Here is a 230686-nt window from a genome sequence, read left to right as displayed (position 1 = left end):
CGCAGGGCGAGTCGCAGCCGCAGGGCCACGACCCGTCAGCCGGGCTGGACGTGCACGTCATCCGGTTCGACGAGGTGCGAGAGCGCGGCTCCTTCGTGCTGGAGGCCGACGGTGCGACGTCCGACCCGTTCTCCATCGAGACGGGCCTCTACGACGACCTCCGCGTCGACTCCCTCACCGTCTTCTACGGCCAGCGCAGCGGCATCGCGATCGACGAGGCGCTGCTGGGCCCGGGCTACGGGCGCGCCGCCGGTCACGTCGACATCGCCCCCAACCGGGGCGACGGTGCGGTCCCGTGCCTTCCGGCGGGCCACGCGACGACGGCGGACGGCGTCGACCTGTACGACGGCTGGACCGGCGGCTACGCGCTCGACGTGACGGGCGGCTGGTACGACGCCGGCGACCAGGGCAAGTACGTCGTCAACGGCGGCATCGCCGTCGCGCAGCTGCTCGGCCTGTACGAGCGCGCGCTGCGCACGGGGAGATCGGACGCGCTCGGCGACGGCGCGCTGCGCGTCCCCGAGGCGGGCAACGGCATGCCGGACGTGCTCGACGAGGTGCGCTGGGAGATCGACTGGATGCTGCGCATGCGCGTCCCGGCGGGGGAGCGGTACGCCGGGCTGGTTCATCACAAGGTGTCCGACGAGCGGTGGGTGCCACTGCCGATGCTGCCCGCCGACGACCCGCAGCCGCGCTACCTGCACCGCCCGTCGACCGCGGCGACGCTCAACCTCGCGGCCGTCGCGGCCCAGGGCGCCCGCGTGTTCGCGCCGCATGACGAGGCCTTCGCCGAGCTCCTGCGCACCGCGGCACGCGACGCGTACGACGCGGCCCACGAGCACCCGGTGCTGCTCGCACCCGACACCAACGTCCTCGCGAACGCGGGCAGCGGCCCCTACGACGACGCCGACCTTGACGACGACCGCCTCTGGGCGGCCACCGAGCTCTACCTGACGACCGGCGACGAGCGGTACGCCGACGACGTGCGGGCGAACCGGTACGCGCCGATGTTCCGGCCCGAGGGCTTCGACTGGAACCACGTCGCGGCATGGTCGCGCCTCCAGCTGGCCACGGTCGCGAGCGCGCTGCCGGAGCGGGACGCCGTCCGGGCGTCCGTCGTCGAGGCCGCCGACGCGCTCCGGGAGCGGCAGGCCACGCAACCCTTCGGCCACCCGTACGTGCCGACGTCCGGCCGCTACGACTGGGGCTCCAACGGGCTGCTCCTCAACAACCTCGCGGTGCTCGCGGCCGCGCACGAGATCACCGGCGACCCGACGTACCGCGACGCCGTCCTCTCCGGGGTCGACTACCTGTTCGGCCGCAACGCCCTCGGCATCTCCTACGTGACCGGGTACGGCACGCGCGACGTCCGCAACCAGCACAGCCGCTGGTACGCCCACCAGCTCGACCCGAGCCTCCCGCACCCGCCGCGGGGCACGGTCTCGGGCGGTCCGAACTCCGACTGCCCGGACCCTGTCTCGGCGGCCCTGGCGGGCAGCACGGCGCAGTGCTGCTTCGTCGACGACATCGGCGCGTACGGCGTCAACGAGATGACGATCAACTGGAACTCGGCGCTCGCGTGGGTCGCGTCGTACCTCTCGACGGGAAACAGCTAGACGTCCGGGTATCCTGGGCGCACAGGCGTCGACCCGGCCATCACCGGTGAGCCTCCGGAAGAACGGGCCTTGCACGGGGCCTCAGTAGAACCGGACGGGGCAGGCCCGTCACAGCCGCAGAGAGTGGTCGACGACCCCCCGGGGACGCCGGCAAGCGAGGTGGTACCGCGGTCGTCCCCGTCCTGGGGCTGGTCGTCCTCGCGGCCGTGAGCGAGATCGACCAGGAGAACCGACGGTGACTGCCGCACCGCGCTACCCGCTGCACCGCCCCGCCTCGTCCGTGCCCGCGTCGCCGGACCTGCCCGCCCTCGAGAAGGATGTCCTCGCCTTCTGGGAGGAGGACGGCACGTTCCAGGCGTCGATCGACGCTCGCGAGGCCGGCGAGAACGGCAGCAACGAGTACGTCTTCTACGACGGCCCTCCGTTCGCCAACGGCCTGCCGCACTACGGCCACCTGCTGACCGGGTACGCCAAGGACGTCGTGCCGCGCTACCGGACGATGCGCGGCCGCCGCGTGGAGCGCCGGTTCGGCTGGGACACGCACGGTCTCCCCGCCGAGCTCGAGGCGCAGCGGCTGCTCGGCATCACCGACACCTCCCAGATCGAGGAGATGGGGCTCGCCGCGTTCAACCAGGCGTGCCGCGAGTCGGTGCTGCGGTACACGGGGGAGTGGCGCGAGTACGTGACGCGCCAGGCGCGCTGGGTCGACTTCGACCACGACTACAAGACGCTCGACGTGACCTTCATGGAGTCGGTCATCTGGGCGTTCAAGCGCCTCTACGACCAGGACATGGCGTACGAGGGCTACCGGGTGCTGCCGTACTGCTGGCGCGACGAGACCCCGCTGTCCAACCACGAGCTGCGCATGGACGACGACGTCTACCAGTCGCGCCAGGACCCCGCGCTGACGGTCGGCCTGCGCCTGGAGACCGGCGAGCTCGCGCTCATCTGGACGACCACGCCCTGGACACTGCCGAGCAACCTCGCGATCGCGGTCGGGCCGGACGTGGACTACGTCACCGTGGAGCCGGGTCCGGGAAGCCTTCTGGAGGGCGAGCTCGTGGTGCTCGCGGCCGCTCGCGTGGGCGCGTACGCCAAGGAGCTCGGCGAGGCGACCGTCGTGGCCACCGTGAAAGGACGCGACCTCGCGGGCCGCCGCTACACGCCGCCGTTCGACTACTTCACCGGCCGCGAGAACGCCCACCAGGTGCTGCTCGGCGACTTCGTGACCACCGAGGACGGCTCGGGCATCGTGCACATGGCACCCGCGTTCGGTGAGGACGACATGGTCGCGTGCGAGGCCGTCGGCATCGCGCCCGTCGTGCCCGTCGACTCCAAGGGCCTGTTCACCACCGAGGTGCCGGACTACGTCGGGCAGCTGGTGTTCGACGCCAACAAGCCGATCATCGCGGACCTCAAGGCGGGTACCGGCCCGCTGGCGCGCGTCGCCGCGGACCAGCGCAGCGTCCTGGTGCGCCACGAGACGTACGAGCACTCCTACCCGCACTGCTGGCGCTGCCGGAACCCCCTGATCTACAAGGCGGTGACCAGCTGGTTCGTGCGCGTGAGCGACTTCCGCGACCGCATGGTCGAGCTCAACCAGGACATCGCCTGGACGCCGGAGCACATCAAGGACGGCCAGTTCGGCAAGTGGCTCTCGAACGCGCGCGACTGGTCGATCAGCCGCAACCGCTACTGGGGCACGCCGATCCCCGTATGGGTGTCCGACGACCCGTCGTACCCGCGCGTCGACGTGTACGGCTCGCTGGCGGAGCTGGAGGCCGACTTCGGCCGCGTGCCGACGAACGAGGCGGGCGAGCCCGACCTGCACCGGCCCTTCGTCGACGAGCTGACGCGCCCGAACCCGGACGACCCGTCCGGGCGGAGCACGATGCGCCGCATCCCGGACGTCCTCGACGTGTGGTTCGACAGCGGGTCGATGCCGTTCGCCCAGGTGCACTACCCGTTCGAGAACGCGGACTGGTTCGAGCACCACTACCCGGGCGACTTCATCGTCGAGTACATCGGCCAGACCCGCGGCTGGTTCTACACGCTGCACGTGCTGGCCACGGCGCTGTTCGACCGCCCGTCGTTCCGCAACGTGCTGTGCCACGGCATCGTGCTGGGCGACGACGGCCGCAAGGCCAGCAAGTCGCTGCGCAACTTCCCCGACCCGGCGGAGATGTGGGACCTGTACGGCTCCGACGCCGTGCGCTGGTTCCTCATGTCGAGCTCGATCCTGCGTGGGGGCAACCTCATCGTCGGCGAGGACGGCATCCGCGACGGCGTCCGGCAGGTGCTGCTGCCGCTGTGGAGCACGTACTACTTCTTCTCGCTGTACGCGGGTGCCGCGGACAGCGGAGCCGGCTACCTCGCGAAGCCGGTCGACGCGGCGCGTGCGGCGACGCTCGCACCGATGGACCGGTACGTCCTGGCGCGCACGCGGGACCTGGTGGCGCGCACCACGGAGCAGCTGGACGCCTACGACATCTCGGCGGCGTGCGAGAGCGTGCGCGAGCACCTCGACGTCCTGACCAACTGGTACGTGCGCACCCAGCGGGACCGGTTCTGGGCCGAGGACGCCGACGCGTTCGACACGCTCTGGACCAGCCTCGAGGTGCTCACGCGTGTCATGGCACCGCTCGCGCCGCTGGTCACGGAGGAGGTCTGGCGGGGTCTGACGGGTGGGCGCAGCGTGCACCTGACCGACTGGCCCGAGGTGGACCTGGCACCCGCCGACGAGGCGCTCGTCGCTGCGATGGACCAGGTCCGCGCCGTGACGTCGACCGCGCTCGGCCTGCGCAAGGCCGCCGGCGTGCGCGTCCGGCAGCCGCTGCACACGCTCACGGTCGCGGTCGACGACGCGGACGCCCTGGCGCCGTACCGCGACCTGCTCGCGGCCGAGCTCAACGTCAAGCGGGTCGACCTGGTCACGGCCGACGCCGGCACCGCGGAGCGCTTCGGCATCACGCAGCGCCTCGCGGTCAACGCCCGTGCGGCCGGCCCGCGGCTGGGTCGCGGGGTACAGGCGGTCATCAAGGCCGCGCGTGCCGAGGCGTGGCGCGTCGACGGCGACACGGTCGTGGTCACCACCGACGACGGCGACGTGGCGCTGGAGCCGGCGGAGTACGAGCTGACGACGGTCGTGGGGGCCGAAGGTGGAGCGGCTGCGGTCCTGCCGGGCGGCGGCTTCGTCGTGCTCGACCTGACCCTGGACGACGAGCTGCGCGCCGAGGGCTACGCCCGCGACGTCGTCCGCGTCGTGCAGGACGCCCGCAAGGCCGCCGGCCTGCAGGTGGGCGACCGCATCCTGCTCACCCTCGACGTCCCGACGGAGCACGTGGCCGCCGTCGAGCAGCACCGCGACACCGTCGCGCGCGAGACGTTGGCGCTGTCGGTCGAGATCGAGACGGGGCCCGAGCTGCGGGCGACCGTGGAAGCCGTCGACGCCGGAGGGTACGAGGCATGAGCCCGCACGAGCACGGAGGGTCCGAGCACCTGCGCAAGGAGGCCGAGAAGGAGGCCAGGGCAGCCGCCGACGAGGTGTACCGCGGGATCCTGGCGCGGGCCCCCGAGCACGAGATCGACCCGACGTTCGACCGGACGCTCGCCGTCATGGAGCTCCTCGGCGACCCGCAGAAGGCGTACCGGGTGGTGCACGTCACGGGCACCAACGGCAAGACGTCGACGTCGCGCATGGTCGAGCGCCTGGTCCGGGAGCACGGCCTGCGCACGGGCCGGTTCACCAGCCCGCACCTGTCGCGCGTGAACGAGCGCATCGTGATCGACGGCGAGCCCATCAGCGACGAGCGGTTCGTCGAGGTGTGGCAGGACGTGGCGCCGTACGTCCACCTGGTCGACCAGCGCTCCGCGGCCGAGGGCAAGCCGCAGCTCTCGTTCTTCGAGGTGTTCACGGTGATGGCGTTCGCAGCCTTCGCGGACGCACCGGTCGACGTGGCTGTGGTCGAGGTCGGCATGGGCGGTCTGTGGGACTCGACCAACGTCGCGGACGGCGAGGTCGCGATCATCACGCCGATCTCGATGGACCACGAGCGCTACCTGGGCGACACGCTGCTCGACATCGCGTCGGTCAAGGCGGGGATCGTCAAGGACGGCGCGACGCTGGTCCTGGCCGCCCAGCAGGAGGACGTCGAGGGCGTGGTCCTGGCCGCTGCGGCGGAGAAGGGTGCCCGCGTCGTGCGCGAGGGCGTCGACATCGAGGTCGGTGAGCGGCAGGTGGCGGTCGGCGGCCAGTTGATCACGCTGCAGACGCTCGGCGGCACCTACACCGAGATCTTCCTGCCCCTGCACGGCGAGTTCCAGGCGCACAACGCCCTGCTCGCCCTGACCGCCACCGAGGCACTCCTCACGGGCGGTCGGGCGCTGGACCCCGGCGTCGTCGAGGTCGCGTTCGCCGACGTCGACTCCCCGGGCCGGCTCGAGGTGGTGCGCTCCAGCCCGACGATCATCGTCGACGGCGCGCACAACCCGGCGGGCGTCGAGGCGCTCGTCTCGGCGATCGAGGAGGCGTTCGAGTTCCACCGGCTCGTCGGCATCGTCGGCGTGATGGCGGACAAGGACCCCGAGGGCATGCTCTCCCTGCTCGAGCCGGTGCTGGCCGAGGTCGTGATCACCCGTGCGTCGAACACGCGCGCGCTCGAGGTCGACGACCTCGCTGAGGTGGCCATCGACATCTTCGGCGAGGACCGGGTGCACGTGGCCGAGCGCCTGAACGACGCCCTCGACCTCGCGGTGGCCCGTGCGGAGAGCGAGGTCGAGCGCGGGTCCGGGGTCCTGGTCACCGGCTCGATCCTGCTCGTGGCGGAGGCGCGTCGGCTGCTCGGTCGTCCCTGACTCCTGGTCACCCGTCCGGGTGAGTCCCGCGAGGCGCGCGAGGCATCTGCACGAACGTGCACCGACGGCGCACGTCCTCCCCTTGACGACCCCCCACAGCGACAACATGGTGAGACCTGTCGGGACGTCGAGGTCGCGACGGACGTGCGGGGCCCGCCGTGGGTGCCCGGTGGAAGGGATGGCCGCTGTGAAGAAGCTCATCAACGACCCGCAGACCGTCGTGGCCGAGTCGCTCGAGGGGTTCGGGGCAGCCCACCCGGACGTGGTAGCCATCCATAGCGACCCCTGGTTCGTCACGCGCGCCGGTGGGGCGACGGCCGGCAAGGTCGGCCTCGTCAGCGGCGGCGGCAGCGGGCACGAGCCGCTGCACGGGGGGTTCGTGGGCGTCGGCATGCTCGACGCCGCCGTCCCGGGCGCGATGTTCACGTCGCCCACCCCGGACCAGATCGCCCCGGCGCTCCAGGCGGCCGATGCGGGCGCCGGCGTGCTGGCGATCGTCAAGAACTACACGGGTGACGTGCTGAACTTCGAGATGGCCGCCGAGGTGGCCGACGACGTGAACGTGCGGACCGTCGTGGTCAACGACGACGTCGCCGTCGAGGACTCGCTCTACACCGCGGGTCGCCGCGGGGTGGCCGGCACCGTCGCCGTCGAGAAGATCGCCGGAGCGGCCGCGGAGCGGGGGGACGACCTCGACGCCGTCGCGGCGGTCGCCGAGAAGGTCATCGCGAACGTCCGGTCGATGGGCGTCGCGCTCACCGCCTGCACGGTCCCGCACGCGGGCAAGCCGAGCTTCGACCTGCCCGACGACGAGATCGAGATCGGCATCGGCATCCACGGCGAACCGGGCCGTCGGCGGATCCCGCTGGCGGGCGCCGACGAGATCACCGAGATGCTGCTCACGCCGGTGGCGGACGACCTGGGACTGACCGGTGGGGAGAAGGTGCTGCTGTTCGTCAACGGCATGGGCGGCACGCCCGCGTCGGAGCTCTACGTGGTCTATCGTCGGGCCCGCGCGTTGCTGGAGGAGCGAGGGGTCGAGGTGACCCGCTCGCTCGTCGGCAACTACGTGACATCGCTGGAGATGCAGGGCGCGTCGGTCACGGTCCTCCGTCTGGACGATGAGCTGACCGCGCTCTGGGACGCCCCTGTGCACACGACCGCTCTGCGGTGGTGACGGCGAGGGACGCGGCCGGAACAGGGGATCCGACAGGTCGAGGGAGCGTGGGCATGACGCTGGACGTCGCGTGGGCGATCGACTGGGTGCGCCTGTCGGCGCAGACCGTCACCGAGCACCGGCAGGAGCTCATCGAGCTGGACCGGCAGATCGGCGACGGAGACCACGGCGAGAACCTGTTCCGCGGCTTCTCGGCGGTCATCGCCAAGCTCGATGCGCTCCCCGCCGAGCCGGCGGACATCGGCGAGGTCCTCAAGCTCGTCGCGACGACGCTGATGTCGACCGTCGGCGGTGCCGCGGGCCCCCTGTACGGCACCGCCTACCTGCGCGCCGCGAAGGCCACGGGTGTCGCGCAGCTCGACAGCCACGGGGTCGTCGCCCTGCTCGAGGCGGCGCTCGAGGGGATCGTCGCCCGCGGCAAGGCCACCACCGGCGAGAAGACGATGGTGGATGCCTGGACGCCCGCCACCGAGGCCGCCGTGACCGCTGCCGACGGGGGAGCGTCGCCGGCGGAGGTGCTCGCGGCCGCGGCCGACGCCGCGCACGAGGGCGCCGAGGCGACGATCCCGCTCGTCGCGACGAAGGGCCGTGCCAGCTACCTCGGGGAGCGGTCCGCCGGGCACCTCGACCCCGGCGCGCGCTCGACCGAGCTGATCCTGCGGGCGGCTGCGCAGGCGGCCGCGTGACGCGCGAGCTCGCCCCGGTCGCGCTCGTCCTGGTGTCCCACTCGCGCGCGCTCGCGGAGGGTGCGGTCGAGCTGGCCGGCCAGATGGCCCCGGGGGTGCTGCTGATCGCCGCCGGCGGGATGGGCGACGGTGGCCTCGGCACCAGCTACGAGACGGTCGAGCAGGCCCTCGTCGAGGCGACGCAGGACGGCCGTTCCGCGATCGTCCTCACAGACCTCGGCTCGGCGGTCCTGACCACCGAGTCGGTGCTGGAGCTGCTGGACGAGGACGTCGCGGCACGCGTGCGCCTCGCGGACGCCCCCTTCGTCGAGGGTGCGGTCGCGGCGGCCGTGACGGCGCACGGTGGCGCCGATCTGGCGACGGTCCTCGCGTCCGCGGTGCACGCCGGCTCGACGTTCGGCGACGCGGCCGGGTCGCCCGCGCAGGCCGACGGAGCGCGCGACGACGGGGTGCTCCGGGCGGTGGCGGTGCTGCGCAACCCGCTGGGTCTGCATGCCCGCCCGGCCGCGGTCGTCGCTCGGATGCTGGCGGCGTACGACGCGAAGGTCCGGGTCAACGGGGCGAACGCGGCGAGCGTGCTGGAGCTGATGAAACTGGGCGCCAAGCAGGGCGTCGAGCTGCAGATCGAGACCGAGGGACCGCAGGCGGCGCAGGCCCGGGACGCGCTCGTCGCGGCCGTCGAGGGCGGTTTCGGCGAGGTCTGATCGTTGCTGTGATCAACTGCACATGAACGTGCGTCCAGTGCAAAATTGCAGTGTGTGTAAAGTTGCACCTCGTGCAGAAGTCTCTGGTCGACGCGCCCGCCCTCGGGCTGCGTGAGCGCAAGAAGCGTGCCCGGCGCGAGGCGCTGATCGACGCGACCCACCGTCTCGTCGCCGAGCACGGGCTCGACGCCGTCACGGTCGAGGCCATCTGCGAGGAAGCGGGAGTCTCGGCCCGGACGTTCTTCAACTACTTCGAGTCGAAGGACGACGCCGTGCTCGGCCACACCCCGTGGCCGCTCGACTCGGCCGCCACGGAGGAGTTCGCGACGGGCGGCCCCACCGGTCACCTGCTCGCCGACCTCCAGGCACTCGTGAGCGCGTTCCTCAGCGACCCGCCCATGGGCCGGCAACGCCTCGCGCGGGCCTTCGAGCTCGCCGCCCAGGAGCCGCGCCTGCTCGCCCGCCACCTCGCGTGGATGGAGCAGCACAAGGGCCAGCTCTCCGCTCTCGTCGAGCGGCGTCTGGGGGAGAACGCTCCGTACTCCTCCGAGATCGTCGGCGCGACGCTGCTCTTCCTGACCCACGCGACGTTCCTGCGCTGGGACGCCGCCGGCGGGACCGGCAGCGCGGACGAGCACATCACCGCCGTCGTCACCGACCTGCGCTCCATCCTCACCGACTGACCCCCCGAACCACGCCGCCCCCGTCCCCACCCCCAGAACGAGGTTCTCCCGCATGGCCACCGCAACACCTCAGGCACCAGCGGTCGACAAGCCGCTGATCCACCTGACCCCCAAGACCGTCTGGCTCATCTTCGGTGCGCTCATGGCGGGCATGTTCATGTCCTCGCTCGACCAGTCGATCGTCGGCACCGCGATGCCCACCATCGTCGGCGAGCTCAACGGGGTCGAGCACCAGGGCTGGGTGGTGACCGCCTACATCCTGGCGATCGCGATCGTCATGCCCCTGTACGGCAAGTTCGGTGACCTCTTCGGCCGGCGCTGGCCGTTCCTCATCGCCATCGGCCTGTTCACGGTCGCCTCGGCCGGTGCCGGGTTCGCGCAGTCGTTCGGCGAGCTCGTGTTCTGGCGCGGCGTGCAGGGCCTCGGCGGCGGCGGTCTGATGATCCTGTCGCAGGCGATCATCGCGGACATCGTGCCCGCCAAGGACCGCGGCAAGTACATGGGCCCGATGGGTGCGCTGTTCGGCATCTCGGCCGTCATCGGCCCACTCCTGGGTGGGTTCTTCACGCAGCACGCCGACTGGCGCTGGTGCTTCTGGCTGAACATCCCCATCGGCCTGGCGGCCTTCGGCATCGCGTGGTTCACGCTCAAGCTCCCGACGCACCGCTCCGGCAAGAAGATCGACGTCGCCGGCATCTTCTTCATGGTCGTCGCGACGTCCGGTCTCGTGCTGGCCACCAGCTGGAGCAGCTGGACCGGCAAGAGCGGCTACGACTGGTCCGACCCGGCCCTGCTCGCCCTCGTGATCGGCACGGTCGTCTCGATCGCGGCGTTCATCATGGTCGAGCTGCGCGCCGAGGAGCCGCTGCTGCCGCTGCGCCTCTTCAAGAACCCGACGTTCACCATCGCCACGGCGATCGGCCTCATCCTCGGCATGGGCATGTTCGCCGCCCTGGCGTTCCTGCCGACGTTCCTGCAGATGTCGACCGGCGCGGGCGTCACCGAGTCCGGTTTCCTCCTGCTCCCGATGATGGTCGGTGTCATGATCACCGCGATCGGCTCGGGTATCGCCATCACCAAGACGGGGCGCTACAAGATCTTCCCGGTGGTCGGTCTCGCCATCACCACGGCCGGCGTCGCGTGGCTCACGCAGATCACCGGCGACATGTCGATGTGGCTCTTCGGCGCCATGATCTTCGTGCTCGGAGCCGGCATGGGCCTCGTGATGCAGACGATCGTGCTGGCCGTGCAGAACTCGGTCGACCCGCACGAGATCGGGACGGCCACCAGCACGAACAACTTCTTCCGCGAGATCGGTGCGGCGGTCGGCACGGCGCTGTTCAGCACCATGTTCACCACCAAGCTGGCCGAGAACCTGGCCGGCGTCTTCGCCGGGGCGCCTGCGGGTTCGGGCGGCGAGGCCTCCAGCCTCACGCCTGCCGCGGTCCAGGCCCTGCCCGAGCCGCTGAAGACCGGCGTCATCGACGCGTTCACCAACGCGCTCGCACCGTCGTTCTGGTACCTCGTGCCGGTGATCGCCGTCGGCTTCGTCCTCGCCCTGTTCCTGCGCGAGGTCAAGCTGTCCGACGTGGCCGGCATGGTCGCCCGCGGCGAGGCCCTCGCGGCCGACGGTTCCGGGATCGCCTCGGAGACCGTGGACGGGGCGATCGTCGTCGACGACCTCTCGGCCGGGGAGCTTCCGACGCAGCGCGACAGCGCGCACGAGGACGTCGACGCCGGCGCCCGCCGGTAACCTTCGTCCATGAGCTCCACCGTCCCGGACGGCGGCCAGGCCGTACGCCGCAAGCGCCCCGCGAAGCCCCAGTTCACCCAGACGATCCTCGTCCTCGAGGCCGTCCTGGTGTTCTTCGCGACGCTCGTGGCGTACGGCCTGCGCCTCGCCGAGCCGGCTGCGATCTGGTGGGTGGGCGGCACGCTGTCGGTGACCCTGATCGTGCTCTCGGGGCTCATGACCCGTCCCGGCGGCTACGTGGCCGGGACGGTCGTGCAGGTGCTCGTGCTGGCGGTCGGGTTCTTCGTCCCGATGATGTTCGTCGTCGGCGGGATCTTCGTCGTCCTGTGGATCGTCGCCCTGCGCCTCGGGGGCCGGATCGACCGCGAGCGGGCCGAGTACGACGCCGCGAACCCCGGAGCCGTCGGCCCATGAGTCCCCGTTAGGGTGACGCCATGACTGACGCACCCACCACGCAGCGCACCCTCGTCCTGGTCAAGCCGGACGGCGTCCGCCGCGGACTGTCGGGCGAGATCGTCCGGCGCATCGAGGCCAAGGGCTACACGCTCGTCGCGGTCGAGCTCCGCGAGGCGTCCGAGGCCCTGCTCGCCGAGCACTACGCCGAGCACGCCGGCAAGCCGTTCGTCACGCCGCTGATCGAGTTCATGCGCTCCGGCCCCGTCCTGGCGGTCGTCGCCGAGGGCCACCGGGCCATCGAGGGCTTCCGCTCGCTGGCGGGCGCCACCGACCCCACCGTCGCCGCACCGGGCACCATCCGCGGGGACCTCGGCCGCGACTGGGGCCTGAAGGTCATCCAGAACCTCGTGCACGGGTCGGACTCCGAGGAGTCGGCCGCCCGGGAGATCGCCCTCTGGTTCCCCGCACTCTGAGCCGATGACCGGGCGCCCCGCGGACTGGGTCGCCGACGCCTGTGCCGACCTCGGCACGGACGCGGTCGTCACCTGGTGCGTGGGGCTGCTCTCGGGTCAGCCGGTCGAGGACAGACCGTCGCTCGACCGCATCGGTGGCCCGGGCGCCGCGGCGCTGGTCGCCGGCTACGAGCGGTCTCCGGGCAAGCCCGACTACTGGCCGCGGGTGTGGGCGGCCCGCGCGCTGCGCTACGCCTGGCACGACGGTCCCGGCGTGCACGGGGCCGTCGTCGCCGCGCTGGCCGACCCGGCCTGGCGGGTCCGGGAGACGGCTGCCGCCCTGACCCGGGTGCACGAGCTGGGGGAGGCCGCAGGCGCCCTGCGCGGGCTGCTCGACGACGACGTGCCTCGGGTGCGCACCGCCGCTGCACGTGCGCTGGCCGTCGTCGGCGAGCACGACGACCTGGAGGCCCTCGCGACGGCCGGCGAGCCCGACGCGTCCGTCCGCCGGGCCCGTGACGCGTCACGACGGCACCTCGCTGCGCGTCTGGACCTGCCCGACCCCGCCGCCGGGGAGCGCTGAGCCGCACCGCCGAGCGGGTGGACGTCCCCGGGGGTGCGTCACGCGCGCCTTACGCTTCGTGGGTGCACCTCAAGACCCTCACCCTGCGGGGGTTCAAGTCGTTCGCCTCGGCGACGACCCTGAACTTCGAGCCGGGCGTCACCTGCGTGGTCGGGCCCAACGGCTCGGGCAAGTCCAACGTCGTCGACGCCCTGGCCTGGGTGATGGGGGAGCAGGGCGCCAAGTCGCTGCGCGGCGGCAAGATGGAGGACGTCATCTTCGCCGGCACCGCCGGCCGCCCGCCGCTGGGCCGCGCAGAGGTGGCGCTCACCATCGACAACGCCGACGGCGCCCTGCCGATCGAGTACTCCGAGGTCACGATCTCCCGGACGCTGTTCCGCAACGGCGGGTCCGAGTACGCCATCAACGGGCAGGGCTGCCGGCTGCTCGACATCCAGGACCTGCTCTCCGACTCCGGCCTGGGCCGCGAGATGCACATCATCGTCGGGCAGGGCCAGCTCGACGCGGTGCTGCGGGCGACGCCCGAGGAGCGCCGCGGGTTCATCGAGGAGGCCGCGGGCGTCCTCAAGCACCGCAAGCGCAAGGAGAAGGCGCTCCGCAAGCTCGAGGCCATGCAGGCCAACCTGACGCGGCTCGGTGACCTGACGGGGGAGATCCGGCGCCAGCTCGGCCCGCTCGGCCGGCAGGCGGAGGTCGCCCGCAAGGCCGCCGTCGTCCAGGCCGACCTGCGCGACTCCCGCGCCCGGCTGCTGGCCGACGACCTCGCACAGCTGACGTCCACGCTCGAACAGGAGATCGCCGACGAGAGCGCGCTGCGCGTCCGTCGCGAGGAGGTCGAGGGCGCCCTGGCGGCGACCCGCGCCCGCCTGGCCTCGCTCGAACGTGAGGCCGCGGAAGCCGCACCGGCCCTGAGCGAGGCCAGCGAGGTCTGGTACCGGCTCTCGTCCCTGCGTGAGCGGCTGCGCGGCACCGCGTCGCTGGCCGCCGACCGGGTCCGCCTGCTCGGCAGCGCCGGCCCGGAGCGCACCGGCGGATCGGACCCCGACGACCTGGCGGCCCAGGCCGAGCGTGTGCGCTCCGCGGAGGCCGAGCTGGCCAGCGAGGTCGAGCTGTCCCGCGCCGCCCTGGAGGCGGCCGTGACGGCGCGCCAGGAGGCTGAGGCCGAGGCGACCGCCGCGGAGAAGGAGGTCGCCACCGCCCTGCGTGGCGCCGCCGACCGCCGGGAAGGCGTCGCCCGGCTCGCGGGCCAGGTCGCCGCCCGCCGCAGCCGTGTCGAGGCGACGCAGGCCGAGCTCGGGCGCCTGCGCGAGTCGCTGACCGCCGCCGAGCAGCGCGGCCAGGAGGCGACGACGCAGTTCGCCGTGCTCGAGTCGCAGGTCGCGGGCGTCGAGGAGGGCGAGGAAGGGCTGGACGCCGAGCACGAGGCCGCCGTCGAGGCCCTCGAGCGCGCGACCGAGCGGCTCACCGCCCTGCAGGAGCAGCTGGGCGCCGCTGAGCGCGAGCGTGCCGCCCTGGACTCCCGCGCCGAGACCCTCGAGCTCAGCCTCACGCGCAAGGACGGCGTCGGGGCGCTGCTCGCCGCGGACGGCCAGCCCGGCCTCGTCGGGTCGGTGGCGGCGCTGCTCGCCGTGGACCCGGAGAACGAGGAGGCGATCGTCGCCGCGCTGGGAGCCGTGGCCGACGCCGTGGCGGTCGACTCCGTCGACGCGGCCGTCGACGCGATCCGCTACCTGCGCACCGAGGACGCCGGCCGCGCGACGCTGCTGGTCAGCGGCTCGTCAGAGGTGTCCAAGCCCCTGACCGACGTCCCCGCCGGCGCCGCCCGCGCGGTCGATCTCGTCCGCGCACCCGAGCACGTCCGTGCGGCCGTCGAGGCACTGCTCGCGGACGTCGTCGTCGTGGACGACCTGGCGGCGGCCCGCGCGATCGTCGCCACCCGTCCTGACCTCGTCGTGGCCACGCGCACCGGTGACGTGCTGTCCCGGCACCGCGCGTCGGGCGGCTCCGCGACGGCGCCGAGCGCCCTGCACCTGCAGTCGGCGCTCGACCAGGCGCGCTCCGGCGCCGCGAAGGCAGCGGCGGACGGCGAACGCGTCCGGTTCGAGCTCGCGGGTGCCACGCAGGCCCTGACCGACGCGCGCGAGGCGCACGAGCGGACCCTCGACCGGCTCAACGAGTCCGACGCCGCGCTCGCCGCCGTGGCCGAGCAGCTGGGCCACCTCGGCTCCGCAGCCCGCGCCGCGAACGCCGAGGCCGCGCGGCTGCAGCAGTCGCTGGAGGCCGCGTCGCGAACGCTGGAGGCCGACACCGCGGAGCTCACGGAGCTGGCCGAGCGCCTCGCCGCAGCCGAGGTGGAGCCCGCCGAGAGCGAGGCCGCGATCGTGGAGGGCAGCGCCCGCCGCGACCGGCTGGCCGAGCTGGCCACCGGCGCGCGTGCGCGGGAGACCGAGGCGCGGCTGACCCTGCGCACCGGTGAGGAGCGCGCGCGGGCGTTGTCCGGGCGCGCCGAGTCCCTCGAACGCGCTGCCCAGACCGAGCGGGTCGCCCGCGAACGGGCCGCCGAGCGCGAGCGAGCCCGGTCGCGCCAGGCCACGGTGGCCCAGGCCGTGCGCGACGGCGCCACCCGCGCGCTGGTCGTGCTCGACGAGTCGCTGCGCCGCGCGTCGGCCGAGCGCGACGCCGCCGAGATGGCCCGCGGCGAACGGGACCGCGAGGTCACCGCCGCGCGCGCCGAGGTGGACGTCCGCGCCGCAGAGCTGGCCCAGCTCACCGACGTCGCCCACCGCGACGAGGTCGCCCGCACCCAGCAGCGCCTCCGGATCGAGGCGCTCCAGGCCCGCGCGGTCGACGACCTCGGCCTCGACCCTGCCGTCCTGCTCGAGGAGTACGGACCCCACCAGGACGTTCCCGTCATCCCGCTGCCCGGTGCCGAGGTGGACCCGGAGGCACCGACCGCGGTCCCCTACGTGCGGGAGCAGCAGGAGAAGCGCCTGCGGGCAGCGGAACGGGCGCTGTCCCTGCTCGGTCGCGTCAACCCGCTCGCGCTCGAGGAGTTCGCCGCCCTGGAGGAGCGCCACCAGTTCCTGGTCGAGCAGCTCGCGGACCTGAAGAAGTCCCGCGCGGACCTCCTGGAGATCGTCAAGGAGATCGACGAGCGGGTCGAGCAGGTGTTCGCCGAGGCCTACCGCGACACGGCCGCGGCATTCGACGTCGTGTTCCCGCGGCTGTTCCCCGGCGGCGAGGGCAGGCTCGTCCTCACCGACCCCGACAACATGCTCACCACCGGGATCGACGTCGAGGCGCGGCCGGCCGGCAAGAAGGTCAAGCGGCTGTCCCTGCTGTCGGGCGGCGAGCGGTCGCTGACCGCGGTCGCGCTGCTCGTGGCCATCTTCAAGGCGCGACCCAGCCCGTTCTACGTGATGGACGAGGTCGAGGCCGCCCTCGACGACGCCAACCTCGGCCGGCTGCTCGAGATCTTCCGCGAGCTCCAGGAGGACTCCCAGCTCATCGTCGTCACCCACCAGAAGCGCACCATGGAGATCGCCGACGCCCTGTACGGCGTGACGATGCGCGGCGACGGCGTCACCACCGTCATCAGCCAGCGCATGCGGGAGGATGTCGCGGTCTGACCTGGTCCCTCCCGGTCGGCCTGTGGAGATTGTGTGCCGTTTGGCACTCCCCGTGCGTGGATCGATGACTGACCGCCGACGGGCGCGGACACTGGTCCCATGGCTGTCCTCGTCGCGATCCTCCTTGCCGTCCTCGTCGCCGCAGCCGTCCTGGTCGCCGCCAGCATGTTCTCGTCGGCGAAGGACAAGCGGGAGTCGCCGCTCGCCACGTTCCGCAGCGGGTGGGCCGGCCGCAAGAACCCTGATGCCGACCAGCGGGCCGCGGCCGCTGCGGCCGCCGTCGAGCCCGTCGACCTGTCGCTCGCCCAGTTCCTGCGGGAGACCGTCGACGAGGGCGAGGCGTACCTCCAGGTGGACGACCTGGCGGCGACCCTCCAGCGGGCCAAGGAGAAGGCGACGGGCGTCCTGCCCGGTCATCGGGATCGTTGACGTCTCGGTTCCTGATGCGCCGGTTCGCGTCCTGAGCCCGGCGCCAGACACACTGTCCCGGTGACCAACGAGACGCTCGAGATCCTCCTGGCGGCCGGCATCCCGCTGGCCATCGTCGTCGCGGTGACGACGCTGCTCGTCCGCCGGCGCCGCGGCCCCGACACGGACGAGGCCCCCACCGCCCTCGACGAGCCGGTGCGCGCGCCGGCACCCGAGGCCGACACGGCCACCGACGTGGCCGCGCCACCGGTGGAGGTCCTCCCCGAGGAGGCCGAGTCTCCGCCGGTCCTCGAGGTGCCCGCCCCGGTCGCCGGCCGGCTCTCCCGGTTGCGCGACCGGCTCTCGAAGTCCGGTTCGCCGCTGGGCGCGCGGCTGCTCGCCGTGCTGTCCAAGGACCACCTCACCGAGGACGACTGGGACGAGCTCGAGGAGACGCTCCTGCTCGCCGACGTCGGTGCGGGCCCGACCGGGGAGCTCATCGACGCCCTGCGCACGCGTGTCCGGGTCGAAGGTCTCAAGGACCCGGCCCACGTCCGCGCGCTCCTGCGCGAGCAGCTGGTCGCGCTCGTCGACCCGACCCTGGACCGGAGCCTGCACACGGCGCACGGCACGGCCGCCGACGGGTCGCAGGTCCCTGCGGTCGTGCTGGTCGTCGGGGTGAACGGGACGGGCAAGACGACGACCGTCGGCAAGCTCGCCCGCGTCCTCGTGGCCGACGGCCGCACCGTCGTCCTGGGTGCTGCGGACACGTTTCGCGCGGCCGCCGCCGACCAGCTCCAGACCTGGGGCTCGCGCGTCGGCGTCCACACGGTCCGCTCGGACCGTGACGGCGCCGACCCCGCCGCGGTCGCGTTCGACGCCGTCCGCACGGGCCGCGCCGAGGGCATCGACGTCGTGCTCGTCGACACCGCCGGGCGCCTGCAGAACAAGGCCGGCCTGATGGACGAGCTGGGCAAGATCACGCGTGTCATCACGCGCGAGGCGCCCCTGTCCGAGGTGCTCCTGGTCCTCGACGCGACCACGGGCCAGAACGGCCTGAACCAGGCGCGCGTGTTCAGCGAGGTGGCCGGCGTCACGGGCATCGTGCTGACCAAGCTCGACGGCACCGCGAAGGGCGGGATCGTGGTCGCCGTGCAGCGCGAGCTGGGCGTCCCGGTCAAGCTCGTCGGCCTCGGCGAGGGCCCGGACGACCTGGCCCCGTTCGACCCGGAGGCCTTCGTCGACGCCCTCCTGGAGGGGTGAGCCGCAGCGGAGCGCGGGCCCGCCCGACCGTCGGAACCAGGGCCCGAGTGCCGTGCCGCGACCTGGACGTCCGCTCACCACGAAACCGAACGTTTACGTGCGGGTGAGGCTTGTCACACCGACGTAACGTGCTTCGCCCCTGACGGAAACGCCGCTCGTCGACTGTGATCCCCGGACCAGCCACCCCCGGCTGGCGAGTGGAGAGGCGATCTCGATGGAATTCGAGCTGGACAGCGGGAACACGGCGTTTATGCTCACCGCCGCGTCGCTCGTGCTGCTGATGACGCCGGGGCTGGCGTTCTTCTACGGCGGCATGGTGCGCGGCAAGAGCGTGCTCAACATGATGATGATGAGCTTCGGTGCGATCGGCGTCGCCGGGCTCATCTGGGTGCTGTACGGGTACTCGGCGGTCTTCGGTGGAGACCTCGGCGGCGGGTGGCTCGGCAACCCGTTCGAGTTCTTCGGCCTGCAGGGCGCCACCGACGACCAGAGCCTGATGGCCGCCTCGGGCGTGCCGTTCCTCGCGGCCGCCGGCTACCAGGCGACGTTCGCGATCATCACGGTCGCGCTCATCTCCGGTGCCGTGGCCGACCGCATGAAGTTCGGTGCCTGGCTCGTCTTCACGGGCGTCTGGGTCACCGTCGTCTACCTGCCGCTCGCGCACTGGGTGTGGGGCGGCGGTCTGCTCAGCGCGACCGGTCTCACCGAAGGGTTGTCGACCCCCATCGACTTCGCCGGTGGAACGGTCGTCCACATCAACGCCGGTACCGCCGGCCTCGTGCTGGCGCTCGTGCTCGGCAAGCGCCGGGGCTTCGGCAAGGAGGCCATGCGGCCGCACAACCTGCCGTTCGTCATGCTCGGTGCCGCGCTCCTGTGGTTCGGCTGGTTCGGCTTCAACGCGGGCTCGGAGTTCGCCGCGGACAGCACGGCCGGACGCGCGTGGCTCAACACGCTGCTCGCCACGGGCATCGCGATGCTCGCCTGGCTCGCCACGGAGAAGGTGCGTGACGGTCACGCCACGTCCCTCGGTGCCGCCTCCGGCATCGTCGCGGGCCTCGTCGCCATCACGCCGGCCGCCGCGGCGGTCGACACCTGGGGTGCGATCGGGATCGGCATCGTGGCGGGTGTGCTCTGCGCCCTCGCCGTCGGGCTGAAGTTCCGGTTCGGCTACGACGACTCGCTCGACGTCGTCGGCGTCCACCTCGTCGGTGGCCTCGTCGGCACGATCCTCATCGGCTTCTTCGCCACCGACTCGAACAGCGCCTGGTACCCGGACGGGGCCCAGAACGGTCTGTTCTACGGTGGGGGCCTCACTCAGCTGGCCACGCAGACGATCGTGGCGCTCGCCGCGGTCCTGTTCAGCTTCACGGCGACGTACGTCATCGCGCTCATCCTCAAGGCCACCATCGGTCTGCGGGTGTCCGACGAGGCCGAGGTCGGCGGTATCGACCTGGCTGTCCACGCTGAGACCGCATACGAGACGCTGGGCGTCGGCGCCCGCGTCGTGACGGAGGTGAAGTGATGACGAAGCTCGTGACGGCGGTCATCCAGCCGCACCGGCTGGACGACGTCAAGTCGGCCCTCGAGGCCGCGGGTGTCCGTGGCCTGACCGTGAGCGAGGCCAGCGGCTACGGCCGCCAGCGCGGTCACACCGAGGTCTACCGCGGCGCGGAGTACACGGTCGACCTGGTCCCCAAGGTCAAGATCGACGTGCTCGTGAGCGACGAGGACGCGGCCAGCGTGACCGAGGTCATCGTGCGCGCTGCGCAGACCGGCAAGATCGGTGACGGCAAGGTCTGGGTCGTGCCGGTCGAGGACGTCGCTCGCGTCCGCACCGGCGAGCACGGCGACGACGCCCTCTGATCAGGACGGTCACCAGACACACATGACACAGGAACGGCCGCCCGCGGGGGGCGCGGCCGCGAACGGGTCGCCCGAGGTCCCGCACCCCGCGATCGGGGTGCGGGACCTCCGCTCTGAGCGGCTCGAGCTCGCCGCCGGCCTGACGGGCCCCGGCTCGGACGGCGTCGCCCGGCGGGCCGCGATCGTCGAGCTCGTCGTGGGTCGGCTCCGGGAGCAGTGGGAGCTGGCGACCGACGGCGAGGATGTCTCGGGCATCGCGCTCGGGGCCGTCGGCAGCGTCGGGCGCGGCGACGCGAGCCCCGTCAGCGACCTCGACCTGCTGCTCGTGCACGAGGGCCGTGGCCACTCGACCGAGGAGCTCTCGGCACTCGCGCAGAAGCTCTGGTACCCCATCTGGGACGCGGGCCTCGACCTGGACCACTCGGTCCGGTCGCTCGCGCAGTGCCGCCAGGTCGCGTCCAAGGACCTCCCGGCGGCGGTCGGGCTCCTCGACCTGCAGCCGGTCTCGGGGGACGCCGTCGTCATCGCGCGCGCCAAGTCCGCGCTGCTGGAGGACTGGCGGTCGGCCGCGCGGCGACGCCTGCCCGAGCTGCTGGCCTCCACCCGTCAGCGCGCCGAGCGCCACGGCGAGCTGGCCTACCTCATCGAGCCGGAGCTCAAGGAGTCGCGCGGGGGCATCCGCGACGCGGTCGTACTGAGCGCGCTCGCCGCCACCTGGCTCACCGACCGTCCGCACGGCGCCGTCGACATGGCGTACGCCCACCTCCTCGACGTGCGCGACACGGTCCAGGTGGTGACGCGCCGGCACACCAACCGGCTGCTGCTCGCGGACCAGGACGAGGTCGCGGCCCTCGTCGGCTTCGACGACCGCGACGACCTGCTCGCGAGCATCGCCGAGGCCGCGCGCGTCATCTCCTACGCGCTCGACACCACCGTCCGGAACGCGCGCCAGGCCCTGCAGCGGCCGGCGGTGAAGTCGATGCTCGTGCGCGGCCGGCGCACCGCCCCGCGGCTGCGGACCATCGCCGAGGACCTCGTCGAGCACGACGGCGAGATCGTGCTCGCGGTCGAGGCGCGCCCGGCCGAGGACCCCTTGCTGTCGCTGCGCGCCGCGGCGACGGCCGCCCGGACCGGGCTGAGCCTCTCGCCGGTCACGGTCGCCAGCCTGACGGCCACACCGCCGCTGCCGACGCCGTGGCCCCGGGCCGCGCGCGGCTACCTGCTCCAGCTGCTCGGCTCCGGTCCGGCGCAGGTGCCCATCTGGGAGGCCCTCGACCTGGCCGGTGTGGTCACCACCTGGATCCCCGAGTGGGCGGGCGTGCGCAACCGGCCGCAGCGCTCGGCGATCCACCGGCACACCGTCGACCGTCACCTGGTCGAGACCGTCGCGCGGGCCGGACGGGACAAGCGCGTCGTCGAGCACGGGGAGACGCTGCTGCTGGCGGCCCTCCTGCACGACATCGGCAAGCGCGCGGGCGCCGGCGACCACTCGACCGAGGGTGCCCGGCTGGCCGGGCCGATCGTGCTGCGGATGGGGTTCGACGAGCAGGTCGCGGCGGACGTCGTCCGGCTCGTGCGGGAGCACCTGACGCTCGCCGAGCTGGCCACGACGGCCGACCCTGACGACCCTGCGACGCTCGCGCGGCTGCTCGACGCCGTCGACCACCGCCCGGACCTGCTCGAGCTGCTCCGGGCCCTGACCGAGGCCGACGCCGGCGCAGCAGGCCCGCAAGCCTGGAGCACGTGGCGCGCCACGCTCGTCGACGACCTGACGGCACGGGCCACCCGGGAGCTGGCAGGTACGCTAGGACGTCCGTGAAACCCGAAGCGTGAGGACCCGCAGGTGTTCGCCACCCTGTCCGACCGACTGACGTCGACCTTCAAGAACCTGCGCACCAAGGGGCGGCTGTCCGAGGCGGACATCGACGCCACCGTGCGCGAGATCCGCCGGGCGCTGCTGGACGCCGACGTCGCCGTCCCGGTCGTCCGGTCGTTCACCGGTGCGGTGCGCGAGCGCGCGCTGTCCGTCGAGGTGTCGGGCGCACTGAACCCGGCGCAGCAGGTCGTGAAGATCGTCAACGAGGAGCTCGTCGCCATCCTCGGTGGCCAGACGCGCACGCTGAACCTCGCCAAGAACCCGCCGACGGTGATCCTGCTCGCGGGTCTGCAGGGTGCGGGCAAGACGACGCTCGCCGGCAAGCTCGCGCTGCACCTCAAGGGTCAGGGCCACACGCCGCTGCTCGTCGCGGCGGACCTCCAGCGTCCGAACGCCGTCACGCAGCTCCAGGTGGTGGGGGAGCGCGCGGGCGTGCCCGTGTTCGCCCCGCACCCCGGCAACCAGGGCAGCGAGGACGTCCTGCCGTTCGGTGCGGACCCCGTCGCCGTCGCACGCGAGGGTCTGGCGACGGCCAAGACGAAGCTGCACGACGTCCTGATCGTCGACACGGCCGGCCGCCTCGGGGTCGACGCCGAGCTGATGCAGCAGGCGTCCGACATCCGCGACGCGCTCGACCCCGACGAGATCCTCTTCGTCATCGACGCGATGATCGGCCAGGACGCGGTCACCACCGCTCAGGCGTTCGCGGACGGCGTCGGCTTCACCGGCGTGGTGCTGTCCAAGCTCGACGGCGACGCCCGCGGTGGTGCGGCCCTGTCGGTCGCGAGCGTGACCGGCAAGCCGATCATGTACGCGTCCACCGGTGAGAAGCTCACCGAGTTCGAGGTGTTCCACCCCGACCGCATGGCGTCGCGGATCCTCGACATGGGCGACATCCTCACGCTCATCGAGCAGGCCGAGAAGGCGTTCGACGCCGGCCAGGCCGAGGAGATGGTCGACAAGCTGGCGTCCGGGCAGGACCTCACGCTCGAGGACTTCCTGACGCAGATGCAGCAGCTGCGCAACGCGGGACCGCTGAAGAAGATGATGGGCATGCTGCCCGGCATGGGGCAGATGCGGGAGGCGCTCGACAACTTCGACGAGCGCGAGGTGGACCGCATCGAGGCGATCATCCGCTCGATGACCCCGGCCGAGCGCCGCACACCGAAGATCATCAACGGCTCGCGCCGCTCACGCATCGCCGCGGGGTCGGGCACCAGGCCGAGCGACGTCAACCAGCTCCTGGAGCGCTTCGACGGCGCGCAGAAGATGATGAAGCAGATGGCCAAGGGCGGCGGCGTGCCCGGCATGCCTCCGGGCATGGGCAACCTGCCCGGCATGGGCGGCAAGAAGTCGCGGGGGCGGACCGCGGCGCCGGTGCGCAAGGTCAAGGGCAGGTCGGGCAACCCGGCGAAGCGTGCCGAGCAGGAGCGCGGCATCACGAGCAAGCCGGCCGCGCCGCAGGGCTCGGCGTTCGGGATCGCGCCGAAGGCCGAACCCACGCAGCCGGCCGAGATCGAGCTTCCCGCAGGGCTGGACCGCTTCCTCGGCGGACGCTGAGCCCTCGTGGTCCTGCACCTGCGCGGCACCGTCGTCCTCGACGACGAGCGGGAGGTCGGCGAGGCGTGGGTCGTCGGCGGCCGGATCACGTTCGAGCGTCCGTCGTCCGCGCGGGACGTGCAGGACACCGTGCTCGAGGGCTGGGTCCTGCCGGGCCTGGTCGACGTGCACTGCCACATCGGGCTGGCCTCCGACGGGCCCGTCGACGACGGCACCGCCGAGAAGCAGGCCCTCGCCGACCGCGACTCGGGCGTGCTGCTCGTCCGGGACGCCGGATCCCCGGCGGACACGGGGTGGGTGCACGACCGCGACGACCTGCCGCGCCTGATCCGCGCCGGACGGCACCTCGCGCGTCCCAAGCGGTACCTCCGGCACTACGGGCGTGAGCTCGAGTCCGTCGACGACCTGCCCACGGCCGTGCGCGAGGAAGCGCGACGCGGGGACGGCTGGGTCAAGCTCGTCGCGGACTGGATCGACCGTGACCTCGGTGCCGAGGGCGACCTGCGCCCGCTGTGGCCCGCGGACGTGCTGGCCGACGCCGTGGCCGCAGCGCACGAGACGGGCGCGCGGGTCACCGCCCACACCTTCGCGACGGAGTCCCTCGACGCGCTCCTGGACGCCGGCGTCGACTGCCTCGAGCACGCCACCGGCGCGACGCCGGACCAGATCGACCGGATCGCCGCCGCGGGGATCCCGGTGACGGCGACCCTGCTGCAGATCGGGCAGTTCGAGGCGATCGCCGCCCAGGCCGTCCGGTACCCGATCTTCGGCGCTCGCATGCGCGCCCTCCACGCCCACCGGTACGAGCTCGTTCGCGACCTGCACGACGCCGGTGTACCCGTCCTCGTCGGCACCGACGCGGGCGGCACGCTCGCGCACGGCAGGATCGCCGACGAGGCCGCGGAGCTGGTCCGCGCCGGCATCCCGCCCCGCGACGTCGTGGCGTCCGCCAGCTGGCGCACCCGCGCGTGGCTCGGCGCCGACGGCCTCGACGAGGGTGCGTCGGCCGATCTCGTCGTCTACGACGCCGACCCGCGCCAGGACGTCGCGGTGCTCGCCGCGCCCCGCGCCGTGGTGCTGCGAGGAGAGGCCGTGCTCGGCGGTCGGTGACCTTCCGCACGTGGTTGGGAAGGGCCGTCCTCGTCTGGCACAATGGTCGGCTGTACCCGGCGTCTGCAGCCCCTCTACCTGCGTTCGTCGTGTCCCCGACCTTCCCGGCGCGCCCACCCCACGGGCAATGCGCGGAGAGGTCACCCACAGCAGACATCAGGAGAAGACCACACCGTGGCCACCAAGATCCGCCTCAAGCGTCTCGGCAAGATCCGCGCTCCGTACTACCGCATCGTCGTCGCCGACTCGCGCACCAAGCGCGACGGCCGCGTGATCGAGGAGATCGGCAAGTACCACCCCACCGAGGAGCCCTCGTTCATCGAGGTCAACTCCGAGCGTGCGCAGTACTGGCTCGGCGTCGGCGCGCAGCCGACCGAGCAGGTCGCCGTGCTCCTCAAGATCACCGGTGACTGGCAGAAGTTCAAGAACCTTCCCGGCCAGGAGGGCACGCTGCGCACCAAGGCCGACAAGGTCGACCCGAAGGCCGCCATCGACGCCGTCGCTCTCGACGCCGAGAAGGCCAAGGCCAAGGCGTCCGAGAAGGCTGCCTCGCAGAAGGCCGCCGCCGCCGAGGCTCCCGCCGAGGACGAGCAGGCCTGATGCTCGCCGACGCTCTCGAGCACCTGGTGCGTGGCATCGTCGACCACCCGGACGACGTCCGCGTGAACGCGTCGACGCTGCGCCGTGGCGACCTGCTCGAGGTGCGCGTGCACCCCGACGACCTCGGCCGTGTGATCGGCCGTGGCGGTCGGACGGCTCGCGCGCTGCGCACCGTCGTCGGTGCGCTCTCGACGGACGGTGCGGTTCGCGTCGACGTCGTGGACGTCGACCGGCGCTGAACCATCGCGCAAGGCCCGGTCCCCTAACCTGGGGACCGGGCCTTCGCCATGACCGCCCCCAACGTGAGGAACCTCCATGCAGCTGACCGTCGCGCGGATCGGCCGTGCCCACGGCCTGCGCGGTGAGGTCGCCCTCGACCTGCGCACCGACACCCCCGAGGACCGGTTCGGCGTCGGTGCGGTGCTCGCCACCGAGCCCGCGGCGCGCGGACCCCTGACCGTGGTGAGCACCCGCACCCAGCAGGACCGCTGGTACGTGACGTTCGCGGAGATCACGGACCGCACCATGGCCGAGGCCATGCGTGGCACCGAGCTCGTGGTGGACGAGGACGAGTCGGACGAGGAGGACGCCTGGTACCCGCACGAGCTGGCGGGGTTGCGCGCCGAGCACGTGGACGGTCGGGTGCTCGGTGAGATCGTCGGCCTCGAGCACCTGCCGGCGCACGACATGCTGGTCCTGCGCGAGCCCGACGGGGCGCGCACCCTGATCCCGTTCGTGAGGGTGATCGTCCCCGTGGTCGACGTCGCCGGCGGCCGCGTGGTCCTCGACCCGCCTGGGGGGCTCCTCGCGTCCGACGCCGCGAACCTCGTGGTCTCGGAGGAGACCGTGGGAGACGACGACTGACCGTGCGCATCGACGTCGTCTCGATCTTCCCCGAGTACCTCGCCCCGCTGGACCTGTCGCTCGTCGGCAAGGCGCGCACGAGCGGCCTGCTCGACCTGCGCGTGCACGACCTGCGCGACTGGACCACGGACCGGCACCGGACCGTCGACGACACCCCCTTCGGCGGCGGGGCCGGGATGGTGATGCGCCCCGACGTGTGGGGAGCCGCGCTCGACGAGCTGCTCGACGACGACGCCCACCTGCTGGTGCCGACGCCGTCGGGGGAGCCGTTCACGCAGCGCACCGCGGAGGTGCTGGCCGGCGAGAGCCGTCTCGTGCTGGCGTGCGGTCGCTACGAGGGGATCGACGCCCGGGTGGCCGAGCACTACCGATCGCGGGGACGCGTCACCGAGTTCTCGCTCGGCGACTACGTGCTCAACGGCGGGGAGGTGGCCGCGCTCGTCGTCGTCGAGGCGGTCGCGCGCCTGCTGCCCGGAGTCGTCGGCAACCCGGAGTCGCTGGTCGAGGAGTCCCACGGCGCGGCCGGGCTGCTGGAGTACCCCGTCTACACCAAGCCGCCCGCGTGGGCCGGCCTGGAGGTTCCGGAGGTGCTCCTGTCCGGGCACCACGCGCGGATCGCCCGGTGGCGCCGGGACACCGCGATCGAGCGGACGGCTGCCCGTCGGCCGGACCTGATCGAAGCGCTGCCCGTCGACGAGCTGGACAAGCACGACCTTGCTCTCCTGGCGACGCTCGGCTGGCAGCCGACGGACGGACGCCTCGCGCGAGCGTGAGATCCAGCACGCGATTTACCGCCGGCCCGGCCGGTGTGGCAGACTTGCCCGTTGGTGCGCGCAGGTTGCGTCTCTGCCACAGGGGAGACGATCACGACCACCCGGGCTCTTCGACCCGGACGCACCGGACCATCAGACCAAGGACGCCGGTCCTGCCCTGCACAGGGCAGCCGTGACGCCCTCGACGACGTTCCTGACCTGTGGCAGGGCGGGGAAGTGACATCACATGCACACGCTGGACCAGGTCGACGCAGCCTCGCTGCGGTCCGACATCCCGGAGTTCCGCGCCGGAGACACGCTCAAGGTCAACGTCAAGGTCGTCGAGGGCAACCGCTCCCGCATCCAGGCGTTCCAGGGTGTCGTCATCGGTCGCCAGGGTGACGGCGTCCGCGAGACGTTCACCGTCCGCAAGGTCAGCTTCCAGGTCGGCGTCGAGCGCACGTTCCCCGTGCACTCCCCGAGCCTGGAGTCGATCGAGGTCGTGACGCGCGGTGACGTGCGCCGCGCGAAGCTGTACTACCTGCGCAAGCTCCGTGGCAAGAAGGCCAAGATCAAGGAGAAGCGCGACTTCACCCCCGCCGCGAAGAAGGCCTGACCTTCCTCGCACAGCTGTCCCGACGGGCGGCCACCGGTCACGGTGGCCGCCCGTCGGCGTTGCTGGCGCGCCCCGGTGCTGGTCACGGGCGCGGCGGTGCCGTCGACGGGTCACGTCGTGGATGACCGGGTCACGACGCGCGATCTCGGGGGCTGGTCGTGTGCGCGTCCGGGCCTGGCGCGTGCGAGAGTGTGCGGGTGATCGACCGACCTCCCCGCGACCTCGACGAAGGGTCGTCACCCACGTCGTGGCCGGTCCGGGAGTCGCCCGACGGTGCCGGTGACGGTCCCCGGATGCCGGACGTGACCGTTCCCGACGACGGACAGTCCACGCACCACTCGGCCAACCGCAGGCACGCCGCCGCCCGCCGGCCGAGCGGCGCGGGGTCGCTGCTGCGCGAGACGGTGATCATCCTCGTCAGCGCGATCGTGCTGTCCCTGCTGGTCAAGACGTTCCTCGTGCAGGCGTTCTTCATCCCGAGCCAGTCCATGCACGACACGCTCATCGAGCACGACCGGATCCTGGTCAGCAAGCTCACCCCCGGCCCGTTCGACCTGCGTCGGGGGGACATCGTCGTCTTCAAGGACCCCGGTGGCTGGCTGCCGTCCGACACCGCTCCGGACCCGGGACCTATCCGGGGGGCCGTCAACTCCGCCCTGACCTTCATCGGCCTGTACCCGGCCGACGCCAACGAGCACCTGGTCAAGCGCCTCATCGGCCTGCCCGGCGACCACGTCTCCGCGGTGGCAGGTGGGCCCGTGGTGGTCAACGGAGAGCCGCTCGACGAGCCGTACCTCGCGGCGGGCGTGCAGCCCAGCGACATCGCGTTCGACGTCACCGTCCCGGAGAACAGCATCTGGGTCATGGGAGACAACCGGTCCCACTCGTCGGACTCGCGCTACAACCAGGGCAACGCCGGCGGGGGGTCGGTGCCGATCGACAACGTCGTCGGCATGGCCTTCGTGACGGTGTGGCCCATCGAGCGCATGGGACTCCTGCGCAACCCGACCAGCACGTTCGCGGACGTGCCCGACCAGCCGTGACCCTGCTCGCCGCACCGAGGGCGACCGCACCGCGCGTCGCACCGCACCTGCGCCACGAGCGCGTGCTCCTGCGGGACGGCGCGCGTCTCCTGGCCGGGATGGACGAGGTGGGTCGCGGCTCGCTCGCCGGCCCGGTCAGCGTCGGGGTCGTTGTCGTGGACGTGACGACCAGGTCCGCGCCGAAGGGTGTCGCGGACTCCAAGCTGCTCGCTCCCGCGGCGCGCACCCGCCTGCTGCCGGCTCTCGGTCGTTGGGGGCTCGCCCGTGCCGTCGGGCACGCGAGCGCCGCGGAGATCGACGAGGTCGGCATCATCGCGGCTCTGCGGCTGGCGGGGACACGTGCCCTGGCCTCCGTCGCGGCGACCGTCGGACCGGTCGACGTCGTGCTCCTGGACGGGTCGCACGACTGGCTCAGCCGCCCGGCGCAGGCCGACCTCTTCACGCTCGACGACGACGCGACCGCACCCGCACCGCGCGTCCACCTGCGGGTGAAAGCAGACCGGACGTGCGCCTCCGTCGCGGCCGCGAGCGTGCTCGCCAAGTGCGAGCGGGACGCGATGATGGTCGACCTCGCCGCGCAGCACCCCGAGTACCGCTGGGACGAGAACAAGGGGTACGCGTCGCCCGAGCACATGGCGGCGCTGCGCGAGCTGGGTCCGAGCGTGCTGCACCGCCGCTCGTGGCGGCTGCCGGGGACGACCGGCGAGGGATTGCTGGTCGACGAGGAGGACGAGGCGCTGCTCGGGCCCCTCACCGAGCTCGACGGGGCGGTCTGACCGTTCGCTCTCGTGGCGTCGCGCGGCCCGGGCTGCACGCATGGGGGATGATGTCCCGGTGAGCGCGGAGGACCTGGAGAACTACGAGACCGACATGGAGCTCGCGCTGTACCGCGAGTACCGCGACGTCGTGGGGCTCTTCTCCTACGTCGTGGAGACCGAGCGGCGGTTCTACCTCGCCAACCAGGTGGACCTGCAGGTCCGCTCGGCAGCCGGCGAGGTCTACTTCGAGCTGACGCTCGCCGACGCGTGGGTGTGGGACGTGTACCGCTCGGCACGGTTCGTGAAGTCCGTGCGGGTCGTCACCTTCAAGGACGTGAACGTCGAGGAGCTGGCGAAGGCCGAGCTCGACCTGGGTGGCAGCGCAGGCTTCGCCCGCTGACGCCCGCCGGAGGTCGGCCCGCACGGGGCTGCCCGTCGACCTGACGTACGCCTGACGTCAGCGCCTGGCACGCGCCCGGGGCGACTCCTTGCGCGCTCGCCTCACAATGTCGTCGTCCCAGCCTCGGCACGACCTGGTTCGTGCCGAGCCGCCCACAGCCCGGCCGGGCGTGGCCGCCTCCACGACGTGGTGCTCGGTCGTCCCTCTCGGCGCCCCACGCTGGCAGCGTCCTGCACGGAGGTGGTCCGGTGCGCGCGAAGGACGCAGTGGGGCGGTACGGGGAGGATGTGGCGGAAGCCCATGTCCGAGACCGCGGATGGGACGTGCTGGACCGGAACTGGCGGACGCGGGACGGTGAGCTCGACCTCGTGGCGATGGACGGCCACGAGCTCGTCGTCGTCGAGGTCAAGACGCGGCGGTCGATCGCCTATGGGCATCCCGCCGAGGCGGTGACCGCCCGCAAGCTCGCCCGGGTGCGACGGCTCGCGGCGCAGTGGCTCGCCGCGCACGACGTGCACCCGAGGTCGGTGCGCGTCGACGTGATCGCGGTGCTGCTGCCCCCGAGGGGTGCGGCGCAGGTCGACCACCTCGTCGGGGTGGTCTAGGTGGTCCTCGGGCGGACGCTGGGGGTCGCGCTCGTCGGGCTGACCGGGCACGTCGTCGAGGTCGAGGCGCACCTCGCGCCGTCGCTGCCCGCGTTCACCCTCGTGGGGCTGCCCGACGCCTCGTTGGCCGAGTCACGTGACCGCGTGCGTGCAGCCGTGACGTCGTCGGGACTCGCGTGGCCCAACCGTCGGATCACCGTCAACCTCTCGCCCGCCACGCTGCCGAAGTCCGGCTCAGGGTTCGACCTGGCGATCGCCGTCGCGACGCTGGCGGGGGCCGAGGCCATCGACCCGGTCGCGCCGCGCGGGGTAGTCCACCTCGGCGAGCTCGGGCTCGACGGCCGGCTCCGGCCGGTACGCGGCGTCCTGCCCGCGGTCGCGGCCGCCGTCGCCGCGGGGTGGTGCCGGGTCGTCGTCGCCGAGGCCAACGCGGCAGAGGCTCGGCTGGTGCCCGGTGCACGGGTGGTCGGCGCGACGAGCCTGGCCGAGGTCGCCGCGGCCTACGGCGCGACCGTCGACGTCCCGGAGGTCTCGCCCGTGTCCCCGGAGGCCGTGCCACGGCGCCTGGGCAGCTCGGCGCTGGACCTCGCGGACGTGGTCGGTCAGGACGATGCGCGGGCGTGCGTCGAGGTCGCTGCCGCGGGTGGGCACCACCTGCTGATGGTCGGCCCGCCGGGGACGGGCAAGACGATGCTCGCGGCCCGGCTGCCCGGGCTGCTGCCGGACCTGTCGGAGGCCGACGCCGTCGAGGTCACCGCGGTGCACTCGGTGGCCGGCGCGTTCGACCCCGGGGACGGGCTGCTGCGCCGGCCACCCTTCGAGGATCCGCACCACACGGCGACCCCCGCGAGCGTCGTGGGCGGGGGATCGGGCGTCCCGCGCCCCGGGGCAGCCTCACGGGCGCACCGTGGCGTGCTGTTCCTCGACGAGGCGCCGGAGTTCTCGACCGCCGTGCTGCAGACGTTGCGGCAGCCGTTGGAGCACGGCGAGCTGGTGCTGCACCGCGCCGCCGGCACAGCCCGCTACCCGGCCCGGTTCCAGCTCGTCCTGGCGGCCAACCCGTGCCCGTGCGGGCAGGCGGTCGGCAAGGGCCTGGCGTGCACCTGCCGCAGCGAGCAGCGCCGCCGGTACTTCGGCAAGCTGTCGGGTCCGCTGCTGGACCGGGTGGACCTGCAGGTCGAGCTCACCCCTGCCCGGGCGGGTGCGGAGGCCGGTGAGTCCTCGGCGGTCGTCGCCGCACGGGTGCTCGACGCGCGCACCGCACAGGCACAGCGGCTGGCGGGGACGCCGTGGCGCACCAACGGCGACGTCCCGGGCAGCTGGCTGCGGGAGCGGCTGGGTCCGGACCGCAGCCTGGTCGCGGACCTGGACCGCGCGGTCGATCGCGGCACGCTGAGCCTGCGCGGCGTGGACCGGGTGCTGCGCGTCGCGTGGACCGTGGCGGACCTGGCGGGTCGGGCGGCACCCGGGCGCGCCGACGTGGGACACGCCCTCCTGCTGCGGACGCGGGGGGCGGGCGCATGAGCGGCGACGGCGCGGAGGTGCTCGCCCGCGCGACGTGGAGCGCCTTGGTGGAGCCCGGGGACACCGTGGCCGGGACGCTCGTGGGACTGCTCGGCGCGGTGGAGGCGCTCGAGTGGGTGCACGCGGCCGTCCGGGACCGTCCCGACCTGGCTCGGCTCGAGGACCGGACCGGCCCGCTCTCCGGCGCCGACCGCAGACGGGTGGTCAAGGCCCTCGCCCGGTGGGCCGTCCGCCTGCCTGGCTGCGACCCCCGTCGGGACCTCGCGCAGCTCGACCGGCTGGGCGGAGCTCTGCTGGTGCCGGGAGACCCTCGGTGGCCGTCGGCGTTCGATGACCTCGGGGTCGAGGCCCCGTTCAGCGTGTGGGTGCGCGGCGAACCCGACCTGGGTGCCACGCTCGCGCTGTCGGCGGCCGTCGTCGGGTCGCGTGCGGCGACGACCTACGGAGAACGGATCGCGTTCGACCTCGCCGACGGACTCTCCGCGGACGGCGTGTGCGTGGTCTCGGGCGGTGCGTACGGCATCGATGCGGCGGCCCACCGCGGAGCAGTCGCCCGCGGCGGGCGAACCGTCGTCGTCCTCGCGGGTGGTGTCGACCGGGCGTATCCGGCCGGGAACGCACGCCTGCTCGACGCGGTGGTGGGTTCCGGGGGAGCGCTCGTGTCCGAGGTGCCACCGGGCAGCCTGCCGACCAAGAGCCGGTTCCTGCAGCGGAACCGGCTGATCGCCGCGGCCGGGCGGGCCACGGTCGTGGTCGAAGCGGCGTGGCGTTCCGGTGCGATGAGCACCGCGCACCACGCGGCGCGGCTGCTGCGGCCCGTCGGCGCCGTGCCGGGGCCGGTCACGTCGATGGCCTCCGCCGGCTGCCACCGGTTGCTGCGGGAGGGGGTCGCGGTGTGCGTCACGGACGCGGCCGAGGTGCGGGAGCTCGCCGGGGTCACCGGCGCGACCCTCCTGGCCGGCGCGGCGGCCGACCGCTCAGCCGACGATCGCTCGGCCCGACGTCAGGACGCGCTCGATCCCGTGTCGGCTCGCGTCCTCGATGCCCTCTCGCGTCGGGTGCCCTTCGAGCTCGACCGGGTGGCGAGCCTCGCCGGCGTCACGGTCGCCGAGGCGCGAGGGGCGGTGGGTCTTCTGGAGCTCGGCGGGTGGGCGGTCCGGCGAGACGCGGGGTGGGTCGCGGTGGGGTTCGCCACACCATGACGGCGCGCCGCTGTCCAGAAGGCGCGCCGGAAGCGGTTGTGGATGAGAGGGGGTGAGGAGTTCCCCGGGTGAAAAACTCGCGCAATCGGGCCATTGTTCGTCGGCGAATCGGACATTGTGCCGGGATTCGCCCACCGTTAGGCCGGGCAGGTGAAAGTGCTGCTTGTTACCTGCTGTGTTTCAGGTCACCGTACTCACATGGACAGCAACGAGATCGCGACGGGGACGCCTTTCCGGGCGCTCCTCCCGGCGGAGTTCTCGACGCACCTGAAGGCCGAACGGGCATTGTCGGAGTGCGCGAGCCGCGCATATGTCGGCAATGTCGACCTGCTTCTGGGTCATTCCTCGCGGTCCGGCCGTACCGCCCAGCACGCGCACCCGCGAGCATGACGAAGACAATGGAGTCGACGATGACGACGCAGCTGGACACCGCCTTCCCGGTGCACACGCGACTGACCAGCACGGCGCCCGAGGGCGTGATCCCGCAGCCGCGGTCGGCCGAGGTGGACCTGCTGGCGCCCGCGTCGGTCCCGATCACTCGCGGTGTCCCTGCCCCCCGGACCCCGGTCGCGCCGACCCGCTCCGTCGAGGAGGTCGACGCGCTCTGGGAGGACTACAAGGCAGCGCCGTCCGCCCGTGCCCGTGAGGGCCTGATCCTGCACTACGCCCCGCTCGTGTCGGCGGTCGCCGGCCGCGTCGGGATGCGGCTGCCGAGCACCGTCGAGCAGGCCGACCTGGTCTCGTACGGCATGTTCGGGCTCATCGACGCCATCGAGAAGTACCAGACGGACCGCTCCGTGAAGTTCGAGTCCTACGCCTCGTCCCGCATCCGCGGCGCGATCATCGACGAGCTGCGCGCGATGGACTGGGTCCCGCGCTCGGTCCGCACCAAGGCCCGCTCCGTCGACCGCGCGTACGCCGAGCTCGAGGCCAAGCTGCACCGCACCCCGACCGAGGACGAGGTCGCCCGCCACCTCGCGATGCCCGTCGAGGACCTGCGTGCGATCTACTCCCAGCTCTCGACGGTGAACGTCGCGGCCCTCGACGAGCTGCTCGGCGGCGGCGACGACCGCCCCGGCGGCGTCTCGCTCGGCGACACCCTGGGCGACGAGCGCACGCTCGACCCCGCCAGCTCGATCGAGGCGGCCGAGACCAAGTTCCTGCTGGCCCGTGCGATCGAGTGTCTCGGTGAGCGCGAGCGCATCGTCGTCGTTCTCTACTACTACGAGGGCATGACGCTCGCCGAGATCGGTCGCGTCCTCGGCGTCACCGAGTCGCGCATCTCCCAGATGCACACGGCAGCGATGGTCCGGCTGCGCACCCGCCTCGTCGAGGCCGAGCGCGCCTGACCGACCCTGACCGCGAGCAGACCCTGACCGCGAGCAGACGCTGAGCGCGGGTGGACTTCGGCTTCGGCTCGAACTCACTCGACCTGAAACGCCGCTGGGGCTGGGCTCCGAACGCCGCTGGGGCCGGGTTCTGAACGCCGCTGGGGCCTGGGCTGTCGCTGCTCTCCCCGCCAGGCCTGACCTCGACGGACACCGCGCCGCGCGTCACGACGCTGCCGAGCACGTAACGAGGTCGGGCCCGACTGGCCTCACCCCACGGTGTCGAGTGGGAGCAGGACCGCCGGCCCCGCACCGGCGAGAAGACTGAGCGGGTCGACGTAGTCCTCCCCGACACGCACGCCCCAGTGCAGGCACACGCTCGGCGCGCAGTGGGAGCCGTCGACGGTCAGCGTGCCGAGCGGCGCACCCGCCGCGACACGGTCACCGACGCGGACGGCGGGACCGAGCGGCTCCACACTCGAGCGACGCCCGTCGACGTCCGTCACCGTCACCACCGATCGACCACCCACGGTGCCCGCGTAGGTGACCACCCCGGCGACGGGGGAGACCACCTCGGCGCCGAGCGCCGACCTCAGGTCGACCCCGCGGTGCCCCGCAGCCCAGCGCTCCGGCGGTCGCTCGAAGGGACGCACCACATCGGTCGACCCCGCGAGCGGCAGACGGTACGTCCCGGCGGGAGGCGGCGGGCCGGGTGGACCGGCAGCTCCTGGCGACGCGACGACGATCATCAGGGTGAGCAGAACGACGGCGGTGCCGAGAGCGGTGGCGAGGCGGGCGGTGCGGGTTCCTCGGGTCATACCGTGATCGTGGGCGGCGCCGGACGAGGACGCGGGCGGTGGCGGGAGCTCCGTGGACGACGCTGCCGACCTCCGGGCTGTGGTCGGCTCACCGACGTGGGCAGAGTCGGCGGGGCAGCGTGCGCTCCGCGGGTGCGCTCCGCGCGGGCGCACTCCGGGGTGCGGCCGTGGGCGCGGTGCGGAGCAGGGGCGGCGATCGGCTAGACTTCGGGTGCGACCGGTCCGTACCGGTCGACTTCGCGCGTCATCCACCCGATCACCGGACCTACGGCCCAGCGCCGACCAGGACCAGGACGGGGTCGATCTCCGCAGCGGTCCGAGCACCTGTCCACGTGGCAGGTACCGGAGCGGGCGACGACATGGCGCCAGGGGCGCCGGCCAGCTGGTCGGAGCCGACAACCGAGATGCGGGCCCCAGACGGGTCCGCCTTGACGCGTGCACCTCGCGGTGCGCGCCGGAAGGACGTGCCATGGCCGTCGTGACCATGCGCCAGCTGCTCGAGAGCGGTGTCCACTTCGGACACCAGACCCGCCGCTGGAACCCCAAGATGAAGCGCTTCATCTTCACCGAGCGCAACGGCATCTACATCGTCGACCTGCAGCAGTCGCTGTCGTACATCGACAACGCCTACGACTTCGTGAGCCAGACCGTCGCGCACGGCGGCACCATCCTCTTCGTCGGCACCAAGAAGCAGGCGCAGGAGCCGGTCGCGGACCAGGCCGCTCGCGTCGGCATGCCGTACGTCAACCAGCGCTGGCTCGGTGGCATGCTCACCAACTTCAGCACGGTGCACAAGCGTCTCCAGCGCCTCAAGGAGCTCGAGCAGATCGACTTCGACGACGTGGCGGGCTCGAACCTCACGAAGAAGGAGCTGCTCGTCCTGCGCCGCGAGAAGGACAAGCTGGCCAAGACGCTCGGTGGCATCCGTGACATGGCCAAGGTTCCCTCGGCCGTGTGGATCGTCGACACGAACAAGGAGCACCTCGCCGTCAACGAGGCGCGCAAGCTCGGCATCCCCGTCGTCGCCATCCTGGACACCAACTGCGACCCCGACGTCGTCGACTACCCGATCCCGGGCAACGACGACGCGATCCGCGCCGTCCAGCTGCTGACCCGCGTCATCGCGGACGCTGCTGCCGACGGTCTGCTGAAGCGTCACTCCGGTCGCACCGCGGCCGCCGAGGGTGCTCCGGCCGACGCCGAGCCGCTGGCCGAGTGGGAGCGCGAGCTGCTCGCCGGCGCCGAGGCCGACCTCGCCGGTGCCGAGGTCGCGGCCGACGCGACCGAGGCCGTCGCCGAGGCGAAGACCGAGATCGCCGAGGAGGTCGTCGCCGAGGAGGCCGCGACCGAGGCTGTCGCCGAGGAGGTCGTCGCCGAGGCTGTGGCCGAGGAGGTCGTCGCCGAGGCTGTGGCCGAGGAGGTCGTCGCCGAGGAGGCCGCGGCCGAGGTTGCCGCCGACGAGGCCGCCGCCGAGGGCGACGCCGACTCCAAGTGATCCTGCCGGTGCCGGTGGTCCCTCGACGGGGCCGCCGGCACCGCGGCACGTCACCGGACCGTTGCGGTCCCGCATCAACGTCACGACACACGAGGAACGGACACGACTGATGGCGAACTACTCGCTCGCAGACATCAAGGCGCTGCGCGAGAAGACCGGTGCCGGAATGATGGACGTCAAGAAGGCGCTCGAGGAGGCTGAGGGCGACACCGACAAGGCGCTCGAGCTCATCCGCGTCAAGGGCCTCAAGGGCGTCGGCAAGCGCGAGGGCCGCTCGGCGTCGGACGGCCTCGTCGCCGCCCACGTCGGCCCGACGGCTGACGGCGAGGGCCAGACGGGCGTGCTCGTCGAGGTCAACTCGGAGACGGACTTCGTCGCGAAGAGCCCGAACTTCGTCGCGCTGGCCGCCCGCGTCCTCGCGGCCGCGGTCGACTCCCCGGCCCGCGACGCGGACGCGCTGCTGGCCACCGAGGTCGACGGCCAGAGCGTCCAGACGATCGTCGACGAGACCGCCGCCACCCTGGGTGAGCGCGTGGTCGTGCGCCGCCTGGCCCGCGTGGCCGGCGAGCACGTCGAGGTCTACCTGCACAAGGTCAGCAAGGACCTGCCCCCGCAGGTCGGCGTGCTCGTCGCGACCGACGCTGCCGGCGCCGGCGTGGCCCGGGACATCGCGACGCACATCGCGGCGTTCTCGCCCACGTACCTCACGCGCGAGGAGGTCTCGGCCGACGTCGTCGCGAACGAGCGCCACATCGCCGAGGAGACGGCCCGCAACGAGGGCAAGCCCGAGGCAGCACTGCCGAAGATCATCGAGGGCCGCCTCAACGGCTTCTTCAAGGAGAACGTGCTGCTCGAGCAGGCGTTCGCCAAGGACAACAAGAAGACGGTCGCGCAGGTCCTCGCCGAGGCCGGCGGCACGCTGACGGGCTTCGTCCGTTACCGCGTGGGAGCCTGACCTCAGGTGATCGACGGTGGCCCCGGCCCTGCGGGGTCGGGGCCACCGTCGCAACCAGCCCGATCCAACTCTCGTGGAGGCACCGTGACCCTGGACCCCGAGTCGACCCGCGGAGCGGTGCCGGACCGGCGCGTCCTGCTCAAGCTGTCCGGCGAGACGTTCGGTGGCGGTGACGTGGGCCTCGCGGCGGACGTCGTGCAGCGCGTCGCCGCCGAGATCGCCGTCGCGGTCCGGGCGGGTGTGCAGGTGGCGATCGTCGTGGGCGGTGGCAACTTCTTCCGTGGCGCCGAGCTCTCGCAGCGCGGTCTCGACCGGGCGCGCGCCGACTACATGGGCATGCTCGGCACGGTCATGAACTGCCTGGCGCTCCAGGACTTCCTCGAGCAGGCCGGCGTGAGCACGCGCGTGCAGACCGCGATCGCGATGGGCCAGGTTGCCGAGCCGTACATCCCGCTGCGGGCCATCCGGCACCTGGAGAAGGGCCGCGTCGTCATCTTCGGCGCCGGCGCCGGCATGCCGTACTTCTCGACGGACACCGTGAGCGTGCAGCGCGCCCTCGAGACGCACTGCCACGAGGTCCTCATGGGCAAGAACGGCGTCGACGGCGTGTACTCCGCGGACCCGCGGACCAACCCCGACGCGGTGAAGCTGGACCACCTGACGTACACGGACGCCCTGGTGAACGACCTGGGCGTGATGGACGGCTCGGCCCTCAGCCTCTGCCGTGACAACGACGTGCGGATGCGCGTCTTCGGGCTCGAGGAGGCCGGCAACGTCACGCGGGCGCTCCGGGGTGAGAAGATCGGCACGCTGATCACGGCCAGCTGACCGGCCTGAGCGCACGACCCTGCACGAACACGACGCACGCACGAAGGAGCTCCGGTGATCGACGAGACCCTCTTCGAGGCTGAAGAGAAGATGGACAAGGCCGTCGAGGTCGCCAAGGAGGACTTCTCGACGATCCGCACCGGTCGGGCCAACGCCGCGATGTTCTCCAAGGTGTTCGTCGACTACTACGGCAGCCCGACGCCCCTGCAGCAGCTGGCGTCGTTCAACGTCACCGAGGCGCGCACGATCCTCGTCTCGCCGTTCGACAAGTCGTCGACCACCGCGATCGAGAAGGCGCTGCGCGACTCCGACCTCGGCGTGAACCCGACCAACGACGGCAACGTCATCCGCATCGTCCTGCCCGCCCTCACGCAGGAGCGCCGCAAGGACTTCGTCAAGCTCGCCAAGACCAAGGCGGAGGACGCCCGCATCTCGGTGCGCAACGTCCGGCGCCGGGCCAAGGAGGAGCTGGACCGCATCGTCAAGGACGGTGAGGCCGGCGAGGACGAGGTCGGTCGTGCGGAGAAGGAGCTCGAGTCCTTGACGAAGAAGCACGTGGACCTCATCGACCACCTGCTCGCGTCCAAGGAGAACGAGCTCCTCGAGGTCTGATGAGCCAGACTGCCATCGCCGCCACCCGGACCCCCCGCCCCGGTCGTGACCTCCCGGTCGCGATCGTCGTCGGCGTCGCCATGCTCGTGGCGGTGGTCGCGTCGCTGTTCATCCGCAAGGAAGCCTTCGCGGTCGTCGCCGTCCTGGCGGTCAGCGCGGGGCTCTGGGAGCTGGCGCAGGCGTTCACGCGCCGCAACATCCACCTGCCGCTCCTCCCGCTGCTGGTCGGCGCGATCGGCATCCTCGTGTCGGCGTACACGGCGGGACCGGAGGCGCTGTTCGTCGCGTTCATGCTGACCGTCGGCGGTGTCGTCGTGTGGCGCGTGCTCGACGGGAGCGGCCAGCCGGCCCTGCGGGACGCGACCGCGGGTGCGTTCGCGGCGGCGTACCTGCCCTTCCTCGGCGGGTTCGTCATGCTCATGCTCGCCGAGCCGGACGGCGCCGCCCGCGTGATGCTCTTCATCCTCCTGTGCGTCGCCAGCGACGTCGGCGGCTACACGGTGGGCGTCCTGCTCGGCAGGCACCCGCTCGCGCCGTCGGTGAGCCCGAAGAAGACCTGGGAGGGTCTGGCCGGCTCGATGGTCCTGGCGTGCGTCGTGGGCGTGGTGGGTGTGCAGCTCGCGTTCGACGGGGAGCCGCTGGTCGGCGTCATCCTCGGCCTGGCCACCGTCGTGACCGCCACGCTCGGGGACCTCGCCGAGTCGATGCTCAAGCGCGACCTCGAGCTCAAGGACATGGGCCGGCTGGTGCCGGGCCACGGCGGCCTGCTGGACCGGCTCGACTCGCTCGTCCTGACCGCCCCCGCCGTGTACGTGGTCCTCACGGTGTTCCAGCCCGCCTGACCCGCCCTAGTCCGAGAGGGGGTACCTGGCCCATGACCGGTACACCCGTGCGCCTCGACCTGTCCTCGCCCAGCCGGGGACCTCGGGGCAAGCCGCCCAAGCACTTCGTCGACCTCACGCCCGAGCAGCGGGTCGACGCCGTCACCGAGCTCGGCGAGAAGCCGTTCCGCGCCAAGCAGCTGGCGACGCACTACTTCACGCACCTGACCAACGACCCCGCGCAGATGACCGACCTGCCGAAGGCGACGCGAGACAAGCTGGTCGAGGGTCTCTTCCCGCAGCTCCTCACGCCGCACCGCACGCAGACGGCGGACCAGGGCACCACGGTCAAGACGCTGTGGCACCTGTTCGACGGCGCCAAGGTCGAGTCCGTCCTCATGCGGTACGCCAACCGCACCACACTGTGCGTCTCGAGCCAGGCAGGGTGCGGGCTGGCGTGCTCGTTCTGCGCGACGGGCCAGCTCGGCCTGACGCGGAACCTGTCCACGGCGGAGATCGTCGAGCAGGTCCGTGCGGCGGCCCGCTCGCTGGCCGACGGTGAGGTGCCGGGCGGCCCGACCCGCCTGAGCAACGTGGTGTTCATGGGCATGGGGGAGCCGCTCGCCAACTACAAGTCGGTGATGGAGACGGTTCGGCGCCTGGTGGCCCCGGCGCCTGACGGTCTCGGCATGTCGGCGCGGAACGTGACGGTGTCGACCGTCGGGATGGTGCCGGCGATGGACCGCCTCGCCAAGGAGGGCATCCCGGTGACCCTCGCGCTGTCGCTGCACGCACCGGACGACGAGCTGCGCAGCGAGCTGGTGCCGGTGAACACGCGCTGGAGCGTCGACGAGGCGATCGACTCCGCCCACCGCTACTTCGAGGTCACCGGCCGGCGTGTCTCCATCGAGTACGCGCTCATCCGGGACATCAACGACCACGCCTGGCGCGCGGACCTCCTGGGCGAGAAGCTCAACGCGCGCGGCCGCGGCTGGGTGCACTGCAACCCGATCCCGCTGAACCCGACGCCGGGCTCGAAGTGGACCGCGAGCGATCCCCGGGTCGAGCAGGAGTTCGTGGCACGCTTGCGTGCGCACGGGATCCCGACCACGATCCGGGACACGCGCGGCAGCGAGATCGACGGCGCCTGCGGACAGCTGGCAGCAGAGGAGGACGAGTGAGCGACGGGATGTTCCGGACCGTCTCGGGCCTGAAGCAGGGGTACGACCCGGACGAGGTCGACGACTTCTTCGCCCACGCACGAGCCGTCTACGAGCAGGGTCCGGCGCAGGCGCTGGCCAGCAAGGATGTTCGCGGCGTCGCGTTCGACATGGTGCGTGGCGGGTACGTGACCGCGGCGGTCGACGCGGCGCTCGACCGGCTGGAGGCCGCGTTCGTGGCCCGGTCCCGCGCGGAGTACATCGCGACCCGCGGCCAGCAGGGCTGGATGGACCACCTGAGCGAGCAGGCCCGCACGCTGTACGGGCGCCTGGGCCGTCCCGACGGCGACCGGTTCGCGCCGCCCGACGGCCGTCAGCAGGGCTACGAGCCGGCCGACGTCGACGACCTGTGCCAGCGCCTCGTCGCCTATTTCGACAAGGGCACGCCGCTGTCGGCCGCCGAGGTCCGGTCCGCGACGTTCCGCCGCCGCAAGGGCCACAACGCGTACGCCGAGGGCCCGGTCGACGCCTTCCTGTCGCGCGCGGTCGAGGTGCTTCTCGGCGTCGAGTAGGTGCAGACCTCACGACGGCCGCGCTCCCGCCGGGGGCGCGGCCGTCGTCGTCTGTCGCTCAGCCGTCCTCGCGCTTGAACGTGCGGGAGCCGAACCAGAGGCCGACGGCCGCGAGCACGATCGTCAGCGCGGAGCCCCACAGCGCGGTGGCGCTGCCGATGTCGCCGTCGAACTGGGCGCGGATGCCCGAGACGACGTGCTTGATCGGGTTGAGGTTGGACAACGTGTTGAGCCAGGCGGGCGCCGAGGCGGCCGTGATGGGCAGCAGGATCCCGGACAGCAGCAGCAGCGGCAGGGCGACGCCGTTCATCAGGGGCGCCAGCGCGTCCTCGCTCTTGAGCGTCAGCGCCACGGCGTAGGACGCCGAGGCGAACGCGGCGGCGAGCAGGGCGGCGGTGACGATGCCGAGCACGATGCCCCAGAAGGGTGCCTCGAGCCCGAAGAGGAACGCCACGGACACCAGGACGACACCTTGCACGGCGACGACGATGACGTCGCGCAGCACCCGGCCGACCACGAGGGCGGAGCGGGGTGCGGGGCTGACGCGCTCGGCCTCGATGACCCCGTCGCGCCACTCGCCGATGAGCCCGAAGCCGACGAACAGCGCTCCGAACATGCCGAGCTGCACCAGCAGGCCCGGGACGAAGAGCTGGTAGGCGTTCGTCGCGCCCAGCTGCGGGGCGAGCGGCTCGAGCAGCGGGCCGAACAGCGAGAGGTACAGCACCGGCTGGAGCAGGCCCATGACGGCCCAGACCGGGTTGCGCAGCGAGATCCGCATGGCGCGGCGGAAGACGGTGAGCGCGTCGCGGACGAACGTGCTCCGACCGCTCTGCTCGTCGGTGAACGTGGGCGGGGTGGCGGTGGTGGCGGTCATGCTGCGGCTCCTTCGGAGGACCGCGCCGGGCTCTCGCCGTCACGAAGGGACCGGCCGGTGAGCGTGAGGAAGACGTCGTCGAGGGTGGGTCGGCGCAGCTCGACGCCGGCCAGCTCGATGCCCTCGGCGTCGAGCGAGCGCAGCAGGCCCGCGAGGAGCGTGCGACCGGCCGGGACACGCACCTCGACGAGGTGGCCGTCGACGGTGGGGACGTCCGCGCCGGGGAGCTGAGCGGCGATCGCGGCGATCCGGGCGACGTCGGACTGCTGCGCGGCGCTGAGCAGGACCGCGTCGCCGCTGACCCGCTGCTTGAGCTCCTCGGGCGACCCCTGGGCGACGATCTGGCCGTGGTCGATGACGAGGATGCGGTCGCACAGGGCGTCGGCCTCGTCGAGGTAGTGCGTGGTGAGGAACACGGTGCTGCCGCGCTCGTCTCGCAGGCCGCGCACGTGGGTCCACAGGTTGGCGCGTGCCTGCGGGTCGAGTCCGGTGGTGGGCTCGTCGAGGAACACGAGCCGCGGCGTGTGGATCAGGCCCGTGACGATGTCGAGCCTGCGGCGCTGGCCGCCGGACAGGGACGAGCACTTGCGGTCCCAGAGGCCGTCGAGCTCGAGCTGCTCGAACAGGGTGCGGCCGCGGGAGGTGGCGACGGAGCGCTCGACGCCGTAGAGCAGGGCGTGGTCGACGACCTCCTCGCCGGCGCGAGCCTCGCCCGAGGTGGAGCCGGACTGGGCGACGTAGCCGATGCGGCGGCGGACGGCGCCGGGGTCGCGGCGCAGGTCGGCGCCGGCCACGGTCGCCTCGCCGCGCGTGGGGCGCAGGAGGGTGGTGAGCATCCGGAGGGTGGTCGTCTTGCCGGCGCCGTTGGGGCCGAGGAAGCCGACGATCTCTCCGGCCTCGACGTCGAGGTCCACGCCGCGTACGGCGTCGACGTCTCCTCGTCGGGTCTTGTAGGTGCGGGCCAGGCCGCGGGCGTGGATCATGCGGGGTCTCCTTCGAGTGGAGACCCCAGTATTCAAGATGGACTATTACTCGTCAACCTTGACTATTACGTGTCTCCCTCGGCCATCGCGATGACGACGCCCGGACCGACTCCCGCGGCGCGGGCGATCTCGATCTGCTCGGGCGTCGGTGTCCACAGCGGCGGCTCGTCCTGGAACGCATAAGCACCGCCCGCGAGCCGGTCGAGGTAGTCCCGGGCCCACTCCAGCTCGCCCCGGACCCTCGCGCTGATCAGGCGCGGGACCTCCGTCGCGGTGTTCGGGGTGTCCTTCGCGTCGAGGATCTGCTCGATCTGCGTGGCGAGGACCGCGAGGTAGTCCTCCAGCAGACCGACGCGCGTCCGGACCGTCTGCACGACCTCGTCGCGGGGGAGGGTGAACGCCATGTTCACGGCGGTGAGGAAGAGCGTCGGATCGTCCACCGTGAGCAGGCCGGCACGGACCAGCGTCAGGAACTCGTCCTCGCCCGCATCGGTGAGCCGGTAGGTGGTGCGCGGCGGTCGGGGGCCGGCGGCGGCGACGCCGACCTCCTCCAGCAACCCGGAGCGCGTGAGGGACTTGAGCGCGTTGTAGATCGACCCCGGGTGCACGTGCGCCCACTGGTCGACCTCCCAGCTCACCAGCTCCCGGCGCAGGAAGTAGCCGTGCACGGGCTGGAAGATCCGCACGCAGCCGAGCACGAGCAGGCGCGTCGAGGACCCCTGGGGCGTCGCAGGAGCGGGCATGCGGCGATCCTGCCACGGGCGATGCACGAAGATGGGAGCGTGACACAGCGCAGCGTCGTCCTCCTCGGGTCCACCGGGTCCATCGGTACGCAGGCCGTCGACGTCATCACCCGCAACCCCGACCGGTTCACCGTGACGGGGCTGTCCGCGGGTGGTGGGGACGTCGACCTGCTCGCCAGACAGGCCCGGGAGCTGGGGGTGTCGACGGTCGCGGTCGCCGACCCTCGGGCGGAGGCGGCCCTGCGCGACGCCCTGCCCGGGGTCGAGGTGCTGGTCGGCCCGCAGGCGTCGACCGACCTGGCTGGTCGCGGCGCCGACGTCGTGCTCAACGGCGTCACGGGCTCCGTCGGGCTGGGTCCGACGCTCGCCGCGCTGAGGGCGGGCAGCACGCTCGCGCTGGCCAACAAGGAGTCGCTCGTCGTCGGCGGCCGGCTGGTGCACGCCGCGCGGCAGCGCCCCGACCAGATCGTGCCGGTCGACTCCGAGCACTCGGCCATCGCGCAGGCGCTGCGCGGCGGCACCCATCCCGAGGTCCGGCGGTTGATCCTCACCGCCTCCGGGGGACCGTTCCGCGGCTGGTCGCACGACGACGTCAAGGCGGTCACCCCGCAGCAGGCGCTCGCGCACCCGACGTGGTCGATGGGCCCCGTGGTGACGATCAACTCCTCGACGCTGATGAACAAGGGCCTGGAGCTGATCGAGGCGCACCTGCTGTTCGACGTGCCCGTCGCGGACATCACCGTGGTGGTGCACCCGCAGTCGGTGGTGCACTCGATGGTCGAGTTCGTCGACGGTTCCACGCTGGCGCAGGCGTCGCCGCCGGACATGCGACTCCCCATCGCACTCGGGCTGTCCTGGCCGGACCGGGTGCCGCAGGTCGCGCCGCCGTGCGACTGGACGCAGGCCACGGCGTGGACCTTCGAGCCTCTGGACGAGGAGGTGTTCGCGGCCGTCCGGCTGGCGCGCGAGGCCGTGGCGGCGTCCGCGACGCACCCGGCGGTCTACAACGCGGCGAACGAGGAGTGCGTCGAGGCGTTCCTGGCCAACCGGATCGGGTTCCTCGACATCGTGTCCACGGTCGAGCGGGTGCTCGGGGAGCATGACGGCACCAGGCCGGACGGACTGAGCCTCGACGCGGTCCTGGCTGCCGAGCTCTGGGCCCGTGCCCGGGCGCAGGAGATCCTGGCGCGCGCCTGACGGGTCAGTGTCCGAGGACCTGGCTCAGCAGTCCGCCCAGCCGGCTGGTGTGACCGGTCCGGGCCTCGGTGCGGTCCACCCACGCGGTCGCCCGCCGCGTCGCCGTGATGCCGGCCCAACGCACGGGCTCCGGTTCCCAGGCGGGGGAGCGGTGGTCGACCCACGGCAACCGGACGAGGGGGCTGTCAGAGCCTGTGATCAGGTCCGCGAGCGTCCGGCCTGCGAGGTTGGTGAGCGCGACGCCGTCGCCGACGTACCCGCCCGCCCAGGCGATCCCGGTCTCGGCGTCGAGCCCGACGGACGGGTGCCAGTCCCGGGGCACCCCGAGCGGACCGCCCCAGTGGTGGGTGATCTCGGCCCGGTCGAGCACCGGGAACAGGTCCACGAGCGCGTGCTGCAGGTGCGCGGCGGTGGCGTCGACCTGGTCGTACGCCGGCCGGATCGCGGAGCCCAGGTGGTACGGCGCTCCGCGCCCGCCGAACGCGAGCCGGTCGTCGGTGGTGCGCTGGCCGTAGATGGTGAGGTGCCGCGCGTCGGCGAACGTCTGCGCGCGGTCCAGCCCGATCTGCGCCCAGACCTCCGGTGGCAGCGGCTCGGTGGCGATCATGTGCGAGTACACCGGGGCGACGTCGCGGTGCGACCCGGGGAGCTGTGCGGTCCAGGCCTCCGTCGCGCGGACCACCCAGCGGGCGCGCACGATGCCGTGGTCGGTGACGACCGCGCGGGGCGACAGGCGCTGGGCGCGCGTGCCCTCGGCCAGCCGGGCACCGCGCGACAGGACGACGTCCAGCAGACCGCGGACCAGGAGGGCGGGCTGGACCCGGGCGCAGTCGGGCGTGAACGAGCCGCCGACAGCACCGTCCGCGCGGACGTGCTCGGCGACCCCGTCGGCGTCGAGCAGGTGCGACTCGTCGCCCCACCTGGTGTCGGCGGCGACGTCGTCGGCGACGCGTTCCAGCTGCGGGCGGTTGCGGGCGACCGTGACGGTGCCGCCGAAGGCGAACCCGCAGTCGATCAGCTCGGCCGCGGCGACCCCGCCGACCTCGACGACGGTGTCGCGCATCGCGGCACGCATCGCCATCGCGGCGTCGCGACCGTGCCGACGCGCCAGCTCGTCCGCCGAGACCGGCAGGAGGGCGGAGCACCAGCCGCCGTTGCGTCCGCTCGCGCCGAAGCCTGCGACCTGCGCCTCGACGAGCAGCACGTCGAGCGACGGGTCCGCCTCGAGCAGGTAGTACGCGGTCCAGAGCCCGGTCAGGCCCGCCCCGACGATGACGACGTCGGCCTGGGCGTCCCCGTCGAGCGGGTCGTGCGCCGTGCGCGCCTCGACCTGGTCGGACCAGAGCGACCGTCCCGTCACAGACGCGCCCAGGCCTCGGTGAGCACGCTGCGCAGGATGCTCGTGATCTCGTCGAACTCGGCCTGCCCGCACGTCAGCGGCGGAGCGAGCTGGATCACCGGGTCGCCGCGGTCGTCGGCGCGACAGTACAGCCCGGCCTCGAACAGGGCGCCCGACAGGAACCCGCGCAGGAGCCGTTCGCTCTCGTCGTCGTCGAACGTCTCCCGCGTGACCTTGTCCTTGACCAGCTCGATCCCGTAGAAGAACCCCTCGCCTCGGACGTCGCCGACGATCGGCAGGTCCAGCAGGCTCTCGAGGGTGCGTCGGAACGCGGGGGCCGACTCCTTGACATGGGTGGTGATGCCCTCGCGCTCGAACAGGTCCAGGTTCGCGTTGGCGACCGCCGCGGACACCGGGTGACCGCCGAACGTGTAGCCGTGCGCGAACGACGCGTTGCCCGTCGCGAACGGCTCGTACAGCTTGTCGGAGGCGATCAGGGCGCCGATGGGGGAGTACCCCGACGTCATGCCCTTCGCGCACGTGATCATGTCCGGGACGTAGCCGAAGTCGTCGCACGCGAAGATCGACCCGATCCGGCCGAACGCGCAGATGACCTCGTCGGAGACCAGGAGCACGTCGTACTGGTCGCAGATCTCCCGCACCCGCTCGAAGTACCCCGGGGGTGGCGGGAAGCAGCCGCCGGCGTTCTGCACGGGCTCCAGGAAGACCGCCGCGACGGTGTCCGGGCCCTCCATCTCGATGGCGTCGCCGATGCGGTCCGCAGCCCACCGCCCGAACGCCTTGGGGTCGTCGCGCAGGTGGTCGGGCGCCCGGTACTCGTTGGTGTTCGGGACCTTGTGCGCGCCGGGGACCAGCGGCTCGAACTGCGCCTTGAGCGTCGGCAGGCCGGTGATCGACAGCGCTCCGTGCGTCGTGCCGTGGTAGGCGATGGACCGCGAGATCACCTTGTACTTGTTCGGCTTGCCGGTGAGCTTGAAGTAGTTCTTCGCCAGCTTCCAGGCGGTCTCGACGGCCTCGCCGCCGCCGGTGGTGAAGAAGACGTGGTTGAGGTCGCCCGGGGCGTAGGCCGCCAGCCGCTCCGCCAGGTCGATGGCCTGCGGGTGCGCGTAGGACCACAGCGGGAAGAACGCGAGCTTCTCCGCCTGGGCGCGTCCCGCCTCCGCGAGCTCGGTGCGACCGTGCCCGGCCTGCACCACGAACAGCCCCGAGAGCCCGTCGATGTACCGGCGGCCCCGGTCGTCCCAGATGTGGTGGCCCTCGCCGCGCACGATCGTCGGGACGCCGTCCGCCCACGCGCTCTGCCGCGTGAAGTGGCCCCACAGGTGCGCTCGGGCCGCCTCGGAACGGTCGGTCCCAGCGGGTGTCAGGCTCATCGGGTCCCCCAGTTGTAGAGCTGCTTGCGCAGCTTCAGGTAGACGAACGTCTCGGTGGTCCGCACCCCGGGGAGCGAGCGGATCTTCTGGTTGAGCACCTCGAGCAGGTGGTCGTCGTCCTCGCAGACGACCTCACACAGCAGGTCGAAGCCGCCGGCGGTGATCACGACGTAGTCGACCTCGGTCATCGCGGCGAGCGCGTCCGCGACCAGCGACAGGTCGCCCTCGCACTTCAGGCCGATCATCGCCTGCCGCGAGAAGCCCACCTGGAGCGGGTCGGTCACCGCGACGATCTGCATCACGCCGGAGTCCGTGAGGCGCTGGACGCGCTGGCGCACGGCGGCCTCGGACAGCCCGATGGCCTTGCCGATGGTGGCGTACGGCCGCCGACCGTCCTCCTGGAGCTGTTCGACGATCGCCTTGGAGACGTCGTCGAGTGCCGGGTGCCCCGGTGCTGGTCTGCGTGTGCCCACCCGCCGATGGTGGTGTGCCCCGGGCCTCAGCGCAAGGGAATCCGTCGTGACAGGCCGCAGGAACTTCTGATTCCGGCGTCCGCGGGCGCCCGATTGGCCGAATGCACCGTCCAGGGCTCCCGCGCGGACGCGCAGCGGCGTAGCGTGCGGCGCACCGACTGTGAGGAGAGCACCCGTGAGCCAGACCACCGAGCTGATCGAGCTGCGCAACGTGATCGGGGGCGCCGAGCGGCCCGCCGCGGACGGTCGCACCACCTCGGTGATCGACCCGTCCACAGGGCAGGAGTACGCCCGAGCGCCACTGTCCGCGGCGGAGGACGTCGACGCGGCGTACGGCGCAGCGTCGGAGGCGTTCACCACGTGGGGCCGCACGACCCCGGCCGAACGCCAGCTCGCGCTGCTGCGCCTGGCCGACGCGATCGAGCAGCGTGCCGACGAGTTCGTCGCCGTCGAGTCCCGCAACACCGGCAAGCCGCTGCACCTGACCGCCACCGACGAGGTGCCGCCCTGCGTCGACCAGCTGCGGTTCTTCGCCGGCGCCGCGCGCGTGCTCGACGGGCTGAGCGCGGGGGAGTACATGGCAGGTCACACCTCCTGGGTGCGACGCGAGCCCGTCGGCGTCGTCGGTCAGGTGACGCCCTGGAACTACCCGCTGATGATGGCGATCTGGAAGGTCGCCCCGGCCCTCGCCGCCGGCAACACGATCGTCCTCAAGCCGTCCGACACGACGCCCGCCTCCACGCTGCTGCTCGCGCAGGTGGCCAACGAGGTGCTCCCGCCGGGCGTGCTGAACGTCGTGTGCGGTGACCGCGACACCGGCCGGGCCCTCGTCTCCCACCAGCGCCCCGACATGGTGGCCATCACCGGGTCGGTGCGGGCCGGCTCGCAGGTGGCTGCGGCCGCGGCCGCCAACGTCAAGCGCGTCCACCTGGAGCTGGGCGGCAAGGCGCCGGTGATCGTGTTCGCCGACGCGGACCTGGCCGCCGCCGCCGAGGGCATCGCGGGCGCCGGGTACTACAACGCGGGTCAGGACTGCACGGCCGCCACCCGCGTGCTGGTGCACGCGTCCGTGCACGACGACTTCGTCGCGGCCCTCGCCGAGGCGGCGAGGGGCCAGCGCACCGGCGTGCCGTCCGACCCGGAGGTCGCGTTCGGCCCGGTGAACAACGCGCTGCAGCTGGAGCGGGTGACCGGCTTCCTCGACCGGCTCCCCGACCACGCGTCGGTCCTGGCCGGCGGCCACCGGGTCGGGGACGTCGGGTACTTCGTCGAGGCGACCGTCGTGGCAGGGCTGAAGCAGGACGACGAGGCCGTGCAGGACGAGATCTTCGGGCCGGTCATCACGGTGCAGACGTTCACCGACGAGGACGAGGCGATCACGCTGGCGAACGGCGTGAGGTACGGGCTGTCCAGCTCGGTGTGGACGCAGAACCACGGCCGGGCGCTGCGGGTGTCCCGCGCGCTGGACTTCGGGGTGGTCTGGATCAACACCCACATCCCCTTCGTGGCGGAGATGCCGCACGGCGGTTTCAAGCACTCCGGGTACGGCAAGGACCTGTCGATGTACGGGTTCGAGGACTACACCCGCATCAAGCACGTGATGTCTGCTTTCGACGCGTAAGGCGACGGATCCAGGAGCCGTATGTTCCATCCGTGCAACATTTTCGTTGCGGACGGGTTCTGATTCGACGGATTCCTTGCTGGACAGCCGTCCGTTTGCGAAGATCCAGCGACCCGCCGTGCACAGCGGCGCCCGTCGGCACTAGGAGCCCCATGAGCACCCACCGTCGCCCCGCCCCCGCCGACCCCCGGGTCCGGGCGCTCGTCGCCCAGGCTGCGCACCGCGGCGGGATGTCCCGGCGGTCGTTCCTCGTCGGTGCCCTGGGCACCGCGGGCGCCGGCGCGCTGCTCGCGGCGTGCGGCACCGGGTCCCCGTCCTCGTCCGCGTCGTCCGCGCAGGACCTCTCCGACAGCGACAAGATCGTGCGCTGGGCCAACTGGACGCAGTACCTCGACCAGGACGAGGAGGGGACCAGCTACCCCTCGCTGCAGGCGTTCGAGGAGCAGTCGGGGCTGAAGGCCACCTACGCCGAGGACATCGACGACAACGACGCGTTCTTCGGCAAGGTCTCCGGGCAGCTCAAGAACGGCCAGGACATCGGCTACGACATCGTCACGCTCACCGACTGGATGGCCGCACGGATGATCCGCCTGGGCTACACCCAGGCGCTCGACAAGTCCCGCATCCCGAACGCCGACAACATCCTGTCCGGCCTGGCGAACGTCGACTTCGACCCGGGCCGCTCGCACTCCCTCACGTGGCAGTCCGGCTTCGCCGGCCTGGCGTGGGACAAGGAGAAGGTGCCGGGCGGCCTGCACACCCTCTCGGACCTGTGGGCTCCCGAGCTGGCGGGCCGCGTCGAGGTCCTCTCCGAGATGCGCGACACGATGGGCCTGATCATGCTCGACCAGGGCGTCGACCCGTCGGGCGACTGGAGCGACAGCGACTTCTACACGGCGCTCGACGTGCTCAAGGAGAAGATCGACTCGGGCCACATCCGGCAGGTCCGCGGCAACGCCTACACGCAGGACCTGGCCTCGGGCGACGCGATCGCCGTCATCGGCTGGTCGGGCGACATCACCTCGCTCAACTACGAGGCGGACGACAAGTTCGAGTTCGCCATCCCGGAGGCCGGCGGGACGCTCTGGAGCGACAACCTGATGGTGCCGGTCGGCTCCCCGCACCTGGGGAACGCCGAGGAGCTCATGAACTACTACTACGACCCCGAGGTCGCCGCGCAGGTGGCCGCCTGGGTCAACTACATCACGCCGGTGCAGGGGGCCCAGGAGGCGATGATGGCGATCGACCCCGAGCTCGCCGAGAACCCGATGATCTTCCCGACCGACGAGATCCTGTCCAAGGTCAGCGTGTTCCGGACGCTCAGCCCGGACGAGGAGGAGCGCTACAACGGCGAGTTCCTCACCGTGATCGGCGCATGACGAGCACGAGCACGGCGCCCGCCGGCACGGCGGACGCGACGGGCGGTGCCGCGCTCGAGCTCACCGGTGTGACCAAGGCGTTCGGACAGTTCGTCGCGGTCGACGACCTCACCCTGGCGGTCCCGTCGGGGTCGTTCTTCGCCCTCCTCGGCCCGTCCGGGTGCGGCAAGACGACGACCTTGCGGATGGTGGCCGGCCTGGAGCAGCCCAGCGCGGGGACCATCACGCTCGGTGGCCAGGACGTGACCGGCACCCGGGCACACCAGCGTCCCGTGAACACCGTGTTCCAGAGCTATGCGCTGTTCCCGCACCTCACGGTCGGCGAGAACGTGGCGTTCGGGCTGAAGCGCTCGCGGGCGAAGGACGTCGCCGCGCGGGTGGCCGACGGCCTCGACCTGGTCGAGCTGGGACACCTCGCCGACCGCAAGCCCTCGCAGCTCTCCGGGGGGCAGCAGCAGCGGGTGGCCCTGGCCCGGGCGCTGGTGAACCGCCCCGCGCTGCTCCTCCTGGACGAGCCGCTGGGGGCGCTCGACCTCAAGCTCCGCCGCCAGATGCAGCTCGAGCTCAAGCGCATCCAGACCGAGGTGGGCCTCACGTTCGTGCACGTCACGCACGACCAGGAGGAGGCCATGACGATGGCCGACACGGTCGCCGTGATGAACCACGGGCGGATCGAGCAGCTGGGCTCGCCGGCCGACCTGTACGAGCTGCCGCGGACCGCGTTCGTCGCCAACTTCCTGGGCCAGTCCAACCTCGTCGCCGGCACGGTCACCGAGCGGCTGACGAAGCGTGGCCTGCTCGGGGTCGACGTGCGCGGGACGCGCGTCCTGGTCCCGACGGAGCGTGCGGTGAGCTCGGACGGCGCGGTGCTCGTCGGGGCACGGCCGGAGAAGATGCGGCTGCTCGTCGGTGACCAGGCGCCGGGTCGCGGCGACAACGTGCTCGGTCCCGGGACCGTCACCGACGTCTCGTTCATGGGCGTGAGCACGCAGTACCAGGTGGAGATCCCGGGCCTCGGGACGTTCGGCGTCTTCGCGCAGAACCTGCTGGGCGGTGCCACGGTCACCGTCGGGACGTCCGTGCGGCTCGCCTGGGCGGTCGACTTCACGTTCGGGCTGGACGGTGCGCAGGCCCGCGACGACGGCGCGGTCGACCTGGACGACGAGCCGTGAGCATCACGGCCGCGCTCGGCGACAGCGTCGCGGGAGTCTCCGCCGAGCCCCCGCGCCGCCGCGCCCGTCGGGCCCACCTGTTCCTCCTCGGACCGGGCGTGGTCTACCTGCTCCTGTTCTTCGTGGTGCCGGTCGGCGCGCTGCTGGCGACGTCCCTGTACGTGCCGGTTCCCGGCGGGGACGTGGGGGAGTACCAGCCTGCGTTCCACTGGCAGAACTACGTCGACTCGCTCACGCAGTTCTGGCCGGCGCTCCTGCGCTCCTTCTGGTTCGCGTTCCTGGCCACCGTCGCCGCGCTGGTCATCGGCTACCCGATGGCGTACGTCATCGCGGTGCGCGCGCGGGGGCGCAGACTCCTCCAGGGGCTGCTGCTGGTGCTGGTCGTGGCGCCGTTCTTCACCAGCTTCATCCTGCGCACCATCGCGTGGAAGCAGATCCTCGCCGACGACGCCTTCGTCGTGACGGCCCTGCACTTCCTGCACCTGCTGCCGGCCGACGCCCGGCTGACCGCGACGCCGTTCGCGGTGGTCAGCGGCCTGACGTACAACTTCCTGCCCTTCATGGTGCTGCCCATCTTCGCGGCCCTGGAGCGGCTGGACTCCCGGCTGCTCGAGGCCGGTGCGGACCTGTACGCGTCCCCCGCCACGACGTTCCGCACGGTCACCTGGCCGCTGTCCATGCCCGGGGTCGTCGCCGGGACCCTGCTCGTGTTCATCCCGGCCGCCGGCGACTACGTGAACGCGTCGCTGCTGGGGAACAACACGAACACGACGATGATCGGGCAGGTCATCGACGCCCGGTTCTTCAAGGTGCTCGACTACCCGACGGCCGCGTCCTTGTCGGTCGTGCTGATGGTGGCGATCCTGGTGCTGGTGGGCGTGTACGTCCGGCGTTCGGGGACGGAGGACCTCCTGTGACGGCGGTCCTGGACCGGACCTCGGAGACCGCGACGGTCTCGCGGCCAGGTCGCGTTCGCCGTCGGCGGGTGGGCGACATGATCGTCCCGATCTTCGCCGCGCTCGCGTTCGTCTACCTGCTGGTCCCGGTCGCCTACACCGTCGTGTTCTCGTTCAACGACGCCGGCAAGACCAACCTCGTGTGGCAGGGCTTCACGCTGGAGAACTGGCAGAACCCCTGCGGCGCGCCGCAGGTGTGCGAGGCGTTCGCCAACTCCCTGCAGGTCGGCGTCGTCTCGACACTGATCGCGACGGCACTGGGCACGCTCGTCGCGATCGCGCTGGTCCGGTTCCGGTTCCGGGGGCGTGCGTCGACGAACCTGCTGATCTTCCTGCCGATGTCGACGCCGGAGGTCGTGCTCGGTGCGGCCCTGCTCGCGCAGTTCCTCACCGTGCGCGTCCCGCTCGGCTTCGGCACGGTCGTCGCGGCGCACGTGCTGTTCTGCATCAGCTTCGTCGTCGTGACCGTCAAGGCGCGCGTCTCCAGCCTGGACCCCGCGCTCGAGGAGGCCGCCGCCGACCTGTACGCGTCCCCGTGGCAGGCGTTCTGGCGCGTCACGTTCCCGCTGCTGATCCCGGGCATCGCCGCGGCGGCGCTGCTCGCGTTCAGCCTCAGCTTCGACGACTTCATCGTCACCAACTTCACGTCCGGCTCGTACACGACGTTCCCCAAGTTCGTGTACGTCTCCGCGACCCGCGGCATCCCGCCGCAGGCCAACGTGATCAGCTCGTTCATGTTCGTCCTGGCCCTCGCGATCGTGGTGCTGGTCCAGGTGCTCGGCTACGCCCGGAGCAAGCGGCTCCGGACCCGTTGAACGCGGAGGCACGGCTCGTGCGGATCCTGGTGGTCGGAAGTGGCGGGGTGGGCGACGCGGTCGCCCGGATCGCGGCTCGTCGGACGTTCTTCGAGCGGCTCGTCGTGGCGGACGTGGACCTGGGCCGCGCGCAGCGGACCGTCGAGGCGGCGAGCGCGCACGACGTGGTGGGCGGCCGGATCGTGGCCGCGGTGGTCGACGCGTCGAGCGCGTCCGCCGTGGAGGCGCTGGTGCGGGAGCACGGCGCGACGCACGTGCTGAACGCGGTCGACCCGCGGTTCGTGCTGCCGATCTTCGAGGGCGTGCACGCGGCTGGTGCCCACTACCTCGACATGGCCATGTCGCTGTCCCGCGCGCACCCCGAGCGACCGTACGAGCTGCCGGGGGTCAAGCTGGGCGACGAGCAGTTCGCGCAGTCGGCCGGGTGGGAGGCCGACGGGCAGCTGGCCCTGGTCGGCATCGGCGTGGAGCCGGGGCTGTCGGACGTGTTCGCCCGGTACGCCGCCGACCACCTGTTCTCGGCGATCGACGAGCTCGGCGTGCGCGACGGTGCCAACCTCGAGGTGGTCGGCGACGACGGGGAGCCGATCTTCGCGCCCTCGTTCTCCATCTGGACGACGATCGAGGAGTGCCTCAACCCGCCGGTGATCTGGTCGGCCGACCGCGCGGAGGCCGGGGCCGGGCTGGAGGACGGCTGGTTCACCGTCGCACCGTTCCACGAGCCGGAGGTGTTCCGGTTCCCCGACCCGATCGGCGACGTCGAGTGCGTGCACGTGGAGCACGAGGAGGTCCTCCTCATGCCCCGCTGGGTCGACGCCCGCACGGTGACCTTCAAGTACGGGCTGGGTGAGGAGTTCATCGGCGTGCTCCGGACGCTGCACCGCCTGGGCCTCGACCGGACGGAACCCGTGACGGTCCGCGGCGTGCAGGTGAGCCCGCGCGACGTGGTCGCCGCGGCCCTGCCCGACCCGGCGACCATCGGCCCCCGGATGACCGGGTCGACGTGTGCCGGGCTGCTGGTGACGGGCACGGGCGTCGACGGCGCGCCGCGCGAGGTGTACCTGTACCACCTGGTCGACAACGCCTGGTCGATGGCCGAGTACGGGGCGCAGTGCGTCGTGTGGCAGACCGCCGTCAACCCCGTCGTCGCGCTCGAGCTCCTGGCGGCCGGCACCTGGTCCGGGGCGGGCGTGCTCGGCCCCGAGGCGTTCGACGCCGTCCCGTTCCTCGAGCTTCTCGCCGCGCCGACCCCGCAGGGCTACGGCTCGCCGTGGGGCCTGGAGGAGCGCGACCCCGCCTAGAGAGCGCGGACCGCGTCCTCGAGCACGGTGAGTGCCTCGTCGAGGAGGTCGTGCCCGATCACCAGCGGGGGGAGCAGGCGCAGGACGTTCCCCCAGGTCCCGCAGGTGAGGACCAGGACGCCCTGTGCCGCGCACGCCGCGGCGACCTGCTGGGCGGCGGCCTTGTCGGGCTCGAGCGTCCCGGGCTTGACCAGCTCGAGCGCCAGCATGGCGCCCCGGCCACGGACGTCCGCCACGGCGGGGACCTCGTCCCGCAGGGCCGTCAGGCGGGGGACGACCGCCGCCTCGATCGCCCGCGCGGCGGCCGCCAGGTCGTCGCGCTCGTAGATCTCGAGCGAGGCCAGGGCCGCTGCGCACGCGAGTGGGTTGCCCCCGAACGTGCCGCCGAGCCCGCCCGCGTGCACGGCGTCGAGCAGCTCCGCACGCCCGGTGACCGCGCCGAGCGGGAGGCCGCCCGCGATGCCCTTCGCCATGGCGACGAGGTCGGGGACGACGCCCTCGTGGTCCATGGCGAACATCGCGCCGGTGCGCGCGAACCCCGTCTGCACCTCGTCGGCGACCAGCACGATCCCGCGGTCGGCCGCCCACCCGGCGAGCGTGGACAGGAACCCGTCCGCCGGGACGACGAACCCGCCCTCCCCGAGGATCGGCTCGACGACGAGTGCGGCCACCTGGTCGGCGCCCACCTGGCGCTCGGCGACGCCGATGGCCCGCAGAGCCGCCTGCCGGCCGGTCATCCCGGCGGGGTCGCGCAGCGGGTAGGACGCCGGCACGCGGTAGACCTCGCCGGCGAACGGTCCGAAGCCCGTCTTGTAGGGCATGGCCCGCGCGGTCATCGCCATCGTGAGGTTGGTGCGGCCGTGGTAGGCGTGGTCGAGCACCAGGACCGCCGGCCGGCCGGTGGCACGGCGCGCGATCTTCACGGCGTTCTCGACGGCCTCCGCACCCGAGTTCACCAGGACCGACTTCTTGTCGTGCGTGCCGGGGGTGATGCGCGCCAGTGCCTCGCACACGGCGACGTACTCCTCGTACGGGCTGATCATGAAGCAGGTGTGCGTGAAGTCCGCCGCCTGCGCGGAGACCGCCGCGGTGACCTCCGGGGCGCTCGCCCCGACGGACGTGACCGCGATCCCCGAGCCCAGGTCGATCAGCACGTTCCCGTCCACGTCCTCGATCACCGCGCCCGCCGCCCGTGCCACGTAGACCGGCAGCGTCGACGACACGCCGGCCGCGACCGCGGCTGCGCGCCGCTCGCCGAGGGCGACCGAGTTGGGTCCCGGGATCGGCGTGTGCAGGACGCGGCGCTGCTCGAGCGGAGGTGCGGGGGTGGAAACGGTGGTCATAGGGGGACGCTAGTGCCGATCTCGTACTCGGGAAAGGAACCCACGACGAAATCCGCCGACCGGCGGACCGCCTTCCGGGTGGACCGATCGGGTGACCATGGCGTGCGTCCAGGAGGTTCCCAGGGACACGAGGCAAGATGTCCCCGCGGAGTCGGCGAGACCCCGTTCTCCCGCGCGTGCGTGCGGGACCGTTGACGGAGGGGTCGATGGAGTACCTGGTCGCTGTGCTGATCGTGTTCGTGGTGCTTCTGCTGTCCATCGGGCTGCACGAGGTCGGCCACATGGTGCCCGCCAAGCGCTTCGGCGTCCGGGTGAGCCACTACATGGTCGGCTTCGGGCCGACTCTCTGGTCGCGCACCAAGGGTGAGACGGAGTACGGCTTCAAGGCCATCCCGCTCGGCGGCTACGTGCGGCTCGTCGGCATGTACCCGCCCGACGCCGCCGTGGGCAACCCACCCGCGCGCACCTGGCTCGGCCGGCTCGCGCGCGACGCCCGGCAGGCCAGCGCCGACGAGATCCGGCCCGGGCAGGACCCGCGGGCCTTCTACCACCTGTCGACGCCGAAGAAGCTGGTCGTGATGCTCGGCGGGCCGGTGATGAACCTCGTCATCGCCTTCTTCCTCATGGCGATCGTGCTGGTCGGTATCGGGCTCCCGACGACCACCACCCACCTCGCCAGCGTCTCCCAGTGCGTCGTCCCGGTCGGCGCCGACGCGTCGCGCGAGTGCACGGCGGCCGACGAGGCCGCACCGGCAGCCGCGGCCGGCATCGAGCCGGGGGACACCGTCGTGTCCTACGACGGCACCGAGATCACGTCCTGGGACCAGCTCTCCCTCCTGATCCGCGCCTCGGGCTCCGACGCCGTCCCGATCGTCGTCGAGCGCGACGGCGAGCTGGTGGACCTCACGATCACGCCCGTCGTCGCGCAGCGTCCTGCGGTCGACGAGAACAACGAGTACATCCTCGACAGCGACGATGAGCCCGTCATGCAGGAGGTCGGCTTCCTCGGCATCACCCCCGCGCAGGAGATGGTCCGGCAGTCACCGCTCGACGTCGTCGGCGACGTCGCCAACACCACCTGGCAGACGATCACGGTCGTCGGCACGCTGCCCGCGCGCGTCGGTGACCTGATCGAGGCGCAGGTGAACGGAACCCCGCGGGACGCCAACAGCATCATCGGCGTGGTCGGCGTCGGCCGGTTCGCCGGGGAGATCGCGTCGACCGACGGGATCGAGTGGCAGATCAAGGCCGCGGCGCTCCTCCAGCTGCTCGCCGCGCTGAACATCGCCCTGTTCGTCTTCAACCTCATCCCGCTCCCGCCGCTCGACGGCGGGCACGTGGCCGCAGCCCTCTGGGAAGGCGGTCGACGCCAGGTCGCGCGGCTGCGCGGGCTGCCCCGCCCCGGCCCGTTCGACTCGGCGAAGCTGGTCCCGCTCGCGTACTCGGTGTTCGTCCTGCTCGGGGCGGTGGGTCTGCTGCTCATCTACGCCGACATCGTCAACCCGGTGCAGATCTGACGCGTGCGGGTACCGGGGTGATCTCGTGCACACCGGCCCCTGCGGGCAGGCGCGCGACCTCCCGGGTGCGATGATGAACGGGTGAGCATCCCGATCAGCCTCGGCATGCCGGAGGCGCCCCCCTTGGTCCTGGCACCCCGGCGCAAGACCCGCAAGATCAAGGTCGGCAAGATCGACGTCGGCGGTGACGCCCCCGTCAGCGTCCAGTCGATGTGCACGACGCAGACCACCGACATCAACTCGACGCTCCAGCAGATCGCCGAGCTGACCGCGGCCGGCTGCGACATCGTCCGCGTGGCCGTCCCGACGCAGGACGACGCCGACGCGCTGCCGGCCATCGCGCACAAGTCGCAGATCCCCGTCATCGCGGACATCCACTTCCAGCCGAAGTACGTCTTCGCGGCCATCGACGCCGGCTGCGCCGCGGTCCGCGTCAACCCGGGAAACATCCGCAAGTTCGACGACCAGGTCAAGGAGATCGCCCGCGCGGCGACCGACGCCGGCACGTCGATCCGGATCGGCGTCAACGCCGGCTCGCTGGACCCGCGCCTGCTGGCCAAGTACGGCAAGGCCACCCCGGAGGCGCTCGTCGAGTCGGCCGTCTGGGAGGCGTCGCTCTTCGAGGAGCACGGCTTCCGCGACTTCAAGATCTCGGTCAAGCACAACGACCCCGTGATCATGGTCCGCGCCTACGAGCTGCTCTCCGAGCGCGGCGACTGGCCGCTGCACCTCGGCGTGACCGAGGCCGGCCCCGCGTTCCAGGGCACCATCAAGTCCGCGACCGCGTTCGGCGCCCTGCTCAGCAAGGGCATCGGTGACACCATCCGCGTGTCCCTGTCCGCGCCGCCGGTCGAGGAGGTCAAGGTCGGGATCCAGATCCTGCAGTCCCTCAACCTGCGCCCCCGCAAGCTCGAGATCGTCTCGTGCCCGTCGTGCGGTCGCGCCCAGGTCGACGTCTACTCGCTCGCCGAGCGCGTCACCGCCGGCCTCGAGGGCATGGAGGTCCCGCTGCGCGTCGCCGTCATGGGCTGCGTCGTCAACGGCCCGGGTGAGGCCCGCGAGGCCGACCTGGGGGTCGCGTCCGGCAACGGCAAGGGCCAGATCTTCGTGCGGGGCGAGGTCATCAAGACCGTGCCCGAGGCGCTGATCGTCGAGACCCTCATCGAGGAGGCCATGCGCCTCGCCGAGAGCATGGATCCCGTGGAGTCCGGCGACGGTGCGCCGGTCGTCACCGTCGGCTGAACGGGTGCTGCCGCCCAGAGTTCTCCTGATTGACGTGTCGGACATGGGGTGAAACCGACGCCTGTGGTGCAGGATCGACCCATGGTGCAACGCCGCGCTGCTCTGCTCGACGGTCGGGCTGGGGGTCGGGTCCTCGGGGACGTCGACCTCGACGCCGCCCTGGCCGTCTGCGCGCGGGACGCCGTCGGCTCGGTCCTGGCCACCGCTCGCCTCGAGCAGGCGGTCGGGCGGACGCTGCGTGCCGCGGGCGGGACCCTGTGGGGCTACGAGGAGGGCGGCGAGCTCCTGGCCGTCTGCTACGCCGGCGCGAACATGGTCCCGGTCGTCCCCGTGGAGGACCCCCACGTGGTGAGCCGGGCGCTGGACGCCTTCGCCGGGCTCGCGCGCGGGCAGGGTCGGCGCTGCTCGTCGATCGTCGGGCCCGCCGAGGCCGTGCTCGGGCTGTGGGGACGGCTCCGCTACTTCTGGCCGGCCGCGCGGGAGGTCCGCGAGGACCAGCCGTCGATGGTCATCGAGCACGCACCGCTGATCACCGCGGACCCCCGCGTCCGCCGGTCCCGGCCCGAGGAGTTCGACATCGTGCTCCCGGCGTGCGTCCGGATGTTCACCGAGGAGGTCGGCTACTCGCCGGTCAGCGGCCCCGGGGGGCCGTACGAGACGCGGGTGCACGGCCTGATCTCCCAGGGGCGCTCGTTCGTGCGCATCGACCCGTCCGACGGTGCTGCGGGTCGCCGGGGCTCCGCCGACGTCGTCTTCAAGGCCGAGCTCGGTGCCGTCGCCGGGGGAGTGGCGCAGGTCCAGGGCGTGTGGGTGGCACCCGACCGGCGCGGCGAACGGCTGTCCGAGACCGGGATGGCGGCCGTGGTGCAGATCGCCCGCGGCGAGGTGGCGCCGCTGGTGTCCCTCTACGTGAACAGCTACAACACGCGGGCGCTCGCCGCGTACCGCGCGGTGGGCTTCCGCCAGGTCGGCACGTACGCGACCGTCCTCTTCTGACGCCTCAGCGCAGCAGCCGCGACATCCTCCGGTCGGCGAGCGGCTTGCCGCCCGTCTGGCAGGTCGGGCAGTACTGCAGCGACGAGTCCGCGAACGACACCTCGTGCACCGTGTCCCCGCACGGCACGTCGTCCCACCCCGGGCACGGCTGACCCGTCCGTCCGTGCACCTTCATGCCGCGCCGCTTGGCGTCCTTGAGCTCGGTCGCGGGCTTGCCGGACGCCGACCCCACGGCACCGGTGAGGACCTCGCGGATCGCCTCCCACAGGACCCGGGTGCGGTCCGCGTCGAACGACTTCGTCATCGCGAACGGGCTCATCCGGGCCGCGAGCAGGATCTCGTCCGAGTACGCGTTGCCGATCCCTGCGATCGTGCCCTGGTCGCGCAGCAGACCCTTGACCTGCTGGTTGCGCGACGCGAGCAGCTCGGCCAGACGGTCCTCGGTGAACTCGTCGGACAGCGGCTCCACCCCCAGCGTCGCGATCTGCGGGACGTCGGTCGGGTCCTCGACCACGTGCACCGCGAGCCGCTTGCGGGTGCCCGCCTCGGTCAGGTCGAACCCGGACCCGTCGTCGAGGCGCACCCGCAGCGCGAGCGGTGACTTCCCGGGCCGCACGGGGTTGGTCGACAGCTGCTCCGACCAGCGGACCCAGCCGGCGCGCGACAGGTGCCAGACCAGGTGCAGCGGCTCGCCCGTCGGCCGCACGACCATGAGGTCCAGCCACTTGCCGTGCCGCTGGACGTCGACCACCGTGCCGCCGACGAGCGCGTCCGGCGGCGGCTTGAACGTCTTCAGCGCGCTGATCGCGCCGATCGACACCTCGGTCACGGCGTGACCGTCCGTACGCCCGCGCAGGAACTGCGCGAGCGCCTCGACCTCGGGAAGCTCTGGCACGGGCCCATCGTGGCCCATGCCGGAATCACGTGCGAGCCACTCGGCACGGGCAACTAGGCTCCGTGCATGCTCATCCGCCTGTCCCAGCTCTTCTTCCGCACGCTGCGGGAGGACCCGGTCGACGCCGAGGTCGCCAGCCACCGTCTGCTCGTGCGCGCGGGCTACATCCGCCGCGCCGCCCCCGGCATCTACACCTGGCTGCCGCTCGGCCTGCGCGTGCTCGCCAAGGTCGAGCAGGTCGTCCGCGAGGAGATGGCCGCGGCCGGCGCCCAGGAGGTCCACTTCCCGGCGCTGCTGCCCAAGGAGCCGTACGAGGCGACGGGGCGCTGGACCGAGTACGGGCCGAACATCTTCCGCCTGAAGGACCGCAAGGGCGGTGACTACCTGCTCGCGCCGACGCACGAGGAGATGTTCACGCTGCTGGTCAAGGACCTGTACTCCTCGTACAAGGACCTGCCGCTCGCGCTCTACCAGATCCAGACCAAGTACCGCGACGAGGCACGTCCGCGCGCCGGGCTCATCCGCGGGCGCGAGTTCATCATGAAGGACGCCTACTCGTTCGACGTCGACGACGCCGGGCTCGAGGCCTCCTACCAGGCGCAGCGCGACGCCTACCGCCGCATCTTCGACCGGCTCGGGCTCGAGTACGTCATCGTCGCCGCGACGTCGGGTGCCATGGGGGGCTCGCGCTCCGAGGAGTTCCTCACCCCGACGGCCATCGGCGAGGACACGTTCGTGCGCTCGCCGGGTGGCTACGCCGCGAATGTCGAGGCCGTCACGACGGTCGTGCCCGACGCCGTGCCGTTCGACGACGCCCCGGCCACGCACGTCGAGGACACCCCGGACACGCCGACCATCGACACGCTCGTCGCCGTCGCCAACGAGCGGTTCGCGCGGCCGGACCGCGCCTGGACCGCGGCCGACACGCTGAAGAACGTCGTCCTGGCCCTCGTGCACCCGAGCGGCGAGCGCGAGCTGCTCGTCGTCGGGCTGCCCGGCGACCGCGAGGTGGACCTCAAGCGCCTCGAGGCGGCCGTCGCGCCGGCCGAGGTCGAGGCCGCCGGAGACGCCGACTTCGCACCGCACCCGGAGCTGGTCCGCGGCTACCTCGGACCCGACGTGCTGGGCCCGAACGTCCCGGTCGCCGACGGTGCCGAGCGCACCGCCATCCGCTACCTGCTCGACCCGCGCGTCGTGCCGGGCACCCGGTGGATCACCGGCGCGAACGAGCACGGCAAGCACGTGTTCGACCTCGTCGCCGGTCGGGACTTCACTGCCGACGGCACGGTCGAGGCGGCCGAGGTCCGCGCCGGCGACCCGGCTCCGGACGGCTCCGGCCCGCTCGAGCTGGCGCGCGGCATCGAGATCGGCCACATCTTCGCGCTCGGTCGCAAGTACGCCCAGGCGCTCGGCCTGACCGTCCTGGACCAGAACGGCAAGGCGCAGGTGGTGACGATGGGCTCCTACGGCATCGGTGTCACCCGCGTGCTGGCCGCGCTCGCCGAGGCCAACAACGACGAGCGCGGGCTGGCCTGGCCGGCGCACGTCGCCCCGGCGCACGTCCACGTCGTCGCCGCGGGCAAGGACCCGGCGGTGTTCGAGGCGGCGGACGCGATCGCCACCGAGCTGTCGTCGCGCGGCGTGGAGGTGCTCTACGACGACCGCGCGGGCAAGGCCACGCCCGGTGTGAAGTTCGCCGACGCGGAGCTCCTCGGTGTCCCGCTGGTGGTCGTCGTCGGCCGCGGGATCGCCGAGGGCGTCGTCGAGGTGCGTCCGCGCGTCGGCGGCACCACCGAGCAGGTCCCGGTCGCCGAGGTGGCGGACCGCGTCGAAGCCCTGGTCACGAACCTGCTCACGGCCTGACCACACCCGCGCAACGTCCGCATGTTCGGTCGCCCTGGCGACCGAACATGCGGACGTCGCCGGTTGGAGGGTGCTGACGTCCGAGCGACCGGCCGCCTGGGCGACCGGATGCTCGGACGTCCCGCCGGGTCGCGCGGGAGGGGTCAGCCCGTCGGCTGCTGGGCGCGCTCTGGGAGGCCGGGGAACGGGACCGGGGTGGCGCCCCAGACGGCGGCGTCGGCGGTCGCCCGGTGAAGGCTCTCGATCAACGACGCCCGGCTCCCGGGCCCGGCCTGGGCGACGGCGTTCGCGTACGCGTCCGCGACAGCGGTCTCGAGCGAGCGCCCGAGGGCGGTCGCGACGGTCGGGTCGTCGAGCCCGGCGGGCAGCGTGTACGAGGCGCGGCGGGGATCCTGCGCAGACCCGTCGATCCCCGCGGCCGCGGCCCACTCCTCGGAGCGGGCGCGGTGCGCGTCGGCACTGGCCTCAGCGGTCGCGCGCTGCTCGGCGGAGAGCTTGGCCGCGATCACCTCGAACCCGTAGCCCGCCTCGTCGTGCACGAGGGCGAGCACACCCATCTCGGTGGCCGACAGGCTGTCGCCGTCCGTGCTGGAAGGGCTCGGTGTCGGGGCGGCCGTGGCGGTCGTCGCGTCGGGGGCCAACGACGGCACCTCGACGCCGGTGGCCTGCGCGAGGCGCGTGGCCAGCTCCCCGCGGGACGTCGCGACCGAGGCGACGAGCCGGGCGAGCGGGGCGTCGGTCACGGCGTCGGCGTCCGCCAGGGCTGTGCGCGTCGCCGACGCGAGCTGCTCCAGGACGTCGGCCACGGATGCTGCCGTCGTCGTCGGAGCGCTGGTCGTGGGGGAGCCCGTGGGTGCGGGCAGGCCGGACACGTAGACGCCGCCGAGCTGGTCGGCGTGCTGGTCGGAGAAGCCGGTGACGTCCGCGAGCACGGGAGCGACCGGCTCGACGGCGCCGTCGGGCAGGAGCGCTGCCGCGGTCGCCGCGGCGGAGAGGGCGAGCGAGTCGGCGACGGTCCGGGCACGGACCTGCTCGACGGCGTCGGGGCTGGGCTCCACAGGCGGAGGCGTCTCCACCCGCAGGCCGCACGCCGCGAGCGTGAGAACCGTCACTGCGACGGCGAGCGCGCGGACGACAGCGCTCCCCGGGCGCGCGTGATCGCGGTGGCCTGCAGGGTTCTGGTCCGCGCTCATCGCCGGTGATCCTGCCATGCCGCGGGGCCGCGGCCGTCGGGCACGCCCGGACTCGTTACTGTGGTCCCACAACATCACAGGGTCGCAACGTCGCTCGCCGACGACCCGCTGGACCGACAGGAGGCTGACATGGTCGCGCCAGCACACCCGACACACGCTGACCGCGTCCGGGACGTCGTGGAGCCCGCCGTCGACGCAGCAGGCCTTCTGCTCGAGGACGTCACCGTGCGCAAGGCAGGGTCGCGGTCGGTCGTCGAGGTGGTCCTCGACGTCACGGAGGACGACGAGACCGGCCTGGACCTCGACCGCGTGGCCGAGGCCACCCGAGCGGTCTCCGACGCCCTGGACGCCGCCGACATCATCGTCGGCGAGTACACGCTCGACGTGATGAGCCCCGGGGTCGACCGCCCGCTGACCGAGCGCCGCCACTTCACGCACGCCGTCGGGCACCTGGTCACGGTGACCCTGCTGGACGGCGGCTCGCTGACCGGGCGGCTGACCGAGGTGGACCGCTCCGACGACGCGATCGTCGTGGTGCCGGTGACGCCCGGGCTCAAGGGGCGCAAGCCGGTGGTGGGCGAGCCCGTCCGCGTGTCCCTGTCGGACGTGCGCCACGCGCACGTCGAGGTGGACCTGTCGGGCATCGGCCCTGTGGACGACGTGGACCCAGACGAGATGGCCGGCCGCGACGCCGCTGCCGGCAAGGAGAGCTGAGATGGACATCGACATGCAGACGCTGCGGCTGCTCGAGCGCGAACGGGAGATCAGCCTCGACGTGCTGGTCTCCGCGATCGAGCAGGCGCTGCTGTCCGCCTACCACCGGACGCCGGGCGCCCAGACGCGGGCGCGGGTCGAGGTGGACCGCAAGACCGGGCACGTGACCGTGTGGGCCCGTGAGGCCGCCCCCGTGGGCGAGCCCGACGACGAGGGCGTCCTGCCGCCGCCCGGGCCCGACGGCCCCGAGTTCGACGACACCCCCGCCGGCTTCGGGCGCATCGCGACCGCGACGGCCCGCCAGGTCATCGTGCAGCGCCTGCGCGACGCCGAGGACGACCAGGTGCTCGGGGCGTTCCGCGGCAAGGAGGGCGAGGTCCTCGGTGGGGTCATCCAGCAGGGGCGTGACCCGCGCACCGTGCTGATCGACGTGGGTGGCACCGAGGCGGTCCTGCCCGCGCACGAGCAGGTCCCCGGCGAGGAGTACGTCCACGGCGACAGGATCCGTGGCTACGTCCTCGAGGTCGCCCGCGGCCAGCGCGGCCCGCAGGTGACCCTGTCCCGCACGCATCCGAACCTGGTGCGCAAGCTCTTCGAGCTGGAGGTTCCCGAGGTCGCCGACGGCACGGTGGAGATCACCGCGATGGCGCGCGAGGCGGGGCACCGCACCAAGATGTCCGTCCGTGCGACCGTCCCCGGCGTCAACGCCAAGGGCGCCTGCATCGGCCCGATGGGCGGCCGCGTGCGGGCCGTCATGGCGGAGCTGCACGGCGAGAAGATCGACATCGTCGACCACGCGGACGACCCGGCGGAGATGATCGCTCACGCCCTGTCGCCGGCGCGGGTGCTCTCGGTGACGGTCGTCGATCCCGTGGCGCGCGCCGCCCGCGTCATCGTGCCGGACTACCAGCTGTCGCTGGCGATCGGCAAGGAGGGCCAGAACGCCCGCCTCGCCGCCAAGCTCACCGGATGGCGCATCGACATCCGCTCGGACGCCGAGGTGCCCGAAGGTGCTTCCTCGGGCGCCCATGATGGTGCGGACGGCAGTGAGTGACCTCACGTGTGACGCCGCCGGAGCCGCGGCGCGGTAGACTTGCTGCGGCTGGGCCGGATGTCCGGCTCCTCCCGTCGAGCCGGCGGACCCCACAGACACCCGAAGGTGTCTCTGGCATGGGTCCGCTCCGCACGTGCGTGGGGTGCCGAGCCACCGGCCCGAGGTCAGCCCTGCTGAGGGTGGTCGCCGTCCAGGACGAACTCGTCGTGGACGTCGCTCGCCGGATGCCGGGCAGGGGGGCATGGCTGCACCCCGATCCTGGATGTCTCGAGAAGGCCGAACGCCGGCGAGCGTTCGGGCGTGCCCTGCGAGTAGCGGGGCAGCCCGACACGAGCGCGGTCCACCGCCACCTCGAGCAGCAGGAGCAGGACGTCGTCGGGTAGTTCCCGGTGGCGAGGCCGATCGTCGATACGGAAAGCGGGTTGGAAGCCGATGGCTGCCCGATGAGCACGCACCGATGAGTACCCAGCGATGAGTACCCAGTACTAACGACGGTCCGACCCTGTCCGGGCGGACCGAGACAGGAGAGATGTGGCCAAGGTCCGCGTCTACGAGCTCGCCAAAGAGCTCGGGGTCGACAGCAAGACCATCATGACCAAGCTGAACGAGTTCGGTGAATTCGTCCGCTCGGCATCCTCGACCATCGAACCGCCGGTCGTCCGCAAGCTGCGGGACACCTACCCGGTCGGTGGCGGAGGTTCCGCCCCCGCAGCACCCGCCCCGAAGGCGCCGGCACGCCCGGCGCCCGCCCCGGCGGCCGCTGCCCCCACTGCACCCGCACCCGCCGCACCGGTCGAGGCCCCGCGCCCCGCACCGGCGGCAGCTGCGCCCGCCGCCCCTGCTGCCCCCGCAGCCCCGGCTCCGGCAACCCCCGCCCCGGCACGTCCGGCTCCCGCGCGCCCGGCCCCGGCCGCCGCGCAGGCGCCCGCCGCCTCGGCAACGGCCGCTCCCTCGAGCCCGGCCGTCCGTCCCGGCCCGCGTCAGGCCCCGCCTGCCGCCCGCCCGGGCAACAACCCGTTCGCGCCGTCGCAGGGCATGCCCCGCCAGGGCGAGCGCCCCGGTGGCGGCGGTCCTCGTCCGCCGCGCCCGGGAAACAACCCGTTCGCGCCGTCGCAGGGCATGCCGCGTCCGGGCGACCGTGACCGGCGTCCCGCCGCTGCCGAGGGTGCTCCGGCCGCCTCGGCCGGCGAGCGTCCCGGCGGTCCCCGTCCCGGCGGTCCCCGCCCGGGTGGTCCCCGTCCCAACCCGGGCATGATGCCGGGCAAGACGTCCAGCGGCGTCGGCCGTCCCGGTGAGCGTCCGGCCGGCCCTGGTGGCCGTGGCGGACCCGGCGGTGCCGGTGGCGGTGCGCGCGGCGGCTACGCCGGTCGTCCCGGCGGCGGTGGCGGTGCGCCCGGTGGCGCTCCCGGTGGCGGTGGCGGTTTCGCCGGTCGTCCCGGTGGCGGTGGCGGTCGTCCCGGCGGTGCCGGTCGCGGCAGCACGCAGGGTGCGTTCGGTCGTGCGGGCGGTCGTCCCGTCCGTGGCCGCAAGTCGAAGCGTGCGAAGCGTCAAGAGTTCGAGCAGATGCAGGCCCCCTCGCTGGGTGGCGTGCAGGTTCCTCGCGGCAACGGCAAGACCGTCGTCCGCCTGCGCCACGGCTCGTCGCTGAACGACTTCGCCGACAAGATCGACGCCAACCCGGCCGCGCTGGTCACCGTGCTGTTCCACCTCGGTGAGATGGCCACGGCGACGCAGTCGCTGGACGAGGACACGTTCGGCACGCTGGCCGAGGAGCTCGGCTACATCATCGAGATGGTGTCGGCCGAGGAGGAGGACCGCGAGCTGCTCGGGGCCTTCGACATCGACCTGGATGCCGAGCTCGAGGCCGAGGGCGACGACGACCTGACGGCGCGTCCGCCGGTCGTCACCGTCATGGGTCACGTCGACCACGGAAAGACCAAGCTCCTCGACGCCATCCGTCAGACGGACGTCGTCGCGGGCGAGGCCGGCGGGATCACCCAGCACATCGGCGCCTACCAGGTGCACACCGTGCACGAGGGCACCGACCGTGCCGTCACGTTCATCGACACCCCGGGCCACGAGGCGTTCACCGCCATGCGTGCCCGTGGTGCGCAGGTGACTGACATCGCGATCCTCGTGGTCGCAGCCGACGACGGCGTGATGCCGCAGACCATCGAGGCGCTCAACCACGCCCAGGCGGCCGGCGTCCCGATCGTGGTCGCGGTCAACAAGGTGGACAAGGAGGGGGCCAACCCCGACAAGATCCGCCAGCAGCTCACCGAGTACAACCTGGTGGCCGAGGAGTACGGCGGCGACACGATGTTCGTCAACGTCTCCGCGAAGCAGAACGTCGGCATCGACCAGCTGCTCGAGGCGGTCCTCCTCACGGCGGACGCGGCCCTGGACCTGCGGGCCAACGCCGACAAGGACGCTCGTGGTGTCGCCATCGAGGCGAACCTCGACAAGGGCCGCGGTGCCGTCGCGACGGTGCTCGTGCAGTCCGGCACGCTGAACGTCGGCGACTCGATCGTCGCCGGTACGGCGTACGGTCGAGTCCGCGCGATGTTCGACGAGCACGGTGAGCCGGTCCTCGTGGCCGGTCCGTCGCGCCCCGTCCAGGTGCTCGGCCTGACCTCGGTGCCCCGCGCCGGCGACACGTTCATCGTGGCTCCGGACGACCGCACCGCGCGTCAGATCGGCGAGAAGCGCGAGGCGGCCGAGCGTGCCGCCCTCCTGGCCAAGCGTCGCAAGCGCATCAGCCTCGAGGACTTCACGCAGGCGCTCCAGCAGGGCAAGGTCGAGACCCTCAACCTGGTCCTCAAGGGCGACGTCTCCGGTGCCGTCGAGGCGCTCGAGGACGCACTGCTCAAGATCGACGTGGGCGAGGAGGTCGAGCTGCGGGTCATCCACCGTGGGGTGGGTGCCATCACGCAGAACGACGTCAACCTGGCCACCGTCGACTCGGCGATCATCATCGGCTTCAACGTCAAGTACGCGGAGCGCGTCGAGGAGCTGGCTGACCGCGAGGGCGTCGACGTGCGCTTCTACTCGGTCATCTACCAGGCGATCGACGACGTCGAGGCGGCCCTCAAGGGCATGCTCAAGCCGGAGTACGAGGAGGTGCAGCTCGGTTCCGCCGAGGTGCGCGAGGTCTTCCGGTCGTCGAAGTTCGGCAACATCGCCGGCTCGATCGTCCGGTCGGGCCTCATCCGACGGAACACGAAGGCGCGCGTCACGCGTGGTGGCAAGGTCGTCGGCGACAACCTGACGATCGAGTCGCTCAAGCGGTTCAAGGACGACGCCACGGAGGTCCGCGAGGGCTTCGAGTGCGGTATCGGCCTGGGGTCGTTCAACGACGTCGAGATCGGCGACACCATCGAGACCTGGGAGATGCGCGAGAAGCCTCGCGCCTGACCTCAGTGATCACCAACCGCAGGGCGGGCGAGAAACTCGCCCGCCCTGCGGTCTCTCACCTAGACAGAAGGAGCGATCCGATGGCGGACACAGCCCGCGCCCGCAAGCTCAGCGAGCGCATCCAGCAGGTCGTCGCGCAGATGCTCGACACCCGGATCAAGGACCCGCGCCTGGGCTTCGTCACCGTCACCGACGTCCGCGTGACCGGTGACCTCCAGCACGCCGACGTCTTCTACACGGTGCTCGGCGACGACGCCGCGCGCACCGACACCGCTGCCGCGCTGGAGAGCGCGAAGGGGATCATCCGCTCCGAGGTGGGCAAGCAGACCGGCATCCGGCTGACCCCGTCGCTGGACTTCCACCTCGACGCGCTGCCGGACACGTCGGCACAACTGGACGCCGCGCTGCTCGAGGCGGCCCGTCGGGACCGCGAGGTCGCGGCGCTGGCCGCCCAGGCGAGCTTCGCGGGCGACGCGGACCCGTACAAGAAGGCCGACGAGGACGCGACGGACGACTGACCCACGCACGACGGCGCCCCCTGGAGCTCCAGGGGGCGCCGTCGTGCTCTGCGTCAGAGGCGTTGGCGTCCCGTGTCGCGCGGCATCCACACCAGCACCATGAGGGCCCCGAGCGCCACCACGACCGCGGCGACGAGGGCCGCAGGCTGCAGACCGGCGACATAGCCGTCGGGGGTCAGGGTGCCGTCCGACGCGGTGAACACCGCGACGAGCGCGGCGACGCCCAGCGCCCCGCCGATCTCGCGGATCGTCGCGTTGACCGAGCTGGCGGTGCCGTGGTCGTCGGGCGCCATGTCGAAGAGCACGGCCGTCGCGCTCGGCGCGAAGGTCAGACCCATGCCGATGCCGGCCAGGGCGAGCCCGGGCACGAGGTCGGCGTAGACGAGACCGTCGGTGGAGACGATGAGCCCCTGCCACGCCAGTCCAGCGGCCTGCAGGGCGAGCCCCGCGGCGAGGAGCGGGCGCACCCCGACGCGGGGAGCGAGCATCCCGGCGATCGGCGCGAAGATCATCGGCGCGGCCGTCCACGGCAGCGTGCGGATGCCGGCCTCCAGAGGCGTGAAGCCCATCCCGATCTGCAGGTACTGGGCGAGCAGGAACACGAGGCCGAAGACGCCGAACGAGAACACCAGCGCGCTCCCGTTGGCCACGGCGAACGAGCGCACCCGGAACAGCCGCAGCGGGATCAGCGGGTGGTCGGTGTGCGACTCGCGGAGCAGGAAGGCGCCGAGCAGGAGGGCGCCGAGCAGCATGCCGCCGACGACCGTGACCGAGCCCCAGCCGTCGTCGTTGCCCCGGATGATCGCCCAGACGAGCGAGAGGATGCCGGCACCCGCCAGGGCCAGCCCGGCGAGGTCGAGCGGCTGACGTCGGCCGTGCGACTCCGGCAGCGCCCACAGCACGAGCGGGACGGCGACGACGGCCACCGGGACGTTGATCCAGAAGATGGCCTCCCACGAGATCCCGTCGACCACGGCGCCGCCGATCACGGGTCCGAGTGCGACGCCGAGCCCGGAGACGCCGCCCCAGACCCCGATCGCCATCGCGCGTCGGGCGGCAGGGACGGCGCCGGCGAGCAGCGTGAGGGACAGCGGCATGATCGCCGCGGCGCCGGCGCCCTGCACCGCGCGGGCGGCGATGAGCAGCTCGGCGCTGGTGGCCAGGGCCGAGGCGATCGAGGCGAGCGCGAACACGACGATGCCGGCGACGAACACCCGGCGGCGTCCCCACCGGTCGCCCAGGGTCGCGGCGGCGATCATCAGGGTGGCGAAGCTGAGCGTGTAGGCGTTCACCATCCACTGCAGCTGCTCGAGGGTGGCGGACAGCTCAGTGCGCAGGACGGGGAGCGCGGTGGTCATGACGAGGTTGTCGAGGGTCGCCATGAACATCGGCACGGACGCGGCGATGAGCGCGACGGCCGTGCCGCGGCGGCGCCGCACGGGAGGTGGCGCGACGGGCAGCCCGGCCGGTGCCGGCATCGTGACGGTCACGAGGGTCTCCTTGTTGGCATTGATTGATTACTAACAAGAGCGACCGTAGGCATCGGCTGATAACATGTCAACCATGTCTCAGGAGCAGCCCGTCGACTGGACGGCGAAGAAGCCGGTCCCGCGCATGTCCGGCGCCCAGCGCCGCGCCGAGATCCTCGTCGCCGCCCGCAAGGTGTTCGCGGAGCGCGGGTACGCGGCCAGCACGGACGAGGTGGCCCGCGCCGCAGGCGTGTCCCAGCCGTACGTCGTGCGGCTGTTCGGCACCAAGCGCGAGCTCTTCCTCGAGGCCTACTCCGAGGCCAGCGCGCAGATCCTCGCGACGCTCGGTGCGGTGCCGGCCGGACCGGAGGCGGGGCACGCGATGGGCGATGCGTACGTGAGCCTCCTGGCGGACCGCGACCTGCTGCGCCTGGTCATGCACGGGTTCATCGCCGGTGCCGACCAGGAGGTGGGCCGCGTCGCGCGGCACACGCTGGGGGAGGCGTTCCGTCTCTTCCGGGAGCGGTCCGGTGCCGATGACGAGACGGCCCGCATCTTCGTCGCGCAGGGCATGCTCATCAACGTGCTCCTCGCCGTCGACGCGCCGGCGCACCGTGGCGAGGACGGTGGCCTGGACGCGCTCGTGCAGTGCGTGGAGGACGGCATCGCCGAGCGGCGCACAGCGTGACGCGGACGGAGCCGGGGCCCAGGCGGCCGACCGCCGCGGACGGCGTGGTCGTCGTCGACAAGCCCGCCGGGTGGACCAGCCACGACGTCGTCGCGCGCATGCGCCGCCTGGCGAGCACCCGCAAGGTCGGGCACGCGGGCACGCTCGACCCCATGGCGACCGGCGTCCTCGTGGTGGGCATCGGTCGTGCGACGCGGCTGCTGACCTACATCGTCGGCGCCGACAAGGAGTACACCGCGACCATCCGGCTCGGCGTCACGACGACCACCGACGACGCCGAGGGGGAGGTGCTGGCCACGGTCGACGCCTCGGGCGTCACGTCCGCCGACGTGCTCGCGGGAGCGGCTGCCCTCACGGGCGCTATCCAGCAGGTGCCCAGCGCCGTCTCCGCGATCAAGGTCGACGGCCAGCGCGCGTACGCCCGCGTCCGTGCTGGTGAGGACGTCGAGCTGGCCGCGCGTCCGGTCACCGTCAGCCGGTTCGACGTGCACGACGTGCGCCCGGTGCGCACCGACGACGGGTCGCCGGCGCTCGACGTCGACGTGACTGTCGTGGTCTCGTCGGGGACCTACGTCCGTGCCCTCGCCCGCGACCTGGGCGCCGGGCTCGGCGTCGGCGGGCACCTCACCGCGCTGCGGCGGACCCGGGTCGGTGGTTACGGCCTCGACGTCGCCAGGTCGCTCGACGACCTCGGTGCCCTGGCGATGGACGAGCCGATCGACGTGGTGTCCCTCGCCGACTCCGCCCGCGCCACCTTCCCCGTGCGAGACCTCACGCCCGACGAGGCCCGGGCGCTGTCCTACGGGCAGTCGATCGGCGTCGTCGAGGATGCGCCCGCCGCGACGGTGGCGGGTATCGACCAGGACGGCCGGCTCGTGGCACTGCTCGAGGAGCGAGGCGGCACAGTCCGCCCGGCCCTGGTGTTCTCGCCCGCCTGAGCACGGCGCCGCCCGCACCTCCTCCGGACGAATCGTTTCGAGACTCTTCCGATATGTCCGGTTCGGCGGCTACTCTGCGCGGAGCGTCACAGCGCCCCACAGGGTCGTGGGAGCGCTCCTATCTAGGGAGACACCGTGGTTTCTCGTCGCAGCTGGCGCGCAGGCGCCGCCTTGACCGCTACAGCCGCCCTCGTGCTGATGGGCATCGCACCCGCAGGCGCCGCAGTCCCGACCGAGTCGTTCGACGACGGTCCCGGAGCCTGGGTCGCCTACGGCCACGAGGGGGCGATCGACACCAGTGGTGGCGCCTTCTGCGTCGACGTTCCGGCCGGTTCCGCGCAGTACGGCGTCGGCGTGCTGCTCAACGGCGTCGCGGTCGAGCAGGGGACGACGTACACGCTCGCGTTCTCGGCGTCCGCGACGACGGACGTCACCATCCGGGCACTCGTCGGCCAGAACGGCGCTCCCTACGGGACCGTGCTCGACAAGAGCCCCGCCCTGACGTCGGATCTCACGGACGTCTCCTACGAGTTCACCGCGGCCGACAGCTACCCCGCGACCGCCACCCCGGACGAGCCCGAGGGCCAGATCGCCTTCCAGCTGGGTGGCTTCAGCCCCGACGCCTGGACGTTCTGCCTCGACGACGTGTCGCTGACCTCCGACGTCGAGCTCCTGCCGCACACCTCGTTCGCCGAGTCGCTCGGGCCGTGGGGCCTGTACGGCGGGTCGGACCCGGTCTTCACCGACGGCGGCGTCTGCACCACTCTGCCGGGCGGCCAGAGCAACCCCTGGGACGCTGGTCTGGCCTTCACCGGGATCCCGATCGAGGAGGGGCAGAACTACGTCCTGACCTTCACGGCGAGCGCCACGCCGGACACCCCGGTGCGCGTGATCGTCGGCGAGGGCGGCGGCGCCTACCGGACCACGTTCGAGCAGGCGTCCGCCCCGCTGACCAGCGAGCTGACCACCTACACGTACCCGTTCACGGCGAACCTCACGTTCCCGGCCGACGGCGCGGCGCCCGGCCAGCTGGCCTTCCACCTGGGCAAGTCGACCTCGTACGAGTTCTGCATCACCGACGTCTCGCTGCGCACCACCGCGAGCCCGCCCCCGCCCTACGAGCCCGAGACCGGGCCTCGCGTGCGGGTGAACCAGGTCGGGTACGTGCCCGAGGGCCCGAAGCGCGCGACGCTCGTGACGGACGCGGCCGAGGCGCTGCCGTGGGAGCTGCACGACGCGGCCGACGCGGTCGTCGCGACCGGCACCACCACCCCCGCAGGCGCTGACGGGTCGACCGGTCTCGACGTCCACGTCATCGACCTCACCGACTTCTCGACCGAGGGCGCCGGGTACACCCTCGTCGCCGACGGGGAGACGAGCCGGCCGTTCGACATCGACGCCGACCTCTACCAACAGCTCCGCCAGGACACGCTGGACTACTTCTACCTCGCCCGCTCCGGCACGCCGATCGACGGCGCGATCGTCGGCGACGAGTACGCCCGCGTGGCCGGGCACGTCGGGGTCGCACCCAACCAGGGCGACACCGAGGTGCCGTGCATCGGGCCGCGCGACTACTACGACGGCTGGACCTGCGACTACACGCTCGACGTCTCGGGCGGCTGGTACGACGCCGGCGATCACGGCAAGTACGTGGTCAACGGAGGGATCTCGGTGGCGCAGCTGCTCGGCACCTACGAGCGCACCCTGACCGCGTCCTCGGCGGCCCCGGGAGCACTCGGCGACGGCACGCTCGACCTGCCCGAGCACGGCAACGGCGTGCCCGACGTGCTGGACGAGGCCCGGTGGGAGCTCGAGTGGATGCAGAAGATGATCGCGCCGTCCGGGCAGTACGCGGGCATGGTGCACCACAAGGTCCACGACGAGGGCTGGACCGGCCTGCCGCTCCTCCCGGCGAACGACCCGCAGGTGCGCTCGCTGGCGCGACCGTCCACCGCGGCGACCCTGAACGTCGCCGCCGTGGCCGCGCAGGGGGCCCGCCTGTTCCGCGAGTACGACCCGGCCTTCGCCGACTCGCTGCTCGCCACGGCGCGCTCGACGTGGGCCGCGGCCCTCGCCCACCCGGCCGTCTACGCGCCGGCGGCAGCCGGTGCCGACGGCGGCGGGGCGTACGACGACAGCGTGGTGACCGACGAGTTCTACTGGGCGGCCGCCGAGCTGTTCCTGACCACCGGTGAGGACGCGTTCGAGCAGTTCGTCCTCACCAGCCCGCAGCACACGGCGGACGTCTTCACGCCCGACGGGTTCAACTGGGGGAGCGTCGCGGCGCTCGGCCGGATCGACCTGGCCACGGTGCCGAGCGACCTGCCGGGCCTCGACGAGGTCAAGGCGTCGGTCGTCGCCGGCGCGGACGGGTACGTCGCCAGCCAGGCGGCGCACGCGTTCGGCTCGGTGTACTCGCCCGCCAGCGGCCAGTACGCGTGGGGCTCCAGCTCGTCGGTGGCCAACAACCTCGTCGTCCTGGGCGTCGCGTACGACCTCACCGGGGACGTGACCTACAGCCGGTCGGTGCTCGAGGGCATGGACTACCTGCTGGGCCGCAACGGCCTGAACCAGTCCTACGTGACCGGGTGGGGCGAGGTGGCCTCCCACCAGCAGCACAGCCGCTGGTTCGCGCACTCGCTGGACCCGGGGCTGCCGGAGCCGCCGGCGGGCTCGCTCGCCGGAGGTCCGAACTCGTTCACCGGAACCTGGGACCCGACGATGCAGTCGACGTTCACCCAGGGGTGCGCTCCGTCGATGTGCTACCTCGACGTCATCTCGTCGTGGGCGTCGAACGAGATCACGGTCAACTGGAACTCGGCGCTGTCGTGGGTGGCGTCCTTCGTCGCCGACCAGGGCTCGGGCGCTCCCGTCCAGGTGGCTCCGGCCATCACGCAGCAGCCCGCGTCCGTGACGGCTGCCCTCGGCTCGACGGCGTCGTTCACGGCGACCGCGTCGGGTACCCCGGCACCCACGGTGCAGTGGCAGATCCAGCAGGCCGGGCCGTGGCAGGACGTCGTCGGCGCGACGGGGACCACGCTGGACGTGGTGGTCACCGCCGGGGCGTCGTACCGCGCGGTGTTCACGAACGCGGCAGGGTCCGCGACGACACAGGTGGCGACGCTGACGGTGGCGACGTCCGCCCCGGTCGTCACCACGCACCCGGCGCCGGTCCGGGCTGCGCTCGGCAAGACCGTGACCTTCACCGCGGCCGCGACGGGCTACCCGACGCCGACCGTCACGTGGCAGGTGCGCTGGTTCGGCAGCCCGTGGGTCACCGTGCCGGGTGCGAAGAGCACGACGCTCTCGTTCAAGGCCACGGTGCTGAGCCTCGGCACGGAGTACCGAGCGGTGTTCAAGAACGCCGCCGGGACCACGGCGACGAACCCCGCCCGGCTCACGATCACGCTGCCGGGACACCCTCGGAGCTAGTCGTCGCACCCTGACGGTCGCCCGTCGCACGCCTCGGTGGCGTGCGACGGGTGGCCGGGGTGGCAGGCTTGTCCGTCGAGCCCTCGATCGCACGTGGGGCACGGACGACGAGGAGCAGGTGTGCAGGTCTGGAGGGAGCTGTCCGACGTGCCCGCGGACTTCGGTCCGTCGGTGGTGACGATCGGCAACTTCGACGGCGTCCACCGCGGTCACGCGAGCGTGCTGCGCCGGATGTGCGCCGACGCCGCGACGGCGGGTGCGCAGGCGGTCGCGGTGACGTTCAGCCCGCACCCCCAGCAGGTGCACCGACCGGACACCGCGCCGCCGCTGCTCACGGGTGACGCCGACCGCCTCGAGCTCCTGGAGCAGACCGGCCTCGACGCGGTGCTGCTGCTGGAGTACACGCTGGAGTTCGCCCGGCAGACGCCCGAGGAGTTCGTGCGGCGCTACCTGGTGGACGTGCTGCACGCCCGCACGGTCGTGGTGGGACGGGACGTGCGGTTCGGCTGGAACAACTCCGGCGACCTGTCGACCATGGTCGGCCTCGGCCGTGATCACGGGTTCGACGTCGAGGTCATCGACGACGTGACCCCCGCCGCGTCCGCCGACCCGGGCAGCGCCGAGGACCTGATGGCCGACCCGCTGCGGCGACGCTGGTCCTCGACGTGGGTGCGCGAGCTGCTGGACGCCGGCGACGTCGTCCAGGCCGCGCGGGTGCTCGGCCGGCCGCACCGCATCCGCGGCCCGGTCGTGCACGGTGACGCGCGGGGTCGCGACCTCGGCTTCCCGACGGCCAACCTGGGCCAGGACCCGACCGGCGCCGGCGGCATGGTGCCCGCGGACGGCGTCTACGCCGGGTGGCTGCGTCGGGTGCTGCACGCGGACGGCAGCGACGTCGACGCCGCGGACGTGGACCGGGTCCTGCCTGCCGCGGTCTCGATCGGCACCAACCCGACGTTCGACGGCGTGGAGCGCCGGGTCGAGGCGTACGTGCTGGACCGCACGGACCTCGACCTCTACGACGAGGTGGTCGTCCTCGAGCTGGTGGAGCGGCTGCGGCCGACGCTGCGGTTCGACTCGGTCGAGGAGCTGCTCGTGCAGATGCACGAGGACGTCGACCGGGTGCGGGAGATCCTCGTCACGGCTCCCGGCTCGGTGCCCGATGCCGGAGGCGTTCCCGCAGCCTGATAGTCTATGGGCGCCGTACGAACGGCCGCGGACAGAGAGAGCCCGGGTGGACATGCCCCGGCGCACCGCGCAACGAGACAACCTGGAGAACCGTGCCGCTCGAAAGTGCCGTCAAGCAGTCCATCATGACCGAACACGCCACCCACGAGGGTGACACCGGTTCCCCCGAGGTCCAGATCGCGATGCTCACGCAGCGCATCAAGGACCTCACGGAGCACCTCAAGACCCACAAGCACGACCACCACAGCCGCCGCGGCCTTCTGCTGCTCGTCGGCAAGCGTCGTCGCCTGCTCGGGTACCTCCAGAAGGTCGACATCAACCGCTACCGCAGCCTCATCGAGAAGCTCGGTCTGCGCCGATAACGCCTCGCACCAGCCCGGACCCGCTCAAGGGTCCGGGCTGGTGCCGCGTCGGGCCCCCACGGGCCCACTGGTACGACAGCATCACCTGTGCACGACGAGTACCACCACACCGCGTCGGTCCGCTCGGTTCGGTCCTCGGTAGTGGCTTCCGGAAGCTCCGCGAGGGGAGTCCGGTGGCCTCGATCGAAGATCGCTCGCGGACGGCCGGCGCCTTCACCAAAGAGGAGGGCACCCGTGGAGGGTCCCGAGATCCAGTTCGCCGAGGCAGTGATCGACAACGGTCGCTTCGGCACCCGCACCGTCCGCTTCGAGACCGGCCGTATCGCCAAGCAGGCCGCCGGTGCCGCCGTCGCCTACCTGGACGGCGAGACGACGCTGCTCGCCGCCACCACGGCCGGCAAGCACCCGAAGGAGCAGTTCGACTTCTTCCCCCTGACGATCGACGTCGAGGAGCGGTCGTACGCGGCCGGCAAGATCCCCGGCTCGTTCTTCCGTCGCGAGGGTCGCCCGAGCACCGAGGCCATCCTCGCGTGCCGCCTGATCGACCGCCCGCTGCGCCCCCTGTTCGTCAAGGGCCTGCGCAACGAGGTCCAGGTCGTCATCACCGTGCTGTCGATCCACCCGGACGACTCCTACGACACGCTGGCCATCAACGCGGCGTCCATCTCGACGCAGCTGTCGGGCCTGCCGTTCTCCGGCCCCGTCGCCGGTGTGCGCGTCGCGCTCGTCGACAACCAGTGGGTCGCGTTCCCGCGGTACTCCGAGCGGGAGCGCGCGACGTTCGACATGGTCGTGGCCGGCCGCGTCGTCGGTGACGACGTGGCGATCGCCATGATCGAGGCCGAGGCGCCCGAGAAGTCCTGGAACATCATCAAGTTCGAGGGGGGCACCGCCCCCACGGAGGAGATCGTGTCCCAGGGCATCGAGGCGGCCAAGCCGTTCATCAAGGTGCTCGTCCAGGCCCAGCAGGAGCTGGCCGCGAAGGCCGCCAAGGAGACCCAGGTCTTCCCGACGTTCCCGGACTACCAGGACGACGCGTACGCGGCCGTCGACGGTGCCTCGAACGCGTCTCTGAACGACGCGCTGAGCATCGGTGACAAGCAGACCCGCGAGAACCGCCTGGACGAGATCAAGGCCGAGGTCGTCGCGCAGCTGTCCGCCCAGTTCGAGGGTCGTGAGAAGGAGCTGTCGGCCGCGTACCGCGCGGTGCAGAAGAAGCTCATCCGCCAGCGCATCCTCACGGATGGTTTCCGCATCGACGGCCGTGGCCTGCGGGACATCCGCACGCTCTCGGCCGAGGTCGAGGTCCTGCCCCGCGTGCACGGCTCGGCGATCTTCGAGCGCGGCGAGACCCAGATCCTGGGTGTCACCACGCTGAACATGCTGCGCATGGAGCAGCAGCTCGACACGCTCTCCCCGGAGACGCGCAAGCGCTACATGCACAACTACAACTTCCCGCCCTACAGCACGGGCGAGACGGGTCGCGTCGGTTCGCCGAAGCGTCGCGAGATCGGCCACGGGGCGCTCGCCGAGCGCGCGCTCATGCCGGTCCTGCCCAGCCGCGAGGAGTTCCCGTACGCCATCCGTCAGGTCTCCGAGGCGCTGAGCTCCAACGGCTCGACGTCGATGGGCTCGGTCTGCGCGTCCACCCTGTCGCTGCTCAACGCCGGTGTGCCGCTGCGCGCGCCTGTCGCGGGCATCGCGATGGGCCTCGTGTCCGACACGGTGAACGGTGAGACCCGCTACGCCGCGCTCACCGACATCCTCGGTGCCGAGGACGCGTTCGGTGACATGGACTTCAAGGTCGCCGGTACCCGCGAGTTCGTCACGGCCATCCAGCTCGACACCAAGCTCGAGGGCATCCCCGCCTCGGTGCTGGCCGGCGCGCTGACGCAGGCGAAGGAGGCCCGCCTGGCGATCCTCGACGTCATCGCCGAGGCGATCGACGTGCCCGACGAGATGAGCCCGTTCGCGCCTCGCGTCATCTCCGTGAAGGTGCCGGTCGACAAGATCGGCGAGGTCATCGGGCCGAAGGGCAAGATGATCAACCAGATCCAGGAGGAGACCGGCGCCGACATCTCGATCGAGGACGACGGCACGGTCTACATCGGCGCCACCGACGGTCCGTCGGCGGAGGCCGCGCGTGCGGCGATCAACGCGATCGCCAACCCGCACATGCCCGAGATCGGGGAGCGCTTCGTCGGCACGGTCGTCAAGACCACGACGTTCGGTGCGTTCATCTCCCTGTCGCCGGGCAAGGACGGTCTGCTGCACATCTCGCAGATCCGCAAGCTCGTCGGTGGTCGTCGCGTCGAGAACGTCGAGGACGTCCTGGCCGTGGGCCAGAAGGTCCAGGTCGAGATCGGCGAGATCGACCCGCGCGGCAAGCTGTCGCTGCACGCTGTCATCGAGGGTGAGGAGTCCGAGGCTCCGGCCGAGGGCGCGTCCGAGCCGGTCGACGCCTGACGATGCCCTTGGACCTCCCGCTCGTCCGCCCGGGTCAGCCCGGGGCCGAGCAGTCCGTCGGGCAGGACGGCGACGCCATCGTGCGTCGTTCCGTCCTGCCCGGCGGGGTCCGGGTGCTCACCGAGCACATGCCGGGCCTGCGTTCTGCGACCGTCGGCGCATGGGTGGGGGTCGGCTCGCGCGACGAGTCCGACGGCCACCACGGCTCGACGCACTTCCTCGAGCACCTGCTGTTCAAGGGCACCGCGCGCCGCACCGCGATGGACATCGCGGAGGCGTTCGACGCCGTCGGTGGTGAGGCCAACGCCGCCACCGGCAAGGAGCACACCTGCTACTACGCACGGGTGCTCGACACCGATCTCCCGATGGCGGTCGACGTCATCGCGGACATGGTCACGTCCGCGCGCCTGGACACCGACGAGCTCGAGACCGAGCGCGGCGTGATCCTCGAAGAGCTCGCGATGAACGACGACGACCCCAGTGACGTCGTCCACGAGCAGTTCGCCGCCGCGGTCCTGGGCGCCCACGCGTTGGGCCGGCCCATCGGCGGCACCCCCGACACTATCCGCGCCGTCCCGCGCGATGCCGTCTGGGAGCACTACCGCGAGCACTACCGGCCGTCGACGCTCGTCGTCACGGCCGCCGGCGGTGTCGACCACGACGTGCTCTGCGCCCAGGTCACCGAGGCGCTCACCACGGGCGGGTGGCCGCTGGACGCCGGCGCGGAGCCGCGCAGCCGTCGGGTCCCGACGGACATCGCCGTGCAGGCCGGGCAGGGCGGCATCCCCGCCGCGGGAGTCGAGCTCACGATCCGCCGGCACACCGAGCAGGCGAACGTCATCATCGGTGGCACCTCGCTGACCGCCACGGACCCGAAGCGGTTCACGCTCTCGGTCCTGAACGCCGTGCTCGGCGGAGGCATGTCCTCGCGGCTGTTCCAGGAGATCCGCGAGCGCCGCGGCCTGGCCTACTCCACGTACTCGTTCGCGTCCGGCCACGCCGACACCGGCGTCTTCGGCCTCTACGCGGGCTGCACGCCGGGCAAGGTCGACGAGGTCGTGGCGCTGATGGTCGCGGAGTGGGAGCGCATGGCCGACGCGCCGATCACGCAGGCCGAGCTCGAACGGTCCATGGGGCAGCTGGCCGGCGGGCTGGTGCTCGGCATGGAGGACTCCGGCTCGCGCATGAGCAGGCTCGGCAAGTCCGAGCTGGTGCACGGCTCCCTGCTGAGCATCGACGAGTCGCTGGACCTGATCCGCGCCGTCACGGTGCAGGACGTGCAGGACCTGGCTGCCGAGCTGGCGTCCCGGCCGCGCTCGGTGGTCCGCGTCGGCCCGTTCGGCGACTGACCTCACACGGCGACCGGCGGGGTCCTCGGTCTCGCGGTCGCGGGACGCCTCCGAGCGCGCCCCCGCAGGAACACGTCAGCGCCCGCTCGGCGGTGACGACCGGGTGCCATGCCCCCGTTCGAGGATCCGAAGCGTTTCGGTTCGTCGCTGCCGTGTACTCACGACGGCAGAGCGCCTAGCGTCGCTCCGGTACCAATTGTGAGCGCTAACATCACCTCAACGGAGAGGTTCGGCATGAACCAGGAGCCCGGACGACCCGAGTCCCCCCGACCGAGCACGTCGCTCTCCCGCCGCCGGCTCCTGCAGCTGGCGGGCGTGGCCGGCCTCGCCGCCGCAGCCGGCCCGCAGCTGGGGCCGATCGCCCGGTCGTACGCCGCCGAGCTGGCCCAGGCCCGAGCGGAGATCGGCACCCGCGCCAGACCCTTCGAGCTCGGCCAGGTGCGCCTGGCGACGAGCCGGTGGACGCAGAACCAGGACCGGACGCTCGCCTACCTGCGCAGCGTCGACGTCAACCGTCTGCTGTACAACTTCCGCGCGAACCATCGGCTCTCGACGCAGGGCGCCCAGGCGCTCGGTGGATGGGAGGCTCCGAACTTCCCGTTCCGCACCCACAGCCAGGGCCACTTCCTCACGGCCTGGGCGCAGGCGTGGGCGGTCCTGGGCGACACGACGTGCCGTGACAAGGCCACGACGATGGTGGCGGAGCTCGCCAAGTGCCAGGCGAACAACGGCGCCGCCGGGTTCACGACGGGGTACCTGTCCGGCTTCCCCGAGTCCGACTTCAACGCCGTCGAGACCGGGTCCGGCAACGTCTCGTACTACGCGATCCACAAGACGCTCGCCGGCCTGCTGGACGTCTGGCGGCTGCTGGGCAGCACGCAGGCGCGCGACGTCCTGCTGCGGTTCGCGGGCTGGGTGGACGCTCGCACCGGCCGGCTGTCGCAGTCGCAGATGCAGGTCGCCCTGCGGGTCGAGTTCGGCGGCATGAACGCGGTCTTCGCCGACCTCTACCTCATGACCAACGACCAGCGCTGGCTCACCGTGGCGCAGCGCTTCGACCACGCGTCGGTGTTCGACCCGCTCGCCTCCAACCGTGACCAGCTGAACGGCCTGCACGCCAACACGCAGGTGCCCAAGTGGGTCGGTGCCGCGCGCGAGTACAAGTCCACGGGCGCGACGCGGTACCGGGACATCGCCCGCAACGCCTGGGCCATCACGGTGGCCGCGCACACGTACGCGATCGGCGGCAACAGCGAGGCCGAGCACTTCCGTCCCCCGAACGCGATCTCGACGTACCTGGACAACGACACGGCCGAGCAGTGCAACACCTACAACATGCTCAAGCTCACGCGCGAGCTGTGGACGCTCGACCCCGACAACGCGGGCTACTTCGACTACTACGAGCGGGCGCTGCTCAACCACCTGCTCGGCGCGCAGAACCCGTCCGACTCGATGGGCGGGTTCTCCTACTTCACGCCGCTGCGTCCCGGCGGCCGGCGCGGCACGCCTTCCTCGGGCCCGGCCTGGGGCGGCGGCACGTTCTCCACGCCCTACACGACGTTCTGGTGCTGCCAGGGCACCGGGATCGAGACCAACACCAAGCTCATGGACTCGATCTACTTCTCCGAGGGCACCACGCTGACGGTCAACCTGTTCATGCCGTCCACCCTGACGTGGGCCGCCCGCAACGTGACGGTCACCCAGGCCACGTCGTACCCCGTCGGGGACACGACGACCCTGACGATCGGCGGGAGCCCGTCGGGGTCCTGGACGGTCCGGGTGCGTATCCCCGCCTGGGCCTCGGGCGCCTCGCTGACCCTGAACGGAGCGGCGCTGGACGTCGCGGCCGCCCCGGGGTCGTACGCGTCGGTCACCCGCACCTGGGCCGCGGGCGACGCGCTCGCCCTCCGGCTGCCGATGAGTGTGCGGGTGGAGCCGACCAACGACAACGCCGGCACGGGGGCGGTCTTCTATGGTCCCACCCTGCTGTCCGGCAACTACGGCGACCGCACGCTGTCCGGCCCGCCGGCGCTGGACGTCGCGTCCGTCACCCGCACAAGCACCACCTCGCTGGCGTTCACCGCGCAGGCCGACGGGCAGAACGTCGGGCTCGGCCCGTTCTACGACGCCCACGGCCACAACTACACCGTCTACTGGCGCACGGGCGGCCAGGGCGGTGGGGCCACGGGCTCGTCGGGCCCGTACCGCCTGGTGAACGTCGCCAGCGGCCTCGTGCTCGGCGTCTCGGGCATGTCCACCGCCGATGGCGGCCTGGCGCTGCAGTGGGGAGACAACGGGTCCGCCGACCACGACTGGCTGTTCGTGGCCGACGGTGACGCGCTCAAGCTCCGGAACGTGCACAGCAGCAAGGTCCTCGGCGTCGAGAACATGTCGACCTCGGACGGGGCGCGCGTCCTGCAGTGGGGCGACACCGGCACGGCGGACCACCGCTGGGTGCTGGTGGATGCGGGCGACGGCACGCACCGCGTCCGCAACGTGCACACGTCGCGGGTCCTGGGACTGCAGGGGAACTCGACCGCGCAGGGGGCGCAGGCCGTCATGTCGGGCGACGACGGGAGCCAGGACAACCGCTGGCGCGTCGTGCCCACGGGGGCGCGGCGCCTGCAGAACCTCAACAGCGGCCTCGTTCTCGGCGTGTCGGGCATGTCGACCGCCGACGGTGCCCTCGTGGTGCAGTGGGTCGACACCGGCACGGCGGACCACCTGTGGACGGCGACGCTCGGCAGCGACGGGCTGCTCCGGGTGCGCAACCAGCACACCGGCAAGCTGCTCGCCGTCGACGGCACCGGCAACGGCGGCCGGGCCGTCTCCACCACGGACACGGGCGCGACCACCCAGCGGTGGCGGCTGCGGTACGGGTCCAACGGGTACTTCCGCCTCCAGAACGCGACCGGCCGCGTGCTGGGCGTGGACAGCATGTCCACGACGCAGGGTGCGCAGGCGCTCGTGTGGGACGACAGCGGGACAGCCGACCACCTGTGGAGGTTCGTGTGAGACACCCTGCGCCCGGCGGGTGGCCGGCGGCGGCGGGAGCGCGATGATGGGGCATGGCCCTCGATCAGGTCGTCTACCGTCGCTACGCGCCGCCGCCGAGCGCACGCGGGATCGTCGAGCACCTCTGGGTGGTGCGACTGCCCGACGGCGCCGTGGAGCGTGAGGTGCTGCTGCCGGACGGGCACGGGCTCGTGTCCGTCGCCATCGGCACCGCAGGCGTCCACATCGACCCCCTGACGCAGGTGCGGACCCCTGACGCCGGCGGTGTCCGTGGGCTCGCCGACCGGGCGTTCGTCCGGGAGCAGCACGGTCCGTCGGTCCGGCTCGGCGCCCAGCTCGACCCGGTGGCGCTCGCGCGGATGGGCGTCCACGCCGCCGCGCACGAGCCCGTCGCGCTCAGCGCGGTGCTCGGTGGCGAGGTGGAGGGGGAGTGCGCGACCGCGCTGGACCAGGGGCGGGACGCGGACGCGGCCGCCTTCCTCGGCGCGACCCTGGCGGCGCACGCGGTGCCTGCGCCGGTCGGGTCGCCGCTGGAGGCGCTGACGCCGGTGCTGCGCAGCGTCGTCGAGCAGCGGGGTCTGGTCCGGGCGTCGGACCTGGCACGGCACGCGGACCTGGCGGTCGGGGTCCTGCACCGGGAGGTGGTCCAGACGCTCGGGATCACCCCGGAGGCGTTCCTGGCAGCCGTGCGGTTCTCGGCCTTCGTCCGGGACGCCGTCGGTCCCGGTCCCGTGCGGCCCCAGGACGCCCTCGCGGTCCTGCAGTGGTACCTGCGAGCCGGCTACCCGCCGCGGGAGGTGGAGCGGTTCACCGGGCTCGGCCACGTCGAGCTGCGACGGCTGGAGGAGGGCATCGCGGCGGCGCTCGGGGTCGCCGCCTGACGTTAGGGTTTCTCCTCGTGAGCGAGCGCATCAGGGTGGCCGTGCTGGGTGCGGCGGGCCGCATGGGACAGACGGTCGTCCGCGCCGTGCAGGAGGCGCCCGACCTGGAGCTGGTCGCGGCGGTCGACGCCGACGCGGACCTGTCGGCGGTCGTCGAGGCCGGTGCGCAGGTGGCGGTCGACTTCACGGTCCCGTCGGCCACCGAGGGCAACGTGCACGCCCTGGTCGATGCCGGTGTCCACCTGGTCGTCGGCACCACCGGCTGGGACGACGACTCCCTCGCCCGCGTGCGGGACCACCTCGCGGACCGGCCCGGCGTCGGCGTCCTGGTCGCCCCGAACTTCGCGCTCGGCGCCGTCCTGGCCATGGCGTTCGCGGCGCGGGCGGCACGCTGGTTCGAGTCCGTCGAGGTGATCGAGCTGCACCACCCCGACAAGGTCGACGCGCCGTCGGGAACCGCCCGGCACACCGCCTCGGCGATCGCCGCAGCGCGCGCGGCCGCCGCTCTCGGCCCTCTCCCGGACGCGACCACCCAGGCTCTCGACGGGGCTCGCGGAGCCGACGTCGAGGGGGTACGGGTGCACTCGGTACGGCTGCGCGGGCTCGTCGCGCACGAGGAGATCCTGCTGGGCAACGCCGGCGAGCAGCTGACCATCCGGCACGACTCGTTCGACCGTGTCAGCTTCATGCCCGGTGTCCTGCTGGCCGTGCGTCAGGTGGGCTCGCGGCCCGGGCTGACCGTGGGGCTCGAGCAGCTGCTCGACCTGGCGTGACCGTGGCCGCCCGCTCCAGCCGTCGCCGCTGGACCGCCGTCGCCGCCGCCGTCGCGCTCACCGGGCTGCTCGGCCTGTACGTGTGGCTCGTCGCCACCCGCGCGACCGCACTCCTGCGCACCGGGGAGCCCGTCGGGATCGGCCTGGGGATCGCCTTCTGGGTCCTGCCGCCGCTGGTGATCTGGCTGGTCGCCCGCGAGTGGCGGCTCGCGATCGACGTGCAGCGGATGGCCGACGAGCTCGCCGACGCCGACGAGCTGCCCGTCGACGACCTGCCCCGGTCGCCCGGGGGACGGATCGACCGCGCCGCTGCCCGGGAGGCCTTCGAGCCGGCGCGCGAGCGGGCCGAGGCGGAGCCTGACGACTGGCGCTCCTGGTACCACCTCGCGTTCGCCTACGACGCGGCGGGCGACCGGCGGCGCGCCCGCGAGTCGCTGCGGACGGCCAGCCGGCTGCACCGCGCCTAGATCGAGGCGGACCAGCGGTGCTCGGTGACGGTGCGCGTCGACCCGTCGGGCATCCGGCCCGAGACCAGCTCGCGGACCACGTCGTCGGGGCCGAGACCGGCGGACGACAGGAACTGCGCACGCGCGTTGTCCCCGTCCAGCACCCAGGTGTGCACCTGGTCGGCGCCGTCCTCACGGAGCGTGTCGACGGCCGCGGCCAGCAGCCGCGAGCCGTGGCCCACGCGCTGGTGCGTGGGCTCGACCTCGAGCGCCAGGATCGCGCCGCCCGGGGCGTCGAACGGCCGGTCCTCCGAGGTCGGGACGGGGGCGACCGAGACCACGCCGACGACGGTCGGACCGTCGCAGGCGACCAGCACGCGGTAGCCCGCGCCGGGTGGGGCGGAGACCGCCGACGCCCACTGCGCCTCGATCGCCGCCGCGTCGAGCAGGTCGAGGGCGCCCTGGCCCAGGACGTCGACGTGCGAGACCTGCCACGCCGCGACCTGGATCCGGGCGATGGCGTGCTCGTCGCCCCGGATGGCGGGGCGGACGGAGACGTCGGCGTTCTCGCTGAACAGAGGCACTAGAGAACGCTAACCGTCTCGCGCTGGTCGTCGGACGCCTTCGGCGGGTTCGTGACCGGCCCCCGCGCCTCGGCGGCGACGGGTGCCGCCTTCGGCGGGTGCTTGGCCGAGATCTTGTCGATCCAGGCCAGCGCGACGGCGGACAGGATGAAGGCGAGGTGGATCGCGGTCTGCCACAGGAGCACCGCGTTGCCGTGCGGCTCCTCGAGGATGGCCTCGGCGCGGATGAAGCTGGCGAGCAGGTGGATCGACGAGATGCCGATGATCGACATCGCCAGCTTGGTCTTGAGCACGTTCGCGTTGACGTGCGAGAGCCATTCCGGCTGGTCGGGGTGGTCGTCGAGCTTGATCCGGGACACGAACGTCTCGTAGCCGCCGATGATCACCATGATCAGGAGGTTCGCGATCATCACGACGTCGACCAGCCCGAGCACGGCGAGCATGATCGCGGACTCGTCCATCCCGCCGTGGAAGAAGACCTCGGAGAAGATGTGGCCGAGCTCGACCATGAACTGCCAGACGTAGATCGCCTGGGCGACGATCAGTCCGAGGTACAGGGGGACCTGGAGCCAGCGGGAGAAGAAGATCAACGAACCGAGCGAGCTGCGCTGGGCGGGAGTGGCCACGGGGTCCTCCGGGAAGTGATGGTGCCGGGCGCGTGTGCAGCACCAGCGGGGGCGTTCCGACACCCCAACGGCCGACGGCCGCCGATGGTGCCCACGACCTCAGGGCATGCCGAGGGCGCGGAGCACGGCCGCGGTCACCGCGGCGAGCAGGACGACGACGATGAACGGTGCGCGCAGGGCCAGCGCGATCGCGGCGACGACGAGCGCGGGCAGCCGGGCGTCGAGCACGAGCTCGTTCCCGCGCGTGGCGGTCTGCACCGCGACGAGCGCCGACAGCAGGGCGACCGTCACCAGGGCGGCGGTCCGTGCGACGCGGGGCTCGGCGAGCCAGTGCTTGGGCACCAGGTGGCCGGCGAGCTTGAGCGCGAAGACGACGGCGCTGGCCACGACCAGCGCGATCCAGGTGGCGACCGTGCTCATGCGGCCGGTTCCGGCTCACGCGCGACGAGGCCCGCGACGATCGCGACGACGGCGGCCAGCAGCACCGGGATCCCCGCGGGCACGACCGGGGTGAGCGCGAGCGCGACGACGGCCGCACCGGCCGCCACCGTCTGCGCGAGACGTGAGCCCGGGCCGGTGATCCGCGGCCAGACCAGGCCGAGGAACGCGGCGGCCGCGGCGGCGTCGAGCCCGTACCTCGCCGGGTCGCCCATCCGGTTCCCGGCGACGGCGCCGACCAGCGTGAAGAGGTTCCAGAGCACGAAGACACCGACGCCGGTCCACCAGAACCCGAGCTGGGCGGCGTGCGGTGCCTTGTGCGCGGTCGCGACGGCGGTGGACTCGTCGATGGTCAGCTGGGCGGCCAGGGGACGGCGCCAGCCCCGGGCGTCGATGAGCGGCGCGACCTGCGGCCCGTAGAGCCCGTTGCGCACACCGAGGAGGCCCGCGGTCGCGATGGCCGCACCGGCGAGCCCGCCCGCGCCGACCACCCCGATGAACGCGAACTGCGAGCCGCCCGAGAACATCAGGAGGCTGAGCGCCATGGCCTGCGGGACGGTCAGTCCCGCTGCGACGGCGAGCGCGCCGAACGACACGCCGTACAGGCCGGTGGCCAGGGAGACCGAGACGGCCTGCCGGATGGCGGCCCGTCCTTCGGCGTCCTGCGTCACGCGGGCAACTGTGACACAGGCGCCTCGCGTCAGATCGCCACGTACACGCTGTCGAGATACTCCTCGATGCCGGCCTCGCCGCCCTCGCGCCCCAGGCCCGAGGACTTCACGCCGCCGAACGGTGCGCTCGCGTCGGACACCAGCCCGCGGTTCACCCCGAGCATCCCGGTCTCCACCGACTCCGCCAGGCGCATCACCCGGGCGATGTCCCGCGTGTACGCGTAGGCCACGAGCCCGAACGGCGTCGAGTTCGCCAGGGCGACCCCCTCGTCCTCGGAGCCGAACGTCACCACGGGGGCGACCGGGCCGAACGTCTCCTCGGTGATCACGCGCAGGTCGGCGGAGACGCGGTCGAGGACCGTCGGCGCGTAGAAGTAGCCGGGCCGGTCGGGCCGGTCGCCGCCGATGCGGACGCGCGCGCCGGCGTCGACCGCCTCCGCGACGACCTCCTCGACGCGGTCGACGGCCGAGGACTCGATGAGCGGGCCGACGGTGGTGCCCTCGTCGGCGCCGTGCCCGATCACGAGCTTGTCGAACGCCTCGGTGAGGCCCGCGGTGAACTCCTCGGCAACGGACGCGTGCACCAGGAACCGGTTGGCGGCGACGCAGGTCTGGCCCGCGTTGCGCATCTTGGCCTGGACGGCGCCCTGCACGGCGGCGGGGATGTCGGCGTCCTCGAACACGAGGAACGGCGCGTTGCCGCCCAGCTCCATCGAGGTGCGCAGGATGTTGTCCGCCGACGCCTTGAGCAGGGCGGCGCCCACCTCGGTCGAACCGGTGAACGACAGCTTGCGCAGCCGCGGGTCGGCCAGCAAGGGACCCGAGATGGTGCGCGCCGACGCCGACGGCACGACGTTGATGACGCCCGTCGGCAGGCCGCGTCCCTCGAGCTCCTCACGGATGATCTCGGCGACGTAGGCCGTGGTGAGCGGGGTCAGCTGGGCGGGCTTGATGACGACGGTGCACCCGGCGGCCAGCGCGGGGGCGACCTTGCGGGCGATCATCGCGATCGGGAAGTTCCACGGCGTGATGAGCAGCGCGGGACCGACGGGCCGGCGCAGGACGAGCTGGTGGTTGGCGCCCGACGGCGCGCGGCGGGCCAGCCCGTCGAAGCGGACGGCCTGCTCGGAGTACCACCGGACGTAGTCCGCGCCGTAGGCCACCTCGGCGCGGGACTCGGCCAGCGGCTTGCCACCCTCGGCCGTCACCAGCGCGGCGATGTCCTCCGTGCGCGCGGTCAGCGTCTCGAACACCGCCCGCAGCAGCTCGGCGCGCACGCGCGGCGCGGTCGCCCGCCACTCCGGGAACGCACCGTCGGCGGCTGTCAGTGCGGCGAGCGCGTCCTGCTCGCCGCCGTCGGCCACGTCGAAGAGCGTCTCGGTGGTGGCGGGGTCGGCGACCTCGAACGTCCGCCCGGTGCTCGCGGGGCGCCACGCCCCGTCGATCAGGACCCCCGTGGGGACGTGGGCGGCGACGGTGGGCGGCAGGGACGGCGGCGTCATACCCGCCAGTATGTCGTTCGCGGCGCGTCGGCGCGCGGACCCGCCGCCGGCGGCGACCTACGATGGCGCGCATGACCGAGACTGCCTCCCCGTACGAGGACCTCCTGCGGCTCGTGCTCGAGACCGGCACCCCGAAGGCGGACCGCACGGGGACGGGAACACGCAGCGTGTTCGGCCACCAGATGCGCTTCGACCTGTCGGCGGGGTTCCCGCTGGTCACCACCAAGCGCGTGCACCTGCGCTCGATCGTGCACGAGCTGCTGTGGTTCCTGCGGGGCGAGTCGAACGTCGCGTACCTGCACGAGAACAACGTGACCATCTGGGACGAGTGGGCCGGTCCGGACGGCGAGCTGGGCCCGGTGTACGGCGTGCAGTGGCGCAGCTGGCCGACGCCCGACGGCGGCCACATCGACCAGATCACCGAGCTGCTGGCCAACCTGCGCCGGGACCCCGACTCGCGCCGGCACATCGTGTCCGCGTGGAACGTGGCCGACATCCCCTCGATGGCGCTCGCGCCGTGCCACGCGTTCTTCCAGTTCTACGTCGCCGACGGCAAGCTCTCCTGCCAGCTCTACCAGCGCTCCGCCGACCTGTTCCTCGGAGTGCCGTTCAACATCGCCTCGTACGCGCTGCTGACCCACATGGTCGCCCAGCAGGTGGGCCTCGAGGTGGGCGACTTCGTGTGGACCGGCGGCGACTGCCACATCTACGACAACCACGTCGACCAGGTCCGCGAGCAGCTGAGCCGGACGCCGTACCCGGCGCCGACGCTCGAGCTGCGCAAGGCCGACTCGTTGTTCGACTACACGTTCGACGACGTCCAGGTCGTGGACTACCAGTACCACCCGGCCATCAAGGCCCCGGTGGCGGTGTGAGCCTGGCGCTCGTCTGGGCCCAGACCCCCACCGGGATCATCGGGCGCGACGGCACGCTGCCGTGGCACATCCCGGAGGACATGGCCCACTTCCGCGACCTCACGCGCGGGCACCCCGTGATCATGGGCCGCGCCACGTGGTCGTCGCTGCCCGCGCGGTTCCGTCCGCTGCCCGGCCGCGACAACATCGTGCTCACCCGGACGCCCGGGTTCGAGGCCGCGGGCGCGCTCGTCGTGCACGGGGTCGACGAGGCCCTCCGACGGGTCGGGGACCGCGACGCCTGGGTGATCGGTGGGGGAGAGGTCTACCGGACGTTCCTCCCGCTCGCACAACGCGTCGAGCTCACGGTCGTGTCGCTCGACGTCGGCGGCGACACGCGTGCCCCGGCCCTCGACCGCGGCACCTGGCGGCGTGCGAACGTCGATCCCGACCACGGCTGGCACGTCTCGTCGGCCGGCGGCACGCGGTTCCGGTTCGAGTCGTACCTGCGCGCCTGAAAGGCGAAACCGCAGGACGGCGCCCCGGCCGGGGGCGGTACCGTGGCCCCATGCCGCGCACCTCCACGCCCACCCGCCCGTTCGGGTCCGTGCTCACCGCGATGGTCACGCCGATGACGGCGGACGGCGCGGTCGACCTCGCCGGGGCCGTGCAGCTGGCGAAGCACCTCGTGGACCACGGCAACGACGGGCTCGTGCTCAACGGCACGACGGGCGAGGCGTCGACGACGCACGCACCCGAGAAGGCGGAGCTGGTCCGGGCCGTCGTCGAGGCCGTCGGCGACCGTGCATCCGTCATCGCCGGTGCCGGATCGAACGACACCGCGCACGCCGTCCGCATGGCGGAGCAGGCGGCCGAGGCCGGTGCGCACGGCCTGCTCGTCGTCAGCCCGTACTACTCGCGCCCGTCGCAGGACGGCGTCCGCCGGCACGTCGAGGCCGTCGCCGACGCTACGGACCTGCCCGTGATGCTCTACGACGTCCCCGGCCGCACGGCCGTCCGCTTCGCACCGGCGACCATCGCCGCGCTCGCGGCCCACGACCGGGTCATCGCCATGAAGGACGCCGGCGGCGACACGTACGCCGCGGCCAAGGCGATCGCCGAGACCGGCCTGGCCTGGTACTCCGGCGACGACAGCGCCCTGCTGAGCCTGCTGGCGCACGGTGCCGTGGGCATCGTCAGCGTCTCGGGCCACGTCGTGGGCCGCCAGCTCGCCGAGATCGTCGCCGCGTTCGACGCCGGCGACCACACGGCGGCCCTCCAGACCTTCCGATCGATCATTCCCGCGATCGACGCACTCAACGGTGCCGGCTTCCAGGCCGTCGCCGCGAAGGCCGCGCTCCAGGTGCTGGGCATCCTGCCCGAGCGCTCGGTGCGCCTCCCGCTCGTCCCCGCGACCGACGACGAGCTCGCGCTGATCCGCGACGGCCTGCGGGCCGCCGGGCTGCTCGACGTCGTCGTGCGCTGATCCCACCAGGAGTCACATGAGTCACCCGCATCCCGAGCTCACCCTGCCGCCGGCACTGCCGGACGGCGCCCTGCGCGTCGTCGCACTGGGTGGGCTCGGCGAGGTCGGCCGCAACATGGCCGTCCTCGAGCACGCCGGACGTCTGCTCGTCATCGACTGCGGCGTCCTGTTCCCCGAGGACCACCAGCCCGGCGTCGACCTGATCCTCCCCGACTTCGAGTACATCAAGGACCGGCTCGACGACATCGAGGCGATCATCCTCACGCACGGGCACGAGGACCACATCGGTGCCGTCCCGTACCTGCTGCGCCTGCGCAAGAACATCCCTCTGGTCGGCTCCAGGCTGACGCTCGCGTTCATCGAGGCGAAGCTCAAGGAGCACCGCATCCAGCCCGTCACGCGCGAGGTGCGCGAGGGGCAGACCGCGAGGTTCGGCGGGTTCGAGTGCGAGTTCGTCGCCGTGAACCACTCCATCCCCGACGCGCTCGCCGTGGCCGTGCACACCGCCGCCGGCACCGTGCTGCACACCGGCGACTTCAAGATGGACCAGCTGCCGCTCGACGGCCGGATCACCGACCTGCGCGCGTTCGCCCGGCTCGGTGAGCGTGGCGTCGACCTGTTCATGGTCGACTCGACCAACGCCGAGGTGCCCGGGTTCGTGGCGCAGGAGCGGGGGATCGGCCCGGTCCTGGACCAGGTCTTCGCGGACTCCACCAAGCGGATCATCGTCGCGTCGTTCGCGTCCCACGTGCACCGCGTCCAGCAGGTGCTCGACGCGGCCTACACGCACCAGCGCCGCGTCGCGCTCGTCGGCCGGTCGATGGTCCGCAACATGGGCATCGCCGCCGACCTGGGGTACCTCAAGGTGCCCGAGGGCGTGCTGATCGACCTCAAGCAGGTCGACACCCTGCGCGACGACGAGATCGTGCTCATGTGCACCGGCTCCCAGGGTGAGCCGATGGCCGCCCTGTCCCGGATCGCCAACAACGACCACAAGGTCTCGGTCGGCCCCGGCGACACCGTGATCATGGCGTCGTCGCTGATCCCCGGGAACGAGAACGCCGTCTTCCGCGTGATTAACGGCCTGACCCGGCTCGGCGCGCGCGTCGTGCACTCCGGCAACGCCAAGGTGCACGTCTCCGGGCACGCCAGCGCCGGCGAGCTCCTGTACTGCTACAACATCCTCAAGCCGCGCAACGTCATGCCCGTGCACGGCGAGATCCGGCACCTCGTGGCCAACGCGGCGCTCGCGGTGCAGACCGGCATCCCGGCCGACCGGGTGGTGCTCGCCGAGGACGGTGTGGTGGTCGACCTGATCGACGGCCGCGCGCGGATCGTCGGTGCCGTGCCCTGCGGATACGTGTACGTCGACGGGTCCAGCGTCGGGGAGATCACCGAGGTCGAGCTCAAGGACCGCCGGATCCTCGGCGACGAGGGCTTCATCTCGATCTTCGCGGTGGTCAGCTCCGCCGACGGCAAGGTGCTCGCCGGCCCGCAGATCCACGCCCGCGGGTTCGCCGAGCAGGACGCGGTGTTCGACGACATCCTCCCGGAGCTCACCGCGGCGCTGGAGGAGTCGGCCCGCAACGGCAACTCCGACGCGCACGTCCTCCAGCAGGTCATGCGTCGCGTCGTCGGGCGCTGGGTGTCCAACCGCCTGCGCCGCCGGCCGATGATCATCCCGGTGGTCGTCGAGGCCTGATACGCCCGGACCGTTCGGCCCCGTTCTGCCACGCAGGGCGGGGCCGTCGTTCGTCAGGTCGGGGTGACCCTGACCTCGTCGGCCGTCGCGACGTCGTCGGCGGTCGGTGCCACGGAGCGCGGTCGCCTCGAGGCTGCTGCCGAGCCGACGAGGATGAGGGCCGTCGCCGCGAGCACGGTGATCGTGATCGCCTCGTCGAGGACCAGGGCACCGAGCGCCACGGCCACGACGGGGTTGAGGTAGGCGACGAGGGTGGAGCGGGCGGCGCCGACCTCGACGATCAGCCGGAAGAACAGCACGAACGCCAGCGCGGTGCAGAGCGCGCCGAGGCCGACGAGGGCCAGGACCGCGTCCACGGGTGGCCACTCGTGGGGACCGGTCACGAGCACGACCGGCGCGTAGGCGAGCGCGGTGATGCCCAGGCAGGTGGCCGTCAGCGGGATGGCGGGCACGTCACGCAGCGCACGGTCCGCGATGATCGGGGCGGCCGCGTACCCGAGGGCCGCGAGGAGCACCTGGGCGACGGCCCACGGGTCCCCACCTGCTGCCCCCGGGCCGAGGAGCAGCGCCACGCCGCCGAGGCCCACGAGCAGGCCGACCCAGCGCACGAGTGCCACGGGACGGCGGTCGCCCACCAGCCGGCCGAGGATCACCGCGGCGATCGGCACGGTCGCGACGAGCAGTCCGGTGGTCGAGCTGGACAGCGTGCGTTCGGCGTTCGACAGCAGGATCCACGGCAGCACGATCTCGAGCACCGCGAACCCGAGCACCGCCGGCCAGTGGCCGCGCAGCACCCGCAGGCCACCGCCGCGCAGCGCGAAGGGCAGGAGCAGCAGGGCGCCGAGCGCGGTCCGCACGAACACGACCATGACCGGCGTGACGTCGGTGACGGCGATCTTGATCAGCAGGTACGGGACGCCCCAGATGACTCCGACGGCGACCAGGAGGATCCAACCGCGGCGGCTCACGAGGGCATCGAGAGAGAACGGGAACGCATGACGCCACCGTAGGACCGACCACCGACATGATTTAGGGGGACGTGCGGAACGCCGCCCGGTGCTGGCGGGGGCTGGTGCGGAACGCGCGTGCGAAGTGCTGCCGCAGCGCCGCCGACGAGCCGAAGCCTGCGGCCGCAGCGACGTGCTCGACGGGCGCGTCGGTCGACTCCAGCAGCACGCGGGCGCGCACCAGGCGCTGCAGCAGGAGCCACTGCGACGGGCTCGCGCCGGTCCGTGCGCGGAACTGGCGCGTGAACGTCCGCCGCGACAGGTGCACGCTCTGCGCCCAGGTGTCCAGGTCCAGCGGCGCGTCGAGCCGCGCGGTCGCCCAGCCCATCGCGACCTCGACCGGGTCCGCCGAGGGGGTGGGGGACATCGGCGCGGGGATGTACTGCGCCTGGCTCCCGTCCCGGTGGGGTGCCAGCACGAGGGCTCGCGCCACGTCGGCGGCGAACGCGGCGCCGTGGTCGGTGCGCACGACGTGCAGGCAGCAGTCGAGCGCGGCCGCGACCCCGGCGGAGGTGACCACGTCGCCGAGGTCGCACCACAGCACGTCGGACCGCACGGCCGCCGACGGGTGCCGGCGGGCGAGCTCGGGTGCCGCGGACCAGTGGGTGGCCACCTCGCGGCCGTCGACGAGCCCGGCCGCCGCGACGACGAACGACCCCAGGCAGAGACCGACCACGCGGGCCCCGCGGTCGTGGGCGCCGCGGACCGCGGCGAGCAGCGCGTCGGACGGGTCGCGGTCGATCCGCCAGCTGGGGATCACGACGGTCTGGGCCTCCGCGAGGGTGTCCAGACCGCGCGCGACGAGCAGGTCGTAGCCGGCGTCCGTGGCCAGCGCCCCGGGCTCCTCGGTGCAGACGGTCACCCGGTAGCGGGGGGTCGGTGCGCTGCGGGAGCGTGCCGCGAAGACCGTGGACGGCACGGACAGGTGGAACGGGCTGATCCCCGGGAACGCGACGACGGCAACCTCGTGCATGGCCCGATCCTAGCGACCGGCGTCCTGCGGGCCACTGGTCGTTCCCCACCGGCACCCCGAGGCTGGTCGCATGACCTCGATCACCGCGACCTACGTCGGCGGACCCACCCTGCACCTGACCTACGCGGCCCGGTCGTTCCTGACCGACCCGACGTTCGACCCGCCGGGGGAGTACCCCGGCACCGGCACGACGCTGCGCAAGCTCGTCGGGCCGGCCGTGTCGCCTGCGGAGCTCGGCCCGGTCGACGTCGTGCTGCTCTCGCACGACCAGCACGCGGACAACCTGGACCATGCCGGCCGGACCCTCCTGGCGTCGGTGGCGTCCGTCCTGTCGACGCCGGACGCGGCCGCCCGGGTCCCGGGCGTGCAGGGCCTCGTCCCGTGGGAGCAGGCGACCGTCGGGGCCGTGACGGTGACCGCCGTCCCGGCGCGGCACGGTCCGGAGGGTGCCGAGCCGCTCAGCGGGGTGGTGACCGGGTTCGTGCTGCAGGCCGAGGGGTGGCCGACGGTCTACGTGTCGGGCGACAACGCGTCGCTGGACGTGGTCGACGAGATCGCGCGACGCGTCCCCGGTATCGACCTCGCCGTCCTGTTCGTCGGCGGCGCCAACGTCGGCCGGTTCGGCGCCGAGCCCCTCACGCTCGACGCCGCGCGAGCGAGTGCGGCAGCGGACCTCCTGCCGGGCGCGCGCATCGTCCCCGTGCACCACACCGACTGGGCGCACTTCGTCGACCCGCTCACCGCCGTCGAGGAGCGCTTCGCGGCGAACGGTCACCGGGACCGGCTCGTCGTGCTCGAGCGCGGCCGTCGGACGGACCTCTGAGCCTCACGCCGGCGTCATGCCTCGGAACTCCGCGAGCCGCTCGTGCTCGACCCCGACGGCGGTCCTGGTGCGGCCCGACCAGGGCACCCACTCGTCGAGCTCGAGCGCCAGCTGCTTGCCCTTCGCCCGCGGTCGCCACGTGCCGACGATCTCCCCGTCGGCGAGGACCGCGCCGGGCCGGCCGATGGTGGGCCAGAGCGGCTTGTGGTGGGCCTTGTCGGGGACCAGGAGGTCGCGGTCGCGTCCCTGGAGGAAGAGGTCGTACGGACCCAGCAGTCGCACGAGCGGCTCGTGCGGCGGATCCTGGAGCGCGGCCAGGTCGGCGTCGAGGATGCTCGCACCGTCCCGGTCGACCTCGACGGCGTCTTGCGGCCACCGGGCCTTCACGTCCCGGACGGTCGAGTCGAGGAACACCGCGGCCTGCTTCGGCGTGACCGGCCCGAGCAGGTGCAGGAGGCCGCGCAGCACGTCCCACGGTCCGTCGTCGCTGTCGTCCGCTCGCTCGACGTTCCCGACCTGGCTCGCGGGCCAGCGCGGGATCCGGCGCACGACGGGCGGGGACGTGTACGGCTCCAGCTCGAGGCCCGCGTGCAGCGCGGCGAGCCGGAACGGCATCTCGTACATGTGGGTGGCGTGGCAGGCCGCGCACCAGCGCAGATACGGCTCGGGCAGCTCCGCGGTCATCCGGGTGGAGAGGGTCCCCTTGACCATCGGCTCGTCGACGACCTCGCGCATCGTCCGGGACACGGTCGCGAGCGCGTCGAGCACGGGGATGCCGGCGCTCGCCAGAGGTGCCGAGGCGTTGATGACGCGTTTGGCGGCATCCGCCTCGGACCAGGGGCGCAGCGCCTTCTCGACGGCGGGCAGGTCGGCGCGGCGGTAGGCGTGGGGCGAGGCGCGCAGGGTCCACGCGAGCGCGAGCTCAGAAGGCCAGTGGTGCGCGGTCACGGGGACACCGCGCAGGGCGAGCGCCCAGAGCGCACCGTCCGGTCCGGTGTCCTGGACGCCGAGGTCGAGGAGGGCGGCGTCGTCGGGGCGACGGTCCTTCCTCGGCGACCGGTCGAGCTGCTGGGCGTGCACGCGGTAGCGCAGCACCTGTGTTCGGCTCACGGACATGGAACCACCGTGGCACGTGCCTCCCACACCGGCAGGTCCGGCTTCGCGGCTCAGAGACCGTGCTGTGCGACCAGTGCCTCCAGCTGGTCGCGGTGCCCCTCGACGAACTCCTGCTGCACGGCGTGCCACGCGGTCCGGGTGGTGTCCTGGTACCCCGTCGAGGCACGGCACGTGAGGTCGGCGACCGCCAGGGCGATCTCCGCCTGCTGGACCTCGTCCGTGGTCAGGGTCCCGCCCCGGGTTGCGGCCGCCGCCTGCTCCTCGGCCTCGTCCGGCGACCCGACGTCGTAGCCGGCGTCGCCCATGCACGCGGACCACGCGGCGTCGGCCACGTGCACGCGGGGGTCGCCGACCGTCGCCAGCACCCAGCTGTCGAGCTCGGCGTACAGGTCGGCGAAGTCCGGGTCGTCCCGCCAGCTCTCCGCGGGCTCCTCGACCTCGGCCGTCGCACACGCGTCGAGTGCCGTGTCGTACCTCTCGCGGTCCGCTTCGGACAGGGTGCGGACGAACGCGGCGTTGAGCTCCGCCGTGCTCGCCGTGGAGATGCTCAGGCCGCCGTACCCCCACGCGCGGGCGAACGGCAGGGTGTCCTGCGTGAGCTCGTGGTTCGGGTCGTCGGGCCAGTACATGAACCCCGCGTCGGCCACGCACGCACGCGTCCGGTCCTCGTTCACCTGCGTCGCGAGCCGTGCGTCGACCTGGTCGAGGTAGGCCCAGAGCGGTCCGGGTGCGGGTCGCTCGACCGGGGGGACGGCTGGTGGCACCGCCTCCGCGGCGGCCTGGGCGCAGCCCGCGGCGAGCGTCACGACGGCCAGAGCGCTCACGACGGCGGTCCGGTGCGGCACGGTGTGACTCCCGTCGTCCGGCGACGGGCCGCGGTGCCGGTCGCGCCCTGCCGACCCTAGCGGCGGTACGGGACGGCCGTGGGCGGTTCGGGCGGTTCGTCGGTCGCGCGACCCACGTGCCCGGTGTCAGCCGTCGAGGATCGCCTGGCCCGCGGTGCGCAGCACGTGCACGTACCGCTGCTCGGCTCCGGCCGGGAGCAGCCCGCCGAGCTCGAGCTCGACCAGACCGTGCACGACGGCCCACAACCCGAGCGCGGGTTCCTCGGCGGCGGCGGAGTCGGACCCGAGCACGCGGGCGACCGCGTCGCGCAGCACCTGGAACGTCGCGCTCGCGGTCGCCGGTCCGCGGGTCCCGTCCTGCAGCCCGGCGCCGCTCGCGCCGAACATGACCCGGTAGAAGTGGGGGGCGGCCAGGGCGTTCTCCCGGTAGGCGAGCCCGAGCCCGAGCAGGTCCGCGCCGGGGTCTGCCGTGCGGGGGACCGCCGCCAGACGCGCGGCGAAGCGCGCGAACGCCTCGTCACCGACGGCGCGCACGAGGTCGTCCCGGCTGCCGAACAGGGAGTAGACGGCCGACGGCGACGTACCCGCGCGGGACGCGAGGTCGCGGACCGTCAAGCCGGGTGCACCGGAGGTCGCCACGATCACCGACGCCTCGTCGAGCAGGCGGGCGCGCAGGGCGTCGTCGTGCACGCGGGGACGGGCCATCCGGTGAGTCTAGAGGCCTTGACGAACGTTTGCGAACGATGTTCTATAACAGTGTTCGCAAACGAGGAGGACCGCCATGATCGAACTCACCGACGCCGCTCGCGTCACCGCCGGCATCGTCGCGCTCTCGGTGGTCGCGATCGAGTCCGGCGGCGCCTTCCTGCTGCGCGTCGTCACGGGCAAGGAGCAGGCCACCGACTTCCAGAAGAGCTTCTTCCGGGCCGGGCACGCCCACGCGGGCGTCCTGGTGACCCTCGGGCTCGTCTGCCTGGTGCTCGGCGAGGCCACGACGCTGACGGGCTTCTGGCGGTGGCTCGCGCAGACGGGCGTGCTGCTCGCGGCGATCGTCATGTCCGCCGGGTTCTTCCTCGCCGCGATGGGACGCGGTCGGCAGGAGCCCAACCGGGCCGTGGTCCTGCTCGGCGTCGGCGCCGTCCTGCTCGCCGCAGGGGTCGTGACCTTGGGTGTCGGTCTGCTGCTCGGGTGAACGCGCGCCCGACACGCGCCCGACGGTCGACGTGTCACGGGTGGCCCCGACTAGTTTGAGGACCATGGCGACTCGCACGTCCACCCCTCGCGCCCGCTCCGGTGCGCCGGCGACGTCGCGCGCGTCCGGCAAGACCGGTGGCACCTCCCGGCCGCAGGGGCGCAGGCCCGCAGCCCCGCCGCCGCGACCCGCCCTGCCGGTCCGCATCGTCAAGGGCATGTTCATGGGCACCGCCCACCTCGTCGGCGGGACCGCGCGACGCGTCGGGCACGGCGCCCGGGACCTCGACCCGGCCCACCGCCGCGACGGTCTGGCGTTCACGCTCCTCGGGCTCGCGATCGTCATCGCCGCGCGCGAGTGGTGGGACCTGTCGGGCACCGCCGGTGCCGTGGTGCACAACGTCGTGGCCGGCACGTTCGGCAAGGTCGGCGTCGCGGTGCCCCTGGTGCTGCTCGGGCTCGCCCTGCGGCTCATGCGCCACCCGGAGCGCGTCGAGGCCAACGGACGCATCGTCATCGGGATCGGCGCCATCACGCTCGCCGTCTGCGGCCTGGTCCAGATCGGCGCCGGGCTGCCCGGGACCGACGACATGGCGGCGCTGCGTCTGGCCGGCGGGATCGTCGGGTTCCTCGTCGGCACGCCGCTGGCCAGCCTGCTCACGCCAGGGGTGGCCGTCGCGCTGCTGATCCTCCTGGCGTTCTTCGGGGTCCTCGTGGTCACCGCGACCCCCGTGCACCAGATCGTTCCCCGACTGCGCGGCGTGTACGACAAGCTCACCGGGAACACCCGGAAGCCCGCCGAGGAGCCCGAGGACGACGCACCGCTCGTCATCAACGCGGGGCACACGGCGGTCGCCGAGATCGAGGCGCCGCCCAAGCGCAAGCTGCTCGGCCGACGACGCAAGCGCGCCGACCAGACCGACGAGCCGGACGACACGCGGCTCGACGCGTACGACGGCGACGAGGCGTTCGAGCGGGCTGCGATCGTCGCGGCGGCCGAGGCCGAGGCGGAGGCCCAGGCGGCGCGTGACGCGGCACCCGACACCGTGCCGACGACGGTCGTGAGCACCAAGGCGCCGCTGCGTGCCCCCGAGCCGACGCCCGTCCCGCGCGGCGAGCAGCCGATGCTCGGGGGAGACGTCCTCTACACGCTCCCGGCCGAGGACGCCCTGGCCAAGGGCGCGCCGCACAAGGTGCGGTCGGCCGCCAACGACCGCGTGGTCGAGTCCCTCACCTCCGTGCTCGAGGCGTTCGAGATCGACGCGCAGGTCACCGGCTTCACGCGGGGTCCGACCGTCACGCGGTACGAGGTCGAGCTGGGCCGGTCGGTCAAGGTCGAGCGGGTCACGGCGCTGAGCAAGAACATCGCCTACGCGGTGGCCAGCGCCGACGTGCGCATCCTGTCGCCGATCCCCGGCAAGTCCGCGATCGGCATCGAGATCCCCAACACCGACCGCGAGACCGTCTCGCTCGGCGACGTGCTGCGCTCCAGCGCGGCCAAGCGCACCGAGCACCCGATGGTCATCGGCGTCGGCAAGGACGTCGAGGGTGGGTACGTCGTCGCCAACCTGGCGAAGATGCCCCACCTGCTCGTCGCCGGTGCCACCGGTGCGGGCAAGTCGAGCTTCGTCAACTCGATGATCGTCTCGATCCTCATGCGCGCCACGCCCGACGAGGTGCGCATGGTGCTGGTCGACCCCAAGCGCGTCGAGCTCACGCTGTACGAGGGCATCCCGCACCTCATCACGCCGATCATCACGAACCCCAAGAAGGCCGCCGAGGCGCTCGAGTGGGTGGTGCGCGAGATGGAGGCGCGCTACGACGACCTGGCGAACTTCGGGTTCAAGCACATCGACGACTTCAACACCGCGGTCCGCGCGGGCAAGGTCAAGCCGCTGCCGGGCTCCGAGCGCAAGATCGCGACCTACCCGTACCTGCTCGTGGTCGTCGACGAGCTGGCCGACCTCATGATGGTGGCGCCGCGCGACGTCGAGGCGTCCATCCAGCGCATCACGCAGCTGGCCCGCGCCGCCGGCATCCACCTCGTGCTGGCCACCCAGCGCCCGAGCGTCGACGTCGTCACCGGCCTGATCAAGGCCAACGTGCCGTCGCGCCTCGCGTTCGCGACGAGCTCCCTGACCGACTCCCGGGTCGTGCTCGACCAGCCCGGCGCCGAGAAGCTCATCGGCCAGGGTGACGCGCTGTTCCTGCCGATGGGTGCCGCCAAGCCCATGCGCACGCAGGGTGCCTGGGTCTCCGAGTCGGAGATCCACGCGGTCGTCGAGCACGTGAAGAAGCAGCTCAAGCCGGTGTACCGCCAGGACGTCACCGCGGCGCCGGTCAAGAAGCAGGTCGACGAGGACATCGGCGACGACCTGGACCTGCTGCTGCAGGCCGCGGAGCTCGTGGTCACCACGCAGTTCGGCTCGACGTCGATGCTGCAGCGCAAGCTGCGGGTCGGGTTCGCCAAGGCAGGTCGCCTCATGGACCTGCTGGAGTCGCGCGAGATCGTCGGTCCCTCCGAGGGCTCCAAGGCCCGCGAGGTGCTGGTGCAGGCGGACGACCTGCCGGGCACGCTGGCGATGCTGCGCGGCGCGCCCGGCGAGGACGAGGCAGACCGCTACGCGACCACGGACGGTGCCCTGCCGGGCGAGCCGCCGGTGGCGACCGACTACTTCGACGGTGCCGAGGAGGACGACGCCGGACGCTGGTCCGGCGGGGGTCGGTGAGCGACGTGTTCGCGGACCCCTGGGGGGTCGTGAGCACGGTGATCGCGGGCGTCGCCGTCCTGGCGCTCGTCGCCGTCCTCATCCTGCTCGGCCAGCAGCGCGCGCAGGTCCGGCGGGCGAACGAGCTGCTGGAGCTGTCGCGCGAGCTGCGGCACCGGTACGACGCGCTGCAGGCCGTGACCAAGGAGGGCGTCCTCGTCCAGTCGCTGGGGGGCCGCGTGCTCGACATATCCGAGCGGGCGGCGGCGATCCTCGGCGTCGACGCCAGGGCGTCCGTCGGCAGGTCCGTCGGCGACCTGCCGGTCGTGCTCGTGAACGAGATGGGCCTGGCGATGAACCCGGCCGCGGTCCTGGGCCACCGGTCGGGCGTGGCCCGCGCCGGGTGGACGGTCGACTCCGAGCTCGTCGGCGTCGCGCTCCCCGGCACGGACACCACCCAGGCGCGCATGGTGCAGGTGGCCAGCCAGCTGGTGCCGGCCGGGGACGGGGACGCTGCGGCGGTGCTCACGACCCTCGTCGACGTCACGGGCCGGCGCGAGGTCGAGGCCGCGCTGACCCGCAGCGAGATGCAGTTCCGGGTCGCGATGGAGAACGCGCCGATCGGCATGGCGCTCGTGGACCTCGAGTGGCGGATCGTGGAGGCCAACGCCGCGTTCGCCGAGCTGCTGGGCACGAGCGTCGGTGCCCTGCGGGGGTATCGCATGGAGGACCTCAGCACCCCGGAGGGCCGGTCGGCGGAGCGGCTGGAGGTCGACCACCTGCTCGGTGGCGGGCAGCACCGGTTCTCCCTCGAGAAGCGGTACCAGCGCGCCGACGGCCACCAGGTGTGGGTCGCGCTGGACGCCGCGCTCGTGCGCACCCCGACCGGCGCGCCGGACCACTTCGTCGTCCAGGTGCGCGACTCGACGGAGTCGCGGCTGCAGGCGGAGATGCTCACGCACCGGGCGATGCACGACCCGCTGACCGGGCTGGCCAACCGCACGCTGCTCCAGGAGGTCCTCCAGTCGGTGCTGGAGCAGCCGGGAGTCGTCGACCGGGTCGCGGTCCTGGCCTGCGACCTCGACGGGTTCAAGGAGATCAACGACCGCTACGGCCATGCCGCGGGCGACGAGGTGCTCGTGCACGTCGCCGGTGTGCTGCGGGCTGCGACCGCGCGCCGGGGCACGGTGGCCCGGCTCGGCGGCGACGAGTTCGTCGTCGTCGTGCAGGACCTCGACGGCCCCCGCGCCGTGTTCGAGGTCGCCGCCGCCATCCACGCGGGGCTGCAGGAGCCGGTGCGGGTGGCGCGTCGACGCCTCAACGTCGCGGCCAGCATCGGGATCGCGCTGGCCGACCCCGACTCGATCGAGGGGGGCGCGCCGGGCCTGCTCGCCGCCGCCGACGCCGCGCTCTACCGGGCCAAGGGTGCGGGCCGCGGACGGACCGAGGTCTACGACGCGTCGATGGCCATGGGCTCGCCCTCGGACCTGCACCGCGAGCTCGCCGCCGCCATCGCGGAGGACCAGCTCGTGGTCCACTACCAGCCCATCGTCGACCTGGCCGACGCGCGGGTGGTCGGGTACGAGGCCCTCGTGCGCTGGGAGCACCCGACCCGAGGGCTCCTCCTGCCGGCCTCGTTCCTCAGCCTGATCCAGGAGGCGGGCATGTCCGTCGCCCTCGGTCAGCTGGTCGCCCGCCGCGTGGTCGAGTTCGTGGCGTCCATCCATGACCGGACCCGGTGGGTGTCGGTGAACGTGTCCGCCGACCAGCTCGGGGACGGGGAGTTCGCGACGACCCTGCTCTCGGAGATCTCCCGGCACCGGCTCACCGCCGGCCGGATCGTCGTCGAGCTCACCGAGTCGTCGCTGGTCGCGTCGGGCACCCGGATCCGCCACGAGCTGACCCAGCTGTCGGCGGCGGGCGTGCCGATCCTGCTCGACGACTTCGGCACGGGTGTCTCACCGTTGTCCTACCTGCGGGACCTGCCCGTCGCGGGTGTGAAGCTCGACATGTCGTTCACGTCCGGCATCCCCGAGGACCCGACGGCGGGCAAGGTCGCCCGGGCGCTCGGCGCGCTGGCCCGCGAGCTCGCCATGGTGACGATCGCCGAGGGGATCGAGCACGAGGAGCAGGCCCAGTACCTGCACCGCAACGGCTGGCGCTACGGACAGGGCTGGCTCTACGGCAGCGCCCAGCCGGGCGACATCACCGGCTGACGCGGGCGACGACGCGCGGGGCCGACCCGGTCGGCGTCGACGGGATGGTGCGTTCCGGAGCCTGGGTGCCGGCCGCGGCGGCGGCACGCGACCTCCGGTCCGCCACCTGCCCGCCGCTGAGCGACCCGGCGCCGGCCGGGATGTCCACGAGGGCGTGCACCTCGTGCCCGCCGAGCCGGTCGACCGTGATCGGTGTCCACTCGACTCCCGTCACCCGCGCGGGTCCGGGGGTGCGGCCCTCGGCCGGGAACGCGCCCGTGGCACTGACGTGCGCGGAGAGCAGCAGGCCGGAGTCGGTGTTCTCCGCGCAGCACGCGCCGTCCTGGTTGGACAGGTAGTTGCCGAGTCCGTACGCCACCCACATGCCCTCCCCGCGCGGGCCGCCGCTCAGGTGCACGACCGGCTGGGGGACGTGCGCGTGGTGGCCGATGACCAGGTCGAACATCCCGGAGTCTGCGAGCTGCTGGTCCACCAGGACCTGCTCGGGTGACGGGTCCGTGCGGTACTCGACACAGCAGTGGACGCTCGCGATCACGATGTCGGCCCCGGCAGCGCGGGCCGCGGCTGCCTGCGTGACCATCGCCGGGACGTCGATGCGGTCCACCGACCACGGCTTGCCCGCGTCGACCGGCATCCCGTTGGTCCCGTAGGTGGCAGCGACGTGCGCCACCGTGAGCGTCCGACCGGCACGGTCGAGCGTGTACAGCTGCGGCTGCGACTGCTCGCCCGCGCTGCGGGCAGTACCGACGTGCCCGAGCCCCACGGCGTCGAGCGCGTCGAGGGTTGCCGTGATCCCGGCGAAGCCGCGGTCGACGGAGTGGTTCGACGCCGTCGAGCAGCCGTCCCAGCCCTGGTCCCGCAACCCGGACGCGATCGCCGACGGTGCGCCGAAGAGCGGGTACCCGCTCGGCGGGGTGCCGGACGGCGCCACGGGTACCTCGAGGTGGCACAGAGCGAGGTCGGCGCCCTGGACCCAGGGGTCGAGCGGTCCGAGCAGCGGCCCGAAGTCGTAGGTGCCGTCGGAGGTGCGGGCGCTCGACAGGACCGGCAGGTGGGGGAGGACGTCGCCCGTGGCGACGATGGAGAACTCCGCGTCCGGGTCGGGTGTCGGCGTGGGGGCCGGGGCCGGGGCCAGGGGCACGCTGGGGACCGGGGTCGCCGACGGGATGGTGACCGGTGCGACAGCGCCCTGCTCGCTCGACGGTCGCAGCGCCGCCGCAGCCGCACCGAGGCTGGCGGCCACGAGCAGGAGCACGGTGAGGCCGACGACGACGGGCGTTCGTCGTCCGGCGCGGACGTGTCGGGTCACACGCGGACTCTAAGGGGTGAACGAGGCATCTCCTGCGCCCCTCTAGGCTGTCCGGGTGGTCGACGCCGTACCCTCCGCCTGGAACCTGGCGAACGTGCTCACGGTGCTGCGCATCGCGCTGGTGCCGTTCTTCGCCTGGGCTCTCCTCGCCGACGGCGGGCACACCACGACCGGCCGCCTGATCGCGACGGCGCTGTTCGTGGTCGCGGCCGCGACCGATCGTCTCGACGGCTGGCTCGCCCGCCGCTCGGGCCAGGTCACCGACCTCGGCAAGCTGCTGGACCCCATCGCCGACAAGGTCCTCATCGGCACCGCTCTGGTCCTGCTGTCGTGGCTCGGGGACCTGCCGTGGTGGGTGACCGTGATCATCCTCGTGCGCGAGCTGGGCATCACGGCGATGCGGTTCTTCCTCCTGCGCTACGTCGTCCTGCCCGCGTCGCGCGGCGGCAAGCTGAAGACCGTGCTCCAGTCGGTGGCGATCGGCCTGTACCTCCTCCCGCTCGACGCGCTTCCCTCGTTCGTCTCGGTCGCCGCGGTGATCTTCATGGGCGCTGCCCTGGTGGTGACGGTGGTGACCGGCCTCGACTACGCACGGACGGGCCTGCAGATCAAGCGCGCGGCCAGCCGGCCACCCGCCGCCGGGCTGTGACGTGTCCGTCGCCTCCGACCTCCTCGCGGCGCTCGGTGCCCGCGGCTGGTCGCTGGCCGTCGCCGAGTCGCTGACCGGGGGGCTCGTCTGCGCCGCCCTGGTCGACGTGCCGGGGGCGTCGAGCGTCCTGCGGGGCGCGGTCGTCGCCTACGCCACCGACCTCAAGGGCACGCTGCTCGACGTGGACCGCGCGCTGCTCGATGCGCGAGGAGCGGTCGATCCCGACGTCGCCGTCGCGATGGCGCACGGCGTCCGGGCACGGCTGGGAGCGGACGTCGGGCTCGCGACGACCGGGGTGGCCGGACCGGACCCCCAGGACGGGCAGCCCCCTGGGACCGTGCACGTCGCGGTGTGCACACCGGACGGCACGACCGTGCGGTCGCTGCTGCTCGCGGGACGACGCGGGGAGGTCCGCACCCGCTCGGTGGACGCCGTGCTCACCCTGGCTGTGGAGACACTGAGAGCCGATCGGGGTGAATCTCCGGCGTCGGCTAGGTAGCGCACCCCACGAGCGGGAACACTGTGGGGTATCACATCGTTGGAACGACCGTGATGAGCACTCGACCTCCGGCACGACGCATGCCTTCGCGTGTCGGCGGTGCAAGGTACGGTGGAATCCTCCCGGCGAAGGGACAGCCGGGTTCTGCAGGGAATGGTTCTGTGGTCAAGGGTTCTGTGGTCAACAGTCCCGACAAGAGTTCCGTGGTTCCGGGTCCGCGACGGACTCCGGCCCCCGGAGTGGACGTGACACGTGACGCGAGAGGGGGAGCCCGAATGGTTGTACTCCGTCGAGAGATCGGCGATGTGCTGCGGGACGCGCGACAGCGCCAGGGGCGCACCCTGCGTGAGGTGTCGTCGGCAGCCCGTGTCTCGCTCGGGTACCTGAGCGAGGTGGAGCGGGGTCAGAAGGAAGCATCGTCGGAGCTGCTCAACAGCATCTGCGAGGCGCTCGACGTCCCGATGTCGCTCGTCCTGCGCGAGGTCAGTGACCGTGTCGCTGTTGCCGAGGGTCTGCTGATCCCCGACACGGTGCCGGCAGACCTCGCGGCGTCGGTGGCTGGTGCCTCCGACTCCGGGTGGGCGCGGTCGCGGTCGGAGCTCGCCGCCATCGGCTGATCGGATGGCCTCGGCCATCATCGAATGACCGGACGGGCGCACCTGTCCCGGTCGACGGGTCGCTGCTCAGCGCCCGTGGCGACGGACCGCACAGTCCGCTCGTCCTCCTGCACGGTCCGTGGACTCCCGTCCGCGGACCGTTGCTCGTCGTGGGGCGCTGCCCATTCGCAGGCCTGCCCGCGCGCGATGCCGGCCGGCCGCACGGGCAGCTCGGTGACCGGCGGTGCCCGAGGTCAGTCGCGCGCGGCCTGGCAGCGGGGACAGTAGAAGATCGGCCTCTCCATGGGCGGCTTGCGCGCCTGGCCGACCGCGATCGGGGTCCCGCAGCGGTGACAGGGTTGACGCGTCCGGGCGTGGACGTGCTCGGGGGAGCGCCCGTCGACCACGGAACGCCGCATCTGGCGACGGGCCACCGCGAGCTGGCGGGACGCGTCGACCTTGTCGGCCGGCGTCCACGGCCAGAGCTCCTCCGCCCACAGGGACTCGGCAGCGAACAGCGTGCCGATGCCGGCGACGACCGTCTGGTCGAGCATCACCTCGGCGACCGGCGTCGCCCCGCGCGCCGCCCACCGACGCAGCATCTCGTCGGCGTCGACCGGGTCGGCGAGGATGTCCGGCCCGAGGTGGCCGATGAGGGTGCGTTCGTCCCGCGTCCGCACGACGTCGAGCATGCCGAGGTGGTGCCCGACCGCTGTCCATTCGGCGGTGGCCAGCACGGCGCGGACGTTCGTCGCCCGGCCCGCCGCTGCGGAGGTCCCCGTCCGCCAGATGCGCCAGTAGCCGTCCATCCGCAGGTGCGTGTGGAGCGTCCAACCGTGGTCGAACCGGGTCAGCAGGTGCTTGCCGTAGGACACGGTCTCGACCACCGTCCTGCCGACCAGGTCGACGGTGGCGGCCGACGGCCAGCGCAGGTCGGACCGGACGAGGGTCTTGCCGGCGAACGCCAGCTCGAACCGGTTGGCAGTACGCCGCAGGACGTCGCCCTCAGGCATGGATCCTGGCCGTCACGGCCGGTCCCGCAGCCGCAGACCTCGTGGCGTGGCGGCGAAGCCCGCTGCGACCAGCGCCTGGCCGAGCGAGCCGCGCAGGGCACCGTCGAGGACCTCCACGCCGTCGATGCGCACGATGGTGAGCCTGCCCGAACGCCTGACGCGCACGGTCGTCGCGAGTCCCTCCGCGGCGGCGGTGAGCACGCCCGCGTCCGACGCGAAGGTCAGCACGGTCCGCCCGCCGCGCTCCAGGTACAGCACGAGTGCGCCGTCCACGAGCACCACCAGGGCACCCGCCTTCCGGCCGGGTCGGTGCCGGCCCGCTCCAGCATCCGACGGGTCCGGGCCTGCGACCGGCCACGGCAGCGACGCGCCGTACGGGTTGGCGGGGTCGGTGGCGGCCAGGACGACGACCTGCAGGTCGGTCGGCCCGTCCTGGTCGGCGGACCGTTCGACCACCTGGGCGTCGACGCGCAGCCGGTCGACGGCACCCGGCAGCGCGAACTGCGAGCCGCCGAGGCGCTCGACGAAATAGCCCCGTCGCACCTGGCCGCCCTGCTCCAGCGCCGACAGCACGCGGTACACGTCGGTGAACCGGGCGCCGATGCCCTCCGCCGGGGCGACGGCCCGCGTGAGGATGCCGTGCCGGTCGAGGAGCTGGGCGGCCAGCGCGTGCGCGCGCAGCGTCGGGTCCGGCTCGCGCGCGGGCAGCAAGGACCACCGACCGCCGCTCGCGGCACCGCCCAGCCCGAGGGCGCTCGACCGGACCCCCGGGTCTCCGGCCAGCTGCACCGCGGCGCGCAGGCCCAGCCGCGGGCGCAGCGGACGGCCCCGCGGCGTGGCGGCGCGCGTCCGGTGCGCGGTGCTCCCGCTGCCCAGCCACGCGCGCAGCGGGGCGAGCCCGTCGTTGGTCACGTGACCCGTCCACACGAGGTCCCACACGGCCGCGGACACGTCCGCCTGGCTCGGTGAGGCGTCGTCCGGGCGCAGCTGGCGGACCCGCTCCGTGAGCGCCCCGAGGAACCAGGCGCCGCCACCGCCGAGCGCCTCGAGCAGCGCGTCGTGCAGCGGGGTGTCCGCTGATGCCTCCGCGGCGCGCAGCGTGAGGTCGGCGACGGCAGCGGGGTGCACCGAGATCAGCCCGTCGTGCCCGGCGAGCGCGCCGTGCCCCGCCCACACCACCTCGCCCGCGGCGGTCAGCTCGTCGAGCATCGCGGGGTCGTAGTCGATGACGCGGGCGGGCAGGATGTGGGTCTCGAGGGCCGACGCGGGCATGACGGCCCCAGCCAGCTGCTCGACCACGCGCGCGACGCCGTCCACCCCGCGCAGCGAGCCGGTCGCCGAGCTGCGACCGGTGCGCCCGACAGGTTGGACGCCCTGCCACCGCGGCAGGAAGACACCGAGCGCCTGCGGGTCGACCGGCTCCACCTCGGCCCGCAGTGCGGCGAGCGACCGGCGGCGCAGCGTCCGCAGCACGTCGGCGTCGCAGAACTCGTCGCCCGTTCCGCCGAGCACGTCGGGGCGCAGCCGTCCCTGGACGAGCACCCCGCGGCCCTCGAGGCGGCGCAGGGTCTCCGTCACGACGGCGACCCCCCAGCCGAAGCGGGCGGCTGCCTGGGCGGCGGTGAACGGCCCGTGCGTCCGGGCGTACCGGCGCAGCAGGTCCCCGACGGGATCCGGGACGAGCTCGGTGAAGACCTCGGGCACTCCGACAGGCAGCGCGACCCCCAGCGCGTCCCGCAACCGCCCGGCGTCCTCGATCGCCGCCCACTGCTCGGCGCGCTCGGGCGGCACCCCGCCGAGCCGGACGCGGATCACGCGACGCGCACCCTCGAGCTCGACCAGCCAGCCGGGGACGGCGTCGCGGACCTCGGGCTTCGCCCGCTCGGCGACCTCCGACGCGGTCAGCGGCCCGTGGCGTCGGACGGCGTCGGCCAGCTGCTCCAGGGTGCCCGCCTGCCGTTCGGGCGCCCGTCCGCTCAGCTCCGCCTCGGTGCGCACCACGGCCTCGGGGTCGAGCAGGTCGGCCAGCTGCGACTCGCCGCCCTGGCCGAGCAGCTCGGCCAGCAGGGTCGGGTCGAGCGTCAGGGCAGCGGCACGGCGCTCGGCCAGCGGGGCGTCGCCGTCGTAGAGGAACTGCGCCGTGTAGCCGAACAGCAGCGACTGCGCGAAGGGCGACGGCTGCGTGGTCGTGACCTCGACGACCCGGACCCGGCGGGCCACGACGTCGCGCATGAGAGTGGTGAGCGCCTCGGTGTCGAAGTCGTCCTGCAGGCACTCGCGGACGGCCTCGAGCAGGATCGGGAAGTCGGGGTACTCGGACGCCACGGACAACAGCTGCGCCGACCGCTGCCGCTGCTGCCAGAGCGGCTGGCGGCGGTCCGGCCGGCGCCGGGGGAGCAGCAGCGCACGGCTCGCGGCCTCGCGGAACCGGGCACCGAACATGGCCGACGAGCCGAGCTCGGCCTTGACCGCGTCGAGGACCTCGTCCGGGTCGACGAGGAGGTCCGCCAGGTCGACACCCGGCCCGGTGGACTCCGCCCACGGGTCGTCGACCAGCGAGCCGTCTCCGGCGTCCAGCATGTCCGGAAGCCGCAGGACGATCCCGTCGTCGGAGTGCATGGCCGCGGCGTCGACGCCGTACCGCTCGCGCAGCCGCGCGCCGATGACGATCGCCCACGGCGCGTGCACGCGCGCCCCGTAGGGGGAGTGCAGGACCACCCGCCAGTCGCCGAGCTCGTCCCGGAACCGCTCGACCACCAGCACGGTGTCCGACGGAAGCTCGCCCGTCGCCTCGCGCTGCTCGCGCAGGTACGTGAGCAGGTTGTCCGCGGCCCACGCGTCCAGCCCGGCGGCCTCGACACGGCTGCGGGCGTCGTCGTCGGGCAGCGCGCTGAGCTCGCGCACCCAGGCGCCCATCGCCTGGCCGAGCTCCGCGGGCCGCCCCGGGGAGTCGCCCTTCCAGAACGGCAGCCGGCCCGGCACCCCCGGGGCGGGCGTCACCAGGACGCGGTCCGGCGTGATGTCGTCGATGCGCCACGTGCTGGAGCCGAGCGTGAACATGTCGCCCACCCGCGACTCGTAGACCATCTCCTCGTCGAGCTCACCGACGCGCTTGCCTCCGCGGACCGTCCCGCCCGAGCGCTCGGCGTCGACCGGGACGTCGCTGGTGGTCGCGCTGCCCGCCAGGAACACGCCGAACAGGCCACGGTCGGGGATGGTGCCGCCGCTGGTCACCGCGAGCCGCAGCGCGCCGGGCCGCCCGCTGAGCACGTCCCGCACCCGGTCCCACACGATGCGGGGCCGCAGCTCCGCGAACTCCTCGCTCGGGTACCGGCCCGCGAGCATGTCGAGCACCGCGCGCAGCGTCGCCTCGCCCAGCCCGGAGAACGGCGCCGCCCGCCGGACCACGGCCGACAGCTCGTCGAGCGACCAGTCCTCGACGGCGACCATCGCCACGATCTGCTGCGCGAGGACGTCGAGCGGGTTGCGCGGGACCCGCATGGCCTCGAGCGCGCCGTCCCGCATGCGCTGCGCGGTGACGGCCGCCGGCACGAGCTCGCCCCGGAACGTCGGGAAGACGATCCCGCGGGACACGGCACCGACCTGGTGGCCGGCGCGGCCGACGCGCTGCAGCCCGCTGGCGACCGACGGCGGCGACCCGACCTGCACCACCAGGTCGATGGCCCCCATGTCGATGCCGAGCTCCAGGGAGCTGGTGGCCACCACGGCGGGCAGCAGCCCGGCCTTGAGCTCCGACTCCGTGCGGGTGCGTTCCGCGCGGCTCATCGAGCCGTGGTGCGCGCGCGCCAGGATGGTCGACGCGTGCCGGGTGTCGATGCCGACAGCCGTGCCCGACTGCGCCGGGACCGCCGCTGCGCGCAGGGTCGCGGGGTCCGGCACGTCCTGCCCCGAGCGCTCGGCCCAGACCTCGTTCATCCGTGCGGTGAGGCGTTCCGCGCCGCGCCGGGAGTTGGTGAACACCAGCGTGGACCGGTGCTCGGCGACCAGGTCGACGACGCGCTCCTCGACGTGCGGCCAGATCGACGGCCGGGGCAGCTGGCCGGCGGCCGCGCCGGACAGGTCGAGGTCGTCGGGGGTGACGTCGGTGCCGCGCAGGTCCGACAGGTCCGGCACGGGCACGACGACGTCGACCACGATCTTCTTGGTCGACGGCGGCTGCACGACCGTGACGGCGCGCCCCCGGTCCTCCGGGCTGCGGGCACCGCCCAGGAACTGTGCGACCGCGTCCACGGGCCGGACCGTGGCGGACAGCCCGATCCGCTGGGCCGGACCCGGACCGCCGGGGTGGTCGAGCAGGGCGTCGAGCCGTTCGAGCGACACGGCGAGGTGAGCACCACGCTTGGTGCCGGCGACGGCATGGATCTCGTCGATGATGACCGTGCGCACCCCCGCGAGCCCCGCCCGGGCGCCGGACGTGAGGACCAGGTAGAGCGATTCCGGCGTGGTGATGAGGATGTCCGGCGGCTTCGTCGCGAAGGCCCGGCGCTCGTTCGGCGGGGTGTCCCCGGTGCGGATGCCGACCGTGACCTCCGGCAGCTCCAGCCCCAGCCTGCCCGCCGCCTGCCGGATGCCGACCAGGGGGGAGCGCAGGTTCCGTTCCACGTCCGTGGCGAGCGCCTTGAGCGGCGAGACGTACAGGACCCGGCAGCGCTCGACCGGGTCGTCGGGCCGCTGGCCGGTCAGGAGGCCGTCGAGCGCCCAGAGGAACGCGGCGAGCGTCTTGCCCGAGCCGGTGGGTGCGACGACGAGCGCGTGCTCTCCACCGGCGATCGCGGTCCACGCACCCAGCTGCGCGGGCGTGGGCTCGGCGAACGCCCCCGTGAACCAGGTCCTGGTCGGGTCGGAGAAGCGATCGAGCACCACCCGGCCATTGTGTAGGTCACGACCGACACCCGCCCCTCCCGGAGGGTGGCAGGCTGTCCCTCGTGAGGCTACGAGAGTTCTGGCTGCTGGTGGACGACGTCCTCGGCAGCGCGCACGGCAGGGAGCTCACGCGAGAGCTCGTGCTCCGAGGGCTCGACCAGCGCACCGCGATGCAGGCGCTCGACGACAACGTGGAGCCGCGCACCGTGTGGCACGCCCTGTGCGACGAGCTCGAGATCCCGGAGAACGCACGCTGGGGTGCCGACGCCCGCCGCCCCGCACCGCCCCGGGCCTAGGAGAGAGCACCGATGACGTCGTCGAGCCGACCGCGCACCCCGTCCTGGATGCCCACGCTGCGCGACGTCGGCGAGGCGGTGCTCACCCTCCTGACCACGACGGTGGGCCTGGCCGTCGCGGTCGCGCTGATCGACGGCGTCAGGGCCGACACACCATGGGCGATCGTGCTCGCGGCGGCCGTCGTGGCGGTCGGCGACCTGCTCCTGCGGGCCCCGCTGCGGTTCCTCGCACGCCGGGGGAGCGCCGCGCTCGCCCTGGGCCTCGGGCTCCTCGCGCAGGTGGCGGTCCTGTGGCTGGCGCTGTCGGTCGTGCCCGGCATCGGTGCGGACAACCTCTGGTCCGTCCTCGGAGTCCTGGTGCTCACCGCGATCGTGATGGCGGTCGGACGGTGGGCGATCGGCTCGAGCAACAGCGACTACGTGGTCTCCGACCTGGTGCGGCGAGCGCGTCGGCAGGCCCGGCGCGAAGGCGTCCGTGCACCGTCGGCGGGCGAGCCGCGCCCGGCCGGGATGCTCGTCGTGCAGCTCGACGGCGTCGCCGCACCGGTGCTGCGGGAGGCCATCGAGGCGGGGCTGGCGCCCAACGTGCAGCGGTGGATGAGCACGGGCACCCACACGCTCGAGGACTGGTGGGCCCGGATCCCGTCGACGACGCCCGCCAGCCAGGCCGGCCTGCTGCACGGCGACTCGTCCCAGATCCCCGCGTTCCGCTGGTGGGACCGCGACCTCGGCCGGCTCGTCGTGACCAACCACCCCGAGGACGCCGCGCTCGTGGAGCAGCGGCTGACCACCGGCAAGGGACTGCTCGCGGGCGGGGGGACGGCGGTCTCGACGATGTTCTCCGGCGACGCCGCGACGGCCTTCGTGGTGATGAGCCGGTCGCGCACCAAGGGCCCCGACGGCGGTCTGGGTCCGGGCCCGGCGTACGTGCGCTTCTTCGCGAGCCCGTTCGTGCTGGCCCGCGCCGTGAGCCTGTCCGTCGGCGAGATGTTCAAGGAGCTCTACCAGGCGCACCGCCAGCGGATCCGTGACGTGCAGCCGCGCATCTCCCGCGCCGGCTGGTACGTCGTCCTGCGCGGGATCACCAACGTGCTCCTGCGGGACCTGAACACCTCGCTGGTGGCCGAGGCGCTGCTGCGCGGGTCTCCCACGATCTACGTCGACCTCGTGGACTACGACGAGATCGCGCACCACGCGGGACCGACGCGCCCCGAGTCGCTGCGGTCGCTCGAGGGCCTGGACCGTGTGCTCGGCACGTTCGAACGCGTCGTCGCCGTCGCGCCCCGGGACTACGAGATCGTCGTGGTCTCCGACCATGGTCAGGCGCTCGGTGCCACGTACGAGCAGCTCGGGGGCGAGACGTTGCTCGACTCCGTGCGTGCGCTCATGGCCGAGCCGGCCGCCGACGGTGTCACGAGCGACACCGGCGAGGACTGGGGGCTGCTCAATGCCCTCGTCAACAGCGCGCTGAACCTCTCCCGCGGGTCGACGGTCCTCGGGCCCGACCAGGGGCGCCCCAAGCAGCCCGCCGCGGCGGGGGACCTGCCCGACGTGGTCACCGTGGGTTCGGGCAACCTCGGGCTCGTCTGGTTCCCGCAGGTGCCGCACCGGTTGACGCTCGAGGACTTTCAGGAGCGCTGGCCGGGGCTCGTGACCGGGCTCGCGGCCCGGCCGGGCGTCGGGGTCGTCGTGGTCGACACCGAGGAGCAGGGCCTCGTCGCGATCGGCCCCCGCGGGCTGGTCCTGCTGGAGCAGGACGGAGCGGTGCCCGAGGGCGAGGATCCGCTGCTGCCCTACGGTCCGCGCGGGCACGCCGACCTGGTGCGCGCGGCACGGCTCCCGCACACGGGCGACCTGCTCCTGATCTCGACCGTCACCGACACCGGGCACGTGCACGCGTTCGAGGGGCAGGTCGGGTCGCACGGCGGCATCGGCGGCGCGCAGAACCACGCGTTCCTGCTGCACCCGACGCGGTGGGCGATGGCCGACGAGCTGCGCGAGCCCGTCGGCGACGACGAGATCCTCGTGGGCGCCGAGACGGTGCACGAACAGCTGGTCCGCTGGGCGGACGCCGCCGGACTGCGGCCATGACCCTGCGGCTGCGCTGGCTGGGACATGCGAGCACCGTGCTCGACGTCGACGGCGTCCGCCTGCTCACCGACCCCCTGCTGCTGCGGCACGCCGGGCTGCTGCGGCGCCGGGGGGACGCCCCCCGTCCCGCCCACTGGGAAGGCGCCGACGTCGTCCTGCTGTCCCACCTGCACCACGACCACGCCGAGCTCGGTTCGCTGCGGCTGCTGGACAGCGTCCCGGTGCTCAGCGCCCCGGCGAACGCCCGGTGGCTGCGCAGCCGCGGCGTCGGGTCGGCCGTCGGGCTCACGGACGCGCAGTGGTGGCAGGTCCCCGGTTCCGACGTACGGCTCCGCCAGGTTCCCGCTGTGCATGTCCATCGGCCGATGCCGCACCGGCCGAACGCGACGCACGGGTTCGTCGTCGTGACGGAGTCGTTCCGGGTCTGGTTCGCCGGGGACACCGCGCCGTTCGCGGCGATGACGGACATCCCGGCGCTCGCGGGCGGACCGATCGACCTCGCGCTGGTGCCCGTCGGCGGGTGGGGGCCGCGGCTGTCCGGGGGGCACATGGACGCGGTCCAGGCGGCCCGGGCGTGCGCGAGCGTCGGCGCCCGGACGGCGGTGCCGGTGCACTGGGGGACGCTGCACGCACCGGTGTCGCGACGGCTGCCACCGGGCTGGATGGACCGCGCGGGACCGGCCTTCGCCCACGCGGCAGCCCGGGTGGCGCCGTCCGTGGAGGTGCACGTGGTGGAGCCGGGGGAGCAGATCGAGCTGGTGCCGGACCGGTGAAGACCCGTCGGCGTGTCGCAGACGTCGAACACCTGTTCGGCTAGGGTGGTGGACGCGGGTGCACGACCGACCCGCCCACAGCCCCCGCCGGCGCGTGCCGGATCCCGGGGACGAGGGTGGTGCGGTCGGGATGTCGGTGGTCGGACATAGCGTCGCTCGCAACAAGACCAGCCCCCGTACCGCAGCAGCAGCTGCTCGAGACAGACGAGGTCGACATGCCCGCACCGAAGGATCGCGAGAAGGCCCTCGAGGCCGCGCTCAGCCAGATCGACCGCCAGTTCGGCAAGGGGTCGATCATGCGGCTCGGGGACGACGGCCGCGCTCCGGTCGAGGTCATCCCCACCGGCTCCATCGCCCTGGACGTCGCCCTCGGCATCGGCGGGCTGCCGCGCGGGAGGGTCGTGGAGATCTACGGCCCGGAGTCCTCCGGCAAGACCACGCTCGCGCTGCACGCGGTCGCCAACGCGCAGAAGGCCGGCGGGATCGCCGCGTTCATCGACGCCGAGCACGCCCTGGACCCGGAGTACGCCAAGAAGCTCGGCGTGGACACGGACGCGCTGCTCGTCTCGCAGCCGGACACCGGTGAGCAGGCGCTCGAGATCATGGACATGCTGATCCGCTCGGGCGCCATCGACGTCATCGTCGTCGACTCGGTCGCCGCGCTCGTGCCCAAGGCCGAGATCGAGGGCGAGATGGGTGACAGCCACGTCGGCCTCCAGGCCCGGCTCATGTCCCAGGCGCTGCGCAAGATCACCGGCGCGCTCAACTCGTCCGGCACCACGGCCATCTTCATCAACCAGCTCCGCGAGAAGATCGGCGTGATGTTCGGGTCGCCCGAGACCACCACGGGTGGCAAGGCGCTGAAGTTCTACGCGTCGGTGCGTCTGGACATCCGCCGCATCGAGACGCTCAAGGAGGGCACGGAGGCCGTCGGCAACCGGACCCGCGTGAAGATCGTCAAGAACAAGATGGCGCCGCCCTTCAAGCAGGCGGAGTTCGACATCCTCTACGGGGTCGGCATCTCGCGCGAGGGCAGCCTCATCGACATGGGCGTGGAGCACGGCTTCGTGCGCAAGTCCGGCGCCTGGTACACGTACGAGGGCGACCAGCTGGGTCAGGGCAAGGAGAACGCCCGCAGCTTCCTGCGGGACAACCCGGACCTGGCCATCGAGCTGGACAAGAAGATCAAGGAGAAGCTCGGCATCGGGGCACGTGTCGACGCACCTGCCGACGCCGTGCCGGCCGTGGACTTCTGAGCAGTCGGATGACCAGCAGTACCCGACGTCGGGGGCGGTTCGGCACCGAACCGCCCTCGACGGGCGCGGCCGCACAGGACGCCGAGCCGGATCAGGAGTCCGTGGCGCGGGCGATCGCGCTGCGGCTGCTGACCTCCTCGCCGCGCAGCCGGGCGCAGCTCGCCGAGGCGATGGCGCGCAAGGACGTTCCCGACGACGTCGCGGAGCGGGTGCTCGACCGGTTCACCGAGGTCGGGCTGATCGACGACGTCGAGTACGCGCGGATGGTCGTCCGGACGCGGCACGCGGAGCGTGGCCTGTCCCGCCGGGCGATCGCCGTCGAGCTGCGCCGCCGGGGGATCGACGACGAGGTGGCCGGCGACGCGCTGGAGCAGGTCGACGCGGACGACGAGGAGTCGGCAGCCCGGAGGCTCGTCCGGCGCAAGCTCGCCTCGACCTCGGGACTGGACGCGCAGACGCGGTCGCGACGGACGTTCGCGGCGCTCGGACGTCGCGGCTACCCACCGGGGCTCGTCGCGCGGCTCGTGCGCGAGGAGCTCGCGGCCCAGGACCCGACGGCCGACGCTGACCTGGACGGGTTCGCACCGGAGCAGTGACCTTCCGGACGGCACGGGACACACCGGTCGCGTCGGGCGCCCGTGTCCCCGAACGGCGGCAGGTGTGCGCGACAATGGCCGCTACCCGCGCACCGGCCCCGCTGCGCGACGTGCGGCCGGACCAGGAGGACGTTGTGGACGCAGGCGCCACCGGCACGATCGTCGGGCTCCTCGGTGCCTGTCTCGTGGCCCTCGTGCTCGTCCTCGTCGCCCGTCGGGAGGCCAGCCTGCAGCGTTCCCGTGCCGAGGCGGACGTCGCCTCCATCAAGGACGCAGCACGCGCGATGCGCGAGGACGTCGAACGGCGCGAGCGGCGGCTGACCGAGCGGGAGCAGTCCGTCGCGACGGACCGGTCCGAGGTCGACGAGCTCGAACGCCGTGTGCGCGCCGAGGCGGAGGCGGCCGCGGAGGCACGCCGAGCGAGCGCGCGGCTGCTGGAGGAGTCGGAGCGCGCGGCTGCGGCCCGTGCTGCGGCAGCCGAGAAGGCCGCGCTCGCGGAGCTCGAGGCCGTCACCGGCCTCACGGCGGACGACGCCCGAGCCGAGCTGACCAAGCGGATCGTCGAGCAGGCGCAGAACGATGCGGCCGCGCAGGTCCGACGAGCCGAGGCCCAGGCGCGCAGGTCCGCGGACGCCCGGGCGCGGCGCATCGTCACCACGGCGGTCCAGCGGCTCGCCGTCCCGACCAGCACACAGTCACCGCTCACCGTCCTGCCGCTCCCGTCCGACGAGATGAAGGGTCGGATCATCGGCAAGGAGGGCCGCAACATCCGGTCCTTCGAGGCGCTCACCGGCGTGAACGTCCTCGTCGACGACCAGCCCGACGCGGTGGTCCTCTCCTGCTTCGACACCGAGCGGCGTGAGGTCGCCCAGGTCGCCCTCGAGGCCCTCATGGCGGACGGTCGCATCCACCCGCAACGCATCGAGCAGGCCTACGCCGAGGCGCTCGCGGGTGCCGACGAGCGCACCGACTCGGCCGGGCACGATGCCGCGGAGCGCGCCGGAGTGAGCGGGTTGCACCCGACGCTCGTGCGCACGCTGGGTCGGCTGCGCCTGCGCACGTCCTACGGACAGAACGTGCTGGAGCACCTCGTGGAGACCGCCCAGCTCGCCGGCGCCCTGGCCGCTGAGCTCGGCGCGGACGTCGAGGTGACCCGCCGCGGCGCGTTCCTGCACGACATCGGCAAGGCGCTGACCGCGGAGCTGCAGGGCACGCACGCGATGCTCGGTGCAGACCTCGCTCGCCGGCACGGGGAGTCCGCCGCGATCGTCAACGCCATCGCCGCACACCACGACGAGGTGGCGCCGGAGACGGTCGAGGCCGTGCTCGTGCAGGTCGCGGACGCCATCTCGGCGTCCCGGCCGGGAGCCCGCCGCGAGGAGCTGGGTCAGTACGTCGAGCGCATCGACAAGCTCGAGCAGCTCGTGGCCGCGCACGCCGGGGTGCGGCGCGCGCTGGCCATGTCCGCGGGCCGCGAGGTCCGCGTCATCGTGGAGCCGTCCGAGGTCGACGACTACGCGCTGCCGCAGCTGGCGGTCGCGATCGCCCGCCACATCGAGGCCGACCTGGCGTACCCGGGCGAGATCATCGTGACGGTCGTCCGGGAGATGCGCGCGAGCGCGACCGCCGGCTGACTAGTCGTTCCCGGTCGCGACCACCAGGCTCGGCGCCTCGGCACGCGGCTTGCCCGCGGTGCGCTTGCCGACGCGTCCGGCCAGCAGGTCCGCCAACCGTGTCAGCCCGTAGTTGATGACGATGAAGATCAGCGCCGCGACGACGAGCGCCTGCAGGATGTTGCCGTTGCCGGAGCCGAACCGCCGTGCGGCGTCGAGCAGCTCCGGGTAGGTGACGATGAGCCCGAGGGCCGTGTCCTTGAGGATGACCACGAGCTGGCTGGCGATGGCCGGGAGCATCGCGATGAGTGCCTGCGGGACCTCGATCAGCCGCAGCGACTGGCCGCCGCGCAGGCCGACCGCGAGTGCCGCCTCCCGCTGACCGCGAGGCAGACCGTGCACACCGGACCGGACGAGCTCGGCGAACACCGAGCCGTTGTAGAACGTCAGGCCGAGGACGACCGCGACCAGGGGGACGTCGGACGGTTCGAGGATCTGGAGCTTCCCGAGGCCGAGGTAGAAGAAGATCATCATGAGCAGCACGGGGACGGCTCGGAAGAACTCGACGATCGTGCCGCTGACGGCGCGCACCGCCCGGGACGGCGAGAGGCGCCCGAGCCCGAACACGAACCCGAAGACGGCTGACGTCACGATCGAGATGCCGGCGGCCGTGAGCGTGTCGATCAGCCCCGGGATGAGGTAGTCGACCCACGGGCTGGCGGTCAGGAACGGCTTCCACAGCGCGGGGTTGAGCTGGCCCTTGTCGCCGAGCCGCAGCAGGACCCAGACGCCGATGCCGGCGACGACGACGGTCGCGGCGATGTTCACCCACACCATCCGTCGGCGGGCGACGGGGCCGGGGACGTCGAACAGGGTGCTCATCGGGCCACCGCCAGTCGTCGTGAGAGTGCGGTGGTCGCCAGGCCGATCGGCACGACGATGAGGACGAATCCGAGAGCGAACGTGAGGAAGATCGCGACGATCACGTCGGGCCGGAACTCGATCATGGTGCGCATGAGGCTCGAGGCCTCCGCGACGGACGCGGCGGCGGCGACCGTCGAGTTCTTCGTCAGTGCGATGAGCACGTTGCCCAGCGGCGCGACGGAGCCGCGGAACGCCTGCGGCAGGATGATCAGCCGGGCGGCGGGCCAGAACGACAGGCCGATCGCGCGAGCGGCCTCGGCCTGACCGACGGGCACGGTGTTGACGCCGGACCGCAGCGCCTCGCACACGAACGCTGCGTGGTAGACGGTCAGGCCGACGACGGCGAGGCGGAAGAAGTTCGTCGTGAAGTCGGGGGAGAGCGTGATGCCCAGCTGCCCCCAGAGCCCGAGCACGCAGAAGACCATGATGATCGTCAGCGGGGTGTTGCGCAGGAGCGTGACGTAGGTCGACCCCGCCCACTGCAGGCTCGGCACGGGCGAGATCCGCATCGTCGCCAGCACCGTGCCGAGGATGAGGGCGAGGATCCCCGCGAAGAACGTCAGCTGGATGTTGACCCAGAACGCGGCAAGCACGTCGAACTCGTCGAACAGCGACAGGTACTGCTGGAGGAAGCCGTCGTCCACCGACGCTCCTTGCTCTCGGAGGGCTCGCGGAGGGCTCTGAGGGACCGGGGGCCCGCGCGGTGTGCGCGAGCCCCCGGTCCGTCAGCGGGTCAGGCGCAGGCCGCGGGCGTCGGAGGGTTGAGCTCCTCGTTCGCCTTGTAGCCGGAGGCGCCGACGTTCTTGTCGAGCAGCTCCTGCCAGGTGCCGTCGTCGATCATCTTGGTGATGGCCTCGTTGATGGCCTCGCACTTGTCGCTGTCCTTCGCGAGGCCGACGCCGTAGTTCTCCTCGGAGAACGGGTTGCCGACGACCTTGACCTTGCCCTCGTTCGCGGGCACTGCCGCGAGGCCGGCCAGGATGATGTCGTCCGTCGTGACGGCGTCGACCGTCCCGGCCGTCAGCGCGGTGACGCACTCGGCGTACCCGGGCTGCTCCAGCAGGTTGGTGCCGGTGGCGTACTCGTCCTTGATGCGCTGCGCAGAGGTGGAGCCGGTGACCGAGCAGAGGTTCTTGCCCTCGAGGTCCTCCGGGCCGCTGATGGAGTCGTCGTCCGCGGCGACCAGGAGGTCCTGACCGGCGACGAAGTACGGTCCGGCGAAGGAGACGACCTCCTTGCGCTTGTCGGTGATCGAGTAGGTCGCGAAGATCATGTCGACCTGGCCGTTCTGCAGCAGCGTCTCGCGCTGCGCGGACGGCGCCTGGACCCACTCGATCTGGTCCTCGCCGTACCCGAGCTCGCCGGCCACGAACTTCGCGACGTCGACGTCGAACCCGGTGTACTCGCTGCCGTCCTGGTAGCCCAGTCCGGGCTGGTCGAACTTGATGCCGATCTTGATGGTGCCCTCGGCGCCGCCGGTCTCCTCGGTCGCCTCGCTCGTCGCGCCGGCGTCCGTGTCGTCTCCGCCGTCGTCGCTCGAACAGCCGGCGAGCGTCAGCGTTGCCGCCGCCGCGAGAGCCAGTACCAGTCGTCCTCTACGCATCGTGTGTCCCCTTCGTGTGGTGTGCAGTGTCGGTTCGGTCTCGGTGGGGTCGGGGTGGGGTCGAGCCCGTCGGGCCCGTCGGGCTCAGTGGGTGAGGATCTTCGACAGGAAGTCCTGGGCGCGGTGGCTCTTCGGCGCCGTGAAGAACGTCTCCGGGTCCGCCTCCTCGACGATCTGGCCGCCGTCCATGAAGACGACCCGGTTCGCGGCCTTGCGGGCGAAGCCCATCTCGTGGGTGACGACGATCATCGTCATGCCGTCCCGGGCGAGGCCGACCATGACGTCGAGCACCTCGTTGATCATCTCGGGGTCCAGCGCGGACGTCGGCTCGTCGAAGAGCATGACCTTCGGCTGCATCGCGAGGGCGCGGGCGATGGCGACGCGCTGCTGCTGACCGCCGGAGAGCTGCGCGGGGAGCTTGTCGGCCTGGTCCCGGACGCCGACCCGGTCGAGCAGGGCGAGGGCGATCTCCTTGGCCTTCGACGGCTTGACGCCCTTGGCCTTGACCTGGCCCAGCGTGACGTTCTCCAGGACGGTCTTGTGCGCGAAGAGGTTGAACGACTGGAAGACCATCCCGACGTCCGCCCGCAGCCGGGCCAGTGCGCGGCCCTCCGCGGGGAGCGGGACGCCGTCGAGGGCGATGGTGCCCGAGTCGATGGTCTCCAGCCGGTTGATCGTGCGGCACAGCGTCGACTTCCCGCTGCCGGAGGGCCCGATGATGACCACGACCTCGCCGCGACGGACGGTCAGGTCGATGTGCTGGAGCACGTGCAGGGAGCCGAAGTGCTTGTCGACGCCGCGGAGCTCCACGAGGGCGTCGGACGTCTGGTCGGTCGGGGCGGGCGGTGCGGCTGAGGTGTCCACCATTGGATGAACCTACGGGTGGTTTGCCCGATCTGGCGAGCGATGACGGTCACGGTTCGGCAACGTACCCGTCAAGCAAGACCCCAGGTGAGGGGCCCACGGCGACCGGCCGTACCCTTGTCGGTGATGTCCACGACCCTGCCTGCCCTCCTGCCTGACGCCCTCGCACCCGAGCGCGGTGAGGTCGCGCGCACGTACCTGGTCAAGACCCTCGGCTGCCAGATGAACGTGCACGACTCCGAGCACATGGCCGGCATGCTGGAGCAGGCCGGGTACGTCGCCGCGAGCCCGGTCCAGGCCGCTGCCGAGGACGCGGACGTCATCGTCATCAACACGTGCGCCGTCCGGGAGAACGCGGCCGACAAGCTCTACGGCAACCTCGGCCGGCTCGCCGCCTCCAAGCGGGCGCGTCCCGGCATGCAGATCGCGGTCGGCGGCTGCCTCGCGCAGAAGGACCGCGCGGGCATCGTGGAGCGGGCCCCGTGGGTCGACGTCGTGTTCGGCACGCACAACCTCGACGTCCTGCCGGTCCTGCTGGAGCGCGCGCGCCACAACGCCGCGGCGCAGGTCGAGATCGAGGAGTCGCTCAAGGTCTTCCCCAGCACGCTGCCGACCCGGCGCGAGTCGGTCTACGCGGGCTGGGTGTCCATCAGCGTCGGCTGCAACAACACCTGCACCTTCTGCATCGTCCCGCACCTGCGCGGCAAGGAGCGCGACCGCCGCCCGGGGGAGATCCTCGCGGAGGTCGAGGCCCTGGTGTCGCAGGGCGCCATCGAGGTGACGCTGCTGGGGCAGAACGTGAACTCCTACGGCGTCGAGTTCGGGGACCGCGGTGCGTTCTCCCGGTTGCTGCGTGCGGCCGGCGCGATCGAGGGCCTCGAACGGGTGCGGTTCACGTCCCCGCACCCGGCCGCGTTCACGGACGACGTGATCGAGGCGATGGCGCAGACGCCGACGGTCATGCCGCAGCTGCACATGCCGTTGCAGTCGGGCTCCGACCGCATCCTGCGGGCCATGCGCCGCTCCTACCGGTCGGACAAGTTCCTCGGCATCCTCGAGCGCGTACGGGCCGCGATGCCGGACGCCGCGATCACCACGGACATCATCGTGGGCTTCCCGGGGGAGACCGAGGAGGACTTCGCGGAGACCCTACGGGTGGTGGAGGCGTCCCGGTTCGCCTCCGCGTTCACGTTCCAGTACTCGCCCCGCCCGGGGACCCCGGCGTTCGACCTCACCGACGAGGTGCCCAAGGCCGTCGTGCAGGAGCGCTTCCTGCGTCTGACCGCCCTGCAGGACCGCATCGCGCACGAGGAGAACCTGGCGCAGGTCGGCCGGACCGTCGAGGTGCTGGTGGCCGAGGCGGAGGGCCGCAAGGACGGCGCCACGCACCGCGTCACGGGCCGCGCCGCCGACAACCGCCTGGTGCACCTGGCCCTGCCCGACCACGGTGCCGACGTGCCCCGTCCGGGCGACCTGGTGTCCGTGACGGTCACGCACGCCGCGCCGTACCACCTCGTGGCCGACTCCGCGCTGACGGGCGGCACGTTCGCCGTGCGACGCACGGCGGCCGGCGACGCCTGGGATCGGCGTCAGAACGGTGCGGACGAGCACAGCCACGCCGGGGCGGGCGACTCCTGCGGTACCGGCGGCCCGACCGGGCCGGTCGTGCTGGGCCTGCCGACGATCGGGCTCGCGCGCCGCTGACGCTCAGTTGTCCGGCACGTCCGGCGGCGGTGCGTCGTCGCGGGGGAGCACGGCCTCGAGCGACGAGAACATCTGCACCCCCGTGCCCAGCCCGCACGCCAGCAGCTGCGCCAGCTGGGGCTCGGTCACGCCGGGCTCGAAGTCGGCCGAGACCTCGCTGTAGAGGGCGAGCACACCCTCCTCCTCGCGCAGGTACGCCTTGGGCCAGATGCGCTCGCGGTTCCAGTCGTTGACGGCCAGGGACGCGATCTCGCGCTGGTCGAGCTGCAGGCTCCGGTGCCACCGGCCGCGAACCTGGAGGATCTCCTGCTGCTCGCCGAGGAGCAGGAACCAGAAGCGGCTCCCGTCCCAGGTGCCCGTCAGGTCACCGTCGTCGTCGACCACGAAGCGGTAGCCGCGGGCCACCAGGTAGTCCGCGATCCGCTCCCGGGTCAGCGGTGCGGGAGGCTCGTCGTCGGGCGTGGGCCGCTTGGTCGGCTTGGGCAGCCCACCGAGCACCCGCAGCAGCCAGCCCGGCCCGCTCACGGAGCCACTCCCGCCGGGTCGGGGTACCGCTCGTCGAGCGCGTCGAAGAACATGCTCCCGGTGGACAGGCCGCAGAAGAGCATCTGGCTCAGCTGCGCGTCCGTCGCGCCGTGCTCGAGGTCGGTCGCCACCTCGGAGACCACGTGCACGCGGCCGTTGTCCCGCACGCGGACGTAGGCCTTGGGCCAGATCCGGTCGGCGTTCCACTCGTTGCAGACGTCGAGCACCTCCTCGAGCCGCTCGATCGCGACCTCCCGGTGCCACTGGCCGCGCACCTGGAGGATCTCCGACTTCTCCCCGAACAGGAAGAAGTAGAAGAGCCGGCCCCGCCACAGACCGCCCAGGTCACCGTCGTTGTCGACGAAGTAGCTGAACTGGTTGTTGGTCATCCACGCCGCGATCCGGGCCGGGGTCACGTCCGACGGGAGGTCCGCAGCAGGCTCGGCGACACCCAGCTCGCGGGCGAGGAGCTCTGCGACGCGGTCGTGCAGCTCGTCGTCGGCAGGCTCGAGGTCGGAGCCCGCGTCCGAGGCAGCCGCGGGCCGCGGACGCCCCTGCCACCAGCGCCGTGCACGATCCCCGAGCGACCCCATGCGCACGACAGTACCGGCGCCCGGCCACACCGGGGTGCCGTCATTCGGGTGGCGAACGTCCCGGCGTAGGTTCGGGGCATGCTCGTCGTCGCTGCCCTCGTCCCGGACACCGCGCTGCTCGTTCCCGGGACCGCCGGTGACGCGGACGTGCTCGTCGGGCTCCGTACCGCGGCCGTCGCGGCCGTGGCCGAGGTGGTCGCCGCCGAGGTCGAGACGGTTGTCGTCGTGGCGCCCGGGCCGGTCCCGCGCGAGCTCGCCGGGACGGTCCGTCCGTCCCTCGGGGCGGCCGGGGTGCCCGACGAGCTGGTGTGGTGGCCGGTCGACCCCGTGACGCTCCCGGGGGCCGGACACGACGTTCCGGCCGTCGCGAGCGCGGTCGGGCTGCACCTGCTCGCGCGGGCGCGGCGCGACACCGGTCTGCGGGTGGTCGAGGTCACCGGACGCCAGACCGCCGAGGCGCTGACCATCCTCGGGCGCACGCTGGTGGGCGACGGGCCCACCGGTCTCGTCATCGTGGGATCGGGCAGCGGCCGGCACGGACCCGACGCCCCCCTCGCGGACGACGCGCGGGCGCCCTCCCACGACGCGCGCGTGCTGGCCGACCTCGCCGACGCCGGTCCCGGGGCGCGCGCACGGCTCGCGGCCGACGACGCCGACCTCGCCGCCGAGCTGGCGGTCCGGGGCTGGGCGCCGTGGCAGGTGCTCCTCGGTGCGGCGGCCGACCAGCCGATCCGTGCGCGCCTGCTGGCGGAGTCGACGGAGCTCGGTGCGCAGCACCAGGTGCTCGTGTGGGACGCCCGGTAGGGTCTCTGGCTGTCCGTCCCCGACCCCGTGAGGCCCCGATGTCACCCGCCGAGCACGAGCCCGCCATCCTGCCGCCCCTGACGAGCGCACGGGTCGCCCAGAGGCTCGACGCGCGCGGGTCCGTCTACGGCACCGACAAGGACGGGGACCTCGTGGGCCGCTGGGACGGGCACCCGTTCTGGTTCATCACCCTGGGCCGCGCGAAGGAGTACCTGCAGGTCCGGGGCCGCTGGGCACGCCAGGTCCCCGGCACCGAGTTCGGCAACGTGCTCCTGGGCGCGAACGCGTGGTCCGAGACCATGGTCTGGCCCAAGGTGTTCGTGCGGATCGAGGCCGAGCAGGTCGCCGTCTACACCGAGCACACGGTCGACTACGAGCACGGCCTCACCGACGAGCAGCTGGACCTGCACCTGACCGTCGGGATCGCCAGCGCGCTGCGGTTCTTCGCCGGGCTCGACGAGAAGTACCCCGATGCGGTCTCGACCGTCCCCGTGGCGCCTGCACCCGAGGCGCCTGTCGCCTACACCGACCCCGCCCGACCGACCCTGGACTGACGCCGATGACCCTCGTGGTCGCGCTCGTCGGGCCGACGGCGACGGGCAAGTCGGACCTCGGCCTCGCGCTCGCGCACGCCCTGGGCGGCGAGGTGGTGAACGCCGACGCGATGCAGCTGTACCGGGGCATGGACATCGGCACCGCGAAGCTCACGCCCGACGAGCGCCAGGGTGTCCCGCACCACCTCCTGGACGTCCTGGACGTGCACGAGGACGCCTCGGTGGCCGACTACCAGGCGCGCGCCCGGACCGCGTTCGGCGAGATCGAGGAGCGCGGCCACCGGTCCGTCGCCGTCGGCGGCTCGGGCCTGTACGTCCGGGCGCTGCTGGACCACATGGAGTTCCCCGGGACCGACGCCGAGGTCCGTGCGCGGCTCGAGGCACGCGTCGAGGCCCAGGGTGCCCGGGCGCTGCACGCCGAGCTCGCGGCCGCGGACCCGGTCGCCGCGGACGGGATCGGCCCCCGCAACGCCCGACGGATCGTGCGCGCGCTGGAGGTCATCGAGCTCACCGGACGCCCGTACTCCGCGAGCCTCCCGCAGCACGTCTACGAGGTGCCGGCCGTCCAGCTCGGCCTGGACTGCGACCGGGCGGTCCTCGACGCGCGCATCACGGAGCGCGTCGAGCGGATGTGGTCACGCGGGCTCGTCGACGAGGTCGAGCGCCTGCGCGAGCACGGCCTCGGTCGCACGGCGTCGCGGGCCGTGGGGTACGCCGAGGTGCTCGCGATGCTGCGCGGCGAGCTCCCGCCGGACGAGGCCCGGGCCGCGGTCGCTGCCGGCACGCGTCGGCTCGCGCGCAAGCAGATGGGCTGGTTCGGCCGGGACCCGCGGGTGCACTGGCTGGACGCGCAGGACCCGGACCTCGTCGAGCGCGCACTCGGTCTCGTCGCCGCGGCGGACGCGGGCGACCTCGGGCTCGCCACGGACGACCCGGACCCACGACGTAGCCTGGGCTCATGACCGTGGTGGCCGCCCCGACGCTGCACGTGACCAAGGGTCACGGCACCCAGAACGACTTCGTGCTGCTCGACGACCGCGACGCGCTCGTCGACCTGTCGGCCGTCCTGGTCCGCGGGCTGGCCGACCGGCGCGCCGGTGTCGGTGGCGACGGGGTCATCCGGGTCGTCGCCAGCGAGCACGTGCCCGAAGGTGTCGCCGCGCTGGCCGACGACCCGGACGCCCGCTGGTTCATGGACTACCGCAACGCCGACGGGTCGGTCGCGGAGATGTGCGGCAACGGGGTCCGGGTGTTCGCCGCCTACCTGGAACGCCTCGGACTGTGGGACGCAGCCGACGGCGAGCTCGCTCTCGGCACGCGTGCCGGGGTGCGCCGCGTCCGTCGCGTCCCGGTGCCGGCCGGTGTCGGCGACGCCGTCTGGTACGCCGTCGACATGGGCCGCTGGCACCTGCCGGGCGGGTCGCAGGCCGTGCGCGACGGCGCCGACGCAGAGGTCCTCGTCGCCGGCCTCGAGGTCGCCCGCGCGGGACTGAGCGTCGACGTCGGCAACCCGCACGTGGTCCTCGCGCTCGGTGACGAGGCCGAGCTGGGCGCGGCCGACCTCACGCGGGCGCCCCAGGTCACTCCGGTGCCTCCGCACGGCACGAACGTCGAGCTCGTGGTCCCGCTCGGTGAGCACGAGGCCCCGGACGGGTCGCTGGTCGGCCGGGTCAGGATGCGCGTGCACGAGCGGGGTGTCGGGGAGACCCGGTCGTGCGGGACGGGTGCGTGCGCCGCCGCACTGGCGGTCCGCACGTGGGCCGGGCAGGGGGCGCCCGACGTCTGGCTGGTGGACGTGCCGGGTGGGACCGTCCGCGTGCGCGTCCTGCCGGACGGGCACGTCGAGCTCGCCGGTCCCGCCGTGCTCGTGGCCGCGGCCGACGTCGACCTCGCGGCCCTGGTGGCCGGACACTGACGGTCGTGCGCCTGGACCACGCGGACCTGGGCGTGCCGCTCGGCGAGCGCGCCACCGTGGTCCAGTTCTCGAGCACGTTCTGCGCGCCGTGCCGCTCGACGCGCTACGTCGTCGAGCGAGCCGTGGCGACGACCGACGGGGTCGCGTACGCCGACCTCGACATCGCTGACCACCTGGCGCTCGGCGAGCGGCTCGCCATCGACGTCACACCGACGGTCCTCGTGCTGGACGCCCGCGGTGAGGTGGTCCGTCGCGCGACCGGGGTGCCGACGCTCGCTCAGCTGCGCAGCGCGCTCGACTCGGCGTCGTCAGCGGTGCCGTCCACCTGACGGCGGCCTTCGCCGACCCTGGGCCCGACGAGCGCGGCGCCGACCGCGAAGACGGCGGCGACCGCCAGCGCGGCGGTGAACGGAGCGTCGGGGCTGCGGTCGGCGGCGGCGAACGCGAGGCCGGTGAGCGCGAGGGCGAGGGCGGCGCCGATCGAGTCGGCGATCGACAGGGCCGAGCTGTTCACGCCCTGCGTCCCCGGGGCGGAGTAACCGAGCACGAGGACGGTCAGGCGTGAGTAGACCAGACCCATCCCCGCGCCGGCGAGGGTCCAGGACGAGATCGCGACCGCGGGCGGGAGGTGGGCGGCCGCCGTGACGAGCACCCCGGCGACCGAGACGACGACCAGCGCGGAGCCGACGACGACGGCCGTGCGCGACGAGAGCCGGTCCCCGAGCCGTCCCTGCAACCAGGACGTCCCGGCCCAGGCCACACCGGCGAACGTCAGGGCGATCCCGGCGGTCGTCGGCGAGAACGCGTACCGCTCGGTGAGCAGGTACGGCAGGTAGACCTCGGCGCCGATGAACGCCCCCGAGACCAGGCCGCGGGTCGCGATGACGCTCGGCAGCCCGCGCGCCGCACGCATCGTGCCCGCGGGGACCACGGCGCGCAGCGCGACGAGCGCGCCCGCCCCGGTGCCGACGGCCACGACCAGGGACCACGGCAGCGGGACCTGCGCGGCCAGGTTGAGGCCGAGGACCGCCGCAGCGGCGAGCGCTGCCCAGGCGAGCCGGCCGCGCGGTGCCGCCTCACCGGCTGTCTCGGGAGGGCCGATCCGGCGCAGCGCCGGGACCAGCATCAGCGTCGTCGGGATGACGAGCAGGGCGACGCCGAGGAACACCCAGCGCCACCCGGCGTGCTGGGCGACCGCACCCGCGCCCGCCGGACCGACGAGCGACGGGATGATCCAGGCCGCCGCGAACCACGCGAACACGCGCGGGTGCAGCATCGCCGGGTAGAGCCGGGCCACCACCACGTACAGCGCGACCGTCATCGCGCCGCCGCCGAAGCCCTGGAGCAGACGCCCCGCGACGAGCACCTCCATCGACGGCGCTGCGCCGGCGACGAGGATGCCCGCGGTGAAGAGCCCGACGGCCACGAGCAGCGGTGTCCGGGGTCCGCTGCGGTCGCTCCACGGACCGGCCAGCACCATGCCGACGACACCGGTCGCCAGCGGCCCCGCGAACGCGAACGCGTACAGCGACGCACCGTCGAGCGCGTCGGAGACGGTCGGCATCACCGTCGTCACGGCCAGCGACTCGAACGCGACCATGAAGATCAGCGCGACCATGCTCCAGGTGGTGGTGCGCAGCTCCCGCCAGTCGCTCATCGGTCGTGCACGGCGAGCACGCGGAACCCCTTCGCGCTCGCGGCGCGGTCGACGGCGACGCCGAGCTCGGTCGCGATCCACCGCTGCAGCGAGTCGGCGCCCAGGTTCTTGCCGACCACCAGGTGCGCCTCGCCACCGGGGGCGCGCCGGCCGAGCCACTGCGTCAGCATCGCGTGCAGCGCGACCTTCCCGACGCGGATCGGCGGGTTGGACCAGATCGCCGCGAACAGCACGTCGTCGGGCACCTCGTCGGGACGCACGGCGCGCACGTTGGTCGCGCCGAGGCGCTCGGCGTTGCGACGCGTCAGGTCGAGCGCGCGCTCGTTGACGTCGACCGCCCAGACCCGCGCCGCGGGGGACTCCAGCGCGAGCGTGAGCGCGACCGGACCCCACCCGCAGCCGAGGTCGAGCAGGTCCCCGGTGGCCGGCGGTGCGGGGACGTGGTCGAGGAGCACGCGCGTGCCGAGGTCGACGTGGTCGGGGGAGAAGATCCCGCCGGCAGTCTCGACCTGGACGTCCCGACCGGCCAGGTGCACGTGCAGCAGCCGGCGCTCGTCGGGGGAGGCCGGCTGTGCAGTGAAGTAGTGGTCCTGCTCGCTCACGCGCCGACGATACCCACGAGCGCGCGCTCGGCCCGCAGCGAAATACCTCGTGCACCGTCAGCGCCCCGTGGGACCCTGGAGGTACCCGAGGAGACGAGGAACCCCTTGACCGACGCGCAGCACACCACCAGCCAGACCGAGGACGCCCCGCCCACGCGCTCCGCGCAGGAGGTGGCCGACGACGTCGTGGCCCGTGTGCTCGCCAGGGCAGGGGCCACGCTGCACGCCGGTGCCACGGTGCACTCCTCCTACGACGGTGACCAGCTCGAGCTCGAGGAGCGCACGTCGCTGCGCCGGGTCGCAGGGCTGTCCACCGAGCTCGAGGACGTCACCGAGGTCGAGTACCGCCAGCTGCGCCTGGAGAAGGTCGTCCTCGTCGGGGTGTGGGGCTCCGGCACCGTGACCGACGCCGAGATCTCCCTGCGCGAGCTCGCCCAGCTCGCCGAGACGGCCGGCTCGCAGGTCCTCGACGGGCTGCTCCAGCGGCGGCAGAAGCCGGACCCGGGCACCTATCTCGGCTCGGGCAAGGCCGCCGAGCTGGCCGCGCTGGTCGCGAGCGTCGGCGCGGACACCGTCGTCGTCGACGGGGACCTCGCACCGTCGCAGCGCCGCGCGCTGGAGGACATCGTCCGCGTCAAGGTCATCGACCGGACCGCGCTGATCCTCGACATCTTCGCCCAGCACGCCAAGTCCCGGGAGGGCAAGGCCCAGGTCGAGCTCGCGCAGCTGGAGTACCTGCTCCCGCGCCTGCGCGGCTGGGGTGACTCGATGTCCCGGCAGGCCGGTGGACAGGTCGGCGGCGCCGCAGCCGGCATGGGCTCGCGCGGTCCTGGTGAGACGAAGATCGAGCTCGACCGGCGACGGATCCGCAACCGCATGGCCAAGCTGCGCCGCGAGATCGCCGCGATGGAGCCGGGGCGGGTCACCAAGCGCGCGTCCCGCAAGAAGCACGCGATCCCGTCGGTCGCCATCGCCGGCTACACCAACGCGGGCAAGTCGTCGCTGCTCAACCGGCTGACGCACGCGGGCGTGCTCGTGGAGAACGCGCTGTTCGCGACCCTCGACCCGACGGTCCGGCGGGCGGAGACCGTCGACGGGCGGGTCTACACCCTCGCGGACACCGTCGGCTTCGTCCGCGCACTTCCGCACCAGCTGGTCGAGGCGTTCCGCTCCACGCTCGAGGAGGTCGCCGACGCGGACCTGATCCTGCACGTCGTGGACGCGTCCCACCCCGACCCCGAGGGCCAGATCGCCGCGGTCCGGCACGTCTTCGCGGACATCCCCGGCGCCATGGACGTCCCCGAGATCATCGTGCTCAACAAGGCCGACCTCGCGACGCCCGAGGCGATCGCCCGGCTGCGCTCGCGCGAGGTGCACTCCATCGTCGTCTCGGCGCACAGCGGGGAGGGCATCGAGGAGCTGCAGGCACTCGTCGCCGACCAGCTGCCGCGCCCCGGCGTGAGCGTCGACCTGGTCGTCCCGTACGACCGGGGCGACCTGGTGAGCCGCGTGCACGAGCACGGCGACATCGAGGCCGAGGAGCACACCGCCGACGGCACCGCCCTGCGGGCACGGGTCGACGCGGGCCTCGCCGCCGAGCTGGAGGCTGCTGCACAGCGCCGGTCCTGAGCACCGCCGGCCCGCACTAGGCTGACGCGGTGCCAGACGCCGACCCCTCCGTCGAGAACCTCCTCGACGTCGCGGTCGCCGCTCTCGGCGGGGTCCGTCGGGAGGGCCAGCACCAGATGGCGGTCGCCGTCGCGGAGACGATCGACAAGGGCGAGCACCTTCTGGTGCAGGCGGGAACGGGCACCGGCAAGTCGCTCGGCTACCTGGTGCCCGCCCTGCGGCACGCGGTCCTCGAGAACGAGCACGTCGTCGTCTCGACCGCGACGCTCGCGCTGCAGCGCCAGATCATCACGCGCGACCTCCCGCTCGTCGCGAAGGCCCTCGAGCCGCACCTGCCGCGCACGCCCGCCATCGCGCTGCTCAAGGGCTGGCACAACTACGTGTGCGTGCACAAGGTCGCCGGCGGGTACCCCGACGACGACACGGGGACGCTGTTCGACCTGGGGGACCACGCCGGCGCGGCCGAGCACCCCGCTCCGGCGCGCACCGGAGCCTCTGCCCTGTCCGAGAGCCTCGGCGAGCAGGTGCTGCGCCTGCGGGAGTGGGCCGACGACACCGACACGGGGGACCGTGACGACCTGGTGCCCGGGGTCACGGACCGGGCCTGGCGGCAGGTCTCCATCACCTCGCTGGAGTGCCTCGGCGGCAAGTGCCCGATGCTCGCCGAGTGCTTCCCGGAGAAGGCGAAGGCCGCGTCCCGGGAGGCCGACGTCGTGGTCACCAACCACGCCATGCTCGGCATCGCCGCCTCGGGCTCGCCCGGTGTGCTGCCCGAGCACCAGGTGATCATCGTCGACGAGGCGCACGAGCTGACGGACCGGGTGACGGCGCAGGCGACCTCCGAGCTGTCCGTCGCCACCATCGAGCACGCGGCGCGGCTCGCGCGTCGGCACGGCGGGGTCCCCACGACCGATCTCGACTCGGCCAGCCAGGCGCTGGCGTCCGTGCTCGTCGGGCTGCCCGAGGCACGGTTCCGCGACGGGCTGCCCCCGGCCGCCCGGGACGCGGTCGCCAGCGTGCGCGACGCCACCCGTGCGCTGCTCACGGTGCTCAAGCCGGAGACCGGCCCGAACGTGCCGCCCGAAGGTGGTCGCAAGGTCGCGCAGGCGACGATGCTCGCGCTCTACGAGGTGGCCGACCGGATGGCGGCGGACCCGGAGGACCACCGGCACACCGTCCTGTGGTGCAGCCGCAGCGAGGACCGTCGGGGCTCGGTGCTGACCCGCCTCTACGCCGCTCCGCTCGCGGTCAACGGCCTGATCCGCACCAACCTGCTCGCCGGTCGCTCGGGCGTGCTCACGTCCGCGACGCTCGAGCTCGGCGGCTCGTTCGACCCGATCGCCCGGGCGGTCGGCCTCGAGGTCCGCCCCGATGCCGAGCCGGTCGGTCCGACGTCCCTGGCGGGGGACGCGCCCGCCACGCCGGCGGGGGTGCCGTGGCGCGGGCTCGACGTCGGCAGCCCGTTCGACTACCCGCGGCAGGGGATCCTCTACCTCGCGCGGCACCTGCCGAAGCCCGGTCGCGAACCGGCGACGGATGCCCAGCTCGACGAGATCGCGGAGCTCATCACGGCGGCAGGTGGCCGGACGCTCGGGCTGTTCTCGTCGCGGCGCGCGGCGAACGCGGTGGCGGCCGCCATGCGCGACCGACTCGACGTCCCGATCCTCGCGCAGGGTGACGACCAGCTGCCGACCCTGGTCTCGCAGTTCATCGCCGACGAGGCCACCTGCCTGTTCGGGACCCTGTCGCTCTGGCAGGGCGTCGACGTCCCGGGCTCGACGTGCCGCCTGGTCATCATCGACCGCATCCCGTTCCCGCGACCGGACGACCCGGTGAGCTCGGCGCGGTCCGACGCGATCGAGAAGGCCGGCGGCAACGGGTTCCTGGCCGTGTCCGCCACGCACGCGGCGCTGCTCCTCGCGCAGGGCGCGGGCCGGCTGATCCGGACCAGCGAGGACCGGGGCGTCGTCGCGGTGCTCGACCCCCGGCTGGCGACCGCGGGGTACGGCAGCTTCCTGACCAGGTCGCTGCCGGCGTTCTGGCGCACGACGGACCGCTCGGTGGCTGTCTCGGCGCTGCAGCGGCTCGCCGCACCCGGTTAGCCTCGGGGCATGACGGAGAGCCTGGACCTGGAAGACATCGGCCTGACCCCGTTCCGCAGCGGCCGGCGGACCTCGAAGCTGGCGATCGTGGGTGCGGGGGCGGTCGGGTCGACCATGGCGTACGCGGCGCTCCTGCGCGGCGCGGCCCGGTCGGTGGCGCTGTTCGACATCAATGCGGCGAAGGTCGAGGCGGAGGCGCTGGACCTCGGGCACGGCATCCAGTTCATGCCGATGGCGGAGGTGGTCGGCTCGGACGACATCGCGGTGTGCGCGGACGCCGACGTCGTCATGTTCACGGCCGGCGCCAAGCAGAAGCCGGGCCAGTCGCGCCTCGATCTCGCGGAGGCCACCATCGGGCTCGTCCGCAAGGTCCTGCCCGCCCTGGTGGAGGTGGCGCCGAACGCCGTCTACGTCATGGTGACCAACCCCGTCGACGTGGTCACCTACGCGGCGCTCCAGATCTCCGGCCTGCCGCCGTCGCAGCTGTTCGGGTCCGGCACCGTCCTGGACTCGTCACGGCTCCGGTACCTCATCTCGCAGCACACCGGGGTCGCGGTGCAGAACGTGCACGCGTACATCGCCGGCGAGCACGGCGACACGGAGCTGCCGCTGTGGGGTTCCGCGAGCATCGGCTCGGTCCCCCTGCTGGAGTGGACCGGCAGCGGCGGGAGCGGACCCCTGACCGCCGAGGTGCGGGACCGGATCGCGCACGAGGTGGTCGACTCGGCCTACCGCATCATCGAGGGCAAGGGTGCGACGAACTACGCGGTCGCCTTGGCCGGCTCCCGGATCATCGAGGCCATCGTCAAGGACGAACGGCGGGTGCTGCCGGTGTCGTCGCTCCTGGACGACTTTCACGGGATCAGCGACGTCTGCCTGTCCGTCCCTGCGATCGTCGGTGCGCACGGCGTGGGCGAGCGCCTGCCGGTCCCGCTGTCGGACGCGGAGCTGGCGGGGCTGCGCGCGTCGGCGGACGCCGTGCGTTCGGTGGCCCGCCAGTTCGGGTTCTGACGCAGATCGGGCCGCACCCTGTGCGGGGTGCGGCCCGATCTCGACAGGTCAGAGGCTGCGCAGGACGCTGACCACGCGCCCGAGGATCGTGGACTCGTCACCCGGGATGGGCGAGTACGCAGGGTTGTGCGGCATGAGCCAGACGTGGCCGTCGATGCGCTTGAGGGTCTTGACCGTGGCCTCGCCGTCGATCATCGCTGCGACGATCTCGCCGTTCTCGGCCACCGGCTGACGCCGGACCACGACCCAGTCGCCGTCGCAGATCGCGGCGTCGATCATCGAGTCGCCGACGACCTTGAGCAGGAAGAGGTCGCCGTCGCCGACCAGCTGGCGGGGGAGCGGGAAGACGTCCTCGACGACCTGCTCCGCCAGGATCGGTCCGCCCGCCGCGATCCGGCCGACGACCGGCACGTAGGACGGTGCCGGCAGGCGTTCGCCGTCCCCCTGGTCCGGGAACGTGGAGCGGCTGCCGTCAGGCGCCGTCCAGGTGCCGACGCCGCGGGAGTCGTCCGCGTGCACGACCTCGATGGCCCGTGGACGGTTGGGGTCCCGGCGCAGGTAGCCCTTGCGCTCGAGGGCCATGAGCTGGTGCTTGACGCTGGACGGGCTGGTGAGACCGACGGCCTCCCCGATCTCGCGCATGCTCGGCGGGTAGCCCCGGGACTCCACCGACGACCGGATGGTGTCCAGCACGAGCCGCTGGCGCGCGGTGAGCCCGTCGGCTCCCGGCGCTCCGTCCGGGAGCGTGTGGACCGTCGCCAGGTCCTTCTCGGGCTGGGACGCGTCCCCTGAGTCCGTCACTGCGCTCCTCCTCCGTCCGGCGGCCGCCGCGCGGCACGCCCGGCCTTCTCCGCCTCTACCTGCTCACGCCCCTCGGCGTCCTGACCTGCGGCGACGGAGGATCCCGGCCGGCGTGTCAGTGGCTCGTGGTGCGCTTGTGCTGCATCGCCAGCCTAGGGAAGTCGGGGCTGAAGATCAAACATCTGTTCGATCGTGTCTCGACAGTGTCACCGGATGCTGGTAGACATCGTACAGACGTTCGACGAACAGACGTTCGACGGCGATGCGACATGGAGCACTACCCCGGGAGGCCGGGCCGAGCAGGGAACGAGGGATGTCATGAGCGCGATGGTCATGGGACCGGCGATGCCGAACCGGGTGTCCGTCCGAGTGTCGAACCGGGTGTCGGGTTCCGCCGCGCCGACCGTTCGCGACGGTGCGCCCTCGACCGCTCACCTCCGCCTCACCGCGCGAGGCCGTGCCGTGCTGTGGCTCCTCGCCGCCGTCGCCGTCGCGCTCGTGACGCTGATCGCGAGCCAGGCGTCGGCCGACGGCCCCGTCGCCGCCCAGGAGGTCGTGCGGCACGTCGTGCAGCCGGGGGAGACGCTGTGGCAGATCGCGGAGTCGGTGGCCGCGCCGTCGCAGGACGTGCGTGACGTCGTGGTGGACCTGGTGCGTCTGAACGAGCTGCCCGAGGCTGGACTGATGGCCGGTCAGGTCATCGTCGTCCCCGCGGGCTGAGCCTTGTTCGGGCCGTGCCGCGGTTGCCATGCGGGAGCGCTCCGTCTAGGTTAGGCTTACCTCACAAGGCGAGCTGGGGGGCTTGCCGGAGGTGTGGTCTCCAGGGGCGCGAGCCCGTGTGAGCTCACCGCAGTACAGCGCGGCACCGAGGCGAGTCGGTCCGTGACCTGGGACGGGGGCGTCCCCGCGAGAGCGGTCACCTTCGGGTGGCCGCTCTCGTGCGTCCGGGCCGGCGCACAGGGTGTCGGAACCCGGCGTCGACCCGTCCGGAGCGCCCGGCCAGGCGCCTTGCGACACCGGAGCCGTTGGCCTAGCGTCACGGGGGCGTTCACGACGCGATCGCCACCGACAGACGTCCGGTCAGATGTCGCGGCGTCGACGCGCCAGCACGAGAAGGGGGCCACCGTGCACTGTCCGTTCTGCCGCCACCCGGACTCCCGGGTCGTCGACTCGCGGACGTCGGACGACGGGTCGACCATCCGACGGCGCCGTCAGTGCCCGCACTGCAACCGCCGCTTCACCACGGTGGAGACGGCCAGCCTGTCGGTCGTCAAGCGCTCGGGTGCCACCGAGCCGTTCAGCCGGGAGAAGATCGCCGGCGGGGTGCGCAAGGCCTGCCAGGGTCGGCCGGTGAGCGAGGACGACCTCGCACTGCTCGCCCAGAAGGTCGAGGAGACCCTCCGCAGCGCAGGCTCGGCCGAGATCGACGCGTACGAGATCGGCCTGGCCATCCTCGGTCCGCTGCGGGAGCTCGACGAGGTCGCCTACCTGCGGTTCGCCAGCGTCTACCAGGCGTTCGACTCGCTCGAGGACTTCGAGGCGGCGATCACGGTGCTGCGTGCCGAGCGCGACTCCGAGCAGGGTGCGGGTGCCGACGACGAGAGCACGGCGACCGACGAGGACGTCCGCACCACCTGAGCGGCGACTGCACGTGTCGGCGGCACCACGTAGGTTCGTCGGGTGCGACCTTCTGATCTCGAGCTCCTCCATGTCCCCGGTGCGCCGGCGGCCCTGCCGGACGGCACCCGCGCCGTCGTTTCGGTCGTCCGCCCCGACCTGACCACCGACGAGTACGTCGGCCATCTCTGGTCGGTCGACCTCGAGGGCGAGGAGGCTCCGCGGCCACTGACCCGCGGGCACCGCGACACCTCGCCGGAGGTGAGTCCGGACGGTCGGTGGGTCGCGTTCCTGCGGGCCGAACCCGAAGGCAAGCCGCAGGTGCACGTCGTCGAGGCGACAGGCGGTGAGCCCATCCGGCTCACGGACGCACCCCTGGGCGCGTCCGAGCCGCGGTTCTCCCCGGACGGGACACGCATCGCCTACGTGGCCCGGGTGCCGGAGGAGGGGCGGTATGCCGCCGACGGGAAGCCCGGCTCGGAGGATCCCCGGCACATCACCGAGCTGAAGTACCGGTCCGACGGCGTGGGCTTCTTCCGCGACCGCCCGCAGCACGTCTTCGTCGTCGAGGTCCCGGCCGACTCCGAGCGTCCGACGGCGTTGCCCGACGCGGTGCAGCTGACCGTGGGCGACGTCGGGGTGAGCGGGGTGCGGTGGCTGCCGTCGGGTGACGGGCTGGTCGGCGTCTCGGCGCGGCACGCGTCACGCGAGTCGGACCTGCGCAGCGACGTCGTGCGCATCGACGCCGCGGAGCAGGGCGACCCCGTCCCGGTCACGGATGCGGATGCCGGGAGCACCCTCGGCGTCGACGCTGTGCTCCCGTCCGCGGACGGCGCCACCTTGTGGATCCTCGCCAGCGACCTCGGGCCGACGGGCCGGGACTTCGTCGCCACCCAAGCGGGCCTGTACCGGCTGGCGCTGGACCGCGCCGGCGCCGTACCCGAACGGCTCACGGACCCGGAGCAGGACCAGGTGACCGGGGTCCTCGCAGAGCTCGACGGGGACCCGCTGGTCGTCGTCGAGCGTCGCGGCGCGGCGCACCTGGTCCGGGTCGGACCCGACGGCGCCGCGACCACCCTCGTCGGGGGCACGCACGTGGTGTCGGGTGCCGCGGTGGCGGCAGGGCGCATCGTGGTGACGGCGTCGACGCCGACGACGCCGGGGGAGGTGTTCCTGGTCGACCCGACGACGGGGACGGTCGTGGCGCTGACCGACGTCGGAGCCGAGCTGCGCGGGACCGGGCGCACGCGTGTCCCGGTGGAGCTCGTCGCCACGTCGCCGGACGGCTACGAGGTGCACGGCTGGGTGGTGACGCCCGACGAGGGGCGCTTCGGCGCCGGCCCGCACCCGACGATCCTGATGATCCACGGCGGACCGTTCGCGCAGTACACGCACGGGCTCTTCGACGAGGTCCAGGTGCTGGCCGAGGCGGGGTACGCGGTCGTCCTGGGCAATCCCCGCGGGTCCTCCGGGTACGGGCGCGCACACGGGCTCGCGATCCAGCGGGGCTTCGGGACGGTCGACACCGACGACGTGCTCGCCCTGCTCGGCGCCGCCCTGGAGGATCCCGCGCTGGACGGCGAGCGGGTCGGTGTCATGGGCGGCTCGTACGGTGGCTACCTCACCGCGTGGCTGACCACGCGCACGGACCGGTTCGTGGCGGCGATCGTCGAGCGTGGGTTCCTGGACCCGATCAGCTTCGTGGGGTCCAGCGACATCGGCTGGTTCTTCGGCCTGGAGTACCTCGGGGACACCGGCGACGAGGCGGGTGCCGCGGCACTGGCCGCCCAGTCGCCGATGGCGCACGTCGGCCGGGTCCGCACGCCCACCCTGGTCATCCACTCGGAGCAGGACTGGCGGTGCCCGGTCGAGCAGGGGCAGCGCTGGTTCGTCGAGCTGAAGCGGCGCGGGGTGCACGCGGAGCTGCTGCTGTTCCCGGGCGAGGGTCACGAGCTCACGCGGTCGGGGAACCCGAAGCACCGCGCCGTCCGGTTCGAGCACGTGCTGCGGTGGTGGTCGACGCACCTGCCCGTCGAGGGCTGAGTCAGCGGTCGCTGGACCGTACGCCCCACAGGTTGATACCGGCGTCGACCGCGTGCGGCTCGACGGCCGCCAGCTCGTCGTCCGTCAGCGGCGGCAGGGCGACGGCGGCCAGGTTCTCGTCGAGCTGTGCGGTGGTGCGGGCACCCACCAGCACGGACGTGACGCGCGGGTCCCGGAGCACCCACGCGAGCGCGAGCTGGGGCAGGGTGCGTCCGCCGGCCCGGGCGATCGCGTCGAGCGCCCGCACGTGGTCGAGGGCCTCGTCGGTGAGCCACTCGGTCCGCAGCGGTCCGCCACGCGCCGCTCGGGAGTCGGCCGGCACGCCGTGCAGGTAGCGCGTGCTGAGCATGCCCTGGGCCAGGGGCGAGAACGCGACGACGGCCATCCCCGCGTCGTCGGCGACGTCGAGCAACGACCGTCCGTCGGCGCCCGGCTGCTCGACCCACCGGTTGAGCATCGAGTAGGCGGGCTGGTGCACGGCGAGGCGCAGACCCAGCGCCTCCGCGACGGCGAGGGCCTCGACCGTGCGGTCGGCCGAGTACGACGAGATCCCGGCGTGCCGTGCCTTGCCGGCGCGGACCGCCCGGTCGAGCGCGCCGAGGGTCTCCTCGAGCGGGGTGCTCGGGTCGAACCGGTGGCTGTAGAACACGTCGACCGAGTCGACGCCCAGCCGGCGCAGCGACTCGTCGAGGGATGCCCGCAGATACTTCGCGGAGCCGTGCTCGCCGTAGGGTCCGGGCCACGCGCGGTACCCGGCCTTGGTGGTGATGAGCAGCTCGTCGCGATGTCCGTGCAGGTCACGGGACAGCAGTCGGCCGACCGACTCCTCCGCGGCGAACGGGGGCGGGCCGTAGTTGTTGGCGAGGTCGAGGTGCACGACCCCGCGGTCGACGGCGTGCAGGACGAGTGCGCTCTGGTCTGCGAACGATGTCGACGCCCCGAAGTTCTGCCAGAGCCCCAGCGAGACGACGGGCCAGGAGAGTCCACCGGCGCGCCGGTGGGGGAGCGGGGTGGCCGGGAGCACCTGCCCGACGCTACCTGGCGTGAGAAGAGGTGGCGCCGCACGCGCGAGTCGGTCAGGCTGGGCAGGTCGCGGGCGCAGACGTCCGACGGCACACAGCATCGAAGGAGACGCCCATGGCCCAGGACGACGACAAGGCGACCACGGAGGCGGCGGTGAGCGACGACACGAAGGCGAAGTTCCGCGAGGCGCTCGAGCGCAAGAAGTCGAACCAGCACCGCACCGCCGACGGCTCGACCAACACCGGTCAGGTGCACGGCTCGGAGACCGCGGGTCCGTCACAGCGTCGCTTCCAGCGCAAGTCCGGCTCCGCCTGAGCCTGCACGACGGAGGGGCCTGACCAGGAACTGGTCGGGCCCCTCCGTCGTGCTCGGGAGATCAGGACAGCAGGCGCAGGCGCACGGACTCCGGGCGGGTCGACAGCGCCTCGATCACCGCGGGGTCGACCCGCGCGCCGGCGTCGGTGACCACGTAGCCGAGCTCCCCGCGGGTCGCGAGCAGCTGACCCTCGATGTTCACGCCGTGCTCGGCGAGCGTCGCGTTGACCGCGGCCAGCACCCCGGGGACGTTGCGGTGCAGGTAGGCGAGGCGGTGCACACCGGGCTGCTGCTCGAGCGCGAGGTTGGGCAGGTTGACGCTCAGGGTCGTGGACCCGGTGGCCAGGTAGTCGCGGACCTTGTTGGACACGAACTGGCCGATGGCCTCCTGCGCCTCCTCCGTGGACCCGCCGGTGTGCGGCGTGAGGATCACGTTGGCGAGCCCGCGCAGCTCCGACTCGAACGGGTCACCCTTGCGCTTGGGCTCCACGGGGAACACGTCGACCGCGGCACCGGCCACGTGCCCGGCGACGATCGCGTCGCGCAGGGCGGCGTAGTCGACGACGAACCCGCGCGAGAGGTTGAGGAACACCGCGCCGGGCCGCATCCGCGCGAACTGCTTGGCCCCGAACAGCCCCGCGTTCCCGCTGCGGCCGTCGACGTGCAGCGTGACGATGTCCGCCGCCTCGAGCAGCTCGTCGAGCGTGCTCATGCGTCGTGCGTTGCCCAGGGCGAGCTTCTCGGCGGTGTCGTAGAACACGACCGACATGCCGAGGTTCTCCGCGAGCACCGACAGCTGGGTGCCGATGTTGCCGTAGCCGATGATGCCGAGCGTGCGGCCCCGGATCTCGTGGGCGCCGGTCGCCGACTTGTTCCAGATCCCGTCGTGCATGGCACGGTCGAGCTCGGTCTGGCGGCGTGTCAGGGAGATGATGTCCGCGATCGCGATCTCCACCACCGAGCGGGTGTTGGAGAACGGCGCGTTGAACGTCGCGACGCCGCGTGACGCCGCCTCGGCGAGGTCGATCTGGTTGGTGCCGATGCAGTAGGCCCCGATCGCCACCAGGGACGGTGACGCGGCGAGCACCTCCGCGGTGACGTGCGTCTTGGAGCGGATGCCCAGCAGGTGCACGCCGTCGAGCGCCTCGATCAGCTCGGCCTCGTCGAGCGCCCCGGTGCGGGTCGTCACGTCGAAGCCGGCCGTCTCGAGGATCGAGCGAGCCTGGGGGTGGAGGTTCTCGAGCAGCAGGGCCTTCAGCACGCCCCTATGGTGCGCCCCGCGGACCCCGGGGCCTACAGCGGTCCGGCCCTCGGACACGCGTGAGACGCAGCCGACGTGCGCGTCAGACCCAGCCGCGGGGCAGCGGGCGGTCGTGGAGCACGTGCAGCGCCCGCGTCGGACGGGTCATCGCGACGTACAGGTCACCCGCGCTCGCGTCGATCACCTCGGCCGGCTCGACGAGCACGACGACGTCGAACTCCAGACCCTTGGCCTCGCGCGGGCTGAGCACCACGAGCGGCGCGTCGAGGTCGGCCGCGCTCGACCCGGCGCCGAGCGCAGGCTGCAGCCCGGCGTCACGCAGGGCGGCACCGATCGCATCGAGCCGCGCGTCCACCGCGATCACGGCGATCCGTCCCGCACCCGTGGCGTCCGTGACCTCGGCGACGAGCTTCTCGGTGGTCTCGGTCACCGCGGCGGAGAAGTCCGCCACGCGCGTGACCACGAGCGAGTCGTCCACGTCCCGGGCCGAGGTCAGCGGGCTCACGGGCAGGTGGGCCGCCACGGCCACCCGGCGGGCGGTGTCGGCGACCTCCGCCGGGGTCCGGTAGTTCACGGTCAGCTCGTTGAGGCGCCACGACGAGCGCAGCACGGGGTCCAGCTGAGCGGCCCAGCTGCGCGCACCGGCTGTCGCGGTGGTCTGCGCGACGTCGCCGACGATCGTCAGCGACCTCGTCGGGACGCGCCGCAGCAGCGACCGCCAGGCCATCGCCGAGAGCTCCTGCGCCTCGTCGACGACCACGTGGCCGTAGGTCCACGAGCGGTCGGCGGCCGCCCGCTCGGCCGTCGTCAGGGTGGGGCCGGTCGTCGCGAACCTGTCGGCGAGCATCTCCGCCGACACCATGCCGCCGCTGCCCGTGGACTCGAGCACCTGCCGGGCGTACGCCAGCTCCGAGGCCCGCCGCTCGGTCGCGGCGCGCGCCTCGGCCCGGGCGGCCTGGTCGTCCTCGCCGAGCAGCTCCGCGGCCTCGTCGAGGATCGGCACGTCCGCCGGCGTCCAGGGCGCGTCGGCCTCCCGCACCAGCATCGCGCGCTGCTGCGGGCTGAGCTGCGGTGCGGCGGACGCGAGCCGGTGCGGCTTGGACCAGAGGTCGGAGACCAGCTTCTGCGGCGTGATCGGCATCCACGCCAGGTTGAGCGCGATCCGGATCTCCCGCGTGGTGCGCAGCTCCTCGATGATCTCGCCGCGCTCGTCGGCGGGCACGTCCCCGCCGAGCTGCTGCACGTACTGCTCGGCCAGCCGGCTCAGCATGTCCCGTACGAACGAGATGCGTGCCTGGTTGTGCGGCTTGTGGTTGCGCCGGGCGCGAGCCATCGCCGACGCGATGTCGTTCGGGCGGATCAGGAGGTCGTGGCCGTCGACCCGCACGTGCACGGGCTGCGCGGGGATCCGCTCCCGGTCGCGCACGGCGCGCGCGATCACGCTGCCCCACAGCGCGCGTCCCTTGAGCTCGGCGACGGCCTCGTCCTCCGTGGCGGTCGCCTGGATCCCGGGGTACAGCTCCGCGACGGTCGTCGTGACGACGCCCGTCTCGCCGAGGGAGGGCAGGACCTGGTCGATGTAGCGCAGGAACGTGCGGCTGGGGCCGACGAGAAGCACGCCCGAGCGCTCGAGGAGCCGCCGGTGCGCGTACAGCAGGAACGCCGCGCGGTGGAGCGCCACGGCGGTCTTGCCGGTGCCCGGCCCGCCCTGGACGACCAGCGCGCCGCCCAGCTCGGAGCGGATGATCGCGTCCTGCTCACCCTGGATCGTCGCGACGATGTCGCCCATCCGGCCCGTGCGGCCCGCGGCCAGCCCGGCCAGCAGGGCGCCCTCACCCGACAGGCCGCTGAGCCGCGCGTCCGAGTCGCCGGTCAGCAGGTCGAGGTCGAGCACCTCGTCCTCGACGCTCGTCACGGTCCGGCCGCGGGTGACCACGTGCCGGCGACGCACGACCCCGTCAGGGTGCGCGGCGGTGGCCCGGTAGAACGCCTGGGCCGCGGGAGCGCGCCAGTCGGTGAGGAGCTGGGTCTGCTCGGTGTCGGTGAGGCCGAGGCGGCCGATGTAGCGGCGGCTGTCGTCGTCCAGGTCGAGCCGCCCGAAGACGAGACGCTCCTCGACGGCCTCCAGCTGGGCGATGCGGTCCTCGTAGAGCGTGGCGAACGCGTCCCGCTCGCTGCGGTTCTGCGGCGAGCCCGACGGGCCCTCCCGCCGGACGTCGGCCAGCCGCGCCCGGGTCTGCGCCCGCAGGTCGTCGAGCCGGCCGTACAGCTGGTCGACGACGCCTTGCTCGACGGTCAGCTCGTTGTCCATGCCTGCCACCTGGGCGATCTCCGTTCCGCCGGGTCACCGGCCGCGCGTACCTCCGCCCCTGCGCACGTCGAGGGACGACGCGACGCCGGAGCGGCCGTCCATTATCCGACCTCCGCGGCCCCGTCGCACCCAGCCGACCGGGTGGGGTCCGCCCGCGACCGGGTGAGATGGCGCGCGAGAGCGGTTCCGGGCCCCTACGCTTCGGGTGTCCTGTCGAGAAGAGGCAGGTGAACAGTCGGGAGGAGAGGCCCGTTGAGCGACGCACGCACCGCCCCCGACGACATCCGCCGCGGCCCGGTGACGAGACACGCACCCGTCCGTCTGCTGCTCGTGGAGGACGACGAGGGCGACGCGATCCTCGTCCGTGAGCACCTCGCGGACGCCGGTCTCGAGGTCGACCTGCACTGGGTCCGGACCCTCGACGAGGCCATCGACCGGCTCCACGTCGACATCGTCCTGCTCGACCTCGGGCTCCCCGACGCGATGGGCATCGCCGCGCTCGAGCGCCTGCTGGCCGCCGGTGCACCTGCAGTCGTCGTGCTCACGGGCCTGGCCGGCACCGACATCGGGCTCGAGGCCGTCGCGGCCGGGGCCCAGGACTACCTGGTCAAGGGCGAGGTCGACGGCGAGATGCTCGGTCGCTCGGTGCGCTACGCCATCCAGCGCCGCCGCCTGGAGGACACCGACCGCGCCCTGTACCGCAGCCTCGTGCGCGCCGAGGAGGTCAACCGGCTGGAGCGGGCACTGCTGCCGACGCCCTCGGTGGTCGACCAGCGCCTCGAGGTACGCGTCGGCTACCGCGCGGGACGCGACGGCGTGCTCGGTGGGGACTTCTACGACGTCGTCGAACGTCCCGACGGGTCGGTTCTCGCGCTCGTGGGTGACGTCTGCGGGCACGGGCCCGACGAGGCGGCCCTCGGTGCCACGCTGCGGACGGCCTGGCGGACGCTCGTGCTCGCCGAGGTGCCGACCGTCGACATCCTCGGTCTGCTCGAACGCGTCCTGATCTCCGAGCGTGCGCGCCCGGAGGTGTTCACCACGGTGTCCATGCTGGACGTCGCCGCGGACCGCACCTCGGTCGACCTGTACCTGGCCGGACATCCCGTGCCGCTGCTCCTGGGCGAGCCGTCGGCGCTCCTGCCGACGCACGGGCGGGGTCGTGCACTGGGCATCCCGGTCTCCGGGGGCTGGTCGCCGGTACGGCTGGAGCTCGCGCCCTCGTGGCGGATCCTGCTGTACACCGACGGGGTGCTCGAGGCGACCATCGGTGGCAGCTCCGACCGCGTCGGCAAGACAGGCCTGCTGCGCATCGTGGACGGTGCGGTCGCGGCTCGCGGCGACCTCGTCGAGCGGGTGCTGCACGACGTCCGGGAGCTGCACGGGGGCGACCTGGTGGACGACGCAGCCGTCGTCGTCCTCGGGTGGCGTGCGTGAGCGCTGCCCCGACGCCCGTGCGGCGTTCCTCGACGCTGCGCCGACGGCTGCGCACCGTGATCGTCGCGGCCGGCGCCGCCCTGGCGGTCGTGGTGCTGGGCACCGTGTTCGTGCTGGTCCGGCTGTTCGACCGCCAGGAGGCCGTCACCGAGACGTACTTCACGGCGATCACGCAGGCGGACGGCGCGTTCATCCAGCTGGTCGACGCGGAGACCTCCGTGCGCGGGTTCGCCCTGACCGGGGACCCGGTCACGCTCGAGCCGTACGAGCGGTCCGCGGCCGACGACCTGTCGTTCCGCTCGCTCGCGGAACGCGAGGCGCAGGGGACGGACGACGAGCTCACCGCCGCGGCACAGGCGGCCGCGGACGCGGGACGACGTTGGAACGAGGAGTTCGCCATCCCGGTGATGGACGAGGTCCGCACCGGCGGCGCCGGGTCGGTGACCACGGAGGAGATCGAGCAGGGCCGGGTGCTCTTCGACGAGGCGCGGGGCGCCGCGCAGGACTACATCGACCTGCTGCGCGACCGTCGCACGGACGCCGTCGGCGAGCTCGGGATCTGGACGCTCGTGGCCGTGGGCACCGTCGCGCTGCTCGTCCTCGCCGCGGTCGCCCTGGGCGTCGCGCTGTGGGTCACGCTGCGCCGCTGGATCCTCGAGCCGCTGGACTCCCTCGCCGCGGACGCGCGTGCGGTGTCCTCGGGCGACCTGCAGCATCCCGTCGCCACCATCGGGCCGGGTGAGATCGCCGCGCTCGCGGGCGACGTGGAACGGATGCGCGTCGCGCTCGTCGACCAGGTCCAGGTCCTGGAGTCGTCGCGCGCCGAGATCGCACTGGCCCACGAGCTCCTCACGCAGCAGGCGGAAGAGCTGCGCCGGTCCAACCGCGACCTCGAGCAGTTCGCCTACGTCGCGTCGCACGACCTGCAGGAGCCTCTGCGCAAGATCGCGAGCTTCACCCAGCTCCTGCAGAAGCGCTACGGCGGGCAGATGGACGAGCGCGCCGACCAGTACATCGCCTTCGCGGTCGACGGGGCCAAACGCATGCAGGCGCTCATCCAGGACCTGCTCGGCTTCTCCCGGGTGGGCCGCGTCGGCGGCGAGGTCAGCGACGTCGACCTCGCGGGGGTCCTCGCCGACGCGCTGGAGAACCTCAGCGAGTCCGTCGCGGAGTCCGGGGCCGTCGTGACGCACGACGAGCTGCCCGTCGTCCGCGGCGAGCGTCCGCTGCTGGTGCAGCTGTTCCAGAACCTCGTCGGCAACGCGATCAAGTTCCGGGACCCGGCCCGGCCCCCGACGGTCCACCTGTCGGCGCACCGCGTGGCAGAATCCTGGGAGCTCGAGTGTCGAGACAACGGCATCGGCATCGACTCGCAGTACGCGGAACGGGTGTTCGTCATCTTCCAGCGTCTGCACGCCAAGGACATCTACGAGGGCACCGGCATCGGTCTCTCGTTGTGCAAGAAGATCGTCGAGTTCCACGGCGGTCGCATCTGGATCGAGCAGCCCGACGGCGAGGGCACCAGCATCCACTGGACCCTCCCCGCGGAAGCCCTGACCCCCTGATCGGAGCCCTCTGTGCCCACCAGCGCCAAGACCGTCGACGTCCTCCTCGTCGAGGACGACCCGGGTGACGTCCTCATGACCCGGGAGGCGTTCGAGGACAACAAGCTCCGCAACCGTCTCTGGGTGGTCTCCGACGGCGTCAGCGCGCTGGAGTTCCTGCGCAAGGAGGGCGAGCACGCGGACGCCCCGACGCCGGATCTCGTCCTGCTCGACCTGAACCTGCCGCGCATGGACGGCCGCGAGGTCCTGCAGGCCCTCAAGGCGGACGCCAACCTGCGCTCCATCCCGGTCGTCGTGCTGACCACCTCGGAGGCGGAGGAGGACGTGGTCCGCAGCTACTCGCTGCACGCCAACGCCTACGTCACCAAGCCCGTCGACTTCGACCGGTTCATCGAGGTCGTCCGCCAGATCGACGAGTTCTTCGTCGAGGTCGTGCGCCTGCCTGGCCGGTGACGCGGGAAGAACTCGCGGCGGGTGCGTGTTGTCCCCGGTAACCCGGACGGAAGTGAGCGCACCCCCATGCTGAACCCGAGCGAGATCTACGACGTCGACCCCGAGGTCGCCGCCCAGGTCGAGGCGCGGACGGTGAACGGCGCCGGTCCCGTCCTCGTGCACGCCGTGCGCGGGTTCGTGGACGCGGGCAACGCCGGCCAGCTGGCCGCGGAGCACCTGGTCGACGAGCTGCCCACGACGCGCCTGGCGACGTTCGACGTCGACCAGCTGCTGGACTACCGGTCGCGTCGGCCGGTCATGACGTTCGACCAGACGACGTGGGCGTCGTACGCCGACCCCGAGCTGGTCGTCGACCTGGTCCAGGACGCTGCGGGTGTCCCGTTCCTGCTCCTGCACGGCGTCGAGCCCGACGTGCAGTGGGAGCGGTACGTGGCCGCGGTCCGGCAGATCGTCGAGCGTTTCGACGTGCCGCTGACCGTCGGGCTGCACGGCATCCCCATGGGCATCCCGCACACGCGCCCCCTGTCGGTCACGGCACATGCCACGCGGCCCGAGCTCGTCGCGGACCACACGTCCTGGTTCGGCACCGTGCAGGTCCCCGCCAGCGCGAGCGCGCTGCTCGAGCTGCGCCTGGGCCAGTCGGGCCACGACGCCGTGGGGTTCGCCGTGCACGTGCCGCACTACCTCGCGCAGTCCGCGTTCCCGCAGGCCAGCCAGGCGGCGCTGAGCAACGTCGAGCGTGCCACCGGGCTGGACCTGCAGGTCGCGGCGCTGACGTCGGCCGCGGACGAGGCCATGGCGGAGATCGACCGGCAGGTGACCGGGTCGGAGGACGTCGCCGCCGTGGTGCACGCGCTCGAGGAGCAGTACGACTCGTTCACCCGCAACATCGGGCGGACCAGCCTGCTCGCCGGGTCCACGGACCTGCCGACCGCCGACGAGCTGGGTGCCGAGTTCGAGCGGTTCCTGGCCCAGCAGGGTGACGACAGCGGTCCGGCCTGAGGCCCGACCTTTACCAGATCGTTGTCAAAGCGTGTGAGCCGACAGGGCGAAAGCATGGCGCCGCCCACAGGCCCGATGTAAGGATGCACACGTTGCAGTGACGTACTCGCTTGACCGGCTTGCTCGACAGGGATCGTCATCCGGGCCGAGGCTCGGTGTCGGTTCCGACCAGTCGTCTTTCGGCTGGCCACCCGGTGCAGGACGTGAGGCATTGCGGCACGGCGTAGGCAGAAGGTCCGCGCCGTCACCGGTGGGACAGAAGGAAAACGAACATGGCACAGGGTGCTGTCAAGTGGTTCAACGCTGAGAAGGGCTTCGGGTTCATCGCCCAGGACGGCGGCGGTGCCGACGTCTTCGTCCACTACTCCGCGATCGACTCCTCGGGCTACCGCAGCCTCGACGAGGGCCAGCGCGTCGAGTTCGAGATCACGCAGGGCGCCAAGGGGCCGCAGGCCGAGAGCGTCCGCCCGATCTGACCTGACGTCCGGAGGGCCGCACCCGTCCGGGTGCGGCCCTCCGTCATGCCGGGGGGTCGTCGTAGGGCACGGCGTTCCCCACGAACGCGGTGACCTCGTCGCCGTGCAGCAGCCGAGCCGGCGCGGGCAGGCTCCGGACGGCGCGGGCGAGCGCGGGCGACCCGAGGAGATCCGCGTCGTCGGTCGCCGCCAGGACGACGTTCCCGTAGCCCCGGCCACGCAGGAGCCCCGGCTCGGCGATCACCGCGACGTCGCCGAACGCGGCGCGCAGCGTGGCTCCCTCGGCCTTCGCACCGGCCAGGGGTGGTCGGTCCGCGCAGTTGGCCAGGTAGACGCCACCCGGACGCAGCACCCGCGCCACCTCGGCGACCATCTCGCGCGTGCGGACGTGGTCCGGGGTGGTGTCGCCGGCGAAGACGTCCCGCACGACGACGTCCGCGGACGCGTCGGGCAGCTTCGACAGCTCGGCCCGGGCGTCGCCCGCCCGGATGCGGAGCGCGGGGGAGCGTGGCAGGTCGAACCAGCCGCGCACCAGCTCCGGCAGGACGGTGTCGAGCTCGACGGCCAGCTGGCGCGACCCGGGACGCTCGGCGTCGAGCGCTCGCGCCAGCGCGCAGCCCGCCGCACCGAGGTGGACGACGTCCAGCGGCCCGCCCGCGGGGCCGACGCGGTCGATGACGGCCGCCATCTGCTGCATGTACTCGAACACCAGGCGCGTGGGGTCGACGAGGTCGAGGTAGGAGCTGGGCACGCCGTTGACCAGGACGGTGACGCCGTCCGGGTCGTCGAGGTCCCGGACCAGCTCGACGGTGCCGGTGGGGATGGGCACCGGGCCGGTCGGCCAGAGCCCGCGGGCCGGGCTGCGTGTGGGTGGTCGGTGCGAGGCTGGACTGCGTCGGGCGGAGCGGTCGCGGGCGGCCATGGCTCCCACGCTACGGCGCTTCCCCCGGGGTTGACGGCATCGAACAGGTGTTCGATACTGGGGTGAGACGGGTCCGCGGTACGACGGAGGGACGACGAGATGCACCAGCAGCTCGAGCAGCAGGCGCCCGGTGGGACGACCACGGGAGCACCGGTGCCGGCACGCGCTCTCGAGCTGCTCGGCCGTGCCGACGCCGAGCTTCTGGCTGCGCAGTTCTCGTCCGAGCCGTGGGAGCAGCTGTCCCACGCGCACCTCGCAGCACTGCGCGCCGGGGCAGCGGTCATCGCCGCTCGTGGCACGCCGTCGGGACGCCGTGCGCCGCGCACGGTCTGGAGCATGCTCGGCGTGGTCGCCCCGGAGCTCGGCTCCTGGTCCAGCTACTTCGCGGAGGCTGCTGCGCTGCGGTCGGCCGTGGATGCGGGACGGTTCGACCTCGTCGGCCCTGCGCGGGCCGAGGAGGCGGTGTGCGCGGCCGAGGACTTCGTCGACGCGGCACGCGACCTCGTGCACGGTGGAGGCGATGCCGTCGCCGGCCGCACGCTGCGCATGCGTTCTCAGCGGGCGTCGTGAGCGCCGACGGCAGGCCGGGCCCCCGGTCTGGCGCCGCAGCGACGCCATGAGCCGCCGGCCCCGGTCAGCGCCGGCCGAGCGCGACTGGGGTCACGACGAGGTCGGCTGCTCGATCCTGCACGTCGACCTGGACTCGTTCTGCGCCTCGGTCGAGCTTGCTCGTCGTCCGCAGCTTCGCGGGCTGCCGGTGATCGTCGGCGGTACCGCGCGCGGCGTCGTGCTAGCCGCGACGAACGAGGCGCGGGCGTTCGGCGTCCACCCGGAGATGACGATGACGACCGCCGTGCAGCAGTGCCCGCAGGCGGTCGTCGTCCCGCCCGACCATCGCGCGTACCGCGAGGTGTCCGCGGGCATCATGCGCGTGCTCGGTGACATCACGGCGCTGGTGGAGCAGGTGAGCGTCGACGAGGCGTTCCTGGACGTGGGAGGCGCCCGACGTCGATGGGGACCGCCCACCGTCATCGCCCAGCGGGTCCGACGGCAGGTCCGCGAGCAGTTCGGCCTCGCGTGCTCCGTCGGCATCGGCTCCACCAAGCTCGTCGCGAGGCTCGCGTCCGGTCACGCCCAGCCGGACGGCGTCCTCCTGATCCCGCGCGCAGCGACGGTCGACTTCCTGCGGACCTTGCCCGTTGGTGCGCTCTTCGCGGTGGGTGAAAAGACGCAGGACGCACTGGCGCGGTGGGGGATCAGCTCGGTCGCGGAGCTGGCGGACGCGGACGTGTCGACCGTCCAGCACGCGGTCGGCAGGGTGGCGGGCGCACACCTGGTCGACCTGGCGTGGGGACGGGATCCCCGACCGGTCCACCCGGGTCGCCAGGAGAGGACGGTCGGCGCGGAGGCGACCTTCGCGACGGACGTCGCGGACCTGGCCGTGGTGGAGGAGAAGGCTCACGAGCTGGCGGACCGGTGCGCTGCCCGTTTGCGCACGAACGGCCTGGTCACCCGCACGATCACCGTGAAGATCCGCACCAGCGACCACCGCACGCTGACCCGCTCCCGCACCCTGGCGACCCCGACGGACGTCGGCCGCGAGCTGTTCCTCGCCGCCCGTGAGCTGGTGGCCGGCGTCGACCTGCGTGGCCTGCCGGTCCATCTCGTCGGGGTGGTCGCCGAAGGTCTGTCCCCTGCGGCGACCAGCATCCGGCTGCCCACCCCCGACGAGGCCTCGGAGGCACCGGAACGCTCGCGGTGGGAGGCGGAACGTGCCACGGACCAGCTGCGCGGGCGGTCGGGGAGGGGTCCGATCCCGGCCGGAGCCTCTCAGTCAGGGGGAGTATCCTCCGGCTCGACTACCACCATCGTTCCGGCGGATCTATCCTGAGCCGGAAGACAGGTCCACATAGCTGACAACGGGGGTCAGGATGCCTCTCTCCGAGTACGAGCAGCGCGTGCTCGAGCAGATGGAACGGCAGTTGACCTCTGACGATCCTCGGCTCGCGAACACGCTGACCCAGCGCGGGCACCGCCCGTTCGGCCGGTACGTCATCGCGGGAGTCGGTGCGTCCCTCGGCCTGCTCCTTCTCGTGCTCGGTGCGGCCAACAGCCTTCCGTGGCTGGGCGTCATCGGCTTCGTCGTGATGTTCGCCGCCGTGGCCTTCGCGTTCGCCGCACCGCACCGCTCGTCCGGCCACCGGTCCGGACCGCGCGGCGTCGTGCAGAGCGACGGCCAGGTCAAGTCGCCGTCGCCGGCCGCTCGTCAGAAGTCGAGCTTCATGTCTCGTCTCGAGGAGCGCTGGGAACGGCGCCGCGGCGAGAGCGGTCGCTGAGCAGGGTCTCGACCCCGCTCATCATCTCGTCGACCCACCCCGCCAGGACGGCCGGGTCCACCTCGGGCTGGACCGGTGCGTAGCGCTCGCGCTCCACGGTCCTGGCCAACGACTCCAACGCCTCGGCGGACGTCCCCGTCAGCGGGGCCCCCGCCGCCTGGCGCAGCTGCTCGTGCACCGACGCGACGACGGTGCGCGGTGAGTCGGCGTCCGTCCAGGTGACCCCGCGCGCACCCAGCCGGCGTCGGGCGCGCAGCCACGCCCGCTCGGGTGTGAGGTCGGCGCGCAGGAGGCTGCGCCGACGGACGAGCGCCAGGCCGAGGGACGCGACGGCCAGCACGATTGCGACGGTGATCGCGACCGGCAGCCAGGCCTGATCCTCGTCCTGCGTGCCGGTCGACGAGGACTGCCCGCCCGGAGCGGTCGACGACGAGGCGCTGGACGCGGGCGCCGGGACGACCTCGTCCGGCTGGCTGTCCGGCGCGGAGACCCCCGTGAACGGGTCCGCCCAGCGCGGCGGCGCGCTCGTCTGCACGGCGGGGGTCGGCTCGAACCGGACCCAGCCGTAGTCCTCGAAGTACAGCTCCGGCCAGGCGTGCGTCCGCTGGCCGGAGACCACGAAGCTGCCGTTGCGGTCGGACTCGCCGGGCAGGAACCCGACGGCCACCCGGGCGGGGATGTCGAGCGTGCGGGCCATCATCGCCATCGAGGTGGAGAACTGCACGCAGTACCCGCGCGTCGACTGCAGGAAGGCCCAGACGGCGTCGTCGGACCGTGAGGGTGCCACGCGGGTGTCGTAGGTGAAGTTCGTCGTGGCGCGGAAGAAGGTCTGGAGCGCCATCGCCTGCTCGTACGGGGTCGTGGCGTCGGCGGTGACCTCGCGCGCGAGATCCGTGACGTCCTGCGTGCGGGAGGTCTGCGGCACCTCGAGGGTGGCACCCCCGTCGTCGGGGTCGCCCACCTCCGCGTCGGCGAGGTCCTCCTTGGTGAGCGACGGGATCTCGACCTGCATCGCGTACGTCATGCCGTCGAACGTGCCGCGCCTGCCGACGACCTCGTCGCGGACGGGGTCGTACTCCCAGGCGCCGCTGACGTCCACGGTCCGCGGGAAGGTGGTCACGGGGAGGCGCCGTTCGCGCATGTTGGCCACCTCGACCTGGACGTTCGCGAGGGTGCCGCGCTCCGCGTCGGGCGCCGAGCCGCGGATCTCCGGGTCGGACGACAGGAGCGTCGCAGGGTCCCAGGTGGTCAGGTCGAGCGAGTCGGACCGGTCCCACTGCACGCCGTCGAACGTGGTCAGCGTGAAGGCGCGCAGCGGCCCGACGTCGCCGGCGGAGACGGTGGATGAGTCCGACGCGCTGGGGGAGGGTTGCGGATCGGTTCCGGGGTCGGGCTCGACCGGCGTGACGGAGTACCGGAGCACGACCTGGCCCGACCGCGTGCCGAGGCTCTCGCGCAGGTCGAGGTCGTCGCTGAGGGACATGGGCCCGACGGGACCGGTCCCGAAGGTCGGCATGCTCATGGTCGCCCAGCCGGGGAACGCGGCGACGGCGGGCCCGGCGATGAGGGTGGCCACGATCAGGGCCAGCGCGGACAGCACAGCGACGCCTGCCCGCCGCCCGCGGTCGCTGTGCGCCGACGGTGGTGCGGCGCTGAGGGCGAGCAGGAGCAGGTAGAACAGGCTGGTCCAGGCGATCGACCAGCCGCTCGCGGGGAAGCCGAGGATGATCGCGGGGGCCCACAGGCCGGCGAACGCGAGACCGGAGAGCGCAGGGGCGCCGAGGCCGATCGCGACGAGGTCGGCCAGCAGGAAGACGGCGACGGCGCCGACGACCACCAGGAGCTCGGTGGGGCGCACGCCGACCATCGGCACCAGGGACGCGTTGATGACCGCGACACCCTCGCGCGCGGTGGCCAGGGTCCGGTCCAGCGAGTCCCCGTCGGGCAGCACCTGGAGGCGCCCGGGGGGTGCGCCGTACCGGACGAGCACGATGCCGACGGCGACGATGGTGCCGGCGAGCGTGGGAGCCCACCAGGATCGGGTCACGGCGCGGACGCCGATCACGACCGCGGCGACGACCACGACGATCAGCCACGTCATGACGAGCCAGCTGCCGCGCACGATCAGACCGGTGAGGGCGAACAGGCTGGCGCAGGTCGCGGCGGCGCACAGGGCCGAGCCGAGGGCCGACCGGGGCCCCCGGGGGATGCGTTGCACGCGGCCGGTCACTGGGCCGACCCCAGGAGGCGCAGCCAGCAGTCGACGACGGGTTCGCCGGGCGTGACCCGGCACGCGCGCCACCCGGCACGGCGCAGCGCCTTGATCGTGTGCTCGGCCTCCGCCTCCTGCGCCGGGGTGTCGGCGCGGACGACCGCCCAGGCCAGGGCGGCGTCGGCGACGTGGGCGAGGGCGGCGCGGGCGGAGGCGCCGAGCGGGCCCAGCACCGCGAGCACGATCTCGCCCCCGGCCTCCGTGGTGTGCAGGAGGTGCGCCGCGGCCACGAGCGCGATCTCGCCCTGCACGGCCGAGCGAGGAGCCTCGAGGTCGATCGTGCGGTCGAGCAGGGCGCTGCGTGCGCCGGGGCCGGAGCGGTCGTGCACGAAGGCGAGCGGGGACGCGGCCGGTGTGCCACCGCTGACCAGGCGCACGGGGTGGCCGCCGTCGAGCATGGCCAGCGACATGGACGCGGCCAGCGAGATCGACCACTCCAGGCTCGTCGCGCGGGCGGGCAGGTCCAGGAGCACCGAGACGGGGCGCATCCCCGCGCGCTCGTCGGACCGGACCATGAGCGCACCTTTGCGGGCGCTGCTGCTCCAGTGCACGCGCCGCAGGTCGTCACCCTCGCGGTAGTCGCGCAACGAGGCGTCGTCGGTCGACGGGCTCCGCGCGCCCAGCGCGACGCGGTCGGGCTCGCCGACCAGCACGTCGCTCGGCGTCGGCAGGGGGACGACCGCCGGCCACACGGAGACCTCGGCCTGCTCGCCCAGCGTGGCGGAGGTGCGCACGACACCGAACGGGTCGCCGCGGGTCACGACGAGCGGACCGAGCGGCCACCGGCCGCGCCGGGCGGCCTGTACCGAGTACGTCACGGTGACCCTCCGCGGCGCGCGGGTCACCCGGGCGCGCAGCGGCCGTCCGCCCGAGAGCTCGGTGGCCGCCTGCTCGGCGAACTTCAGGCCCGCCAGCCGGACGCGCGCGGCGGGGTCGGTCGCGGTGATCACGACCTCGATCTGCGCCTCCTCGCCGGCGTGCACCGGGTTGGGGACCGCGTGCCGCTGCACGCTCAGCCGGTGCTTGCCCCGACCGGGGTCGAGCACGCCGACGGCGACGGCCGCGCCGACGACGAGCAGCAGCGTGAGGGTGCCGATCCGGACGAGGTCGACCGCACCGAGCACCACGCCGAGCTGCAGGGCCACGATGCCCGCGATCCCGAGCGCGATGCCGCGGGGTGTCGGCCGAAGGCGCATCAGCCGATCGCGCGACGAGAGCGCGCGGAGGCCGCCGCAGACGGGAGCGGGACCCGGTCGAGGATGTCGGTGACGATGTCGGACGTGCTGCGCCCGGACAGGCGGGACTCGGTGCTGGGCAGGAGCCGGTGCGCGAGGACGGGCACGCCGAGCTGCTGGACGTCGTCGGGCAGGACGTGGTCGCGGCCCTCCATCGCCGCCAGCGCCTTCGCAGCCCGCAGCAGCTGGATCGCCGCGCGGGGGGACGCACCGAGGCGCAGACCCTGGTCCTCACGGGTCGCGGTCACGAGGTCGACGACGTACCGCTTGATGCCCGGTGCCGCGAACAGCCGGCGCGCGGTCTCGATGAGGGCCTTGACCTGGGCGGCGTCGGTCACGGGTCGCAAGGTGTCGAGGGGGTCGGAGGTCTCCTGCAGGTCGAGCATGTCGAGCTCGGACTCGATGCTCGGGTACCCGACCGTCAGGCGCGCCATGAACCGGTCCCGCTGCGCCTCGGGCAGCGGGTAGGTGCCCTCCATCTCGACCGGGTTCTGGGTGGCGACCACCAGGAACGGTCGCGGCAGCGGGTAGGTGCGGCCGTCGACGGTCGCCTGCGCCTCCTGCATGCACTCGAGCAGGGCCGACTGCGTCTTGGGCGACGCGCGGTTGATCTCGTCCCCGATGACCACGTGCGCGAACACGGGTCCGGGCCGGAACTCGAACTCGTGCGTCTGCGACCGGAAGATGTTGACGCCCGTGAGGTCCGAGGGCAGCAGGTCGGGGGTGAACTGGATCCGGCCGACCGTGCAGTCGATGGTCTTGGCCAGCGCCTTGGCGAGCGTGGTCTTGCCGACGCCGGGGACGTCCTCGAGCAGCAGGTGCCCCTCGGCGAGCAGGACGGCGACGGTGACCCGGACGAGCTCGGGCCGACCGGTGACGACGCCCTCCACGGCCGCGCGCATCCGGTGGGTGGTGTCGACGACGTCCTCGAGCTCACTCGAGGACGGGACGGCCTGCAGCATGACGCCTCCTTTGGCGGATCTGGGTCCGATCGTAAAGGTCGGGCGGCAGGAGTTCATCGCCCATCGGCCCCCCACTTCGCTCCACCACCCGCGCGGCGGAGCGGCGGCCGGCGGGGAGGGCGGGGGGATTCGTCCGATCTCTCCCGGATCTGGGGTCTGATCTGCACTCCGACACGCCTCGGTGTGGCCGCGGGGTCGACTTTCCCTCCACTCTGCACCACCGCTGTGACCTGCAGTTATATCCCTTCGATCGGGTGAATACTGCGTATCTCCGGTTGCTGGTGGAGTGAAGTGGAGTAGCGTGGAGGCACGTGGTGAGGAGGGGAAAACCCGCACCAGCAGCTGCAGCGAGGACCGGGAGGAGGCGGGGTGACGCATGAGTCGTCCGCCGGCGTCTTCGGCTCGTTCGCGCCCTTCCTCGGCACCTACACACCGCGTCTCGACGAGAAGGGCCGGCTCATCCTTCCGGCGAAGTTCCGCGGTCAGCTCGCCCCGGGTCTGGTCATGACCCGCGGGCAGGAGCGCTGCCTCTTCCTGCTCCCGATGCAGGAGTTCCAGCGCATGCACGACCAGCTCCGGCAGGCCCCGGTGACCAGCCGGCAGGCCCGCGACTACCTGCGTGTCTTCCTGTCCGGTGCCAGCGACGAGCTGCCCGACAAGCAGGGACGCATCTCCATCCCGCCGATGCTCCGCAAGTACGCGGGGCTGGAGCGCGACGTCGCCGTCATCGGCACCGGCACCCGGGTCGAGATCTGGGACCTCACCGCGTGGGAGACGTACCTGGCCGAGCAGGAGGCCGGGTACGCCGACACCGCGGAGGAGGTCTTTCCGAACGGCCCCTTCTGACAGACCAGTCCCGACAGCATCGCCGCCCGGTAAGACCTCCCCCCGAATCTCTGACGCACTTCCCCGGTGTCAGAGGGTCGGTGGGGGATCTGGTCGGGCGGCGGAGGGGCCGCCTGACCACACGCATCCGTGCCACCTGGGGAGGGGAGCAGCGATGAACGACGACACGACCGGCCAGCCATCGGACGCAGCCTCCCGGCACACCCCGGTGCTGCTGCAGCGCTGCCTCGACCTGCTGGCCCCGGCGTTCGACGTCGAGAGCCCCGTGCTGGTGGACTCGACGCTCGGCATGGGCGGCCACACCGAGGGCGTCCTGAAGGCGTTCCCGCACGTCCGGGTCGTCGGCCTGGACCGCGACACGCAGGCGCTCGAGCTGGCCGGCCGCCGGCTGGCGCCGTTCGGCGACCGCTTCACCGGCGTGCACGCCATCTACGACGAGATCAACGACGTGCTGGACCGCCTGGGCATCCCGGGCGTCCAGGGCGTGCTCATGGACCTCGGCGTCTCGTCGCTGCAGCTCGACGAGCGCGAGCGGGGGTTCTCCTACTCGGCGGACGCGCCGCTCGACATGCGCATGGACGCCACGACAGGTCAGACGGCGGCGGACGTGCTCAACACCTACGACGAGCGCGAGCTCGCGCGGATCCTGCGGGTGTACGGCGAGGAGCGGTTCGCGCCGCGCATCGCCCGGGCGATCGTCGCGCAGCGTGCCAGGCGGCCGCTGGAGCGCACGGGCGAGCTGGTGAGCATCGTGCGCGCCAACATCCCCGCGGCGACGCGCAAGACCGGCGGCAACCCGGCCAAGCGCACGTTCCAGGCCCTGCGGATCGAGGTCAACGGCGAGATCGAGGTGCTGGAGCGTGCGCTCCCGCAGTCGATCGAGGCGCTCGCCGTGGGCGGCCGGATCGTCGTCGAGGCGTACCACTCGCTCGAGGACCGTGCGGTCAAGCGGGCGCTCGCCGTCGGAGCAACGTCCAGCGCCCCGCCGGACCTGCCCGTCGAGCCCGAGACGCACGCCCCGTTCCTGCGCCTCGTGACCCGAGGTGCCGAGGAGGCCGACGAGGCCGAGCTCGCGCACAACCCGCGTTCGCAGTCGGTCCGGCTCCGCGCCGCCGAGCGCGTCCGTCCCACGCCCGACCACCTCAAGCCACGCCAGACCGGAAGGAGGGCAGCATGAGCGCCCAGACCGCTGCCCGAGCAACTGCCTACCCGGCGCCGTCCCGCCCGCGCCCGACCACCACGAGCACCGCGCCGGCGCCTCGGTTGCGTGTCGTCCGCGCGCCGGAGCACGCCCGGACGCGTGTGCCGTTCATCCTTGCCTGCATGGCCGTCCTCGCCGGAGCGCTCCTGTCCGCTCTGCTCCTCAACACCTCGATGGCAGCCAGCGCGTACGCCAAGTACGACCTGTCCAACGAGCTGGGCCGGCTGAACCAGGACCAGCAGGACCTCACGGCGCAGCTCGACGCCAAGGCGTCGCCCACGCAGCTCGCCGCGGCGGCCGCCGCGCTCGGCATGGTCCCGACCAACGGCACCGGCTGGCTGCGGCTGTCGGACGGAAGCGTGCAGGGCGTCCCGGAGCCGGCGGGAGCCGGGGGATGACCACACCGGTCACGCGCCCGCGCGCCCGCACCGAGCAGACCCGTCGTCCGGCGGTGGGGAACCGCACCTCCGGCACGACGGTTCCCCGTCAGCGGCCCGCGAGCGGTCCGCGCACGGTCGTCGTGCCTCCGCGCACCCGCGACGGGAGGCCGCCGGCGGGTCCGGTGCAGCCGGGGTCGCGCCGCAGGATGGCGTTCCTCGCCGCTCTGGTCATCGTGGCGCTCGCCGTGTTCGGTGGGCGCCTGGTGTACGTCCAGGGGCTGCGCGGGGCGAGCATCGCCGAACAGGCACGGGATGCCCGCCTCACGTCGATCACCCTGCTCGGCGGCCGTGGCGAGATCACGGACGCCCAGGGCGCGCCCTTGGCCACGTCCGTCGAGCGGTACGAGATCTCCGTCAACCAGCGGCTCGTCGCGAGCTTCAAGGGTTCGGAGAACCCGGCCGTCCCCGACGGTGCCGCTGGTGTCGCCGCGACGCTCGCCCCGCTGCTCGGCATGAACGCGGCCGAGCTCGGCGGGATGCTCGTCGGCGACCGGCAGTTCGTCTACATCCGCAAGGGCGTGCTGCCCGAGGTGGCGCGCGAGGTCCGCAAGCTCGGTCTGAGCGGCGTCAACGTCGACCGGGTGGCGGAGCGCGTGTACCCGAACAGCTCCCTGGCCGGGAACGTCGTGGGCTTCGTGAACTCCAACGGTGTCGGGCTCGCCGGGCTCGAGGCGTCGCTCGACGACCGGCTCACGGGTACGGCGGGGAGCGAGACGTACGAGCGCGGGCGCAAGGGACAGGCGATCCCCGGGGGGTACTCGGAGGACAACCCGGCGACGCAGGGCGACTCGGTGCAGCTCACGCTGCTGTCCGACGTGCAGTGGAAGGCCCAGTCGGCGCTCGACGCGCAGGTCGCGGCCACCGGCTCGTCGTCCGGCTCGCTCATCGTGATGGACACCAGGACCGGTGAGATCTACGCGCTCGCCGACTCGGGGTCCGTGGACCCGAACCACCCCGGTGAGGCGTCGGGCTCCCTGTCCAGCGCGGTGTCGGACGTGTTCGAGCCCGGCTCGACCGGCAAGGTCATCACGATGGCGGCCATCCTCGACAACAAGATCGCCGACCCGCTCTCGCAGTGGGAGGTCCCGTACACGTACTCGCCCGACGGCAAGGAGACGTTCAAGGACTCGCACGAGCACGGTGTCCTGCGGCTCACGACGACCGGGGTGCTGGCGGAGTCCTCGAACACCGGCACGGTGATGATCGGCCAGAACCTGCCCGTGCAGACGCGGTACGACTACCTGGCGAAGTTCGGCTTCGGTGCGCAGACCGGGATCGAGATGTCGGGGGAGTCGAAGGGCATCCTCCACCCGGTCGACACGTGGCAGCGGCGCGACAAGTTCGCGGTCCTCTTCGGCCAGGCGGTGTCCGTGACGGCACTCCAGGCCACCCAGGTGTTCGCGACGATCGCCAACGGCGGGGTGCGCGTGCAGCCGCACATCATCAAGGGCTGGACGTCGCCGGACGGCACGTACACCGCGGCGCCTGCGGCTGCGACGACCCAGGTCGTGTCGCCGGAGACCGCCAAGACCGTGCTGACCATGATGCAGAGCGTGGTCGACGACGGGACCGGTGCCCATGCGGCGATCCCCGGCTACCAGGTGGCCGGCAAGACCGGGACGGCGCAGAACTGGGTGGGTGGCGTGCAGGGCATCACGTCGTCGTTCATCGGGGTCGCACCCGCCGACGACCCGCGCATCGCGGTCGCCGTGATCCTGCACAACCCGCAGACCTCGGTCTACGGCGGCACGGTCGCCGCGCCGGTGTTCCGCGACGTCGCCGGGTACACGCTCAGCGAGCTCGGCGTGGCGCCGTCGGGCACCACCGGGACGCTCTTCCCGACGACGTGGTGAGCGACCCGCACCGGGCGTGGCTGAGCCGGGGCCGGGGTAGATTCTCCCCATGACGACCCCCGCTCGGATGCGTCCGCTGCATCCCGCGGCCCACGTGGTCGCCGACCTCGTCTCGACGTTCGGCCTGGTCGCGAGGGGTGCGCCGCTGCCGGCGGACGCCGTGCTGACCGGCGTGAGCCTGGCCAGCGGCGAGGTGGTCGCCGGTGACGTGTTCGTCGCGGTGGCGGGGTTCCAGGTGCACGGTGCCAGGTACGCCGAGCAGGCCGTCGACGCCGGGGCCGTGGCGGTCCTCACCGACGAGGCCGGCGCCGCGCTGCTGGAGGACTCCGGCCTGGCCCGACGGGTCCCCGTGCTGGTCGCCGAGGACCCGCGCGCGATCGCCGGACCGGTCGCCGCGTGGGCGCACGACGCACCCGGCGAGCACCTGGTCGCGGTCGGTGTCACGGGCACCAACGGCAAGACCACCACCACCTACTTCCTCGACGCGGCGCTCCGTGCCGCGCACCCGACGACCGCCGTGCTCGGCACCGTCGAGCTGCGGATCGGCGAGGACGCCGTCGAGAGCCCGCGGACCACGGTCGAGGCGCCCGCTCTCCAGGCGATCCTCGCGCTGGCGGTCGAGCGCGGCGCGACGGCGCTCGCCATGGAGGTCTCCTCGCACGCGCTCGCGCTCGGCCGGGTGGGCGGGCTGACGTTCGACGTCGTCGGCTTCACCAACCTGCAGCGGGACCACCTCGACTTCCACGGCGACATGGACGGGTACTTCCGGGACAAGTCGCGGCTGTTCGCCGTCGGGCAGGCGCGTCGTGGCGTCGTGGTGATCGACGACGAGTGGGGGCGCCGGCTCGCTGCCGAGTCACCCATCCCCGTCGAGACCGTGGCGACGCACGTGGGCGAGCCTGAGGGTGCCGACGCGGACTGGGCGGTGGTCGCCGCCGACATCGGACTCGACGGCGTCGGTTCGACGTTCACGCTGCGTGGTCCGGACGGTGCGCTGCACGAGGCCGCGAGCCCGCTCCCGGGGAAGGTCAACGTCTCGAACGCCGCGCTCGCCGTCGTGCTCGCGCACGCCGCGGGGGTGGACCTCGACGCCGCGATCGCCGCGGTGGGGGTCGCCCACGAGATCCCGGGACGCATGGAGCGGGTCATCGAGCGGGGCGACGGCCTCCCGCTCGCGATCGTCGACTACGCCCACACGCCCGACGCTCTCGTCCTGGCCCTCGACGCCGTCCGCCCGATCACCCCCGGCCGGCTCGTGCTCGTGTTCGGCTCCGACGGGGACCGCGACCAGGGCAAGCGCCCGATCATGGGCGAGATCGCCGCCCGGCTGGCCGACGTGATCGTCGTCACGGACGAGAACCCCCGTTCCGAGGAGCCGTCGGCCATCCGGTCGGCCATCCTCGACGGTGTCCGGCTCCAGCGGCCGGACCTGGTCGACGTGCACGAGGCCACCAGCCGCGCGCAGGCCATCCGCGACGCCCTCGACCTCGCCTCCGAGCAGGACACCGTGATCATCACGGGCAAGGGCCACGAGCCGACACAGGAGATCGCCGGCGTGTTCCACCGGTACAACGACCGCGACGTGCTGATCGCAGCGCGCACCAGCCGGCAGGAGCAGCACGCGTGATCGCCCTGACAGCGGCCGAGATCGCGGCCGCGACCGGCGGTGTGCTGCGCGGTGCTGCCGCGACCGAGCCCGCCCTCGTGGTCAGCGGACCCGTCGTGGTCGACTCGCGCGACGACGTCACCGGTGGTCTCTTCGTCGCGCTGCCCGGTGAGCACGTGGACGGGCACGACTACGCCGCCGTGGCGGTCGCCGCCGGTGCCGCGCTCGTGCTGGCCGCGCGCGACGTCGTCGGTGCCGGCGGGGACGTGCTGCCGAGCGTCGTGGTCACGGACGTCGAGAAGGCCCTCGGCGACCTGGCGCGCGTCGTGCTGGAGCGGCTGCGCGAGGTCGCGCTCGAGCCCGGCGGGAGCGACCTGCGCGTCGTCGGCATCACGGGGTCCGTCGGCAAGACCACGACCAAGGACCTGCTCGCCCAGCTGTGCGGGAGCGTCGGGCCGACCATCGCGCCGGTCCGCTCGTTCAACAACGAGATCGGCCTGCCGCTGACGGTGCTGCGCGCCGACGAGTCGACCCGCTTCCTGGTGCTCGAGATGGGTGCCAGCGGCCCCGGTCACCTCACCTACCTCACCGACATCGCGCCGCCCGACGTGGCCGTGGTCCTCATCGTCGGGCACGCGCACCTCGGCGGCTTCGGCGGCATCGACGCGGTCGCCGTCGCGAAGTCCGAGATCGTGCAGGGCCTGGTCGCGGACGGGGTGGCGGTGCTCAACGCCGACGACCCGCGCGTGTCCGCGATGGCCGCTCTCGCCCCGGGGGACGTCGTGACGTTCGGCGCCGCGCCGGACGCGACGGTCGGCGTGCGCGACGTCCGGCTCGACCGCTCCGGGCGCGCGACGTTCACGCTCGTGCGGCGCGGCGCGGTCGAGCAGACCGCCGAGGTGTCGTTGCGGCTGGTCGGGGAGCACCACGTGCACAACGCCCTCGGTGCCGCGGCCGCCGCGCTCGCCGTGGGGCTCGACCTGGACGAGGTCGCGGCCGGGCTCAGCGCCGCGGACGCCCTGAGCCCGCACCGCATGCACGTGGTCGACCGTCCCGACGGCGTCACCGTCGTCGACGACTCCTACAACGCCAACCCCGACTCCATGCGGGCCGCCCTGAAGGCGCTGGCTGTCCTGGCCGGGCGGGACCGCCGCTCGATCGCCGTGCTCGGCGAGATGCTCGAGCTGGGACCGGGTGCGCGCGAGGCGCACGACGCCATCGGTCGCCTGTGCGTCCGGCTGAACATCGGGCTGACGATCGTGGTCGGCGAGGGTGCGCGGGCCATCCGCGACGGCGCGAACCACGAGGGGTCGTGGGGCGACGAGGTCGTGCTCGCGGACGACCTGGCGGTGGCGACCGCCTTCCTCGAGAGCGAGCTGCGGCCGGGTGACGTCGTCCTGGTGAAGTCGTCGTACGGCGCCGGCCTCTGGAAGCTCGGCGACACCCTGGTCGAGGGGGGCGTCCGATGAGGGCGGTCCTGATCTCCGGCGGCCTCGCGATGCTCATCGCGCTGCTGGGCACCCCCCTGTTCATCCGGTTCCTGATCCACAAGCAGTACGGCCAGTTCATCCGCCAGGACGGACCGACCGCGCACTTCACCAAGCGCGGCACCCCGACCATGGGTGGCGTCGTCATCATCGGCGCGACGCTCGCGGGGTGGGTCAGCGGCCTGATCGTGACCGGGACCCCGCCCAGCGCGTCGGCGATCCTCGTCCTCTTCCTCATGACCGGTCTGGGCGTCGTCGGGTTCCTGGACGACTTCATCAAGATCTCCCGGCAGCGCAGCCTCGGCCTCAACGCGCGCTGGAAGATCATCGGCCAGGGCATCGTGGGCATCACGTTCGCGGTGGCGGCGCTGCAGTTCCCCAACGACAAGTTCCGCACGCCCGCGTCCACGCACATCTCCTTCATCCGCGACACCAACCTGGACCTCGCGTTCTGGGGCGTGACCGTCGGCACCATCCTGTTCGTCATCTGGGCGAACTTCCTGATCACGGCGTGGTCCAACGCGGTGAACCTCACCGACGGCCTCGACGGGCTGGCCACCGGCGTCTCCCTGATCGTGTTCGGCGCCTACGTCATCGTCGGGGTCTGGCAGTTCAACCAGAGCTGCCAGTTCCTGGCCAGTGCCGGCCCGCGGTGCTACGAGACCCGGGACCCGCTGGACCTCGCGGTCGTCGCGGCGGCCATCACCGGCGCGTGCTTCGGGTTCCTCTGGTGGAACGCCAGCCCCGCCAAGATCTTCATGGGGGACACCGGAGCGCTCGCGCTCGGCGGTGCGCTCGCCGGCCTGTCGATCCTGTCCCGGACCGAGATCCTCGCGGCGATCATCGGCGGGCTGTTCGTGCTCGTCGTCCTGTCGGACGTCATCCAGATCGGCTTCTTCAAGATGACCGGGAAACGGGTCTTCAAGATGGCACCGCTGCATCACCACTTCGAGCTCTCGGGGTGGGGCGAGGTGACGATCGTCATCCGGTTCTGGATCATCGCCGGGTTGTTCGTCGCGCTCGGCGTCGGCATCTTCTACGCCGAGTGGGTGGCCGGGTAGGTGACGTCTCTCGTGCTGGAGGGCGCCCTGGTGGTCGTCGCCGGGCTCGGGGTCTCCGGTCGCGCCGCGGCCGAGGTGCTGGCGTCCCGCGGTGCGCGCGTGGTGCCGGTCGACGACCACGCCGACGACGTGATCGGCACCGCGGAGCTGCTCGAGGGCACCGTGCTGGACCGGGCGGACCTGGTCGTCGCGTCGCCGGGGCTGGCGCCGCACCACCCGCTGCTCGCCGCCGCCCGCGAGCACGACGTGCCCGTGTGGAGCGAGGTCGAGCTCGCGTGGCACGTGCGCGTCGACCGCGCGGCAGGTGGCGGGCCGGCGCCGTGGCTCGCGGTCACCGGGACCAACGGCAAGACCACCACCGTGGGCATGCTGGAGTCGATCCTGCGCGCCGCCGGGGAGAACGCCGCGGCGGTCGGCAACGTCGGAACCCCCGTGGTGCTCGCGGCGACCGACCCGACGCTCGACGTCCTCGCCGTCGAGCTCTCCAGCTTCCAGCTGCACCACACGTCCTCGATGTCCGCGCAGGCGGCCGCGGTGCTCAACGTGGCACCCGACCACCTGGACTGGCACGGGTCGCTCGACGCCTACGCCGCCGACAAGGGCCGGATCTTCGAGCGCGCCCAGGTCGCGTGCGTGTACAACCTCGCCGACCCCGCCACCGAGAGTCTGGTCCGGGAGGCGGACGTCGTCGACGGCTGCGTCGCGGTCGGCTTCACCATCGGCACGCCGCTGGTCGGACAGGTCGGAATGGTCGAGGACGTGCTGGTCGACCGCGGGTTCTCCCGGCTCCGGCACACGCACGCGGCCGAGCTGGGCACGCTCGACGACCTGGCGCAGCTGGCCGGACCGGACGGCACGGTGCCGCCGCACGTCGTGGCGAACGCACTGGCCGCCGGCGCCCTCGCGCTCGCGCACGGCGTCGCACCCGCGGCGGTGCGCGAGGGACTGCGCGCCTACGGACCGGGGGAGCACCGCCTCGCCGGCGTCGCCGTGGTCGACGGTGTCGCGTACGTGGACGACTCCAAGGCGACGAACGCCCACGCGGCCGCGGCCGCCCTCGGGGCGTTCCCGGCGGGCAGCGTCGTGTGGGTCGCGGGCGGTCTGGCCAAGGGTGCGCAGTTCGACGAGCTCGTCGCCGCCCGGCACGACCGGCTGCGGGCCGTGGTGCTGATCGGTGTCGACCGCGCCCCGCTGCGCGACGCACTCGCCCGACACGCACCCGAGGTCCCCGTGGTCGAGGTCGACGCCGGTGAGACTGGCCCGGTGATGACCCGCGCCGTGCACGAGGCCAGGCGGCTCGCTGCCGAGGCGGGCTCTGCCGACCCGGTCACCGTGCTGCTCGCGCCCGCCAGCGCGTCGATGGACCAGTTCACGTCGTACGCCGCCCGGGGCGAGGCGTTCGCCGCCGCCGTGCGTGCGCTCGGTGGGGACGAGTGACGCGCGCGGAGGGGGAGCGATGACGACGACGACCCCCCGCCCCGGCGCGCGACGGCCGGCGGAGCCGGCACCGCCGACCAGCTCGCTGCTCGGGCAGTGGAACAGCGCGGTCACCAGCTACTACGTGCTCATCGGTGCGACCGCGCTCCTGCTCGTCATCGGCCTGGTTATGGTCCTGTCCAGCTCGAGCGTGGAGTCGCTCGACGACGGGCACTCGCCGTACGCGGTGTTCCTCGACCAGGCGAAGTACGCGCTCATCGGTCTGCCCCTGCTGTTCGGGCTGTCGCGGGCACCCGTGCGGTTCTTCCAGGCGATCGCCTGGCCGGCGCTGGCGTTCTCGATCGCGTTCCAGCTGACCGTGTTCACCCCGCTCGGCTGCGGCGCCGGTGGCAACCAGAACTGGGTGTGCATCGGCGGGTTCTCCGCGCAGCCGTCGGAGACCATCAAGCTCGCGCTGGCCATCTGGCTGGGCGCGGTCCTGACCCGCAAGCTGCCGCTGCTGCGCGAGTGGAAGCACGCCATGATCCCCGCGGTCCCGGTCGCCGGCATCGCCGTCCTCGTGGTCCTCGCCGGGCACGACCTCGGGACCGCGCTCGTCCTGATCCTGCTGGTCGCCGGCGCGCTGTTCGTCGCCGGGGTCCCCATGCGCATGTTCGGGTTCGCCGCGCTGCTCGCAGCCGGCCTGACGGCCCTCCTGACGATGACCAGCACCAACCGCACGGACCGGATCACGTCGTGGCTCTCCGACGAGTGCGACGCCGCGTCGTCCTGCTACCAGACCCTGCACGGTGGCTGGGGGCTGGCCAGCGGCGGCTGGGGCGGGCTCGGTCTCGGGGAGAGCCGGGAGAAGTGGTCCTACCTGCCGGCCGCCCACAACGACTTCATCTTCGCGATCCTTGGGGAGGAGCTCGGGCTCATCGGCACCCTGCTCGTCCTCGGCCTCTTCGGACTGCTCGCGTTCGCCATGATCCGCGTGATCCGCCGGCACCCCGACCCGTTCGTCCAGATCACCACGGGCGCGATCCTGTGCTGGATCATCGGCCAGGCGCTCGTCAACGTCGCCGTGGTCATCGGTCTGGCGCCGGTCATCGGCATCCCGCTGCCGCTGGTCTCGGCGGGCGGCTCGGCGCTGATCATGACGATGGCCGCCCTCGGCGTGCTCATCTCGTTCGCGCGCTCGGAACCGGGCGCGGCGGAGGCTCTCGCCGCTCGGCCCGGCGTGGTCCGGCGGTCCCTCGCCGTGATCGGGCGGTCCCGTGGCTGACGCGCACCGTGCGCCGTCGGTGCTGCTCGCCGGTGGCGGCACCGCGGGGCACGTCAACCCGCTGCTCGCCGTCGCCGACGAGCTCCTCCGGCGCCACCCGAACGCCCGGCTGACGGTGCTCGGCACCACCGAGGGCCTCGAGTCCCGCCTGGTCCCGGAGCACGGCCTGCCACTGGCGGTCGTCCCGCGCGTCCCGCTGCCGCGCCGGCCCACCCTCGACTGGTTCCGGCTGCCGGCGCGCCTGCGCGACGCGGTCCGTGCCGCGGGCGCCGCGATCGACGACTCCGGCGCGCAGGTCGTCGTCGGCTTCGGTGGTTACGTCTCGACACCCGCCTACCTCGCGGCGCGCCGACGGAAGATCCCCGTCGTCATCCACGAGCAGAACGCGCGCGCGGGTCTGGCGAACAGGCTGGGCGCCCGGTGGGCCCGTTCCGTCGCCGTGACGTTCCCCGGCACCGCGCTGCGAGGTGCGCAGGTCACCGGTCTGCCGCTGCGCGCGCCGATCGCCAGGCTCGTGGAGCAGCTCCGCGACGACCGCGTCGGCACGCGGGCCGCCGCCGCCGCGGAGCTCGGCCTCGATCCCGGCCTCCCGACGCTCCTGGTGTCCGGCGGGTCGCTCGGGGCCGTGAGCGTCAACACCGCGGTCGCGGGCGCCGCGGCCGACCTGCTGGCGGCGGGCGTCCAGGTGCTGCACCTGACGGGTGCCGGCAAGGCCGACGCGGTCCGCGCTGCACTGGTCGGGGTGCCCGGGGCAGAGCGGTACCACGTGCGGGAGTACCTGACCGAGATGCAGCTCGCGCTGGCGGTCGCCGACGTCGTGGTCGGGCGCTCCGGCGCGGGCACGGTGTGCGAGCAGGCGGCGCTCGGCATCCCCGCCGTCTACGTCCCGCTGCCCATCGGCAACGGCGAGCAGCGTCTGAACGCGGCGGCCGTGGTCGCGGCCGGCGGTGGGCTGCTCGTGGACGACGCCGACCTCGACCCTGCCTGGATCCGCGCGCACCTGCCCGTGCTGCTGGTCGGCGACGAGGCCGCGGAGACGCGCGAGCGCATGGGCCGGGCCGCGGCGAGCGTCGGTGTCCGGGACGCTGCGGCGCGGGTCGCGCGGCTCGTCGAGAAGGAGCTGCCGTGACGCCCGCCCTGCGGCCCGCCGACCTCGGCCGCGTGCACCTGGTCGGTGTCGGCGGGGCCGGCATGTCCGCGATCGCCGCGCTCCTTGCCGCCCGGGGGGTGGTCGTCAGCGGTTCGGACGCCGCCGACGGGCCGGCCCTGCCGGCGTTGCGAGCGGCGGGCGTCGACGTGCACGTCGGTCACGAGGCCGCGCTCGTCGACGGCGTCGACACCGTCGTGATCTCGTCGGCCGTCCGGGAGACCAACCCCGAGCTCGCCCGAGCGCGTGAGCGGGGGCTACGGGTGCTGCACCGGTCCGAGGCGCTCGCGTCGCTCATGGTCGACCGGGACGCGGTCGCGGTGGCGGGCGCCCACGGCAAGACCACGACGTCGGCGATGATCGCCACGGCGCTGCTGCACGCGGGCGCGGACCCGTCCTTCGCGATCGGCGGCACCGTGTTCTCCGCCGACGGACCGCTGGGCGGTGGTCGGGACGGCGCCGGCCGGGCGTTCGTGGCGGAGGCCGACGAGTCCGACGGCTCGTTCCTCGCGTACGCGCCGCTGGTCGCGGTCGTCACCAACGTCGAGCCGGACCACCTCGACCACTACGGCTCCACCGAGGCGTTCGAGGACGTGTTCGTCCAGTTCGCCGGCCGTATCCGGTCTGGTGGCACGCTCGTCGTCTGCACGGACGACCCCGGCGCGGCGCGGCTCGTCACCCGCGTGCGCGACACGCTCGCGGCGCGAGAAGTCTCCGTCGTCACCTACGGCACGTCGCCCGACGCCGACGTCGTCGTGGGCGAGCTGCGCGCCGACGCCGGGCGGTGGGCGTTCGAGCTCACCGCCGGTGACCTCACCACGACGGTGCGCCTCGCCTTCCCGGGTGCACACAACGCCTTGAACGCTGCCGCCGCCTGGGCGGCCGCCCGGCGCCTCGGCGTGCCCGACGCCGCGGACGGTCTCGCGGCGTTCCGGGGGACCGGGCGCCGGTTCGAGGACCGCGGGACCGTCGGCGGCGTCCGCGTGGTCGACGACTACTCCCACCACCCGACCGAGGTGGCGGCGCTGCTGCGCGGCGCCCGCTCGGTCGTCGGCGACGGCCGGGTCATCGCCCTCTTCCAGCCGCACCTGTACTCGCGCACCCGCACGTTCGCCGTCGAGTTCGGCGCCGCGTTCGACCTCGCGGACGTGGTCGTCGTCACCGACGTCTACGGCGCCCGCGAGGACCCGGACCCGTCGGTCACGGGTGCGCTGATCGTCGACAACGTCCCGACACCCGGCAAGGCGTCCTTCGTGCCCGACCGGTTCGAGGCCGCCCGCGTGGTCGCCGCGGCGGCACGGCCCGGCGACCTCGTGCTCACGGTCGGGGCGGGCGACGTGACGCTGCTGGCCCCGGTGGTGCTCGACGCGCTCGCCGCCGACGGGCGACCGGGCGCATGAGCCCGTCCCGTCCGGTCGGCCCGCGCAGCCCGGCGCCGGGCCGACCCTCCGCCCCGCGACGCAGCGCGCCCCCGTCGGCCCCGACGCCGGCCGCCAAGCCGGTGCCCCGCGGCAAGCCCGTCACCGCCCCGACGCCCACCGTGCCGCAGGAGGTCCCGTTCGGGCGTGCCGTGACCACGTACAGCGCTGGTGGAGCGCGCCGGTACGCGGGACCGGTGACGCCCCCGGTCGTGTCCACCAGCTCGGTGGAGCGGTTCGCCGAGCGCTCCCGTGCCCGTCGCAACCTCGCGCGGCGCCAGATCCTGACGGTCGCGGGCTCGACGGTCCTCGTCGGCACCCTCGGGTGGCTGCTGTTCCTCTCCCCGGTGCTCGCCCTGGACCCCGCGCAGGTGCACATCGAGGGCGCGGGCACCGTGGTCGCCGTCGACCAGGTGCTGGGTGTCGTCGGCGCGCACGCCACCACGCCGCTGCCGCGCCTGGACACGGTCCGGCTGCGCGACGAGGTGCTGGACGTGCCGGGTGTCCGGGAGGCGCGGGTCACGCGTGAGTGGCCGCGAGGGCTTGCCGTGGTGCTCGTCGCCCGGGAGCCGGTCGCCGCGGTCCCCGAGCAGCCGGGTGCCGCGACGCCTGGTGCTACCCCGGGGCAGGCCGGCTTCGCGCTGCTCGACATGGACGGTGTCCAGGTGGGCCGGGTCGACGCCGCGCCCGACGGGCTGCCGGTGGTCGACGTGCCGGTGGGGGACAAGCGGACGCTCGGCGCCGTGCTGACCGTGCTCCAGCAGCTGCCCGCGGACCTGCTGGCCCAGGTCGGTGACGTCTCGGCCCGCACGCAGGACACGGTGACGATGACCCTGCGCGACGGGGTGCGCGTCGACTGGGGGAGCGCGAGCGAGACGCCGCTGAAGATCGCGGTCCTGTCGGCGCTGCGGGCGTCGCCGGCGGCGGCCGGCGCCACGGTCATCGACGTGTCCGCTCCGCGGCTGCCCATCACGAAGTGAGCCAGCGGGCGACTTTTCCCGGCAACTGCCGACACGCGCGGCGCGGTCGTTGATCGAGGTCCGGGTGGCACCTAGCGTCACGCACTGACAACGCACCTGACATAACTATAACCCTCAAGTAGAGGGTGAAGGTTTCACCCCGACGCTCGCCCGCCGCCGTGCGGGACGCGGACGGACCCCGTGGCCCCGGCCGCGACCGGCACAGAACGAGAGGCACCCACCGTGGCAGCTCCGCAGAACTACCTGGCGGTCATCAAGGTCGTCGGCATCGGCGGCGGCGGCGTCAACGCCGTGAACCGCATGATCGAGGTCGGCCTCAAGGGTGTCGAGTTCATCGCCGTCAACACCGACGCGCAGGCCCTGCTCATGTCGGACGCGGACGTCAAGCTCGACGTCGGCCGGGAGCTGACCAGGGGCCTGGGTGCCGGCGCCGACCCCGAGGTCGGCAAGAAGGCGGCCGAGGACCACAAGGACGAGATCGAGGACGTCCTGCGGGGCGCCGACATGGTCTTCGTCACCGCAGGTGAGGGTGGCGGCACGGGTACGGGTGGCGCGCCGGTCGTCGCCCGGATCGCGCGTTCGCTGGGCGCCCTGACCATCGGCGTCGTCACGCGGCCGTTCACGTTCGAGGGCCGCCGCCGCTCGGTGCAGGCCGACTCGGGCATCGAGGCGCTGCGCGCCGAGGTCGACACGCTCATCGTCATCCCGAACGACCGGCTGCTGCAGATCTCCGACCGTTCGGTCTCCGTGCTCGACGCGTTCCACTCGGCCGACCAGGTGCTGCTCTCGGGTGTCCAGGGCATCACGGACCTGATCACCACGCCGGGCCTCATCAACCTCGACTTCGCCGACGTCAAGTCCGTCATGCAGGGTGCCGGCTCGGCCCTCATGGGGATCGGCTTCGCCCGCGGGGACGACCGCGCGGTGCAGGCGGCGGAGATGGCGATCTCGTCGCCGCTGCTGGAGGCCAGCATCGACGGCGCGCACGGCGTGCTGCTGTCCATCCAGGGCGGCTCCGACCTCGGCCTCTTCGAGATCAACGAGGCGGCGCGACTGGTCCAGGAGGCGGCGCACCCCGAGGCCAACATCATCTTCGGGGCGGTCATCGACGACGCCCTCGGCGACGAGGTGCGCGTGACGGTGATCGCGGCCGGCTTCGACTCGGGCTCGCCGACGGTCCGCCGCGACGCGCGGGCACTGGGTCAGGTCAGTGGCAACTCCGCCCGGCAGGTGCCGTCGGCGCCGGCTCCGCGGGTCCCGACGCCCCGTCCGGTCCTCGACCCGGAGGAGCAGCTGGTGCCGGTCGGCTCGTACACCCAGAACCACGCCGCCCCGACCCAGCCCGACGTCCCGGCCTTCCTGTCCACCGAGGCCGAGCCGACGCCCATCACGGGTGCGCTGGAGGTGCCGCGGATCTTCACCGAGGACGCTCCCCGTCGTGACCGCGACCGCGACGAGCTGGACGTACCCGACTTCCTCAAGTAGCCGGGCCGTGAGCGCTGCGCAGCCCGGGTCGGCCGTCCCGCCCGTCGTCGAGGTCGACCTGGGCGCGGGCGTCCGCGCCGGTTTCAGCACGCGGGGCGGGGGTGTCAGCCGCCCACCGTACGACGCGCTGAACCTCGGCTACGCGGTCGGCGACGACCCCGCGGCGGTGGCCCGCAACCGAGCGGGCCTCGAGCGGTGGGCGGGCGCGCCGGTGGCGTACGCGACCCAGGTGCACGGCACCCGGGTCGTGGTCCTGTCGCAGCCGCCCGCGCCCGGCTCCACGTCCGTCGGCGAGGCCGACGCGCTCGTGTCCGTGTCGCCTCAGGTGGCGGTCGCGGTGCTCGTGGCGGACTGCGTGCCCGTCCTGCTGGCGGACCCCGAGGCGGGAGTCGTGGCCGCCGTGCACGCCGGCCGTCGAGGACTGGTGGCCGGCGTGGTCGAGGCGGCCGTCGCGGCGATGGTCGCGCAGGGCGCGTCCGTCGGGCGGGTGCGTGCCGCGATCGGACCGGCGATCGCGGGAGAGTCCTACGAGGTACCCGCCGAGCTGCAGGACGAGGTCGTGTCCGTGGTCCCTCAGACGCGCGCCACGACGTCGTGGGGGACTCCCGCCCTGGACCTGCCGGCCGGCGTCGCCGCGGTGCTGGCGGCCGCGGGCGTCGAGCACGTCACGCAGCTGGCGCGCGACACCTGGACGGACCCGGCGCTGTTCTCGTTCCGGCGCTCGCAGCGCACGGGCCGGTTCGCGGGCGTCGTCCGGCCGTCGCGACGAGCAATCTGAGGTGAACGGCGAGGTTGCCGGGCGTGTCGCGAGGCGGGTGGAACGGGGCCGTTGCTAGCGTGACCGGCAGAGGGAGCCCATCGTCGCCGGCTGGACCGGCACGGGCTCCGGGATGGTCCGGAGAGATCCGGGGAGGGAGCCAACGCGATGGCCGGAGCGCTGCGCAAGACGATGCTGTACCTCGGCCTGGCCGACGACCGGTCGGAGCACGAGGAGTACCTCGAGGAGTTCGACGACCAGGAGGTCGCGGTGCCGCAGGAGTACGAGGCCCAGGTCACGCCGCTGCACCGGCCGACGCGCACGACCCTGCCCACGCAGGCCGCGCCGCACGCCGCACCCGTCGCCGGCGAGCTCCGCCGGATCACCACGATCCACCCGCGTTCCTACAACGACGCCCGCAAGATCGGTGAGGCGTTCCGCGAGGGCACCCCGGTGATCATGAACCTCACGGACATGGACGACGCGGACGCCAAGCGCCTCGTCGACTTCTCCGCGGGTCTGATCTTCGGGCTGCACGGCGCGATCGAGCGTGTGACGAGCAAGGTGTTCCTGCTCTCGCCGGCGCACGTCGAGGTCGCGGGCGAGGCCGCCGGCCCCGTCGCGGAGCCGCCGGCGCGCGCGGGCTTCTACAACCAGAGCTGACGCGTGCAACTCGTCGCAGCCCTGCTCTTCTACGTCGTCCTCGCGTTCTTCATCCTGCTCCTGATCCGGCTCGTGCTGGACTGGGTCCAGTTCTTCGCGCGGGACTGGCACCCGTCCGGCATCGCGCTGGTGATCGCCGAGGCCACCTACACGGTGACCGATCCGCCGCTCAAGGCATTGCGCCGGGTCCTTCCTCCGCTGGCCATCGGGTCCGTCCGGCTGGACCTCGCTTTCCTGGTGCTGGTGCTGGGCTGTTCCATCCTGATGAGCGTGCTCAGCAGCATCTGATCCGACCCCCCACGCGTCTTGGCGCGTGTCGCGGGGACGTGCGCGCGCCGCATTCTCCGCTACCGTGGCCCGAGGCGGTCGGTGGACTGCCGCCGGCCCGACCGAGCACTACCGACTGAGGTGATGACGATGGCTCTGCTGACCGCAGACGAGGTCTTGAACAAGAAGTTCCAGGCCACGAAGTTCCGCGAGGGCTACGACCAGGACGAGGTCGACGACTTCCTGGACGAGGTCGTCAACACGCTGCGCGACCTGCAGGGTGAGAACGACGACCTGAAGACGAAGCTGGCCGCGGCCGAGCGCCGTATCGCCGAGCTGAGCCGCGCAGGCGCCCAGCAGGCGGCCCCGCCCCCGAAGCCGGAGCCGACGCCCGAGCCCGTCGCGGCCCCCGCTCCGGTGATTCCCGCTCCGGTCGCACAGCAGGCGCCGATCGTCGCGCCGGTGCAGGGTGGCCAGCGCACGAGCGAGCCCGAGTCCGCCACCGGGATGCTCGCCCTGGCCCAGAAGCTGCACGACGACTACGTGCGCAGCGGCCAGGAGGAGTCGGACCGCCTGGTCGGCGAGGCCAAGAGCCAGGCCAACCGCATCGTCCGCGAGGCCGAGGAGACGTCGCAGCGCACGCTCGGCCAGCTGGAGCAGGAGCGGTCGCTCCTCGAGCGCAAGATCGACGAGCTCCGGGTCTTCGAGCGCGACTACCGCACCCGTCTCAAGAGCTACCTGGAGAACCTGCTGGGCGACCTCGACAACCGCGGCAACGCGTTGCCGCCGCGCTCGGGCCAGCCGCAGACGGTCGGAGACGGCCAGAACCTCTGACTCTCACCGATGCGTCCGGCGACCACCCGCCGGGCGTCGTTCGCCCTGCATCACCACAGGTCAGGTCGACAGTTGTACACCGCCACGCCGGGTTTCACCCGGCGTGGCGTGTTGTGTCCCTGACTGTCGCCCGCATACAGTCACGTCACTTCGAGGACAGGGGGGCCCGCTCGTGGCCATCAACGACGCGCTCAGCGCGGTTGACGTCAGTACTGACATGAAGGACCTGACCAAGCTGGTCAAGCAGTTCCCGGTGCGGGACGGCGAGAAGCCGTGGACGGCCCGGGAGGTCAAGGACATCGCGGAAGAGCTGACCAGCGACATCGACCGGCTGACGAGCGAGCTCGCTGCTGCCGACGCCGAGCTGTCCGACCTGCTGCGCAACTCCGGCGACGGGGCGGGCGACGACCAGGCGGACTCCGGTTCGTCGGCGCTCGAGCGTGAGCAGGAGCTCACGCTCGTGAACAACACGCGGGACCTGCTCGCGCAGACCACCCGTGCGCTGTCGCGCATCTCCGTCGGCACGTTCGCCACCTGCGAGTCGTGCGGCAAGGCCGTCGGCAAGGCGCGCGTCCAGGCCTTCCCGCGCGCGACCCTCTGCGTCGAGTGCAAGCAGCGCGAGGAGCGCCGCTGACGCGCACGTAGACTCCTGCGGTGCCCACCACCACGGACGACCAGCCTGACGCGCCTCCGAGCACCCGTCGGCGTGCCCTGCTGATCGCGCTCTTCTCGATCTCCGCCGTCGTGCTGGTCCTCGACCAGGCGTCGAAGGCGTGGGCGATCAGCTCGCTGGTCGAGGGTGAGCGTCACGACCTGGTGGGCAACCTTCTCGGGTTCCAGCTCGTCTTCAACCCCGGCGCGGCGCTGTCCATCGCCACCGGGATGACCTGGGTGCTGACGATCGTCGCGGCCGTGGTCATCGTCGTCGTCGTCCGGGCGAGCCGCCGGATCGGGTCCTGGGCGTGGGCGGTCGCCCTCGGCCTCCTGCTGGGCGGTGCTCTCGGCAACCTGGTGGACCGGCTGGTGCGCGAGCCCGGTGTCGCCCGCGGCGAGGTGATCGACTTCATCGCGTACGCGAACTGGTTCGTCGGCAACATCGCCGACATCGCGATCGTCTCGGCTGCCGTCCTCGTCGTGATCCTGGCCGCGCTCGGTGTGCACCTCGACGGTACGCGCGACGGTCACGGCCCGGCCGAGGCCGACACCGAGGGCGGCGAGCCCGACGTCGACATGCAGGACGAGGCGTCCACGACGACCACCGAGCAGAATGCCTGACACGCGCGCGATGCCCGTGCCCGACGGCCTCGTCGGCGAGCGTGTCGACGCGGCGCTGGCGCGGCTTCTCGGCCTGTCCCGCACGCGGGCGGCGGAGATCGCCGAGGCCGGTGGCGTGCAGCTCGACGGCAAGGAGCTCGGCAAGTCCGACCGGCTGTCCGCGGGCGGCTGGCTCGAGGTCGAGATCCCGGACGTGGTCCCGGCGGCCGGCATCGAGGTGGTCGCCGAGCCGGTTCCCGGCATGCGGATCGTGTACGACGACGACGACCTGGTGGTCATCGACAAGCCCGTCGGTGTCGCGGCCCACCCGTCGCCCGGCTGGTCCGGTCCGACCGTCGTCGGCGCGCTCATGGCCGTCGGCTACCGGATCTCCACCTCGGGGGCGGCGGAGCGCCAGGGGATCGTGCACCGCCTGGACGCCGGTACGTCCGGCCTGATGGTCGTCGCCAAGTCCGAGCACGCCTACACGGTGCTCAAGCGGGCCTTCAAGGAGCGGACGGTCGAGAAGGTCTATCACGCCCTCGTGCAGGGTCACCCGGAGCCGACCTCGGGCACCATCGACGCCCCGATCGGCCGGCACCCGAGCTCGGACTGGAAGTTCGCGGTCGTCGCCGACGGCAAGCCGTCGATCACGCACTACGAGGTCCTCGAGATGCTGCCGGCGGCCTCCCTGGTCGAGGTGCACCTGGAGACCGGTCGCACGCACCAGATCCGCGTGCACTTCGCGGCGACGCGGCACCCGTGCGTCGGCGACCTCACGTACGGCGCGGACCCGACCCTGGCGGCACGGGTGGGCCTGACGCGGCAGTGGCTGCACGCGATGCGGCTCGGGTTCCACCACCCGAGCACGGGGGAGTGGCTGGAGCTGACCAGCGAGTACCCGGAGGACCTTCGCCAGTCGTTGGCGGTGCTGCAGGACGGGTACGCGTGAGCGTGCGCGTCGTCCGGGTGGAGACGCCCGAGCAGCGTGCGGCGATGACGGCGATCCGGATGGCCGTGTTCGTGCAGGAGCAGAACGTGGCCGCCGAGCGCGAGATGGACGCCCTCGACGACGACCCGTCGACGCTGCACGTCCTCGCGGTCGGCGACGACGGCTCGGCGCTGGGCACCGCCCGTCTCCTGCCTCCGCACCACGCCGGTGAGCCTGCGCACATCGGGCGGGTCGCGGTGAGCGCCGCCGCCCGCGGGCTGGGGGTCGGGGCGCTGCTCATGGATGCGCTCGAGACGGAGGCCCTGGACCGGTTCGGAGCCATGGCCGGCGACGTCCGGTGCGTGTCCGTCGAGCTCAGCGCGCAGGAGCAGGCGCTCGGCTTCTATGCCCGGCTCGGCTATGTCGCACGGCCCGAGCGGTACCTCGACGAGGCCATCTGGCACCGCGACGCGGTGAAGGTCGTCACGGCTCCTGCTTAGGCGCGCCGCGACACGCCGTGCGCCCGCCGACACGGCCCGGTGGCGGCTCGGGAGTGTGGGTGGCCCGACGTAGGATCGCCCGCATGGCATCAGCTGGAGGCTCCGACTTCGTCCACCTCCACGTGCACACCGAGTACTCGATGCTCGACGGCGCGGCGCGCCTGGACGACCTGTTCACCGAGGCCAACCGGCTCGGTCAGACGGCCGTCGCGATCACCGACCACGGGTACCTGTTCGGGGCGTTCGACTTCTGGCAGAAGGCCAAGAACCACGGGATCAAGCCGATCATCGGCGTCGAGGCGTACGTCACGCCGGGGACCAGCCGGTTCGACCAGAACCGCGTGCGCTGGGGCGAGGCGCACCAGGCGTCCGACGACGTCTCGGCGCGCGGCGCGTACACGCACATGACCCTGCTGGCGAAGTCCACCAAGGGGATGCACAACCTCTTCCGGATGTCGTCGCTGGCGTCGCTCGAGGGCCAGATGGGCAAGTGGCCGCGCATGGACCGCGACCTGCTCAGCACCTACAGCGACGGGCTCATCGCCACCACCGGCTGCCCGTCGGGCGAGGTGCAGACCCGCATCCGGCTGGGCCAGTTCGACGAGGCCGTGCGGGCCGCGGGCGAGATGCAGGACCTGTTCGGCAAGGAGAACTACTACGTCGAGCTGATGGACCACGGGCTCGAGATCGAGACGCGGGTCATCAAGGATCTGCGGCGGCTGGCCGAGTCGATCGGTGCCCCCGTCGTCGCGACGAACGACCTGCACTACACCAAGCACGAGGACAGCCACGCGCACGAGGTCCTGCTGTGCGTCCAGTCGGGCTCGACCCTGGCCGACCCCGACCGGTTCAAGTTCGACACCGACCAGTTCTACCTGAAGTCCGCCGAGGAGATGCGGCGCACCTGGTCCGAGATCCCGGAGGCGTGCGACAACACGGTCCTCATCGCGGAGCAGTGCGAGGTGGAGTTCAACACCGACGCCAACTTCATGCCGAACTTCCCCGTGCCGGCGGGGGAGAGCGAGGACTCCTGGTTCATCAAGGAGGTCGAGACCGGCCTGCAGAAGCGGTACCACGGGACGATCCCGTCGGACGTCCGCACGCAGGCCGAGTACGAGACCGGCGTCATCACCCAGCTCGGGTTCTCCGGCTACTTCCTGGTCGTCGCCGACTTCATCAACTGGGCCAAGGACCAGGGCATCCGCGTGGGTCCGGGCCGTGGTTCCGCGGCGGGCTCGATGGCGTCGTACGCGATGGGCATCACGGAGCTGGACCCGCTGGAGCACGGGCTGATCTTCGAGCGGTTCCTCAACCCGGAGCGTGTGTCCTGGCCCGACGTCGACGTGGACTTCGACGAGCGTCGGCGGGGCGAGGTCATCCGGTACGTGACGGACAAGTACGGCGAGGACCGCGTCGCGCAGATCGTCACCTACGGCACCATCAAGGCCAAGCAGGCCCTCAAGGACGCCTCGCGCGTCCTGGGCTTCCCGTTCGCGATGGGCGAGAAGCTCACCAAGGCGATGCCGCCCGCGGTGATGGGCAAGGACATCACGCTCTCGGGCATCTACAACCCGCAGGACCCGCGGTACGCGGAGGCCGACGAGTTCCGCCAGGTGGTGCAGGCCGACCCCGAGGCGCAGCGCGTGCTGGAGACCGCGAAGGGGCTCGAGAACCTCAAGCGGCAGTGGGGTGTGCACGCCGCCGGCGTCATCATGTCGAGCGAGCCGCTGGTGGACATCGTCCCGATCATGCGGCGCCCGCAGGACGGCGCGATCATCACGCAGTTCGACCAGCCGGGGTCCGAGGCCCTGGGCCTGATCAAGATGGACTTCCTCGGTCTGCGCAACCTCACGATCCTCGACGACGCACTCGAGAACATCGAGATGAACGGCAAGCCGGCCATCAAGATCGAGGAGGTGCCGCTCGACGACCCGGCGACGTACGAGCTCCTCGGTCGCGGCGACACCCTGGGCGTGTTCCAGCTCGACGGCGGGCCCATGCGGTCGCTGCTGCGCCAGATGCGTCCCGACAACTTCGAGGACATCTCGGCCGTCATCGCGCTGTACCGGCCGGGCCCGATGGGGATGAACTCCCACATCAACTACGCGCTGCGCAAGAACGGCCTGCAGAAGGTGGAGCCCATCCACCCCGAGCTCGAGGCGCCGCTCGAGGAGGTCGTGGGCATCACCCACGGGCTGATCGTCTATCAGGAGCAGGTGCAGCGCGCCGCGCAGAAGCTCGCCGGGTACACGCTCGGCCAGGCCGACCTGCTGCGTCGCGCGATGGGCAAGAAGAAGAAGGAGGTCCTGGACAAGGAGTTCGTCCCGTTCCAGGCCGGCATGCGCGAGCGCGGTTACTCGGACGCCTCCATCCAGGCCGTCTGGGACGTGCTGGTGCCGTTTGCCGGGTACGCCTTCAACAAGGCCCACTCGGCCGCGTACGGCGTCATCTCCTACTGGACCGCCTACCTCAAGGCCAACTACCCGACCGAGTACATGGCGGGTCTGCTCACCAGCGTGCGCGACGACAAGGACAAGTCGGCGCTGTACCTCGGCGAGTGCCGGCACATGGGCATCACCGTGCTCGCGCCGGACGTGAACTCCTCCTCGGCGAACTTCACGGCCGTCGGCAAGGACATCCGGTTCGGCCTGACGGCCATCCGCAACGTCGGCGCCAACGTGGTCGACGCGATCGTGCGGGCGCGCGAGGAGAAGGGCGCGTTCACGTCCTTCACCGACTTCCTGGACAAGGTGCCCGCGGTCGTCTGCAACAAGCGGACCATCGAGTCGCTGATCAAGGCCGGGGCGTTCGACTCGCTCGGGCACGCGCGCCGGGCCCTGCTCCTCGTGCACGAGCAGGCGGTCGACTCGGTCATCGGCGTGAAGCGCAAGGAGGCCGAGGGCCAGTTCGACCTGTTCGCGGACCTGATGGGCGGGGACGACGGCGCACAGGGCTTCGCGGTCGTCGTGCCGGACCTGCCGGACTGGGACAAGAAGCAGCGGCTCGCGTTCGAGCGGGAGATGCTCGGGCTGTACGTCTCCGACCACCCGCTGTCCGGGCTGGAGCACGTGCTCGCCGCCGCGGCGGACGTGTCGATCGCCACGCTGTTGCAGGACGAGCAGCGGCCGGACGGGTCGACGGTCGTCATCGCCGGCCTCATCACGTCGCTGCAGCGCAAGATGTCGAAGCAGGGCAACCCGTGGGCCGCGGTCACCATCGAGGACATGGAGGCCTCGGTCGAGATCATGTTCTTCGGCGAGACCTACCTGGCGTACTCCACCGCGCTGGCCGAGGACGCGGTCGTGGTGATCCGCGGGCGGGTGCGGCGGCGTGACGAGACCATGCAGCTGCAGGCCATGGAGGTGTCGCTGCCGGACGTGTCGCAGGCGGCGGACGCGCCGGTCGTGGTCTCGATGGCGGTGTCCCGGTGCACGCCACCGGTGGTCGAACGGCTCCGCGAGGTGCTCTCCACGCACCCGGGCGTGACGGAGGTCCACCTGCGGCTCACCAGTCCGGGTCGCGCGACCGTCATGCGGCTGGACCACGGCCTGCGCGTCGAGCGGTCACCGTCCCTGTTCGGCGACCTGAAGGCACTCCTCGGGCCTAGCTGCCTGGCGTCCTGACCAGCCATGCGAGCACCTCGGCCGCGTGGCGGTCGGGCGGGAACACCGGGTAGAAGACCTTCTCGACCAGCCCGTCGCGGACCACCATCGTGAGGCGTCGCAGCAACGTCCGGCCGGCGGCGTCGAACGTCGGCAGGTCCATCGCGTGCGTGAGGGCCAAGGAGTCGTCGCTCAGCATCGGGAACGGCAGGTGCAGGCGGTCGACGGCTTCGCGCTGGTACTCGGTGGTCTGCGTCGAGAGGCCGTACACCGCGGACGCACCGGCAGCCAGCAGGTCGGCGTGGTGGTCGCGGAACGCGCACGCCTCGGCGGTGCAGCCGCGGGCGCCGGGGATGGCGTCCCAGTCGTCGGGCAGCTCCGTGCCCGGCCGGCCGGTGAGCGGGTAGGCGTAGACGATCGTGCGCCCGGGGCCGAGCCGGTCCAGCGCGACGAACGAGCCGTCGGTCGCGAGCAACGAGACCGCGGGCAGCGCTGTGCCCGCCAGGTGGTCGGCGGCGCCGTCGTCGGGGGGTGCGGGGAGGTCGTCAGGAAGGCGTGTCAGGTCCACGGGCCGAGGGTAGCGCGTTTATTTACCACTTGCGTTATATAACCCACAGTGGAAATATGAGTCGCATGCAGGTGATGGATGCACTGGGGGACCCGGTCCGGCGGCGGCTCGTCGAGCTGCTCTCCGACGGAGAGCGCAGCGCCGGTCAGCTGGCGACCGCGGTCGGGGCGGAGTTCGGCATCAGCCAGCCCGCCGCGTCGCGCCACCTGCGCGTGCTGCGTGAGGCAGGCGTCGTGGACTCGGTGCCGCAGGGCGCGGTCAGGCTGTACTCGGTCCGGCCCGAGGCGTTCGACCAGGTCGAGGCCTGGGCGAGCGGCATCCGCCGGTTCTGGGTCGGGCACCTGGACGCGCTGGAGACCGAGATCGCCCGCGGGCGGAGGAGCCGAGATGACGACTGACGTGTGGGGCGTGCTGACCCCGACCCCGAACGGCGTGACGGTCCGCTTCGAGCGGCACTACGCGACGACACCCGAGGACCTGTGGTCGTCGGTCACCGATCCGGACCGGCTGGCTCGCTGGCTCGGCCCGGTCTACGGCGACCTCGTCGTCGGTGGTCGGTACGAGCTGCGGATGGGCGACGACGTCGCCGGGTCGCCGCAGAACGCGGTCGGTGACGTCGTCGAGTGCGAGGCGCCGCGCCGGCTGGTGATCGGATGGGAGTTCCCGGGGGAGGCGGCGAGCCGGGTGAGCGTCGACATCCGCCCGGACGGCGACGGCGCCGTCCTCGTGCTCGAGCACCTCGACCTGGAGGAGGCAGCCGCCCGCGGCTACGGCGGCGGCTGGCACGCCTCCCTCGACCAGCTCGACGACCACGTCGCCGGACGACCGGTCCGGGGGTGGGACGACCTGTTCGCGGCCGCCCTGCCGCGCTACCGGGAGGCGTGACGGTCAGCCGACCGTAGCCTCCTTGTAGCCCGTCGGCAGGTCCACCTCGACCACGTCGCCCTTGACCAGCTGTCGGCCGCGTCGGGTCTCGTCCTCACCGTTGACGGTGACCGCCCCGTCCTCGAGCAGCGCGCGGGCGTGCGCCCCGGAGTCGGCGAGGTCGGCCAGCTTGAGGAACTGGCCGAGCCGGATCGAGTCGTCGGAGATGGGCACCTCGCCCGAGGGAGCAGTCATGGGAGCAGTCTGCCTCCCTCCGGGACTGTGGCGCAGCGCACGGCCCGCCGGTTGGTCGTGGTCAGGCCGCGTCGAGGTCTCCGTCCTATGCTCGGGAACGTGATCACCCGCATCGACCTGCGCGGTCGCACCCTCTCGCGCCGTGAGCTCCTCGAGGAGCTCCCCCGTGCTGAGGTCGACGTCGAGCACGCCGCCGAGATCGTGGCGCCCCTCCTGGCCGCCGTCCGCACGCGTGGCGCCGCCGAGCTGCGCGACCTGGCCGAGCGGTTCGACGGGGTCCGTCCGACGCACCTTCGGGTTCCTGCCGACGTGATCGCCGCCGCGGTCGGGGTGCTCGACCCGGAGGTCCGGTCGGCGCTCGAGGAGACCATCCGGCGTGTCCGCCAGGTGCACGGCGCCCAGCGGCCCGCCGACTTCACCGTCGAGCTCGCCCCCGGCGCGCAGGTCCGCCAGCGGTGGGTGCCCGTCCGTCGCGTCGGCCTCTACGTCCCCGGCGGGCTGGCCGTGTACCCGTCGTCGGTGGTCATGAACGTCGTCGCCGCGCAGGCGGCCGGCGTCGGTTCGCTCGCCGTGGCGTCGCCTCCGCAGAAGGACCAGGGCGGCCTGCCCGACCCGGTGGTGCTGGCCACCTGCGCTCTCCTCGACATCGACGAGGTGTACGCCGTCGGCGGTGCCCAGGCGGTCGGGATGTTCGCCTACGGTGCGGCCGGCACCGACGACGTGGACGGCGAGACGCTCTGCGAGCCGGTCGACGTCGTGACCGGCCCCGGCAACGTCTACGTCGCCGCGGCGAAGCGGCTGGTGCGCGGGATCGTCGGCATCGACGCCGAGGCGGGACCGACCGAGATCGCCATCCTGGCCGACGGCACGGCGGACGCGAACCACGTCGCCGCGGACCTCGTCTCCCAGGCCGAGCACGACCCGCTGGCCGCCGCCGTCCTGGTCACGCCGTCGGTCGAGCTCGCGGGAGCGGTCGAGGCCAAGCTCATCGACCGGGTGGACGCCACCATGCACCGGGGCCGCGTCACCACGGCGCTGCGCGGCGAGCAGTCCGCCATCGTGCTCGTCGACGACCTGGAGCAGGGCCTCGACGTGGTCAATGCCTACGGCGCGGAGCACCTGGAGATCCAGACGGTCGGTGCGGCCGAGCTGGCCGAGCGGGTCACCAGTGCCGGGGCGATCTTCGTCGGCGCCTACTCACCGGTCTCGCTCGGCGACTACATGGCCGGGTCCAACCACGTGCTCCCGACCGGGGGCTGCGCGCACTTCGCCAGCGGCCTCGGGGTGCACTCGTTCCTGCGCGCCGTCCAGGTGATCGAGTACGACGCGGACGCGCTCGCCGAGGTCGCGGACAAGATCGTCGCGCTCGCGGACGCCGAAGGACTCCCCGCCCACGGCGAGGCGGTGCGGGCCAGATTCTGAGGTATCCCATCCACGAGCCAGCGCGCCGAGAACGCGCCGCCGCACGTGCCCGCGCCCTTCACCTTCGTCGAGAGGACAGCCTGTGACAGGCAACGCGACGTTCCGCCACCGTGACGTCGCGCTCCTGGCCGTCGTCGGCATCGAGGCGCCGGTCGTCGTCCCGTCGACGGTGTTCGACGAGCGCCTCGCACCCACCCTGAAGCGGCTGCGGCTGCCGAGCGGCCTGCTCTCCCGGGTGGCCGGCGTGCACGAGCGCCGCTGGTGGGACGAGGAGATGACGTTCGACGACGCGGCCACCGCCGCCGGGGCGAAGGCGCTCGCCGAGGCCGGGATCGACGCGGGCGACGTCGGACTGCTCATCAACACCTCCGTGACCAGGACGTTCCTCGAACCGTCGGTCGCGTCCCGCATCCACTCCGGCCTGTCGCTGCCGTCGAGCGCGCTCGGCTTCGACCTGACCAACGCGTGCCTCGGCTTCGTCAACGGCATGACGCTCGCGGCGCAGCTGATCGACTCGGGGCAGATCCGGTACGCGGTCATCGTCAACGGCGAGGACCCGCGTCCGACGCAGGAGGCCACCCTGGACCGGCTGACCGCGCCGGACACCACCCGCGAGCAGTTCCTCGAGGAGTTCGCGACCCTGACGCTCGGTGCGGGCGCCGCCGCCGCCGTCCTCGGCCCGGCGCACGAGCACCCGGGTGCGCACCGGCTGGTCGGTGGGGTCGCGCGCTCCGCCACGCAGCACCACGAGTTGTGCGTCGGTGGCGTCGAGGGGATGAAGACGGATCCCGCGGGGCTCCTGGCCGGCGGCCTCGAGCTGGTGGTCGACGCCTGGAACGAGGCACAGCCCGAGTGGGACTGGGCGGGCGTGGACCGGATCGTCACGCACCAGGTCTCCTCCGTGCACACCCGCTCGATCGTCGAGGCGCTGGGCCTGGACGTCGACAAGGTGCCCACGACCTTCCCGCGCTGGGGCAACGTCGGGCCGGCCGCGCTGCCGATGACCCTGGCGGACCAGGCGGACTCCCTGCGCACGGGGGACCGGGTGCTGTGCATGGGCGTCGGCTCCGGCCTGCACACCGCGATGGCCGAGATCGTCTGGTGACCGCGGCGTCGCGCCCTCCCGTGGACGTCCTCGCGGCCGGGGGGATCGATCCCCGCTGGTCGCGGACCGTCGACGTGGGACCGCGGTCGTGGCACCTGCTCGACAACGGGCCGACGCTCGACGCCGACCCCGTCGGCACCCTGCTGTGCGTGCACGGCAACCCGACCTGGTCGTTCCTGTGGCGCCGGCTCGTGGCGGCCGGTGCGCGAGCGGAGCGTCCGTGGCGCGTGATCGCCGTGGACCAGCTCGAGATGGGGTACTCGGAGCGGACCGGCGAGCAGCACCGCCTGTCCGACCGGGTCGCCGACCTCGGCGCGCTCACCGACCGCCTCGGGCTCGTCGGGCCCGTCGTGACGGTCGGGCACGACTGGGGTGGGCTCGTCAGCCTCGGCTGGGCGCTCGACCACCCGGACCTGCTGGCGGGCGTCGTGCTCACCAACACCGCGGTGCACCACGAGGTCGACGACGCCATGCCCGCCGCGCTGCGGGTGGCGACGGCCCGCGGCGTCCTGCCGGTGGGCACCGTCACCACCCCGGCGTTCCTGGAGACCACGCTCGCGCTCGCGCACCCCCGTCTGGAGCCTGCTGTCGCCGAGGGATTCCGCGCGCCGTACCGCACGGCCGACCGGCGCTCGGGCATCGGTGGGTTCGTCGCCGACATCCCCGCCACTGCCGACCACCCGAGCCGGCCGGAGCTGGAGCGGATCGCCGCCGGCGTGCGCGCGCTCGACGTGCCGGCGCTGCTGCTGTGGGGTCCGCGGGACCCGGTGTTCTCGGCGCGCTACCTGCGGGACCTGCGCGAGCGGCTGCCGCACGCGGACGTGCACCGCTTCGAGGGTGCGGGCCACCTGGTGGTCGAGGACGAGGACGTCGCGGGGGCGATCCTGGGCTGGCTCGACGCGCGCGATGCCGCCACGCCCCCCGAGCCGTCCGACGCGCCGTACCGAGCCCTCGGCACCACCCTGGTGGAGCGGGCCGACGACGACGGCACCGCGCTGATCGAGCTGGCCGGCCCGCGGTCGCGCCGGGTGACGTGGGCGGCGCTCGCGGCCCGGACGGACCAGCTGGCCAAGGGCCTCGCGGCGAGCGGCGTACGACCGGGGGACCGGGTCGCCCTCCTGGTACCGCCGGGAGCGGACCTGACCGCGGTGCTGTACGCGTGCCTCCGGCTCGGGGCTGTCGTCGTCGTCGCCGATGCCGGGCTCGGTGTCCAGGGCCTGACCAGGGCGGTGCGCGCGGCGGACCCGACGGTCGTCATCGGGATCGAGCGGGCGCTGGTCGCCGCGCGGTGGCTGCGCTGGGCTCCGACGCTGGTCAGTGCCGGACCGCTGCGGGCGGGGGTGGCCCGGAGCCTTCGTGTCGACGCGTCGCTGGACGACCTCGCCGCCCTCGGTCGCGCCTCCACCGCCGACCTTCCCTGGCCCGAGCCGGACGCCGACGCCGCGGTCCTGTTCACGTCGGGGTCGACCGGTCCGGCCAAGGGCGTCGTCTACACGCACCGCCGGCTCGCGGCGATGCGCGACGTCGTCGCACGCACCTACGGCATCGGTCCGGACAGCCCTCTCGTCGCGGCGTTCGCGCCGTTCGTCCTGCTCGGCCCCGCACTGGGTGCGACGAGCGCGAGCCCCGACATGGACGTCACCGCGCCTGGCACCCTCACGGCCCGCGCGCTGGCCGAGGCCGTCCGCGCGGTCGACGCAGCGGTGGTCTTCGCATCACCCGCAGCCCTGCGGTCGGTCGTCCGCACAGCCGACGGCTCGGAGCTCCCGGCGCTCGCGGGCGTCCGGCTGTTCCTGTCGGCCGGCGCACCCGTCGGTATCGACCTGCTCGAGGCCGCGGCGACGCTGATGCCCGCCGCCGAGGCGCACACGCCCTACGGCATGACCGAGGCGCTCGTCGTCGCCGACGTGTCGCTCGACGAGCTCCGCGCCGTCGGCACCGGTGACGGCGTGTGCGTCGGGACGCCCGTCGCCGGCGTCCGGGTCGCGCTCAGCGCGCTCGACGCCGACGGTGAGCCGACGGGAGAGCCCGACGAGCTCCCCGGCATCACGGGCGAGGTGCTCGTGGCGGCGGCGCACGTCAAGGAGCGGTACGACGGGCTCTGGCTGACGCAGCAGGCGTCGTCCCGGGACCTCGGCTGGCACCGGACCGGTGACGTCGGGCATCTCGACGACGACGGGCGGCTCTGGATCGAGGGCAGGCTCGCGCACGTGCTGGTGACCGCGGACGGTGTGCGGACACCCGTGGGGCTGGAGCAGCGGGCGCAGACGGTCGACTCGGTGGTGTCTGCCGCGGTGGTCGGAGTCGGGCCGCGCGGCGCGCAGCAGGTCGTCGTCGTCGTCCAGCCGGAGGTGTTCTCGCACGGTCCGGTCGTCGCGGAGCCCGCGCTGGCTGCGGCGGTCCGCGGGGCGCTGGACGGCACCGACGTCGCCGCGGTGCTCGTGGTGGAGCACCTGCCGACGGACGTCCGGCACAGCTCGAAGATCGATCGGACCCGCGTCGCGGCGTGGGCCGAGCGGGTGCTGGCGGGCGAGCGGGCACGGTTGTGACCCGTGTCCTGGTCACGGGAGCGAGCGGGATGCTCGGTCGGGCGGTCGCCGAACGGCTGGTCGCCGACGGTCACGACGTCCGCACCCTCCAACGGAGCCCGTCTCTCGTCACGGGTGCGCAGGACGTGACGGGGTCGGTCACCGATCCGGTGGCCGTCCGTGGGGCCGTGCGCGACCGGGAGGCCGTCGTGCACCTGGCGGCCAAGGTGACGATCACCGGACCGTTCGCCCAGTTCGAGGAGGTCAACGTCGGCGGGACGCGCCTGCTGCTCGACGAGGCGCGGAAGGCCGGCGTCGGGCGGTTCGTGCACGTCTCGTCGCCGTCGGTCGCGCACGTCGGCCGCTCGCTCGCGGGTGCGGGCGCGGGCCCCGCCGACCCCGGGCATGCCCGCGACAGCTACGCGCGGACCAAGGCGGCCGGCGAGCTCCTCGCGCTCGCGGCGGACGACCCGGCAGGCCTGCGCGTGATCGCAGTCCGGCCACATCTCGTCTGGGGGCCGGGGGACACGCAGCTGATCGGACGCATCGTGGAGCGCGCGCGGGCCGGCCGGCTGCCGGTGCTGGGCGACGGCGCCGCGCTCATCGACACGACCTACGTCGACAACGCGGTGGACGCCCTGGTCGCAGCCCTGCACGCCGACGTGGCGGTGTACGGCGCGCCCTACGTCGTCACCAACGGGGAACCGCGGCCGGTGGTCGAGCTCCTCGCCGGGATCTGCGCGGCCAGCGGCGTACCGGTGCCGCGCCGGCACGTGCCCGCCGTCTTGGCGCGCGGCGTGGGCACGGTGCTCGACGCCGCGTGGCGCACGCTCCCGCTGCCGGGCGAGCCACCGCTGACCCGGTTCGTCGCCGAGCAGCTCTCGACCGCGCACTGGTTCGACCAGCGGCGCACGCGCGAGGCGCTCGGCTGGACGCCGCGCATCGGGCTGGACGAGGGCCTGGCCCGGCTGGCGACGTGGACAGCGCGACAGGCGTCGGCGACCGCTCCCTAGACTCGGCGGGTGACCTCTGATCTCGACACCGAGCAGCCGAACGGCATCCTGCCGCTGCGCCCGGACCTCGTCGGCCTCGAGCCCTACGGCGCCCCGCAGCTCGACGTGCCGCACCTGCTCAACGTCAACGAGAACCCGTACGCGCCGGCGCCGGACGTCGTCGCCGACATCGCGGAGGCCGTCGCACAGGCCTCCGCGGGGCTGAACCGCTACCCCGACCGCGACTTCGAGGCTCTCCGGGCCGACCTCGCGGCCTACCTGCGGGTCGAGTCCGGCGTGGAGCTGACGACCGAGCAGGTCTGGGCCGCCAACGGCTCGAACGAGATCATGCTCCACGTCCTGCAGGCGTTCGGTGGTCCGGGTCGCACGGTGCTCTCCTTCGCACCCACGTACTCGATGTACCCCGAGTACGCCCGGGACACGTTCACCGGCTGGGTCGCGGGCCGTCGCGAGGCGGACTTCGGACTCGACCCCGACGTCGCGCGGGCCGCGATCGCCGAGCACACGCCGTCGGTCGTGCTCCTGGCCAGCCCCAACAACCCGACGGGGACGGCGCTGCCGGCGCAGACGGTGCTCGCCGTGCTCGACGCGGCGGCACAGGTCCCGGGCGGCTGCGTGGTCGTCGTCGACGAGGCCTACGGCGAGTTCCGTCGCACCGGCGTGCCGTCCGCCCTCGAGCTGCTCCCCGACCACCCGCACCTCGCGGTCAGCCGGACCATGTCGAAGGCGTTCGGCCTGGCCGGCGCGCGGGTCGGCTACCTCGCTGCGTCACCGGCCCTGGTCGACGCGCTCCGGGTCGTCCGGCTCCCGTACCACCTGTCGGCCGTGACCCAGGCGGTCGCCCGGGCGGCGCTGCGGCACGCGCCCGCGCTGATGGCGCAGATCGGGTCGCTGCGCGACGAGCGTGACGCCCTCGTGGTCTGGCTGAAGGAGCGCGGCCTGACGGTCGCGGAGTCCGACGCGAACTTCGTGCTGTTCGGCCTGTTCGACGACCGCCACGCGATCTGGCAGGGTCTGCTCGACCGCGGGGTCCTGATCCGCGAGGTCGGACCGGACGGGTGGCTGCGGGTGTCGGTCGGCACACCGCAGGACATGACGGCGTTCCAGGACGCCCTGAGTGAGGTGGCAGGACTGTGAGCCCCAAGAACGCTGGGCGTACCGCACGGATCGAGCGCGCGACGAGCGAGTCGAGCGTGCTGGTCGAGCTCGACCTCGACGGCACCGGCCGCACGGACATCTCGACCACCGTGCCGTTCTACGACCACATGCTCACCGCCCTGGGCAAGCACTCGCTCATCGACCTCACGGTCAAGGCCACGGGCGACACCGACATCGACGCGCACCACACCGTCGAGGACGTCGCGATCACGATCGGCGAGGCGCTGCGTCAGGCGCTGGGCGACAAGCGCGGCATCTCGCGGTTCGGCGACGCCACGGTGCCGCTCGACGAGGCGCTCGCGCAGGCCGTCGTCGACGTGTCCGGCCGGCCCTACCTCGTGCACACGGGGGAGCCTCCCGGTCAGGAGTACCACCTGATCGGCGGGCACTTCACGGGCTCGCTGACCCGGCACGTGCTCGAGTCGATCGCGCACCACGCAGCGTTCAGCATCCACGTCCGCGTGCTCGCCGGCCGGGACCCGCACCACATCGTGGAGGCGCAGTTCAAGGCGCTCGCCCGCGCGCTGCGGTTCGCGGTCGCGCTCGACCCCCGCGTGGAGGGCATCCCGTCGACGAAGGGCGCGCTGTGATGGCCGACGACGACCTGCCCGGCGACTTCGAGGTCCCCGACGACCTCTCCTCGCTGCTGGACGGCCCGGCGGAGGACCCGTCGGTCGTCCTGGTGATCACGCAGGTGGCGGCCCCGGCACCGCTCGCCGCCGCGTGCGCGATCGCGAAGGTCGAGGTCGACGTCGTGCCGACGTCGATCGGCGCCATCGCGGCGCTGCGCGACCCGCGGGCGGCGGCGGACGGGGCGGCGGCGATCTCGAAGCTGCTGCGGACGGTCCCGGTGATCCTGCTGGAGCGGCGCGAGGGACAGATCACCGCGTCCCGCTGGGCGAGCGGGGAGCGCGACGGTGACCTCCCCGCCGGGCTGGTGCTGTCCGACGCACCGCCGGTCCTGGAGGACCTGCTCCTCGGGTCCGTCCAGGCCGGAGACGTCGACGGTGTGGTCACCAGCGTCGGGATGTCCCGGTGGCAGGCGATGCGCACGATCGCGAGCTCGGCGAAGCGCAAGTAGACGGTTGTAGCGGTAAAGACGGAATCGTTTCGTCTCTCGCCACCAACCCGAGCCGGTGGTTGCATCGCGGACATGACTCGTCGACGCCGCTCTGCCGTCCTGATCGCCCTCCTCTGTTCGTTGCTCGGGATGTCGGGGGTGGCCGCCGCCCAGCTGGCGTCGGCGGCACCCGTGCTCTGCGACCAGTGGGGCAGCGCGTCGATCCAGGGCGGCCGCTACATCGTCATGAACAACCGATGGGGCACCAGCGCCACCCAGTGCATCGACGTCACGAGCAGCGGCTTCAGGGTGACGCAGGCCGACGGCTCAGTCGCGACGAACGGTGCACCGAAGTCCTATCCGGCGGTCTACTACGGCTGCCACTACGGCAGCTGCAGCACCAGCGGCAACATCCTGAGCCCGAACGGTCTGCAGGCTTCCGACTCGAGGTTCGCCGGGATCTCCACGAGCGTGAGCATGAGCTACCCGAGCAGCGGTACCTACGACGCGGCCTACGACATCTGGTTCAACAAGTCGCGTCCGAGCACCACGACCGGGCAGAACGACGGCGCCGAGGTGATGGTCTGGCTCAACCGCGTCGGGTCGATCCAACCGATCGGCTCTCGCATCGGGACGGCGAACATCGCGGGTGCGACGTGGGACGTCTGGTCGGGCAACATCGGCTGGAACGTCATCTCGTACGTCCGTCAGCAGTCCACCAGCTCGCTGAGCTTCTCGGTCAGCTCGTTCTGGAACGACGTCGTCAGCCGGGGACTGGGGTCGAACAGCTGGTACCTCACCAGCATCCAGGCGGGCTTCGAGCCGTGGATCGGGGGCGCCGGCCTGGCCGTGAACAACTTCTCGGTCACCACGGGCGGCACGCAGCCGACGCAGAACCCGACGCCCACCAGCAACCCCACCACGCCGCCGAATCCCGGGACCGCCGGCTGCACCGCGACAGCCGCGATCACCGGTTCCTGGCAGGGCGGGTTCCAGAGCGCGGTCACGGTGAAGAACACCGGCTCCGCGACGCTCAGCCGCTGGTCGGTCAGGTGGGCGTTCCCCTCCGGGCAGACGATCAACAACCTCTGGAACGGCGTGGTCGCGCAGTCCGGCTCGAACGTGACCGTGGCCAACGCCCCGCACAACGGGCTGCTCGGCGGCGGCGCGTCGACGTCCTTCGGGTTCGTCGGCAACGGATCGGCGCCCGGATCCCTGGCGCTGACCTGCACCGCCTCGTGATCGGCTGACTGACACCGGTCCGCGGGACACCCGTCTCGCGGACCGGTGTCCGTCGTGGGCGCCCCCCGGCCGCGGGTACCGTGTCCGGGTGCCCGCTCAGCCCCTCGTCGTCGTGCTCGACCACGGCGCCGACGACCACGCACCCTTGGCTCAGGCGCTGACCGACGCCGGTGCGCAGGTCGTCGTCACCGGCGACAAGCGGACCGCCCTCGTCGCCGACGGCCTGGTGATCGCGGGGAGCGCGCCGGCCATCGACGTGATGCCCGCGCTGCGTGCGCTCGGCGCCGACCAGGTCGTCGACCGGCGGCTGGCGGGCGGTCGCGCGGTCCTCGCCGTCGGCGTCGGCATGCACGTGATGTTCACCGAGGTCTCCCACGGCTGCGCGGTGGTCGACGGGCTGGGGGAGTGGGCCGGGTCCGTGGACCCCGTCGACGTCTCGGCAGACGGGATCGCGGTGCAGGCACCCGCCGGGTCGACTCTGTTCGACGGGCTCCAGGACGCCCGCTTCGACGTTGCGGTCGCTCACGCTCCCCGCACCTTCCCGCTGCTCGACGACTGGCCGGCGGACACCCGTCTCGTGGTCCCGCTCGTCACCTGGTCGACCGGCGACGACCGCTTCGTCGTCGCCGTCGAGAACGGCCCGCTGGTGGCGCTCCTGATCCGGCCCGAGTCGTCCGGCGACGCCGGCGCCACCGTGCTCGCCCGCTGGGTCTCGTCCCTGCCTTCCCTCGCCCCCGAGATCACCGGAGTGACCGCATGACCGACCGCCTCGAGCTGCTGCCCGCCGTCGACGTCGCCGACGGCCAGGCCGTCCGCCTGACCCAGGGCGCCGCCGGCACCGAGACGGGCTACGGCGACCCGCTGTCGGCCGCCCTCGACTGGTCCGCGGGCGGGGCGGAGTGGATCCACCTCGTCGACCTCGACGCCGCGTTCGGCCGCGGGTCCAACGCCGACCTGCTCGCCGAGGTGACCGCCGAGCTCGTCGGCCAGGGCGTCAAGGTCGAGCTGTCGGGCGGGATCCGCGACGACGCCTCGGTCGAGCGCGCGCTCGGCACAGGAGCGACCCGGATCAACCTCGGGACGGCCGCCCTGGAGAACCCGGAGTGGACCGCCCGTGTCATCGGGTCGTTCGGCGAGCAGATCGCGGTCGGGCTCGACGTGCGCGGCACGACGCTCGCCGCGCGCGGCTGGACGAAGGACGGCGGGGACCTCTGGGAGGTGCTCGCCCGCCTCGAGGACGCCGGGTGCTCCCGCTACGTCGTCACCGACGTCAACAAGGACGGCATGCTCAACGGCCCGAACGTCGAGCTGCTGCAGCAGATGTGCGCCCGCACCAGCGCCCCCGTGATCGCGTCCGGCGGCGTCTCGAGCCTCGAGGACCTGCGCGTCCTGCGCACTCTCGTGCCGCTGGGCGTCGAGGGCGCGATCGTCGGCAAGGCGCTCTACGCGGGTGCGTTCACTCTGCCCGAGGCGCTGGACGTCGCCGGCCGCCCGTGACGGGACGCGAGCTCCCTCCGTCGTCCCCGTTCGCGGGTGACGACGGCACCGCCGATCCCGCGGTCGCTGCGGCGCTCGACGCGCTCCGGGACGGCTCGGGAACGGTCGCCGCGCTGGTCGACGCCCTCGCCGGCACCCGGGTGCTCGTCCCGGTTCTCGCCGAGCTGGAGGTGGAGGACGTCATCGTGCACGGCGGCCACGAGCACACCGTGGACAAGGAGGCGTCGGCGGGCATCGTCGCGCTCCAGGCGCCCGACGGTCGGACGGCCCTGCCGGTGTTCACCTCCGTCGCGACGATGGCCGCGTGGCGGGCGGACGCCCGACCCGTGCCGTCCGACGTCGCGCGCGCTGCTCTCTCGGCGGTGACCGAGGGCTGGGAGGTGCTCGTCGTCGACCCCGGCGGTCCCACGACGGCGCTCGTCCCGCGGCCGGCCGTGTGGGCGCTCGCGCAGCAGGAGCGGTGGCGTCCGGCGGTCACCGGCGACGGCGTCGACCCGCAGGTACGGGACGCGATCGTCGCCGCCGTGGCGCCGGTGCCTTGCGTGGTGACCGTGGACGCGGTTCCCGGCACGCGCGCGGAGGTCGCGGTCGTGGTCGGGCTGGTCGGCGGCCTGGATCGCGCAGGCCTCGACGCCGTGCTGGCGCAGGTCAACGCCGCGCTGGCGGGTGTCGAGCTGGTGGCGACCCGCGTCGACTCGCTCGAGCTCCGCCCCCGCGCCGCGGGCTAGCGAGCACCCGCGAGCACCGACCGACCGACCGGCTGGCTAATGGTGCCGCTTGACCGCCCACGCGAGCGCGAACACGCTCAGGACGACGGCGCCCACCAGCTGACCGCCGAGGATGACCCGGTTGAGGTCCAGCGCGGGCTGCCAGTGTGCGCCGGTCTCGTCGACGACGAACACGCCCACGGCCTTGACGTGCACCCCGTAGCCGCCGCCACCGCCGTGCCCCTCCTGGCCCCCGGCGCGCGGGATCTCGCCCGCGGCGTCGGACGACGGCACCCCCATCTCGCCCCCGCCGGACCCGGACCCGGTCCCGCCCCAGAGCCGCGCGACGGGGATGACCAGGGTGCCGTTGCGCTCGTACGCCTCCCCGAACACGCGGCGCACGGTGAACGTGTCGTTCGCGGCGTTCGTGAGGCTGGCGGGGTCGAAGTGCGGAACAGCCATGGGGTCCTCCCGGGATCGGGTCAGCCGGCGCAGGGCGCGGTGGGCGTGAACGACGCCTCGTCGTCCAGCATGGCCCGCAACGTGCTCACGGGCACCACAAAACTGTGCCCGTTCGAGTCCTTCGCGTACACGACTCCGACCACCCGGCCCTCGCTGTCGAGCACCGCCGACCCCGAGCTGCCGTGCTCGACGGGTGCATCGGTCACGAGCACCGTGCCCAGGTTCGCGTTGAGCGGGTCGGTCTGGCTGGCGAGGACCTGCCCGGTGGTCACGGTCAGCGCGCGCCCGAGCGGGTACCCGACCACCGTGACCACCTCACCGACGGCCGGGTCGGCCGCCGCGAGCTCAGGGGCGGCGGGCAGCGCGTCGTCGGTGCGCACGATCGCCAGGTCGGCCAGGGCCGCCGTGCTGGCTGCGGCGGCGGCGATGTCCCGGCCGTCGTAGGTGCTGAGCTGCAGCGTCGAGGAGTCGGCCACGACGTGCCGGTTGGTCACCAGCGTGTGGTCGTCGAGCGCGAACCCGGAGCCGGTCGACAGCGTGCCGCAGCCGATGTTCCGGATCCGCACCGCCATCCGCTGCGCCACGTCGAAGCCGTCGGGGGACAGGTTCCCGCTCGACGTCGGGCTCTGCTGGGGCAGGTCGGTGGGCACGACGTCGGTGGGCACCGGCGCGGGCATCCCGGGCAGCGCGCTGCAGCCGCCGGTCAGGACCACCACCGCGAGCATGACGGCCGCGAGCCCGCTGCGGAGTCTCACCGTTCGAGCTCGCGCTGCAGGGCGGCGTTGGCGTCGGTGGCCTGGGCGCACACCGTCTGCACGTCGGACGTGAACCGCGCGAGGTCGTCCGGGTCGTACTGGGCGGAGTCCTGCAGGTAGCCGATGAGCCGCTGCTGGCCGTCGACGCAGGCGGCCAGGGCGGTGGCCACCTGACCGGCTGCCTGGGACACGCGCGACTGGTAGTCGGCGAGCTGCTGCTGCGACGCGCTGGTGTCCCCGAGCTGCGCCTTCTCGTCGGCCAGCTCCGTGATCCGTTGCTGCGCCGTGGCCAGCTGTGCGGTCGTGGCATCGAGCTCCGCCTGTGTCGCGGCCAGGTCGGCCTGGGACGTCGCGAGCTCCTCGCCGGTGGAGCGCGCGAGCGTCTCCCACTGCTGCGTCGAGGCCTGCCACGCCTCGTTCGTGGTGAGCATGCGGGTCAGGACGAGAACCGCGCCGACGAGGACGGCGACGAGCAGGACCGCGAGCACGATCGGGGCGATACCGGGCCGACGCCGCCGAGGCTCGGTCGTCGCAAGGGCTGTGCCGAGGGGAGCAGAGGGTGCCGCGGACGCGCCCGGGTACCACGGCGCCGTGTCGGGTGTGGGCGGGCTCACGCGCGTGATCTCCGTCACCGGGGGCTCCGCGCGGGAGGGCTGGACGTCGCGTGGGTGCGGCTCGTCGGGCAGCATCGGCCCAGGATACGAGGCACGTCTGTGTGGTCGCCCGGGGCTGTGGACGCCCTGCCGCCCGAGGGTGGCCGGGGAGAACTGGGCGGAGGCACAGAGCCGCAGCGGTGACAATCATCGGATGCCCTCGACGACCTACGGAGCTGTGCTGCGCCTGCCCGGCGTCGCGCGGCTCTTCGTCGTCTCCTTCCTGGCCCGCATCCCCGCGGCGATGGTGGGCGTCGTCCTGACGCTCCACGTGGTCTCGACGCTCGACCGCGGCTACGGCCAGGCTGGCGTCGTCGTCGGGGCCGCCACCGTCGGCATGGCGCTCGGTGCGCCCTGGCGGGGCCGCCTGGTCGACCGGCTCGGCCTCCGGCGAGCGATCGCGCCCTCGGTCGTGGTCGAGTCGGCCGTGTGGCTGGTCGCGCCGCACCTCACCTACGAGCTGCTCATCGTCGCCGCCGCGCTCGCCGGGCTGTTCCTCGTGCCGGTCTTCTCCGTCAGCAGGCAGTCGTTGTCGGTCCTCGTCCCGATCGCGCACCAGAAGGCCGCGTTCTCACTGGACTCCGTGGCCGTCGAGCTGACGTTCATGCTCTCGCCGGTGGTCGGGGTGCTGCTGGCCACGCAGGTGTCGACCTCGGTCGCGCTCACGGTCGTGGGCGCGCTGACGGTCGCCGGCGGGCTGCTCCTCATGTGGGCGAACCCGCCGACCCGCAGCGCACGCTCCGCCGAACCCGTGCCGGACCTCCCGAAGCAGCGCCTGCTCAGTCCTGCGCTCGTCGTCCTGCTCCTCGCGGGGGTCGCGGCGTCGTTCGTGCTGGTCGGGACGGACGTGTCCCTGGTCGCGACGCTCAACGACTCCGGCAGCTCCGCCGACGTCGGCTGGATGATCGCGCTCTGGGCGGGCGGGTCGGTCATCGGGGGACTGGTCCACGGGGCCAGCCACCGCAACCCGTCACCGCTGCTCCTCGTCGCCCTGCTGGCGCTCGCCACGGTCCCCGCAGCGTTCGCGAGCGACCAGGTGTGGCTCGCGGTCGCGGTCGTCGTCGCGGGGCTGCCGTGCGCGCCGGCGCTCTCCTCGATCAACGCGTCGCTCGTCCGGCTGGTGCCGGAGCGCCGGCGGGGCGAGGTCATGGGGTGGAGCGGCACGATGTCGACCGTCGGGAACGCGCTCGGCGCCCCGTTGTGCGGGGCCGTGATCGACCGTGCGGCGCCCGGTGCCGGGTTCCTGACCGCCGCGGTGGTCGGTGGTGCTCTCGCGGTCGGTGGGCTCGTCGTCCTCGCGCTGGGCCGGGCTCGGGGGCGGGTCGCTCCCGAGGTCGTGGAGGAGCGCCGCGCTCCGCGGCACGTGCCCACCGTGCGGGTGCGCCGGCGCGGTGCTGCGCCGACCCGACGCGTCCGGGTCAGACGACCGAGCCGGTGAACTTCTCGCCCGGTCCGTCGCCCGGGGCATCGGGGAAGGGCGAGGCCTCCCGGAACGCGAGCTGGAGCGAGCGCAGCCCGTCCCGCAGCGACCGGGCGTGCTGGTTGCCGATGTCGGGGGCCGAGGCCGTGACCAGGGCGGCGAGCGCGGTGATGAGCTTGCGTGCCTCGTCGAGGTCGAGGAAGTCGGCGCCGGCGCCGGTCGGCCCGTCCTCGGCGAGCCCGCACTTGACCGCCGCTGCGCTCATCAGGTGCACCGCGGCTGTCGTGATGACCTCGACGGCGGCGACGTCCGCGATGTCGCGGGTGGCGGTCGTGGTGGGGTCGGTGCCCGGGCTGGTCTCGCTCATACGCCGATCCTCTCACCGGCCGGTGAGCGCTCCGGCGCCGATTCGGGTCTTCGGGTCTCCTCTGGTAGCCTTGGCAGTCGACTGACCTGGGTTGTGCGTGCCGATCTCGAGAGAGACCCGGCGCACGTGGCTCAGGCGCACAAGTGGAGTTCCTCCCACCTGGGCCTCGACTGTTCGGTGCGCTGGACGCGCATCGTCGACAGAGACCGGGTTCACAGTCCGCACCGGACGGCGCCAGCCGACCCCGGTGGCGTGAGCATGGCCCCCGGCCATGCGCACCGCGCGGACCTCGAGGCCTCCTCCTGTGACCAGGACGGGGGCCTTCCTCGTTCCCGGCGGTCCACCCACGACGAACCTGAGGAGCACCACATCAGCGAGCCCCGCATCAACGATCGGATCCGCGTCGCCGAGGTCCGCCTGGTCGGCCCCAACGGCGAGCAGGTCGGCATCGTCCGCGTGGAGGACGCCTTGCGCCTGGCCCAGGACGCCGACCTCGACCTCGTCGAGGTTGCACCTGACGCTCGTCCGCCCGTCTGCAAGATCATGGACTACGGCAAGTTCAAGTACGAAGCAGACATGAAGGCCCGTGAGGCCCGGCGGAACCAGACCAACACGGTCCTCAAGGAGATCCGTTTCCGGCTGAAGATCGACCCGCACGACTACGGCACCAAGAAGGGCCACGTCGAGCGGTTCCTCACCGCCGGCGACAAGGTCAAGGTCATGATCATGTTCCGCGGCCGTGAGCAGTCGCGCCCCGAGATGGGCGTGCGCCTGCTGCAGCGGCTGGCAGACGACGTGTCCGAGCTCGGCTTCATCGAGAGCATGCCCAAGCAGGACGGGCGCAACATGATCATGGTGCTCGGCCCGATGAAGAAGAAGGCCGACCAGAAGCAGGAGCAGCGCCGTGCGGCGCAGGCTGCTGCGGCCCGCGAGCAGAACGCCGCGGCTGCTGCCGCTGCCGCCGCTGCTGCGGCCAACCCGGTCGAGCAGGCCGAGCCCGTCGCCCCGGCTGCTGCCGAGGTTCCGGTCGTCGCCGAGACCGCGCCGGTGATCGACTCGCCGGTCGAGGCTCCGGTCGAGGTCGAGGCACCGTCCGAGGCACCCGCCCCGGTCGAGGCCGCAGCTCCGGTCGAGAAGCCCGCCTCCGCCCCGCGTCCGGCTGCGTCTCGTCCCAGCACCCCGCGTCCGCCCGCACCCGCCGCCGCACCTCGTGCGACGACGGCACCGCGTCCGGCAGCAGCGCGATCCGCCGCAGCACCGCGTCCCGCGGCCGCTGCACGACCGGCAGCCGCAGCCGCGCCGGCAGCGGCCCCCACGACGTCGCAGCCAGCGGCATCGTCGGCCGCACCGAAGCCGGCGACGCCGAAGCCGGCCACCCCGAAGCCGGCCACACCCCGGCCGACCGCCACGCCGCGGCCCGCGCCGCGACCTGGCCCGGCCGCTCCGGCGAAGGCACAGACCAGCACGACGGCCTCGGAAGAGGCCAGCTAGCCAGCACGAACGGACGGCCCGGCCCCCCGGTCGGACCGCACCAGACGAGTCGTACGAACCCGTGCGATGTGAAGGACAAGGAGACACGGCAGCCATGCCGAAGAACAAGACGCACTCCGGTGCCAAGAAGCGCTTCCGGGTCACCGGGACCGGCAAGGTCATGCGCGAGCAGGCCGGCGGTCGCCACCTGCTCGAGCACAAGTCGAGCCGCCGCACCCGCCGCATCGCCGGCGACCTCGTCGTCTCCCCTGCCGACGCCCCCCGTATCAAGAAGCTGCTCGGGAAGTGATCCCGCGGGCGCACCTGCGCCCCGGTCACTCGGTCCGAGCCTGAGACAAGCAAGGAGCATCACGTGGCACGCGTGAAGCGGGCGGTCAACGCCCAGAAGAAGCGCCGTACAACCCTCGAGCGCGCTGCGGGCTACCGCGGTCAGCGGTCGCGCCTGTACCGGAAGGCGAAGGAGCAGGTCACCCACTCCCTCGTCTACGCGTACCGCGACCGCAAGGTGCGCAAGCAGGACTTCCGCAAGCTGTGGATCCAGCGCATCAACGCTGCGTCCCGCGAGCAGGGTCTGACGTACAACCGTCTGATCCAGGGCCTCAAGCTCGCCGGCATCGAGGTGGACCGCCGCGTGCTGGCCGACCTCGCCGTCAACGACGCCGCGACGTTCAACACGCTCGTGGCCGCCGCCAAGGCAGCTCTGCCCGAGGACGTCAACGCGCCGAAGGCTGCGTGACCCTCGTCCGCTGCTGAGCCCGACCGCCCGACCCGCCTCGCCGCGGGGCCGGGCGGTGGCTCGGTGCACCCGGAGCCCCCGGAGTCGATCCCGACTCGCGGGGGCTTCGTCGTGCCCAGGCATGATGTCCCCGTGGCTGACGAGATCCTGACCAACCCCCGTGCCGAGCGTGTGAAGGCCGTGCGGGCGCTCTCCGGCCAGTCGGTGCGCAGGCGCGCCGGCCGGTTCGTCGTCGAGGGACCGCAGGCCGTGCGTGAGGCGGTGCTCGCGGCCGACGTGCACGACGTCTACGTCACGGACGCGTCGGCCGGGAGGTACCCGGAGATCGTCGAGGCCGCGCACGAGCGGGGGATCCGGGTGCACACCGGCACGGTCGAGGTGCTCGACGCGATGAGCCCCGACGCGCAGCAGGTCGTGGCGGTCGCGTCGCTCCTGGCGCACACGCTGGCGGACCTGGCCGGTGCGCGGCTGGTCGCGGTGCTGGCGCACGTGCGGGACCCCGGCAACGCAGGGACGGTCATCCGCGCTGCGGACGCCGCCGGGGCGGATGCGGCCGTGCTGACCGCGGAGAGCGTCGACGTGCACAACCCGAAGGTGGTCCGCTCGACCGCAGGCTCCCTGTTCCACCTGCCCGTGGTCACCGGGACGGACCTGCGGTCGACGGTCGAGGCGCTGCGCGCCGCGGGGCTGACGGTCCTGGCTGCGGACGGCGCAGGTGAGCACGATCTCGACGACCTGCTCGACGTCGCCGGCGGGGCACCGGACGGCCTGCCCGACCTCGCGCGACCGACCGCCTGGGTGTTCGGCAACGAGGCGTGGGGGCTGAGCGACGAGGACCGACTGCTCGCGGACGCCGTCGTGCGGGTACCGATCCGGGGCCGGGCGGAGTCGCTCAACCTCGCGACCGCGGCGACGGTCTGCCTCTATGCCAGCGCCCGGGCTCAGCGGTGAGGCTCTTCGCCGCGGTGTGGCCGCCGACGGACGTCCTCGACCACCTCGACCTGGCACTCGCCTCGGTGCGGGGTGCCCCGGCCGGCCTCTCGTCGGCGGTGCGCTGGTCGGCGCGGGAGACGTGGCACCTCACCGTGGCGTTCTACGGCGAGGTCCCCGACGGCGTCGTGCCGGGCCTGACGGCCGACCTGGCCGAGCTCGCCGCCGGGATCGAGCCGTACGAGCTCGCGCTGCGTGGCGCGGGGGTGTTCTCGCACCGGACGCTCTGGGTGGGGGTCGGCGGTGACCTGGAGACGCAGCGCGCGGTGACGCGGGGGTGCGTCGAGGCGGGGGAGTCGGCGAGCGGCGCGACCGACAACCGGCCGCGCGACCGCCCGCACCTCACCGTCGGACGGGTGCGTCCGGGGAGCCGGCCACCGCGGCGCCGGTCGTCGCGGCCCGACCGGCCGGGGCAGCGGCCGGACATGACCGGCCCGGAGGACGAGGACGTCGCGGCGAGCCTCGTGCGCGCGCTCGCTGTCTATGAGGGACCGCGCTGGCTCGTCGACGAGCTGGCCCTGGTCTCGTCGCAGCCGGGCGCCGGGCGGGGCGGGGGACCGCTGTACGAGCGGGTCGAGACCTTTGCGCTGGGGCGGTAGGCGGCGGTCGTGGCATCATGGGTTGCATGACAGCGCGTGCGCAGGCGGCCGGTGGTCGCCGATTTCCCGGGCCCGTTCCCGGGCTGCGCCACTGACGCGCACGTGAGCAGGCCGTCCACCGCTGGACCGGCCGCTACGACCTGGATCGGGCGCCTCTAGACTTGTCCGCTGGCCGCGCCCTTGCGCGCGCGCCTTGGCCGTGCGCCCTCGCGTGCAGGCCGCCCCAGATCGCACCGGAAGGTCAGGATGTCCGACGACACCGCCCTGTCCCCGCTCGACGCCGACGGCATCGAGTCCGCCGTCGAGGATGCGCTGAAGGCCCTCGCGGCCGCGGCCGACCTCGACGCCCTGAAGTCCGCACGCCTGGAGCACGTGGGGGAGCGCAGCCCGATCGCGCTCGCCAACCGTGCCATCGGCGGCCTCGCGCCCGCCGACAAGGCGACCGCAGGCAAGCTCCTCGGTCAGGCCAAGGGCCGGCTCGCGCGCGCGCTGGCCGACCGGCAGGCCGAGCTCGAGGCCGAGCGCGACCAGCGCGTCCTCGTCGAGGAGTCCGTCGACGTGACGCTGCCCACCGACCGTCGGCCCCGCGGCGCTCGGCACCCGCTGGAGGCGCTGTCCGAGCGCATCGCGGACTTCTTCGTCGCGATGGGCTGGGAGATCGCGGAGGGCCCCGAGCTCGAGGCGGAGTGGTTCAACTTCGACGCGCTGAACTTCGGCGTCGACCACCCCGCGCGCCAGATGCAGGACACGTTCTTCGTGGACCAGCCGGGCCTGGTGCTGCGGACCCACACGTCGCCAGTCCAGGCCCGCACGCTGCTGGAGCGCGAGCTGCCGGTGTACATCGCGTGCCCGGGCAAGGTGTTCCGCACCGACGAGCTCGACGCGACGCACACCCCGGTGTTCCACCAGGTCGAGGGCCTCGCGATCGACAAGGGCCTGACCATGGCGCACCTCAAGGGGACGCTCGACCACTTCGCGCAGGCGATCTTCGGCCCCGAGGCGCGTACGCGGCTGCGACCGTCGTTCTTCCCGTTCACCGAGCCCAGCGCGGAGATGGACCTCTGGTTCCCGCAGAAGAAGGGCGGACCCGGCTGGATCGAGTGGGGCGGCTGCGGGATGGTCAACCCGCACGTCCTGCGGGCCGTCGGCGTGGACCCCGAGGTCTACTCCGGCTTCGCGTTCGGGATGGGCATCGAGCGCACCTTGATGCTGCGTCACGGCATCGCTGACATGCACGACATGGTGGAGGGCGACGTGCGCTTCTCCATGCAGTTCGGGACGGAGATCTGATGCCGCGCATCCCCCTGACGTGGCTCGCCGAGCACGTCGAGCTGCCCGCGGGCCTGACCGCCGAGCAGCTCGCGGCGGACCTCGTCCGCGTCGGGCTGGAGGAGGAGGCCATCCACGCCGCCGCCGTGACCGGTCCGCTGGTCGTCGGCGAGGTCGTGGAACTGACCCCGGAGCCGCAGAAGAACGGCAAGACGATCAACTGGTGCCGGGTGGACGTGGGTCCGGAGCACAACGAGCCCGGCGGTGACCCGCGCGGCATCGTGTGCGGTGCGCACAACTTCGTCGTCGGTGACCGCGTCGTCGTCGCGCTGCCGGGGGCGGTCCTGCCCGGACCGTTCGCCATCGCGTCGCGCAAGACCTACGGCCACGTGTCCGACGGCATGATCTGCTCGGCGCGCGAGCTTGGCCTCGGCGACGACCACGCCGGGATCATCGTGCTGTCCGAGCTCGGGCTGGAGGCGCCCGTCGGCACGGACGCGCGCGAGCTGCTCGGCCTCGGCGAGGAGGTGCTCGAGATCAACGTGACCCCCGACCGCGGGTACTGCTTCTCGATGCGCGGCGTCGCTCGCGAGTACGGCCTGTCGACCGGTGCGAAGTTCACGGACCGCGGCCTGCCCACGGGCGACGAGCGTCCTGCGGGCGGTGGCTTCGCGGTCGAGATCGACGACGCGGCTCCGATCCACGGGGTCCCGGGCGCCGACCGCTTCGTCGCGCAGATCGTGCGGGGCGTGCGTGCGAACGACCCGTCGCCCGCGTGGATGCAGCGCCGGCTGCAGCAGGCCGGCATGCGGCCGATCAGCCTGGCCGTCGACGTCACCAACTACGTGATGCTCGACCTCGGGCAGCCGCTGCACGCCTACGACCTGGCGCACCTGTCCGAGCCGATCGTGGTGCGGCGGGCGACACCGGGGGAGCGGATCCGCACCCTCGACGACGTCGACCGCGTGCTCGACCCCGAGGACCTGCTGATCACCGACAGCCCCGACGGGGTGCGCGGCGCCCGGCCGATCGGGCTGGCGGCCGTCATGGGCGGCGGGGACAGCGAGGTCAGCGCGACGACGACCGACCTGCTCATCGAGGCGGCCCACTTCGACCCGATCACGGTCGCCCGTGCGGCGAGGCGTCACAAGCTGCCCAGCGAGGCGGCGAAGCGGTTCGAGCGTGGTGCCGATCCCGAGCTGCCGCCCGTGGCGGTCGCGCGGACGGTCGCGCTCCTGGTCGAGCACGGCGGCGGCGTCGCTGGTCCGCTCACGGATGTCGACCGTCGCGTGCCGGTGCCCTCGTTCGAGCTCCCGCTCGACCTGCCGACGCGGCTCATCGGCCTGCCGTTCACGGCCGACGAGGTGCGCGAGACGCTGCGGTCGATCGGCTGCGACGTGACCGACGCCGGTGCCGACGCGCTCACGGTGACGGCGCCCTCGTGGCGGCCCGACCTCGTGGCCGGCGTCGACCTGGTGGAGGAGGTCGCCCGCCTGCGTGGCTACGACGCGATCCCGTCGACCCTCCCGGTCGCCCCCGCCGGTGCGGGGCTGACGGCGGGCCAGCGGGCCCGGCGCTCGGTCGCGCGGGCGCTGGCCGAGGCCGGTCTCGTCGAGGTGCTCAGCTACCCGTTCGTCGGGACCGACCAGCTCGACGCCTTGAACCTGCCCGCGGACGACGCCCGTCGTCGCGCCGTCCGGCTGGTCAACCCGCTCTCCGACGAGCAGCCGTACTTGCGTACCAACCTGCTGGTCACGCTCCTCGACACCGCCCGGCGCAACGTGAGCCGGGGCGAGAGCGACGTGGCGATCTTCGAGCTCGGTCTGGTCACCAGGCCGGTCGAGGGTGCGCCCGCGGCTCCGCGGTTGCCGGGCGGGGTCCGCCCGTCCGACGAGGAGCTCGCGGCGATCGACGCCGCCGTGCCGCCGCAGCCGCGTCGGGTCGCCGGTGTCCTCGCGGGTCTGCGGGAGCCGGCCGGCTGGTGGGGGCTCGGTCGCCGGGCCGACCACACCGACGCGATCGCCGCCGCGCGCCTCGTCGCGGAGGTCGTCGGGGTGGAGCTCACGGCGTCGGCCGACGCCGACCACGCGCCGTGGCACCCGGGTCGGTGCGCGCGCCTGACGACGGCCGACGGCACGCTCGTGGGTCACGCGGGCGAGCTGCACCCGAACGTCGTGACCGCGCTCGGCCTGCCGGCTCGGGCGGCGGCGTTCGAGCTGGACCTGGACGTGGTGCTGGCGGCGGCGTCGCCCGACCCGGTCCAGGCGGTTCCGGTCTCGACGTTCCCCGTCAACAAGGAGGACGTCGCCCTCGTGGTCGGGTCGTCGGTGCCCGCCGCCGACGTGCTCGACGCGGTCCGGGTCGGCGCGGCCGCGAGCCCTGCCGGGGACGTCGTCGAGGAGGTCCGGCTGTTCGACGTGTACACGGGCCCGCAGGTGGGCGAGGACCACAAGTCGCTGGCCTTCTCGCTCCGCCTGCGCGCCGCGGACCGGACGTTGACCGCGAGTGAGTCGGCGGCCGTCCGGGACGCGATCGTGGCCGAGGCGCACCGCCGGTTCGGGGCGTCGCTGCGCGCCTGATTTCCGGTCCACAGCCCCCGTCGACCACGCGGTCGACGGGGGCTGTGTCGTACCCGGACAAATCATCGGATGTGTTCACTCAATAGTTACCGGCGAGTAGTTGCCACGAATCGGACGAACAGCGACAGTTGTCCAGGCCGTCACGAGCGGCCACTTTTGCGTTCCCGACGAAAGCGAGCTCGACGTGCGTCCTGCGATGAAGTCGATCAGCGGGGGCATCGCCGCCCTCGCGTTGGCCCTGACGGGCGGTGTGATCACGGCGGGCGCTGCACAGGCCTCGGTCGGCACCACGCCACGTGTCCTGATCAACGAGGTGTACGGCGGCGGAGGGAACTCCGGCGGCGCCTTCAACCGCGACTTCATCGAGCTCGTCAACACCCAGGACACGGCGGTCGACCTGACCGGTTGGGCCGTGCAGTACGGCGCGGCCGGCAACCTCACGTTCGCCGCCAAGACCGTGTTGTCCGGCACGATCGCCCCCGGCGCGACGCTGTTGATCGGCGAGGCGCCCGGCGCGGACACCAGCCAGCCGGCCATCACCCCCGACATCGACGGCACGATCGCGATCTCGGGCACCGCCGGCAAGGTGGCGCTGACACGCATGTCCGACACGCTCGTGTGCGCGACCGCTGCGGGCTGCGCGGGCGACGCCACGGTCGAGGACCTCGTCGGCTGGGGGACCTCGTTGGTCTTCGCCGGAGCGGCGGCGGCGGCTGGCACGACGAACTCGACGTCGGTCTCCCGCAACGCGACGCACACCAACACGGCGAACAACGCCGCCGACTTCACCGTGGGGACGCCGACGCCGGTCGCCGCGGGCGACCCCGGGCCGGGGACGCCGACGGCGCGCACGATCGCCGAGATCCAGGGAACGGACGCCGCGTCGCCGCTGGTCGGCGAGACGATCATCACGGAAGGCGTCGTGACCGCCGCCTACCCGACCGGGGGCCTCAGCGGCTACGTGATCCAGACGGCGGGGTCCGGCGGCCCGAGCGACGCGACCCCGGGTGCGTCCGACGCGGTCTTCGTGTTCTCTTCCGCGACGGTTGCCGCGGTGGCGCTGGGTGCCCACGTGCGTGTGACCGGCGTGGTGAGCGAGTTCAACGGGCTCACCGAGATCACGGTCGCGGCCGGCAACCTCGAGGTGCTCCCGACTCCGGCCACGGTCACCCCGGTCTCGGCCGCGTGGCCGACGACCGACGCCGCCCGCGAGGCGCTGGAGTCGATGCTGTTCGAGCCGACCGGTCCGCTCACGATCACGAACACGTTCTCGACCAACCAGTACGGCGAGGTCGGTCTCGCGGCCGGCACGCTCCCGCTGCTGCAGCCCACCGAGGTCGGTCGTCCCGGCTCGGCCGAGGCGCTGGCCGCCGCCGCGGACAACGCCGCCCGTGGCGTCGTCCTCGACGACGGGTCGTCCACGAACTTCCTCTCGACGGCGAACCAGGGACTCACGCCGCCCTACGTCTCGCTGACCAACCCCGTCCGCGTCGGCGCCGCCGCGACCATCACCGCGCCGGTCGTCGTCGACTACCGCAACAACGTCTGGAAGCTCAACCCGACGGCCCCCGGGCCGGCGTCCGTGACGTTCGAGAACGACCGCCCCGCGGCACCGACCCCGGTCGGTGGCGACCTCAAGGTCGCGTCGTTCAACGTGCTCAACTACTTCACCACCCTCGGCGCGACGACGGCCGGGTGCACGTCCTTCAAGGACCGCACCGGTGACCCCGTCACGGTGAACGGCGGCTGCGACCCGCGCGGTGCGTGGGACCCGGACGACCTCCAGCGGCAGCAGGACAAGATCGTCGCCGCGATCAACGCGCTCGACGCCGACGTCGTCGGTCTGCTCGAGATCGAGAACTCGGCTCGGGTGGACGGGGTTGCCGACGAGGCGCTCGGCACCCTGGTCGACGCCCTGAACGCCGCCGCCGGCTCGACCGTGTGGGCGTTCGTCCCGTCGTCGGCGGAGCTCCCGCCGGCCGCCGGCCAGGACGTCATCACCAACGCGCTCATCTACAAGCCCGCCGCCGTCGAGCGGACGGGAGACTCGCGTGCGCTGGGCGACCAGAGCGACGACAACGAGGCGTTCGGCAACGCACGTGAGCCCATCGGCCAGGTGTTCACGCCGGTCGGCGGGGGTGCGCCGTTCTTCGTCGCCGTGAACCACTTCAAGTCCAAGGGTTCGGCCGGCCCGTGGCCGGGCGACGCCGACGCGGGTGACGGACAGGGCGCCTCGAACGAGTCGCGGGTCCGGCAGGCCACGGCGCTGCGGGACTGGGTGCCGACCGTCCAGGGCGACGCCCAGGCGGTCGCGCTCGTCGGCGACTTCAACTCGTACACCCTCGAGGACCCGCTGCAGACGCTGTACGACGCCGGGTACACCGACGCCGCGACCGCGCTCGCCGACGGTCAGTTCTCGTACTCGTTCAGCGGCCTGTCGGGCTCGCTCGACCACGTGCTGCTCAACGACGCCGCGATGCAGCGGGCCACCGGCGCGGACATCTGGGAGATCAACGCCGAGGAGTCCATCGCGCTCGAGTACGACCGGTACAACTACCACGGCACGCTCTTCTACGACGACGACTTCTACCGCTCCTCCGACCACGACCCGGTGGTCGTCGGACTGGTCGAGGGCGCGGCCAAGCCGGTCACGCTGACGCTGCTCGACATCAACGACTTCCACGGCCGGATCGACACCAACACGGTGAAGTTCGCGGGCACCGTCGAGAAGGAGAAGGCGGCTGCCATCGCGGCCGGCGGCCCGGTCGCGTTCGTGTCGGCCGGCGACAACATCAGCGCGTCGCTGTTCGCCTCGGCGGTCCAGCAGGACCAGCCGACGATCGACGTGCTGAACGCCCTGGAGCTCAACGCGTCGGCCGTCGGCAACCACGAGTTCGACAAGGGGTTCCAGGACCTCACCGACCGCGTGATCGCGGGCGGCACCAACGCGAAGTGGGACTACCTCGGCGCGAACGTCTACCTCAAGGGCACCACGACGCCGGCGCTGCCGGAGTACGCGATCCTCGACATGGACGGCGTCTCGGTCGGTGTCATCGGCGCGGTCACCGAGGAGACCCCCTCGCTGGTCACCCCCGGCGGCATCACCGAGCTCGACTTCGGCAACCCTGTCGACGCCGTCAACCGCGTCGCTGCGCAGCTGAGCGACGGGGACGCGTCCAACGGCGAGGCCGAGGTGCTCGTCGCCAGCTTCCACGAGGGCGCCGGCGAGGGTCTGCCGAACGGCACGCTCGAGAAGGAGCTCGCCGAGGGCGGCGCGTTCAAGGACATCGTCGAGCAGACCTCCGGGGCCGTCGACGTGATCTTCACCGGTCACACCCACCAGCAGTACGCGTGGGAGGCGCCGGTCCCCGGCGAGACCGGCAAGACGCGCCCGGTCGTGCAGACCGGGAGCTACGGCGAGTTCATCGGCAAGGTCGTGCTCACGTTCGACCCGGCCAGCGGTGAGGTCGTCGCGCACACCCAGCAGAACGTCCCGCGTCTGGTCGCGCCGGTCATCCCCGGCAACACCCCGGCGCAGAACGAGGCGGCGTTCGCGGCGCAGCTCGTCGCGACGTATCCGCGCGTCGCGCAGGTCAACACCATCGTCACCGCGGCGCTGGCCTACGCGAACGTCGTCGGCTCGGTCCCCGTGGGGTCGGTCACGGCGGACATCACGACCGCCTTCAGCGGCGGCACGTACGGACCGACCGGCTACACGGCACCGGTGACCGCCCGGGACGACCGGGCCAGCGAGTCCACCCTGGGTGACCTCGTCGCCAACTCGCTGCGGGACACGCTCGCCCCGGAGAACCTGGGCGGCGCTGAGATCGGTGTCGTCAACCCTGGCGGTCTGCGCGCCGAGCTGTACTACGCCCCGGACGGCGTCATCACGACGGCCGAGGCGAACGGGGTGCTGCCGTTCGTGAACAACCTCTGGACCACGTCGCTCACGGGCGCGCAGTTCAAGACGATGCTCGAGCAGCAGTGGCAGACCCTCCCGGACGGCACGGTACCGAGCAGGTCCTACCTGCAGCTGGGCCTGTCGGACAACGTGACGTACACGTTCGACGCCGCCGCTCCGGCGGGGTCGCACATCACGTCCATCACGGTGGACGGTGCTCCGATCGACCCGGCGGCGAGCTACCGGATCGGCACGTTCTCGTTCCTGATCACCGGCGGTGACAACTTCCGGATCTTCAACGACAGCACGGACGCTCGCGACTCCGGGCTCGTCGACCGGGACGGCTGGATCGCCTACCTGCAGGGGCACCCCGGGCTCACCCCGGACTTCGCCCGCCAGGCGGTCGGCGTGCCGACGGTGCCGACGACGTTCACCGCCGGTGACACGCTGGCGTTCCCGGTGACCAAGCTGGACCTGACGAGCCTCGGCTCGCCTCAGAACACCAGCCTGGACGTCCGGCTCGACGGCGCGTCCATCGGGACGGCGACCGTCACCAACGGCGCCGCCGACGTCTCGGTGACGATCCCGGAGGACACGAGCGCGGGCGCCCACACGCTCACGCTCGTGGCGAGCCCGAGCCTCACCACGGTGACGCTCCCGCTCACCGTCGAGGCGGGCACCCCGTCGTCGACCACCACGCTGACGGCCTCGCCGTCGAGCCAGGTGTTCGGCTCGTCGTCGCGGATCACGCTCACGGCGACGGTCACGGCCGACGTGCCCGTGGCCGGGTCCGTCGAGTTCGTCGCCGGGAGCACCGTCCTCGGCACCGCGACCCTGCAGGGCGGCACCGCCAGCCTGCGGCTCCCGTCGTCCACCCCGGCGGGCTCCTACGACGTCCTTGCCCGGTTCGCCGGTGACGAGACCGTCACGGGCTCGGAGTCGGCGCCGGTGACCGTCGTCGTCGAGAAGGTCACGACGACGACCGGGCTGTCGGTCACCCGCGGGTTCCTGTTCGTCCCGTCGGTCGCCTTCGTGACGGTCGCGACCAACAACGGGCGGGTGCCGTCCGGCACGGTCGAGATCCGGGAGGGGACCACGGTGGTCAAGCGCCTGAGCGTGGTGCTGGGCATCGCCATCGGCACGGTCCCGTCGGGCAAGCACACGTACACGGCGACGTTCGTCCCGAGCGACACCGCGAACGTGAGCCCGAGCACGAGCGCGCCAGTCACGACCCGCTGACCGCACGACGAAGGCCCGCGTCCCTTCCTCAGGGGCGCGGGCCTTCGTCGTCGCTACACGTAGTCGTGGTAGGCGGGCAGGTCCAGGACGCCGTTGCCGGACAGCCCGATGACGATCGTCTCGGGCCCGGTCGCCGCGCGGGCGTGCGCGATGGCCCCGGCGACGGCGTGCGTCGACTCGGGCGCGGGGATGATGCCCTCGGCCCGGGCGAACTCGATCCCGGCGGCGAACGCGGTCTCCTGGTCGACGGCGATCGCGTCGATCAGCCCGAGCTCGACGGCGTGCGACACCATCGGCGCCATCCCGTGGTAGCGCAGGCCACCGGCGTGGATGGGCGGCGGGACGAAGTCCTTGCCGAGCGTGTGCATCTTCAGCAGAGGAGTCAGGCCGGCGACGTCGCCGAAGTCGTACCGGTACTCGCCCTGCGTCAGCGACGGGCACGCGGCCGGTTCGCAGGCGACCACCCGCGTCGTCGTGCCGTCGCGCAGGTTCCGGCCGAGGAACGGGAACGCGAGCCCACCGAGGTTGGAGCCGCCTCCGGCGCACGCGAAGACGACGTCGGCGCTCTCCTCGATCGCATCGAGCTGAGCGAGGGCCTCCTGACCGATGACGCTCTGGTGCAGCAGCACGTGGTTGAGCACGCTGCCCAGCGAGTAGTGCGCGTCAGGGTCGGTGGCGGCGGCCTCGACCGCCTCGCTGATCGCCATGCCGAGCGAGCCGGTGGTCTCCGGGTCCGCCGCGAGCATCGCCCGGCCGGCGTTCGTGAGGTCCGACGGCGACGGGTGGCAGATGCTCCCGTACGTCTCCATCTGCATCCGGCGGTACGGCTTGGAGTCGTACGAAGCGCGGACCTGCCACACCTCGCAGGTCAGCCCGAGAAGCGCGCACGCCATGGCCAGCGACGCGCCCCACTGCCCGGCGCCGGTCTCGGTGGTCAGCCTGGTGATGCCCTCGGCCGCGTTGTAGTACGCCTGCGCGACGGCGGTGTTCGGCTTGTGCGACCCGACCGGGCTGACGCCCTCGTACTTGTAGTAGATCCGCGCCGGGGTGCCGAGCGCGCGCTCGAGGCGACGGGCGCGGATGAGCGGCGACGGGCGCCACAGGGCGTAGATCTCCCGCACCGGCTCGGGGATCTCGACCCACCGCTCGGTGCTGACCTCCTGCATGATCAGCGCCATCGGGAACAGCGGCGCCAGGTCGTCCGGGGTCAGCGGTTCCCGGGTCCCCGGGTGCAGCGCCGGCGGGCAGGGTGACGGCAGGTCAGCCGCCAGGTTGTACCAGTGCGTGGGGACCGTCGAGGGGACGGTCACGCCGAGGGTGTCGAGGAGCGACGTCGTCATCAGAGCCTCCGGGTGGGCGGCGCGCTTCGGTGCGCTTCGCCACCGTAGCGCCCTGCCGTCGGGGCGTCAGAGGGCGCAGGAGTCGTCGACGCAGGCCGCCCCGTCGGCCGTCGCCAGCACCTGGACCGGGTTCGCGTCGCGCCACGACGTCTCGAGCAGCTGCGTGAACACGTCGGCCGGCTGGGCGCCGGAGACGGCGATGCGGCGGTCGACCACGAAGAACGGGACGCCGGTCACGCCCAGCGCCCGCGCCTCGTCCTCGTCGGCACGGACCGCGTCCGCTCCGTCGTCGCCGTCCAGCGTGGCTCGCGCTGCCTCGGCGTCCACGCCTGCGCCACTGACGATCCGCACGAGCGTGTCGTCGTCGCCCAGGTCGGCGCCGTGCTCGAAGTGCGCCGAGAACAGCGCCTCGAGCACGCGCTCCGCCAGCTCCGGCCCGCCCGTGGTGCGCGCGAGGTGCACCAGGCGGTGCGCGGCGAACGTGTTGGCGGCGATCGCCCTGTCGAAGTCGTAGGCCAGACCCTCACCCGCCGCCACGGCCGTGACCTGGGCGAACATCCGCGTCACCTGGTCTCGCGGGATGCCCTTGTGCCGGGCGAGCGCGTCGATCTCGGGGATGCCGGGGCCGACGGGCGTGCTCGGCGACAGCTCGTACGCGCGCCAGGTCACCTCGACGTGCTCCCGGTGCGGGAAGTCGGCCAGCGCTGTCGCGAAGCGACGCTTGCCGATGTAGCACCAGGGGCAGGCGATGTCGGACCAGACCTCGACGTTCAACGTGCGTACCTGCGGCACAGCGGGGAGGGCGTTGACACTCACGGGAGCAGGAGCACCTTTCCGGTGGTGGAGCGCGACTCGAGCGCGCGGTGGGCGTCGGCCGCGTCGGCCAGGGAGAACGTGGCGCCGATCCGCACGTCGAGCTCGCCCGCGCGCACGGCGTCGAACAGCTCGCGGGCGCGCCAGTCGAGCTCGTCACGGGTGGCGATGTAGTGGTCGAGCGTGGGCCGGGTCAGGAAGAGCGACCCGCCTGCGTTGAGCCTCTGCGGGTCGACCGGCGGGACAGGGCCGGACGAGCCGCCGAACAGGACGAGCGTGCCGCGCGCGTGCAGGGAGGCCAGGGACGCGTCGAACGTGTCCTTGCCGACGGAGTCGAAGACGGCGTGCACGCCTCGCCCGTCGGTCAGCGCCCGCACCTCGGCGGGCAGGTCACGGGTCAGGTCGGCGAGCTCGCGATAGCGGATCACGTCGGCAGCACCGGCCTCGCGCGCCAGGCGCTCCTTCTCGACGCTCCCGACGGTCGCGATCACGCGGGCACCGCGCTGTGCCGCCAGCTGGGTGAGCAGCAGCCCGACACCGCCGGCGGCCGCGTGCACGAGCACGTCATGGCCGGCCTGGACCGGGAACGTCGAGGTCACCAGGTAGTGCGCGGTGAGGCCCTGGAGGGGGAGCGCGGCGGCGACCTGGTCGGGCACGCCCTCGGGGACGAGGAGGGCCTTCGACGCCCGGACGGCGACCAGCTCCGCATAGGAGCCGGGTGCCGACGACCAGGCGACCCGGTCGCCGACGGCGATCTCGCTGACCTCGGAGCCGACGGCGACGACCGTCCCGGCGCCCTCCGAGCCCACGACGTGCGGGAACGTCATCGCGTACACGCCGGACCGGCGGTACGTGTCGATGAAGTTGACCCCGGCCGCGGCGACGCGGACGAGGACCTCGTCGGCGGCGGGCTCGGGGTCGGGGAGCTCGGTGAGCTCGAGGACGTCGGGACCGCCGGCGGCGGTGGCTCGGATGGCGCGCACGTTGGGGCCAACGCGACGGCACGCGGTGATCTTCCCCGGAAAGCCGTTCGTATCTTCGTGCAGCCGTGTGTATGTTCATGCACATGACGTTCACGGTCGCAGTCGCGGGTGCCAGCGGGTACGCCGGAGGCGAGATGCTCCGCGTGCTCCTCGCGCACCCCGAGGCCCGGATCGGGACCCTCACCGCGCACTCCAACGCCGGCACGCCGCTCGGTGCCCACCAGCCGCACCTGCGCACGCTCGCGGACCGGGTGCTCGCCCCGACGGGTGTCGACGAGCTCGCCGGGCACGACGTCGTCGTCCTCGCCCTGCCGCACGGTGCCAGCGGAGCGATCGCCGCCGAGCTCGAGGCGCGCGGCGACGGCGCGATCGTCGTCGACCTCGGCGCCGACCACCGGCTCGTCGACGCGGCCGACTGGGAGCAGTTCTACGGCAGCGCGCACGCGGGCACCTGGCCCTACGGCCTCCCGGAGCTGCTGCACCCGGGGGAGCGGACCGCGGGCGAGCAGCGGTCGGTGCTCGCCGGCGCGCGTCGGATCGCCGTCCCGGGCTGCAACGTCACCGCCGTCTCCCTCGGCCTCCAGCCGGGCATCGCCGCCGGGCTCATCGAGCCCACCGACCTCGTCGCGGTGCTCGCCAACGGCTACTCCGGCGCGGGGAAGTCGCTCAAGACGCACCTGCTCGCCAGCGAGGCGCTCGGCGCGGCCCAGCCCTACGCGGTGGGCGGCACGCACCGGCACATCCCCGAGATCGCGCAGAACCTGCGCTCCGCCGGCGCCGCGGACGTGACGATCTCGTTCACCCCGACCCTTGTGCCCATGGCCCGCGGCATCCTCGCGACCGCCACGGCCCGTCTCGCCCCCGGGGTCGACCCCGCAGACGTCCGGGCCGCCTGGGAGCAGACCTACGCGGACGAGCCGTTCGTGCACCTCCTGCCCGAGGGCCAGTGGCCCACGACGGCTGCCACACTCGGTGCCAACACCGCGCTCGTGCAGGTCGCGGTCGACGAGCGCGCCGGACGCGTCGTGACGGTCACGGCGATCGACAACCTGGTCAAGGGCACGGCCGGTGGCGCACTGCAGTCCCTCAACCTCGCGCTCGGGCTCCCCGAGACGCTCGGCCTTCCCCTGGACGGAGTCGCACCGTGAGCATCGAGACCATGGCCCTGCCCTCACCCGGTGTCACCGCGGCGGCCGGCTTCCGCGCCTCCGGCATCACGGCGGGTCTCAAGGCCTCGGGCCGCCCCGACCTCGCGCTCGTCGTCAACGACGGCCCGTCGCAGGCTGCGGCGGCCGTGTTCACCACCAACCGGGTCGTGGGGGCGCCGGTCGTCTGGTCCCGCCAGGCCGTCTCGGACGGGGTCGTCAGCGCGGTCGTGCTCAACTCCGGCGGCGCCAACGTGTGCACCGGGCCCGAGGGCTTCCTCGACGTCCACCTGACCGCCGAGACCGTCGGCGCCGCCCTGGAGATCTCCGCGGGCGACGTCGTGGTCTGCTCCACCGGTCTGATCGGGGAGCGGCTGCCCATCGACAAGATCCTCGACGGCATCGGCATCGCCGTCGAGGCGCTCTCGCCCGAGGGCGGTCCCGACGCGGCCGTCGCGATCATGACCACCGACACCGTCGCCAAGACCGCGCACCTGCACATCGACGGCGACCGGGGCGCATGGACCGTCGGGGGTATGGCCAAGGGCGCCGGGATGCTCGCCCCCGGTCTTGCCACGATGCTCTGCGTCATCACGACCGACGCCGTCGTGGACGCCGAGACCGCGGCCGCAGCGCTGCGCACCGCGGTGGCGGAGACGTTCGAGCGCGTCGACTCCGACGGGTGCATGTCGACGTCGGACACGGTCACGCTGATGGTCTCGGGCGCCAGCCGCGCGATCCCGGACCCCGCGGGATTCACCGCTGCGCTGACGCAGGTCTGCGGCGAGCTCGCCCGCGCCCTGGTCGCCGACGCGGAGGGCGCCACGCACGACATCGCGGTCACCGTGATGGGAGCCGAGACGCAGGACGCCGGGCTCGCGGTGGCCCGCGCCGTGACCCGCTCCAACCTGTTCAAGGCCGCGATGTTCGGCAACGACCCCAACTGGGGCCGCGTGCTCGCGCAGGTCGGGACCGTGCCGGAGAGCGTCGCCGCGTTCGACCCCGACCAGCTCGACGTCACCATCAACGGCGTCCAGGTGTGCAAGGCCGGTGGCGCGTTCCGGCCCCGGTCCGAGGTCGACCTCGCCGCGAGCCGCGAGGTGCACGTCCTCATCGACCTGCACGCGGGCGGCGAGGTGGTCACCGTCTGGACCAACGACCTCACGCACGACTACGTCCACGAGAACAGCGCGTACTCCACATGAGCGACTTCACGTTCAACACCCGCACGGACCTGCGCGCCGACCAGAAGGCCGAGGTCCTCATCGAGGCCCTGCCGTGGCTGCAGAAGTTCGCGGGCGCCCTCGTCGTCGTGAAGTACGGCGGCAACGCGATGATCGACGAGGACCTGAAGCGGGCGTTCGCCCAGGACATGGTCTTCCTGCGCCAGGTCGGCCTCAAGCCGGTCGTGGTGCACGGCGGGGGACCGCAGATCAACGCGATGCTCGACCGGCTCGGCATCGAGTCGGAGTTCCGCGGCGGCCTGCGCGTCACCACGCCCGAGGCGATGGACGTCGTGCGGATGGTGCTCACCGGGCAGGTCTCCCGCGAGCTCGTCGGGCTGCTCAACGCGCACGGACCCCACGCCGTCGGCCTGTCGGGCGAGGACGGCGGGCTGTTCCAGGCGCGTCGGCGGTCGGCGATCGTGGACGGTGAGAGCGTCGACATCGGGCTCGTCGGCGACGTCGTCAAGGTCAACCCCGGTGCCGTGCTCGACCTGCTCGACGCCGGCCGCATCCCCGTGGTCTCCACCGTCGCGCCCGACCTCGACGACCCCACCACGGTGCTCAACGTCAACGCGGACACCGCGGCCGCCGCGCTCGCGGTCGCGCTCGGCGCCCGCAAGCTCATCGTGCTCACCGACGTCGAGGGCCTGTACACGAGGTGGCCGGACCAGGGCTCGCTCGTGCGTCGCATCGGAGCCAGCGCCCTGGCGGAGCTGCTGCCCGGGCTGGACGCCGGCATGCGCCCGAAGATGGAGGCCTGCTGGCGGGCCGTCGAGGGTGGCGTCGGTCGCGCCCACGTCATCGACGGACGCGCCCCGCACTCGATCCTGGTCGAGGTCTTCACCTCCGACGGCATCGGCACCATGGTGCTGCCCGACGAGGAGCCTGCCGACGCCCCCTTCACGGCCCCCATCCCCGTGATCCCCCACGACCCCGAGGTGACCCTGTGACCGCGCTCGAGAACGTCCGGGCCCGGCACCGGTCGCCGGAGGCCACGGACGCGAACCTGCCGGTGCTGGCTGCTGACGGCTCCGTCGCGCAGTGGACCGACCGGTACACGCATGCCGTGATGGACACCTTCGGTCCGCCGCAGCGGGTGCTCGTCCGCGGCGAGGGGCCCTACGTGTGGGACGCCGACGGCACCCGGTACCTCGACCTGCTCGGCGGGATCGCGGTGAACTCGCTCGGTCACGCGCACCCCACCCTGACGGCGGCGATCAGCGCGCAGCTGGGCACCCTCGGGCACGTCTCCAACTTCTTCGGCAGCCCCACGCAGATCGCGTTCGCCGAGCGGCTGCTCGCCCTGGCCGGCGCCCCCGAGGGGTCGAGGGTCTTCCTCACCAACTCCGGGACCGAGGCCAACGAGGCCGCGTTCAAGCTCGCGCGCCGCAACGGCGGCACCGACCGGCCGCGGATCCTCGCGCTGGAGGGCTCGTTCCACGGCCGGTCGATGGGCGCGCTCGCGCTCACCCACAAGGCGGCGTACCGCGAGCCGTTCGAGCCGCTGCCCGGGGGCGTCGAGTTCGTGCCGTTCGGTGACACCGAGGCACTCGAGGCGGCGTTCGCGGTCGACGGCGACCGGGTCGCGGCGCTGTTCGTCGAGCCGATCCAGGGCGAGGCCGGCGTCCGGCCGCTCCCGCCCGGCTACCTGGCGCTCGCCCGCAGCCTGACGGCCGAGCACGGCGCGCTGCTGATCCTCGACGAGGTGCAGACCGGCATGGGTCGGACCGGTGCCTGGTTCGCCCACCAGCTCCCGCACGTCGGCGGCGGCATCGTGCCCGACGCGGTGACCGTCGCGAAGGGGCTCGGCGGAGGGTTCCCCGTGGGCGCGCTCATCGCCTACGGCGAGCAGACCGCGACGCTCCTGGGCCGCGGTCAGCACGGCACCACGTTCGGCGGGAACCCGGTCGCGTCGGCCGCCGGGCTCGCCACGATCGCGGTCATCGAGCGCGACGGGCTGCTGGACCACGTGAGCTCGCTGGGTGCGTCCCTGCGGGAGCAGCTGGCCGGCACGGGCAACCCGCTGGTCGGCGAGGTGCGCGGCGAGGGCTTCCTCATCGGCATCGAGCTGACGGCACCTGTGGCCGCCGCGGTCGCCGCGCGCGCGCTCGAGGCGGGGTTCATCGTGAACCCCTGCACCCCGACGACCATCCGCCTCGCGCCGCCATTCGTGCTCACGCAGGAGCAAGCCGGCCAGTTCGTCGACTTCCTCGCGAGCGTCCCCGAGGACCTGTCATGACCCGCCACTTCCTCCGCGACGACTGTGCTCCCGGCGACCTCGTCTGCGAGGACCTGTCATGACCCGCCACTTCCTGCGCGACGACTGTGCTCCCGACGACCTCGTCTGCGAGGACCTGTCATGACCCGCCACTTCCTGCGCGACGACGACCTGAGCCCCCGCGAGCAGAAGGCCGTCCTCGAGCTCGCGCTCGCCTTCCGTGACGACCGGTTCATCCGCACGCCGCTGACGGGGCCGCGGGCGGTGGCCGTCATCTTCGACAAGCCGACGCTGCGGACCCAGGTCTCGTTCACGGCGGGCATCGCGGAGCTCGGCGGCTTCCCGCTGAGCGTCGACGGCAAGCTGGCCCGGATCGGTGAGCGGGAGTCGATCGAGGACACGGCACGCGTCCTGGGCCGCCAGGTCGCGGCGATCGTGTGGCGCACGTTCTCGCAGAAGCGGCTCGAGCAGATGGCCGAGCACGCGGGCGTCCCCGTCGTGAACGCGCTCACGGACAGCTTCCACCCGTGCCAGATCCTCGCGGACCTCGCGACGGTCGCGCAGCACCGCGGGGGAGTGGCGGGACTGGCCGGGCTGACGCTCGCCTACGTCGGTGACGGCGCGAACAACATGTCGCACTCGTATTTGCTCGGCGGCGCGACCGCTGGTCTGCACGTGCGGATCGGCACGCCCGACGGCTACCTGCCCGACGCTGCGATCCTCGCGGACGCGGCCGCGATCGCCGCGGACACCGGAGGGTCGGTGACGGTGGTGCACACGCTGGCGGAGGCCGTGGCCGGCGCCGACGTCGTCGCGACGGACACCTGGATCTCGATGGGCCAGGAGTCCGAGGCGGCCGACCGGGAGACGCCGTTCGTGCCGTTCCGGGTCGACGCTGCCGCCATGGCCCTCGCCCGGCCGGACGCCCTCGTCCTGCACTGCCTGCCCGCCTACCGCGGCAAGGAGATCACCGCCGAGGTCATCGACGGGCCGCAGTCGGTCGTCTGGGACGAGGCCGAGAACCGCCTGCACGCGCAGAAGGCCCTCCTGTCGTGGCTGGTGGAGGGCTGATGAGCGTCACCGTCCCGCACACCAAGGCCGCCCGGCACGCGCTGGTCACCGCGCTGCTCACCCGCGGCACGGTCCACTCGCAGCAGCAGCTGGCCGAGCTGCTCACCGCGGAGGGCGTCACCGTCACGCAGGCGACCCTGTCGCGCGACCTTGTGGAGCTGCGCGCGGTGAAGATCCGGACCCCGTCCGGCGCCCTCGCCTACGCGGTCCCTGCCGAAGGTGGTCTGCGCACGCCGGCGGCGGGCCCCGACGAGGAGATGCTCGCCGCTCGGCTCGCGCGTCTGTGCGCCGAGCTCCTGGTGACCGCGGAGGCCTCGGGCAACCTGGTCGTGCTGCGGACGCCGCCCGGGGCTGCGCAGTTCCTCGCGTCGGCCATCGACCACTCGGTGCTGCCCGCCGTGCTCGGCACCATCGCGGGCGACGACACCGTGCTGGTCATCGCCCGCGAGGGCGAGACCGGCGTCGCGCTGGCCGCCCGCTTCCTCGCGCTGGCCACCGACACGCCGTCCCGCACCCGTCCGTCAGACTGACCTCAGAACACCCTCGAACCTCCCCCGAACAGAACCCCGAAGAGAGAAGAACAATGACTGAGCGCGTCGTCCTCGCCTACTCCGGCGGCCTGGACACCTCTGTGGGCATCGGCTGGATCGCCGAGGCCACCGGCGCCGAGGTGATCGCCGTGGCGGTCGACGTCGGCCAGGGCGGCGAGGACCTCAACGTGATCCGCCAGCGCGCTCTGGACTGCGGCGCCGTGGAGGCGTACGTCGCCGACGCCCGCGACGAGTTCGCGACCGAGTACTGCATGCCCGCCCTCAAGGCGAACGCGCTGTACCTCGACCGCTACCCGCTGGTGTCGGCCCTCTCGCGCCCGGTCATCGTCAAGCACCTGGTCCGCGCGGCCCGGCAGTTCGGTGCGACGACGGTCGCGCACGGCTGCACCGGCAAGGGCAACGACCAGGTCCGCTTCGAGGTCGGCATCACATCGCTCGCGCCCGACCTGACGTGCCTGGCGCCCGTCCGGGACCTCGCGCTGACCCGCGACAAGGCCATCGAGTTCGCGACGCGCAACGCGCTGCCGATCGAGACGACGAAGCACAACCCGTTCTCCATCGACCAGAACGTGTGGGGCCGCGCGGTCGAGACGGGCTTCCTCGAGGACATCTGGAACGGCCCCACCAAGGACGTCTACACGTACACGGACGACCCGACGTTCCCCCCGGTCGCCGACGAGGTCGTCATCACGTTCGAGGCCGGCATCCCGGTCGCGCTGGACGGCATCCCCGTCACGCCGCTGCAGGCGATCCAGGAGATGAACCGACGCGCCGGCGCCCAGGGCATCGGCCGGATCGACATCGTCGAGGACCGCCTGGTCGGCATCAAGTCCCGCGAGGTCTACGAGGCCCCCGGCGCGGTCGCGCTCATCGCCGCGCACCAGGAGCTCGAGAACGTCACCGTCGAGCGTGAGCAGGCGCGGTTCAAGCGGGGCGTCGAGCAGCGCTGGACCGAGCTGGTCTACGACGGCCAGTGGTTCTCGCCGCTGAAGAAGTCGCTCGACGTGTTCGTCGACGACACCCAGCGCTACGTCTCCGGCGACGTGCGGATGGTCCTGCACGGCGGTCGCGCGACGGTCACAGGCCGCCGCTCGGACGCGAGCCTGTACGACTTCAACCTCGCGACGTACGACACCGGCGACTCGTTCGACCAGTCCGCCGCCAAGGGCTTCATCGAGATCTACGGTCTGTCCTCCAAGCTGGCCGCCGCGCGCGACGTGCGCTTCGGCAACGGGGTCGACCTCGGCTCGCAGGGCGGGATCACGGGTGCCTGAGGACGTCACCGCGACGTCGGGCGGCGCCGTCCAGGCGGCCGGGAACGTCTCGCTGTGGGGCGGCCGGTTCGCCGGCGGCCCCTCGGAGGCGCTCCAGGCGCTCTCGCAGTCGACGCACTTCGACTGGCGGCTCGCCGGGCACGACATCTCCGGCTCCGTCGCGCACGCCCGGGTCCTGCACGGTGCGGGCCTGCTCACGGACGACGAGCTCACCGGGATGGTCGACGCTCTCGAGCGCCTGCGGGCCGACGTCGCGAGTGGCGACTTCCTGCCGGTGCTCGAGGACGAGGACGTGCACACCGCCCTGGAGCGCGGGCTGATCGACCGTGCCGGTGCGGACCTCGGCGGCAAGCTCCGCGCCGGCCGCTCGCGCAACGACCAGATCGCGACCCTCGTGCGGATGTACCTGCGCGAGGAGGCTCGCGGTCTCGCCCGGCTGGTGCTGGACGCGGTCGACGCTCTGGTCGCGCAGGCCGACCGGGCGGGCGAGGCACCGATGCCGGGCCGCACCCACCTGCAGCACGCCCAGCCGGTCCTGCTCGCGCACCACCTCCTCGCGCACGCGTGGCCGCTGCTGAGAGACGTCGAGCGGTGGGTCGACTGGGACGCCCGGGCAGCCCGCTCCCCGTACGGCTCGGGCGCGCTGGCGGGATCGTCGCTCGGCCTGGACCCCGCGGCCGTCGCCGCGGAGCTCGGCTTCGACGGCCCGGTCGAGAACTCGATCGACGGCACCGCGTCGCGTGACGTCGTCGCCGAGTTCGCGTTCGTCGCCGCGATGCTCGCCGTCGACATCTCCCGGCTCGCCGAGGAGGTCATCCTCTGGGCCACCAAGGAGTTCGGCTTCGTCAAGCTGCACGACGCCTACTCCACGGGGTCGAGCATCATGCCGCAGAAGAAGAACCCGGACGTCGCCGAGCTGGCGCGCGGCAAGGCCGGCCGTCTCGTCGGCGACCTGACGGGCCTGCTCACCACGCTCAAGGGCCTGCCGCTCGCGTACAACCGCGACCTGCAGGAGGACAAGGAGCCGGTCTTCGACCAGGTGGACCAGCTCTCGGTCCTGCTGCCGGCGTTCGCCGGCATGGTCGAGACCCTCGAGTTCGACACCGACCGGCTCGCCGCGCTCGCGCCGCAGGGCTTCTCGCTCGCGACGGACATCGCCGAGTGGCTCGTCCGCAACGGCGTGCCGTTCCGGGTCGCGCACGAGGTCGCCGGCGCCTGCGTCCGTGCCTGCGAGGAGCACGAGCCGGCCATCGAGCTGTGGGACCTCACCGACGACGAGCTCGTCGCCATCTCGCCCCACCTCACACCCGAGGTGCGCACGGTGCTGACGGTCGAGGGGTCGCTGGCGTCACGGTCGGCGGTCGGCGGGACCGCGCCGGTGCGCGTCGCCGAACAGCTCGACCGTGCCCGGTCCCGCGCGGCGGAGCTGCGTACCTGGGCGTCGTGATCGCCGACGACCTCGTCGCCCGGGCGTTCGCCGCTCGACCCCGGCTGGGCCGGGTTCGGGTCATCGCGATCGACGGCCCCGCGGGTTCCGGCAAGACGACCCTCGCGGACGCTCTGGGTGCCCGGGGAGCCACCGTGGTGCACCTCGACGACCTCTACGAGGGGTGGTCAGGCCTCGAAGGCTCGCTCTGGCCGCGCCTGCGCGCTCAGGTCCTGGAGCCGCTGCGCCGCGGGATGCCCGGCCGCTACCAGCGCTACGACTGGACCTCGGGGGACTTCGCGGAGTGGGTCGACGTGCCGGTCCCGGACCTGCTTGTCGTGGAGGGGTGCGGGTCCGCCCGCCGCGCGGTCGACCCCGTGGCGGTGCTGCGCGTCTGGGTGGAGGCGCCGGCCGACCTGCGCCTCGAGCGCGGCCTCGCACGCGACGGCACCGACGCGCGCGAGCACTGGCTGACCTGGATGGTCGACGAATCGGCCCACTTCGCTCGCGAGCAGACGCGCGAGCGCGCCGACGTCCGCCTCGACGCGTTTGGGGACCCTCTCACCGAGAGCACCGCATCGTGAGCCCGGATCCCCCCGACGCGTCCGGCGCCGCCGTCGCGGTCCGCAGCGCAGTGAGGGCTCGGACGACCTCCATGCGCCCACCGCATCGATCGCACGGCGCTTCCGACGCCCTCTGCGCCGACCGCCCCCGGTCCTGACACCGGAATCCCGGATCGCCGGGGCCGGGTCGTGCGGCAAGATGGTCGGGTGAGCCCGTCGGAACCGCTCGAGAGCCCGGACGCCGCCGGTCGGCGCGCGCCCGTGGTCGTCCCGGCGCGGGTCTGGTTCGCCCGCCCGGTGCACGCGGTCGCGCGCGACCTCCTCGGTGCCTACCTCACCGCACGGTCGCCCGAGGGTGACGTCACGCTGCGGATCACCGAGGTCGAGGCCTACGGCGGTGCCGACGACCCCGGCTCCCACGCGTTCCGCGGCCGGACCGCCCGCAATGCGGTGATGTTCGCGGAGCCCGGGCGCCTGTACGTCTACCGCCACCTCGGGCTGCACCACTGCCTCAACATCGTCACCGAGCCCACCGGCAGCCCGTCGGCCGTGCTGCTCCGTGCGGGCGAGATCGTCGACGGCGTGGACCTCGCCCGGCAGCGCCGCGAGGCCGTCGGCGTCGTGGACTCCGAGCGCCAGCTCGCCCGTGGCCCCGCGCGGCTGGCCGTCGCCCTCGGTCTCGACCTGCGCGCCAACGGCGCCGACGTCACGGAGGCGGGCGGCGACATCGTGCTGCACCGCCACCAGGTCGTGGTCCAGCCGACCCACAAGTCCGGCCCGCGCGTCGGCGTCTCGGGGTCCGGCGGCGAAGGCACCAGGTTCCCGTGGCGCTACTGGCTGACCGACGAGCGCACCGTCTCCGCGTACCGCCCGGCGTATCGCGCGCCGGCGTCGGTAGACGTCCCGTGAGGGACGACGACGCCGGCCGGACGCCCTCGCCCACCTCTTCCGCCGGAACTGCACCGGCCGACTGCCTGGAGACCCTGTGAACCACATCCTCGACGAGCTCGAGTGGCGTGGGCTGATCGCCCAGACCACCGACCTCGACGCCCTCCGCGACGCGCTCTCCGCCGGGCCCGTCTCCCTCTACTGCGGGTTCGACCCCACTGCGCCGAGCCTGCACATCGGCAACCTCGTCCAGATCCTCACCGTCCGCCGCCTGCAGGACGCCGGTCACGTGCCGTTCGGGCTCGTCGGCGGCGCGACGGGTCTGATCGGCGACCCGAAGATGGCGGGGGAGCGCACCCTGAACGACCGCGACGTGGTGTCCGGCTGGGTGGAGCGCATCCGCAAGCAGATCGAGCCGCTGCTCCGCTTCGACGGCCCGCACGCCGCGACGATGGTCAACAACCTCGACTGGACGGCGCCGCTGTCGGCCATCGACTTCCTGCGCGACATCGGCAAGCACTACCGGCTGGGCACCATGCTCGCCAAGGACACGGTGGCCCGACGTCTCAACAGCGACGTGGGCATCAGCTTCACCGAGTTCAGCTACCAGATCCTGCAGGGCATGGACTACCTCGAGCTGCACCGCCGGCACGGGATCACGCTGCAGACCGGTGGCAGCGACCAGTGGGGCAACCTGCTCTCGGGTGTGGAGCTGATCCGCAAGGCCGAGGGCGTCGCCGTGCACGCGCTCACGACGCCGCTGATCACCAAGGCGGACGGCACCAAGTTCGGCAAGACGGAGACGGGAACGGTCTGGCTCGACCCCGAGCTGACCACGCCGTACGCCTTCTTCCAGTTCTGGCTCAACACCGACGACGCCGACGTGGTGGGCTACCTCAAGGTGTTCAGCTTCCGCTCGCGCGAGCAGATCGAGGAGCTCGAGGCGGCCGTCGCCGACCGGCCGGCCGCCCGCGAGGCACAGCGGGCGCTGGCCTACGAGGTGACCTCGCTCGTGCACGGGACGGCGGCCGCCGACCAGGTCGTCGCGGCCAGCCAGGCGCTGTTCGGCCGCGGCTCGTTGGCCGACCTCGACGCCGCGACGCTCGCCGCCGCGGTCGCCGAGCTCCCGTCCGCACCGGGCGCCGCCGGCGACGGGATCGCCGATCTCCTGGCGGCGACAGGGGTGGTGGCGAGCAAGGGCGCGGCACGACGAGCGATCGCCGAGGGCGGGGCGTCGGTCAACAACGTCCGGGTCGCAGCCGAGGACGCGGTGCTCACCACGGAGGACCTCCTGCACGGCCGGTGGGCTGTTCTCCGACGAGGCAAGCGCACGCTCGCGGTGGTCGACGCGCAGGTCTGAGCCGGTCTGGACCGTTCTCGGCCGGTACCGCGCGACGGCGGGTCCTCGTCCCCACCACGGGGCACGGGGGCCCGCCGTCCACGTTTCCGGTGGCTGACCTGCGCGTTCACGCTCTGGAGCGGGTCTGGTGACGGGGGTCACCGAGCAGGGATTTGCCACCTGCCGCAACACGCGCGTAATGTTCTCGATGTCGCCCGAGAGGGAGGAACGGACACCGCGGATCGAACCACGGTGGCTGGTCCCTAGGGTGGCCACCCCCGCTCGTGTTTCCAGGCGCTTCGTGCGCCCTGAAGCCGGATGGGGACGGGCTCACGGCCCGCAGATGCTGCCCGAACAGGTGGCGGGAAGCGGTCCGAAAGCCAGGTAGGATTCAGAACGACAAAGCCTCTCGGATGAGATCGAAAGATCTCGAGGAGATGCGCGTCTGTTCCTTGAGAACTCAACAGTGTGCCAAATAGTCGATGCCATATGGCTCGCTATCTGATGATGCTTCGGCCCGTTCGGGTGGGGGTGT

Annotated in this window: 208 protein-coding genes (1 of these 208 cut by a window edge); 159 read left to right on the top strand and 49 right to left on the bottom strand. The window is 72.8% G+C overall.

Annotation, left to right across the window (positions count from 1 at the left end; translation table 11 throughout):
* The 32 genes from ASD16_RS20475 to whiG all read left to right on the top strand — a co-directional run.
* Window positions 1-1616, top strand: the 3' portion of a protein-coding gene (locus ASD16_RS20475; RefSeq protein ID WP_055922336.1) for a glycoside hydrolase family 9 protein. Its footprint begins 130 nt before the window's first position; 1616 of the gene's 1746 nt are visible here — the last part of the coding sequence; its start codon lies beyond the left edge, outside the window; the stop codon is at window positions 1614-1616.
* A gap of 235 nt (window positions 1617-1851) precedes the next feature.
* On the top strand, window positions 1852-5085 hold the full coding sequence (ileS, locus tag ASD16_RS20470) for an isoleucine--tRNA ligase (RefSeq protein WP_055922333.1): 3234 nt from the start codon (window positions 1852-1854) through the stop codon (window positions 5083-5085).
* A complete protein-coding gene (locus tag ASD16_RS20465) occupies window positions 5082-6470 on the top strand; it encodes a folylpolyglutamate synthase/dihydrofolate synthase family protein (protein ID WP_055922330.1) in 1389 nt (462 codons plus the stop codon). Before ileS ends, ASD16_RS20465 begins: the two co-directional genes overlap by 4 nt.
* Window positions 6471-6657: 187 nt before the next feature.
* Window positions 6658-7647, top strand: coding sequence for a dihydroxyacetone kinase subunit DhaK (dhaK, locus tag ASD16_RS20460; protein ID WP_055922554.1), 990 nt, complete (start codon window positions 6658-6660; stop codon window positions 7645-7647).
* Between the two features lie 53 nt (window positions 7648-7700).
* Complete coding sequence (gene dhaL / locus ASD16_RS20455) at window positions 7701-8333, top strand: dihydroxyacetone kinase subunit DhaL (protein WP_055922552.1); 633 nt, start codon at window positions 7701-7703, stop codon at window positions 8331-8333.
* A complete protein-coding gene (gene dhaM, locus ASD16_RS20450; RefSeq protein ID WP_055922327.1) occupies window positions 8330-9037 on the top strand; it encodes a dihydroxyacetone kinase phosphoryl donor subunit DhaM in 708 nt (235 codons plus the stop codon). Before dhaL ends, dhaM begins: the two co-directional genes overlap by 4 nt.
* A gap of 71 nt (window positions 9038-9108) precedes the next feature.
* Complete coding sequence (locus ASD16_RS20445; protein WP_235523467.1) at window positions 9109-9720, top strand: TetR/AcrR family transcriptional regulator; 612 nt, start codon at window positions 9109-9111, stop codon at window positions 9718-9720.
* Between the two features lie 52 nt (window positions 9721-9772).
* The gene (locus ASD16_RS20440) at window positions 9773-11473 is read left to right on the top strand and encodes an MDR family MFS transporter (RefSeq protein WP_055922321.1); all 1701 of its coding nucleotides are present in this window, start codon (window positions 9773-9775) and stop codon (window positions 11471-11473) included.
* A 9-nt stretch (window positions 11474-11482) separates the two neighbouring features.
* Complete coding sequence (locus ASD16_RS20435) at window positions 11483-11887, top strand: DUF4233 domain-containing protein (RefSeq protein WP_055922318.1); 405 nt, start codon at window positions 11483-11485, stop codon at window positions 11885-11887.
* A 20-nt stretch (window positions 11888-11907) separates the two neighbouring features.
* Complete coding sequence (gene ndk / locus ASD16_RS20430; RefSeq protein WP_055922315.1) at window positions 11908-12342, top strand: nucleoside-diphosphate kinase; 435 nt, start codon at window positions 11908-11910, stop codon at window positions 12340-12342.
* Window positions 12343-12346: 4 nt separating this feature from the next.
* Entirely contained in the window at window positions 12347-12904 is a 558-nt protein-coding gene (locus ASD16_RS20425) for a HEAT repeat domain-containing protein (protein WP_055922312.1), read from the top strand.
* A 62-nt stretch (window positions 12905-12966) separates the two neighbouring features.
* Window positions 12967-16533: a chromosome segregation protein SMC gene (smc, locus tag ASD16_RS20420; protein WP_055922309.1), complete on the top strand. Its 3567-nt coding sequence runs from the start codon at window positions 12967-12969 to the stop codon at window positions 16531-16533.
* Window positions 16534-16632: 99 nt separating this feature from the next.
* The gene (locus tag ASD16_RS20415; RefSeq protein ID WP_055922306.1) at window positions 16633-16962 is read left to right on the top strand and encodes a hypothetical protein; all 330 of its coding nucleotides are present in this window, start codon (window positions 16633-16635) and stop codon (window positions 16960-16962) included.
* Window positions 16963-17022: 60 nt separating this feature from the next.
* Window positions 17023-18204 carry a signal recognition particle-docking protein FtsY gene (ftsY, locus tag ASD16_RS20410; protein WP_055922303.1) on the top strand — a complete coding sequence of 394 codons (1182 nt, stop codon included), beginning with the start codon at window positions 17023-17025 and terminating at the stop codon, window positions 18202-18204.
* A gap of 214 nt (window positions 18205-18418) precedes the next feature.
* Entirely contained in the window at window positions 18419-19726 is a 1308-nt protein-coding gene (locus tag ASD16_RS20405) for an ammonium transporter (protein WP_055922300.1), read from the top strand.
* A complete protein-coding gene (locus tag ASD16_RS20400; protein ID WP_055922297.1) occupies window positions 19726-20067 on the top strand; it encodes a P-II family nitrogen regulator in 342 nt (113 codons plus the stop codon). Before ASD16_RS20405 ends, ASD16_RS20400 begins: the two co-directional genes overlap by 1 nt.
* Before the next feature lie 22 nt (window positions 20068-20089).
* Window positions 20090-21886 carry a [protein-PII] uridylyltransferase gene (locus ASD16_RS20395; protein WP_055922294.1) on the top strand — a complete coding sequence of 599 codons (1797 nt, stop codon included), beginning with the start codon at window positions 20090-20092 and terminating at the stop codon, window positions 21884-21886.
* Window positions 21887-21910: 24 nt separating this feature from the next.
* The gene (ffh, locus tag ASD16_RS20390; protein ID WP_055922291.1) at window positions 21911-23503 is read left to right on the top strand and encodes a signal recognition particle protein; all 1593 of its coding nucleotides are present in this window, start codon (window positions 21911-21913) and stop codon (window positions 23501-23503) included.
* Between the two features lie 6 nt (window positions 23504-23509).
* Window positions 23510-24613 carry an amidohydrolase family protein gene (locus ASD16_RS20385; RefSeq protein WP_055922288.1) on the top strand — a complete coding sequence of 368 codons (1104 nt, stop codon included), beginning with the start codon at window positions 23510-23512 and terminating at the stop codon, window positions 24611-24613.
* A gap of 174 nt (window positions 24614-24787) precedes the next feature.
* A complete protein-coding gene (rpsP, locus tag ASD16_RS20380; protein ID WP_055922285.1) occupies window positions 24788-25213 on the top strand; it encodes a 30S ribosomal protein S16 in 426 nt (141 codons plus the stop codon).
* Window positions 25213-25452, top strand: coding sequence for an RNA-binding protein (locus ASD16_RS20375; RefSeq protein WP_055922281.1), 240 nt, complete (start codon window positions 25213-25215; stop codon window positions 25450-25452). Before rpsP ends, ASD16_RS20375 begins: the two co-directional genes overlap by 1 nt.
* Window positions 25453-25528: 76 nt before the next feature.
* On the top strand, window positions 25529-26077 hold the full coding sequence (rimM, locus tag ASD16_RS20370) for a ribosome maturation factor RimM (RefSeq protein ID WP_055922278.1): 549 nt from the start codon (window positions 25529-25531) through the stop codon (window positions 26075-26077).
* Window positions 26078-26079: 2 nt separating this feature from the next.
* Window positions 26080-26850: a tRNA (guanosine(37)-N1)-methyltransferase TrmD gene (gene trmD, locus ASD16_RS20365; protein ID WP_055922275.1), complete on the top strand. Its 771-nt coding sequence runs from the start codon at window positions 26080-26082 to the stop codon at window positions 26848-26850.
* A gap of 226 nt (window positions 26851-27076) precedes the next feature.
* A complete protein-coding gene (gene rplS, locus ASD16_RS20360) occupies window positions 27077-27445 on the top strand; it encodes a 50S ribosomal protein L19 (protein WP_055922273.1) in 369 nt (122 codons plus the stop codon).
* Window positions 27446-27642: 197 nt separating this feature from the next.
* Window positions 27643-28488, top strand: a complete 846-nt coding sequence (gene lepB / locus ASD16_RS20355; RefSeq protein ID WP_235523466.1) for a signal peptidase I — start codon at window positions 27643-27645, stop codon at window positions 28486-28488.
* Window positions 28485-29264 carry a ribonuclease HII gene (locus ASD16_RS20350; protein ID WP_055922270.1) on the top strand — a complete coding sequence of 260 codons (780 nt, stop codon included), beginning with the start codon at window positions 28485-28487 and terminating at the stop codon, window positions 29262-29264. Before lepB ends, ASD16_RS20350 begins: the two co-directional genes overlap by 4 nt.
* Window positions 29265-29322: 58 nt before the next feature.
* The gene (locus ASD16_RS20345) at window positions 29323-29646 is read left to right on the top strand and encodes a DUF2469 domain-containing protein (RefSeq protein ID WP_055922267.1); all 324 of its coding nucleotides are present in this window, start codon (window positions 29323-29325) and stop codon (window positions 29644-29646) included.
* A 248-nt stretch (window positions 29647-29894) separates the two neighbouring features.
* Window positions 29895-30251 carry a YraN family protein gene (locus ASD16_RS20340; RefSeq protein ID WP_055922264.1) on the top strand — a complete coding sequence of 119 codons (357 nt, stop codon included), beginning with the start codon at window positions 29895-29897 and terminating at the stop codon, window positions 30249-30251.
* Window positions 30252-31775 (top strand): YifB family Mg chelatase-like AAA ATPase, encoded by a 1524-nt coding sequence (locus tag ASD16_RS20335; RefSeq protein WP_055922261.1) that lies wholly within the window; start codon window positions 30252-30254, stop codon window positions 31773-31775. It begins immediately after the preceding gene.
* Window positions 31772-32977, top strand: coding sequence for a DNA-processing protein DprA (gene dprA / locus ASD16_RS20330; protein ID WP_055922257.1), 1206 nt, complete (start codon window positions 31772-31774; stop codon window positions 32975-32977). The genes ASD16_RS20335 and dprA overlap by 4 nt, the downstream gene beginning before the upstream one ends.
* A gap of 198 nt (window positions 32978-33175) precedes the next feature.
* Window positions 33176-33367 carry a hypothetical protein gene (locus ASD16_RS21890; protein ID WP_157454049.1) on the top strand — a complete coding sequence of 64 codons (192 nt, stop codon included), beginning with the start codon at window positions 33176-33178 and terminating at the stop codon, window positions 33365-33367.
* Between the two features lie 20 nt (window positions 33368-33387).
* Entirely contained in the window at window positions 33388-34326 is a 939-nt protein-coding gene (gene whiG / locus ASD16_RS20325) for an RNA polymerase sigma factor WhiG (RefSeq protein WP_082571041.1), read from the top strand.
* A 248-nt stretch (window positions 34327-34574) separates the two neighbouring features.
* On the opposite strand, the gene ASD16_RS20320 is transcribed toward whiG, so the two are convergent.
* Window positions 34575-35123, bottom strand: coding sequence for a murein hydrolase activator EnvC (locus tag ASD16_RS20320; RefSeq protein WP_200943020.1), 549 nt, complete (start codon window positions 35121-35123; stop codon window positions 34575-34577).
* A gap of 469 nt (window positions 35124-35592) precedes the next feature.
* Between ASD16_RS20320 and rpsB the strand changes: the two genes are divergently transcribed.
* The 7 genes from rpsB (at window position 35593) to ASD16_RS20285 (ending at window position 41566) form a co-directional block, all read left to right on the top strand.
* Window positions 35593-36618: a 30S ribosomal protein S2 gene (rpsB, locus tag ASD16_RS20315; protein ID WP_055922253.1), complete on the top strand. Its 1026-nt coding sequence runs from the start codon at window positions 35593-35595 to the stop codon at window positions 36616-36618.
* A 109-nt stretch (window positions 36619-36727) separates the two neighbouring features.
* On the top strand, window positions 36728-37573 hold the full coding sequence (gene tsf / locus ASD16_RS20310; protein WP_055922250.1) for a translation elongation factor Ts: 846 nt from the start codon (window positions 36728-36730) through the stop codon (window positions 37571-37573).
* Between the two features lie 84 nt (window positions 37574-37657).
* Window positions 37658-38401 (top strand): UMP kinase, encoded by a 744-nt coding sequence (gene pyrH / locus ASD16_RS20305; protein ID WP_055922247.1) that lies wholly within the window; start codon window positions 37658-37660, stop codon window positions 38399-38401.
* Between the two features lie 54 nt (window positions 38402-38455).
* Entirely contained in the window at window positions 38456-39013 is a 558-nt protein-coding gene (frr, locus tag ASD16_RS20300) for a ribosome recycling factor (protein ID WP_055922244.1), read from the top strand.
* Window positions 39013-39855 (top strand): phosphatidate cytidylyltransferase, encoded by an 843-nt coding sequence (locus ASD16_RS20295; protein ID WP_055922241.1) that lies wholly within the window; start codon window positions 39013-39015, stop codon window positions 39853-39855. The genes frr and ASD16_RS20295 overlap by 1 nt, the downstream gene beginning before the upstream one ends.
* A gap of 32 nt (window positions 39856-39887) precedes the next feature.
* Window positions 39888-41015: a 23S rRNA (adenine(2503)-C(2))-methyltransferase RlmN gene (gene rlmN, locus ASD16_RS20290; RefSeq protein ID WP_055922238.1), complete on the top strand. Its 1128-nt coding sequence runs from the start codon at window positions 39888-39890 to the stop codon at window positions 41013-41015.
* Window positions 41012-41566 (top strand): DivIVA domain-containing protein, encoded by a 555-nt coding sequence (locus ASD16_RS20285; protein ID WP_055922234.1) that lies wholly within the window; start codon window positions 41012-41014, stop codon window positions 41564-41566. Before rlmN ends, ASD16_RS20285 begins: the two co-directional genes overlap by 4 nt.
* 58 nt (window positions 41567-41624) lie before the next feature.
* Here ASD16_RS20285 and ASD16_RS20280 read toward each other — a convergent pair whose 3' ends face one another.
* The 3 genes from ASD16_RS20280 to ASD16_RS20270 all read right to left on the bottom strand — a co-directional run bounded on the left by ASD16_RS20280 (window position 41625) and on the right by ASD16_RS20270 (window position 44166).
* The gene (locus tag ASD16_RS20280) at window positions 41625-42440 is read right to left on the bottom strand and encodes an ABC transporter permease (protein WP_055922231.1); all 816 of its coding nucleotides are present in this window, start codon (window positions 42438-42440) and stop codon (window positions 41625-41627) included.
* Window positions 42437-43423 carry an ATP-binding cassette domain-containing protein gene (locus tag ASD16_RS20275; RefSeq protein ID WP_055922228.1) on the bottom strand — a complete coding sequence of 329 codons (987 nt, stop codon included), beginning with the start codon at window positions 43421-43423 and terminating at the stop codon, window positions 42437-42439. The genes ASD16_RS20280 and ASD16_RS20275 overlap by 4 nt, the downstream gene beginning before the upstream one ends.
* Window positions 43424-43488: 65 nt before the next feature.
* Window positions 43489-44166, bottom strand: coding sequence for a PadR family transcriptional regulator (locus ASD16_RS20270; protein WP_055922225.1), 678 nt, complete (start codon window positions 44164-44166; stop codon window positions 43489-43491).
* Between the two features lie 39 nt (window positions 44167-44205).
* On the opposite strand from ASD16_RS20270, the gene dxr reads away from it, so the two are divergent.
* Window positions 44206-45363, top strand: coding sequence for a 1-deoxy-D-xylulose-5-phosphate reductoisomerase (gene dxr / locus ASD16_RS20265; protein WP_200943019.1), 1158 nt, complete (start codon window positions 44206-44208; stop codon window positions 45361-45363).
* 4 nt (window positions 45364-45367) lie between these two features.
* Here dxr and ASD16_RS20260 read toward each other — a convergent pair whose 3' ends face one another.
* From ASD16_RS20260 to ASD16_RS20250, 3 genes are read right to left on the bottom strand one after another with little or no spacing between them, the layout of a single operon-like run.
* Window positions 45368-46723, bottom strand: a complete 1356-nt coding sequence (locus ASD16_RS20260; RefSeq protein ID WP_235523463.1) for an FAD-binding oxidoreductase — start codon at window positions 46721-46723, stop codon at window positions 45368-45370.
* Window positions 46720-48096, bottom strand: coding sequence for an aspartate aminotransferase family protein (locus ASD16_RS20255; RefSeq protein ID WP_055922217.1), 1377 nt, complete (start codon window positions 48094-48096; stop codon window positions 46720-46722). Before ASD16_RS20255 ends, ASD16_RS20260 begins: the two co-directional genes overlap by 4 nt.
* Window positions 48093-48569 (bottom strand): Lrp/AsnC family transcriptional regulator, encoded by a 477-nt coding sequence (locus ASD16_RS20250; RefSeq protein WP_055922212.1) that lies wholly within the window; start codon window positions 48567-48569, stop codon window positions 48093-48095. Before ASD16_RS20250 ends, ASD16_RS20255 begins: the two co-directional genes overlap by 4 nt.
* 175 nt (window positions 48570-48744) lie before the next feature.
* Between ASD16_RS20250 and ASD16_RS20245 the strand changes: the two genes are divergently transcribed.
* The 6 genes from ASD16_RS20245 to ASD16_RS20220 all read left to right on the top strand — a co-directional run bounded on the left by ASD16_RS20245 (window position 48745) and on the right by ASD16_RS20220 (window position 55813).
* Complete coding sequence (locus ASD16_RS20245) at window positions 48745-50190, top strand: gamma-aminobutyraldehyde dehydrogenase (protein ID WP_055922208.1); 1446 nt, start codon at window positions 48745-48747, stop codon at window positions 50188-50190.
* Between the two features lie 152 nt (window positions 50191-50342).
* Window positions 50343-51569 carry a PotD/PotF family extracellular solute-binding protein gene (locus tag ASD16_RS20240; RefSeq protein ID WP_055922205.1) on the top strand — a complete coding sequence of 409 codons (1227 nt, stop codon included), beginning with the start codon at window positions 50343-50345 and terminating at the stop codon, window positions 51567-51569.
* Window positions 51566-52741, top strand: coding sequence for an ABC transporter ATP-binding protein (locus tag ASD16_RS20235; protein ID WP_055922202.1), 1176 nt, complete (start codon window positions 51566-51568; stop codon window positions 52739-52741). The genes ASD16_RS20240 and ASD16_RS20235 overlap by 4 nt, the downstream gene beginning before the upstream one ends.
* Window positions 52738-53658, top strand: a complete 921-nt coding sequence (locus ASD16_RS20230) for an ABC transporter permease (protein WP_055922199.1) — start codon at window positions 52738-52740, stop codon at window positions 53656-53658. The genes ASD16_RS20235 and ASD16_RS20230 overlap by 4 nt, the downstream gene beginning before the upstream one ends.
* Before the next feature lie 77 nt (window positions 53659-53735).
* Window positions 53736-54512, top strand: a complete 777-nt coding sequence (locus ASD16_RS20225) for an ABC transporter permease (protein ID WP_055922539.1) — start codon at window positions 53736-53738, stop codon at window positions 54510-54512.
* A 17-nt stretch (window positions 54513-54529) separates the two neighbouring features.
* A complete protein-coding gene (locus ASD16_RS20220; RefSeq protein WP_055922536.1) occupies window positions 54530-55813 on the top strand; it encodes a saccharopine dehydrogenase family protein in 1284 nt (427 codons plus the stop codon).
* Here ASD16_RS20220 and gabT read toward each other — a convergent pair.
* Entirely contained in the window at window positions 55810-57156 is a 1347-nt protein-coding gene (gene gabT / locus ASD16_RS20215) for a 4-aminobutyrate--2-oxoglutarate transaminase (RefSeq protein ID WP_055922196.1), read from the bottom strand. The two genes, ASD16_RS20220 and gabT, sit on opposite strands and share 4 nt — an antisense overlap.
* A 206-nt stretch (window positions 57157-57362) precedes the next feature.
* Between gabT and ASD16_RS20210 the strand changes: the two genes are divergently transcribed.
* The 3 genes from ASD16_RS20210 to ASD16_RS20200 all read left to right on the top strand — a co-directional run bounded on the left by ASD16_RS20210 (window position 57363) and on the right by ASD16_RS20200 (window position 60911).
* Window positions 57363-58673: an RIP metalloprotease gene (locus ASD16_RS20210; protein WP_055922193.1), complete on the top strand. Its 1311-nt coding sequence runs from the start codon at window positions 57363-57365 to the stop codon at window positions 58671-58673.
* Between the two features lie 81 nt (window positions 58674-58754).
* Window positions 58755-59915, top strand: a complete 1161-nt coding sequence (gene ispG / locus ASD16_RS20205) for a flavodoxin-dependent (E)-4-hydroxy-3-methylbut-2-enyl-diphosphate synthase (RefSeq protein ID WP_055922190.1) — start codon at window positions 58755-58757, stop codon at window positions 59913-59915.
* A gap of 81 nt (window positions 59916-59996) precedes the next feature.
* The gene (locus ASD16_RS20200; protein WP_055922187.1) at window positions 59997-60911 is read left to right on the top strand and encodes a DUF4081 domain-containing GNAT family N-acetyltransferase; all 915 of its coding nucleotides are present in this window, start codon (window positions 59997-59999) and stop codon (window positions 60909-60911) included.
* A gap of 4 nt (window positions 60912-60915) precedes the next feature.
* On the opposite strand, the gene ASD16_RS20195 is transcribed toward ASD16_RS20200, so the two are convergent.
* Complete coding sequence (locus ASD16_RS20195; RefSeq protein ID WP_055922184.1) at window positions 60916-61806, bottom strand: Fpg/Nei family DNA glycosylase; 891 nt, start codon at window positions 61804-61806, stop codon at window positions 60916-60918.
* A 66-nt stretch (window positions 61807-61872) separates the two neighbouring features.
* Between ASD16_RS20195 and ASD16_RS20190 the strand changes: the two genes are divergently transcribed.
* Window positions 61873-63669: a proline--tRNA ligase gene (locus ASD16_RS20190; RefSeq protein ID WP_055922182.1), complete on the top strand. Its 1797-nt coding sequence runs from the start codon at window positions 61873-61875 to the stop codon at window positions 63667-63669.
* Between the two features lie 143 nt (window positions 63670-63812).
* Here the strand turns inward: ASD16_RS20190 and ASD16_RS20185 are convergent, their stop codons facing one another.
* Window positions 63813-64862, bottom strand: a complete 1050-nt coding sequence (locus ASD16_RS20185) for a DUF4439 domain-containing protein (protein ID WP_055922179.1) — start codon at window positions 64860-64862, stop codon at window positions 63813-63815.
* A 129-nt stretch (window positions 64863-64991) separates the two neighbouring features.
* Between ASD16_RS20185 and rimP the strand changes: the two genes are divergently transcribed.
* From rimP to rbfA, 5 genes are all read left to right on the top strand, one after another.
* Window positions 64992-65576, top strand: coding sequence for a ribosome maturation factor RimP (rimP, locus tag ASD16_RS20180; RefSeq protein ID WP_055922176.1), 585 nt, complete (start codon window positions 64992-64994; stop codon window positions 65574-65576).
* Window position 65577: 1 nt separating this feature from the next.
* The gene (nusA, locus tag ASD16_RS20175; RefSeq protein ID WP_055922172.1) at window positions 65578-66630 is read left to right on the top strand and encodes a transcription termination factor NusA; all 1053 of its coding nucleotides are present in this window, start codon (window positions 65578-65580) and stop codon (window positions 66628-66630) included.
* Between the two features lie 116 nt (window positions 66631-66746).
* Window positions 66747-67013, top strand: a complete 267-nt coding sequence (locus tag ASD16_RS20170) for a YlxR family protein (RefSeq protein ID WP_055922169.1) — start codon at window positions 66747-66749, stop codon at window positions 67011-67013.
* Between the two features lie 148 nt (window positions 67014-67161).
* Window positions 67162-70044 carry a translation initiation factor IF-2 gene (gene infB, locus ASD16_RS20165; protein WP_055922167.1) on the top strand — a complete coding sequence of 961 codons (2883 nt, stop codon included), beginning with the start codon at window positions 67162-67164 and terminating at the stop codon, window positions 70042-70044.
* An 80-nt stretch (window positions 70045-70124) separates the two neighbouring features.
* Entirely contained in the window at window positions 70125-70562 is a 438-nt protein-coding gene (gene rbfA / locus ASD16_RS20160) for a 30S ribosome-binding factor RbfA (RefSeq protein WP_055922164.1), read from the top strand.
* Between the two features lie 53 nt (window positions 70563-70615).
* Here the strand turns inward: rbfA and ASD16_RS20155 are convergent, their stop codons facing one another.
* Window positions 70616-72052 carry an MFS transporter gene (locus tag ASD16_RS20155; protein WP_235523462.1) on the bottom strand — a complete coding sequence of 479 codons (1437 nt, stop codon included), beginning with the start codon at window positions 72050-72052 and terminating at the stop codon, window positions 70616-70618.
* A gap of 73 nt (window positions 72053-72125) precedes the next feature.
* On the opposite strand from ASD16_RS20155, the gene ASD16_RS20150 reads away from it, so the two are divergent.
* The 11 genes from ASD16_RS20150 (at window position 72126) to ASD16_RS20100 (ending at window position 87590) form a co-directional block, all read left to right on the top strand.
* Window positions 72126-72719 (top strand): TetR/AcrR family transcriptional regulator, encoded by a 594-nt coding sequence (locus tag ASD16_RS20150; protein ID WP_235523460.1) that lies wholly within the window; start codon window positions 72126-72128, stop codon window positions 72717-72719.
* Entirely contained in the window at window positions 72716-73657 is a 942-nt protein-coding gene (gene truB / locus ASD16_RS20145) for a tRNA pseudouridine(55) synthase TruB (RefSeq protein ID WP_055922160.1), read from the top strand. Before ASD16_RS20150 ends, truB begins: the two co-directional genes overlap by 4 nt.
* 135 nt (window positions 73658-73792) lie before the next feature.
* Window positions 73793-77089 carry a glycoside hydrolase family 9 protein gene (locus tag ASD16_RS20140; protein ID WP_055922157.1) on the top strand — a complete coding sequence of 1099 codons (3297 nt, stop codon included), beginning with the start codon at window positions 73793-73795 and terminating at the stop codon, window positions 77087-77089.
* Window positions 77090-77209: 120 nt separating this feature from the next.
* On the top strand, window positions 77210-78277 hold the full coding sequence (locus ASD16_RS20135) for a bifunctional riboflavin kinase/FAD synthetase (protein WP_055922154.1): 1068 nt from the start codon (window positions 77210-77212) through the stop codon (window positions 78275-78277).
* A 92-nt stretch (window positions 78278-78369) separates the two neighbouring features.
* Window positions 78370-78639 carry a 30S ribosomal protein S15 gene (gene rpsO, locus ASD16_RS20130; protein ID WP_055922151.1) on the top strand — a complete coding sequence of 90 codons (270 nt, stop codon included), beginning with the start codon at window positions 78370-78372 and terminating at the stop codon, window positions 78637-78639.
* Between the two features lie 234 nt (window positions 78640-78873).
* Window positions 78874-81105, top strand: a complete 2232-nt coding sequence (locus ASD16_RS20125) for a polyribonucleotide nucleotidyltransferase (RefSeq protein ID WP_055922148.1) — start codon at window positions 78874-78876, stop codon at window positions 81103-81105.
* 2 nt (window positions 81106-81107) lie between these two features.
* Window positions 81108-82454, top strand: coding sequence for a pitrilysin family protein (locus tag ASD16_RS20120; RefSeq protein WP_055922145.1), 1347 nt, complete (start codon window positions 81108-81110; stop codon window positions 82452-82454).
* Window positions 82455-82688: 234 nt separating this feature from the next.
* A complete protein-coding gene (locus tag ASD16_RS20115; protein ID WP_055922142.1) occupies window positions 82689-85469 on the top strand; it encodes a beta-L-arabinofuranosidase domain-containing protein in 2781 nt (926 codons plus the stop codon).
* A gap of 53 nt (window positions 85470-85522) precedes the next feature.
* On the top strand, window positions 85523-86350 hold the full coding sequence (locus ASD16_RS20110; RefSeq protein ID WP_055922138.1) for a hypothetical protein: 828 nt from the start codon (window positions 85523-85525) through the stop codon (window positions 86348-86350).
* Window positions 86351-86367: 17 nt separating this feature from the next.
* Window positions 86368-87123 (top strand): 4-hydroxy-tetrahydrodipicolinate reductase, encoded by a 756-nt coding sequence (dapB, locus tag ASD16_RS20105; RefSeq protein ID WP_082571026.1) that lies wholly within the window; start codon window positions 86368-86370, stop codon window positions 87121-87123.
* Window positions 87124-87125: 2 nt separating this feature from the next.
* Window positions 87126-87590: a hypothetical protein gene (locus ASD16_RS20100; RefSeq protein ID WP_055922522.1), complete on the top strand. Its 465-nt coding sequence runs from the start codon at window positions 87126-87128 to the stop codon at window positions 87588-87590.
* Here the strand turns inward: ASD16_RS20100 and ASD16_RS20095 are convergent.
* The 5 genes from ASD16_RS20095 to ASD16_RS20075 form a co-directional block, all read right to left on the bottom strand.
* Window positions 87587-88153, bottom strand: a complete 567-nt coding sequence (locus ASD16_RS20095; RefSeq protein ID WP_055922136.1) for a GNAT family N-acetyltransferase — start codon at window positions 88151-88153, stop codon at window positions 87587-87589. The two genes, ASD16_RS20100 and ASD16_RS20095, sit on opposite strands and share 4 nt — an antisense overlap.
* Window positions 88153-88779, bottom strand: coding sequence for a TIGR00645 family protein (locus tag ASD16_RS20090; protein WP_082571025.1), 627 nt, complete (start codon window positions 88777-88779; stop codon window positions 88153-88155). Before ASD16_RS20090 ends, ASD16_RS20095 begins: the two co-directional genes overlap by 1 nt.
* 99 nt (window positions 88780-88878) lie before the next feature.
* Window positions 88879-89199 carry an AzlD domain-containing protein gene (locus tag ASD16_RS20085; protein ID WP_055922133.1) on the bottom strand — a complete coding sequence of 107 codons (321 nt, stop codon included), beginning with the start codon at window positions 89197-89199 and terminating at the stop codon, window positions 88879-88881.
* A complete protein-coding gene (locus ASD16_RS20080) occupies window positions 89196-89888 on the bottom strand; it encodes an AzlC family ABC transporter permease (protein WP_055922129.1) in 693 nt (230 codons plus the stop codon). Before ASD16_RS20080 ends, ASD16_RS20085 begins: the two co-directional genes overlap by 4 nt.
* Window positions 89889-89917: 29 nt before the next feature.
* Window positions 89918-91390, bottom strand: coding sequence for an NAD-dependent succinate-semialdehyde dehydrogenase (locus tag ASD16_RS20075; protein ID WP_055922127.1), 1473 nt, complete (start codon window positions 91388-91390; stop codon window positions 89918-89920).
* A gap of 71 nt (window positions 91391-91461) precedes the next feature.
* On the opposite strand from ASD16_RS20075, the gene ASD16_RS20070 reads away from it, so the two are divergent.
* The 4 genes from ASD16_RS20070 to ASD16_RS20055 are packed head-to-tail and all read left to right on the top strand — an operon-like array spanning window position 91462 to window position 95432.
* Window positions 91462-92265 carry a thymidylate synthase gene (locus ASD16_RS20070; protein WP_055922519.1) on the top strand — a complete coding sequence of 268 codons (804 nt, stop codon included), beginning with the start codon at window positions 91462-91464 and terminating at the stop codon, window positions 92263-92265.
* The gene (locus ASD16_RS20065) at window positions 92262-92762 is read left to right on the top strand and encodes a dihydrofolate reductase (protein ID WP_055922124.1); all 501 of its coding nucleotides are present in this window, start codon (window positions 92262-92264) and stop codon (window positions 92760-92762) included. The genes ASD16_RS20070 and ASD16_RS20065 overlap by 4 nt, the downstream gene beginning before the upstream one ends.
* Before the next feature lie 50 nt (window positions 92763-92812).
* Window positions 92813-93730 (top strand): 4-hydroxy-tetrahydrodipicolinate synthase, encoded by a 918-nt coding sequence (dapA, locus tag ASD16_RS20060; protein WP_055922122.1) that lies wholly within the window; start codon window positions 92813-92815, stop codon window positions 93728-93730.
* Window positions 93731-93746: 16 nt separating this feature from the next.
* Entirely contained in the window at window positions 93747-95432 is a 1686-nt protein-coding gene (locus ASD16_RS20055; RefSeq protein ID WP_055922119.1) for a ribonuclease J, read from the top strand.
* A 53-nt stretch (window positions 95433-95485) separates the two neighbouring features.
* Here the strand turns inward: ASD16_RS20055 and ASD16_RS20050 are convergent, their stop codons facing one another.
* Window positions 95486-96400 (bottom strand): DMT family transporter, encoded by a 915-nt coding sequence (locus ASD16_RS20050; RefSeq protein ID WP_055922116.1) that lies wholly within the window; start codon window positions 96398-96400, stop codon window positions 95486-95488.
* Between the two features lie 61 nt (window positions 96401-96461).
* Window positions 96462-97412, bottom strand: coding sequence for a GlxA family transcriptional regulator (locus ASD16_RS20045; RefSeq protein WP_055922113.1), 951 nt, complete (start codon window positions 97410-97412; stop codon window positions 96462-96464).
* 70 nt (window positions 97413-97482) lie between these two features.
* Between ASD16_RS20045 and ASD16_RS20040 the strand changes: the two genes are divergently transcribed.
* A complete protein-coding gene (locus ASD16_RS20040; RefSeq protein ID WP_055922110.1) occupies window positions 97483-98235 on the top strand; it encodes an MBL fold metallo-hydrolase in 753 nt (250 codons plus the stop codon).
* A gap of 3 nt (window positions 98236-98238) precedes the next feature.
* Here the strand turns inward: ASD16_RS20040 and ASD16_RS20035 are convergent, their stop codons facing one another.
* The 3 genes from ASD16_RS20035 to ASD16_RS20025 form a co-directional block, all read right to left on the bottom strand.
* The gene (locus ASD16_RS20035; protein WP_055922108.1) at window positions 98239-99351 is read right to left on the bottom strand and encodes a winged helix DNA-binding domain-containing protein; all 1113 of its coding nucleotides are present in this window, start codon (window positions 99349-99351) and stop codon (window positions 98239-98241) included.
* 50 nt (window positions 99352-99401) lie between these two features.
* A complete protein-coding gene (locus ASD16_RS20030; protein ID WP_162250324.1) occupies window positions 99402-100175 on the bottom strand; it encodes a hypothetical protein in 774 nt (257 codons plus the stop codon).
* Window positions 100176-100322: 147 nt separating this feature from the next.
* Window positions 100323-100901 (bottom strand): TetR/AcrR family transcriptional regulator, encoded by a 579-nt coding sequence (locus ASD16_RS20025; protein ID WP_055922102.1) that lies wholly within the window; start codon window positions 100899-100901, stop codon window positions 100323-100325.
* 76 nt (window positions 100902-100977) lie between these two features.
* Between ASD16_RS20025 and ASD16_RS20020 the strand changes: the two genes are divergently transcribed.
* From ASD16_RS20020 to ASD16_RS20010, 3 genes are all read left to right on the top strand, one after another.
* Window positions 100978-101388 carry a hypothetical protein gene (locus ASD16_RS20020; RefSeq protein WP_055922101.1) on the top strand — a complete coding sequence of 137 codons (411 nt, stop codon included), beginning with the start codon at window positions 100978-100980 and terminating at the stop codon, window positions 101386-101388.
* Between the two features lie 64 nt (window positions 101389-101452).
* The gene (locus tag ASD16_RS20015; RefSeq protein WP_082571024.1) at window positions 101453-104116 is read left to right on the top strand and encodes a DNA translocase FtsK; all 2664 of its coding nucleotides are present in this window, start codon (window positions 101453-101455) and stop codon (window positions 104114-104116) included.
* Window positions 104113-106311, top strand: a complete 2199-nt coding sequence (locus ASD16_RS20010) for a bifunctional diguanylate cyclase/phosphodiesterase (protein WP_055922098.1) — start codon at window positions 104113-104115, stop codon at window positions 106309-106311. The genes ASD16_RS20015 and ASD16_RS20010 overlap by 4 nt, the downstream gene beginning before the upstream one ends.
* Here the strand turns inward: ASD16_RS20010 and ASD16_RS20005 are convergent.
* Window positions 106301-107620 (bottom strand): CapA family protein, encoded by a 1320-nt coding sequence (locus tag ASD16_RS20005; protein WP_055922096.1) that lies wholly within the window; start codon window positions 107618-107620, stop codon window positions 106301-106303. The genes ASD16_RS20010 and ASD16_RS20005 overlap by 11 nt on opposite strands.
* Before the next feature lie 55 nt (window positions 107621-107675).
* Between ASD16_RS20005 and pgsA the strand changes: the two genes are divergently transcribed.
* The 3 genes from pgsA to ASD16_RS19990 all read left to right on the top strand — a co-directional run bounded on the left by pgsA (window position 107676) and on the right by ASD16_RS19990 (window position 109385).
* On the top strand, window positions 107676-108269 hold the full coding sequence (gene pgsA / locus ASD16_RS20000; protein WP_055922093.1) for a CDP-diacylglycerol--glycerol-3-phosphate 3-phosphatidyltransferase: 594 nt from the start codon (window positions 107676-107678) through the stop codon (window positions 108267-108269).
* 1 nt (window position 108270) lies between these two features.
* Window positions 108271-108768, top strand: a complete 498-nt coding sequence (locus tag ASD16_RS19995) for a CinA family protein (RefSeq protein ID WP_055922090.1) — start codon at window positions 108271-108273, stop codon at window positions 108766-108768.
* Between the two features lie 275 nt (window positions 108769-109043).
* Complete coding sequence (locus ASD16_RS19990; protein WP_055922087.1) at window positions 109044-109385, top strand: helix-turn-helix domain-containing protein; 342 nt, start codon at window positions 109044-109046, stop codon at window positions 109383-109385.
* A 233-nt stretch (window positions 109386-109618) separates the two neighbouring features.
* On the opposite strand, the gene ASD16_RS19985 is transcribed toward ASD16_RS19990, so the two are convergent.
* Together ASD16_RS19985 and ASD16_RS19980 are read right to left on the bottom strand one after the other, a co-directional pair.
* Window positions 109619-110377, bottom strand: a complete 759-nt coding sequence (locus ASD16_RS19985; RefSeq protein WP_055922085.1) for a DNA-formamidopyrimidine glycosylase family protein — start codon at window positions 110375-110377, stop codon at window positions 109619-109621.
* Window positions 110378-110389: 12 nt separating this feature from the next.
* Complete coding sequence (locus ASD16_RS19980) at window positions 110390-115261, bottom strand: ATP-dependent helicase (protein WP_055922081.1); 4872 nt, start codon at window positions 115259-115261, stop codon at window positions 110390-110392.
* Window positions 115262-115323: 62 nt separating this feature from the next.
* Here ASD16_RS19980 and ASD16_RS19975 point away from each other — a divergent pair, with 62 nt between their 5' ends.
* From ASD16_RS19975 to rny, 6 genes are all read left to right on the top strand, one after another.
* Window positions 115324-115557, top strand: a complete 234-nt coding sequence (locus ASD16_RS19975) for a DUF3046 domain-containing protein (RefSeq protein WP_055922078.1) — start codon at window positions 115324-115326, stop codon at window positions 115555-115557.
* 12 nt (window positions 115558-115569) lie between these two features.
* Window positions 115570-117648 (top strand): alkaline phosphatase family protein, encoded by a 2079-nt coding sequence (locus ASD16_RS19970; RefSeq protein ID WP_055922075.1) that lies wholly within the window; start codon window positions 115570-115572, stop codon window positions 117646-117648.
* Entirely contained in the window at window positions 117645-118421 is a 777-nt protein-coding gene (locus ASD16_RS19965) for an MBL fold metallo-hydrolase (protein WP_055922072.1), read from the top strand. The genes ASD16_RS19970 and ASD16_RS19965 overlap by 4 nt, the downstream gene beginning before the upstream one ends.
* Window positions 118422-118636: 215 nt before the next feature.
* Complete coding sequence (gene recA / locus ASD16_RS19960) at window positions 118637-119677, top strand: recombinase RecA (RefSeq protein ID WP_055922070.1); 1041 nt, start codon at window positions 118637-118639, stop codon at window positions 119675-119677.
* Window positions 119678-119685: 8 nt separating this feature from the next.
* Window positions 119686-120273, top strand: coding sequence for a regulatory protein RecX (locus ASD16_RS19955; RefSeq protein WP_055922067.1), 588 nt, complete (start codon window positions 119686-119688; stop codon window positions 120271-120273).
* Between the two features lie 74 nt (window positions 120274-120347).
* Window positions 120348-121907 carry a ribonuclease Y gene (gene rny / locus ASD16_RS19950; RefSeq protein WP_082571023.1) on the top strand — a complete coding sequence of 520 codons (1560 nt, stop codon included), beginning with the start codon at window positions 120348-120350 and terminating at the stop codon, window positions 121905-121907.
* On the opposite strand, the gene ASD16_RS19945 is transcribed toward rny, so the two are convergent.
* From ASD16_RS19945 to ASD16_RS19930, 4 genes are all read right to left on the bottom strand, one after another.
* The gene (locus ASD16_RS19945) at window positions 121908-122768 is read right to left on the bottom strand and encodes an amino acid ABC transporter permease (RefSeq protein WP_055922064.1); all 861 of its coding nucleotides are present in this window, start codon (window positions 122766-122768) and stop codon (window positions 121908-121910) included.
* On the bottom strand, window positions 122765-123454 hold the full coding sequence (locus ASD16_RS19940; protein WP_055922060.1) for an amino acid ABC transporter permease: 690 nt from the start codon (window positions 123452-123454) through the stop codon (window positions 122765-122767). Before ASD16_RS19940 ends, ASD16_RS19945 begins: the two co-directional genes overlap by 4 nt.
* 89 nt (window positions 123455-123543) lie before the next feature.
* Entirely contained in the window at window positions 123544-124413 is an 870-nt protein-coding gene (locus ASD16_RS19935; RefSeq protein WP_055922056.1) for a glutamate ABC transporter substrate-binding protein, read from the bottom strand.
* Between the two features lie 84 nt (window positions 124414-124497).
* Window positions 124498-125280: an amino acid ABC transporter ATP-binding protein gene (locus ASD16_RS19930; RefSeq protein WP_055922053.1), complete on the bottom strand. Its 783-nt coding sequence runs from the start codon at window positions 125278-125280 to the stop codon at window positions 124498-124500.
* 123 nt (window positions 125281-125403) lie between these two features.
* Between ASD16_RS19930 and miaB the strand changes: the two genes are divergently transcribed.
* Entirely contained in the window at window positions 125404-126981 is a 1578-nt protein-coding gene (miaB, locus tag ASD16_RS19925) for a tRNA (N6-isopentenyl adenosine(37)-C2)-methylthiotransferase MiaB (RefSeq protein ID WP_055922511.1), read from the top strand.
* 3 nt (window positions 126982-126984) lie between these two features.
* Here the strand turns inward: miaB and ASD16_RS19920 are convergent, their stop codons facing one another.
* Together ASD16_RS19920 and ASD16_RS19915 are read right to left on the bottom strand one after the other, a co-directional pair.
* Window positions 126985-127506 (bottom strand): YbjN domain-containing protein, encoded by a 522-nt coding sequence (locus tag ASD16_RS19920; protein WP_055922050.1) that lies wholly within the window; start codon window positions 127504-127506, stop codon window positions 126985-126987.
* A complete protein-coding gene (locus ASD16_RS19915; RefSeq protein WP_055922047.1) occupies window positions 127503-128099 on the bottom strand; it encodes a YbjN domain-containing protein in 597 nt (198 codons plus the stop codon). The genes ASD16_RS19920 and ASD16_RS19915 overlap by 4 nt, the downstream gene beginning before the upstream one ends.
* A 78-nt stretch (window positions 128100-128177) precedes the next feature.
* Between ASD16_RS19915 and ASD16_RS19910 the strand changes: the two genes are divergently transcribed.
* From ASD16_RS19910 to ASD16_RS19890, 5 genes are read left to right on the top strand one after another with little or no spacing between them, the layout of a single operon-like run.
* Window positions 128178-128903, top strand: a complete 726-nt coding sequence (locus tag ASD16_RS19910; RefSeq protein ID WP_055922045.1) for a hypothetical protein — start codon at window positions 128178-128180, stop codon at window positions 128901-128903.
* A gap of 38 nt (window positions 128904-128941) precedes the next feature.
* Window positions 128942-129457, top strand: coding sequence for a YbjN domain-containing protein (locus tag ASD16_RS19905; RefSeq protein ID WP_082571022.1), 516 nt, complete (start codon window positions 128942-128944; stop codon window positions 129455-129457).
* Between the two features lie 5 nt (window positions 129458-129462).
* Window positions 129463-130419 carry a tRNA (adenosine(37)-N6)-dimethylallyltransferase MiaA gene (miaA, locus tag ASD16_RS19900; RefSeq protein WP_055922042.1) on the top strand — a complete coding sequence of 319 codons (957 nt, stop codon included), beginning with the start codon at window positions 129463-129465 and terminating at the stop codon, window positions 130417-130419.
* On the top strand, window positions 130416-131372 hold the full coding sequence (dapF, locus tag ASD16_RS19895; RefSeq protein WP_055922039.1) for a diaminopimelate epimerase: 957 nt from the start codon (window positions 130416-130418) through the stop codon (window positions 131370-131372). The genes miaA and dapF overlap by 4 nt, the downstream gene beginning before the upstream one ends.
* A 5-nt stretch (window positions 131373-131377) precedes the next feature.
* On the top strand, window positions 131378-131701 hold the full coding sequence (locus ASD16_RS19890) for a thioredoxin family protein (protein WP_235523458.1): 324 nt from the start codon (window positions 131378-131380) through the stop codon (window positions 131699-131701).
* Here ASD16_RS19890 and ASD16_RS19885 read toward each other — a convergent pair.
* Window positions 131650-133029, bottom strand: a complete 1380-nt coding sequence (locus ASD16_RS19885) for an MFS transporter (RefSeq protein WP_055922036.1) — start codon at window positions 133027-133029, stop codon at window positions 131650-131652. The two genes, ASD16_RS19890 and ASD16_RS19885, sit on opposite strands and share 52 nt — an antisense overlap.
* Window positions 133026-133631 carry a class I SAM-dependent methyltransferase gene (locus ASD16_RS19880; RefSeq protein WP_055922034.1) on the bottom strand — a complete coding sequence of 202 codons (606 nt, stop codon included), beginning with the start codon at window positions 133629-133631 and terminating at the stop codon, window positions 133026-133028. Before ASD16_RS19880 ends, ASD16_RS19885 begins: the two co-directional genes overlap by 4 nt.
* A gap of 105 nt (window positions 133632-133736) precedes the next feature.
* On the opposite strand from ASD16_RS19880, the gene hflX reads away from it, so the two are divergent.
* The 3 genes from hflX to ASD16_RS19865 are packed head-to-tail and all read left to right on the top strand — an operon-like array spanning window position 133737 to window position 138373.
* Window positions 133737-135260, top strand: coding sequence for a GTPase HflX (gene hflX / locus ASD16_RS19875; protein WP_055922031.1), 1524 nt, complete (start codon window positions 133737-133739; stop codon window positions 135258-135260).
* Window positions 135261-135289: 29 nt separating this feature from the next.
* Complete coding sequence (locus ASD16_RS19870) at window positions 135290-137362, top strand: ATP-dependent DNA helicase (RefSeq protein WP_055922028.1); 2073 nt, start codon at window positions 135290-135292, stop codon at window positions 137360-137362.
* Between the two features lie 9 nt (window positions 137363-137371).
* A complete protein-coding gene (locus ASD16_RS19865; RefSeq protein ID WP_055922025.1) occupies window positions 137372-138373 on the top strand; it encodes an L-lactate dehydrogenase in 1002 nt (333 codons plus the stop codon).
* A gap of 48 nt (window positions 138374-138421) precedes the next feature.
* Here the strand turns inward: ASD16_RS19865 and lexA are convergent, their stop codons facing one another.
* Window positions 138422-139174, bottom strand: coding sequence for a transcriptional repressor LexA (gene lexA, locus ASD16_RS19860; protein WP_055922024.1), 753 nt, complete (start codon window positions 139172-139174; stop codon window positions 138422-138424).
* 318 nt (window positions 139175-139492) lie between these two features.
* On the opposite strand from lexA, the gene ASD16_RS19855 reads away from it, so the two are divergent.
* The 3 genes from ASD16_RS19855 to ASD16_RS19845 all read left to right on the top strand — a co-directional run bounded on the left by ASD16_RS19855 (window position 139493) and on the right by ASD16_RS19845 (window position 142834).
* Window positions 139493-139894 (top strand): LysM peptidoglycan-binding domain-containing protein, encoded by a 402-nt coding sequence (locus tag ASD16_RS19855; protein WP_055922021.1) that lies wholly within the window; start codon window positions 139493-139495, stop codon window positions 139892-139894.
* A 405-nt stretch (window positions 139895-140299) separates the two neighbouring features.
* Window positions 140300-140812, top strand: a complete 513-nt coding sequence (nrdR, locus tag ASD16_RS19850; protein ID WP_055922018.1) for a transcriptional regulator NrdR — start codon at window positions 140300-140302, stop codon at window positions 140810-140812.
* A 42-nt stretch (window positions 140813-140854) separates the two neighbouring features.
* A complete protein-coding gene (locus ASD16_RS19845) occupies window positions 140855-142834 on the top strand; it encodes a S9 family peptidase (protein WP_055922013.1) in 1980 nt (659 codons plus the stop codon).
* Between the two features lies 1 nt (window position 142835).
* Here ASD16_RS19845 and ASD16_RS19840 read toward each other — a convergent pair whose 3' ends face one another.
* Window positions 142836-143858: an aldo/keto reductase gene (locus ASD16_RS19840; RefSeq protein WP_055922010.1), complete on the bottom strand. Its 1023-nt coding sequence runs from the start codon at window positions 143856-143858 to the stop codon at window positions 142836-142838.
* A gap of 113 nt (window positions 143859-143971) precedes the next feature.
* Between ASD16_RS19840 and ASD16_RS19835 the strand changes: the two genes are divergently transcribed.
* Window positions 143972-144172, top strand: a complete 201-nt coding sequence (locus tag ASD16_RS19835; RefSeq protein ID WP_055922009.1) for a DUF5302 domain-containing protein — start codon at window positions 143972-143974, stop codon at window positions 144170-144172.
* A 61-nt stretch (window positions 144173-144233) separates the two neighbouring features.
* On the opposite strand, the gene serA is transcribed toward ASD16_RS19835, so the two are convergent.
* Together serA and ASD16_RS19825 are read right to left on the bottom strand one after the other, a co-directional pair.
* The gene (gene serA / locus ASD16_RS19830; RefSeq protein ID WP_055922006.1) at window positions 144234-145433 is read right to left on the bottom strand and encodes a phosphoglycerate dehydrogenase; all 1200 of its coding nucleotides are present in this window, start codon (window positions 145431-145433) and stop codon (window positions 144234-144236) included.
* A gap of 82 nt (window positions 145434-145515) precedes the next feature.
* Complete coding sequence (locus tag ASD16_RS19825; RefSeq protein ID WP_235523456.1) at window positions 145516-147744, bottom strand: AAA family ATPase; 2229 nt, start codon at window positions 147742-147744, stop codon at window positions 145516-145518.
* A gap of 252 nt (window positions 147745-147996) precedes the next feature.
* Here ASD16_RS19825 and ASD16_RS19820 point away from each other — a divergent pair, with 252 nt between their 5' ends.
* The 5 genes from ASD16_RS19820 to ASD16_RS19800 all read left to right on the top strand — a co-directional run bounded on the left by ASD16_RS19820 (window position 147997) and on the right by ASD16_RS19800 (window position 152674).
* Entirely contained in the window at window positions 147997-149178 is a 1182-nt protein-coding gene (locus ASD16_RS19820) for a PP2C family protein-serine/threonine phosphatase (protein WP_200943018.1), read from the top strand.
* Window positions 149175-150743, top strand: a complete 1569-nt coding sequence (locus ASD16_RS19815; RefSeq protein ID WP_055922502.1) for an ATP-binding protein — start codon at window positions 149175-149177, stop codon at window positions 150741-150743. The genes ASD16_RS19820 and ASD16_RS19815 overlap by 4 nt, the downstream gene beginning before the upstream one ends.
* Before the next feature lie 12 nt (window positions 150744-150755).
* Window positions 150756-151196, top strand: coding sequence for a response regulator (locus ASD16_RS19810; RefSeq protein ID WP_055922002.1), 441 nt, complete (start codon window positions 150756-150758; stop codon window positions 151194-151196).
* Window positions 151197-151262: 66 nt separating this feature from the next.
* Window positions 151263-152198 (top strand): PAC2 family protein, encoded by a 936-nt coding sequence (locus ASD16_RS19805; RefSeq protein ID WP_055921998.1) that lies wholly within the window; start codon window positions 151263-151265, stop codon window positions 152196-152198.
* A 272-nt stretch (window positions 152199-152470) separates the two neighbouring features.
* Complete coding sequence (locus ASD16_RS19800) at window positions 152471-152674, top strand: cold-shock protein (RefSeq protein ID WP_055921997.1); 204 nt, start codon at window positions 152471-152473, stop codon at window positions 152672-152674.
* 43 nt (window positions 152675-152717) lie between these two features.
* Here the strand turns inward: ASD16_RS19800 and ASD16_RS19795 are convergent, their stop codons facing one another.
* Window positions 152718-153503, bottom strand: a complete 786-nt coding sequence (locus ASD16_RS19795; protein ID WP_235523454.1) for a spermidine synthase — start codon at window positions 153501-153503, stop codon at window positions 152718-152720.
* 192 nt (window positions 153504-153695) lie between these two features.
* Here ASD16_RS19795 and ASD16_RS19790 point away from each other — a divergent pair, with 192 nt between their 5' ends.
* From ASD16_RS19790 to ASD16_RS19780, 3 genes are read left to right on the top strand one after another with little or no spacing between them, the layout of a single operon-like run.
* Complete coding sequence (locus ASD16_RS19790) at window positions 153696-154166, top strand: SAV_6107 family HEPN domain-containing protein (RefSeq protein WP_162250323.1); 471 nt, start codon at window positions 153696-153698, stop codon at window positions 154164-154166.
* Window positions 154167-154212: 46 nt separating this feature from the next.
* Entirely contained in the window at window positions 154213-155487 is a 1275-nt protein-coding gene (gene dinB / locus ASD16_RS19785) for a DNA polymerase IV (protein WP_055921991.1), read from the top strand.
* 40 nt (window positions 155488-155527) lie between these two features.
* Entirely contained in the window at window positions 155528-155932 is a 405-nt protein-coding gene (locus ASD16_RS19780; protein ID WP_055921988.1) for a DUF3040 domain-containing protein, read from the top strand.
* Here the strand turns inward: ASD16_RS19780 and ASD16_RS19775 are convergent.
* The 3 genes from ASD16_RS19775 to ASD16_RS19765 are packed head-to-tail and all read right to left on the bottom strand — an operon-like array spanning window position 155877 to window position 160401.
* A complete protein-coding gene (locus ASD16_RS19775) occupies window positions 155877-158150 on the bottom strand; it encodes a DUF3488 and transglutaminase-like domain-containing protein (protein ID WP_157454048.1) in 2274 nt (757 codons plus the stop codon). The genes ASD16_RS19780 and ASD16_RS19775 overlap by 56 nt on opposite strands.
* A gap of 8 nt (window positions 158151-158158) precedes the next feature.
* Window positions 158159-159400, bottom strand: a complete 1242-nt coding sequence (locus tag ASD16_RS19770) for a DUF58 domain-containing protein (protein ID WP_055921982.1) — start codon at window positions 159398-159400, stop codon at window positions 158159-158161.
* The gene (locus ASD16_RS19765; protein WP_055921978.1) at window positions 159400-160401 is read right to left on the bottom strand and encodes a MoxR family ATPase; all 1002 of its coding nucleotides are present in this window, start codon (window positions 160399-160401) and stop codon (window positions 159400-159402) included. Before ASD16_RS19765 ends, ASD16_RS19770 begins: the two co-directional genes overlap by 1 nt.
* A 369-nt stretch (window positions 160402-160770) precedes the next feature.
* Here ASD16_RS19765 and mraZ point away from each other — a divergent pair, with 369 nt between their 5' ends.
* The 22 genes from mraZ to dnaE all read left to right on the top strand — a co-directional run bounded on the left by mraZ (window position 160771) and on the right by dnaE (window position 185455).
* Window positions 160771-161247 (top strand): division/cell wall cluster transcriptional repressor MraZ, encoded by a 477-nt coding sequence (gene mraZ / locus ASD16_RS19760; protein ID WP_055921977.1) that lies wholly within the window; start codon window positions 160771-160773, stop codon window positions 161245-161247.
* Between the two features lie 154 nt (window positions 161248-161401).
* Entirely contained in the window at window positions 161402-162424 is a 1023-nt protein-coding gene (rsmH, locus tag ASD16_RS19755; RefSeq protein ID WP_055921973.1) for a 16S rRNA (cytosine(1402)-N(4))-methyltransferase RsmH, read from the top strand.
* Window positions 162421-162846, top strand: coding sequence for a hypothetical protein (locus ASD16_RS19750; RefSeq protein ID WP_055921970.1), 426 nt, complete (start codon window positions 162421-162423; stop codon window positions 162844-162846). Before rsmH ends, ASD16_RS19750 begins: the two co-directional genes overlap by 4 nt.
* Window positions 162843-164741 carry a penicillin-binding protein 2 gene (locus ASD16_RS19745; protein WP_055921967.1) on the top strand — a complete coding sequence of 633 codons (1899 nt, stop codon included), beginning with the start codon at window positions 162843-162845 and terminating at the stop codon, window positions 164739-164741. Before ASD16_RS19750 ends, ASD16_RS19745 begins: the two co-directional genes overlap by 4 nt.
* Before the next feature lie 49 nt (window positions 164742-164790).
* Window positions 164791-166368 (top strand): UDP-N-acetylmuramoyl-L-alanyl-D-glutamate--2,6-diaminopimelate ligase, encoded by a 1578-nt coding sequence (locus ASD16_RS19740; RefSeq protein WP_055921964.1) that lies wholly within the window; start codon window positions 164791-164793, stop codon window positions 166366-166368.
* Window positions 166365-167816, top strand: a complete 1452-nt coding sequence (murF, locus tag ASD16_RS19735) for a UDP-N-acetylmuramoyl-tripeptide--D-alanyl-D-alanine ligase (protein WP_055921962.1) — start codon at window positions 166365-166367, stop codon at window positions 167814-167816. Before ASD16_RS19740 ends, murF begins: the two co-directional genes overlap by 4 nt.
* The gene (gene mraY / locus ASD16_RS19730) at window positions 167813-168895 is read left to right on the top strand and encodes a phospho-N-acetylmuramoyl-pentapeptide-transferase (RefSeq protein ID WP_055921959.1); all 1083 of its coding nucleotides are present in this window, start codon (window positions 167813-167815) and stop codon (window positions 168893-168895) included. Before murF ends, mraY begins: the two co-directional genes overlap by 4 nt.
* Complete coding sequence (murD, locus tag ASD16_RS19725; protein ID WP_055921956.1) at window positions 168896-170332, top strand: UDP-N-acetylmuramoyl-L-alanine--D-glutamate ligase; 1437 nt, start codon at window positions 168896-168898, stop codon at window positions 170330-170332.
* A gap of 19 nt (window positions 170333-170351) precedes the next feature.
* Complete coding sequence (gene ftsW, locus ASD16_RS19720; RefSeq protein WP_055921953.1) at window positions 170352-171596, top strand: putative lipid II flippase FtsW; 1245 nt, start codon at window positions 170352-170354, stop codon at window positions 171594-171596.
* On the top strand, window positions 171589-172725 hold the full coding sequence (gene murG / locus ASD16_RS19715; protein WP_055921950.1) for an undecaprenyldiphospho-muramoylpentapeptide beta-N-acetylglucosaminyltransferase: 1137 nt from the start codon (window positions 171589-171591) through the stop codon (window positions 172723-172725). The genes ftsW and murG overlap by 8 nt, the downstream gene beginning before the upstream one ends.
* A gap of 62 nt (window positions 172726-172787) precedes the next feature.
* Entirely contained in the window at window positions 172788-174143 is a 1356-nt protein-coding gene (gene murC / locus ASD16_RS19710) for a UDP-N-acetylmuramate--L-alanine ligase (protein ID WP_235523470.1), read from the top strand.
* Window positions 174140-175141, top strand: a complete 1002-nt coding sequence (locus ASD16_RS19705; RefSeq protein ID WP_200943017.1) for a cell division protein FtsQ/DivIB — start codon at window positions 174140-174142, stop codon at window positions 175139-175141. Before murC ends, ASD16_RS19705 begins: the two co-directional genes overlap by 4 nt.
* 222 nt (window positions 175142-175363) lie before the next feature.
* Window positions 175364-176626: a cell division protein FtsZ gene (gene ftsZ / locus ASD16_RS19700; RefSeq protein ID WP_055921943.1), complete on the top strand. Its 1263-nt coding sequence runs from the start codon at window positions 175364-175366 to the stop codon at window positions 176624-176626.
* A gap of 7 nt (window positions 176627-176633) precedes the next feature.
* Entirely contained in the window at window positions 176634-177404 is a 771-nt protein-coding gene (gene pgeF / locus ASD16_RS19695; protein ID WP_055921940.1) for a peptidoglycan editing factor PgeF, read from the top strand.
* A gap of 147 nt (window positions 177405-177551) precedes the next feature.
* The gene (locus tag ASD16_RS19690; protein ID WP_055921937.1) at window positions 177552-178046 is read left to right on the top strand and encodes a cell division protein SepF; all 495 of its coding nucleotides are present in this window, start codon (window positions 177552-177554) and stop codon (window positions 178044-178046) included.
* A gap of 3 nt (window positions 178047-178049) precedes the next feature.
* Window positions 178050-178334 (top strand): YggT family protein, encoded by a 285-nt coding sequence (locus ASD16_RS19685; RefSeq protein WP_055921934.1) that lies wholly within the window; start codon window positions 178050-178052, stop codon window positions 178332-178334.
* Between the two features lie 129 nt (window positions 178335-178463).
* Window positions 178464-179147 (top strand): DivIVA domain-containing protein, encoded by a 684-nt coding sequence (locus tag ASD16_RS19680; protein WP_055922496.1) that lies wholly within the window; start codon window positions 178464-178466, stop codon window positions 179145-179147.
* A gap of 217 nt (window positions 179148-179364) precedes the next feature.
* Window positions 179365-179781, top strand: a complete 417-nt coding sequence (locus ASD16_RS19675) for a TraR/DksA family transcriptional regulator (RefSeq protein WP_055921931.1) — start codon at window positions 179365-179367, stop codon at window positions 179779-179781.
* Window positions 179782-179801: 20 nt separating this feature from the next.
* On the top strand, window positions 179802-180422 hold the full coding sequence (locus ASD16_RS19670; RefSeq protein WP_082571020.1) for a signal peptidase II: 621 nt from the start codon (window positions 179802-179804) through the stop codon (window positions 180420-180422).
* A complete protein-coding gene (locus tag ASD16_RS19665; protein WP_055921929.1) occupies window positions 180415-181353 on the top strand; it encodes an RluA family pseudouridine synthase in 939 nt (312 codons plus the stop codon). The genes ASD16_RS19670 and ASD16_RS19665 overlap by 8 nt, the downstream gene beginning before the upstream one ends.
* Entirely contained in the window at window positions 181350-181832 is a 483-nt protein-coding gene (locus tag ASD16_RS19660; RefSeq protein ID WP_055921926.1) for a GNAT family N-acetyltransferase, read from the top strand. The genes ASD16_RS19665 and ASD16_RS19660 overlap by 4 nt, the downstream gene beginning before the upstream one ends.
* Before the next feature lie 83 nt (window positions 181833-181915).
* The gene (gene dnaE / locus ASD16_RS19655) at window positions 181916-185455 is read left to right on the top strand and encodes a DNA polymerase III subunit alpha (protein ID WP_055921923.1); all 3540 of its coding nucleotides are present in this window, start codon (window positions 181916-181918) and stop codon (window positions 185453-185455) included.
* On the opposite strand, the gene ASD16_RS19650 is transcribed toward dnaE, so the two are convergent.
* Window positions 185436-186002, bottom strand: a complete 567-nt coding sequence (locus ASD16_RS19650) for a peroxiredoxin (RefSeq protein ID WP_055921920.1) — start codon at window positions 186000-186002, stop codon at window positions 185436-185438. The two genes, dnaE and ASD16_RS19650, sit on opposite strands and share 20 nt — an antisense overlap.
* 74 nt (window positions 186003-186076) lie before the next feature.
* Between ASD16_RS19650 and ASD16_RS19645 the strand changes: the two genes are divergently transcribed.
* Both ASD16_RS19645 and ASD16_RS19640 read left to right on the top strand, forming a co-directional pair.
* Entirely contained in the window at window positions 186077-186400 is a 324-nt protein-coding gene (locus tag ASD16_RS19645) for a helix-turn-helix transcriptional regulator (RefSeq protein ID WP_235523452.1), read from the top strand.
* Window positions 186390-186887 (top strand): SRPBCC family protein, encoded by a 498-nt coding sequence (locus tag ASD16_RS19640; protein ID WP_055921914.1) that lies wholly within the window; start codon window positions 186390-186392, stop codon window positions 186885-186887. The genes ASD16_RS19645 and ASD16_RS19640 overlap by 11 nt, the downstream gene beginning before the upstream one ends.
* A gap of 3 nt (window positions 186888-186890) precedes the next feature.
* Here the strand turns inward: ASD16_RS19640 and ASD16_RS19635 are convergent, their stop codons facing one another.
* Window positions 186891-187121 (bottom strand): RNA-binding S4 domain-containing protein, encoded by a 231-nt coding sequence (locus ASD16_RS19635; RefSeq protein ID WP_055921910.1) that lies wholly within the window; start codon window positions 187119-187121, stop codon window positions 186891-186893.
* 99 nt (window positions 187122-187220) lie between these two features.
* On the opposite strand from ASD16_RS19635, the gene hisD reads away from it, so the two are divergent.
* From hisD to ASD16_RS19580, 11 genes are all read left to right on the top strand, one after another.
* Window positions 187221-188543, top strand: coding sequence for a histidinol dehydrogenase (gene hisD / locus ASD16_RS19630; RefSeq protein ID WP_055922493.1), 1323 nt, complete (start codon window positions 187221-187223; stop codon window positions 188541-188543).
* Window positions 188544-188625: 82 nt separating this feature from the next.
* On the top strand, window positions 188626-189648 hold the full coding sequence (locus ASD16_RS19625; RefSeq protein ID WP_055921906.1) for a 3-oxoacyl-ACP synthase III: 1023 nt from the start codon (window positions 188626-188628) through the stop codon (window positions 189646-189648).
* Window positions 189645-192197 (top strand): alpha/beta fold hydrolase, encoded by a 2553-nt coding sequence (locus tag ASD16_RS19620; protein ID WP_235523450.1) that lies wholly within the window; start codon window positions 189645-189647, stop codon window positions 192195-192197. The genes ASD16_RS19625 and ASD16_RS19620 overlap by 4 nt, the downstream gene beginning before the upstream one ends.
* On the top strand, window positions 192194-193189 hold the full coding sequence (locus ASD16_RS19615; RefSeq protein WP_255356376.1) for an NAD(P)-dependent oxidoreductase: 996 nt from the start codon (window positions 192194-192196) through the stop codon (window positions 193187-193189). Before ASD16_RS19620 ends, ASD16_RS19615 begins: the two co-directional genes overlap by 4 nt.
* 9 nt (window positions 193190-193198) lie before the next feature.
* On the top strand, window positions 193199-194326 hold the full coding sequence (locus tag ASD16_RS19610; protein ID WP_055921904.1) for a histidinol-phosphate transaminase: 1128 nt from the start codon (window positions 193199-193201) through the stop codon (window positions 194324-194326).
* On the top strand, window positions 194323-194937 hold the full coding sequence (gene hisB, locus ASD16_RS19605; RefSeq protein ID WP_055921901.1) for an imidazoleglycerol-phosphate dehydratase HisB: 615 nt from the start codon (window positions 194323-194325) through the stop codon (window positions 194935-194937). Before ASD16_RS19610 ends, hisB begins: the two co-directional genes overlap by 4 nt.
* Complete coding sequence (locus ASD16_RS19600) at window positions 194937-195428, top strand: hypothetical protein (protein ID WP_055921898.1); 492 nt, start codon at window positions 194937-194939, stop codon at window positions 195426-195428. Before hisB ends, ASD16_RS19600 begins: the two co-directional genes overlap by 1 nt.
* Before the next feature lie 72 nt (window positions 195429-195500).
* Entirely contained in the window at window positions 195501-196649 is a 1149-nt protein-coding gene (locus tag ASD16_RS19595) for a cellulose binding domain-containing protein (protein WP_055921895.1), read from the top strand.
* Window positions 196650-196737: 88 nt separating this feature from the next.
* Entirely contained in the window at window positions 196738-197409 is a 672-nt protein-coding gene (locus tag ASD16_RS19590; RefSeq protein ID WP_055921890.1) for a hypothetical protein, read from the top strand.
* Window positions 197406-198146, top strand: coding sequence for a bifunctional 1-(5-phosphoribosyl)-5-((5-phosphoribosylamino)methylideneamino)imidazole-4-carboxamide isomerase/phosphoribosylanthranilate isomerase PriA (gene priA / locus ASD16_RS19585; protein WP_055921887.1), 741 nt, complete (start codon window positions 197406-197408; stop codon window positions 198144-198146). Before ASD16_RS19590 ends, priA begins: the two co-directional genes overlap by 4 nt.
* The gene (locus ASD16_RS19580) at window positions 198143-198874 is read left to right on the top strand and encodes an SseB family protein (RefSeq protein ID WP_055921884.1); all 732 of its coding nucleotides are present in this window, start codon (window positions 198143-198145) and stop codon (window positions 198872-198874) included. The genes priA and ASD16_RS19580 overlap by 4 nt, the downstream gene beginning before the upstream one ends.
* A gap of 36 nt (window positions 198875-198910) precedes the next feature.
* On the opposite strand, the gene ASD16_RS19575 is transcribed toward ASD16_RS19580, so the two are convergent.
* The 3 genes from ASD16_RS19575 to ASD16_RS19565 are packed head-to-tail and all read right to left on the bottom strand — an operon-like array spanning window position 198911 to window position 200759.
* Window positions 198911-199315 (bottom strand): spore germination protein GerW family protein, encoded by a 405-nt coding sequence (locus ASD16_RS19575; RefSeq protein ID WP_055921881.1) that lies wholly within the window; start codon window positions 199313-199315, stop codon window positions 198911-198913.
* Between the two features lie 20 nt (window positions 199316-199335).
* On the bottom strand, window positions 199336-200070 hold the full coding sequence (locus ASD16_RS19570) for a serine protease (RefSeq protein WP_235523448.1): 735 nt from the start codon (window positions 200068-200070) through the stop codon (window positions 199336-199338).
* Window positions 200067-200759, bottom strand: a complete 693-nt coding sequence (locus ASD16_RS19565) for a hypothetical protein (protein ID WP_235523446.1) — start codon at window positions 200757-200759, stop codon at window positions 200067-200069. Before ASD16_RS19565 ends, ASD16_RS19570 begins: the two co-directional genes overlap by 4 nt.
* Window positions 200760-200877: 118 nt before the next feature.
* Here ASD16_RS19565 and ASD16_RS19560 point away from each other — a divergent pair, with 118 nt between their 5' ends.
* A complete protein-coding gene (locus ASD16_RS19560; RefSeq protein WP_082571018.1) occupies window positions 200878-202161 on the top strand; it encodes an MFS transporter in 1284 nt (427 codons plus the stop codon).
* On the opposite strand, the gene ASD16_RS19555 is transcribed toward ASD16_RS19560, so the two are convergent.
* Window positions 202142-202510 (bottom strand): DUF1844 domain-containing protein, encoded by a 369-nt coding sequence (locus tag ASD16_RS19555; RefSeq protein ID WP_055921878.1) that lies wholly within the window; start codon window positions 202508-202510, stop codon window positions 202142-202144. The genes ASD16_RS19560 and ASD16_RS19555 overlap by 20 nt on opposite strands.
* A gap of 258 nt (window positions 202511-202768) precedes the next feature.
* Between ASD16_RS19555 and infC the strand changes: the two genes are divergently transcribed.
* From infC to ASD16_RS19515, 8 genes are all read left to right on the top strand, one after another.
* Window positions 202769-204001 carry a translation initiation factor IF-3 gene (infC, locus tag ASD16_RS19550; RefSeq protein ID WP_082571017.1) on the top strand — a complete coding sequence of 411 codons (1233 nt, stop codon included), beginning with the start codon at window positions 202769-202771 and terminating at the stop codon, window positions 203999-204001.
* 94 nt (window positions 204002-204095) lie between these two features.
* Window positions 204096-204290, top strand: a complete 195-nt coding sequence (gene rpmI / locus ASD16_RS19545) for a 50S ribosomal protein L35 (protein WP_028046910.1) — start codon at window positions 204096-204098, stop codon at window positions 204288-204290.
* A 63-nt stretch (window positions 204291-204353) separates the two neighbouring features.
* A complete protein-coding gene (gene rplT, locus ASD16_RS19540; RefSeq protein WP_055921876.1) occupies window positions 204354-204737 on the top strand; it encodes a 50S ribosomal protein L20 in 384 nt (127 codons plus the stop codon).
* A gap of 132 nt (window positions 204738-204869) precedes the next feature.
* Entirely contained in the window at window positions 204870-205688 is an 819-nt protein-coding gene (locus tag ASD16_RS19535) for an RNA methyltransferase (RefSeq protein ID WP_235523445.1), read from the top strand.
* Entirely contained in the window at window positions 205685-206326 is a 642-nt protein-coding gene (thpR, locus tag ASD16_RS19530) for an RNA 2',3'-cyclic phosphodiesterase (protein WP_055921872.1), read from the top strand. Before ASD16_RS19535 ends, thpR begins: the two co-directional genes overlap by 4 nt.
* Window positions 206327-206572: 246 nt before the next feature.
* A complete protein-coding gene (gene pheS / locus ASD16_RS19525; RefSeq protein ID WP_055921869.1) occupies window positions 206573-207616 on the top strand; it encodes a phenylalanine--tRNA ligase subunit alpha in 1044 nt (347 codons plus the stop codon).
* On the top strand, window positions 207616-210174 hold the full coding sequence (pheT, locus tag ASD16_RS19520) for a phenylalanine--tRNA ligase subunit beta (RefSeq protein WP_055921866.1): 2559 nt from the start codon (window positions 207616-207618) through the stop codon (window positions 210172-210174). Before pheS ends, pheT begins: the two co-directional genes overlap by 1 nt.
* 196 nt (window positions 210175-210370) lie before the next feature.
* A complete protein-coding gene (locus ASD16_RS19515) occupies window positions 210371-215314 on the top strand; it encodes an ExeM/NucH family extracellular endonuclease (protein WP_055921863.1) in 4944 nt (1647 codons plus the stop codon).
* Window positions 215315-215367: 53 nt separating this feature from the next.
* Here ASD16_RS19515 and ASD16_RS19510 read toward each other — a convergent pair whose 3' ends face one another.
* The 3 genes from ASD16_RS19510 to ASD16_RS19500 form a co-directional block, all read right to left on the bottom strand.
* Window positions 215368-216654: a TrpB-like pyridoxal phosphate-dependent enzyme gene (locus ASD16_RS19510; protein WP_055921860.1), complete on the bottom strand. Its 1287-nt coding sequence runs from the start codon at window positions 216652-216654 to the stop codon at window positions 215368-215370.
* A 66-nt stretch (window positions 216655-216720) separates the two neighbouring features.
* Window positions 216721-217470: a DsbA family oxidoreductase gene (locus ASD16_RS19505; protein ID WP_055921858.1), complete on the bottom strand. Its 750-nt coding sequence runs from the start codon at window positions 217468-217470 to the stop codon at window positions 216721-216723.
* Window positions 217467-218450 carry a quinone oxidoreductase gene (locus tag ASD16_RS19500; RefSeq protein WP_055921856.1) on the bottom strand — a complete coding sequence of 328 codons (984 nt, stop codon included), beginning with the start codon at window positions 218448-218450 and terminating at the stop codon, window positions 217467-217469. The genes ASD16_RS19505 and ASD16_RS19500 overlap by 4 nt, the downstream gene beginning before the upstream one ends.
* Window positions 218451-218533: 83 nt before the next feature.
* On the opposite strand from ASD16_RS19500, the gene argC reads away from it, so the two are divergent.
* The 11 genes from argC (at window position 218534) to tyrS (ending at window position 230172) form a co-directional block, all read left to right on the top strand.
* A complete protein-coding gene (gene argC / locus ASD16_RS19495) occupies window positions 218534-219598 on the top strand; it encodes an N-acetyl-gamma-glutamyl-phosphate reductase (protein ID WP_200943016.1) in 1065 nt (354 codons plus the stop codon).
* An 11-nt stretch (window positions 219599-219609) separates the two neighbouring features.
* Window positions 219610-220800, top strand: a complete 1191-nt coding sequence (gene argJ, locus ASD16_RS19490; protein WP_055922474.1) for a bifunctional glutamate N-acetyltransferase/amino-acid acetyltransferase ArgJ — start codon at window positions 219610-219612, stop codon at window positions 220798-220800.
* Entirely contained in the window at window positions 220797-221771 is a 975-nt protein-coding gene (gene argB, locus ASD16_RS19485; RefSeq protein WP_055921850.1) for an acetylglutamate kinase, read from the top strand. Before argJ ends, argB begins: the two co-directional genes overlap by 4 nt.
* A complete protein-coding gene (locus ASD16_RS19480; protein ID WP_082571016.1) occupies window positions 221768-223060 on the top strand; it encodes an acetylornithine transaminase in 1293 nt (430 codons plus the stop codon). Before argB ends, ASD16_RS19480 begins: the two co-directional genes overlap by 4 nt.
* Before the next feature lie 120 nt (window positions 223061-223180).
* The gene (gene argF / locus ASD16_RS19475; RefSeq protein WP_055921847.1) at window positions 223181-224110 is read left to right on the top strand and encodes an ornithine carbamoyltransferase; all 930 of its coding nucleotides are present in this window, start codon (window positions 223181-223183) and stop codon (window positions 224108-224110) included.
* A complete protein-coding gene (locus ASD16_RS19470) occupies window positions 224110-224640 on the top strand; it encodes an arginine repressor (protein ID WP_055921844.1) in 531 nt (176 codons plus the stop codon). Before argF ends, ASD16_RS19470 begins: the two co-directional genes overlap by 1 nt.
* Window positions 224641-224693: 53 nt before the next feature.
* Entirely contained in the window at window positions 224694-225935 is a 1242-nt protein-coding gene (locus ASD16_RS19465) for an argininosuccinate synthase (protein WP_055921841.1), read from the top strand.
* Window positions 225928-227382, top strand: coding sequence for an argininosuccinate lyase (argH, locus tag ASD16_RS19460; RefSeq protein ID WP_055921838.1), 1455 nt, complete (start codon window positions 225928-225930; stop codon window positions 227380-227382). The genes ASD16_RS19465 and argH overlap by 8 nt, the downstream gene beginning before the upstream one ends.
* The gene (locus ASD16_RS19455) at window positions 227379-227945 is read left to right on the top strand and encodes a uridine kinase (protein WP_157454047.1); all 567 of its coding nucleotides are present in this window, start codon (window positions 227379-227381) and stop codon (window positions 227943-227945) included. The genes argH and ASD16_RS19455 overlap by 4 nt, the downstream gene beginning before the upstream one ends.
* A gap of 186 nt (window positions 227946-228131) precedes the next feature.
* Window positions 228132-228833, top strand: coding sequence for a DNA-3-methyladenine glycosylase (locus tag ASD16_RS19450; protein ID WP_235523443.1), 702 nt, complete (start codon window positions 228132-228134; stop codon window positions 228831-228833).
* Between the two features lie 76 nt (window positions 228834-228909).
* A complete protein-coding gene (tyrS, locus tag ASD16_RS19445) occupies window positions 228910-230172 on the top strand; it encodes a tyrosine--tRNA ligase (RefSeq protein WP_055921835.1) in 1263 nt (420 codons plus the stop codon).
* Window positions 230173-230686 lie beyond the last annotated feature (514 nt).

Source organism: Cellulomonas sp. Root485 (assembly GCF_001426705.1).
Lineage (GTDB): Bacteria > Actinomycetota > Actinomycetes > Actinomycetales > Cellulomonadaceae > Cellulomonas.
The sequence above is the reverse complement of the archived record's forward strand: the minus strand, read 5'-3'. Positions and strand labels throughout refer to the sequence as shown.

Coding starts and splice junctions, on each gene's coding strand:
- ASD16_RS20465 (WP_055922330.1), top strand. CDS start 5,082: ATGAGCCCGCACGAGCACGGAGGGTCCGAGCACCTGCGCAAGGAGGCC.
- dhaL (WP_055922552.1), top strand. CDS start 7,701: ATGACGCTGGACGTCGCGTGGGCGATCGACTGGGTGCGCCTGTCGGCG.
- ASD16_RS20440 (WP_055922321.1), top strand. CDS start 9,773: ATGGCCACCGCAACACCTCAGGCACCAGCGGTCGACAAGCCGCTGATC.
- ASD16_RS20435 (WP_055922318.1), top strand. CDS start 11,483: ATGAGCTCCACCGTCCCGGACGGCGGCCAGGCCGTACGCCGCAAGCGC.
- ndk (WP_055922315.1), top strand. CDS start 11,908: ATGACTGACGCACCCACCACGCAGCGCACCCTCGTCCTGGTCAAGCCG.
- ASD16_RS20425 (WP_055922312.1), top strand. CDS start 12,347: ATGACCGGGCGCCCCGCGGACTGGGTCGCCGACGCCTGTGCCGACCTC.
- ASD16_RS20415 (WP_055922306.1), top strand. CDS start 16,633: ATGGCTGTCCTCGTCGCGATCCTCCTTGCCGTCCTCGTCGCCGCAGCC.
- ASD16_RS20405 (WP_055922300.1), top strand. CDS start 18,419: ATGGAATTCGAGCTGGACAGCGGGAACACGGCGTTTATGCTCACCGCC.
- ASD16_RS20400 (WP_055922297.1), top strand. CDS start 19,726: ATGACGAAGCTCGTGACGGCGGTCATCCAGCCGCACCGGCTGGACGAC.
- ASD16_RS20395 (WP_055922294.1), top strand. CDS start 20,090: ATGACACAGGAACGGCCGCCCGCGGGGGGCGCGGCCGCGAACGGGTCG.
- ASD16_RS20375 (WP_055922281.1), top strand. CDS start 25,213: ATGCTCGCCGACGCTCTCGAGCACCTGGTGCGTGGCATCGTCGACCAC.
- rimM (WP_055922278.1), top strand. CDS start 25,529: ATGCAGCTGACCGTCGCGCGGATCGGCCGTGCCCACGGCCTGCGCGGT.
- rplS (WP_055922273.1), top strand. CDS start 27,077: ATGCACACGCTGGACCAGGTCGACGCAGCCTCGCTGCGGTCCGACATC.
- dprA (WP_055922257.1), top strand. CDS start 31,772: ATGAGCGGCGACGGCGCGGAGGTGCTCGCCCGCGCGACGTGGAGCGCC.
- ASD16_RS21890 (WP_157454049.1), top strand. CDS start 33,176: ATGGACAGCAACGAGATCGCGACGGGGACGCCTTTCCGGGCGCTCCTC.
- whiG (WP_082571041.1), top strand. CDS start 33,388: ATGACGACGCAGCTGGACACCGCCTTCCCGGTGCACACGCGACTGACC.
- ASD16_RS20320 (WP_200943020.1), bottom strand. CDS start 35,123: ATGACCCGAGGAACCCGCACCGCCCGCCTCGCCACCGCTCTCGGCACC.
- rpsB (WP_055922253.1), top strand. CDS start 35,593: ATGGCCGTCGTGACCATGCGCCAGCTGCTCGAGAGCGGTGTCCACTTC.
- tsf (WP_055922250.1), top strand. CDS start 36,728: ATGGCGAACTACTCGCTCGCAGACATCAAGGCGCTGCGCGAGAAGACC.
- ASD16_RS20295 (WP_055922241.1), top strand. CDS start 39,013: ATGAGCCAGACTGCCATCGCCGCCACCCGGACCCCCCGCCCCGGTCGT.
- rlmN (WP_055922238.1), top strand. CDS start 39,888: ATGACCGGTACACCCGTGCGCCTCGACCTGTCCTCGCCCAGCCGGGGA.
- ASD16_RS20280 (WP_055922231.1), bottom strand. CDS start 42,440: ATGACCGCCACCACCGCCACCCCGCCCACGTTCACCGACGAGCAGAGC.
- ASD16_RS20275 (WP_055922228.1), bottom strand. CDS start 43,423: ATGATCCACGCCCGCGGCCTGGCCCGCACCTACAAGACCCGACGAGGA.
- ASD16_RS20270 (WP_055922225.1), bottom strand. CDS start 44,166: ATGCCCGCTCCTGCGACGCCCCAGGGGTCCTCGACGCGCCTGCTCGTG.
- ASD16_RS20255 (WP_055922217.1), bottom strand. CDS start 48,096: ATGAGCCTGACACCCGCTGGGACCGACCGTTCCGAGGCGGCCCGAGCG.
- ASD16_RS20240 (WP_055922205.1), top strand. CDS start 50,343: ATGAGCACCCACCGTCGCCCCGCCCCCGCCGACCCCCGGGTCCGGGCG.
- ASD16_RS20235 (WP_055922202.1), top strand. CDS start 51,566: ATGACGAGCACGAGCACGGCGCCCGCCGGCACGGCGGACGCGACGGGC.
- ASD16_RS20225 (WP_055922539.1), top strand. CDS start 53,736: ATGATCGTCCCGATCTTCGCCGCGCTCGCGTTCGTCTACCTGCTGGTC.
- gabT (WP_055922196.1), bottom strand. CDS start 57,156: ATGACCACCGTTTCCACCCCCGCACCTCCGCTCGAGCAGCGCCGCGTC.
- ASD16_RS20210 (WP_055922193.1), top strand. CDS start 57,363: ATGGAGTACCTGGTCGCTGTGCTGATCGTGTTCGTGGTGCTTCTGCTG.
- ASD16_RS20200 (WP_055922187.1), top strand. CDS start 59,997: ATGGTGCAACGCCGCGCTGCTCTGCTCGACGGTCGGGCTGGGGGTCGG.
- ASD16_RS20190 (WP_055922182.1), top strand. CDS start 61,873: ATGCTCATCCGCCTGTCCCAGCTCTTCTTCCGCACGCTGCGGGAGGAC.
- ASD16_RS20185 (WP_055922179.1), bottom strand. CDS start 64,862: ATGAGCGCGGACCAGAACCCTGCAGGCCACCGCGATCACGCGCGCCCG.
- rimP (WP_055922176.1), top strand. CDS start 64,992: ATGGTCGCGCCAGCACACCCGACACACGCTGACCGCGTCCGGGACGTC.
- nusA (WP_055922172.1), top strand. CDS start 65,578: ATGGACATCGACATGCAGACGCTGCGGCTGCTCGAGCGCGAACGGGAG.
- ASD16_RS20170 (WP_055922169.1), top strand. CDS start 66,747: ATGGGTCCGCTCCGCACGTGCGTGGGGTGCCGAGCCACCGGCCCGAGG.
- rbfA (WP_055922164.1), top strand. CDS start 70,125: ATGGCGGACACAGCCCGCGCCCGCAAGCTCAGCGAGCGCATCCAGCAG.
- ASD16_RS20150 (WP_235523460.1), top strand. CDS start 72,126: ATGTCTCAGGAGCAGCCCGTCGACTGGACGGCGAAGAAGCCGGTCCCG.
- ASD16_RS20120 (WP_055922145.1), top strand. CDS start 81,108: ATGCCCTTGGACCTCCCGCTCGTCCGCCCGGGTCAGCCCGGGGCCGAG.
- ASD16_RS20115 (WP_055922142.1), top strand. CDS start 82,689: ATGAACCAGGAGCCCGGACGACCCGAGTCCCCCCGACCGAGCACGTCG.
- ASD16_RS20110 (WP_055922138.1), top strand. CDS start 85,523: ATGGCCCTCGATCAGGTCGTCTACCGTCGCTACGCGCCGCCGCCGAGC.
- ASD16_RS20085 (WP_055922133.1), bottom strand. CDS start 89,199: ATGAGCACGGTCGCCACCTGGATCGCGCTGGTCGTGGCCAGCGCCGTC.
- ASD16_RS20075 (WP_055922127.1), bottom strand. CDS start 91,390: ATGACGCCGCCGTCCCTGCCGCCCACCGTCGCCGCCCACGTCCCCACG.
- ASD16_RS20070 (WP_055922519.1), top strand. CDS start 91,462: ATGACCGAGACTGCCTCCCCGTACGAGGACCTCCTGCGGCTCGTGCTC.
- dapA (WP_055922122.1), top strand. CDS start 92,813: ATGCCGCGCACCTCCACGCCCACCCGCCCGTTCGGGTCCGTGCTCACC.
- ASD16_RS20055 (WP_055922119.1), top strand. CDS start 93,747: ATGAGTCACCCGCATCCCGAGCTCACCCTGCCGCCGGCACTGCCGGAC.
- ASD16_RS20045 (WP_055922113.1), bottom strand. CDS start 97,412: ATGCACGAGGTTGCCGTCGTCGCGTTCCCGGGGATCAGCCCGTTCCAC.
- ASD16_RS20040 (WP_055922110.1), top strand. CDS start 97,483: ATGACCTCGATCACCGCGACCTACGTCGGCGGACCCACCCTGCACCTG.
- ASD16_RS20035 (WP_055922108.1), bottom strand. CDS start 99,351: ATGTCCGTGAGCCGAACACAGGTGCTGCGCTACCGCGTGCACGCCCAG.
- ASD16_RS20025 (WP_055922102.1), bottom strand. CDS start 100,901: ATGGCCCGTCCCCGCGTGCACGACGACGCCCTGCGCGCCCGCCTGCTC.
- ASD16_RS20020 (WP_055922101.1), top strand. CDS start 100,978: ATGATCGAACTCACCGACGCCGCTCGCGTCACCGCCGGCATCGTCGCG.
- ASD16_RS20015 (WP_082571024.1), top strand. CDS start 101,453: ATGGCGACTCGCACGTCCACCCCTCGCGCCCGCTCCGGTGCGCCGGCG.
- ASD16_RS19990 (WP_055922087.1), top strand. CDS start 109,044: ATGGTTGTACTCCGTCGAGAGATCGGCGATGTGCTGCGGGACGCGCGA.
- ASD16_RS19985 (WP_055922085.1), bottom strand. CDS start 110,377: ATGCCTGAGGGCGACGTCCTGCGGCGTACTGCCAACCGGTTCGAGCTG.
- ASD16_RS19970 (WP_055922075.1), top strand. CDS start 115,570: ATGACGTCGTCGAGCCGACCGCGCACCCCGTCCTGGATGCCCACGCTG.
- ASD16_RS19965 (WP_055922072.1), top strand. CDS start 117,645: ATGACCCTGCGGCTGCGCTGGCTGGGACATGCGAGCACCGTGCTCGAC.
- recA (WP_055922070.1), top strand. CDS start 118,637: ATGCCCGCACCGAAGGATCGCGAGAAGGCCCTCGAGGCCGCGCTCAGC.
- ASD16_RS19955 (WP_055922067.1), top strand. CDS start 119,686: ATGACCAGCAGTACCCGACGTCGGGGGCGGTTCGGCACCGAACCGCCC.
- rny (WP_082571023.1), top strand. CDS start 120,348: ATGGCCGCTACCCGCGCACCGGCCCCGCTGCGCGACGTGCGGCCGGAC.
- ASD16_RS19945 (WP_055922064.1), bottom strand. CDS start 122,768: ATGAGCACCCTGTTCGACGTCCCCGGCCCCGTCGCCCGCCGACGGATG.
- ASD16_RS19935 (WP_055922056.1), bottom strand. CDS start 124,413: ATGCGTAGAGGACGACTGGTACTGGCTCTCGCGGCGGCGGCAACGCTG.
- ASD16_RS19930 (WP_055922053.1), bottom strand. CDS start 125,280: ATGGTGGACACCTCAGCCGCACCGCCCGCCCCGACCGACCAGACGTCC.
- miaB (WP_055922511.1), top strand. CDS start 125,404: ATGTCCACGACCCTGCCTGCCCTCCTGCCTGACGCCCTCGCACCCGAG.
- ASD16_RS19915 (WP_055922047.1), bottom strand. CDS start 128,099: ATGGGGTCGCTCGGGGATCGTGCACGGCGCTGGTGGCAGGGGCGTCCG.
- ASD16_RS19910 (WP_055922045.1), top strand. CDS start 128,178: ATGCTCGTCGTCGCTGCCCTCGTCCCGGACACCGCGCTGCTCGTTCCC.
- ASD16_RS19905 (WP_082571022.1), top strand. CDS start 128,942: ATGTCACCCGCCGAGCACGAGCCCGCCATCCTGCCGCCCCTGACGAGC.
- miaA (WP_055922042.1), top strand. CDS start 129,463: ATGACCCTCGTGGTCGCGCTCGTCGGGCCGACGGCGACGGGCAAGTCG.
- dapF (WP_055922039.1), top strand. CDS start 130,416: ATGACCGTGGTGGCCGCCCCGACGCTGCACGTGACCAAGGGTCACGGC.
- ASD16_RS19885 (WP_055922036.1), bottom strand. CDS start 133,029: ATGAGCGACTGGCGGGAGCTGCGCACCACCACCTGGAGCATGGTCGCG.
- ASD16_RS19865 (WP_055922025.1), top strand. CDS start 137,372: ATGACGGAGAGCCTGGACCTGGAAGACATCGGCCTGACCCCGTTCCGC.
- ASD16_RS19855 (WP_055922021.1), top strand. CDS start 139,493: ATGAGCGCGATGGTCATGGGACCGGCGATGCCGAACCGGGTGTCCGTC.
- ASD16_RS19835 (WP_055922009.1), top strand. CDS start 143,972: ATGGCCCAGGACGACGACAAGGCGACCACGGAGGCGGCGGTGAGCGAC.
- ASD16_RS19825 (WP_235523456.1), bottom strand. CDS start 147,744: ATGGACAACGAGCTGACCGTCGAGCAAGGCGTCGTCGACCAGCTGTAC.
- ASD16_RS19805 (WP_055921998.1), top strand. CDS start 151,263: ATGCTGAACCCGAGCGAGATCTACGACGTCGACCCCGAGGTCGCCGCC.
- ASD16_RS19800 (WP_055921997.1), top strand. CDS start 152,471: ATGGCACAGGGTGCTGTCAAGTGGTTCAACGCTGAGAAGGGCTTCGGG.
- ASD16_RS19790 (WP_162250323.1), top strand. CDS start 153,696: ATGCACCAGCAGCTCGAGCAGCAGGCGCCCGGTGGGACGACCACGGGA.
- dinB (WP_055921991.1), top strand. CDS start 154,213: ATGAGCCGCCGGCCCCGGTCAGCGCCGGCCGAGCGCGACTGGGGTCAC.
- ASD16_RS19780 (WP_055921988.1), top strand. CDS start 155,528: ATGCCTCTCTCCGAGTACGAGCAGCGCGTGCTCGAGCAGATGGAACGG.
- ASD16_RS19770 (WP_055921982.1), bottom strand. CDS start 159,400: ATGCGCCTTCGGCCGACACCCCGCGGCATCGCGCTCGGGATCGCGGGC.
- ASD16_RS19765 (WP_055921978.1), bottom strand. CDS start 160,401: ATGCTGCAGGCCGTCCCGTCCTCGAGTGAGCTCGAGGACGTCGTCGAC.
- rsmH (WP_055921973.1), top strand. CDS start 161,402: ATGAACGACGACACGACCGGCCAGCCATCGGACGCAGCCTCCCGGCAC.
- ASD16_RS19750 (WP_055921970.1), top strand. CDS start 162,421: ATGAGCGCCCAGACCGCTGCCCGAGCAACTGCCTACCCGGCGCCGTCC.
- ASD16_RS19745 (WP_055921967.1), top strand. CDS start 162,843: ATGACCACACCGGTCACGCGCCCGCGCGCCCGCACCGAGCAGACCCGT.
- ASD16_RS19740 (WP_055921964.1), top strand. CDS start 164,791: ATGACGACCCCCGCTCGGATGCGTCCGCTGCATCCCGCGGCCCACGTG.
- mraY (WP_055921959.1), top strand. CDS start 167,813: ATGAGGGCGGTCCTGATCTCCGGCGGCCTCGCGATGCTCATCGCGCTG.
- ftsW (WP_055921953.1), top strand. CDS start 170,352: ATGACGACGACGACCCCCCGCCCCGGCGCGCGACGGCCGGCGGAGCCG.
- murC (WP_235523470.1), top strand. CDS start 172,788: ATGTCCGCGATCGCCGCGCTCCTTGCCGCCCGGGGGGTGGTCGTCAGC.
- ASD16_RS19705 (WP_200943017.1), top strand. CDS start 174,140: ATGAGCCCGTCCCGTCCGGTCGGCCCGCGCAGCCCGGCGCCGGGCCGA.
- ASD16_RS19690 (WP_055921937.1), top strand. CDS start 177,552: ATGGCCGGAGCGCTGCGCAAGACGATGCTGTACCTCGGCCTGGCCGAC.
- ASD16_RS19680 (WP_055922496.1), top strand. CDS start 178,464: ATGGCTCTGCTGACCGCAGACGAGGTCTTGAACAAGAAGTTCCAGGCC.
- ASD16_RS19675 (WP_055921931.1), top strand. CDS start 179,365: ATGAAGGACCTGACCAAGCTGGTCAAGCAGTTCCCGGTGCGGGACGGC.
- ASD16_RS19665 (WP_055921929.1), top strand. CDS start 180,415: ATGCCTGACACGCGCGCGATGCCCGTGCCCGACGGCCTCGTCGGCGAG.
- dnaE (WP_055921923.1), top strand. CDS start 181,916: ATGGCATCAGCTGGAGGCTCCGACTTCGTCCACCTCCACGTGCACACC.
- ASD16_RS19645 (WP_235523452.1), top strand. CDS start 186,077: ATGGATGCACTGGGGGACCCGGTCCGGCGGCGGCTCGTCGAGCTGCTC.
- ASD16_RS19640 (WP_055921914.1), top strand. CDS start 186,390: ATGACGACTGACGTGTGGGGCGTGCTGACCCCGACCCCGAACGGCGTG.
- ASD16_RS19635 (WP_055921910.1), bottom strand. CDS start 187,121: ATGACTGCTCCCTCGGGCGAGGTGCCCATCTCCGACGACTCGATCCGG.
- ASD16_RS19600 (WP_055921898.1), top strand. CDS start 194,937: ATGGCCGACGACGACCTGCCCGGCGACTTCGAGGTCCCCGACGACCTC.
- ASD16_RS19595 (WP_055921895.1), top strand. CDS start 195,501: ATGACTCGTCGACGCCGCTCTGCCGTCCTGATCGCCCTCCTCTGTTCG.
- priA (WP_055921887.1), top strand. CDS start 197,406: ATGACCGACCGCCTCGAGCTGCTGCCCGCCGTCGACGTCGCCGACGGC.
- ASD16_RS19575 (WP_055921881.1), bottom strand. CDS start 199,315: ATGGCTGTTCCGCACTTCGACCCCGCCAGCCTCACGAACGCCGCGAAC.
- ASD16_RS19565 (WP_235523446.1), bottom strand. CDS start 200,759: ATGCTGCCCGACGAGCCGCACCCACGCGACGTCCAGCCCTCCCGCGCG.
- ASD16_RS19560 (WP_082571018.1), top strand. CDS start 200,878: ATGCCCTCGACGACCTACGGAGCTGTGCTGCGCCTGCCCGGCGTCGCG.
- ASD16_RS19555 (WP_055921878.1), bottom strand. CDS start 202,510: ATGAGCGAGACCAGCCCGGGCACCGACCCCACCACGACCGCCACCCGC.
- infC (WP_082571017.1), top strand. CDS start 202,769: ATGGCCCCCGGCCATGCGCACCGCGCGGACCTCGAGGCCTCCTCCTGT.
- rpmI (WP_028046910.1), top strand. CDS start 204,096: ATGCCGAAGAACAAGACGCACTCCGGTGCCAAGAAGCGCTTCCGGGTC.
- pheS (WP_055921869.1), top strand. CDS start 206,573: ATGTCCGACGACACCGCCCTGTCCCCGCTCGACGCCGACGGCATCGAG.
- pheT (WP_055921866.1), top strand. CDS start 207,616: ATGCCGCGCATCCCCCTGACGTGGCTCGCCGAGCACGTCGAGCTGCCC.
- ASD16_RS19515 (WP_055921863.1), top strand. CDS start 210,371: ATGAAGTCGATCAGCGGGGGCATCGCCGCCCTCGCGTTGGCCCTGACG.
- ASD16_RS19510 (WP_055921860.1), bottom strand. CDS start 216,654: ATGACGACGTCGCTCCTCGACACCCTCGGCGTGACCGTCCCCTCGACG.
- argC (WP_200943016.1), top strand. CDS start 218,534: ATGACGTTCACGGTCGCAGTCGCGGGTGCCAGCGGGTACGCCGGAGGC.
- argJ (WP_055922474.1), top strand. CDS start 219,610: ATGGCCCTGCCCTCACCCGGTGTCACCGCGGCGGCCGGCTTCCGCGCC.
- argB (WP_055921850.1), top strand. CDS start 220,797: ATGAGCGACTTCACGTTCAACACCCGCACGGACCTGCGCGCCGACCAG.
- argF (WP_055921847.1), top strand. CDS start 223,181: ATGACCCGCCACTTCCTGCGCGACGACGACCTGAGCCCCCGCGAGCAG.
- ASD16_RS19470 (WP_055921844.1), top strand. CDS start 224,110: ATGAGCGTCACCGTCCCGCACACCAAGGCCGCCCGGCACGCGCTGGTC.
- ASD16_RS19465 (WP_055921841.1), top strand. CDS start 224,694: ATGACTGAGCGCGTCGTCCTCGCCTACTCCGGCGGCCTGGACACCTCT.